Raw genomic sequence first — 230,686 nt, 5'->3', positions numbered from 1 at the left:
CAGCAGGCGGGGCGGCGGCAGGCGCATCGTCGCGGAGCGCAGCGGCAGGAGAGGCTGCGGAGGCCAGTGGACCAGCGGGGTAACCGGCGGCGGGGTACGAGTCGATGGGTAGCGCGGCGGCGGGAACGCCGAGTAGCTGTGCTCGGTCGGCGAGGTCGGTTGCGGTCCACTCACGGGCAGCTGTGGTGAGTGTTTCCCAGGGATCGTCGGACATCGAATCCACGCCCAGGATCGCGGGTATCGAGTCGATATCGTCTTGGCGGCTCAAGGTGATCGCGCACCAGCCGTCCGAGGTTCGCAGTAAGCGACCGGCGCCGCCCGCTGTTCGCTGACCGCCGCGGCGGAGGTTCAGGAATGCGGCTCGGCCGGTCAGGAGCAGTCCTGGGTCGGCTCGGACTTCGGAGCCGAGCTGTGCGGTGATTCGTGCCAGTGCCTCGGTGGTTTCGAGGAGCAGTCCGTATGCCGCGGCGGGCGAGAGGACGGGGGCGCGGTCGGGGTGTCCGGTCAGGTCCATGACGCCGGATGCGGCCCAGGCGAGCGCCGCGCATTCCGGCTGCGTTTCGAGCGGGCGCGACAGAACATCGGACGGGCACAGCGAGTGCACCCAATCCCGCAGCACCGCCGCCGTAGCCGAGGTACTCGTTTGCGATCACCTCCTCATCTGTTCGACGGCATCGACCATGCCCCACTCCAGCGCGGCGGCCGCCGCCAAGCGCTGTTCGGTCAGCATCAACCAGGCGGCGCGCCAGCGACCGATCCGCCGCGGCACGCTGACGGTACCGCCCGCTCCCGGCACCAGGCCCATTCGCACTTCCGGGAATGCGAAGTAAGTATCGGGGGCGGCGATCACCGTGCCCGCGAAGGCGGCGACCTCCGCGCCCGCACCGATGCAGGCACCGTGGGCCCGCACCGTGACCCGATCCCGGATGCGGTCGATGATCCGCCATGGCGCCCGGTCCAGCCGGACCATATACGCGGCCACCAGATCCGTCGCGGTACCGAACTCGTCCAGATCACCGCCGCTGCTGAAAACCGGTCCCGCCCCGTTGATTTCGACCGCGGTGAGCGTGGGATCGAGGTCGGCCAGCCGCACCGCCTCCAGCAGATCCTCACGCAGCCGCATGCTGAGTGCATTGCGGCGCTGCGGGTGATCGAGCGTGATCGTCAGGCGATCTTCGCCACGGTATGTCCGGACCAATGGATGCGATGGCGGTTCGATCGTGCGCGGCGCACCACGCTCGACCAGCCAGCGCTCGAATTCGGTACCGCCGAGGAGCATCGAGTACACCGCCGCCTCCGCCGCCAGCGCGGGAACGGTCGGCAACCTCACCGTCTGGCGCAGCAGCTGCCCACAGGCAACGGCCGCGCGCGGCGAACGTCGCACCGCCGCGCGGAGCAGATCGAGCGCGGCATCGACATCGTCCACCACAACGGCCTGTGGCAGCGAACTCGCGGTGGTGTCCGTCGCGATGGTGAGCGTCGCCGCATCCAGCAGTGGTGCAAGGCCCGGTGTCACAGGCCCGCGCAGCACCCCGATCACGAGCGGTAGCGCCTGATTCATCCGTTCGGCGGTCCGGGCGATTCGGTCCGGTGTTTCCGTGCCGAATACGTCCAACGGCACCACGGCCATGGGCGCGGCCGGAGTTCCGTCCGCGGTGAGTTCCACCGCGAACTCGTCGAACAGATCGATCCCCGGATGCGGCATAGCTAAAACCTACAGCGTGTCTCCCAACCCATGAGGGCTGGTGAATACCGTCCTTTTCAGGGGCGCGAGGACCAGTTTCGCCCCCACACGAATGTGTGAGTCAGCGCCGACCCCTCAGCGGACGGCGGCAAAAATGCGTCGAGACTCCATTGGCGGAGTGCCGGAACCGACCGGAAAGAGTATACCTAATCTGGTTAGATGAGCTCAGATCCGATCCCGACCCGGAAGGCCGACAATGCCCGACCAGCCCGATGTCCTCGTGGAACGAACCGACGCGATCGTGCGGCTGACCTTCAACCGCCCCGAACGGCTCAACGCCCTCAACACCGACATGATGAATGAAGCCGCGGCGGTCATCGAGAAACTCGGCGACGATTCGACTGTTCGGGTATTCGTGCTGACCGGCAACGGGCGGGCCTTCAGTTCGGGAGCGGATCTTTCCAACTCGGCCAGCAACGGTCCACAGGTCGCGACCCTCGATGCGGCGAACCGATTGATCCGCGCCCTGCGCGCCGCACCACAACCCGTGCTCGCCGCGATCAACGGCCCTGCCGTCGGCGTCGGCTGCTCACTGGCGTTGGCCGCGGATATCACCGTCGCCCGCGAATCCGCCTATCTCCTGCTCGCGTTCGCCAATATCGGCCTGATGCCCGATGGCGGCGCTACCGCTCTGGTCCCGAGTCTGATCGGATATGCCCTCGCCGCCCGCATGGCCATGCTGGCCGAGCGCATTCCCGCACCGGTCGCGGCCGAATGGGGCCTGATCGGCCATTTCGTGCCCGATGACGATTACGATGCCGAAATCGCAAGGCTGACAACCAAGCTCGCCGATGGGCCGACGGCGGCATATACCCGCACCAAGCGCGCGTTCAATGCGATGGCCCTCGCCCAACTGGAGCAGGCACTCGATCTGGAGCGCGAAGGTCAGTCCGCTCTCTTCGAGACCGCTGATGTCGCCGAGGGAATCGCGGCGTTCAAAGCCAAACGCGCGCCGGGCTTCATCGGCCGCTGATCACCCGAGCGGACGATGCGATCACCATCCAGCCTTTCATCGCGGTGCAGTACTGGTCCGGTCAGCCGATCACCATGAACGGAACGAGGGAAGCGACGACCGCCGACCCGATGCCGACCGGCGACCGCCCGGCGCTGGACTGGTCGGTGCCACCGCCCGAGGGATAAACGGCCGAGGATCTCGATCGCCTGCCCGATTGCCGCTCGCCCACTTCGCCGGCGACACCACCGGTCCACACTGACAGCGCGTCTGCCCATGGCCTTCTCGGTCGCGCTCGCCATGGGTGTGGTCACCAATGTCATCCAGCGCTACCTCGATCCGCAGAGCCCGTTCTCGGCGCAGATCGTGCCCAGCATCCCGTTCATGTTCATGCTGGTCTTCCTGCTGTACTGCGCGGTGCGTGCTCGGCCGGAAGTGAGCGGGGCAGGCCATCGAACGCCCACCATCAACCCGTTCAGGCGAACTCCGAGATCGCCCTCGCCAGCGGTCCTCGTCGCCGTCGGCTACCCCTGACCACGAAGAGGCAGCGCGGAGAAGACGTGGTCGCGCCACAGACTTCGGGAGGTTTCCTCCGGATAGGAAACGACCGAAGGGTTCACATCGAGGATGTGGGTCAGACGCTGCTCGGGATCGTAAGCGGCCCACCCAGGTTCGCCTGTCCTGGCGAACCCACTCCAGCGCGCACGGATATAGGCCGACAGTTCCCGCGCTTCGGCCGACGGTTCGGGACCGAGCAGCAGCGGGCCGAGCTGGGCACCGAAGGCGGCGAACAACAGCGGTCCGTCGAGGCCGTGGCAGGCGCGCAGGACGCCGCCGTTTCCGGGGGCGGGCCAAGTCAGTTCGTACATATAGGCTCGGCCACCGCCTGCGGCCTGGGCGTCGGCCAAGTGCAGCGCGGGCATCCGGAACAGCCAGTCGGTCTGAACCAGTTCGAACAGTTCTTCCGGTCCGGCGCAGGGGAATGCGGTACGGTACGCGTCCGCGCCGTCGGATCCCGGGCCGAACACCTGCAGCGCATCCGCTGCCTGCGTGTCATCGATCGTGCCGAGTTGGCCGCCGAGGGCGAGGAACAGCCGGAATTCGTCCCGGTTGTGCCCGATCACCACCGTGATGTCGCGGGCGGAGCCGCCGGCAAGCGCTTGCCACGGCGCCTTCGGCAGTACGTCGCCGTCGACCACGGGCGAGAACGCGGTAATAGTGTGGGCCACCGCGCCCCATCGCTCGTACTGCCGCATCGATGCGCCGACCTCGGCTCCCGCCCCGGTCAACTGCCGTGGATCCACACCCGACAGGTCTGCCACCGTCGGTCGCAGGCCGATGTGCGCGGCGATGGCCCTCGCGATATCGGTGCCGAGCTCATCGGAGAAAAAAGTGCCCGGCATGCTCTGCAGGATCGCTTGCCGAAACAGTCCGGCCGCGCTCGGCATGGCGAGCAGCGCCGCGATGGACCCTGCCCCAGCGGATTCCCCGCATACGGTGACCTGATCGGGATCCCCGCCGAACGCGGTGATGTTCTCCCGCACCCACTCGAGGGCGGCGACTTGGTCGAGCAGACCGCGGTTGGCTGGTGCGCCGTCGATGCGCGCGAAGCCCTCGATACCGACCCGGTAGTTCAGCGTGACGACAACGAGGTCGCCGTCCCGCGCGATGTGTTGCGCGTCGTAGCCGGGACTGCCGGAGAAACCGAGCTTGTATGCGCCGCCGTAGATCCACACCAGCACCGGCCGACGTGCCGCCGGATCGGGGTCGGGTGTCCAGACGTTCACCGTGAGCCAGTCGTCGCCCTCCGGCAGCGCGACAGTGCCGGACCGGTTGCCGAACGAGGTCTCCTGCGGCGGCGGTGGGCCGAATTCGAAGGCGTCCCGCACACCGTCCCACTTCGCGACCGGCTGCGGGGCCGCGAAGCGCGCGGTACCGATCGGTGGTTGCGCGAAAGGGATCCCACGGAAGACGACCACGTCGTGCTCCCGTCGACCACGGACCGAACCCGCGGCGGTGCGCACTGTGGGCTCGGCGTGTTCGGACGGTCGCGCCGCAACTTCGGTCATTCACAGTCCTTGTCAGGAAGGAGAATAGTTCTCGACTCAGAGAATGCTATTTCGCAGGCCGATGGCACACCAGCGTCGTTCCCGTCCAACGGGAGCACTCTGCGGCTCATTCGTAGGTGACGACCACTTTTTCCGCCGCGCCCGGGGTGAGGGCCAATTCGAAGGCCTTTCGCACGTCGGAGAAGGGCACCTGGTGACTGATGAGCCGGGCGAAGCGGTCGGCGTGCTCGGCGATTTCGGGAGTCACTTCGAAGATCTCGGAGGGATAGCCCTGAGAGCCGATGATGGTCATCTCGTTGCGCAGGATGGCACCCAGGTCGATCGGTTCGGGCCGCTTGTGCACGGCGACGGTAACCAGCTTGGCACCCCACTTGCCGTTGGCGAGTGCGGTATTGACGACAGCGGCGACGCCCGCCGCATCGATGTAGATGTCGGTGTCGGGGCGCGGTGCGCCGAGGGCATTGCGACCGTGACCGTGCAGTTCACCGAGACGGGCCGCGACATCCTCGGTGGCGGAGTTGATGACCGCGTCGGCCCCGACCGCGAGGGCGGTGTCGAGCCGCGAGGCGATCACGTCGGCGACGACGACGTGCTCGACACCGCGCAGCTTCAGCCAGATCACCGCACCCAACCCGATCGGGCCCGCACCGAAGACGATCGCCTTATCACCGGGCTCGGCCTCGGAGCGGTTCACCGCATGCCGCGATACGGCCATCGGCTCATTGAGCGCGGCCACGGCGAAGGGCACGGAATCCGGCACGATGGCGACGCTGGAACCGACCTCGGCATTCTCGATGAGCAGATATTCGCTCATACCGCCCAGCGGTCCGCCGCAACCGATGATGCCCGACGGGGCGGCCTGCGGATTGACCACGACGTGATCACCCACTCGCAGTCCGGTGACGTCCCCGCCGACCTCGACGATCTCGCCTGCGGGTTCGTGGCCGAGCACCACCGGCCGCATCTTGTCCGGCGTCAGAGCCTCGGCCTTGACCTGCGGCCCGAGCACCTTAGGCATACCACCCATGTGCACGAAAGTCGCGTCGGTGCCGCAGATTCCGCACGCCCGAATCCGCACCAGCACATCCGCGGGGCCCGGCGTCGGGAGCTGCTGCTCGACCACCGTGACCGCACCCGGTGTGCTGGTCTGAACCGACTTCATCGTTGCCATGCTGGCTGTCCTCTCTGGATATCGGCTCGGTGCGAGGCCGACGGATTCGTTGAGATCAACAATGCCGTCGCCGCAGGAGGGAGCCCAGGGAGTGAGGTCCCGAAATAATGGTGTACCTGGGTACACCACCACCCCGTAACTCATGTCGATCGCTGGGTGAGCACTTTTCCGATTCAGTCGTCGGTCTCGATGACAGACCGGCACCGACCTACCGACCCGACCCGCGAGCCGCCGCACCGACGAGTTCGCGGAGGCGGGAACGCGACACCCCTGGTCTCGAAGAACCAACGGGCGGTCGCGGCACCGGCGGGGTGATCACCGGAGCACAGCCGGTGATCGCCCCGCTGGGGCAACTGCATGAGCGATTACGAATGGGCCGGAGCCGCGGGAGCATCGGTGGCGTGCTGAGCCTGCAGCTGGTTGTACTTCTGTGTTCCGGCAGCGAGACCGACCGGGATGGCCAGGGCGAGACCGCCGACCGTAGCTCCGAAGCCGCCCACCGCGACCGCACCGATCAGGCAGGTCGCCGCGAGCGCGGGGACCGTCAGCGTGCCCGCCGACATGAGCGTCATCAAGGTGCCGCCCGTCGCCATTCCGAACGGACAGCCCACCACCGCGCCGATCACCGAACCCACCGCGGAACCCACCGCGAAGGCCGCACCCATGTGCGGATTCGCAGCCTCGACAGCCTGGTTGAAGTTCGACATGGGGTCACCCGCCACCGGCGCCGCGGCCGAGGTGACCGGAAGCGCCGCAGGTGCGGTGCTCGAGTCGGGGACAGCCGGTGCCGCAGTGGCGTCGTCCTGAATGGGAGCTCCGGCGACCGTCCGGCCCGTGGCATCACGGACATCGAATTGACCCTGTTGCATGACTACAGTGCCGAACGGCGTACTGAGCACCGACTTTCCGGTGGCGAGGTCGTCGCTGAAATGCACGCCGGGTGCTACATCCGTGGTGACGGATTGATTCTGCTCGGCATCGACGGCAACCGCGGTATCCGCGTCGGCGCGCGCGGTACCGGCGGCGATCGCGACCGCTGCCGCGGTCAAGGTGGTGACGGCCACGCCACGAGTCTTGAGGTTCATTGTCATATCTCCTGGGTCGGGTGTAGCTACTGGGCCGAATCGGGATTCGGGACCTCTTGCGCGATCAGCCCTTTGGAACGCAGCGAGTTGTATTGCTGGCCAAGGGCATTGCTCATCGCGGGTGAGCCGGTGACGATGCTGCCGACGGTCCCGCCCAGGAAGCCGAGGGTGCTCGCACCGATGATGCAGCCGCCGACGATCCCTACCGGTGTCAATACGGCCGTCGGGAGCGTGAGGGCCCCGCCGGTCACCGCACCCAATGGGCACCCGACCAGCACGCCGATCGTCGTCCCGACCACCCGGCCGGCCGTGGAATCGTTGGCGAAGGCGCCAGTGATCGAGGTGAACGCATTCAGGTACTCCTGCCCGGGATCTGTGGGCGCCGCACCGGACTGCTGCTGGGAACTATCGACTACCGCGGCGGTGGACGGGGTAGTGGCCTGGTCCGGTTCGGCGGTAGCGGTTCCGGCGCAAATCGTGCTGGCCACGATCGCGACGGCCGCCCATCCGGCCGCCTTGGGTATCTGATGCATGTTGCTGCCTCACTGATATTCGAGCGGGAAAAAAGAGAGAATCACGATCTCACAAAAAGAGAATGCCAAGGCGACCAAGGAATAGAAAGGCGTCATGCCCGCATGCAAGATCGGCATGGCTATGCGCCACTGGGCACGGACGGGCTGGTACACGTCGGCTGAGGCGGTTCACGACTTCTGCCCCTCAGCGGTTCTGCCGGTGAACGTCCACCGCGGCGAGGTTACTCATCTGCGGGATAACTTCCTTCTGCACTGCGCGAATCTCTCTCTCCATTCGGAGAATGTCATTCTTACAACGGATGCGGGCAGCCAGAGGGGTTTTGCGAATATTGGCGACTACTGCTGTCCGGGCAGCAAGGTGAGGAATAGCGCGCGCGCGTCGGCGCACAACCGGTCGCCGTCGTGCAGGGTCGCGACCAAGAAGATCTTGCGCCCCTCCTGCCGCTCGACCCTGGCACGAATGGTCAGCTCCGTGTCGAGCGGGGTAATGGATCGGTAGTCGACGGTCAGTGACGCGGTGCGGATCGCCGCCCCCGAATAGGCGACCCCACTCATGCCGAGCACGGTATCGAAGGCTAGCCCGATATAACCGCCGTGCACCGCCGAATTGCCGCCGAGATGGAAACGGCGGAAGGTAATTCGAGCCGACACACCGTCGCGGTCGGAGCGATCGACGACGAACGGCGGCAGGGTGATGTTGCCGTTCGCGGGCAGGTCGGGTCGAACCCAACCGGGCACCGACCACTCGTCGACCAGGACCGTGTCCAACAGGCCGTTGAGTTCCTTCAGCGCGGTGATGGTCTCCAACGCCACGTCATCGGAGGGGCAGGCCAGTCGAACACGGTCCATCAGTCCCCGAACCTGTTCGATGAACTCGCCGTAGTGCGGACCGCCACGGGAAATATCGGGCGTGCGATCCACCGACCGAGACCGCGCCGGCCGAAACCCACCTTCGTGGTGCTCCTCGGTGGGCAACGGCTCCGGGGTCTCGTTCATGAGAATTACATTATCGTCCGGTGCCCCGGCACTACCGACCGCAGCCGCCGTACTACGGTGCGGCGGCGCCGTCGTTGGTTATCGCCGTTCCGTTCAACCGGTCACCCAGCTGCGCGAGATCGTAGGACTGTCTGGCCAGCCAGAAGCGCAAGAATCCGGTCAGCGAATAGCGCAGGAACAGCGCCGATCCCACCACGCTCGCGGCCACGCCGCCGATTGCGAGGGTTATCGCATCACGTTGTGCCAGAGGATCTTTGGTGCCGTGCGACATGAAGTAGGCCACCAGAGCCAGCACCAGGCCGAGCACCATGAGGGTCACCCCGGTGCGCAACCACAACACCGCCCGCCCGGCCGCCGGATCGGGAATCTTGGCCGCACTGAGTTCGCGGACGAAGCGGTCCGCACGTGTTTCGGTCATTCGGAACTTCCTAAGTAGAGGGCCGCCAATTCGTCGCGGATACCGCTGTCGGGGTGGCCATGTTTCTCGATGCGACCGCGCACGAGCACGGCCGCGTAGTCGGCGAAATCCAGCACCGCCGCGGCGAACTGCTCGACGACCAGGACTGCCACGCCCTGACGGGCGATTTCGGCGACCTGCTCGTAAAGCTGGCCGACCACCAACGGCGCCAAGCCCATCGACAGCTCGTCGAGCATGAGTACCGCCGGATCGGTGGCCAGGCCGCGGGCCAGGGCGAGCATCTGCTGTTCGCCGCCGGACATGGTGCCCGCCGTCTGATCGGCCCGCTTCCCCAGAATCGGGAATCGGGTGAAGGCGATCTCCTGGATCTCCTCCCGTGAGCGGCCCGTGAAGGTCATCATCAGCAGGTTGTCGCGCACCGACAGATTGGGAAAGACACCGCGTCCCTCCGGGATCAGGCAGACCCCGGCCCTGGCCAGGTCGCGCGGGTGGGCACCGGTCATATCCCGGCCACCCAACCGCAGTTGACCGGACGCGACCGGATGGACACCTGCTGCGACCTGCAGTGTGGTGGTCTTGCCCGCGCCGTTCGGCCCGAGCAGGGCGACCACCTGGCCCGCGACAACGCTCAGATCAATGCCGTGCAGCACCGTGATCGCGCCATAGGCTGCGCGCACCTCGCGCAGTTCCAATAGCGGGGCGGCGGTTGGATGCGTTGTCGCCGTGATTGTTTCGATGCTGTCCACCGTCATGCCGCTCCCAGATAGGCCGCGAGCACGGTTTCGTCGCGCCGGATCACCTCGGGTGGTCCGGAGGCGATGACCTTGCCGAGGTCGAGCACATAGACCTCGTCACAGACATTCATGACCAACCCCATATCGTGTTCGACCAGCAGCACCGCCGTGCCGTCGGCGGCCAGCGAACGCAGTAGCGCCGCGAATCGTTCAGTCTCGGCGTGGTCCTGACCGGCGGCGGGTTCATCGAGCAGGATGAGCGCGGGTCGTGCGGCCATCGCCCGGCCCACTTCGATCAGTCGGCCAGTGCCCGTCGGTAGCGCGTCGGCACTGCTGTCGGCGACTTCGCGCAGATCCAACCGCTCGATGATCTCGTCGACGACCCGCGCGCCGTGCCGCCGCTGCGGTCCGAGTTCCGCGGCGACCAGCAGATTGTCACGAACGCTCAACCGGCCGAACAGTTCCAGACGCTGGAAGGTGCGAGCCATCCCGAGCCGGGCACGGCGTGCCGAGCCGAGCCGGGTGACATCGCGTCCATTGATCAGTACGCGCCCCGATGCCGGTTTGCGCAGACCGCAGATCACATCGAATAACGTGCTCTTACCGGCGCCGTTCGGACCGATCAAACCCGTGACACGACCGGCTTCGGCCACCAACCCAGCGCCGTCCAGCGCGCGGTGGCCGCCGAAGATGACGCTCACATCGTCAACTCGCAGCAGCGGTGGCACGACTCAACACCTCCTCGTCCTGGTTACGCCATGGCCGCCGAATCCCCCACCATTCGAGCGGCACTTCGGGTTCGGTGGGCACGCGCTGCTGCCGCGCGATCCAGACGCGGGCGCCGATGACCACGAGCACCAGGCCGAAGAACAAATGCCAGCCGGTGATCACATCAGCAAGTCGCAGCACCCACAACAGCACCGAGGCGACCAGCAGCACCGGCAGCACCACGCGATCGCGGAACATCGGCAGCCATTCCTGCCGCATGGTGGCAATCGCACCCTGACCGAGCATGCCGCCCGCGAAGGCGATACCGCCCAGTGATGGCAGCACCTGCGACAGGTTCAGCAGCGAGGGCCACAGCACCGGAATCACCAGTAGCGGACCGGCATACGCGACGCCGGTGAAGAAGCCGCTGCCGACCGCACCGAGACCGGCGATCACTACGATCAGGAAGATCGGCAACCCGGACACCAGGTTGAAGTGATCGGATGTGACCGCACGCAACTGCATGCCGTAAAGCGCACCGCCGAGTCCGGCGATCGCCGCCGAAAGTGCGAACACCAGCACCTTCGCCATCAGCAGATTGCCGCCGAGGGTCGCGTAGGCGGCCTCACTGTCGCGCATCGCGATCAACCGCCGCCCGAACCGGCTGCGTCGCAACATCGCTATCGCGAAGCCCGCCGCCGCGAGGCATACCGCCGCGAATACGGTCACCTGGGCGGTGCTGTCGAGATGCAGGCCGAACAGTCGTGGCCCGGCCAGATTCAGCGAGCCCTGTTCGAAGAAGGTGATCTTCACGCCGAATACATGCACGGTCGGCAGGGTGAAGACCCACCGGTCCAGGACGACGGAGAAGGCCACCGTCGCCAGGGCCAGGTAGACCCCGGACAGCCGCAGCGCGGGCAATGCGATCACCGCACCAACCGCCCCAGCGACCGCCATTGCCAGCAGCAATGCCCACCACTGTCCGTCCGCGCCGTACTGGGCATAGATGACCGCGCCGATCCCGGCGATGCTGAGCTGGCACAGCGAGATCTGCCCGGCGTATCCGGCCAGCGGCACGAACGATAACCCGATCACGCCGAAGGCGAAGATCTGCCCGTAGGTGATCAGATCGGCCTCACCCAACACGGTGGCCAGCAGAATGCCCAGCGCCACGACCACCGCCGCGAAGGCGGCCGATCCCGAAACAGTCGGCAGCGGAATCGGACTGAGCCGCCGATCCCGGCCGCGCAGCCGTCCGTGCGGGAACAGCAGCAGCGCGATGAACAACAGCAGCGCGGGCGCGGCCAGCCGCAGACCCGGCAGATATTCGTTCTGCGGCAGATAGCCGGTGAGGTAGCTCTCCAGACAGCCGACCACGATCGCACCGAGGAATGTCATCGGCAGGCTGCGCAACCGGCCGAAGATCGCCGCGGTGTAGGCGCTGACGATCAGCAGCGAGAGCTGGGGCGCATCGAGCGCGACGGTCGGCGCCACCAGGATGCCGCCGATCGCCGCCAACTCGATACCCAGAATCCACGCCACTCGGTTCGCCCGCCGCGGGTCGGCGCCGGTCAAACCGACGAGTGCGCGATCGTCGACCGTGGCCCTCATCTCCGCCCCGGTCCTGGTGCGGTACAACAGGATCCGCAGTCCGACGGCCACCGCGATCGCGACCACCATCGTCAATGCCTGATGCCAGGTGACGGTGATAACGCCGAAGTGCAACGGCCGCTGTTCGGCGAAGAACTTCGGCAGGGTGCGGGCCGTGTTGGGGTCCCACACCCATTGGGCGAGCAGGATCAGACCACTCAGTAGGGCAATGGTCATCACCAACTTCTCCGCATCACCGAGGCCCTGGGTAGGGGCCAACGCCCACGCGAAGACCAAGCCGAATAGCGGCGCGAATACCAGCAGTACCGCGGCGATCGCCAACGGCGCCGGCACGCCCCAGCCGATATGCAACTGCCAGTACACGAACGCCGACACCATGCCCGCCGCACCGTGCGCGAAATTGAATACGCCGGTGGTGGTGTAGGTGAGCACCAGGCCGCTGCTGATGATCGCGTAGATCGCCGCGGTGCTCAGCCCGACGATGCCGAAGGCGAGGAATTGCTCCATTGCCGAACGACTCCGCTACTTGAAGTCGTTCATGCTGAGGCCGACATCGGCGAGGGTCAGGCCCTTGCCGTAGTCGTTCTTGTACACGTAGGCGTTCATATCGCAGCGGTACGGGCCATTATCGGGCTTGAATTCCGCGGGCTGCTGCCAGCCCTGCGGTGTTGCCTGCACGATGTTGTAGCACTTCGGCAGTGCTCCGCCGGTCGGCCGCACATCCGCTGGTGCCTGCAGACCGCCCGCGGTCCACGCCGTCTCCTTGGTTGCGGCGTCGTACACGCACTTGCGGGTCAACTGGTCACCGCAGCCCGCCGCCGATTTGGCGAAAAGCAGCCACGCGGAGAACGCGCGCAGCACCGGGTAGGTGACATCCTTACCGGGGGCGTACTTGGCGAACAGGTCCTTCACCAGCTTGACGGTCGGTACCGTCGCGCCCGCCTCGACCGGCGCGATGCCGGCCAGATCGGCGAAATTATTCTGTCCCGCAAGGGATTTGCCGCCCAGCTCCAGGAACTGTGAGTTGTAGGCGTTGCTGTTGGCGTCAATCCAGTCCAGCTTGTAGTCCATCCCGGTCAGCACATCCTCGAGCTTGGCCAGGCTGCGGAAATCGCCGAGGAAGAGCAGTCCTTTGACGCCCTTGCTCTTGATCGACTGCGCGTACGGTGTCCAGTCCGCGACGCCGGTGGCCGGATAGAGCTCGTTGTAGACGACTGACGCGTTCATCGCGGTCATCGATTCCTGGAATTTGGGCACCATCACCTTGGTCGACGGCGAATCGCCGGTGATGATGCCGACCGCACCGGCGGAGGCCGGATAGGTGGTGATCAGCCACTGGTGGTAGCCGGTGTAGGGGTTGTACGGGCGGGATGCCGACGCACCGGACCCGGAAGCCTGCAGGTCGGACCCGGTGTTCTTGACGTCGACTACCTGCGCCGGGAAGTCCGGCAGCAGGCACTTCAACCGATCCTCGGTGCCGAGCGAATCCAGCGCGGCGCCGCCACCGACCAGCGCGAAGTCTTCGCGGCAGGCCTCGATCATGCGCTGACGGACCTCTCTGAGCTTCGCATCGCGCACGGTGGCCACCAGCTTGCGCCCGCCGATACCGCCGGCCGCATTGCACCAGGAGGTGAAAACGTTTGCCGCATCGACGAATTCGGTGTTCTTGGTGAACCCGACGTCACTGAAGACACCGACCTCGAGCTCGCCCGCGGTCACGCCCTGCGCGGGCGAACTCGATGGCTTGCCGCCCTGGCAGACATTCTTCAGATCACCGAAGTCGCCCGACGCAGTCGAGCTGGTGGTGTTGGCGCCCTCGACTTCCTCACCACCACGACTACAGCCGGCCGCCAGCAGCGCGGCTGCCAGCAGAGCAACGAGTATTCGCTGCGATTTCACGTTTCCTCCTCTATGGACGCCGCCGCATCGATCCGAGATCGATCGAGCCGAGTCCGTGTTCTACATCGAGCGGCGCCCTACCGGATCTGGCGCTCTCGCCACTGGGAAAGCAGCCTTCCATATGAGGAGAATTAAGGTCACTGTTTCGGGAAATGTGGTCTACGACGACCTTCCGCAGTCGCACCACCGAGCCGATCCGAGGTGGCCGTCAGCACCAACGATTGCCACCGACCACGAATGAGAATAAGATTCTCCCAAATAGCGAAGGAGGATTTCATGTCGGCACAAACTCCGCTGCCGTATCCGCTGTTCGACGCGGACAACCACCTGTACGAGACCAAAGAAGCACTGACCCGCTATCTGCCGAAGCGGTACGACGGCATCATCCAGTACGTCGAGGTCAACGGCCGGACCAAGATCGCGGTGCGGGGCCAGATCAGCCAGTACATCCCCAATCCCACCTTCGAGGTGGTCGCGCGCCCGGGCGCGATGGAGGACTACTTCAAGAACGGCAACCCGGAGGGCAAGAGCCGCCGCGAGATCTTCGGCAAGCCGATGAAGGCCATCGACGCCTTCCGCGAACCCGGACCGCGCCTGGCGCTGATGGACGAGCTGAAGGTCGACCGGAGCCTGATGTTCCCCACGCTGGCCAGCCTGGTGGAGGAGCGCCTGCGCGATGATCCGGAAGCCATCCACGCCATCGTGCACGCACTGAACCAGTGGATGCACGAGACCTGGTCGTTCAACTACAAGGACCGAATCTTCGCGGTTCCGGTGATCACCCTGCCGATCGTCGAGGAGGCCATCAAGGAACTGGAGTGGGTGGTCGAGCACGGCGCCAAGGCCATTCTGATCCGCCCCGCCCCGGTGCCGGGCTTCCGCGGTCCGCGCTCGTTCGCGCTGCCGGAATTCGATCCGTTCTGGAAGCGGGTGCTCGAACTGGGTGTCGCGGTGACCATGCACACCTCCGACAGCGGCTACGCCCGCTACACCAAGGAATGGGACGGCGCCGACGCCGAGATGCTGCCCTTCGTCACCAATGCCTTCAGCATGGTCAACGAATGGCGTCCCGTGGAGGACGCCGTGACCTCGTTGCTGACTCACGGTGCGCTGCTGCGGCACCCGGATCTGAAGGTCGCCATCATCGAAAGCGGCGCTGCCTGGCTGGGCCCGCTGATGAACAAACTGTCCGAAACCTTCAAGAAGGCACCCGAAGGCTTCGGCATGCAGAACCCGATCGAGACCATCAAGAACCAGATCTTCGTCAGCCCCTTCTACGAGGAGGGCGTATCCGACCTGATCGATCTCATCGGCGTTGATCGGGTGCTGTTCGGGTCCGACTACCCCCACCCCGAAGGCCTCGCCCAGCCCACCCATTTCGCCGATATGCTCACCCATCTGCCGGTCGAGGATCAGGCCAAGATCATGGGCGGCAACCTGGCGGGTCTGCTCGGCGTATGAGGCTGCTGGGCATATGAATTGGGAGACCATCCCGCAGATGGTGCTGTCCGCGGCCGACCGCTTCGGTTCGGCCGAAGCGGTCGTCGACGGGCCGCTCCGGTTGAGCTTCACCGAACTCGCCGACCGGGTCCGCCGGGCCGCGGGCGCCTTCGCGAACGCCGGAGTCGAATCCGGTGACCGGGTGGCCATCTGGGCGCCCAATTCCGCGGAGTGGATCATCGCGGCGTTCGGTTTGCTGAACGCGGGCGGCGTGCTCGTGCCGGTCAACACCCGGTTCAAGGCCGAGGAGGCCGACGATATCGTGCGCCGCAGTGGCGCGAAATTGCTCCTGGTCCAGCAGGGTTTCCTCGGCATGGACTACGCCTGTGCGGATGGTGTGCCGGTGATCGACGTGAAGTCGGAGTTCCTGTCCAGCGGTGCGCCGTTCGAACGTCGGGTTCGTGGCACGGATATCGCCGACATCATCTACACCTCGGGCACAACCGGAAAGCCCAAGGGGGTCATGATGAATCATCTGCAGACCCTGCGGCTGTATGCGGAATGGTGCGAGCTGGCCGATCTGCGGGAGGGCGACCGCTATCTGATCGTCAATCCGTTCTTCCACACCTTCGGATACAAGGCCGGGATCATCGCGTCGCTCATTCGCGGCGCGACCATCCTGCCGGTCCCGGTCTTCGATGTCGATCGGGTGCTCGAGCTGGTCGAGCGCGAGCGGGTGACGATGCTGCCCGGTCCGCCGACCCTCTATCACTCGCTGTTGCAGGCCAAGGACCGATACGAGCTGTCGTCGCTGCGGGCGGCGGTCACCGGGGCCGCCGATATTCCGATCGAACTGATCCGCAGGGTGCACGAGGAACTGCCGTTCCGATCCATCATGACCGGATATGGGCTCACCGAGGCGGGTACCGCGACGGCGTCGCGCCCCGGCGACACCACCGAGCAGATCGCGACGACCGTCGGGACCGCCTGCGATGGCGTCGAGGTGCGCATCGCCGATGACGGCGAGGTGCTTGTCCGCGGATACTCGGTCATGCAGGGCTACCTCGATGATCCGGAGGCGACCGCCGCGGCGATCGACCCCGAAGGTTGGCTGCACACCGGCGATCTCGGCAGTCTCGATTCCGCCGGTCGGCTGCGGATCATCGGCCGCAAGAAGGATATGTTCATCGTCGGCGGCTTCAATGCCTATCCGGCGGAGATCGAAGGTGTTCTGCTGCAGCATCCGGCGGTCGCTCAGGTTGCTGTGATCGGTGTTCCCGATGAGCGGCTCGGGCAGGTCGGCAAGGCGTTCGTGGTGACCACCGGCTCGATCTCGGAACAAGAACTGATCAGCTGGGCCAAGACTCGCATGGCGGGTTACAAGGTTCCGCGCTTCGTGGATTTCCGGGAAGGGTTGCCGTTGAACGCCACCGGGAAGGTGATGAAGGATCAGCTGCGCTAGACGCGCGGCATCTCCCGGATGACCGTCGCGCCGAATTCCGCCAAAGTCCGCGGTGCGGCGAAATCGGTGAACCACACATAGAACCGCTCGACGCCACGCTCGACGAGATCGCCGAAGTGCGCGACGAGTTGCGCGGCGTCACCGGCGACCAGGCCCTCGCCCATGTGACCGAATCGCCGACTGCTTTGCGCACGGACTTCCCCGGCATCCCGGTTATGGCCGACGAAGCCGACCATCTGCTGGATAGATACCCGTGCCGATCCGATCTCGGGCAGCAGTTCCGCCAACCGATTCAGTTGCGGCGCAGGCAGATTCCACCAGGTCGCATAGCCGCGAACCAAGTCCAGCATGGGTGCGCTGGTGCCGCCTATGACAATAGGAATCGGTGTACTCGGCCGTGGAACCTGCACCGCTCCCACGGTATTCGGTGCGCCCCAATACTGGTGCAGCAGTTCCAGACTGCGCCGCAGCCGATCGCGGCGCGCGGCCGCCCGGTCCTGGGTAATGTCGAATCCCGCCAGCTCGTGCGGCACCGAACCGGCACCGAGGCCGAGTTCGAATCGGCCGCCCGAGGCCTCCTGCAGTGTCACCGCCTGCTTGGCGAGCACCGCCGGAGGTCGGAACGAGTCGCACAAGACCAGATGTCCGATCCGCAGCCGCTCGGTCCGCGCGGCCACCCATGCGGCTACCGTCATCGCCTCCCACAGGGGCAACTGTTCAGCGCCGGGCGCGACCAGATGGTCGATGAAGGCGATGCCGTCGAACCCGCTGGCCTCGGCCACGCGAGCCCGTTCAACGATGTCCTCGACGCGCAGCTTGATCTGTGGCAAGAACAGAAACCACTCGGGCACTGGATTGTTCACAGCGCGAGCCCACCATCGACGGCGACCGTCGCACCGGTCATCGCGCTGCTGTCCGGCCCGGCCAGAAAGGCCAGGACGCTTGCGATCTCGCCCGGGTCGAGCAACCGACCGATCGGCTGCTGGCCAGCGAAACCCGTCGGATCGGGCATTCGGTACAGGCGTGCTATCTCGGCCAGCAGCGCGGTATCGGCGGAGCCCGGACTCACCGCGTTCGCGGTCACCCCGGTGCCGCCGAGTTCCGCGCCGAGTGCCCGAATCAGCCCTGTCACACCGGCTTTCGCCGCACAGTAGACCGCCAGCTGGGGCAGACCCTTGGTCGCGGCGGCGGAGGCGACGGCCAGGAACCGCCCCGATCGCGGTGCGGGTCGGGCCAGCAGTGCCGGTACGGCCGCCCGCGCCAGGTTCACGACCCCGCCCAGGCAGACATCCAGCACCGCGCGCTCCTGCTCGATCGGCATCTCCCACAGCGGAACTCCACCGGCGATCACCCCGGCCGCCGCGACCACCGCATCCAGCCCGCCCCAGGTGCCCACCGCCTCGGCCACCGCGGCCTCTAGCGCCGACGGCTCGCGTACGTCGGCGATAAACGGTCGCACCGCACCGACCCGGTTCACTCGACTGCTCGCCTCGGTCGCCACCGCGACGAGTTCGCCTTTGCTGCCCATCGGATAGGGCAGCGCGGGATCATCGGTCGCCAGATCCACCGCGAGCACCGACCAGCCGCGAGACGCCAGTTCCAGTACCGTTGCCGCACCGATCCCCCGCGCCGCGCCGGTGACCAGCGCGACTCGCCGATGCTCCGAACGCGAAGTCACGCCGACCTCCGAACCGCCGGATATTCGCCAACCGGTCGCCGCCGATGCGAAGAGTCCTGCGACAGCTTCGACGCGGCTATACGGTCGACCCCAGCCAGCGCCGAATCACCACATTCCTCGATACATTCCGCATACGCCGTGCTGACCTGCTGGCTGCGCGGTTCGGTGAACAGGTCCGAGTTCCGCCAGATGGGCTCGAATCCGCCTGCGGCACGGATGTTTCCGGTGTGGAACTGGTTGTGGTCAGTGCACGAGTAGACATCGCCCAACGGATCGATCACACACATCACCCGACCCGAGTTCGACCCTTGCGGCGAATCGCCGTAGCCGGACCGGTAGAAGAACGCTCCGGTCAGCACATCCCCGTCGTGCTGGCACAGCCAGTCATCGAGCATCCGCCGCTCGTCCGCCGCCGGGTGCGATTCGTCCGAGACGCGGCCAGCTGGCCGGGTCAGCCGAAGCCGCGCACCGAACATATCGGCAATTGCCTTGAAAGCATCGAGCTGGCCGGCATTTTGGCTGGTCACCGTGACGGACAGCTCGAATCCATAGACTCCCGACGAGGCAAGCAACTCCATCGCACGCACCGCCGCCCGGTACGCTCCGGTGCCGCGCACCGCATCGTTGACCGCCTCGGTAGCGCCATCGAGGCAGATCCGCACATCGATGTGGCTGTTCCCGGCGATCCGCCGCGCGGCATGGGGCGTGAGCCGAATTCCGTTGGTGGAGAACGTCACTCCGATGCGCTTGGCGGTGGCATAGTCGACCAGTTCCCAGAAGTCGGGGCGCACGGTGGGCTCGCCGCCACCGATATTGATACGGCATATCCGCATCCGCTCGAATTCGTCGATCAGCGCCTTGCATTCGGCGGTGCTGAGCTCGCGCGGATCGCGTCTACGTGTGCTGGGCGAGCAGTGGATGCAGCACAGATCGCAGGCGTGGGTCATCTCCCAGGTCAGCTCGATCGGCGCTGCGCTGATGTTGTCGATCATGGAGACTCCCGCGTCGTTGTTTGCGCTACCAACCCAGATGGAAATGCAATTCTCTTCTAACGATAATGTCATTCTGTCGTGGAAACAAGGAAGCTGGGCCGCACAATCCGGCTGCCGTCTGGCGACAGCTTCCTTGCCGATGGCGGTAGCGGTTCAGCAGCAGGCAGGGATTGCACGCGAACTTGGACAGCTCATCGTTCGATCTCCGGTGGGAATTTGTCGACCGCGCCCGCACGCGGGGTGTATGGTCGACCTCACAGCGAGAGTGGCATTCTCTGAAATGAAGACTGACCATCTCTCGGCTTGTCGAGATCGGGGTGGAGGCGCACCCCCGGCGTTCCCACGAACAGCGAGGAGTCACGTGAACATCGACGACATGATTCTGGTGAGCATCGACGACCACGTCGTCGAGCCGCTCGATATGTTCGACGGGCGGGTACCGAAGAAGTGGGCCGATCTGGCGCCGAAGGTGATCGCCGATGACAAGGGCATCGACCGGTGGGTCTACCGGGGGAAGCCGACGGGTGTCACCGGGCTCAACGCGGTCGTTTCCTGGCCCGCGGAGGAGTGGGGGTATGACCCGGCCGGTTACGCCGAAATGCGGCCAGGCGTCTACGACATCCACGCCCGCGTACGGGATATGGACGCCAACGGCATCCTGTCCTCGATGTGCTTTCCCACCTTCGCCGGATTCAGTGCCGGTCACCTGAGTCACTTCAAGGACGAGATCACCGTCGCGATGATCCAGGCATACAACGACTGGCATCTCGAAGGCTGGTGCGATGTCTACCCCGGCCGGTTCATCCCGAACGCCATTCTGCCGCTGTGGGATCCGCAGCTGGCCATCGCCGAGATCCATCGCGTCGCCGCCAAAGGCTTCCGCGGCGTCACGATGGCGGAACTGCCGCACCTGCAGGGCAGCCCCAGCTATTTCGACGAGGACTTCTGGGGACCCGTCTTCGGGGCGCTGAACGAAACCGGGCTGGTCATGAACCTGCATATCGGCACCGGATTCGGAGCGCTCAAGCTGGCGCCGGACGCGCCGATCGACAATCTGATGTGCCTGGCGCCGACGGTCTCCCAGATCACCGTCCAGGATCTGCTGTGGGGTCCCGCATTTCGCTCCTACCCCAATCTGAAGGTGGCGCTGTCAGAAGGGGGCATCGGCTGGATACCGTTCTTCCTGGATCGCTCCGATCGCCACTACACCAACCAGCGGTGGCTGCGGCGTGACTTCGGCGGCAAGCTGCCGAGCGAGGTCTTCCGCGAGCACGTGATCGCCTGCTATGTCACCGACCCGACCGCACTCACCTATCGGGACGCGGTCGGGATGGACATCATCGCCTGGGAATGCGACTACCCGCACTCGGACTCGCTGTGGCCCGACGCACCCGAATTCGTACTACAGGAATTGAACGCCGCCCACGCCGACGACACCGATATCAACAAGATCACCTGGCAGAACGCCTGCCGTTTCCTGAATTTCGATCCGTTCGAGCACATTCCGCAGGAGCAGGCCACCGTCGGCGCGCTGCGGGCGAAGGCCGCGGGTTGGGATATATCGACGAAGTCACGCAAGCAGTACGCCGAAGCCTATGCCCAGCAGGCACACTGATCGAGGAACGATATGAAGTTGATGGTTTTCTCCCGCCCACAGCCCGGCCGGGACGAGGAATACAACACCTGGTATCGCGATGTCCACGTTCCCGAGATGCTCGCGATCAATGGTGTGCGATCCTGTACGCGCCATCGCCTCCGGACCACCGGGGATCAGCCGGTGGAATATCTGGCCGTCTATGACATCGAGGGCGATATCGACATCGTGATGAAGGAGCTGATGACCCGGTCCAAGGACGGCCGGATGCGGCTCAGCCCGTCGATCGATCCCGCCAATACTCGGATGACGATCTGGGAGCCGATCTGACCGCAGCGGCAAGGCAATCGGTGCTCGTGGAATAGGCGTCAGAATCCGAGATCCGCGAGCAAGCGCTCGCTTTCGGTCCAGAGGCGGGCGGCGGCGACATCGTCGAGGGCGACGGGGGCCGGTGTTTCCACCGTCTTCCGATAGAAGTAGCGCCCACCGTCTCGACCGCCCTCGGGATCGGTTGCCAGCCACACCAGAGTCTCGGCCGGTTCATCCGGTGGCACGGTATCGGCGGCGGCCATATGGGCTTGCATCGCTGTATCACCGTGTGCGGCAAAATTACTGGCGACGACACCCGGGTGCATGGCCTGCGCGACGATGCCATCGGAGGCCGCTCGACGAGCAAGTTCGCGAGTGAACAGGATATTGGCGAGTTTCGCGCGACAGTAGGCCGTCGCCGGGTGAAAGTCGTTCAGGCTCTGCGGATCCGCCCAATCGAAGCCCTCGGCCGCACGGTGTGCACTCGACGATACGGCGAGCACGCGCACCGATCCGGGCGGCAGGACCGCCGCGCTCTTTCGCAGCAGCGGCATCAGTTCCCTGGTGAGCAGGAACGGGGCGAGGTGGTTGGTCGCGAAGGTGGCCTCAGTGCCTGCGGCGGTGATGATCCGCCGATCCCGTACGCCACCCGCGTTATTGATCAGGACAGCCAAACGCTGCGTACGGCTCGCGATCTCGGCGGCCACATGTGCCACCTCCATCATCGAAGTGAAGTCGGCGCGCACCATGTCGAAACTGCCGCCGTCGCGCACGGCGGCCATGATCCGCGTTCGCGCGGCCGCACAACGCTGTCGATCGCGACCGACACCGATCACCTGCCAGCCGCGTGCCACCAGCTTTTCGGCGGTCGATGCACCTATGCCGGAACTGGCTCCGGTGACGACCGCGACCGGACGGTCTGCCTCGAATGTCAAAATCGTTGCCTCTCAGTAATTTCAGCGTGGACGCAGGCCATCCAGCAGGAGACCGACGGTGAATTGGACCCGCTCGTCCAGCTGTTCGGGAGTGGGTGGGCGACCGGCAACAATGGAGCGCACCTGGCCACCGACAACCATGCTCATGAAGGCGCGGGCGGCCTGATCGGAGTTGGTCGGCGCGATCGTCCCGGCGGCGATCGCGCGATCGAGGACGCCCGCGACGAAGTCGACCACCGGCCCGGCGCTCAGTTCGTAGTTGGCGACGAAGATCTCCGGGAAGCGATAGCTCTCGGTATTGATAATGCGTTGCAGGCGTAGCCCGTTCGGCGTCATTACCTGGTCGATCCGCAGCCGGGCGACCGCGGTCAGCGTCTCGGCGAGATCGCCGGTGTCGAAGCCCGCGAGCACATCCGCTGGCACGACCTGTCGCTCGATGGCGCGCCGGACCGCGGCGAGGAATAGCGACGCCTTTTCGGGATAGCGAGCGTAGACGGTGCGCTTGGTCATCTGCACGCGACCGGCGATCATCTCGATCGTGGCCAGCTCGTAGCCGTGCTCCAGGAACAGATCCAATGCGGTATCGAGCAATTCCTCGTGCCGCGCCTCGGCCTGTGCCCGGGTGGGCCGCCCGGCCGCGCGCCGAATCGGCGGACCGACCTCCGTCATTCCCGCCTCCTCCGAATTGCCGCTTGCATCATCGCGCCTCCGATCGCTAATAATGATACGCATGAGTTGCCATTTTTCTAGCGGGCAACGTCACCGGGAAGGACTCCCCCGTGAGCTCAGCCATCGAAACCCTGACACGGCTGGCCGATGCCACCGATCGCTTCGACCACTCCGCCGGCGACCTGCGCGAAACCCAGGTGGCGGCACTCGACGAAAAATTCCGGCAGCACCACGATCGAATCAAGCTGCTGGGGCACCGCGCGCGGGAGGCCGGTATCACCGAGATCCGCGACCTCGCGGATATGGTGCCGCTACTGTTCCCGCACTCGGTCTACAAGAGCTATCCGGAAAGCTTTCTGATCGAGCAGAAGTGGGATCGGCTCGGCAAGTGGCTCGGCACCGTATCGCCCTATCCCATCAGCCCGATCCAGACCTCGGATATCGCCGACATCGACGATTGGATCGCACGGCTGCAGGCCGCGGGGCACTACGTCTCCTGTTCCAGTGGAACAACAGGCAAGTCCGCCATGCTGCTCGCCTCGGAGCGGGATATGGAATGGTCGCGCAAGGATACGGTCAATGTCTTCTCCTGGGGTTCGGGTGTGCGGCCCGCGCAGGACCGGCGGATGGTCGGGGTCGCCGCGACCGCGTCCGTCCCGAAGAACACCGTCATCGCCGCGGCTCAGCAGGCGGCGTTCGGTGATCCGGCCAAAGAGCGTTTCCGCCTGCCCATTCCACCGATCACCGTCGGGTCGCTGACCACAATGGTGGTGCTGCGCAAGAAGATCGCCGACGGCACCGCCCGGCCGGAGGAACTCGCCGATTTCGACCGGACCTCCCGGCAGCGGCAGGAGGCGCTCGACAAGGCGATGATCGCCGGGGCCGAGGCGCTCGTGCGTTATCGCACCGACAAGCTCTACATCTCTGGCATGTGGAATGCGCTGTACCAGGTGGCGGCGATCGTTCGGGATATGGGCTACTCCGCCCCGGACTTCCACCCCGACAACTGCCTCTACGTCGGCGGCGGGCTCAAGCGCGCCCAGTTGCCGCCGGACTACCAGCAATTCGTCCACCAGACCTTCAACATCCCGCCCGACCGAGACTTCCAGAACTATTCGATGCAAGAACTGAATTCCGGAATGCCCAAGTGCCGCAAGGGCGATCGGTATCACATACCCCCATGGATCGTGCCGTTCATCCTCGACGAAGACGGTGCGAACCCGTTGCCGCACGAATCCGGCGAAATCGAAGGCCGGGCCGCATTTTTCGACCTCTCGCTGGACGGACGTTGGGGTGGAATCATCACCGGCGACAAGATCGCACTCGACCTCGCCCCCTGCGCCTGTGGCAACAAGGGTCCGTCGGTCCGCAATGACATCGTCCGCTACGCCGATATCAAAGGCGACGACAAAATCGGCTGCGCCGGAACCGTCGACGCGTATGTGCGGGGGCTTTCATGACCATCGCAGACACCGTCGCTGCCGCGCCGTTTTTCCTGCGCGGCGAATTGCTCGAGGGCAACGACGTCACGCACCGATCGCGCGATCTGGGCGTCACCTTCGCGACACCGCGCATCCCCATGGACCGTGCGGTGCATCCGCGCGGCGCGGTGCCGCCGCTGCTGAACGTTCCACTCGCGGAGATCATCGATTTCCTCGTCGAGACCGGTCGACGGCTGCGCGCACCCGAAAACCCGTTCCTGCGTGACTGTATCGACCGGATGTCGGCCACCCATGTGCTGCCGCGCACCGTGTTGCAGGCACAGGTCATGGGTGCGGCGGGTTATCTCGACAAGCGACTGCTCGAGACCGTGGTCGAACAGAATTTTCCGGACCCGCGGGCGTTGGACGAGTGGATCCCTAAGCGCGACTTCACCGGTCGCCAGAGTTTCGTGCGGGCATTCGCACCCCGATTGATCCATGTGCTGCCCGGCAACTCCCCCGGCGTCGCGGTGAAATCCATAGCCCACGGCGCACTGGTCAAGGCGGTCAATCTGTTCAAGATGTCCTCGAGTGATCCGTTCACCACGGTGGCGATACTGCGGACCATGGCCGACATCGATCCCGACCACGCCATTGTGCGGTCGATGTCCGCGCTCTATTGGCGCGGCGGCGACAATACGGTCGAGCGGGTGCTGTATCGGCCGCAGTATTTCGACAAGATCGTCGCCTGGGGTGGCGGTGACGCGATCGATAATGTGATCAAATACCTCGGGCCGGGCTTCCAATTGGTGTCCTTCGACCCGAAGACCTCGATCTCAATGGTCGGCCGGGAGGCCTTCGCCTCGGACGAGGCGCTCGACCGCGCCGCCGAACTCGCCGCCGCCGATGTGATGGTGCTCAACCAGGAGGCTTGTGTCGCAAGCCGTTTCGTCTATGTCGAGGCCGATCAGGACGACGCCGACCGCTTCTGCGCACGCCTGCACGCCTACATCGTCGACAAAGCGGCCGGATCCGGCGATTCCCGACCGCTCGATATCGACCTGCGCGAGCAGATCGACACCCTGATAATGCTCGACGACGAGTTCCGGGTCTGGGGCCGCACCGACGGCACGGGACTGGTGATCCGTTCCGATGAACCGGTGGACTTCCACCCGATCAACAAGACCGCCAATGTGGTTCGCGTGGATAGCCTCGATGCGGCGATGGGATACGTCAATGTGGCAACGCAGACGGTCGGCTTCTTTCCATTCGACCGAATGGCCGACTACCGCGACCGGCTGGCCAGCGGCGGCGCACAGCGCATCGTCCGCCTCGGCGAAGCCGGACCGAGCACCATCGGCAATCCCCACGACGCCATGTATCCACTGCACCGTTTCGTGCACTGGATGGCACACGAAGACGGAATCGCACCGGACTAGTGCCGCGTCCCGATAGCTTCTGCCGCATCGAGCCCTGGTTGGGAGGGTTCGGTCGAACGCAGTCGAATGGTGGTCGCCCAACTCCGCATCGACCGCCATATGACTACGCTGGGCGAGGAGTCGGCCGCGCAGCAAGCTATCCGGACGAGGGACTAGCTGGCCCGATCTTTCTTTGCGGCGAGGTCGTGGTCGGCGTCGGGTAGCCGCACGGCGACCCGGACCTGGAACGTCAGCGAGCGGGTGGCCAACACCATCGCCGCGCCCAGCGCCGCGGCCCGCCGCACCGCGACGGCATGTGCGCCGACCGGACCCCACCACCAACTCCAGCCGCAGCCGTGCAATGCGAGAATGCGGGCGGTGCTGGTGAAGTCCATGGCTTCGAGTCCGACGGCATCGACGAACAGCCCGCTCAGCGCAATGGATCCGAACAGCACCGGCGGCGATACCCCGTCACAGACCACGTGCACTGTCCCGGTGGGACCGACACACCGCGCGGCCCAGTCCAATACGGCACGACGACTTTTCGTGCTGCCCGAAACCAGCGCGACGGCTTCCGACCCGGCCGTCAAGCGCCGGGCCCTTCCAGGATCGTCACCGCCGACACCGCCGTCGGTCCACCGAGGTTGTGCGCCAAACCGATCCGCGCACCGTCGACCTGATTGACCGCTGCGCCGCGCAACTGCTCGAACAACTCGACGCATTGGGCGACGCCGGTCGCTCCCGGTGGATGTCCCTTGGCCTTCAGTCCGCCGCTCGGATTCACCGGCAGCGCGCCGCCGACCTCGGTGATCCCGCTCTCGATCAGTTTCGCTGCCCCGAATCGGTCGGCGAAGCCGAGATCTTCATAACTGATCAGTTCGATACCGGTGAAGAAGTCGTGTACCTCGGCGACATCGACATCGGCGGGCGTCAGCCCCGCCATCGCGAAGGCGGCCTCGGCGGCCCGCACGGTGGCGGGGAACGTCGTCATATCCCGCTTGTGCTGGTGCATCACCGAATCCAGGCCGAGGCCGACGCCGCGGATCCACACCGGGCGATCGGTGTAGCGGTCGACCACATCGGCCGCGGCGAGCACCAGCGCCGCCGCACCATCGCTTTGGGGTGCGCAGTCGTAGAGTCCGAACGGTCCGGCGACGATCGGCGCCGCCAGCGCCTGTTCCAGACTGATCTCGAAGCGTAAGCGCGCCTTGGGATTACGCATGCCGTGCCGGTGGTTCTTCACCGCGACCATGGCCAAATGTTCTCTGGTCGCCGGCGATTCGTGCAGATATCGGGCTACGTGCAGTGCGAATCCGACGGGCGCGATCAGGCCGAGGGGGTAATCCCAGGCCATATCGCGCGCCATCGCCTCCCATTCCCACAGCATGTCCTTGTGCGCCGTTTCGCGCAGTTTGTCCGCACCGACCACCAAGGCGACGTCGAACGCACCGGAGGCGATACCGAACAGGGCATTGCGCACCGCGTCATTGCCTGTCGCACAGGAGTTTTCGACGCGGGTCACCGGTAAATCCGGCAGGCCGAGCGCATCAGCCACAATCCCGGCGGGGAAGCCGTCGGTATTCCCCATCGCACCGAACCAGGCGGCCTGCAGGTCCGAGGTGACCAAGCCCTTATCGATGCTGGCGGCACATTCGGCGAATGCCATCGGCACCAGATCCTTGACGCCGAGTGCGAAATGTTCGGCGAACGGCGTCATGCCCGCACCGACAATGGCGACTTCCCTCATAGTGCGACCTCCGGTTCGAATGCGTATCCGTAATCGGGCACCCCCGACCGCACGGCGACCCGGCGCAGCACCATGCGGCCGCGGTCCCCGATCACCACAGTGCCGGGATCGGTGCCGGTCACCTTCGCCAGCGCTCGCACCCCGACACCGTCGAGCTCGACGATCACCAGGGTGTACGGACTTTTCAGACCCGGCACCGGCAATGCGACGGTGGCCTCGGTGTACACCGTGCCGGTGCGCGGCAGCGGCACCAGGGTGTAGTCGGTGCTCAGACCGCCGTCCGCGGCGACCCGATAGCGCGGCGGGAAGTCCAGATCGTCACTGCCGGAGTGCTTTCCGGCCTCCCAGCGCACCTTCGCCTCGAATGCACGCTCATACGCGGCCAGCGAGATCGGAATCTCGGAACCGGGCCACAGCTCACCTTCGGGCAGCGCTCTGGCCGTCGACTCGCGCCGGTGCAGCACCGCCGTACCAGCGGCCACCGTAATACCGGACAGACTGGCCTGCTCCACCCCAACCAGCAAACCCGTACTGCCCCATTCGGCCATGGCCGCCAAGGCGAACAGCCCGGCGCTGGCGCCCACCGTCGGCAGTGACGGCGGGCTGCCGAGGCACAGCGCGGCCGCCTGTTTATCGTCGACGCCGGCCACCGCCACCGGCGTGTCCAACCAGGCCGCCGCCAGCGATGCCAGTAGGCCGCGCTTGTGCAGCAGTCGCGGATCACCGTAATCGTGCACGGCCCCAACGGCATTGCGGGTACGCACCGGTAGGCTGCGCGCCACCCGTGCGGCGGTGCGCACCTGTAGGCCGTGATCGGAGATCAATGCGGCGGCCGCGCCCGCGGGCTCGGTATCGACCCCGATGATCAGCGTGCGTGGCCGGGCGGAACTGAGCGAGTCGAGGGTGGCGGGCGCGCCGCCGAGCCGCTCGATCACCTCCAGTTCCGGATCCAAACCCAGCCCCGCCAGCAGGACCGCGGCATTACTGCTTTCCACCAGCGGCAGATCGCGACTGACCACGACCACCCGTTCCACCGGACCGGCATCGTGCAGCGCGGCACGACCAGCCTCCACGGCCAGGGTGATCGCGTCCTCGTCGTCACCGAGCACTCGGTGGCGCTGGGTGCCCCAGCACGGCAGGTAGGTCCCTATCGAAGCGATGAAGGTCATGGGTTACTCCAGCGAATTACGTGATCGCGCCCGCGGTTTTGAGCGCGATGATGCGGTCCCAGTCCAGGCCCAGTTCGAGCAGGACCTCATCGGTCTGTGCGGCGAATTCCGGACCGGGACGCAAGTCGGGCGCGGTGAGATCGAATTGCACCGGATTCGAAACCAGTTGCAGTTCACCGGCTTTGCGGACGTATTCGTTCGCCTGGACCTGCGGATCGTCGATGGCCTGTAGTGCGTCCTGCACCGGGGCCCACGGACCGGACAGGGTCGCGAAACGCTCGGTCCACTCGGCGAGCGTGCGGGTGGCGAATACCTCGCGCAGAATCTCTACGGCCACAGCCGTATTGGTCGCGATAGCCGCGGCATCGGCGAACCGCGGATCGTCGGCCAGTTCCGGCCGGTCGATGTGATGACATACGTCGGTCCAGAACTTGCCGGGCTGCAACATGACCAGCGACAAGTACCGACCGTCCTTGGTCGCGTACAACCCCGACAGCGGATTCGACGGCGAACCGTGTGATCCGGTCGGAAACGCCCGCAGCGGCTCACCCATATACGCCGAGAGCGCGATGGTGTGCCCCATCGACCACAGCCCGCTGCTCAGCAGCGACACATCCACGATCGACGGCTCACCCGTGCGCTCCCGCTTCAGCAGCGCCGCCGCGATGCCACCGGCCAGATTGGTTCCCGAGATGGTGTCGCCGAACGCCGGCCCCGGCGGGGGAATGAGTCCGTCGATATTGGGCGGGGTGATGGTCGCGGCGACACTGCCACGGCACCAGTAGGCGGTCATGTCATAGCCGCCCTTATCGGCCTCCGCGCCGCGCGGGCCGAGACCACTGCCGCGGGCGTAGATGATCGCCGGGTTCACCGCGCGAATGTCGTCGACATCGATACCGAACTTGCTTCGGTGCTGCGGCAGAAAACTGGTCAGGAATACGTCCGCGGTCTTGGCAAGGTCGTGGATCACCGCCCGGCCTTGCGGCACCGACATATCGATCCCGATACTGCGCTTGCCCCGATTGGCATGTTCCACATTGGGATTGGGGTCGCCCTCGACCTTGAAGGTGGCGATCTGACGCAGGCCGCGCTGCGGGTCACCAGTGACCGCGTGCTCGACCTTGATCACATCCGCGCCCCAGTCGGAGAGCACAGCGCCCGCGGAGGGCACGAACCCGTACATCGCGACCTCGAGGACGCGGATACCGTCGAGTGGCCCGCTCATACCGCCACCGCCGCGAAGGTCTTGCTCTCCAGGAATTCGGTCAACCCGTCGACCCCCATCTCCCGGCCGATGCCGGACTGTTTGTATCCGCCGAAGGGCGCGTCGGCGGCGAAGTAGTTGCCGCCGTTGATACTCATGGTGCCGGTGCGGATGCGCCGCGCCACTGCCAGCGCCCGCTGCTCATCGGCGCTGAATACGCCGCCGGACAGGCCGTAGATGGAGTTGTTCGCGATTCGTACGGCATCGTCGTCGTCCTCGTAGGGGATCACCGCGAGCACGGGCCCGAAGACCTCCTCCTGGGCGATTTCGCTGTCCGGATCGACGCCCGCCAGCAGCGTCGGCTGATAGAAGAAGCCCGGGTCGACCTTCTCGCCACCGGTGACCAACTTCGCACCAGCCGCGACCGCACGCTGCACCAGACCGTCGACCTTGTCCCGCTGGCGCTCGCTGATCAATGGGCCCATATAGGTTTTCGGATCGCTCGGATCGCCGTAGCGGACATGGGCGAAGTTCTGCGCGACCATCTCGACAATCGCGTCGTGGTCCTTGCTCGGCACCAGTAACCGGGAGGTCAGCGCGCAACCCTGGCCCGCGTGGCTGACAATGCTGAACGCCGCGAACTGCGCCGCCGTCCGGTAGTCGGCATCGTCGAGCAGGATCGCCGCCGACTTCCCGCCGAGCTCCAGGAACACCCGCTTCAGCGTCGCGCTCGCGGCGGCCATGATCTTGCGTCCCACCGGCGTCGAACCGGTGAAGGTGACCACGTCGACATCGGGATGCGTCGTCATCCGTTCGCCGACAGCGACATCCGAGGAGGTGAGCACATTGACCACACCGGCGGGAATATCGGTGTGGCGCGCGATGACCTCACCGAGCGCCAAAGTAGCCAGCGGCGTATCCGGTGCGCCCTTGAGCACCACCGTGCATCCGGCGGCGAGCGCGGGCGCGAGTTTGGCCAAGGCGAGCTGGTGCGGATAGTTGTAGGCCGCGATGGCGGCCACCACGCCCGCGGCCTCCTTCTCGACCCAGCGCCGATGGCGCTGACCGCGGAATTCGATGTCGGCGAGCTCCTCGGTGAAGGAGAACTTCGGCAGCAGTTCGGCGTAGTAGCGGACGATCTCGAAGGGGATCTCTAGCTGATTACCGTGCGTGAGCTGCCTTGTCGCGCCGACCTCCGCGATCGTCAGCGCCCGCAGTTCTTCGACGTTATCGCGAAACGCCTGGTAGAGCTGTTCGAGGCAGTGCGCGCGGAATGTGGCGTCGGTGGCCCAAGTTGTGGTGTCGAAGGCCCGCCGGGCCGCGGCGATGGCCGCGTCCGTCTCGGTGAGCCCCGCCTCCGGCGCGTACCCGTACACCTCGCCCGTCGCCGGATTGAGCGAGGCGAGGGTGCGCCCGGTCTCGATCAACTGTCCGTCGACGAGCAGCCGCCGAGCCGGAACTTCCGGCGGGGCGGCCACTTGTTCTTGCACTGACATCCGGTCTCCTCGGCTGCACAACGGAAACTTCATTCTCTCTATTGGAGAATCATACGTTCAATATTTGCGCGACTGTAGCAACATTCCGAATTGGGCAACACCCCGACGCGCGCGGATGACATCGACGCTCAGATGCCGATTCCTGTCATCACCGGGGAAGTCTTGCGCATACGACGAGCGCGAGAGTACGGTTCTCAACATTCGGAAGGGAGATTCTTGCGTGAAAACCGCTGTGGTCACCGGAGGCGCCTCGGGCATCGGCCTCGGCATCGTCGAGCGCCTGCGCGCTGACGGCCTGAACGTCGCCACCCTCGACCTCAACCCGGCGGCCGAGGACGATTTCGCCTATCAGGCCGATGTGACGAAACCGGACGAGATCGCCGCGGCCCTGACCGATGTGCGCACCAAACTGGGTCCGATCACCGTGCTGGTCAATGCCGCCGGAATCGAGAAGTACCGCCGCTTCCACAACCTCACCTTCCAGGAGTGGCAGCACATCATCGATGTCAACCTGCACGGTGTATTCCACACCGTCCAGGCCGTACTGCCGGATATGACGGCCGCGAACTGGGGTCGCATCGTCAATATCTCTTCCTCGAGCACCCACTCCGGTCAGCCGTTCATGGCGGCGTACGTGGCGGCCAAGTCCGGACTCAACGGCCTCACCAAATCCCTTGCGCTGGAATTGGGTCCATACGGGATCACTGTCAACGCGGTCCCGCCGGGCTTCATCGATACCCCCATGCTGCGCCGCTCCGAGGAGAAGCAGCTGCTCGGCGGAACCATCGAGGACCACATCCAACGCACTCCGGTGCGCCGGGTCGGGCGACCCGCCGATATCGCCGCCGCGTGCTCGTTCCTGATTTCCGAGGACGCGGGCTACATCACCGGGCAGATCCTCGGCGTCAACGGAGGCCGCAATACCTGAACCCGTCCGTGCCGGGCACGGGCCGTGTCGCCCAGAAGTAGTAGGACCGAAAGGAAAACCCGTGGGACGTGTGCAGGGCAAAGTCGCCTTCGTCACCGGAGCCGCGCGAGGCCAGGGCCGCAGCCACGCGGTAAAACTTGCCGAAGAGGGTGCCGACATCATCGCGGTCGATATCTGCCGCGATATCGAGAGCATCCAATACTCGCTATCACGCCCGGAGGATCTGGAGGAGACGACCCGTCTCGTCGAGAAGACCGGACGGCGCATCATCGCCGAACAGGCCGACGTGCGCGACCGACCGCAACTGGCCGCGGTTCTCGAGCGCGGTATCGCCGAATTCGGCCATCTCGACATCGTCGTCGCCCAGGCGGGCATCGCCGGTATGAAGGGCGAGCCACAGTGGCAGGCCTGGACCGATGTCATCGATACCAACTTGCTCGGCGTCATCAATGCCGTACAGGCGGCGCTGCCGCATCTGGGCGCGGGCGCATCGATCATCGCCACCGGTTCGACCGCGGCGCTGATGGACTTTTCGAAGGTAGATCAGCCCGGCAAGGATCCCGGCGGTGTCGCCTATATGGTCGCCAAACGCCTTCTGTCGCAATACATCCACGAGATCGCCACCCATTTGGCGCCGAGCAGTATTCGGGCCAATGTCGTACACCCGACCAATTGCGACACGCCCATGCTGCACAGCGAGCCGATGTACCGGTCGTTCCGCCCGGATCTCGAACACCCGACCCGCGCCGACGCCGAACCCGCCTTCTTCGTACAGCAGGCCATGCCGGTCCCCTATGTCGAGCCGGAGGAGATCAGCAACGCGGTGTTGTTCCTTGCCTCCGACGAGTCCCGTTTCATCACCGGCACCCAGCTGCGCGTCGATGCCGGCGGCTATCTGAAGTGGTACGACTACCGCGTCTGAAGGGAAGAAATACCGTGAAGGTTCGAGTCGATGCCGAGCGCTGTCAGGGGCACACGCTGTGCGCGATGATCGCCCCGAAGGTGTTCGAGCTCAGTGAAATCGACGGACATTCGTCACCGGTCAGCGAAGACGTTCCCGCCGATCAGCAGGACAACGTGCGCGAGGCCGTCCGGTCCTGCCCCGAACGGGCGATCTCCAGCACCGAATAGAGGAACCGCCGATGACCGATATCGCTTCCGATGCCGAGCGCAGACGGCCGGAATTTCATTTCGATCGACACACTCCGCAATATCGCGAGCAGTTCGTCGACATCACCCAGCAGATGCACAGCAAGTGCCCGGTGGCCTGGACCGAAACCTACGGCGGCCATTGGGTGGCCGCGGGCAACCGCGAAGTGTTCGAACTGGCCCGCTGCCCGCACATCTCCAATGACAACGACCCCAACGGGGAACGCCGTGGCTACAAGGGGATTTCCATTCCGACCCCGGAACGCGGCCAGGGCATTCGCGCCGGCATCCTGGAAATGGACCCGCCCGAACAGCGGGAACTGCGCTCGGCGCTGAATCCGTATCTGTCCCCCGCCGCGGTGCAGCGTTGGATTCCGTTGGTCGACGAAATCGTGCGCGCCAGCATCGACGAGCACATCGAAAGCGGCACCATCGATTTCGTCGACGAGTTGGCCAATATCGTGCCCGCCGTGTTGACCCTCGCGATGCTGGGCATCCCGCTGGACAAGTGGACCATCTACAACGAACCGGCGCACGCCTCGGTGTACACCCCACCCGATTCACCGGACACTGCGCGCATCGCCGAAATGCACCGCGCCATGGGCCTGGATCTGCTGACGAATTACCTAGAGGTCAAACAGAATCCACGCCCTGGCATGCTGCACGCGGTCGCCGAGTCCACCCTGAACGGCGAGCCGATCTCCGATATGGACGCGCTCGGCATGCTCAGCCTCATTATCGGTGGCGGCTTCGACACCACCACCGCGCTCACCGCGCACGCGCTGGAATGGCTGTCGGAGAATCCGGATCAGCGCGAATTGCTCAGTCGGGAACGCGATCTCATCCTGGATTCGGCGACCGAGGAGTTCCTGCGCTACTTCACCCCCGCACCGGGTGACGGTCGCACCTTCGCCCAGGATTGCGAGGTCGCGGGCACGCGGTTCGCCGAAGGTGAGCGGCTGTGGCTGTCGTGGGCGATGGCCAACCGGGATCCCGAGGTGTTCGACAACCCCAATGAGATCGATATGGAGCGGCGGGGCAATCGGCACTACAGTTTCGGCCTCGGCGTGCACCGCTGCATCGGCTCCAATATGGCGCGCATGGTGTTCAAGAGAATGCTGCTCGCGGTGCTGGACCGGATGCCGGACTATCGTTGCGATCCCGCGGACGCCGTACATTACGACACCATCGGCGTCATCCAGGGCATGCGGCATCTACCGGCCAGCTTCACCCCCGGACCGCGGCTCGGCGCCGGACTGGACGAAACCCTGGCGAAACTGCAGCGCGTCTGCGATGAGCAGCGGCTGGCCGAACCGGTCACCGTGCGCAAGGGCGACGCCCAGATCTGACGACACAGCGAGGAGGCGATATGGGCGAAGCATCGGGACGTCCGCTGCCATTGCTCACCCTCGAAAACGAGTTCTTCTGGACCTCGGGGAGCGATGGCACGCTGCGTATACAGGAATGTGAATCCTGTGCGGCACTGATCCATCCACCGCAGCCGGTGTGCCGGTACTGCCGTGGACACCAGATGGGAGTGCGTGCCGTCTCCGGCTTCGCCACACTCGCGGGCTTCACCGTCAACCACCGTTTCGGGGTGCCGGGACTGCCCGCGCCCTATGTGGTGGCGCAGGTCGCGATCGAGGAGGATCCGCGAGTTCGGCTCACCACCAATGTGATCGACTGCGATCCAGACGACCTGGTCCTCGGCATGCGATTGGAAGTGGTCTTCCACGAGGACGACGATGTCTGGCTGCCGCTGTTCCGGCCCGTCGAAACGCAACCGGAACCTGCCCCACTGCCCGTGGACGATATTGCGCCACAAGAGTTCTGGCGGCACGTGCGGCCCATGGTGCGGCCGGAGAAGTTCGAGGACCGGGTCGCACTCACCGGCATCGGTAGGTCAGCGATCGGGCGGCGGCTGCAGGTCCCACCGCTGCGGCTGACGATCCAGGCCTGCGAAAGCGCGATCGCCGACGCCGGACTGACGATGGACGATATCGACGGCCTGTCGACCTATCCCGGCGGCGGCAATATGGGTGGATTCAGCGAAGGCGGTGTCACCGCTCTGGAGTCCGCCCTGGGCATCCGGCCGACCTGGTACAACGGCGGGATCGAAACCTTCGGCCCCGGTGGGGCGGTCATCGCGGCCATGCTCGCGGTCGCGGGCGGGCTGGCCCGGCATGTGCTGTGTTTCCGCACCCTGTGGGAAGCCACCTTCAACGATTTGCTGCGCACGGGCAAGATCAAGCCCTCCGGTGGGCGCACACCCGGCTGGATGGCCCCCTTCGGCGCCACCTCGGCGGCGCATACCTTGGCGCAGAATGCCCAACGGCATTTCCACCGCTATGGCACCACTCGCGAAACCCTCGGCTGGATCGCACTGAATCAGCGCGCCAACGCCGAACTCGAGCCGACCGCGATCTACCGAGATCCGTTGACCATGCGGGACTATCTCGAGGCGCGCACAATCACCACCCCGTTCGGCCTCTACGACTGCGATGTGCCCTGTGACGGCGCGATCGCCGTCATCGTCTCCAGTGCGGACGCGGCGCGCGATCTGGCCAAACCACCGGTTCTGGTGGAGGCGGTCGGCACTCAGATCATCGAGCGGATCGAATGGGATCAGAGCACCCTCACCCACGAACCACAGGTGCTCGGTCCGGCCGCGCACCTGTGGACCCGAACCACGTTGCGCCCCGCCGACGTCGATATCGCCGAACTGTACGACGGCTTCACCTTCAACTGTCTGTCCTGGCTGGAGGCACTCGGCTTCTGCGGTATCGGCGAGGCCAAGGACTTCCTCGACGGCGGTAAAAACATCGCCCGCGACGGCCAGCTGCCGCTCAATACCCATGGTGGCCAGCTCTCGCACGGCCGCACCCATGGCATGGGCCTGCTGTACGAGGCGATTGTGCAGCTGCGCGGTGAAGCCGGTGCGCGGCAGGTTGCTGATGCCCGCGTCGGTGTGGTGTCCAGCGGTGGGCTGACTCCCGGTGGGGTAATGCTGCTGCGGAGCGATTCATGACGATTACCGAATCCGATTTCTCACTGCTGACCGGAGACGAACCGATTCCGGTGGTGACCGAGGTCGACGGCATCCCGATGTCGGGGTTGTTGGCCGAGGCGCAGGCGCCACGGGCGGTGCTGCTCGCCCTGCACGGCGGGGCCACCACCTCGGCGTATTTCGACTGCCCTGATCATCCGCGACTGTCACTGCTGCGGTTGGCCGCCGCGGCCGGGTACACCGTGTTGGCCCTGGACCGGCCGGGATACGGCAGCTCGCACACACATGCGGACGAACTCGCCGACCCACAGCGCCGTGTCGATCTGATGTACGCGGCGGCCGAGCAGCATCTCGGGTCGCGGCCCCGCGGCGCGGGCACCTTCTTGCTCGCCCATTCCGCGGGTAGTGAACTGGCGCTGCGGATGGCGGCCGACGAGCGCGGACGCGGATTGCTCGGCCTCGAATTGGCCGGGACCGGGCTGGAACATCAGCAGGAGGCCTACGACATTCTGTGGGGACCGGATCCGCACGGGAAACGGCGCATGCGTCGCGACGGCGTACCGGGCGGCGTCACCGAACTGCTGTGGTATCCGGCCCGGCTGTACCCGCCCGAGTTGGTCGGCGGTGCGCGGATCGGGTCGTATGGTCCACGCTACGAAGGGAATTCGGTCGAGGACTGGCCGACGGTCACCTTCCCCACACTTGCCGCCGAGGTGCGGATTCCGGTGCGGTTCACCGTCGGTGACCACGAACGGGTGTGGCGCAACGATCCGGAGGCACTCGCCGCGGTCGCCGCCCGGTTCGCCGCCGCACCGCGGGTTGTGCTCAATATCCAGCCCAACAGCGGCCACAACCTCAGCATGGGACATACGGCCGCCGCCTACCACTTCGGCCTGCTGGCCTTCGTCGAAGAAACCGCCGTCGCCCGCGGGCTCGGCGAATTCTCCGGCCCCGCAATACAATTCAATGGCACCACACAGGAGGCGAACTGATGGACGTCGTCGACGTGGCCGCGGCACTCGTGCGACTCGTCGTGGGCGGCACCATGATCGCCCACGGAGTCAATCACTGGGTGGGCGGCGGCAAGATCGCGGGCACCGCGCGCTGGTTCAGTGGCCTCGGACTGCGCGGGGGCACCCTGCACGCGTGGCTCAGCGTCGTCACCGAAATCGGTGCGGGCGTGTTGTTGATCGTCGGGCTGCTCACCCCGCTGGCGTGTGCGGCGGTTATCTCGGTAATGGCGGTCGCTGGCCTGCTCGCACACCGCACCAACGGATTCTTCGTCTTCAAAGAGGGTTACGAGTATGTCCTCGTGCTCGCGGTTGTTTCGCTGGCGCTGGCGCTGCTCGGCCCTGGGTGGCTGTCCATCGATCACGCCGCCGACATCGAGATAACGGGCTGGTCCGGTGGCGGCATCGCCCTCGGTGTCGGTTTGGTCGCCACCGCGGGTCTGCTCGCCGTGTTCTGGCGGCCCGAAGCGAAAGGCGACGTGTGATGCGGGTCGGATTCATCGGACTCGGCAGCCAAGGTGGGCCGATGGCGCGCCGGATCGTCGAATCCGGATACGAGACAACATTGTGGGCACGGCGTCTCGCTTCGCTCGAGCCGTTCGCCGATACGGCGGCGAAGGTCGCCGCATCACCTGCGGAACTGGCCGCCGCGAGCGATCTCGTCTGCCTCTGTGTGGTCGGCGACGCCGATGTCCGCGAGGTCGTCACCGGTACCGATGGCGTGCTGGCGGGTATGTCCGCGGGCGCGATCCTCGCCGTGCACAGTACGGTGCATCCGGACACCTGCCGCGATCTCGCCGATATCGCGCTGGCCCAGGGAGTTTCGATCATCGATGCACCGGTCAGCGGTGGCGGCGCGGCGGCCGCCGACGGCCGATTGTTGGTGATGGTCGGCGGCTCGACCGATATCGTCGAGCGGGCTCGCCCGGTATTAGAAACCTACGCCGACCCCGTAGTCCATCTGGGCCCGCTCGGCGCGGGACAGACTGCCAAACTACTCAACAACCTGCTGTTCACCGCGAATCTCGCAACGGCGGCAAGCACTCTCGCACTGGGAAGGGTAGTCGGTCTCGATCCCATCCGCCTCGGCGAAGTGATCTCGCACGGCACCGCCGACAGCTTCGCCCTCGGTCGTATCGTCTCGGCGGGCGGCACTCTGGACCGGCTCGCCGCACATGCCGGGCCGCTGCTGCGCAAGGATGTCGGGCTGATCGCGCATCTGGCCGCCGTCGCGGGCGCCGAACCCGGCATCGTGCTCGACGCCGCCGACGCGACCCTCGCGATGATCGACCACCCACGCTGATGCGCGTCGGATTCATCGGCGCCGGGCGGATGGGCCGTCCCATGGTGGCGCGGCTGGTTCGCGCCGGTCATGAGGTGTGCGCGCTCGGCCGGTCGCTCGAAGCGCGCCAGGCCCTTACCGAGATCGGCGCGCACGCGGTGTCCGCCCCCGCGGCCGTCGGGACCAATGCCGAACTGGTCATCGTGTGCGTTTTCACCGATGAACAGGTTCGGGCGGTATGTCTCGGCACACCGCTGCTGGCCGCCATGCCATCCGGATCGACTCTCGTCCTGCACACCACCGGCAGTCCGCACACGACCGCGGCCATTGCCGCCGAAGCCGTTGCCTCGCATGGCATCCAGCTGCTCGATGCCCCGGTCAGCGGCGGACCACCCGATATCGCGTCCGGACGGCTCACTCTATTCGTCGGTGGCCCAGCGGAGACCGTGGACCGGATCCGGCCTGTGCTGGCTGCTTACGGGGACCCGATTCTGCATGTCGGTCCGCTCGGCGCGGGACAGCGCGTCAAGTTGGTCAACAACGCCGTATTCGCCGCACAGCTCGGAATACTCACCGCGGCGGTGGATCTCGGAAAACAGCTCGGTGTCGCCGAGACCACCCTGTTGGCCGCGCTGCCGCACGGAAGTGCGGCGAGTCGCGCGCTGGCCGGTGTCGCGGGTCGGGGTTCGGTAGCCGAATTCAGCGCATCGGTAGGCGAATTCGTCGGTAAGGATGTCGCCGCGGTCCGGTCGATCGCCGCTGAACTCGGCACCGATCTCGGCCTGCTCGACACTGCCATCGGCCAGCGGCACTGACACCACTCCGCCGCGCGCCCCGAGCCTGTCGAGCGCCTGCGTGCCGCCCCGCAACGTGGCTCCGGGCTCATCGCAAAGCCAGATAATGGGATCGACACGCGCGAGCCGCCGCAGCGGTGGCCGACAACCGCATCATTCGGCACTTCGGTGCGACCACATATGCGGCGGCGCCCCCACCCTGCTGCCGGTGCAGGTTCGGGGGCGCCGTTCGCACGCGCCGCGCTGCGCGATTGTGCTATCAGACCCGTGCTGGGACTTCCGCTTCGGCGTGCTCGGCCGGCTCGACGGCCAGCGCACGACGAACCGGAATCGCCATGGCGACCAAGGCCGCCAGAACTGATACGCCACAGCCGATCATGAACGCGACCCGGAAGCCGTTCTCGGTGGGGATACTGTGACCGCCGACGGTGACGGTCAGCTGGGCGAGCACCGCGCCGACCACGGCCGCGGAGACCGAAGTGCCGATCGAGCGCATCAGAGTGTTGAACCCATTGGCGGCAGCGGTTTCCGACTGCGGCACCGCACCCATGATCAGGGCGGGCATGGCGCCGTAGGCGAAACCGACACCCGAGCTGCAGACGATGTTCACGATCAGCAGACCCCAGGTGCTGCCCATCAGAACCTGGGCGGAGCCGTAGCCGATGGCCATGACGACGGCACCGACGACAAGGGTGAACTTCGGACCGCGCAATGCCGAGAGCTTCGCGCCGACCGGGGAGATGAGCATCATCATGATTCCGGCGGGTGCCATCCACAGACCCATCGCCATCATCGACTGACCGAGACCGTAGCCGAGTGAGCTGGGCAGCTGCATCAACTGCGGGACACTCAACTGCAACGCGTACATGCCGACGCCGATGGCGACCGTCGCGAGATTGGTGACCAGCACCTGCGGGCGCGCGGTGACCCGCAGGTCGACCAGCGGCTCGACGCTGCGCAGCTCCCACCAACCCCACACCAGCAGCAGCGCTGAGGCCGCGACGAACAGACCGAGAATGCTGCCGCTCGTCCAACCCCACGTCGCCCCCTTGGACACCGCGAGCAACAGCGACACCAGACCGCCGCCGAGCAGCACCGCACCGAGGCCATCGAAGCGACCCGACGGTCCTTCGGCAATACCCTCCGGAACGACCACGGTGATCAGCGCGGTGGCAATCGCGACCAACGCCGCCGCGGCCCAGAACAGCACCCGCCAGTTGCTGTACTCGGTGACCGCCGCCGCCAACGGCAGACCGAGCGCACCACCGATACCGAGCGAGGAGCTGATCAGCGCGATGGCCGAGCCGAGTCGCTCGGGCGGCAGCACGTCCCGCAGCAGCGCGACGGCCAGCGGAATCGTGCCGAAGCCGAGGCCCTGCAGGCCGCGGCCGATGATCATCGGCACCAATGAACCCGCCATGGCACAGACCACCGAGCCGACGATGAGCGGCACCGTCGAGGCGATCACCATCCGGCGCTTACCGAACATATCGCCGAGGCGACCGGCGACCGGGGTGGCGACCGCACCCACCAGCAGCGTGACGGTGACCACCCAGGATGTATTGGCCGCCGAGGAATTCAGAATCTGCGGCAACTCGCCGAGCAATGGCACCACGAGCGTCTGCATCAGCGACGCGACGATGCCGGTATAGGCCAGCACCGCCAGGATGGCGCCCGGCCGAACGGCGGAATCAGGCTTGTCCACGCAAATCTCCCTCGGACTCACAACTTCTAGCGTGTATCGTACACTATATGTGTATCGTGCATTCCACGTGAACAATACACGCATTGTGTGTGATGCACATCTCCGAGGAAGGAAGGCATGGACAAGCGCATACAACTGATCGAGTTCGAGACCTTGCTACTCGGCCACTACCGACTGAGCCCGCAGCACCGGCGCACCGACGACCAGCTCGAGCGCAGCTCGTATCTGCTACTGAGCCGACTGCGGATCCAGGGCCCGATGTCGCTACGCCAGCTCAGTGACGCCCTGGGACTGGATGTTTCAACGCTGCATCGGCAGACCGCGACACTGCTGCGCACCGGACTCGTCGAACGCATTCCCGATCCGGAAGGCGGCATCGCACGCAAGTTCCGCGTCACCACAGCCGGCGGTGAGCGCCTCGACCAGGAGCGCGCTGCCATCATCGACGTACTGGCCGCGGTAACCCAGGATTGGACCGCCGAGGACCGCGCCGAATTCGCCCACTACCTAACCCGCTTCAACAGCGCCATCGAGCGCCTACACGGCCGGACCTGGCGCGCCCCCACTCCAGCCCCCAGCGATCAAGATCAGGTGGAAACCATGGCGGCATCGGCAGAGTAGGCCCCCCACCAGCTCCACTTGATCTTGATCGCCGCGCGGCGAGTGGACGCGTGCCGGGTAGGTCGGTCAGTTGACCAACGTGTTGTGGCCTTGCCAGTATTGGGCGCGTAGGTGGCGTTTGTAGAGTTTGCCGCTGGGGTCACGGGGCAATTCGGTGACGAAGTCGACTGTGCGTGGGCATTTGTAGGCGGCTAGTTCCGCGCGGCAGTAGGCGATCAGGTCGGACGCGAGTTCGGCACCGGCTACGGGCGGATCGACCAGTTGGACAATGGCTTTCACGGCCTCGCCCATTTCCTCGTCCGGTACGCCGAGCACGGCGACATCGGCGACCGCGGGGTGCGCGGCGAGGATGTCCTCGGCCTCTTGCGGGTAGATATTGACGCCGCCGGAGATGATCATGTGCGCTTGTCGATCGGTCAGATACAGGTAGCCGTCGGCATCGAGATAGCCCATGTCGCCGAGGGTGCGCCAGCCCTTCGGATGGGTCACCGAGGCGGTTTTCGCTGCGTCATGGTGGTACTCGAACGGCCGTCCCCCACCGAAATACACCACCCCGACTCTGCCGACCGGCAACTCCTCGCCATCCGTGCCGACAATGTGACACTCCTGCGCCGGTCTGCCCACCGAACCCGGATGTGCCAGCCACTCCTCGGCACTGATGTAGGTGTTGCCGACATCCTCGGTACCCGAGTAGTACTCGCCGATGATCGGTCCCCACCACTGCAACATCTGCCGCTTCACCGGCACCGGGCACGGCGCCGCCGAATGCACCACATCCACCAGACTGGAGATGTCATAGCGTTCGCGTTCAGCCTTCGGCAGTCGCAGCAGGCGCACGAACATGGTCGGCACCATCTGCGTATGGGTGACCCGATAACGCTCGATCAGCTCCAGACATTGCCGAGGGTCGAAGCGTTCCATGACGATCACGGTCGCGCCGATTCGCTGCCACGACATCGAGAACACCAGCGGCGCACCGTGATACAGCGGTGCGGGCGACAGATACACCGCATCCTCGCTGGCACCGCTCACCAGCAGGCCTCGCGCGATCTGCACCGGCGCCGAGTCCGGATCGCCGAGCGGAGCGGCCGGCAGCGGTTTGCGAACACCCTTGGGCTGCCCGGTCGTTCCCGAGGAGTACAGCATCTCCCGGCCCTCGCATTCGTCGGAGCCGAGCGGCTGCGGCGATGTCGCCGTCAGCACATCCTGGTACTGCTCGAAACCGACCAGCTGCCCCACCGCCACGATCCGGACCGGGATGGCGGACAGGTCGAGTTCGGCCACCACCTCGGCCATCGACTCGCTGGTCACCAGCGCGGTGGCGCCGCAATCGTCCAGGATGTACTGCACCTCACCGGCTTTCAGATGCCGATTGATCGCGGTGTAGTACAAACCGCAGCGCTGCGCCGCCCATGCGATCTCGAGAAATGGGCGATTGTTCTCCATGAGAATCGCGATGTGGTCGCCGACCGCCAGCCCGCGCGCACGCAGTGCCCTGGCGAACCGGATGGACCGCTGCTCCAGCTGTGCATAGGTCACCACCGCACCGCTGGAAGCCATCACGATCGCCGGGCGATCCGGTGCCCGACCGGCGTGCCAACCGGGCGTCATCGGTGCCGCAGTGGTCCGCACACCGATGTCGGACGCCACGGGATCGCCTGGCTCGGCACTATGATTCTCGGCCATGGAATAGCGCTCTTCCTCGAGATGCCGGTCAGCTGACTGCGTCGCGCCGATCAACTCGCGGTGATGGCATGCTCCGGACACGCCGACACCGCCACCAGCACGGCACTGGCGTGGTCGGCCGGAACTTCGGGAGTCCGCACCTCGGCATAGCCGTCGTCGTTCAGGACGAACACCTCCGGACACAACGACAGGCACACACCGTGTCCGCGGCAGCGGTCGGAATCGACCGAGACCTTCATCGGGTACCACCCTCCGCGATATCGAATTCCAGATGCAGCGCGGTCAGCCCGCGCAGGACAAAGGTCGGCACGTACACGTACTCGCGCGCGTCGGCGGCGCCGTGCACCGCTTCGTCGATGCGGATATCGGTCGTGCGGTCCAGCAGCCGCTCGATGGCCACCCGCCCCTCGGCCCTGGCCAGCGGCGCGCCCGGGCAGGTGTGGATACCACGGCCGAAGGCGATGTGGGTCCGGGCATTCGAGCGTTCGGGATCGAAGGTGGAAGGGTCGTCGAAACGGCGCGGATCGCGGTTGGCGCCGCTGTTCACGACCATGAGGGTGCTACCGGCGGGCACGTCGACCCCGCCGACGCTCACCGGCACCCGTGACAAGCGGAAGTCACCCTTGACCGGGCTCTCCATGCGCAGCACCTCCTCGAGGAAATTCGGTATGCGCGAACGGTCCTCGCGCAGCCACCGCTGCAGTTCGGGCTTTTCGGCGAGTAGTTTCAGCGCGGCGCTGAGCAGTCGAACGGTCGTCTCCTGACCGGCCGAGAACAGGTTCGCGGCCACCCGAACGACATCGAGCACCGTGGGTTCCGAGCCATCCGGGAACATCGTGGCCGCCATGCTGCCGAGCACATCACCGCGCGGTTCGCGGCGACGGTCCTCGATGTAGTCGGCGAACTTGCCGTAGAGGAATTCGATCGGGTTGTGGTGCATGGATTCACCCTTGGTGCTGCCGAGAGTCGAGCCCTCCCGGTGCGGGTCGCGCTGCAATGCCTGTAGGAAGTCCTCCTGGTCGGCTTCGGGCACACCGAGCAGATCGGCGATGACGTACAGCGTGAACGGACCGGCGAAGTCGCGGATGAAGTCGCCGCGACCGGGTGCGAGGTAGCTGTCGAGCATCCGGTCCGCGAGCGCCCACATCGCGTCCTCGTTCTCCTTGAGGCGCTTGGGGGTGATCAGCCGCATCAGCAGTCCGCGGTGCTGAGTGTGTACCGGCGGGTCCAGGGTAGGCAGCTGGTCGCTGAACGGCAGTTTGTCGCGGTGCTCGGCGATCAGCGCATCGATATCGCCCTCCAGCGGCACCGGGAAGCCGGGGAACGGGCCGGTCACCGAGGTGCAGGAGGAGAAGTGCTCGGTGTCGTTGAGCACCTCGAGCGCCTCGTCGTAGCCGGTCACCATGTACACACCGTGGTGCTTCTCGCGCGCCACCGGGCACTGCGCGCGCATGGCGTCGAAGTACGGATACGGATCCGCTATGAGCTCCCGCCCGAGAAAGAAATCCATCTCCTCGAAGTCGTTCACCACTGATGGCTCCCTTCGCCACCGCGCGCTCCCGCGGCCTACCGATCCGGCACGCGAGAATGCTACTCTCAATAACTGTTGAATCTGATTCTCACATCGGTACGGGAGACCGTCAAATAGGAGACGGCGGCGCGCGGTTTCCGATCAGCGCGTCTCAGCCCGGTGAGCAGGTGCTCAGCGGTTGATTCGGAGGACCGAAATTCATGAGTGTCGAACCGACCGGCGATCAGCGGTTGTTCCAGACGACGACCCGCGAGTTCCTCGACCGCACCGTCCCGATCGAAACGGTTCGCGAACTGGCTGATACCACAACGGGTTTCGATGACCAGTGGTGGCGCCGGGGTGCGGCATTGGGTTGGACGGCGATGCTGGTGCCCGAAAGTCTCGGCGGCGGCTCGGTTTCCGGCCAGCCGATGACCGAACTCGCGCTGGTGGCCGAGGAATTCGGTCGCACTTGCGCCCCCGGCCCGTTGATCCCCACCAGCGCCGTACTCGCCGGACTGGCGCCCGCGGGCGATCGGTTCGCCGATGTGATCGCCGAGGTCGTCAGTGGCGGCACCATCGCCGCTTGGGCACTCTACGAGCCAGGCCACGGTTTGGACCTCAGCGCACCTGGCACCCGCGCCGAGCCCGACGGCACCGGCTACCGGCTCACCGGAGTGAAGGACCGCGTCGAAGCCGGTGACCGCGCCGACCTGTTCCTCGTCACGGCACACGGCTCCGACGGGCCGATCCAGGTTCTGGTGCGCGCCGATACCCCCGGCGTCACGGTCACCCCGACATGGACGCTCGACCTCGTGCGTCATACCGCCCGGGTCGAGTTCGCGAATGTTCTCATCGATGCCGAGGCCGTGGTCCACAAGGGCGAAACCGCCAGTACGGCAACGCAATCGCAACTGCACGTCGCCGCCGCACTGGCCGCGGCGGAATCGGTCGGGGCCACCCGGCGCACCTTCGACACGACCATGACCTGGATGTTCGACCGCTACACCTTCGGCCGCCCACTGGCCTCGAATCAGGCACTCAAACATCGCATGGCCGATAACAAGACCTGGTTGGAGGCCTGCCACGCGACCGCCCGCGCGGCAGCGGTTGCCATCGACGAAAACCCTTCCACGGCAGCCGAATTCGTCAGCGTCGCCAAATCGTATATCGGTACGAAAGCGCCGGTGATCGTCCAGGACTGCGTGCAGATCCATGGCGGCATCGGCGTCACTTGGGAACACGACCTGCATCTGTTCCTACGCCGCGTCACCTATGGTCGAGCCCTGTACGGCACCGCGCAGGAACATCACCGCCGCATCACCGACCTACTCGTCCGGGGTGCCGCGTGAGCACCGATCTCGAACCAGTCGACAGCTTCCGCGACCGCGCCCGCCGCTGGCTGAAGGAGAACCTCCCGCCCGCAACACAGACCTACGCCGGCGCGGACCACGACGGGGTGTGGAATCGCGCGCGCGAACTGCAGCGCATCCTCTTCGACGGCGGCTTCGCCGGTATCTGTTTCCCGAAAGCGTATGGCGGCCAAGGACTCACCCCCGCCCACCAGCAGGCCTTCACCGAGGAGTCGCTCGGCTACGAAATGCCGCTGGTGCTGAATGTGCCGACGCTCGCGATCTGCGCGGCTACCCTGCTCGAGTTGGGCACCGCGGAGCAGAAGCGCGCACATCTGCCAGCGGTGCTGTGCGGCGAAGAGATTCTGGCCCAGTTCCTGTCCGAACCGCTCGGCGGCTCGGATCTGGCGGGGCTGATCACTCGCGCCGATCGCGACGGTGCGGAGTGGATTCTCAACGGCTCCAAGATCTGGAGTTCGGGGGCGTATGCCGCCGACTACGGACTGTGCCTGGCCCGCACCGATTGGGATGTGCCGAAACACAATGGGCTCGCGCTGTTCCTGGTCCCGGTCGCCACGCCGGGGGTCACCATTCAGCGGATCAAACAGGTCACCGGATCGACCGAGTTCTGCCAGGAGTTCTTCGACGATGTCCGGCTCCCTGCCGACGCCGTAATCGGCGAAATGGGTGGCGGCTGGGCGGCGGCATCGCGGCTGCTGATGCACGAACGGGCCGCCATGGGCGGCACCTCGCCGTACACCAGCGGCCAGCGCCCGCATCTCGGCGCGGAAGCAACCACACTTGTCGACCTGGCGCGCGCGACCTGCCAACTGGACGATCCGCGGGTGCGTGAGGATATAGGGGCGGCCAGGGCCATGATCGTGGTCCGTAACCAGCTCATCGCCCATGTCTCCCAGGCCATCGGCACCGGCGCGCTGCCGCCTGCGGCCGGATCCATCGTCCGCCTGTTCAGCGCCGAAAATGCCCTGCTGCAAACCGATTCCGCCATCACGATCGCGGGCGCGGCGGCGGTGACCGGCGATCCGGACGGCCCCGGAATCGGCCAAGTCGGCATCGACTATCTGTTCCGCAATGCCTGGAGCCTCGCGGGCGGCAGCACCGAAATGGCCCGCAATATCATCAGCGAACGTGTGCTCGGTATGCCCCGCGAATCCGCCGCCGACCGTGACGTGCCGTTCAACAAGGTCGAAAGGGGTCGATGAGTGATGGGTTGGTTCGAACAACGCGGCGGGCTCGACGGCACCGTCGCCGTGATCACCGGTGGCGCAGGCGGTCTCGGGCAGGCGATCGTTCGGGATCTGGTCGCCAATGGTGTCCGACCCGCGGTCCTCGATCTCGATGCCGAAGCCGCCGAGTCCCTGCGGCACGCCATCGCCGACCGCGACGCCCTGGTGCAGGTCGGTGACGCCCGCGATCCCGATACGCTGACGGCGCTGTTCGCCGCCGTCGACGAGCGCTGGGGACGGCTCGACACACTTGTCAATGTCGTCGGCGGCACCTTCCGTGCGCCTTTCACCGACACCGCGCCGAAGGGTTGGGACGCGTTACTGCGCACCAATCTGCTGCATGTCTTCCACGCCTGCGCACTGGCGGTGCCGCGGATGCGGGCCGGTGGCCGCGGCGGCAGCATCGTCAATATCACCACCATCGAAGCACACCGTGCCGCACCGGGTTTCGCGGTCTACTCCGCCGCAAAAGCGGCCGTCGAACAGTTCGGCCGCACCCTCGCCGTCGAACTCGCACCGGACCGGATCCGGGTCAACAATGTGGCCCCGGATTTCGTGCCGACGCCGAACCTGGCCAGGTTCTCACATGGCGACGGTGCCATGTCCGATCCGACGGGGGCTCGGGTCGCCATCCCACTGGGGCGGCCCGGTCAGGCCACCGATGTGTCGAATTGCGTGGTCTTCCTCGCCTCGGCCCTTTCGGCCTACCTCACCGGCACCACCCTGCACCCCGACGGTGGCACCTCGGCATCGGCGGGCTGGTTCAACTGGCCGGAAACCGGTTGGGCAAATTACGCTCCGCTGCGCTATCTCCAGAGTTGATCCGGGTGATCGCGCGCAGACAGAAGGCGGTCGTGCGATCGATATCGGCGGCGGTCGGCTCCACCCGGCGCCAGAGGAAATCGGTCAGACTGCCGACGGTCGCGTGTGCGACGAGCCCGGCATCGAATTCCGGGTCCTGGCTGCCCATGTCGGCGAATGCGCGGTACAGCAGTGTGGCGAGCCGACCGCTCGGCGTGGGCGAGCCGGCATCGATATCCGGGGCCGATCCACCGGCATTCCACAGCACCGCCCTGGTCAACGTCGCCGTGGCATCGGCCGCCTGGGACAGCACCGCCTCGACCCAGCGGCGTACCTGGCCCTCCGGTGTATCGGCCGTGCGCATGCGCCGGTCGGCATAGCGCACCAGACGCTCGGCGCCATCCTCGATCAGGGCGGAGATGAGTGCGTCCTTCGATGGAAAGTGCCGGTAGAAGGCATCGTTGGATAGACCGGCGGCCGCGACGATATCGGCTACGCGCGGTCGCGACGCGGTTCCGCTGGCGCGAATGACAGCCAGCGCGGCATCGAGCAGGCGGCGCACCTCATCGGCATAGGTCGCCTCCCGCTTGGCGAGCGCCCGCGCTGCGATGCGGCCCACCACATCCACCTCGGGACGCGTAAGGCTATTCTCACCCACAAGAAGAGTATTCTCGGAATTAGGAGTGGGCGCAAATGCCCGAGCGTGTCCTCACCCTGCAAGGGGCGACGAACTTCCGCGATCTCGGCGGCTATCCGACCGTCGACGGCGGCTACACACGCTGGGGAATGGTCTATCGGTCCGACGCTCCGCACCGGCTCAGCATTGATGATCTCGCCATCGTCGAGCGCCTCGGACTGCTGGTCGCCTACGACCTGCGCACCGACGAAGAGCGCGACCGCTCCCCCTCCGCGCTGCCCGCGACCGTGCGTCGGATACCGCTCACCATCGGCGGCACCGCCGCCCACACCCGGGCCAATGCCGAGCTGATCCGCACCCGACCCGCCGAAATTCCCGATGACTTCCTCGCCGAAATGTACCGCCGTATGGTCGATTTCGACGCGGAGATATTCGGGCGGATCCTCACCGACTTAGCCGATGCGCAAGGTACGCCAGCCCTCATCCATTGCACCGCGGGCAAGGACCGCACCGGTGTCGCTGCCGCATTACTGCTGGCAGCGCTCGGCGTCGACGAGACGACAATTCTCGACGACTACGAACTCAGTGCCATCCACTTCACCGAGCGGCGCCTGCCCCGCCTGCTCGCCCGCCTGCCCGAAGATGTCGACCCCGCGCGCTACCGCGCGGTGTTCGGTGCGCCCCGCCTGGCGATGGTCGCCATGCTCACCGCACTTCGGAAGAAACACGGAAGTATCGAGGGCTACCTGCGTACCCGGGCCGGATTATCGCCCTCGACGCTCACCTCGCTGCGCGACCGGTTGGTCGAGCGATCATGACTTCGCCCGGTATCCCGCCACGAAGTCGGCGGCCTGCTTGTGCAGGTGCCGCAAGAGGATCTCCTGGTCATTGAGCGGGAACTCGGTGATCACCCGTGATTCGAGCGTGGTCTGGGTGGCCTCGAGGGTATTGCAGTCCTGCAGGCCGAATTCCTTGAACGTGAGGGCGGCCAGTTCCTGTCGCAACCGATCGGTGGCATTGCGCGCCGGGGCGAAATAGCAGGTGCCCTCGAAGATGTGCTTGTTGTAGGCGGTCGGCCAGTAGTGATACGTCAGGTACCAGCCGGGTGCCCACACGACGACCATGAAATTCGGGAAGAAGACGTAGGAGTCCAGCCCCCAGGCCCGGTGCCGGGCCGGATTCAGGCCGGGCGGCAGATTGTCCAGCGCGGGAATGTCCGGGCGATCCCAGGGGCCGAAATTGCCGCTGCGCAATGCCCTTTCGATCGGCTTGACCATATTCAGATCCTTGGGCGGGGCCATCCCACCCCACGAGGACACCATGCCGTGCGGCCCGTCCAGTTCGTAGTGCAGCGCCTCGAACCCGAAGTTCGACAGCTTCTGCGACTCCCCGGACACGTACTGCTTCGCATGCAGGATCGGTGCGTGGTAGAACTCGGCGAAGGCGTCGATGTAGAGCTTCCAATTGCTACCGACCTCGGCGCGATACTTGTACACCTCGGTCATCTCCGCGAACGGATAGCCCGCCAGCCCCGCGGCGAACTTGCCGAGATAGTCGGTCAGCGGCGCCGCCTCGTCATCGAGGTTGACGAAGATGAAGCCCTCCCATACTTCGCAGCGCACCGACTTCAGGCCGAACCGGCTCTTGTCGAAGTCGAAGAACTCCTGCTCCTGCTGCACGAAGGTGGCCTCGCCCGCGAGGTTGTAGCGCCAGGCGTGGTACTTGCACGTGAACTGTCGGCAGGTACCGGCAGTCTCCTGGCCCGGATAGTCGTCCCAGACCAGCTTGTTGCCGCGATGGCGGCAGATGTTGTGGAATGCGCGGATCTGCTGGTCATTGTCCTTGACGATGACCAGCGAGGTGTTCACCACCGCAAGCTCTTTGGTGAAGTAGCTACCCGTGCGCGAAACCTGTTCCACCCGGCCGACATTCAGCCAGGTCCGCGCGAAGATCGCCGCACGCTCGAGCTCGTAGTGCTCCGGCGAGACCGAATCCTCGAATGACACCAGTCCCGTGCCCAGCTCTGGATAGTGCTCCGTCCACGACCCTTCCGCGGGCTTCGCGAAATGCGGCATCTGCAGCTCCCGTCCTATCGAATACCGCGACCAATGGGCCGCTGACACGGGTGAATGCTAGCCGTTCGTAAAGTAGATTGCTAGCCGTTCGTAAAGTAAGCCCCTTGCCGATCGTCAAGTACAGTCGTATGCACCACGATGAGCTCAGCGGAAAGGTTGGCATGACCAGGGCAGATGTTGTCGCGCGCGAAGCCGACAGTCGGCAGCGCCTGATCGACGCGGCGGTGGCACTTTTCATCCGCCACAGTTTTGCCGGGACCTCGCTGCAAATGATCGCCGACGAACTGGGCTTCACCAAGGCCGCGATCTACTACCACTTCCGCACCCGCGAGCAACTACTCCTCGCCGTGTTACAGCCACTGCTGCAACAACTCCGGTCGGTGATCGAGACCGCCGAACAGCAGCGCACCGCCCGCGCCCGCGCCGAGTCGATGCTGAACGGTTACGCCGAACTCGTCGCGGCGAGCCGATCGATCGCCGCCGTGGTGACCACCGATCCCAGCGTCATTCGCGTGGTGCGTGAGCAAGCAGACTGGCGCGAAGTGATCGACCGCCCTGTCGCACTACTGGCAGAACCCACCTCGGGACCGGCGGGTGTCATCGCGGCAACCGCGGTGCTGACCGGTCTGGCTGGCGCTGCGTCCGGCGCACCGAACAACATCGACCAGCAGACTCTGCACCAACAGCTGCTCGATATCGGCCGCCGGATACTGGGACTGCGTAGACCGCGAAACCCATAACGCGGCAGCGCGTTTCGGAGGGAGCAAACCACCGTCAGACCGCCGGATTGTTCCGTCGGCTCCCCTCCGCCTCGATAAATTCCTTGTGCCGGAATGGATCTGAGCGCGCTTCGGCTGAACTGCTGCGCCCGGCGGTGTTCGACAATGCTGTGGTATTGCCGTACCGGCCGCCGGACAGTGAGCGCTGCCGTACCGGCCGTCGAACTGTGAGCGCTGCCGTTACGCACTGGCGAACCGACCAGGATTCGACGGTGTGCGGCCTATTCCGGTGCCTCGAACCCACCGATTTCCTGCTCGAGCAGTTCGGCCAACCGCAGTGGGGTGCGGTCCTCGAACATCGGACCGATGAGTTGCACGCCCACCGGCAGGCCCTCGGGGGATCGGCCCGCCGGTATGGCGGTTGCAGGCAGTCCGGGCATGGTCGCCAGACCGGCCCAGACGGGCTGGTCGATGTACGGGTACTCGGCGCCGTCGATGTCGATCCGACGTTCCCCACGGTTGTGGTCGTGTGGGAACGCGGGAGTCGGGGTGATCGGAGACACCACGGCATCGAACTCGGCGAAGAGTTGCCGCCAGGCCTGGCGGTGCAGTTCGCGGCGGAGGTTCGCCTCGATCCAATCGCGGTGGCTCGAGACCACGCCGCGCAGCCGCGCAGCGTCGAGACCGTGGTCGTCGGTGCTCAGCCCAGCAGCACGGGTCACCAGCTGCTCGTATGCCTCGGCAGGAAAACGTGCGGCGAAGTTCGAAAACATCAAGTGCGCGTAGACCGTCGCGGCTTCGGTCAGATCGGGCAGTAGCGGACTGTGCGGTTCGACGCGGGCGCCGCCGTCGACGAGCGCGTCGGCGACTCGGTTCAGCGCGGCCCGCACCGCGGACCCGGTCGGAATGAGCGGATGGTCGTCGAGTACCAGGACACGGAAATCGGAGAGCCGCTCATGGCGCGCGGGCGGCAGCGTCAAGTCGTAGGCGACGCCGAGCGTCAGCGGGTCCGGCCCGGAGATCACCTCCAGCAGCAATGTGAGGTCGCGGGCAGTGCGCGCCATCGGACCGCAGACGCCGAGGTCGCCCTCGGACGGCAGCGCTGGTGCGGGCGGCGGGACCATACCGCGACTCGCGACCAGCCCGAATGACGGCTTATGCGCGTAGACGCCGCAGAAATGCGCCGGGTTGCGCAGTGAACCCGCGAGGTCGGAGCCGATGGACAGCGCGCCGAATCCCGATGCCAGCGCCGCCGCTGATCCGCCGGAGGATCCGCCCGACGTGCGACCGTGATCCCATGGGTTATTGGTGGTGCCGTAGATCTCGTTGAAGCTCTGCCAATCTTGCAGCATGAACGGCACATTCGTCTTGCCGAGAATCACCGCGCCCGCGGCCTTCAACCGCGCCACCGCCACCGCGTCCTCAGCGGGCAGATAGTTCGCAAACTGCGGCATCCCCCAGGTCGTGGGCAGCCCTGCCATGTTGTAGGACTCTTTGACCGTCACCGGAATACCGAGCAGCGGCCGGTCCTCGCCGTGAGCACGCGCCTGGTCAGCATCGCGCGCGGCGGCACGCGCCCGTTCGAAGTCCGGCACACAGATCGCATTGATCGGCTTGTCGTCCCGCTCGATCCGCGCGATCGCCTCCTCGGTCAATTCCGCCGAGGTCACTTCACCGGCACGCAACGCGGCCGCGAGCTGTTCGGCCGACCGAAAACTCCACTCCATTGAACCGACCCTACCGGCCCGGCGCATATCTGGTAGGCACCGAGGTGAGTGCTTTCGTTTGCGAATTGTGTAGTGATACTTCGTTTTCCGCAGACTGCTCAGGCGCCTCGTCGCTGCGCCGTGCGGATGGGAATAAAGTGTCCGATGCCATCGGCTTGGTCTTCCATCTGCCACGGGGCTCATCGATGCAGCGGTGCACGATCGCATCGGGCCGCTTGTAATGGAAGGGCACCTCGGAAACCAGCATGTCGAGTTCGCCGCTTGCCCGCATGCATGGCGCCTCGCTGGGACGCTTGGACACCGCCTCGCGCAGCGCTCCCTTGATGTTGTCGCTGATCGCCACATGGTTCGGCGACGGGGATTCACGGTGCAGGATCATGCCGTCACGGATTTCCACGGTCCGCGCTACGTCTTCGGGCATGTCCAGGTACATGGCCATATCGACAACCGGGATCGGTTTGCGTAGCCACGACCAGTCGACCGCCTTTCTCATGCCGCAAGCCTAGGTCACCGCTGGGTCCACAGATCCCGGCGTAGCCCGAGGCCGTGCCCGCTGTCGTTGGCGATACGAACCGCATCGTTTTCGTCATCCTAAGGGCGATCCCGACTAGCGAGAATGATATTCTCGAATTGAGAAGGAGAACTATCCATAGCTCTCGCCGTCGTTGCGTCCGGAACTACCTAGGCCACCGCGCCGCGGCGATCCGACGAAATACCGCTTGGACGTAGTACTCATCGTCGGCGCCTACGCAGTGGTGGCTATGGCATTGCCTTCGTTCGGCGTCGAGCCCGAAATCGAGCTGCTCCCATATCTTCCGAGCGGCCACAGAGTGAGAGCCATATGCTGAGCAGCGATATGCGGGCAGGCATCGCGGCACCTGCATGGACACAGGCGGAACTACAGCGCCTGATGGATGTCCAGCCGCGCGCCGTTGGCCGATACCTGGCCCCGGCCCACGGTCCGACGGCCCGCGATGTAGTCGAAGCCGGACAAATGCTCGGCGACGCGGTAGTGGCAGCGGCCAAACATGTGCCGCATCAGCGCGTTACCTCGGCATCGATGATCTTCTCGCGCGCGGCCGCGCATACAGCTCCGCTCGATATCGAGGTCGACGTGCTGCGGTCCGGGCGCACCTTCACCACCGCGCAGGTCACCATTCGCCAGCACGATGCGCCGCGCTGCGCGGGGATCGTGCTGCTCGATGCGGGTGCGCCCGACCTGATCCGCTCGGCGGCCCCGATGCCCCGGGTAGACCCGCCTGCCCGGCTGCGCCCACTCGCGATTCCGGGCGCCGCGGTGGACGGCCGCGATATGCGGGTAATCGACGACGCCTACGACCCGGATCCGAATCGGGTCGGCCCGCCGGAGTTGTTCGTCTGGACGCGATTCCGTGACGCACCGGAGCAGGACTATCTGCATGCCGCGCTGCTGACCCAGTCCAGTACCCATTGGACGGTGGCCGCCGCGCTGCGCCCGCACGCGGGTTTCGGTGAAGCGATGGCGCATCGGTCGATCTCGACCGGAATCACCATGGCCACCATCACCTTCCACGATGATGTCGACGTGACCCAGTGGCTGCTATACGCCACCCGCGTCACCTACGCCGGGCGTGGCCACGCCCAGAGCGAAGGCCGGGTTCATACCGGAGACGGGACCGTAGTCGCCTCATACAGCGTGCACGCGATGGTGCGCGGCCTCGAACCACGCGCTACGACCCCCGAAACCCTGCTCTGACCCACAGGAGACCTCGTGGAGCCATCGGGCTATATCGATCGGCCGGATTATCGTGTCGATATCCGGCGCATCCGTAATCTGGTGCGTGTCACCCACGGCGACCGGATAGTCGCCGAGTCGATCGCGAGTCTACTTGTCGCGGAACAGGATCACGGCATCGTGTGCTATCTGCCCGCATCCGATGTGCGCTTCGACCTGCTCGTCCCCCACGAGCAGACCTCGCGCTGTCCGTTCAAGGGCACGGCGCGGTACTGGCGTCCGGTCGGTGGTCCGGATCCGATCGCCTGGGAATACGCCGAGCCCTATCCGGAGGTCGCGATATTGAGCGGACACATCGGTTTCTATCAGGATCGAGTCCGCGTCGAGGTCGGCGTAGCGAGCCCTGCGGTCATCCGGTAAGTCCTTGGCCGTGGCTCATTCGCTCGATCGGGAGTGGGGCACGAGGCCGAGGTTCGGGGTCGGCGGCCGCTTTGCTGATGAGCGTCGAGGTCCGTACCGCGCTCCTGCGGCAGCTCGACTCACTCGGTCTGCCGCTGCAGCACAGTCGGGGCTAGTCGGGTTCGGCCGCCTGAGGAGAACTCGTGGTGGCGGTGGGTGGTGTTCGGCCACGGCGCCGCCCCGGAGCCAATAGGCCGATGGCAACTGCGGCGACCAAGGTCAGTGCGCCGAGGATCGCCGCTGCTTGGCGGACGCCGTGGACGAATGCGGCCTTGGCCGCGTCGGCGAGGGGTTGCGCTTGCGGGCCGAGATGCTCGGCCACGGCCAGTGCGCCGACGAGTGAGCCGGAGACCGGACCGCGTATCTGTTGCGGGAGCATCGGCAGGATCGTCGCGATCTGGTGGCCGTAGCCCGCCGCGAGAATGCTTCCGGCCAAGGCTATTCCGATCGAGGCGCCGACCTCGCGCGATACGTCGTTCACGGCTGCCGCGACGCCGTGTTGGTCGGCAGGTACACCCGCCGTGATCGCGGTCGTGGCAGGTGCCGCCGACAGGCTGATGCCCAGACTGACGATCAGCAGCGGCCAGACGACATCGAAATAGGTGCCATCGACCGACAAGCGGGCGACCGCCAGGAGCCCGATGCCCAGCAGTGCGAGGCCGCAGAAGATTTGCAGGCGCAAACCGAATCGTTCGGCGAGCCACGGCGAGATCGGCGAGATGGTCACGAACGGAATCATCATCGGCGCCATGGCCAGTGCCGAGATGAGCGGCCGGTAGCCGAGAATCAATTGCAGGAACTGCACGACGAGCATGAACATGCCGAACGAAACCAGGAATTGAATGGCGACGGAGGCGGTCCCGGTGCCGAATCGACGGTCGGCGAACAGCCGGACGTCGAGCAGCGGCGCCGCCGTCCGCAATTCGATCAGCGCGAATGCTCCTATCGATAGGATGCCGCCGACGGCGGCACCGATCACCAGCGGATGCGACCAGCCGAGCTGAGGCGTCTCGGTCGCCGCCGCCACGATCAGGCCGACGCCGATTGCCGAAGTCAGCGTGCCCCACGGGTCGAAACCGGGCGGTGCCGATGCGATGGATTCGGGGATGACGCATCCGGTGACGGCAAGCAGCGTGCTGGATGCGCTCATCGCCGCCATGATCGAAAGCCAGGTCCAGAACTGCAGCAGCACACCGGACACGAGGATTCCGCCCACCGCGCCCATACCCACGGAACCGGCCCACATCCCGACGGCGACGCCGCGCCTACTCTCCGGCAATCCGGCGGTGAGCAGCGACAGCGTCGACGGCATCACCAGCGCGGCGCCGACCCCGGCCGCCGAACGAGCCGCGATCAGCCATATCGGACCGTCCAACAGCAGCGGCACAGCGGAGAAGAGCGCGAACACCGCCAGACCGGTGAGCAGCATCCTGCGGCGTCCGTACCGGTCCCCTAATGCGCCGCCGGGCAATACCAGACAGGCCAGCGCGAGGGTGTAGCCATCGACGATCCAGGTCAGCTGCTGCTGGGTGGCGCCGGTGGCCGAGGCAATCTCGGGCAATGCGGTGTAGAGCGCGGCCATCGACGCGACGATAAGCGCCACAGCCGCACAGGACAGTATCAGCGCCCACCGCTGGATGACGGACAACCGTACGGTGGAGTCCATGGCCTGCCCTACTTCAGCATCATGCCGCCGTCGACCGGTAATGCCACCCCGGTGATATAACGGGCGTCCTCGGAAGCAAGGAACAGCACCGCGTTGCTGATATCTTCCGGCTCCACCCAGGCGATCGGCAGCACGTGGAACATCTGCGCGACCGGGATGAAGTCGTCGACGGTCGGATTCTCCAGATCCGGTCGGAACATGCGGAAGGTGGGCTCGTTCAGCAGCATCGGCGTCGCCACGTTCGTAGGGCAGATCGCGTTCACGCGAATGCTCTTGTCTCCCAACTCCATTGCCAGCGAGCGCATGATGCCGATGACACCGTGCTTGGCAGCGGCGTAGTGGCCGATATTCGGGACGGCGCGCAGGCCGCCGATCGAGCTGGTGAGCACGATCGACCCGCCGCGACCGCCCGCCACGATATGCGGCACCGAGACTCGGGTGGTCATCCAGACGCCGGTCATATTGACGTCGATCATGTCGCGCCAGGTCTGTTCGCTCATCTTGTCCATCGCATCGCCATCGCTGGCCAACCCGGCATTGGCCACCACGATGTCGAGGCGACCGAGTTGCGCGACGCCGTCGTCGACCACGGCCTGCATGGTCTCCAGATCGCGCACATCGGCCTCGACGGCGATGATGCGCCGGCCGGTCGCCTCGACCAGCGCGACCGTTTCGGCCAGGTCGTCCGGTGTCGACATCGGAATGGTGACACCGTCGAGCTGCTTACAGACATCGACGGCGATGATGTCGGCGCCTTCCTGCGCCAGTTTCACGGCATGGCTGCGACCTTGGCCGCGTGCGGCACCCGTGATGAAGGCGACCTTGCCCTCTACTCGTCCGGTCATCGGTATCACTCCCTGGATTCATAGCCGCCGGCCCGGTGCCGACGGCGCAGCAACAGCAGAACTGTCAGCAGCACGGCGGCGAGGGCGATCGCGCCGTAGCGAGCCGCACCGCTCATTCCGCTGGCGGCGAGCAGATCGATCGGTGCGGCGGACACACCAGGCTCGGCGACACCCCTCGATTCGGCACTGTGCTCGACTTGCCCATCAGCCGAAGCGGATTCGGGCTCGCTGGGTTTCCCCGCGGTGATCTCGGCCGCGAGATTGGTGGCGAACGTTGCGATGAGCGTGCCGGCGACCTCGGCGAGCGCGCCTCGGCCGAATTGGGCCGGTTTACCCGTGACGGCGAGGTCGGTATCGACGAAAACCTCTGTCACGCCTCCACTTTCGACGAGTCGGCAGGTGATCGTCGCCTTCGCGGTGCCGTTGCCGCGCGCCTCTCGCCCGCCGCCCTCGAGCACGGCGATCCCGGCCGCCTCGTCCTGCGCGGCGATCTTGATGGTGCCGCTATAGGACAGGGTGACCGGCCCGAGTTTGACCTTGATCTTGCCGCGGTAATCGTCGCCGTCGCGCCCGGTGATGGTGGCTCCGGGGACGCACGGGGCGATCCGCTCGAGGTCGAGCAGCACCCGCCAGGCTTGTACGGCGGGGGCTGGAATGCTGAAGGTGTTCTCGAACTTCATGCGGACTCCTTCGCGATCGATTCCGCGGCCGCACGAACGGCTTTCACAATCCCCTGATATCCCGTGCACCGACAGACATTGCCCGACAATGCCTCTCGGATCTCGTCATCGGATGGATCTGGACTTTCCTGCAGGAATGCGGTCACGCTGGTGATGAATCCCGGTGTACAGAAACCACATTGGAGTCCGTGACAGTCACGGAAAGCGGCCTGCACCGGGGACAGGCGGCCGTCCGGCGATGCGATCCCCTCCACGGTCGTCACCTCCGCACCGTCGGCCTGCACGGCCAGGACCAGGCAGCCACGCACCGCCTGCCCGTCCAGCAATACCGTGCACGCACCGCACACCCCGTGCTCGCAGCCCAGGTGGGTTCCGGTCAGCCCGCATATTTCGCGCAGGTAGTCGGCCAGCGTCAGCCGAGGTGGCACCCGATGGCGCCGGCCCCGCCCGTTGACCCGCACCTCGATATCGATCTCAGTCATCGCTCGCCTCCTCAACGGCGCGGCGCCAAGCGCGCGCCACCATCACCGCCCCGACCCGTTTGCGGTAGTCGGCCGTGCCGTGCAGATCGGACGCCACCGCGTCCAACGGTTCCGTTGCCGCATGACCGACCTCGTCGGGAGCGACTTCGGCGATGTTCCGGCCGATCAGTTCCGCCTCGAGGGCGGTGGCCCTGCTCGGGGTGGGTCCGAGTCCGAAAAGACCGATACCGCACCGGTCTATGTGGGAGTCGGCGTCGAGGCCGACGGCCACGACCGCGCCCGCCAACGCGAAATCGCCGCTGCGGCGGGCGAATTCCTCGATCGCGAAACCACACCGGCCGTGCCACGCCGGAAAGACGATCCCGGTCAGCAGTTCGTCGGCGGCCAGTTCGGTGCTCCACATGCCGGTGAAGAAGTCCGACGCGGACAAGGTGCGACGCCCACGCGGCGACTCCGCCTCGAAGTGCGCGTCGAGCACCAGCGCAACCGTCGGATATTCGGCCGCGGCATCGGCGTGCGCGATCGAGCCGCCTATCGTGCCGCGGTTACGGATCTGGGCATGACCGATCAGCGGGGTGGCCCGGGCCAGCAGCGGCACCGCTCGGTTGATCTCCGCGGACCGGCCGACCGTGGTGTGGGTGGTGCCCGCCCCAATCCACACCGATTCCCCGCGCGGCTCGATACCGCACAGTCGATCGATACGACGCACGTCGACCAGATGCTCGGGGACCGCCAACCGCAAGGCCAGCATCGGCACCAGACTCTGTCCACCGGCGATGAGCTTCGCATCGTCACCGAGTTCGGCGAGCAGCTCGACGGCCGCCATGGCGGAGACCGGCGCGTGATATTCGAACGGCGCGGGTTTCATGCCGACACCGTCCCGGTTACCTCGGCGCGCGCCCGGTCGACCAGTGCCACAATCGCCGCGGGCGACAGCGGCAGTGGGCCGACCTCCACACCGAACGGTGCCAGGGCATCGACCACGGCATTGATCACGGCGGGCGCGGACCCGATCGCGCCGCCCTCGCCGACCCCCTTGAAACCGCCCGGACCGGGACTCGGTGTCTCGACATGTCCGACCTCGATGACCGGCACCTCGGTCGCGGTTGGCAGCAGGTAGTCCATGAAGGTTGTGCTGATCGGATTCCCGCTGTCGTCATAGGCGAGGTGCTCGTACAGCGCGCCGCCGATGCCCTGGACCGTGCCGCCGAAGATCTGGCCCTCCACCACATCCGGGTTGATCATCGGCCCGCAGTCCTCGCTGACGATGTAGCGCAGCAATGTCACCGCACCCGTTTCTATGTCGACCTCGCAGGTGCACACATGGGTCGCATTGGCCCAGATCATCATGTGCGGCGTCCGGTATCGGCCGCTGGCCTCCAACCCCGCAGGCACTCCCGGCGGCAGGTCGTATCCGTTGAAATAGGCGATGTCGGCGATCTCGGCCAGCGTCATCACCGCATCGGGCACGCCGCGGACCCGCGCCTGTCCGCGCGTCAACTCCACATCCTCGATGGGCACGCCCAGTTTGTGCGCGGCGATCGCCACCATCCGCTCACGCAGTACGGCGGCCGTCTCCGCGATCGCGCCCGCCAGCATGGAACCCGACCGGCTGCCGCCGGTGCCGCCGCCGAACGGTGTCAGTGCGGTATCGCCTTGAATCGTGTGGACATCGGCGATGTCCACACCGAGCGCATCGGCGGTCAGCTGAACGACGGTGGTCTCCAGACTGTTTCCCGACGATCCGCCCGACACATATACATTGACCTTCCCGGAGGGTTCGATCCGAATGGTCGCGCCTTCGGTGCTGTGCAGCGGCGTACCGCCGGTGGTCGGTTCGAGGTAGGTACAGGTGCCGACGCCGAGATAGCGTCCATCGGCCCGGGCGCGCCGCTGCTGATCGCGGAAGGCGTCGTAGTCGAGCATGGCCAGTGCCTGCTCGAACGTCTCGGACGGCGACACATCGGAATACGGCATGCCATTGGGGTTGAACATCGGAAATTCGTCCTGGCGCAACATATTGCGTCGTCTCAGCGCCACCGGATCCATCTCCATCCGGCGCGCCGCGGTATCCAACAGCACCTCACGGGCCACCGACTCGAACTGCCAGGGACCGCGATAGGCGACACGCCCCACGGTGTTCGAATACATAAGCCGCACATCGAAAGTCGCGGCAGGCACCCGGTACGGACCCGGGAACAGCATGCCGACCGGGATGGCGGCTGTCAGCGGTGACGGCGTCGGATACGCGCCGACATTCTGCACGTAGTCGATGGCGGCGGCGAGAATGGTGCCGTCCGCATCGAAGGCCATGCCGACATCGCCGTGCTCGTGCCGGGCCATACCGCCCGCCATCAGGTTTTCCTGCCGATCCTCGATCCATTTCAGCGCCACCGGCAGCTTGCGGGCGGCCAGCACGATGCAGACGTCCTCCCGCAACGGCGCGGCCTTGAGCCCGAAGCCGCCGCCGGTATCGCGCATGATGACCCGCACCGAATGTTCGGCGATGCCCAGCAGTCGCGCGCAGAAGCCGCGGATCTCGTGCGGCACCTGGGTGGATGCCCAGACCGTCAGCTCCCCGCTGGGAGCCAACCATTGCGCGATCAAACCCCGCGTCTCTATCGGCACGGGCGCGTACGCCTGTTGAAAGATCCGCTGCCGCACCACATATGCGGCGGAATCGAAGATCGGGTCGAGCTCTGCCGCGGGACGACCGCTCAGCGCGCCGGCTAGGTTGCCCGGGCACTGCGCATGCACCAGTTCGGTGGTTTCGTGTGCCGTGCGGTAGTCGACGACCGGCTCGAGCGGTTCGTAATCGACGACCACCAACTCGACCGCATCCTCGGCCACATACCGATCGATGGCGACCACCAGGGCGACCGGATCACCGACGAACCGCACCTCGTCCTCGGCCAGCGGCGGCCGCGGCACCGGCGGCAGTCCGGGGGCGTCCAGCGAGTACGAGAACTCGTGCACTTCCGGATTCAGGTCGGCCGCCGTGAACACGGCATACACTCCGTCGAGCGCCGCGGCCCGCGCGGTATCGATGCCGACGATGCGACCACGCGGGATCGGACTTCGCACGAAGCAGGCGTGCAGCATGCCCGGCCGATGCACATCGTCGACGAAACTGCCCGCGCCGGTCACCAACCGGAGGTCTTCGACCCTGGGGACCCGGGTGCCGACGAATCCGGCCGGCGGCGCTTCGGTCACCTGACGAATCCCGATATCTGTCATCGGGCGGGCCTCCCATTCACTGTGCGGAGCGTTTCCGCCACCACTGGGTAAATGGTGTCGGAAACGCTCTCCCGGAAGAAATATGCACTACGGCAACGAAACTCTGACAACAGGTAAAAAGGGCATCGCGATCCGTTCGAATCACCGCGACCCGGCACCCTCTCGGAGCCGCTCATCGCTGCTGATGAATTGTCTAGCACCGCATCTATAACGGTGTCAAGAGTGCAATATGTGTTGACTGAAAATTACGATCTCTTATCGGACACTTATGATTCTTTCACCTGCACCTGCCGTCGCGCAATGTCGCCGAGAGGGTCGAACACGCGGGAACTGACCGCGTCATTACTGCGCTGGCATGCGACCGATACGCACTACGCGATCGCGACCGTCGTCGGGGGGACCGGAAGCGCTTCCCGACCGGGCCTCACCGACACCGAGCTGGCTCGCCTACCGGCCTGTGAGCGGTCGGGCCGCGGCCGCGGCCGCCGTCACCATCGGAGCCGAAATCGCCGCGGTCCGTCGCGGCGGATCGACCCGACCGCTGCGGGTCACCGATCGGCCGATCCATCCCGCCGAAAACGTTCCATCGCGACAGTAACACGGTTACTATGATAACCGTGTTACAGTTCTCGGGTGAGTCGGACAGCAGTACGGATTCCGTCGAAGAAGATCATCAAAACCGTGCTCGCACTGCTGCAGACCGACGGCTACGACGCCGTTCAACTGCGCGAGGTGGCGCGGCGCGCCCACGTATCCCTCGCGACCGTGTACAAGCTGTTTCCCACCCGAGACGCGTTGATCATCGCCGCGGTCCACGAGTGGATGGCCACCAACACCTATCCCGATATCGCACCGCCCACCCCCGAGGAATCGATCGCCGACGGGGTGATTCGCGTGCTGCGACATGTGTTCGAGCCGTGGGAGCGCAATCCAACGATGCTCGAGGCGTTCCACCGGGCCCACTCGGCTCCGGGCGGGGCGCGTCTGAGCGTCGACGGGTTCGCCGCGGTCCTGCCGGTAGCCGGACAGATCCTCGACGGTGCCGATCCCGAGTACCTCGAGGACATCGGACTGATACTGACCAACGTGATCTACGCCCTGATCGCGCGGGTCGCCGACAAGACCCTCGACATCGACGAGATCCTGCCGATACTCGAGCGCACCGTGCGGCGCCTCACCGCGGACAACACGGACCAGGACCGGGCCGTTCGCGAGCGGCGCAGCGGCACCGACCAGCGGCAGCCATTGGTACTGGATCCATCGATCACCGCACCTTTCGTACGAGAACGACCCCGGGACGCCGACGCGTCGGCGCAGGACGACGCCGCACATCGACCGAACGCGGGCTAGCAGGTCCCGAGCACGGCCTCACCGTCGGCCGGGTCACCGCGACACCGCAGGCAGGCCACAACGGGGGGTGGTATTTCTGATCGGCGATCCGGTCGTTCAACAGAAATAGAATTAGTTATACGGGTGACCGAAATTTTCGGTTCCCTAATTCGAGGCACCCTCCGATTATCATGCGGTGAAGGTGCATTCCAGCGCGCCGAAAAAAGGAATCGATAGCCGAGAAAATATTCGCTCGCACCCTATTGACCCAACCTTCGACTACGCGCACAATCATCGGCGTAGCAAATCGGATAGGAAAGTCGGATTCGATTTCGAGCAGCTTTCTCCGCATGCGCTGCCCCTTAATCCCACGAAAGTGATTTCGCGATCGATGTTGATCCCGCACACTCCCGCACCCGCCGAACCAGAGCTACCTCACAATGCGGCGGTGGCCAATGGAATTGTGACAATTCATTTGGACGGTGCCACGACGTCACAGCCCCGCCGAGCCGGCGAGACCGTACTCGAAACCGCACGCCGGGCCGGGCTGACACCACCGTCTTCCTGCGAGGCGGGCAACTGCGGAACCTGCATGGCCACCCTCGTCGATGGGCGGGTCGTGATGAAGGTGAACGACGCGCTGACCGACGACGACGTCGCGGCCGGCTACATCCTCACCTGCCAGGCCATTCCCCAGACCACCCTGATCACTGTGGAATACCCATGACCTCCCGACCCAGGAGCCGACGATGACCGATTTCGACACCATCGACTACTTCACCGATCCGGCACTCGTGCCCGATCCCTATCCGTATTACGACCATCTACGCGCCAAGTGCCCGGTCACCCGGGAGCCGCACTACAACGTCCTAGCGGTGACCGGATACGAGGAGGTCTCCGAGGTACTGCGGGACGCCGACACGTTCTCCTCGTGCATCGCGGTGGGCGGCCCGTTCCCGCCACTGCCGTTCCAGCCCGAAGGCGAAGACATCAGCGCGCAGATCGAGCAGCATCGCACCCAGCTGCCCATGTATGAGCACATGGTCACGATGGATCCGCCGCAGCACACCTATGCCAGGTCGGTGCTGAACCGACTGCTGACACCGGCGCGGCTGAAGGAGAACGAGGAGTTCATGTGGCGGTTGGCCGACCGCCAGCTCGACGAATTCCTGGCCAACGGCTGCTCCGAATTCGTCGCCGAGTACGCGAAACCATTCTCGCTCTTGGTGATCGCCGATCTGCTCGGTGTTCCGGAGCAGGACCACCAGGAGTTCCGGACCGTGCTCGGCGCCGACCGACCCGGCAGTCAGGTCGGTTCGCTGGACAAGGTAGCGGTCGGCATCAATCCCTTGGAGTGGCTCGACGAGAAGTTCAGTGCCTACATCAGCGATCGGCGGCGCGAGCCGCGCGATGATGTGCTGACCTCGCTGGCGCTGGCGAAATATCCGGATGGGTCGACCCCCGAGGTCCTCGATGTGGTCCGTTCGGCGACCTTCGTTTTCGCCGCGGGTCAGGAGACGACCGCCAAGCTGCTCGCCGCCGCGGTCCGCGTGCTCGGTGACGATCCGGAGCTGCAGCGGACGCTGCGTGCCGATCGCAGCCGCATCCCGGTCTTCATCGAGGAGACACTGCGCATGCACGCACCCGTCAAGAGCGGCTTCCGGCTCGCCCGCCGGTCCACCGAGGTCGGTGGGGTCGACGTACCGGCCGGATCCACGCTCATGGTCTGCCCCGGTGCGGCCAACCGCGACCCGAACCGGTTCGAGAACCCGCACGAGTTCCGCCTGGATCGCGCGAACTTCCGCGAGCACTTGGCTTTCGGACGCGGTGTGCACTCCTGCCCGGGAGGTCCGCTGGCACGGGTGGAGGGTCGGGTATCGCTGGAACGAATTCTCGATCGGATGCTGGACATCACGATCGATGCGGATGAGCACGGTCCCGCGGACGACCGCCGCTACCGCTATGAGCCGACCTACATCCTGCGCGGGCTCACCGATCTGCACATCCGATTCACGCCACGAGACGCGTCCGCCCCGCGAGAGTGAGTGGATTTCGTGTCGATCATGTTCGAGCCAGACGGCCGAGGACCCTCCTCGGTTCGCCTGCTGTTGACCGGTGTCTGTTGCGTCGTCGTTATCGCGGCAGCCGCCACCCTGATGGTCGCGAATTCCCGGGGGGCACTGCGCAAGTCCGTGCCGGTGACGGCAGTCATGGCGAATGTCGGCGACGGGCTGCCCGCCAAGTCGGACGTGAAATTCCAAGGCGTTCGCGTCGGGTTGGTCACGGCGGTGACGCCCGCCGCCGATAGCGGAATGAACGATGTCCGTATCGAGCTGAATCCCCACCTCGCGCAGACGATTCCGGCCACGGTGACCGCGCGGGTGGTGCCGAGCAACGTATTCGCGGTGCCCTCGGTACAACTCGTCTACAACGGTGCGGCACCGGCGCTGACTTCGGGAGCCCGCATCAGCCAAGATCACAGCCTGGCGACCGTGCGCCTGCAGACCTCGCTCGATCAGCTGCGGCGGATCATCGCCGCGGTCGGTCGGGACGAAACCGATAACGCGGTGGGCATGTTGGCGATCCTCGCCGAAGCCACCAATGGGCGCGGCGCAGGCATCGAGAATGCGGCGGCACGGCTGCGCGATATCGTCGTCGAACTCGACAAGGTCGTCGCGGTGCAGGCGGCGCCGTCCACGCTCGATTCGCTCTCGGCGGCGATGCGTGAACTCCAGTCGGCGGCACCGGATCTGCTCGACGCCCTGCATCAGGCGATACTGCCGCTGCAGACGCTCGCACAGCAGCGCGCGAAACTCACCGCGCTGCTGTCCGGCGGCCTGCACACGCTCGGCACCGTCGGCACCGGACTCGACAACAACACCGACAAGATCATCGAAATCACCACGCATATGTCACCGGCCCTCGGCGCATTCGGTGACGGTGCGAGCAAGTTTCCGCAGATCAGTGTTTCACTGACGCGAACGATCACCCGTTTCAACGGGTTGTGGAATCCGCAGACACAACGGCTTACCCCGCGCGTCATAGTGCAGCTCACACCGAACCGGCAGTACACCGCGGCGGACTGCCCCCGATACGGCGAGCTGGCCGGTCCCAACTGCGCGAGCGGTCCGGCGACACCCGCCCCGGCCGAGGGTTTGCCGCCCGGCTTGGATCCGCGCCGCTTCCAACCGCCGGCCTCGCTGCTCGATAGCGATATCGGGCCGGTCGGCAGTCCCGCCGAACAGGAGCAGATCGCGGACATCCTCGGCGGAAACCCCAATGCCGCCGCGGACATTATGTTCGGTCCGCTGGCCCGCGGTGCGAATGTCTCGATCACGCCGGACCCGAGCGGAGGCACCCGATGAGCTATCGCGGATCACTGCTCGTGCTGATCGCCTTCCTGATCAGTTCGGCACTGCTCAGCTGGTCGGTCGCGATCACCCTCGAGCGCGGCATCGGCGGCGAGACCACCGAGTACTCCGCGCTGTTCACCAACGTCTCCGGCCTGCGTGTCGGCGATGATGTCCGGATGGCCGGGGTACGGGTCGGCCGGGTCGAATCGGTCGAGTTGGCGGGCACGCTCGCGCGGGTCGGTTTCCGGATCCACAGCGATCAGGCGCTCACCGGGAAGACCACCGTATCGGTGACGTATCAGAACCTGATCGGTCAGCGCTATCTCGGTGTGGCCATGGGCAACCACGGCGACCCGACCGTACTGGAACCCGGTGCCGAGATTCCGATCGACCACACCGAGCCGTCGTTCGATATCTCCAAGCTGCTCAACGGTTTCGAGCCGCTGTTCGGCACACTGGACCGGACCGCGGTCGACAACATCACAGCCGCCCTGATCAAGGCTTTGCAGGGCGACAACGGCTCGATCACCACGCTGATCGCGGAGACGACCCGGTTGGCCGAATCGTTCGCCGGGCCGGACGAGGTGCTCGGACAGGTCATCTCGAATCTCGCCACCATCGTCGGCAATCTGGCCCAGCAGAGCGGAAATCTGACCACGGTGATCGACCAGACACGAGCCGTCTTCGAGGGCCTGCAACAACAGCAGCGAGCACTATTCGATTCCGTGGACCAGATCGCGAAGGTGGTCGGCCGAGCGTCGGAGATCGTAGCTGCCGACCAGCCCACCCTGGTCGAATTCCTGACTCGGGAACCCGGATTCACGCAGCACTTCCTGGACAACAAGGGCAAGTTCGAATACCTCGGCTACAACCTGCCCCTGGTGCTCAAAGGGCTGGCCCGCATCACGCAGGAAGGCGGCTACGTCGACGCCTACATCTGCGATGTGACCGTGTCGCTCGTGCCGGGCCTGACACCGCTGATTCCGCAAATAGTCGACGCGGTATCCCCCGGCGGGGTTGCCCAACACACCTCCAAGTGCAGGTGAGGCGCATGCGCATACCGTGGAAGCACAACGGTCGCACCCGAATCGGGCGTCGGCAACTCGAAGAACTCAGCAGGCCCTGGCTCGGATTCGCGGCGATCGCGCTGCTGGTAGTCGCGGTCGCCGCCGCACTGGTGGTCAATTCGCTCGATATCGGTGAGCGACGTCTGGAGGCGGATTTCGCACAGGCCGCGCAGCTCGGTGCCGGCGATCAGGTGACGGTGGCGGGCGTGCCGGTCGGCCATGTGGTCGGCCTGCGGTTGGCCGGTGAACATGTGACGGTCACGCTGAGCATCGCCGACAATGTCGCGCTCGGCCCCGCCACGACCGCGTCGATCAAACTCACCACCTTGCTGGGCAATCGGTATGTGGAACTCGCGCCGGCCGGTTCCGGTGCGCTGCCGAATGGCCGAATCCCCTTGGCGCAGACCAATGTTCCCTACGATCTGCAGTCGGCACTGACCGACGCCACGACCACCTTCACTCAGGTCGATGCCGATAAGGTCGGCCAGGCGCTCACCGAACTGTCCACCCAGCTACAGGGGCTGCCACAGCTGATCCCGTCGGTGATGCAGAACGTCACCATCCTGTCGGGTGTGATCGCGGAACGACGCGGGCAGATCGCCACATTGCTGACCAGCACGAGCCAACTCACCACCGTCATCGAGAATCAACGGGCCGGCCTGGGCGTGCTGTTCGACCAGGGCCGCGACCTGCTGCGGGAGGTCGCGGCCAAGCGGCAGGCCATTGCCGCCCTCATCGCAGCCACCAGCAATGTGGTGCGGACACTGCAACCGATCGTCGTGGACGACCAGCCCGCGATTCAATCCCTGCTCGACAACCTCGGCCAGCTGGTTCAGATGCTCAGCCGGCACGACGACCTGCTGCGCAACATATTGCAGATCCTGCCGGTGCCCTGGCGCAGCTGGGCGGACCTGGCCGGCTCCGGGCCGGAACTGGAGGCCAACGCGTCCTCGGGAGCGTTCATCGACTCCTTCATGTGTGCGCTGGTCGGCCGCGCGAAGATCCAGCTGCCCCCCTATTCGGAGGACTGTCGATGAGATCGTTACCCCGTCCCGTGAAGCTGGTTCTGGTACTGGCGGCCACCGCGCTGATCGCCGGCGCAGCCGGCGCTCCGCTGTCCCGGCTGAACGAAACCATCACCGTGACAGCGCATTTCGACAGCGCCGCCGGTGTCTTCGTCGGTAATCCGGTGGATGTGCTCGGCATGCGGATCGGTAAGGTCGACCGCGTCGAGCAACGTGGCGCGCATGTCGAAGTGACGATGCGGGTGGACGCCTCGGTGCGGATTCCCGCCGATGTCACGGCGGTGACCGTCTCGGATTCGGTGCTGACCGACCGTCACATCGAGCTCACCCCGGTCTACCGCGGCGGACCGACCCTGGCTGCCGGGGCGACGCTTGGTACCGATCACACGAAGACGCCGGTCGAGTTCGACAGTCTGCTGGCCATGGCGGAGAAGCTGTCCACGTCACTGCAGGGCGACGGGCAGGGGCACGGCCCGATTGCCGACGCGGTCGGTGTCGGCGCGGCGGTGGCAACGGATAACGGCGATGAGATCAAGGCCGCGCTGGACCAGCTGTCCCGAGCGCTGCGCATGGGCGACGATCATGGCGCCGCCACCAAGAACGCGATAACCACTCTGGTGCGCAATCTGGACTCGCTGTCCGCCGCGGCCGCGCGCAACGACCAGACGATCCGCGAGTTCGGCAGCGGGGTCCGCCAGCTGAGTGAGCTGCTCGCCGAACAAAATCTCGGCACCGGCGACACCGGCGCGAAGTTGAACGAAATACTCACCGGGACAACCGATCTCATGCAGCGCAATCGTGGCGCCCTGTCGAATACGGCGAGCGGTGCGAACGTCATCTTCCAGAGTCTGTCGGATTACAACCGCAACATCGCGGAATTCATGGATCTGTTCCCGTTGGTCGTAGACAACGCCTATGCCGTGATCGACCAGAACGTGGGCGCCGGTCGGGTGCACGTGAATGTGGACAAGATCGTGCTGGACGGGCAGATGGTGAAGCAGGTGTGCAATCTGCTCGACTTGAAACAGCTCGGCTGCAACACCGGGAAATTGTCCGATATGGGGCCGGACTTCGGCATCGTGGCCATGCTGGCCGGAATCGCGGGTTTGCCGAAATGATTACCAGAAAAGCAACTTTCACCAGCGCCGCCGTCGTGCTGCTGGGCGCGGTACCGGCGAGCGCTTGTTCGATGGGGCTGGATCGGATGCCGCTGCCCGCGCCGTCGGTCGGATCGCACACGTTCACGCTGACGGCCACCTTCGCCAACGCGCTCAACCTCCCGACCAAGGCCAAGGTGAAGGTCGACGGCGCCGATGTCGGTGAGGTCGAGTCCATGACGGCACGCGATTACACCGCCGTGGTCACCCTGCGGATCCGATCCGAGGTGCTGCTACCGACGGGCACGACCGCCGAATTGCGGTCGGCCACACCGCTCGGCGATGTATTCGTCGCACTCGATCCGCCACCGAATCCGGCTCCCGGTGCCGCGGTGCTGCACGATAAGGACAGCATTGCGCAATCGTCGACCTCGGCGGCGGCGACCATCGAGGAAGTACTCGCCCGGGCGGCATTGCTGGTCAACGGTGGTGTGATCCGAGATCTGACGAAGGTGATCAACGGTCTCGGCGCCGAATTCGGTGGGCGGGGCGACCGCATGGGTGAGCTGATCGCCCAAACGACCACATTGGTCCGGACGCTCTCGGCACGATCGGACCAGATCCGGGCGGTAGTGCAGGACACCGCAACGCTGACCGCCACCGTGGCCGCGCAACAGTCGGTGGTGAACGATGTGCTGGCCGCCGCGAGCCCGGCCCTGGATGTTGTGGCCGCCAGTACCCGGGACATCGTGGATCTCGCAGCCCAGTTGAATCGGATCGCCGGCCAGCTCGCGAAGTTTCCGTCGATCAACGGAACCGGAAAGCGCAGCCTGGTTACCGACCTCAACAATCTCGCCGCCGGACTCAACACCGCCGCGATAGACCCCAACGCCAACCTGGCCCCGCTGAACCACACCATAGCCATCGTCAGTGGCAAGATAGCCAACGCCGCAGCCGCCACCGCCGACGCCGATATCTATCAGATAGTGCTCGGAGCGGCACCCGACCCGAACTTCCCGGGTAATCCGGAAGCCCGGGTGCCGAGCCAGACCGACTGGGAGAACTTCGCCGGTTCGCTGGCGTACTCGTTGGGCCGGTTGTACGGCCGAGTGATCGGACCGGGACGATGAACCGCCCGGACCCGAATCGGGCCTACGGCGTCCGGCTGGAGTCGGCGGCGGGCGCGGTCCTCGCAGTTACCGACCGGTTGGTCCGTCATCGACTCATCGTCTCGTTGGTTGCCCTGGTGGCCACGCTGATAGCGGGAGCGACGTATGTCCTGTTCGGATCGCTCGAGCTGAACCCGTTTGCGTCGACCTACCAGATCCGGGTCCACCTAGCGCAATCCGGTGGTCTGCTGCCCGACCGGGACGTCACGGTGCGCGGTGTCCGCGTCGGCCGAGTGTCTTCGGTCGACATCGTCGACGGTGAAGTGGTCGCGGTCGCGTCGATCGAGGCAGGCACCAGGATCCCGACCGACAGTGCGATCCGGGTGGCCGGATTGTCGATGGCCGGTGAGCAATACCTGGATTTCGTTCCGACCAACTCCGGTGGCCCCTATCTAGCCGCCGGCGCGGTCATCGGCAAGGACCGGACGGCAGTGCCGGTGCAGCTGGCACAGTTGCTCGGCGACCTCAACGGCACCATCGCACAACTCGATCCCGACAAACTGCAGGCGATCGTGCACGAGTTGGGCGCGAGTTCGGCGGCGGCGGAGAAGCTGGCGGCGATCATCGATGGTGGCACCTTCCTGATCACCACACTCGGTACGGTACTTCCGCAGACTGTCAGTCTCCTGCGCACCAGCGAGGTGGTGCTCGGCACCGCACGCGAGCTCGGACCGGCTCTGGCGGCTACCGCGGCCGATCTCGAACGCACTGCCGCTGGCATGAATTCGATGACGGGCGGGTTCGACACCCTGCTCGACGTCGGGCCGGAGGCGCTGCGGACCATGGACCAGATCATCGCCGACAACTCCCCGACCATGGTCCAACTGCTCGGCAATCTCGCGACCGTGGCCCAGATGTCATACGTGCACGTACCGGCCATCAACAATCTATTCTTCCCCACGCAGCGGGCCGGCTCTACCGCAGACGCTTTGGGCACCGCATTCCACGACGGCACGCTCTGGGCGATCGCCAGCATCTATCCACGAAAGCAGTGCGATTACGACCTGCCGCGCCTGCCGGTCACCGTCGCGAACCATCCCGAACCCTACTTGTACGCCTACTGCACCGACCCTGATCCGACGCTCGTACCGCGCGGAGCCCGCAATGCGCCACGGCCCCCGGGCGACGACACCGCGCACCCCCCGCCCGGAGTCGATCCGCTGGCGACCGCCGATCCGACACCGCGCGGGCCGCTGTCGATCCCGACACCGTACGGCGGTGCATACGTTCCGGCATATGTACCGCCGAAGTAGCAAACCAACAACGAAGGCCAGGAGGTTTCGATGAAGAAATCAGTGCTGGAGACCGAAAATGCCACCGAGACAATCGATTCGGGCTCGGACACCGCCGACCCATCCGTGCCCGAGAAAGAAACAGCCACCGAGACAAGCGATTCGGACCAGGTGGCCGAGGACGCGGACGTGGGCGCGGACGCCACATCACCCTTCTGGCGGCGTCGTTGGGTGCCGCGCGCGGTGGTCGGCGCGACCGCCTTCGTCGCGGTATCGGCATCGGTGCTTGCCTGCGTGCTCGGCTGGAAACTGCACGACCGCGGCCAGGTCGATACCGCGGCCCGGCAGGCCGCGAGCACCGCGCAGACCTACGCGGTCACGCTGACGAGCATCGATTCGCAGAATATCGACCAGAATTTCGCCGCTGTCATCAATGGCGCGACCGGCGAATTCAAAGACACATACACCCAATCCAGTAACCAATTGAAGACACTGCTGGTCGAGCACAAGGCCCTCAGCAAGGGGCGCATCGTGGACTCCAGCATCAAGTCGGCGACCAAGGATCGCGTCCAGGTAATGCTGTTCATCGATCAAGAGGTCACCAACTCGGTGAGCCCAGATCCACGGATCGATCGCAGCCGCATGATCATGACCATGGAGCGGGTGGGCGAGCGCTGGCTGGCAAGCAAAGTGGATCTGGTGTGATGTGATCGATCAAGCCTCCGCACCGTCGGTCACCCGGATAAGGAACTGGGGCCGCGGCTATCTGAACCGTCATCCGGTCGCCTCGCTGGATACCGTAGGCGCGCAGTTCATCCTGGGTGTGCGTGCGGTGCAGTATCTCGTAATCGACATCGCGACGGGCCGTTTCGCGTTCAAGGAGTTCGTGCGGCAGGCCGCTTTCATGATCAAAACCTCCTACCTGCCGACCGTCGCGGTGGCATTGCCCATCAGCGCGACCCTCTCGATTCAATTCGGGCTCATCGCGGGTCAGGTCGGTGCGACCTCGCTGGCCGGCGCGGCCAGCGGTCTCGCGGTCATCCGCCAAGCCGCACCCGTGGTTACGGCGATGCTATTGGCCGCGGCGGTCGGCTCGGCGATCTGCGCCGACCTCGGCTCACGCACCATCCGAGAAGAGATCGACGCACTCGAGGTAATGGGCGTTTCCGTGCTGCGCAAGCTGGTGGTGCCGCGGGTGGCCGCCGGGGTGCTGGTCGCGGTCGGACTGACCGGGCTGAGCGCCTTCGTCGGATTCCTCGCCGGATACCTGTTCAATGTCTATGTCCAGGGCGGTACGCCCGGCAGCTTCATCGCCACCTTCTCCTCGTTCGCACGCATCGGCGATATGTATCTTGCGGTGGTCAAGGCGGTGGTGTTCGGCCTCATCGTGACCGTCGTCGCGTGCCAGAAGGGATTGAGCACCAAGGGCGGTCCCGGCGGGGTGGCGAATTCGGTCAATGCCACCGTGGTGGCCTCGATCGTGCTGCTCATAGTGGTGAACGTGGGCTTCACCCAGATGTATACGATGCTCTTCCCACGGCAGGCGCTCTGAGATGGCCGCGCCGTACTATCCGCTGCACCTCAGGCAGGTGCTCCGCGTCGCGGACGCACCGTTGCGCGGGGCAATGCGCCTCGGGCATATGGCCATATTCTTCCTGCGCGCGCTCACCGGCATTCCCATCGTGCTGCGTCACTACCGCAGGGAATTACTGCGTCTGATCTCCGATATCACTTGGGGCAACGGGTCACTCATCGTCGGCGGCGGCACGGCGGGCATCATTGTCGTGCTCGGCGCGAGCGGTGGCGCGCTGGTGGGGATCGAGGGCTACAGCGCACTGAAATTGCTGGGCATCGGCCCGGCGACGGGTTTGGTCTCGGCGACCGCGTCGACCCGCGAACTGGCCCCGATCATGGCCTCGATCGCCTTCGCATCACAGGCGGGCTGCAGATTCACCGCCCAACTCGGTGCCATGCGCATTGCCGAGGAGATCGACGCGATGGAAACACTCGCCATCCGGTCCATCCCCTACCTGGTGACGACGCGGCTCATGGCCTCGGTGGCCGCCATAGTCCCGCTCTATCTCGTCTGTCTGGCAATGAATTTCGTCGCGGTCGAGTTCGCCATCGGCATCGCGGGCAACCAATCACCCGGCACCTACGACCACTACTTCCGCATGGTGCTCAGCGCGACCGATGTCGTGTACTCGCTGACGAAGGCCGTCGTCTTCGTCGTGATCACCACGACCATCCAGTGCTACTTCGGCTATTACTCCGCGGGCGGTCCGGTGGGCGTCGGTATCGCCGCCGGTCGCGCGATGCGCGCCAGCATCACCGTGATGATCTGCGTCAATCTGCTGATGACGCTGGCATTGTGGGGCTTCGACTCCGGAGCACGAATCAGCGGTTGACCACATGACGCGCCGAGACCACCACCCGCGGCCGGATCACGGACGGCAATGCGGCGTGGCTATCGAATGTCCGAGTGCGCCCAGCAGCGAGACAGTCCCGATTCCGCCGACCGATCGACCAGCTCCACCCGGAACCCGTTGGCGGCGCGCAGAAATGCGAAAAACAGCCGCCCGGCGTCCGCGGCCCTGGTGGCCTCGATGAGGTATCCGTGGCTCTCGAGTTCGACGACGTCGGCGACCACGTCATCGGACCAGTACCCGATGTGATGGATTCCGGCGTCGCGCACCGGTTCCCACAGCGTGCCTGCCACGCTGCGGACGACCTCTAATCGCGGCACGGTCGTCGAGTATCGGCATTTCAACTCCAGGACGGCTTCGCGGCCGGGCAGCCGCACCGCGACAGGGCCGCCTACTTCGGGTCCCCACTCGCTGCCGAGCACGGCGGACAGCGTCGCCAAGGTGGCCTCGAAGTCCACCGCCACGATTCCGACGTGGAACTGATCCTCGGCCCTCATCATGTGACAACCACGGAAAGAATTGCGTTCTTCATCATGAGAAGGATATTCTCACCAGACGAGAGGAGTTGCAATGGCGTGGGATTTCGAGACCGATCCGGAGTACCAGAAGAGGTTGGATTGGGCAGATGAGTTCGTGCGCGCGGAGGTCGAACCGCTCGACCTCGTTTGGGAGCACGAGCAGTTCGTCCCGCTGGACGGCGCGCGGCGCAAGGCGATCCAGCCGCTCAAGGAGGAGGTGCGGCGACAGGGCCTGTGGGCCACGCATCTAGGACCGGATTTGGGCGGCCAAGGCTACGGACAGCTGAAACTCGCGCTGCTCAACGAGATTCTGGGCCGTTCCTCTTGGGCGCCGATAGTTTTCGGCTGCCAGGCGCCCGATACCGGCAATGCCGAGATCATCGCCCACTACGGAACACCCGATCAAAAGCAGCGCTACCTGCAGCCGCTGCTCGATGGTGAGCTGTTCTCCAGCTATTCGATGACCGAACCGCAGGCTGGTGCCGATCCGACCCGGTTCGAGACCCGGGCGGTGCGCGACGGTGACGACTGGATCATCAACGGCTGGAAGTTCTTCTCCTCCAACGCGAGAACAGCTTCCTTTCTGATCGTCATGGCCGTGACGAATACGGAGGTGAGTCCGTACCAGGGCATGTCGATATTCCTGGTGCCCACCGACACCCCTGGTATCAAAATCGTCCGCAACGTCGGCCTCTACGGCGAGCCGATGAACGACGGCAGCCACGCACTCATCCACTACGAAAACGTGCGGGTGCCTGCCGAATCCCTGCTCGGCGGTGAGGGCGAAGCCTTCGTCATCGCGCAGACCCGTCTCGGCGGCGGCCGCATCCACCATGCGATGCGCACCATCGGGCTCGCGCAGAAGGCCATCGACATGATGTGCGAGCGGGCACTGTCGCGTACCACCGCGGGCAGCCGGTTGGCCGATAAGCAGTTCGTCCAGGGCTATATCGCCGATTCCTACGCCCAGCTGGCCCAGTTCCGACTGTTCGTCCTGCACACCGCCTGGAAGATCGACAAGTACAACGACTACAAGAAGGTCCGCAAGGACATTGCCACGGCAAAGATCGTGATGCCGACGGTGCTGCACGATATCGCTTGGCGCGCAATGCAAGTGCACGGCGCATTGGGCACCACCAACGAGATGCCGTTCTTCCGGATGATCCACGGAGCCGGTGTCATGGGGCTGGCCGACGGGCCGACCGAAGTGCACAAGACCACCGTGGCCAAGCAGGTGCTGCGCGACTACCAGCCCACCGAAGGCATGTGGCCCACCGAGTGGATTCCCGGAAAACAGGAAGCCGCCCGGGCGAAGTTCGCCGAATATCTCGAGCACGAAGTAGGCAACCAGTGAGTATCGATACCACCCGGCTCGCCGATTGGATGGACGGCCAGGGCCTGCCCGGTAAGGGCGAACCCCTGGAAACCCGGTTCCTGTCCGGCGGCACCCAGAACGAGATCTATCAGATCCGCCGCGGCGAACACCTCAGCGTCCTGCGCATCCCACCCGCCGAGGCGCCCGCCGACCGGGACGCGGGCATCTTGCGCGAGTGGCGGATCATCGAGGCCCTCGACGGCACCGATGTCCCGCATACCGCCGCCGTCGGAGTCTGCACCGACTCCTCGGTACTCGGCCGCACCTTCTACCTGATGGGCTTCGTCGAAGGCTGGTCGCCGATGGACCATCGCGGCGTCTGGCCGGAGCCGTTCGATTCCGATCTGCGGGCGCGGGCCGGACTCGGCTATCAGCTGGCCGAGGGAATCGCGTTGCTATCCAAGGTGGATTGGCAGGCGAAGGGCCTGCGGGATCTCGGCCGTCCGGACGGGTATCACGAGCGACAAGTGTCGCGGTGGCTGAGCTTCTACGACAAGATCGATGGCGCGCGCACGCTCGAGGGCATGGATGTGGCCACCGAATGGCTGCGCACGCACCGCCCGCTCGACTACATCCCGGGCCTGATGCACGGCGACTACCAATTCGCCAATGTGATGTTCCACCACGGCGGACCGGCGCGGCTGGCGGCGCTGGTGGACTGGGAGATGGGTACCGTCGGCGATCCGAAACTCGATCTGGGCTGGATGCTGCAGGGGTGGCCGGCGGACACCAGCGACCCGGCCGTGGCCGACAAGGGCTACGCCAATATGCAGTACATGCCCTCGCGTGAGCAGATGCTCGCGCACTACGCGCAGGTGTCCGGGCGTCAAGTCGACGATATCGACTACTACCTGATCCTGGCCAAGTGGAAGCTGGCCATCGTGCTCGAGCGCGGTTTCCAACGCGCCAAGGGTGATGTCAAGCTGTCGGCATTCGGCCCGATTGTCGTCGATACCATGCGCGCCGCCGCCGAATTGGCCGAGAGTACGGAGTACAGGTCATGAGCGAGCGAACAATCAACACAGCCGACCTGTCGGTCATGACGGAGCCGAGCGCCTGCGAGATGCGGTCATGAGCGAGGCGGAATTCGTACTCGACCGGCACGGCCCGGTCATGGTCGTCCGGCTCAACCGTCCGGATGCGCGAAATGCGTTGACCGGCACCATGATGCGCGGAATCGGCGCGGCGATCATCGCGGCCGAGGCCGATCCGCTGGTGCGGGCCGTCGTGCTCACCGGCGCTGGTGATCGCGCCTTCTGCTCGGGGATGGACCTGCGCGCCTTCGCCAGTGGCGAAGACTTCGTCAGCGGCGCGGAAGCCGAGGCCTACGCTCGACTGGCCAAGGGACAGGTGAGCGTCCCGGTGATCGGCGCGGCCAATGGCAGCGCCGTCGGCGGTGGACTGGAACTACTGCTCGGCTGCGATGTGATCGTGGCCTCCGCGGCGGCGAAGTTCGGCTTCCCCGAGGTCAAGCGCGGACTCTTCGCGGCCGGCGGCGGTACCTTCATCGGCACCCGGATCCCCCTCGGCATCGCACTCGAGCTGCTACTGACCGGTGATCTCGTCGACGCCGAACGCGCCGAACGGATCGGGCTGGTGAATGCAGTGGCCGAACCGGATGCCGTGTTCTCGACCGCACTGGCCATGGCCGAGCGCATCGCCGCCCATGCCCCGCTCGGACTAGCCGCCGCGAAAGAGCTAGCACGCCTTGCTGTTTCGGATTTCGCCGGAGCCAACGAACGGCTCGGCGAATGGCAGGCACTGGTATTCGGCAGCGACGACGCCAAGGAGGGGGCCCGCGCCTTCACCGAGAAGCGCGCGCCGAATTGGCGAGGCCGGTGATATGCGCGCGGTGATCTGCCCGGCCTATGGGCCGCCGGAGGTCGTGCGCATCGAAGACCGTCCGGCGCCCGCACTCGAATCGGGACAGGTTCGAGTGCGGGTCGGCGCGGCGGCGGTCAACTTCCCCGATGTGTTGGTGATCGCCGGCGAATATCAGATCAAGGTGCCGACACCGTTCGTGCCGGGCAGCGAATTCGCCGGTACGGTAGCCGAAACCGCCGATGACATCACCGAATTCGCCATCGGCGACCGGGTCACCGGCACCGGAATCGTCGGGGCATTCGCGGAAGAGGTCGCCGTGCCCGCCGCCGGACTCGGCCGCATCCCCGACGGAGTCGACGACCAATGTGCCGCTGCGTTCGGTGTCGCGTACCGCACGGCGTATCACACACTGCGGTCGGTAGCCCGGGTTCAGCCTGGAAATCGGCTGCTGGTACTCGGGGCCGGTGGCGGAGTCGGGCTTGCGGCGGTACAGCTCGGGGTCCATTTGGGTGCCGAGGTCACTGCGGTCGCGTCCTCCGCCGAAAAGCTCAGTGCCGCAGCCGCTTACGGTGCCACCGAGCTGATCGACTACACCAGCGGTGACCTGCGCGCGGCACTGAAGCAAGCACTGCCCGATGGCGCCCATGCCGTCATCGACCCGGTTGGTGGGCGACTGTCGGAGCCCACGCTGCGGTCGCTGCGCCGCGGCGGGCGATTCGTCACTGTCGGCTTCGCCTCCGGGGAGATCCCGCGGATTCCACTGAATCTGGTTCTGGTCAAGGGAATACACGTATCGGGCTTCCAATTCCAAGACCTGGACCCGGCCGAATTCCGGCGCAACGAGGACGAACTGCGGGAACTGTTGACCACCGGCCGCGTCCTCCCGCACATCAGCGCTGTGTATCCACTCACCGAGGCGGCCGCCGCACTACGGCAGGTCGCCGACGGGCAGGCCATCGGCAAAATCCTGCTCGATCCGAACGCATCGTCCGTTACAACGACACCTGTTGGCCGCCAATCCAAATCATGCTAACCAGGTCGATGACGTGATGGTGACGTAGCGGCGGAGTACGGCAGCGCACTTTCGCCATGGGCAGATCACCGACGGTGGTGGCTACCCCGAAGCCGCTACATCCATAGGCGCGGCATCTTCCGCGAAGAGGCCGTCGATGGATTCGGCGTCATCAACAACCTCCCGTGCGGTCGAGTCCGCCTCATGTCGGGAGCTGACCATTGGCGCGACCGTACTGGTAGCGAGCGCAAATATGTTCGATACGGCGATATCGGTCCAGAAATGCCGGAATAGCTTGCGACTCGCCGGGGTGTCGTCCCGTGTTCGTTCTCGGCGATTCCACGGGACGCACAACTACCCTGCGGCTCAATACATTTCAGCGGGCCTTTCAGCCAACGGGAAGAAGATCTGCCGCCAGGCGATCCTGAGTTTCACTGCAGCGGAAGATCTCCACGTCCTCGAGCACGTCGACCGGTTGTCCCAGCGCCGCCAATGCCCGCGCCTTGAACGCGCACGCGGCTACGCTCAGCCGGTGCTGCACTCCCTCTGTCCGGCAATCGAGTTCGCTCGGACAGGCGGCACCCCAGACCGTCACCTCGAACGACCGATCCTCGATATTCCGCAGCACCCCTTGGCGGACCCGCGGATCCGATTCGAAAACCTTTGCGGCAATGGCCATTCCGTTCGGCCATACGCCCGCATCCGATAGCGATGACAGCGAACTCTCCAGGTCGAGCACGGTCGCCCCGAGGATGCGCAGCGGTCGAATATCGGTGGGGTCGCCCACGCAGACGGTCACCTCCCACCCGGCCATCGCCCGATCGAACAGCCAGCCACCTGAGTACCGCACCACATCGGCGACATCGGGGGCGATCACCGCCAGCCGATATCTCAGCGGGTGCTTGCGGGCATGAGCTCGCGCTCGAGTGAGCGGACGTACTCCGTGAAGACCCGGTTCAGTGGTATCGAGGGGTCGAGCATCCATGAGGTTTCCATCCCGTTCAGAAATGCGACTATCTCCACAGCCTTGACGGCAGGGTCCAAATCGGTGCGGTACCGGCCCGCGCGCTGGCCGCGTCGGATGCCGCCGGCAATGGTGGCGACGGCGGCTCGGTACCGACCGAGCAGGCGATCGTGCAGCGGCGCATCCGGATCGAGATTCTCGACAAGCAGCACGGTGAACATGCCGACCAGATCCGGCGAGCGGCGGAACCGGTCGACGACGTTTTCGAGCTGCTCGATCAGATCGCGTCGGCGGTCGGTGTGAAGTTCGTCATCGGTGTCGCGAGCCTCGAGTACCGCATGCAGTAGCTGCTCCTTGGACTCGAAGTGATGCAGCACCCCAGCCGTACTGACCCCGGCCTCCCGCGCGATCTGCGCCAGCGTCGTATTACGCCAGCCGTTGCGCGTGAGCAGTCGCTGTGCGACGGCGAGAATCTGCAGCTTGCGGTGCTCGCCTTTGGCCAGCAACGTCTCATATGGCCGCGGGCTACCGGTTTCCGGATCGGACACCGAACTCCTTCGTTCGATCAACCTACTGAAGCCACAGTAGGTCGGTTTGGAGACCGTGACAAGGGTCTCAGGTCGCCCGATTTTCGTGCTGGATCACAGCCCGAGTGATTTGGCTATGATCATTTTCATCACCTCACTCGTACCGGCATAAATGCGAGCGACACGCGCATCGGCGTAGAGCCGGGCGATGGGATATTCCGTCATGTAGCCGTAGCCGCCGAACAGTTGTAAGCAGCGATCCACCACCCGCGCCTGCACTTCGGTGCAGAACAGCTTGACCCGCGCGGCATCGGCACCCGAGAGCTGCCCCTCGACCAATTCCAGCACCGCCCGATCGACCATGGTCTGAGCCGCCTCCACCTCCGTCGACAGCGCGGCCAGCTCGAATTTCGTGTTCTGGTACGCCGCCACCGGCTGGCCGAAAACCTTGCGCTGGCGCACATATTCGATGGTCGCGGCGATCGCGGACCTGGCTTGCGCCACTGAGCCAACGGCCACCGTGATCCGCTCCTGCGCGAGATTGTGGCCGAGATAGGCGAAGGCCTGTCCCTCGGCACCGAGCCGGTTCGCCACCGGCACACGCACATTGTCGAATGCCAGCTCCACCGTGTCCTGCACCTTGCAGCCCAGCTTGTCCAGGACCCGGCCCTTGGTGAATCCGGTTCGGCCGCTTTCCACCACGATCAGGCTCAGGCCCGCGCGCCGGTTATCCGGATCGGACGAGGTGCGGGCCACCACGATCACCAGGTCCGCGAGCAGACCACCGGTGATGAATGTCTTTGCGCCGTTGAGTATGTACTCCTGGCCATCGCGAACCGCGGTGGTCCGCACACCGGCCAGATCCGAGCCGGTGCCCGGCTCGGTCATGGCGATCGCGGTCAGCAGCTTGCCGCTGGCCAGACCCGGAAACCAGCGATCGCGCTGTTCGGCATCGGCGTACTCCAAGAAGTAGGGCAGGATCACGTCGATCTGGGTGCGGACGGTACCGAGCGTGACGAGCGCGCGGTAGGCCTCCTCCTGCAGCACGGCATTGAACCGATAGTCCCGTACGCCACCGCCCCCGTACTCCTCCGGAATCGCGGTGCCGAGTAAGCCGAGTTCGCCCATCCGCTCGAAGATTTCGCGCGGCATCTGTCCGGCCCGCTCCCAATCCGGGTAATGCGGCACCACCTCCTTATCGATGAATTCGCGGGCCAGCTGCCGGAACGCCTCGTGGTCTCGGGTGAAAATGTCTCGGCGCACGGTCGGCTCCTTCAGTGCACGAGTTCGACGACGGTGGCGTTGGCGGTGCCGCCGCCCTCACACATGGTCTGCAGGCCGTAGCGAATTCCGTTGTCGCGCATATGGTGGATCATTCGGGTCATCAATACGGCTCCGGAGCCGCCGAGCGGGTGGCCCAAGGCGATCGCGCCGCCCAGCGGATTGAGCAGCTCCGGGTCGGCGCCGGTTTCGGCCAGCCAGGCCAGCGGGACCGGCGCGAATGCCTCGTTCACCTCGAAGACACCGACCTCCGACAGATCGATACCCGCCTTGCGCAATACCTTTTCGGTGGCCGGAATCGGAGCGGTCAGCATGAGCACCGGATCGGCACCTATGACCGCACCGGCCCGATACCGCACCAGCGGCGTCAGCCCCAGCTCGCGCGCCTTGTCCGCAGTCGTCACCAACAGCGCGGCGGCGCCGTCGGAGATCTGCGACGAGTTACCGGCATGGATGACGCCATCGGCTTGGAAGGCGGGTTTCAACCCGGCCAGTTTCTCGACCGTGCTGCCTGGTCGGATGCCCTCGTCTGCGATCACCGTCCCGGAATCGGTTGCGACGGCCACGATCTGCTCCTCGAACGCGCCGCGGTCCTGAGCGGCGGCGGCCCGTTCGTGCGAGAGCACCGAGAACTCATCGAGCCGGGTGCGGTCGAAACCCCATTTCTGCGCGATCAATTCGGCGGAGATGCCTTGGTTGAACGAGAAATCGTCATAGCGCGCAGTAGCTTTGGGACCATACGGCATGCCGTCGGCGCGCGCGGCGCCCAGCGGCACCCGACTCATCACCTCGACGCCGCCCGCGACCACGACCTCCTGCGCACCGGAGGCCACCGCCTGCGCGGCGAAATCCAGGGCCTGCTGGCTGGATCCGCAGGCCCGGTTCACCGTGGTGCCCGGGATGGTTTCCGGCCAGCCCGCGGCGAGCACCGCGTAGCGCCCGATATTGCTGGACTGATCGCCGACTTGGGAGACACAACCCCAGATGACGTCATCGATGACCGCCAAGTCGATGCCCGCGCGGCCCACCAGCGCATTGAGCACAATTGCTGATAAATCGGCCGGATGCGTACCCGACAATCCGCCATTGCGTTTGCCGACCGCGGTCCGCACCGCCGCGGCGATCACTACCTCACGCATCTGCTGTACTCCCCTGTTCGGACCGGTCCGCACCGCGGATCGGTGGTCTGTGCACGGTCCAGCGACCGTCGAACTGCGGTTCCCGCTTCTCGGCGAAAGCCGCGAATGCCTCCGGGGCGTCCGCGGTGGCGAAATTGAGGCCCTGGGCGGCGGCCTCCCCGGCGAGTGCCTCGCGCAAGGTGTGATCGGCATTGAGCAGTGCCTTGGTCTGGGCCAGGGCCACCGGTGGGCCTGCCGCCAGCCGCGTGGCCAGATCCGTGACGTAGGCGTCGATTTCGTGCGCGGGAACCACCCACGTCACCAGATTCAAGTCTCGCGCCTGTTCGGCATCAATCATCTCGCCCAGCAATGCCAACCGCTTGGCCTGTTGCAGCCCAACCAGTTTCGGTAGTAACCAGGAACCACCCAGATCCAGCGATAGCCCGCGACGGGCGAAGATCTGCGAGAAACGGGACTCTGGCGTGGCCACCACCAAATCGCAGCCGAGCGCCAGATTCCATCCACCGCCGACGGCGACACCGGTCACCTTCGCGACCGTCGGCAACGGCAGTTCGTGCAGTAGCAACGCCACATCGGTCAACGCCCGCATGCGATACACCGGATGCGCGTTATCGGGCACCGAAATGTCCGCGCCGGAACAGAACGCGCCACCGGCCCCGGTGAGCACCAGCGCTCGCACGCTGCGATCGGCGGCGGCCGCCCGCAGCGCATCCGCCAGCGCGTGCCACAGTTCGGCATCGATCGCATTCTTGCGATGTGGCCGGTTCAGGGTCAAGGTTCGTACGCCGTCACGATCCTCGGTCAGCAGCGACCTCATCATCCCCGCCCCGCGGGTTGCCGATATGCCGGGCCGATCGCACCCGCCGCCCGGAGCTCGTCGATTTCTGCGCTCTCGCAGCCGATTTCGGACAGCACCGCGTCGGTGTGCTCACCCAGACCGGGGACCGCACCCATCGGCGGGTCGAAACCGTCGACAATGGCCGGTGGCAGCAGCGACGGGATCGGACCGGAGGGGGTGTCGATAGTGCGCCAGCGATCGCGGGCCGACAATTGCGGGTGCGCGATGACCTCGCTGGGCAGGTTGTAGCGCGAGTTGCCGATTCCAGCCGCGTCCGCGAGCTGCTGAATATGTGCGAGATCGTGTCGGGCGCACCAGGATCCGATGGCCTCATCGAGAGTGTCGCGCCGTTTACAACGGTCCGGATTGGTGCGCAGGCCCGCGTCGTCGGCCAGGTCGGGGCGGTCGATGATGTCGCGGGCCAACCGCTGCCACTCCCGATCGTTGGTGGTGCCGAGCACCACGGTTTGCCCGTCCGCGGTGCGGTAGGCGCCGTAGGGTGCGACCGCCGCCGAGCTCATACCCAGCGGTTGCATATCGATGCCGGAGTGCCGGGCATAGGTGAGGTGATAGCCCATGACATCGGCCATGGTGTCGAACAGGCTGACCGCGATCGTCGCGCCCGCATCGGATGACCGACGCTGACGTCCGCACATCGATGCCAAGATCGACAGCGCCGCATATTGTCCCGTGATGACATCGGCCATCGGCGGGCCCGGTTTCGCCGGGGCATCCGGATATCCGGTGACCGCGCACACTCCCGATTCGGCCTGCACCAGCAGGTCGTAGGCGCGCTTGTGGGACAGCGGTCCGCCCGAACCGAATCCGTCGATCGATACCGCGATCAGCTCCGGGTGCCGCGCGGCCAGATCCGCCGCTGCCAGACCGAGCCGGTCGGTCGCACCAGGCGCCAAATTCGACACCAGAACCTCGGCCCGATCCAGCAGGCGATGCAGAATCGCGACGCCCGCGGGCGTTTTCAGATCCAGTGTCACCGATTCCTTGCCACGGTTGACCCAGACGAAATGCGCGGCCTGTCCCTCGACCACATCGTCGTAATACCGGGCGAAGTCGCCGCCGTCCGGATTTTCGATCTTGATCACGCGAGCACCGAAATCGGCGAGTGTGCGGGTGCACATCGGCGCCGACACCGCCTGTTCCAGGGTGACGACGGTAATCCCCGCCAACGGTCCCGCCTGCGCCGTACCCGGCATCACATCACCATGCCGCCGTCCACCGGCAGCACCTGCCCGGTGACGAACGAGGCGGCATCGGAGGCGAGGAAGACGAAGGCGCCGGCCACCTCCGCCGGATCGGCCCAGCGCCGCAAGGGAATTCGATTCAGCATCTGCGCGGCGAACTTGTCGCCGGTGCGAATGGTTTCGGTCATCGGCGTGGCCGCCAGCGGGGCGAGCGCATTCACCAGGATGTTCTTGCGCGCCAATTCGCGAGCCAGGGATTTGGTGATGCCGATGATGGCCGCCTTGGCCGCGGAGTAATTGACCTGCCCCAGCGTGCCGACCAATCCGGCCGATGAGGTGACGTTGATGATGCGCCCGGTGCCGTCGGTCGGCAGGTACGGTAAGGCCGCCTGCGAGCAGTTGAAGGTGCCCAGCGTGTGGATCTCGAACAGTCGCCGCATCGAGTCGACGCTGGTATCGGCGAACATGTGCGGATCGGTGACCCCGGCATTGTTCACCACGATATGCAGGGTGCCACCGGCTAATTCGGCCGCCTTGGCCGCGGCGGCATCGGCGGCCGCCCGATCGGACACATCGAGGGCGAAACTCGCCGCACTACCACCGTTTCCGGTGATCTTCTCGGCGACGGCCGCGGCCGCATCCGCGTCGACATCGGTGACCAGCACCGCGGCCCCCTGCGCCGCGAGGGCCTGCGCCACCGCGGAGCCGATGCCGCCTGCCGCGCCGGTGACCATCGCGGCCCGCCCGGTCAGCTCGAAAAGTCCGTTCTTGGCTGCCATTCGGTAATTTCCTGCCTCTGCTAATAGCTTCTGGGTAGGCCCAGCGTGTGGGAGCCCAGGTAGTTCAGAATCATTTCCTGGCTGATCGGGGCGATCCGCATGACGCGGGCCTCCCGGAAATAGCGGGCCACGTTGTATTCCTCGGCGTAACCCATGCCGCCGTGGGTCTGCAGTGCCCGATCGGCCGCGGTGAATCCCGCGTCGGCGCATAGGTATTTGGCGGTATTGGCCTCGCGTCCGCACGCCTTTCCGTTGTCGTAGAGCCAGGTTGCCTTGCGCAGCACCAACTCCGCGGCATCCAAGTGGGCCAGCGAATCGGCCAGCGGGAATTGGATGCCCTGATTCATGCCGATCGGTCTGCCGAATACCACCCGCTCCTTGGCGTATTTCGTGGCCCGGTCGAGTGCGACCCTGCCCAGCCCGAGTGCCTCGGCGGCGATCAGCATGCGCTCGGGATTCAGGCCGTCGAGCAGATAGCTGAATCCCTTGCCTTCCTCCCCCACTCGATCCTCGACCGGGATGTGTAGCCCGTCGATGAAGACCTCGTTGGAGGTGACGGCATTGCGCCCCATCTTCGCGATCGGCCGGATATCGACGTGCGCGCGATCGAGGTCGGTGAGGAACAGCGTCATGCCGTCGGTCTTCTTGGTGACCTCGTCATAGCGCTGGGTCCGGGTCAGCAGCAGGATCTTCTCCGACTCCATCGCTTTGGAGATCCACACCTTGCGACCATTGACGACATAGTGGTCGCCATCGCGACGCGCGAAGGTGGTGATGTGGGTGGTGTCCAGACCCGCCCCGGGTTCGGTGACACCGAAGCAGACGTGCAGATCACCGCTGGCGATGCGCGGCAGCGTCCGCTGTTTCAACTCCGCGGACCCGTGCACGACCACCGGATGCATGCCGAAGATCGACATGTGAATCGAGCTCGCGGCATTCATACCGCCGCCCGATCGTGACACCTCCTCGGCCAGCAGCGTGGCCTCGGTGATGCCCAACCCGTGTCCGCCGTATTCCTCCGGGATGGTGATGCCAAGCCAGCCGCCCTCGGCGATGGCGTTGTAGAACTCCGTCGGGAATTCGTGCGCCTGATCCTTTTCCATCCAGTACTGGTCGTCGAACTTGCGGCACAGTTCGGCGACCGTGCCGCGAATCAGCTGCTGATCCTCGGTGAGTTCGAAATTCATGCCTCCGACGTTCGTGTCGTCGTGCACGGGGCAACCCCTTTCAGTCGGAGGCAGGCAGCGCTTTGGCGGCCTTCAGGGTCATCGCGGCCCCATTGCAGGTCAGCTCGCCGGTGCCGGAACTGGTGCACAGCAGTTCAACGGTCTCCGCGGCGTCGACATAGCGCTTCCCGATCAAGGTGATCGCATCCGCCCCAGCCGATTTCGCGGGCGGGGCAGCGGCCGCGGGAACCATCGGCGCGCCACCGCACGCGATGTCCGGCCGAGCGTCGGCCGGGGCGCGGACCACCACCACCCGCGTGCCGCATACGGTGCTGGCGAACTGTTCACCGGGACGAATCGGCGCCGTCATGGGTGAGACTCCTTTCCACGCGGGCTGACCTCGCCAGCCATAACGCTCTCTCTATCGGAAAACTATATTCTCAATATAGGAGAATCAACATCTGATCGGAAATAGGCATGACTGAACAGCGACGAGCACAGGCCATCGCGATGACCGCCACCGAACGTGACGCCTTCCTGCAGAACCAGCCGATCTGCCGGGTCGCCACCATCGGCCCCGGCGGGCATCCGCATACGAGCCCCCTGTGGTTCGCTTGGGACGGCACGGCCTTATGGCTCAACTCGCTGGTGCGCAGCCAGATGGACCGATATCACCCGCGATCCGCGGATCAGCGCGATCGTCGATAACGGTGGCACCGACTTCCTGCAATTGCGCGGCGTCGAACTGCGCGGACGCGTCGAAGTGGTCGGCGAAACGCCGCGCACCGGCACACCGGTCGAGGACCTCATCGAACCGGAGCGGCTGTTCGCCGACAAGTACATGGGCGGGCAGCCTTTTCGCTACGACGGCCGCCACGGCTGGCTGCGACTGACGCCCGACCACATCATCAGCTGGGATTTCGCCCGGTTGCAACGCCGACGTTGACTATCGCAGACGTCCATGGAAATCTAGTCTTCAGTTTTGGAGAATCTGATTCTCACGAAAGGAGGACAGGAGTGCGTCTGCCGCCGTTGCCCGCGGACCAATGGGACGACCGGACCCGCGACGCCTTCAAGACGCTGCTGCCGCGCGCGATCCGCAATGCGGAAGGAGCGGGCCCAGCGATGGGGCCACTGGCCCGGCACCCGGACCTGACCGAGGCCTACCTCGGATTCAGCGTCTACCTGCTGTTCCGGTCCACATTGCCGCCCCGGGTGCGCGAGTTGACGATCCTGCGGGTCGCCCACCGGCGCGGCTGCGCCTACGAGTGGGCTCATCATCTGCAGTTCGGCCAGGAGGCCGGACTGACCCTCGAGGAGATCGAGGCCGTCACCCGCGGTGAGGCCGCCGACGACTTCGACCGCCTCGTCCTCACCGCCGTCGACGAACTCGACGACAAATCCGAACTGTCCGACCAGACCTGGGCGGCACTTGCCGAACGACTCGATGAAAAGCAGCGCATGGACCTGGTTTTCACGGTCGGCGGCTACATCCTGCTGGCCATCGCGCTCAACACCTTCGGCGTACAGCCCGACCCTGAAAGGTAATCCCTTGCCACACTTCACCAAACCGACGGCGGGCAGCTGGACGGAGAACTATCCCGAACTCGGCACCGAGGTCGTCGACTTCACCGACTCGACCGATCCCCAGTTCTACAAGGACGAGCAGGAAGCCATCTTCAAAAAGAGCTGGCTCAATGTCGGCCGGGTCGAGCGGTTGCCCCGTGTCGGTAGCTATTTCACCAGGGAGCTGGCCTGCGTCAACGCTTCGTTGATCATCGTCAAGGACCACGATCAGCAGGTGCGGGCCTACTACAACATCTGCAGGCACCGCGGCAACAAACTGGTCTGGGACGACTTCCCCGGCGAGGAGACCGCCGGGAGCTGCCGACAGTTCACCTGCAAATATCACGCCTGGCGATACACCCTCGAGGGTGAGGCCACCTTCGTCCAGCAGGAGAAGGAGTTCTTCGACCTCGACAAGAGCAAGTTCGGGCTCAAGGCCGTGCGCTGCGAGGTGTGGGAGGGCTTCATCTTCGTCAACCTCGACGACAACGCCCAGCCATTGGAGGGATATCTCGGTGCATGGGCGAAAGGCCTGGAGGGCTACCCCTTCCACGAGATGACCGAGGTCTACAGCTACAAGGCCGAGATCGGCAGCAACTGGAAACTGTTCATCGATGCCTTCGCCGAGTTCTACCACGCGCCGGTGCTGCATATGAAGCAGGCGGTCAAGGACGAGGCCGATAAGCTGCTCAATGTCGGCTTCGAGGCACTGCACTACGAGTGCTGGACCCCGCATTCGATGGTGTCCTCGTGGGGCGGTATGGCCCCGCCGAAGGACATCAATATGGTCAAGCCGATCGAACGGGAACTGCGCAGCGGCCTGTTCGGTCCGTGGGAGCGGCCCGATATCGAGGGCCTGGATCCGCTGCCGTCAGGTGTCAATCCCGCGGGCCACAAGGCCTGGGGCGTCGACGAATTCGAGGTCTTCCCGAACTTCGGCATCCTGATCTGGGCGCCGGGTTGGTATCTGACCTACCACTACTGGCCAACCGCGGTGAACAAGCACATCTTCGAGGCGAATCTGTACTTCGTGCCGTCCAAGAGCGCGCGGGAACGGCTCGGCAAGGAGTTGGCGGCGGTCACATTCAAGGAATACGCGCTGCAGGACGCCAACACCCTCGAAGCGACCCAGACCATGCTCGAGACCGGTGTGATCACCGAATTCCCGCTCAACGACCAGGAGGTGCTGCTGCGCCACCTGCACCTCACCGTCCAGAAGATCGTCAAGGAGTACCGCGATGCCCGAAACAACTGAGAAGGCGCTGCCCGCCGAATTCGCCGACCTGGACCGGTTTTCGGGCTGGATCCTGGCCACCGAGCCCGAGCGTTACGCCAAGCGGCTGGCCTCCTCGATGGCGGAGATGCAGGACCTGTACGACACCGTCTTCCCGCGCCTGCAGGCGGCGCTGGACTACTGCGACAAGTTCGAGTTGTCCGAGCTGCCCGATGACGCCCGGCACCTGTTCCACCTGCTGCAGTCGCTGGTGATGGTGTCTTTCCCGATCGAGGTGTGGAAGCAGCCGCGAGTGCCCGACTCCGGCGCCGCCTACCTCGACGTCATCAAGGAGCCGGTGGTCTAACCCATGCTGACACTGAAGGCGGCCGGTCTACTCGATATCGACACCGGCGAGATAATCCGACCCGGCATCGTTCGCATCGACGGCGATCGGATCGTCGGCGTCGGCGCGAGCACGGACGACACCGACGAGGTCATCGATCTCGGTGACCTCGTGCTACTGCCCGGCCTGATGGATATGGAGGTCAACCTCCTCATGGGCGGTCGCGGCGAGACCGGCCTGGCCTCCAGTGTGAAAGACGATCCGGCACTGCGCATGCTGCGTGCGGTGGGCAATGCCCGCCGCACGCTGCGGGCAGGGTTCACCACCGTGCGCAATCTCGGACTGTTCGTGAAGACCGGCGGCTACCTGCTGGATGTGGCGCTCGGCAAGGCGATCGACGCGGGCTGGATCGAGGGCCCGCGCATCGTCCCGGCAGGACATGCGATCACCCCCACCGGGGGCCACCTCGATCCGACCATGTTCTCCGCCTTCGCGCCCGACGTGCTGAAGCTGACCCTCGAGGAGGGCATCGCCAATGGCGTCGACGAGGTGCGCAAGGCGGTGCGGTACCAGATCAAGCACGGCGCGCAGCTGATCAAGATCTGCGTCTCCGGTGGCGTCATGTCGCTCACCGGAGCCCCCGGGGCACAACACTATTCGGATGAGGAGTTGCGCGCGATCGTCGACGAGGCGCACCGGCGCGGGCTCAAAGTCGCCGCGCACACGCACGGGGCGGAGGCGGTCAAACATGCCGTCGAGGCCGGAATCGACTGCATCGAGCACGGATTCCTCATCGACGACGAGGCGATCAAGATGATGGTGGCGGCGGGCACCTGGTTGGTGCCGACCACCCGGCTCGCCGATGCGATGGATGTGTCCAAGGCGGATCCGGCCTTGCAGGCCAAGGCGGCCGAGATGTTCCCGAAGGCGCGCACGTCGGTGCGGGCGGCCTACGAGGCCGGGGTGAAGATCGCCGTCGGCACCGACGCACCAGCGATTCCGCACGGCCGCAATGCCGACGAATTGGTGGCATTGGTCGAACGCGGCCTGAGCCCGATCGATGTGCTGCGGGCGGCCACCGTGCGCGCGGCCGAATTGATCGATGTCACCGACCGTGGACGGCTGGCCGAGGGACAGCTGGCCGACATCATCGCCGTGCCGGGCGATCCGGTGCGCGATATCACCGTCACCCAGAACGTGCGGTTCGTCATGAAAGGCGGCAAGGTCCATGTCCAGAAATGACGATCTGCTGGAGATCCAGCAGCTGCTGGCCCGCTACGCGGTGACGATCACCAAGGGCGATATCGATGGCCTGCTCGCGGTATTCACCCCCGACGGCACCTACAGCGCATTCGGTGACACCTACACCCTCGACCTGTTCCCGGATCTGGTCGCGGCCGCGCCGAAGGGGCTTTTCCTCACGGGCACACCGGTTCTCGATATCGATGGCGATACGGCCGCTGGCACCCAGCCGCTGTGCTTCATCGACCACAGCACCCACGATATGCGCATCGGCTACTACACCGACAGCATCGTGCGGACCGCGGACGGGTGGCGGCTGAAAACGCGCCGAATGACCTTCATCCGCCGCAGCGGTGTGCACGATTCGGGTATCCCACACGCCTTCGAGAACACCCGCGGATGACCATGGACGTGTCCGAATTCCGGTCCGGCGTGCGGGCCTGGCTGGACGAGCACGATCTGTCCCCCGGTCCGGATCATTCGCTGGACGGTCAGGTCGCGCAATTGGCCCGCGTGCGTCGGGCCCTCTTCGACGCGGACTGGATGCGCTACGGCTGGCCCGCCGCAGTCGGTGGTCTCGGCGGGCCCGCCATGCTCCGCGCGATACTCGGTGAGGAGGTCGCCACCCGTGACCTGGCCGAGCCCGGACTCTATTCGATGGTCGAAGTGCTTGCGCCCACGATGATTTCGTATGCGCGCCCGGGGTTGGCGGCGGAAATGGTGCCGTTGCTGCTTTCCGGGCGTGAGCAGTGGTGTCAGGGCTTCTCGGAGCCCGGGTCGGGCAGCGACCTCGCCTCGCTGACAACGAAAGCCATTGCGCGCGGCAATGATTGGGTGGTCATCGGCCAGAAGGTATGGACCAGCCTCGCCCAGTACTCGGCGCGTTGTGTACTGCTGACCCGTACCGCCCCCGGGCACGACGGGATCACCGCGTTCTTCCTCGATATGGACTCCCCCGGTATTACGGTACGTCCGCTGCGCACCATGCACGGCGTCGACGAATTCGCCGAGGTGTATTTCGACGATGTCGTGGTGCCCGGCGACCGCATGCTCGGGCAGCCCGGTGATGGCTGGCGGGTCGCGATGGATCTGCTCCCGCATGAGCGCTCCACCTGCTTCTGGCACCGGGGCGCTTATCTTTTCACCCGACTCGACCGATTGGCGGCGGCGGCGACGGTGGCCGACGATGCCGACCTCGGTGCCGCTTATCTGGCATTGCATACGCTGCGCTGCCGCTCCCGGCTGACCCAACAGCGGCTGGCGGACGGCCAGCACCTGGGACCGGAAACCTCGATCGACAAGGTGCTGCTGGCGAGCGCCGAACAGCAACTGTTCGACACCATTCGCGACGTGCTGCCCGGCTCGGTAGAGCTGACCGATCCCGAATTGCGCACTGAATTCCTCTATTCGCGCGCGGCCACCATCTACGGCGGCACGGCCGAGATCCAGCGCAATATCATCGCGCGCCGTCTGCTCGACCTGGGCAAGGAGTAAGCCGTGGCCAGCATCGATACCGATACCGCCGAGCTCGAGCTGCTCACCGACACACTGCGTAAGACGATGACGGTGTCGTCGGGTCGGCAACTCGATCAGGCGCTGGCCGACCTCGGTTGGCCAGACCTGCTCACCGAAATGCCCGACGTAGCAATACCTTTGGTGTTCCGCCTGTTGGGCGAAACCGGTGCGCACGCGCCACTGCTCAACGACGTCATCGCCCACGCCACCGGTACACCGCTCGGCACCACGCACCCGCTGCCATTCGCGGGCGGGACGTGGGTGGTCTGGGAACGCACCGATCGCCCCGGCACCACGGTGGACGAGGAACTCCCCCTGCACCCGGTACGAACCGGAAACGCTGTCGGAGTGGCGGCCGGTCGTCGCGCCCTGGCCTGGTGGCTGCTCGGCAGTAGCCGCGCCATGCTGGCGCTGGCCCGCCGACATGCTCTGGACCGCAAGCAATTCGGGCGCCCTGTCGCATCATTCCAAGCGATCCGACACCGCCTCGCCGAGACGCTGGTCGCCATCGAAGGCGCCGAGGCCACACTCACGGCCGCCAACGACGACTTCGGCGCCCTGCTCGCCAAAGCCGCAGCCGGACGCGCGGCGCTGATCGCGGCTCGACACTGTCAGCAGACGCTCGGCGGTATCGGCTTCACCGCCGAACACGACCTACAGCGGCATATCCGCCGCGTGCTGATCCTGGACGGACTGTTCGGCAGCACAAGGGAACTCACCCGTGAGGCGGGCACCCGCATCCGCACTTCCGGCGCGGCACCGCGCCTGGTTCATCTGTAAACCAATCCTCCGAGGCACCTGCCATGAAATTCGCTCCAACCGCAATCGGCTATCTCCGCAGCGATGTATCCGGGTTCTCCGGGGTCCGGCGGGAGTGAAGCCCGGAATCTGGAAAGTCTGTGCAGCTCAGCGGCTTCGGCGGAGACGGTAGCAGATCGCGACAGGTGTGGTGCAGGAATCCGCTGCCGGTGAGGGTGTGTGGATCGGAGAATCTTGTCTCGGTTCCGAACAGGCGAGGGACGAACCTCTCGTGGCTGACAGCGAACGGTATGGGAAGTGGATCAACGAGCCGCGGGTCGGTGATTGCCCGACGTGCGGATCCGGCCCCGGAATCCTGAACCTATCAGGAAGTGCGAAGTAGCTTCGGCGGCAGCGGGTTTGGTCTAGCGTGACCGGGCGTGCGTCAGGAGTGGTCGACCGAGGATTTGATCGGGTCGTGGACGCTGGTCGGGAACGACTGGCAGCGGGCGGGAACAAGACCGAGGCTACACGGCTGGGTTTCGGGCTTTGTCTGAAATTCTTCGAACTGGAGGCTCGGTTTACTCGCGGTCCGGAAGAGTTCCCGGCCTCGGTGGTGTCGTATATGGCCAGCAGTTGAAGGTCGATCCTGCCGAGTTCGCCGCCTATCCGTGGTCGGGCCAGTCGGCGAAGTATCACCCCGCCCGCGACAACGACTGCGATGAATAGCGGGCAGTTCTTGTCCGGCAACTCCGAGCCCAGAACCCGTCAGGGTCCTCCAAATCGGCCTGCCACCGATCATCCGCGAGGCTGCGCGCGACCGCCACGGCGAATTTGGTTGTATACAGACAAATTCGACAGGTGTGTGTGTCAATGCCGAGGGAAGGTTCGCTCGGCATTGACGGCGCGGTGCCAGCCTTTCACCGGCGGCGAGACGCCCACACCCACGATCCCAGGCTGGAGTCTAGGCTCCCGGCATGAGCACGGCCCAAACCGAGAAAAGCCGACCGGGGAACCGACGATACCGGTCACTGCTTAGCAGACATCTTCTGCTCGTCTGCACCGTCGTAGCCTGCCTTGGGATACTCGTCTCGGCTAGCGATCCGGCCAGCACCGAGCTGATGTCGTTGTCGCCGTTGCTGATCCTCGGGGGGACATTCGTGGTGGTTGTGGTGTGGTGCATGGTCATCGTCTACCCGATCCTGGCAGTCCGATCCCGGCGGCTTCGGGTACCTGAGCTCAGACCCCTGGCTGCTCCCGCAGTGATAATCGCGCTCACGCCCATTTTATGGAGCGCAGACCTGCCAATGGCTGTGCGCTGGCACCTCTCGGCGCACGCCTTCGACGATGCGGCACAGCAGATGAGTGCTGGTGTCGATCCACGGACGTTCGAAGGTGACCGCCTCGGCCTTTATCGCATTCGCGGTGTGGAACGCCTCAGCGGCGGCATCTACTTCAGGACTGGCCCTATGGCGGCCCATTGCTCGATGGGAAGTGGCTTTGCCAATCTTTCTGGCCACCGGCCCGCGACAGGCAAATCCCATCACCTCAGCGGCGACTGGTATTGGTTCTGTTTCAACAGCGCGGGGGTTACAGTGCCCGACCACCCCATCGGAGAACTGCACTAGCCGGTGACGAAACCGCTAGCCTGAAGTGAGGAAGGCCAACAGGCCTGAGAGGGTCGGCAGTTACGCACGAAGGTGATTCGATGCGCTAACCTGCCTCCCCAGACCAGCACTCCAATCTGACACGAGCAGGTCCGCATTATCACCTCGTTCCAGGTGTCGAGTCCCCAGGTGATCAGGCGCGGGGAAGTCCCTTCCAGCTCGGCAGACTTGTCCGCGCCGTCCCACGTAATCTCGGCGGTCAGCGTCTCCTGAACCATCCCGTCCCATCCGGATCTTCCAGCGATACGTTGAGATGCGGCGCGACGATGACCAGGAAGTCTTCGATGGTTCCGCCGGCGTACTCCTGGATGAACCGCTGATTCGGCTGCTTCCAACCAACTCTTCACAAGGCTATTGCCGTTCGGTCACCGTCGCGATGACCGGGAACTTGGTGTTGAGGGTCAGCGCGGAGATCGGTGTGAGGTCCGGGTTGTCGATGGTCAGCTCGAACCGGCTGACTATGGTCGAGAGCGCCAGCTGCATCTCCATCATCGCGAATGCGTTGCCGATGCAGAGGTGTCCGCCCGCACCGAAGGGCAGCCACAAGTTCCGGTCACGGCCGGCGACCGCGTCGGCGGCGAAGCGGTCCGGGTCGAAGGCGTCGGGCCGGTCCCAACACTCGGGGTTTCGGTGCGCGTGGTAGAAGCTGTACATCAGCGGAGTGCCTGCCGGGATGTGGTAGCCCCCGATCTCATCGTCCTCGGCGGCGCGCCGCTGCCCCATCCATGCCGGCGGTTTGAGCCGCAACACCTCCTCGAGTACCTGCTTGCTGTAGGGCAGCGTGGGCAGGTCGGCCAGGGTGGCATGCTTGCCGGTCAAGGCGCTGTCAACGTCATCGCGCAGCCGCTGGCGCACCTCCGGATGCAGTTGCAACAGCAGTATGGCCGACGTCAATGCCGAGGAGCTGGTCTCGTGACCGGCGAAGAGCATAGTGACGACCTCGTCACGCAGTTCCAGGTCGGTGAGTTTCTCGTTGGTATCGGCGTCCGTGGAGTTGATGAGCATAGACAGCAGCCCACCGCTACCGGATTCGCGCAAGTCGTCGATCACCTTGTAGACGATGGCATCCATTTCGACGATCCCGCGCCAGAAACGGCGGTGGCTGGGTGTCGGAAACTTCAAGGGAACCAAGGGCATTCGCACGAACTTCCCCAACTCGGCGTTCACCTTCTGCGTCGCGCGGGCGAAGCCGGTGACCTCCGGGCCGTTGGGATCCAATCCGAACAGCGCCCGCACCACGATCCGCAGCGTGAGGTGGCTCATCTGCTCACCGATGTCGACCGTCCGTCCGGCGCGGGCGTGTTCGGCCCATTCGTCACACATGGAGTCGATCTCGGCCACCATGATCTCGCTCAGCGCACTGATCTTCTTGTGGTGGAAGGCCGGTTGGACGAGGCGCCGGTTGCGTCTCCACCGGTTGTGGTCGGCGATGGTCGCCAGCCCTCGCCCCACGAACGGCTCGATGATGTCGTACATCTGGGTCTCGCGGGTGAAGTTCGCCATGCGTTCCTGCAAGACGTATTTGATGTGGTGGGGATGGGTGATCCCGACCATGCTCCCGTTGATCAGTTGGAACCGAAAGACATCGCCGTGGTGGGTCATGGAGTCGGAGAGGAACGAGATCGGGTCGACGACAAAACGTTTGGTATTGCGGATGCGGCCGGCGACCATCGGGGGCAGGCCGCTGACTGTGGAAGTGGAAGACATGACAATTAGTAGAACCGATCTCCTCGGAATCCGGCTGATTTCAGTGGTTTTGACTGGAGGCCAACTCCCGCAACAGGTCCCGGCTGGCAAAGCCGCTGGCGTTCTCATCGCACGCGAAGGTGGCGCTGTCGTAACCGATTCCGATGGCAGCCCGCACAGCCTGACTGCGGCACATACCGTCGCGGCAAGCCCGGCCATTGCTCCGCTCTTGCTCGATCTGATAGCAAGCGCCTGGTAGCAACGCCACCAGATCGGCAACCGAGAGATCGTTCTCGCCGCCTCGGTTGTCTCCCGATTCGACTCCGCTACCAGCCGTAATCGGCGAAAAGCCGTTCCGCCACAACCAGAATCAGCTCCAGCGTCGCCTGCACGCACCGCGGTCGACTACTGCAGCTTTTGCTTCATCTCGTCCAGATACGCCAGAATCGGCAGCCCGGCATGGCTGAGGGCATTGCCGTGACCGGTCTGGTGCACATCGAAGACGGACTGGATGGCGGCGTAGAAGCCCTGGACGTCCAGCGTTTGATTCACCGCGCGCTTGGCCTGACGCAGTCCGAACGGCGGCATTTTGGCGATCTGGGTGGCCAGCGCGGTGGTCTGCGCATCCAACTCGGCGCGCGGCACCACCTTGTTCACCATGCCGACCTGTTCGGCCTCGCGCGCGGTGACCGGGCGCCCGGTGAACAGGATCTCCTTGGCCTTGCGCGGCCCCAATTCCCAAGTGTGCCCATGATATTCGACGCCGCCGATACCCATCAGCACGACCGGATCGGAGAAGAGAGCGTCCTCGGCGGCGACGATCAGATCGCACGGCCAACACAGCAGCAGCCCACCGGAGATACAGCGGCCCTGCACCGCGGCGATGGAGGGTTTCGGCACATTTCGCCAGCGCAGCGAATATTCCAGATAGCGGCGCGATTCGACGTTGTAGATCATGTCCAGGGTGATCTTGTCCGGAAGCGGCCCGCCCGAGCGCAGATCATGACCGGAGGAGAAATGCTTGCCTTCGGCCCGCAAAACGATCACCGACACATCGTCATCGGCCGCCGCCCGCGCCCAGGCCGCATCGAGTTCGTCCAGCAGTTCACCGTTTTGGGCGTTCGCGACCTCGGGACGATTCAGGGTGATGGTCGCGATCTTATCGGCGACGGCGTACAGGATGTGCATGGCGAACTCCGCTACCTGGGCAGTCCGAGCACCCGCTCGGCGACGATATTGCGCTGAATTTCGGAAGTGCCGCCGGCAATGGTTCCGGCGAAGCTGCGGACGTACCGCTCGAACCAACTACTGATGAAATTGTCATTGTTCAGCGGGTTGAACGGCGCGGTCATCGCCGGATGGATCAGGCCGTCGGCCCCCTGCGCGGACAGCGCCTGTTCCGCACCGTTCTGCACCGCCTCCGAACCGAGCAGTTTCAGCACCGACAGCGCGGCCACATCCTGTTGACCTCGCGCCTCGCGCGCCAGCGCCGCCGAACCGAGCAACCGCAGCGCCTGGGCATCCATGACCAGCGTCGCGTAACGGTCGCGATCGATGACGGTGCGCGGATGGAAGTCCTCGATCAGCTCCTGCAGCCGGTCGGCGAAACTGAGCCACAGCAGCGTGCGCTCATGTCCGAGCGAACCATTGGCCACGCCCCAGCCGCCGTGCAGCGGGCCGACCAGATTCTCTGCGGGTACCCGGACGTCGGAGAAGAACACCTCGTTGAAGTCCAGATCGTGCGGCCCACAGATGGAGGCGAACGGTCGCCGGGTTACGCCCGGAGTGTCGGTGGGGATCAGCAGCACGCTGATTCCCTTGTGCTTGGGCGCATCCGGATCGGTGCGCACGAAGGTGAGCAGTACGTCGGCGTCGTGCGCGCCCGAGGTCCATACCTTCTGCCCGTTGACCACGAAATAGTCGCCGTCGCGCACGGCCCGGGTGCGCAGCCCGGCCAGATCCGAGCCCGCACCCGGTTCGCTCATGCCGAGCGCCGCGGTGATCTCGGCACGCAAAATCCTTACCGCCCAGTGCTTCTTCTGCTCCGCGCTGCCGAACGACAACAGCGAGGCGGCGATGATGCCGAGCCCCTGCGGATTGAAGCTGTGATACATGCGCCGCTTGGACAGCTCCTCCAAATGCACGTACTGCTGCAGGATTCCGGCATTGCGGCCGCCGAATTCCGGTGCGTTGCCGGGCAGCAACCAGCCGTGGTCGAACTGCAGCCGCTGCCATTCCCGTGCCCAGGGCGGAACCTCCGCACTGGATATCGGGCGATCCTGGGCGGCCACCGCCTCATCGGGCATGAATTCGGTGAGGAAGGCGATGAATTCGGCCCGGAACTCCTCGACCTCGGTATCAAAAGTCAGACGCACGGTACTCCTCGGCGATCAGCGCCCGGTGCTCGGCCGCGCCGCCGAGCAGCAGCTCACCGACTTTGGCCCGCTTGAGCGCGAACTGCAGGTCGTTTTCCCAGGTAAAGCTCATGGCGCCGAATAACTGCATGCCCCGGCCGAATACCTGCGACTGGCATTCACCTGCCGCGGCCTTGGCCATCGACGCCGCCAGCCGTCGCCGCGGATCGTTCTCCCGGATCGTCATGGCCGCGAAATACGCAAGGGCGCGGGCTCTTTCGATCGCGATATGCATATCGGCGGCCTTGTGTTTGACCGCCTGGAACGAGCCGATCGGCACGCCGAACTGCTGTCGGGTGCGCACATGCTCGAGCACCATGTCCAATACCCGTCGACATGCGCCGACCATGGTCAGCGCCAGTCCCGTCATGGCCAGGTGGCGTGCGGGACTCGGATCGACGCGCAGGTAGCGATCGTCGGTCACCCGCACATCGGCAAAGCTCACCTCCGCCAGATGCAGTACCGGATCGAACACGGTCGCCCGCCGCACGGTCACCTCGGCGGCGGGCACCACGAAGACACCAGCCTCGGTCACCACTGCCAACTGCCGCGCGCGATCGCCGTCGAGCACATGACGCGCGGTGCCGCTCAGCAGCCAGCCATCCCGGTCACGCACAGCCGACACCCCGTCGTACACCGCGGCACCCGGTTCCCCTGAACGCACGAAATCCGGTGCGAGCGGGGCGAATTGGGTCATGGTAGCGAGATAGGGGGTCGGGTCGGTGGCCCGACCCAACTCCTCGAGCACGATTGCCAGTTCCACCGCGTCGGCCGGGTTGGTCAGCTCCGTCCATCCCAGTTCGACATAGGTGCGCCACAGACCCTCCGAATCCGCGCCCTTATCGGCCACCTCGCGGATCAGCGTCGGCGGGCACTGCTTGGCGACCACCTCACGGACGGTTTGCTGCCACAGCAGTTGATCGGAGTCGAACTCCAAAAGCATCCGGCCTGCCTCCTTGCCACTCCGACACACTCGTATCCGAGAATAACATTCTCGGATACGGAAAGTAATAGTCTCATCTTTGTTCACTGACACTGCGTCCAGCCAACACGGAGACACCACGTTCTCCGGTACAGTGCATCCATGTTCTCTCTACATGACCGAGGACCGGAGCGCCGGTGACCAGCCCGAGCGAAGAGCCAGCCTGGAAGCAGCGCGCCGTCGAGCGCTCGTTACGAACCGCGAAACTGCGCGCCGAACAGCGCGTTCAGCGTTTCCTCGACGCGGCGCAGGCCATCATCACCGAGAAGGGCAGCACCGACTTCACCGTGCAGGAGGTCGTCGATCGTTCACGTCAATCGCTGCGGAGCTTCTATCTGCAGTTCGACGGCAAGCACGAACTACTCCTCGCCCTTTTCGAAGACGCGCTCGTGCGCACCGCCGACCAACTGCGCGCCGCCGCCGACGCCAAGGCCGATCCGCTGGAGCGACTGCGAGTCACCGTCGAGCTGCTATTCGAGTTGTCCCGGCCCGATCCGGCCGCGCAGCGCCCGCTGTTCACCGACTTCGCACCACAGCTGCTCGTCACCCATCCGGCGCAGGTGAAGGTCGCGCACGCACCGCTGCTCGCGCTGTTCACCGAGCTGATGGAGCAGGCCAAAGACGCCGATCAGCTGCGTTCGGACGCGAATCCGCGACGGACCGGGGCGATGGTCATGCAGACGGTCATGTTCATCGCACAGTCCACCGGTGGCACCGATGAGGAGACCGTGCATCCGATCACCGCGACCGAGGTCTGGAACTTCTGCGCACACGGCTTCACCAAGGAGTGAGAATATCGTTCTCAGTAAGAGAGAGTTTCACTTACACTCGGGGGTATGCCCGACCTTTGGAATGATCTTCTCGGCTGTCTCGACCTGACCGCTCAGCCGTCCCTCGACGACGAATCCGTCTTCGAGGGACGCAATCAGCAGCTCGAGTACTATCGCGTCTTCGGTGGGCAATTACTCGGCCAGTTCATCCGCGCGGCTGACCTGACGTGCCCGGACAAATCGGTCAAGTCACTGCACGCACTGTTCCCGCGCGAGGGCAGGACCGATGAGCCGATCCGCTATCGGGTGCGCCGTCATCACGAGGGCCGCTCCTTCGCCACCGTGACCATCGTCGCCGAGCAGAGCTACGGGGTCGTGGCCACCGCATCGGTATCGCTGCACACGGAGGCGGCGGGGCCGGAGCATCAGAGCGTGCCCGCCGTGCCCGCGCTGCTGAGTGCCGAGCACAAGGTGACGTGGAATTTGCTGCCCTGGGAAACCCGGTCCGCGGTCGATCTCGACGACACCGCCTCCGCCCCAGCCGAATTCGAGTTCTGGATGCGCACACCGGATGTCGATACGCGACTGGCCGCGGCGATCACCGCCTACGCGACCGATCTGAACCTCATCGGCACGGCGCTGCGCCCGATCGAGGGTGTATGCCAGCGCGGTAACGGCACCGCATTCCATTCGGCGGTGACCTCGCACAGCATCTGGTTCCATCGACCGTTCCGTACCGACGAATGGCTGCTGCTGCGTCAGCACAGCCCGCTCATGGCGGGCAGCCGCTGTTTCGGCCGCGGCGATGTGCTGACCGAGAACGGTCGATTGGTCGCCTCGTACGCACAGGAAGCCATGGTGCGCTTCCCCTCCGAGGTCGGGTGAGGAAGTGGTCGTGAATCGAATGGTGATCGACAGATCTGGCGAGGAAAACCACAAGCACCGGGTGGTGCAGTGGGCCACCGGCACCATCGGCGCGCGCGCTCTGCGCGGTGTGGTCGAACATCCGCGGATGGAGTTGGTCGGCCTGTTCGTGCACAGCGCGGACAAGGTAGGGCGCGATGCGGGTGAGTTCTGCGATCTCCCGGCCACCGGTGTGCTGGCCACCGATGACATCAACCGGATCATCGAGCTCGACGCGGACTGCGTGCTCTATATGCCGCTCGTGTTCGATGCGGAGGCGGTGATCCGCCTGTTGACATCGGGCACCAATGTGGTGACGACGTGCGGCCTGTCCCACCACCCAGCGAGTATGGATCCTGTTCTGCGCCAAAGCATTCAGCAGGCTTGTGCACTCGGTGGCACCTCGATCCACAGCACCGGCAGTAGTCCGGGTTTCATCACCGAGGCGGTGCCGCTGGTGCTGTCCTCGATCCAGCGCCGACTCGACCGGCTGATGATCGATGAGTACGCGGATCTGTCGCAACGCGATTCGCCCGCCATGCTGTTCGACGTCATGGGTTTCGGACGGCCACCGGGGGATTCCGACGCGGCCCGCGCGCAACATCTGGCCGCGAGTTTCGGACCGTCACTTCGGTTGGTCGGCGACGCACTCGGCCGCCCGCTGGATTCGATCGAGGCACACGGCTCGGTCGCGGTGGCACGCACAACCACCCGGATCGCGGCGGGCACGATCGAGCAGGGAACCGTCGCGGCCCAACGCACTACGGTTTCGGGCCTGGTGGCAGGCGAACCGATGCTGAGCTTTCGCGCCAACTGGTATTGCACCACCGATATCGAGCCCGACTGGGACCTGCGCGATACCGGATGGCACATATCGGTGGTCGGCGACGCGCCACTGGAAGTCGACCTGCGCTTCCCGATCCCCCTCGAACAAATGGCCGCCGTATCCCCCGCCTATACCGCCAACCGTGCGGTCAATGCTATCCCTTCGGTGTGCGACGCCGAGCCCGGGATTCGGTCGACGCTCGACTTACCGCACATCGCGGCCGCACTCGGCTGAGCGTTTGTCGAGCACATGCGATTTACTGCCGCAGTGGCTAGTTCGCGCGCCAAGCGACCGGCGATGCCACATCGTGGCCCTGCTCGGCTGAGTACCTCGCGGCCGCGCTCGTCTGAGCGGTTATCGGGCCCATGCGATTTACTGCCGCAGTGGCTAGTTCGCGGACAGGCAACAGTGATTGTGCGCATCGCGGTCGCGCTCGGCTGAGCATATCGCAGCCGCACACGGTTGAGCCGTTGTCGGGTGCCCGTGATATCTGTTGCCGCAGGGACCGATTCGGCAAACCGGACAACAGTGATGCCTGCACATTGGGCTGCGGTCAACGAGCAGCGGTGGCGGCCCGCACGTGTTGCGGCAGTGACTATTCGCGGTCAGGCGACGGTGATGTCGGCCAGCAGCGAGTCCACCCGTGCCCGCGCTCGGGCGACCACGCCGTCGCCGGGAGCCACGTGGACACGGCCCGCTTCGATCGCGGCGAGCGCGGACTCGGCGACCTCACGCGGGGACAGGATTCCGCCGCGGGTGGCAGCGAGGCTGCGCATCGACGGGGTCGCGCCCGCCGGTAGTTCGATCGCGCCCAGCGCGGCGGAGTTCTGCCCGAGCGGCGTGTCGACCAGTCCCGGGCACAGCACGGTCGCGCCCAGCCCGGGGGCTGCCTCCTTGAGCTCGAGGTCGAGCGTTTCGGTCAGACCGACTACCGCGTGCATTGTGCCGGTGTAGGGCGTGCGCCCGGGCAGCGGTGCCAGGCCGCCGGAGGAGGCGGTGTTGAGGAAATGCCCGGTGCCCTGGTCGATGAGCAACGGCGCGAATGCCTTGACGCCGTGGACGACACCGAGAATCTTGACCCCGATCATCCGCTGCCAGGTGCCCGCGTCCTGCTCCCACAGCGGCGCGGCCGGACACACCACACCGGCGTTATTGCAGACCAGATCCACCCGGCCGTAGGCATCCATGGTGCGCTCGGCCAGCGCGCGCACCGATGTCTCATCGCTCACCTCGGCCACCACGGCCGTGACCTCGACGTCGCGCAATGCTGCCGCCGCCGCGATCAGGCCGTCCTCGCGGATATCGGAGATGACCAGCCGTACGCCGCGCGCGGCGAGCGCCTCGGCCAGGCCGTAGCCGATGCCGCTCGCACCGCCGGTGATCACGGCGACCTGTCCCTCACGTATCAGCATCGGGCTAATCCTCCTTGCCGGGTGGGTCGAAACGCTGTCAGAGGCTGAGAACCGATGCCGCCGCGGTACCGGGTGCCCCATAGACCTGCGCATAGCCGACACGGGGATTACCCGGCACTTGACGCTCGCCCGCTCGGCCGCGCAATTGCAGCACCAGTTCGTAGACCTGCCGGATACCGGAGGCGCCGATCGGCTCGCCATTGGCGATGAGGCCACCATCGGTGTTCACCGGCAGGCGTCCGCCGATCTCGGTCGCGCCCTCGGCGAGCAACTTCTCCTGGTCGCCGTCGGCGCAGAAACCGTTCTCGGCCATATGGATCACCTCCGCGCCCGCGTCGGTGTCCTGGAGTTGGATCACGTCGACATCCTCGGGCCCGATTCCGGCCGCCTCGAAGGCGGCTCTGGATGCGTACACCGTGGGAGAGACGTCCTCATCGATCGCCGCCCAGGTGCTGTGCACTTCGTACGCGCCGTAGCGTCGCGTGCGGATCGCGGTCGAGCGCAGGTATACCGGGTTGCTGGTGTAGCGGTGCGCGATATCCGCGCGGCACATGATCACGGCCGCGGCACCCTCATCCGGCGAGCAGAACATGTACTGCGTCAACGGATAGTTGAGCATCGTCGAGTTCAGGATCTCGTCTTCCGGAATCGGCTTGCGCCGGAAGGCATTCGGATTGAGCGCGCCATTGCGGAAGTTCTTCGCGGCGACCTTGGCCAGGGTGCGCTGGGAGATGCCGTGCTCGTGTATGTAGCGGTTCGCCTTGATCCCGAAGAACTGGGTGGTGACGAACTGTCCGTTCTCCGCGTACCACGCGGGCAGCCCGAGCTTCGCCGGATCATCGGTGAATGCGCCGCGGGGATGTTTGTCCATGCCGACCGCGATGCCGATCTCGTATCGTCCGGACCTGATCGCCTCCGCGGTCTGTTCGATCGAACTGGCGGCGGTGGCACAGGCATTGAACACGTTCGTGAACGGGATTCCGGTCAGCCCGACCAGCCGGGTTACGGCGTCGGGATTGCTGACCTCATAACTGCCGCCGAAGCCGAACTGAATGTCCTTCCATTCGACACCGGCGTCGGTGAGCGCCAATTGGATTGCGTCGGCGCCCATTTCGATGGCCGACTTGGCGAAGCGGCCGAACGGGTGCAGGCCGACGCCGATAATGGCAACGTCGTTCATGTCATTTCTCCTCGGTAGCCGTGCTTCAGGCCGGTGCGAAAGCGACAGTGACGACGTCGTTCCCGTCGTCGTCGACATACAGGGGGACGAAGGCCAGCTCGACATCCATCCCGAAGCGCAGCTCGGCCGGATCGGCCACGGTTAGCCGGGCCTCCACCCGCACGTCATCGCCCAGTTGGACCAGACCGATCCCGAACGGCTCGAAGTTCTCGGCCGACTCCTTGCCCGCGTACGGCAGTTTGGGGACGAAGCCCTGGGTGGTCCAGGCCACGAGCGTGCCGCGTCGGGGCAGCAGCCGTTCGGACATATCCGGGCCGCTGCACCTGGGGCAGCGCGGTTGTCGGGGCCAGGTGACCGCGCTGCATGCGGCGCAGCGGCTGCCGATCAACTGCGGGTGCTGCGCCGGCCACGTCGAGACATCGGGCGCGAGGGCCTTTGCCATGCCGTCCTCCATTAGATGGAAATGTCATTCTCATAAGATGTATACGCTATTTCCGGCGAAATGCGAACCAGTCGCTCCGCCGCGGTGTAGGCGTCCAGCCGTCCGGCCGCGACCGAGTCCGCCAGTGCCGCCAACGTCGGATCGGTCCGCAAGCGGGTCTGTGCCAGCGACAGGATCTGCGCCCGCGCCCGCGCGGTCCGCCGGTCGAGAGTGTCGGCGCGGTGGTGCGCGTCGATCGCGGCCACCAGCTCGGTGATCCCGACGCCCTTCGCTGCGACCAGGGCGAGGATCGGGGCGGCCGACTCCTGATGCAGGTCCCGTACCGTCTGGTCGGCGCCGTCCCGGTCGGCCTTGTTGACGACCAGGATGTCGGCGACCTCGAGCAGGCCCGCCTTCGCGGCCTGAATCGCGTCTCCCGCACCGGGATTCAGAATCACCAGGGTGGGGTCGGCGATCGCGGCGATCTCGATTTCGGACTGCCCGACACCGACGGTTTCGAGCAGGATCAGCTCATGGCCGAGCGCGCCGAGCAATCGGATGGCGGCGGGCACCGCGGCCGCGAGACCGCCGAGATGGCCGCGTGTGGCCACCGAGCGGATCAGCACATCGGGATCATTGATGTGCTGCGCCATCCGAATTCGATCACCGAGCAACGCACCGCCGCTGTACGGCGAGGACGGATCGACCGCGAGCACCGCCACCCGCAGGCCCTGCTCGCGGTAGGCGGCGACCAGCGCCGCGATCGTGGTCGACTTCCCCGCGCCCGGCGGCCCGGTGACTCCGATGACCCGAACCGGGACCGCGTCGAGCAATGCGAGCACCTCGGCGCGCTGCGGTCCCTCGACCGCACTCAGCAACCGGCCCGCCGCCCGCACCGATCCGGCCCGCGCGGCGGCAATGAGCTCCGCGATAGTGCCCACGCGCTAGGGGGCCGGAACCTCGATGACGGTGGCCGATCCCATCCCGCCACCCGCGCACAGTGCCGCGATTCCGAAACCGCCACCACGACGACGCAATTCGTGCACCAGCGTGACGATCATCCTGGCGCCGGTGGCGGCGACCGGATGGCCGAGCGAGCAGCCGCTGCCGCTGAAGTTGACTCGATCAGGATCGATATCGAGCGCCTTGGTCGCCGCGATCGGCACCGAGGCGAACGCCTCGTTGATCTCGTACAGACTCACCTGCGACAGCGAAATACCGGCCCGCGCAACGGCCTTGGTGATCGCCTCGATCGGCGCCAGCCCGGTGTCGTGCGGATCGACGCCGACCGAGGCCCACCCGCGGATAATGCCGAGTGCGGGCAAGCCGAGCCGATCACTGGCAATGGCCAAGGCCGCGGCGCCGTCATTGGAGCCCGACGCGTTGCCCGCGGTGATGCTGAAGCCCTCGATCTCCGGGTGCAGCACCTTCAATCCGGCCAGCTTTTCCAGACTGGTGTCCCGGCGCGGGTGCTCATCGACCGCGAACAGTCCGTGCGGAGTGTCGATCGGCACGATCTCCTCCTTGAACCGGCCCTCGTCGATGGCAGCGATGGCATTGCGGTGCGAGCGCAACGCCCACGCATCCATCTCCGCCCGCGAGATTCCGGACGCCACCGCGGTGTTCCAGCCGACCGTGATCGACATGTCCAAGCAGGGCGCGTCGGGCCGGTCCGGATGGCTCGGCGCGACCCACGGGTCGATCCATTCGTCCGCGCCGACCCGGAAACGCACACGCGGCGCGGTGGATTCGGAATTCACGCCACCGGCGATGACGAGTTCGTCCATCCCCGCCCGGATACCGGCGGCCGCGGTCTGCACAGCGGCCATGCCCGCTGCGCAGTGCCGGTTGTGCGCCACACCGGCGACGTTGGTCAGTCCAGCGGTGATCGCCGCGTGCCGAGCCAGCACGCCGCCGCCGTAGCGGCCCTCACCGAGAACGACGTCATCGATACGTGCCGGGTCGAGCCCATCGGCGGCCGCGGCCACCACATGCTCGGCCAGGTCGAAGGCATTGGTATCGCGCAGCGTGCCCTTGCGGGCGGTTCCGATCGGAGCGCGCAGGGCAGACACGATGACAGCTTCAGGCATTGGAGTTCTCCATTTCGGTGACGAGATTGCGGCGCAGCAGTTTTCCGGTTTCGGTCTTGGGCAGTTCGCTGCGGAACACGATGGTGTCGGGCGTCTTGGACGACCGCAGCCGCGTGCGGACCCACTGTTTGATCTCCTCCGGCTCGCCGACTCCGACGAGCACCGCGACCAGGCGCTGCCCCCACTCCGGATCCGGCACCCCGATCACCGCGGCTTCGGTGATGCCCGGATATTCCAGCAGCACGTCCTCGATCTCGGCGGGCGCGATGTTCTCGCCGCCGCGGATGATGGTGTCGTCGGCGCGTCCCTCGATGAACAGATAGCCATCGGCGTCCAGGCGGCCCAGATCCCTTGTTGGAAACCAACCTTCGTCATCCAGCGCGCTGCGGCCGCCGTATTCACCGGAGATCTGCTCGCCGCGCACGAATACCAGCCCAATCTCCCCCGCCATGGCGGGCTCACCCGATTCCGCGCGGATCTGGATCTCGATCCCGGGTAGCGGCTGCCCCACCGAGCCGAGTCGATCGCGGGCGGCCGGATCGTCGGAGCCGAAGGCCGCGCGGTGATCGTCGGGTCCGAGTACCGCGATCGAGGATGCGGTCTCGGTGAGTCCGTACGCATTGACGAAGCCGGTATCCGGGAACACCCGCAGCGCGTGCTCGAGCACCGGGCGCGGTGTGCGCGAGCCGCCGTAGGCGAGGCTCGCCAGCGTCGGCACACCCGCGTCAGCGCCGTCGACGGCCGCGACGATGCGCGCCAACATGGTCGGCACCAGCATGGCGTGGGTGATTCGTTCGCGCCGAACGGTTTCCAGCCAGCCGGCCGCGTCGAACGCGGCGAGATAGACCACGCGGCGGCCCGAGTAGAGATTCGACAGCAGATTTGTCAGGCCCGCGATGTGATAGGGCGGCACCGATACCAGCGCCGCATCCGTCTCGTCCGCGGCGCCGAACTCGACGGTGTTCAGCAGGTAGGCCATCAGATGCCGATGCCGCAGCAGCGCCGCCTTGGGTTCGGAGGTGGTGCCGCTGGTGTAGATGATCGCGGCGACCGCATCGCCATCCCATGGCACCTCGAGTTCAGCCACATCGTCGCCCTCCTGGACCAAGGCGTCGAGGTCCTCAGGCCGCAGCACCAGCGCCCCCGGATGACGATCCAGCAACGTGACCAACTGCTGCTCGCCGAGTCGATAGTTCAGCGGCACGAATGGCACCCCGGCCAGCGCCGCCCCGAAGAGCGCGACCGGATACGCCAGGTGATTCGCCCCCAGATACAGCACCGCGGGGTGCCGCTGGAACCGGACGGCCGCGCGCCGCGCATTGCCGAGCAGGGCGGCGGCGGTCAGCGAGCGATCGCCGACCGTGATCACGGTCCGATCGCCCGCCGATGCGGCCATGTCTAGGATCATGCTGATGTTCATGAGAACATTATTCTCTCAATAGGAGAGTGTTAGTTGCAAGAGAGGATTGCGATATGCAGATCAGTGGGAGCGCTGCCATCGTCGTCGGCGGCACCGGTGGACTCGGCGAGGCCACCGTGCGTCGCCTGCACGCCGCCGGAGCGAAGGTGGTGGTCGCCGATGTCGCCGACGACAAGGGCAAGGAACTCGAGAAAGAACTCGGCATCCGCTACGTGCACACCGACGCGACCAGTGAGGAGTCGATGCTCGCCGCTATTGCCGAGGCGGAATCCCTTGGACCGCTCCGCATTTCGGTCGACACCCACGGTGGCCCGGCTACCGGTGGCCGCCTGGTCGGCAAGGACGGCTCACCACTGGCGCTCGACGGTTTCCGCACCACCATCGAGTTCTATCTGACCGCCGTATTCAATGTGTTGCGCCTGTCGGCGGCGGCCATCGCCAGAACCGAGGCGCTGGACGAGGGTGCCCGCGGCGTCATCGTGAACACCGCCTCGATCGCGGGGTACGAGGGCCAGATCGGCCAGCTCCCTTACTCGGCGGCCAAGGGGGGCGTCATCGGCATGACTCTGGTGGCGGCCCGTGACCTGTCCCCGCTCGGCATCCGGGTGGTCACCATCGCGCCGGGCACGGTCAATACGCCCGCCTATGGCAAGGCCGCCGACCAGTTGGAGGGCTACTGGGGGCCCCAGGTGCCCTTCCCCAAGCGGATGGGCCGCTCGGTGGAATACGCGCAGTTGGCCCAGTCGATCATCGAGAACGACTACCTCAACGGTGAGATCATCCGACTCGACGGCGCGCTGCGCTTCCCACCGAAATGAACGGGCGACCGTATCCCGGTTCAGGCGAAACACTCAGCGGCAAGGTCGCGTTCGTCGCCGGCGCCAGTCGCGGCATCGGCGCGGCGATAGCCGCCGGACTGGCCGGTGCCGGTGCGGCGGTGGCCGTCGCCGCGCGCTCGGAAACCGAGGGCAAGCTGCCGGGCACCATCGGATCGGTCGCCGACCGGATCACCGCCGCGGGCGGAACGGCACTGCCCGTGGTGTGCGATGTCACCAGCGAGGAGTCGGTCGAAAATGCGGTGGCCACAACGGTTTCCGAATTCGGCGGCATCGATATCCTGGTCGCCAACGCGGGCGTGATGTGGCTGGGCCCGATCGAGACCACACCACTCAAGCGCTGGCAGCTGTGCATGAACGTCAATCTGACCGGCGTCTTCCTCACGACCAAGGCCGTCATACCGCATCTGAAAGCCCGCGGCAGTGGCTCACTCATCGCGATCACCACCACCGGCGTCGATATGATCCGCGGCGCCAATGCGTACTGGGTATCCAAGGCCGCCGTCGAACGCCTCTACCTCGGCCTGGCCGCGGAACTGAAGGACGACAACATCGCGGTCAACTGCCTGAGTCCGACTCGGGTCGTACTCACCGAAGGCTGGCAAGCCGGCGGCGGTGGCCAGGAAATTCCACCGAACATGGTCGAGCCACCGGAAACGATCGCCCGTGCCGCCGTGCTGTTGGCGGGCCAGGATGCGGCCGGGATCACCGGCACGGTGCAGCGCTCGGAAGTGCTGATCCCGAGGGGATGATCGGCGCGGGAAGCCCCGAAGACGGACGGACTTCGGGGCTCTCCGGTCACCGATCGGCATGCCCCCTTCGGGCGAATGTCGGCGGCAGCGGCGTGCGCAGCGCTCATTCGTAGTCGACGGTGATGGAGTCCGTGTCGGGTACGGCCTGACAGGTGAGGACATACCCCTCGGCGAGTTCGTCGTCGGTCAGGGCATCGTTGCGGCGGAGGGTGGCATGGCCTTTCGTCACCTTGGCCATGCAGGTGGCGCAGTTACCGGCTTCGCAGGAGAACGGGGGCGTGAGACCGGCGCGGCGGGCGCTGTCGAGTAGTGTTTCGCCGTCCTTGCGTGGAACCGATTTCTTCTTGCCGTTGAGGATGATCGTCACGGTGTTGTCGGTGGTCGCGCCAGGGGTGGCGGTGGGCGTTTCGACAGTCGCGACGGGGGTTGTGGCCGTTGGGGTTTCGACGGCTACGGGCAGCACCGGAGCCGGTGCGCCGAATCGCTCACTGAACACCAGCCCCGGTCCGGGCACCGCACTCTCGACCATCTCCATGAAGGCCTCGGGTCCGCAGACATAACTGTCGCCGCTGCCGTCCCCTCCGACGAAATCGCGGATCGCGTCGGGAGTCAGGAAACCCAGGTCGGCATCGAGGTGACGGATCACCTCGAGCCGCCCCGGATAGCGGTCGACCAATTCCGCGAGCACGGCCTCGAAGATCACCGACTCGCGATCGCGATCCGCGCATAGCAGCCGCACCCTCCTAGAGGTGCTCACCAGCGCGCTTTTGGCCAGCGACAGGATCGGCGTGATGCCGCTGCCGCCGCTGAAACCGAGCAGCGGTACTTCGGTGGGTCGTAAGCAGAATCGGCCTGCCGCCCTGGTCAGCTCCAATTCGTCGCCCTCGACCACATTGTCGTGCAACCAGTTCGAGACCTGTCCGCCGGGCACCCGCTTGACCGTGGTCATCAGTTCACGGTCGGTTTCCGGCGCACTCGACATCGAGTAGGAGCGGAACAGGTCCTTACCGTCCACGTGTACTCGGAAGGTGCAGAACTGCCCGGATTGATAAGCGATCGGCCCGTCATGGGGGGCGAGCACGTACGTGCGCGCGTCGGCGCTCTCTTTAACGATCCGCGTTACGGTCGCGCGCTGGAACAACGGGGGTCTCGCCATGAACTGCCTCCTCCTGGTATTAAGATTCTAGTACAAGGAGAATTATATTCTCACTAGCGAGACAGGATCTTCTCAAATGGGGTCGAACGACAGCCACCGCGGTGCCGCCCCCGCCGCGACCGTGCGCACCGAACCGGTCGCACTGGCCTTCGAGTACCGCGAATACACGCACGGGCAGCTCGACCGGCTGGCCGCTGGTCTGGCCGTGGAATTGGCGGGGCGGGGTGTGCGCGCCGGATATCGCGTCGCGCTGATGTCGTCGAACCGGCCGGAATTCGTGGTCGCCTTGCTGGCGACGTGGCGGTTGGGCGCTACACCGGTCCTGATCAGTCCGGCCTGGAAACGTGCCGAGGTCGAATATGCGCTGGCACTGACCGAACCGGTGTACGGACTCGGCGATTCGCCGATATTGGCCGAGCTGCTGCCGACCCGTCACCTCGATGACCCGATCACCCCGCTGACACGCACGTTCGGGCGACCCGATCCGGAATCCGACGCAGTGCTCGTATTCAGTTCGGGCACTACCGGATTGCCGAAAGCGGTGCGGCACACCCACGCCTCGCTCGCCGCGGCGGTGCGGCACTGGACCCAGGTACTGGAGTTGAACTCTTACGACCGCTTGCAGATCGTCACGCCGCCCTCGCACATCCTGGGGCTGCTCAATATCGTGACCGTCTTGGCAGCGGGCGCCTGGATGCGGCTGCACCGGCGCTTCGATCTGGAACGGATGCTGCAGTGCATCGCCGAGGACCGGATCACCATCGAAATGGCCGTCGCGCCCATCGCTTTGGCAATGGCCGCGCATCCCGAGCTCGAGTCCTATGACCTGTCCTCGCTGCGCCACATCATGTGGGGCGCGACGCCGGTCACCGCCGCAGTCGCCGAAACCGTCACCGCCCGAACCGGTGTCGGTTGGCTGCCCGCATACGGAACCACCGAGCTGCCGGTCATCGCGTGCAGTCCGATCGGGGATGTGCGCTACGACAGCGTTGGAAAAGCAGCGCCGGACGTGCAACTGCGGGTGGTGTCGACGGCGACCGGGGAACCTCTGAGCCCAGGTGAGATCGGTGAAATCCAGGCGCGGTCGCCGTCGCTGATGGCCGGTTATCTACCGGCCGAGGCGACCGGCGACGCCTTCGACGATGGCTGGTACCGGACCGGTGATATCGGCCGAATCGACGCCGAAGGCTGGGTCCAGCTGACCGACCGATCCAAGGAAATGATCAAGGTCCGCGGCTTCCAGGTGGCACCCGCCGAAATCGAGGCCGTGCTGCACGGACATCCCGCGGTGGGCGACTGCGCGGTGTTCGGCGTCGCCGACGCCGCCGACGGGGAGGCGATCGTGGCGGCAGTCGCCCGCACCGCGCCCGTCACCGCCGACGAACTCATCGCACTGGTCGGCGACCGGCTGGCCGGATACAAGCGACCGCGCCGCGTGGTTTTCGTCCCCGAAATCCCGCGCCTGGCCTCCGGCAAGGTGTTGCGCCGAATTCTCAAGGAGCAGTATGGACGTTCGTCTCACGAGTGAACAACGACAGTTGCGCGACGCCGCCGCGAAATTGGCCGATGACCTCGGCCCCGGCTCGGTGCTCGACCTCGACGACGCGGCGCGGGTGACCCGGCTGGAGAAGGCGGTCGACCAGACCGGCTGGCGGGCGCTGCGTTCGGACGGCGCCTCCGGAGTCGAGGTGGCGATCGTGGCCGAGGAGTTCGGGCGCGGTTTGGTCGATGTGCCGTTCCTGGGGCCGGTACTGGCAGACCATCTGCGCGGCCCGGCCGACGACGATCACCGCTGGACCATGGCGGTGACGGGCCGGGCGATCGACGCGCACAGCGCCGAGCGCGCGCTGGTGATCGACGACGGCCGACTGCTTGTCGGCCGCGTCGGTGCTGAACTGCCCGGTGCCGATCTCACCAGGGTCGATGCGGAACTCACCGGTCGACTCGACTTCCTCGGCGAACTGTCCGCCGAGCAGGTGGCTCAGTGGCAGGCATTGGCGTTGGTGGCAACCACCGCGGATCTGGTGGGCATCGCCCGCGGCGCACAGTCCCTAGCCGTCGAATACGCGAAAGTCCGGGCGCAGTACGGCAATACAATCGGCTCGTATCAAGCGGTGGCACACCTGCTCGCCGAGAGCCAGGCCCTGATCGAAGGATCGATCAGCGTCGCACGCCACGCGGCCTGGTCGGTCGACGAACTGCCGCATGCCGAGTCGATGCGGGCGGCACGGATCGCGAAGCTGTACTGCGCGCGGGCCGCGCGGACGGTGTGCGAGACCGCGATTCAAGTGCACGGCGGCATCGGCAACACCTGGGAGTGCCTGGCGCACGTCTACCTGCGTCGGGCCCTGACCTCGACCGAATTGTTCCCCGTCAGCCTGGAGGAGATCGACCTTGGACTTTCGTGACGCACCGCAGGAGGCCGAATTCCGGGCCCGCCTGCGCGCCTGGCTGGCCGAGGTGGCCGGGACCTTTCCGACCTCGGGTGATGAATATTGGGCGCGGCAGGGCGAATGGCATCAGGCGCTCTACGCGGCCGGATTCTTCGGACTGTCGTGGCCGCGAGAATTCGGCGGCCACGACCTCTCGCCGGTCTACGACGTCATCCTGGACGAGGAGTTGGCGATCGCGGGCGCGCCACCGCGGCCCAGCCTCGGTTATCTGGTCGCTGGCCTCGGACGGCACGCGAGCAAAGAACTGCGGCAACGGTTCCTGCCCGGCATGATCAACGGCACCGAGCGCTGGTGCCAGGGCTTCAGCGAGCCGGGGGCCGGTTCGGATCTGGCCGCGCTGACGACCACCGCGACGCGCGAGGGCGATCACTACGTCGTCAACGGCCACAAGATCTGGACCAGCTATTCCGATGTCGCCGACTGGTGCCTGCTCTTGGCGCGCACCGATCCGAATGCGCCACGGCACAAAGGTATTTCGGCCTTCATCATCTCGATGAAGCAACCGGGTGTGCGGCAGCGGCCACTGCGGATGATCAGCGGGGTGACCCGGGAATTCGGCCAGGTGGAATTCGACGGGGCTATCGTGCCCGCGGATCAACTGGTCGGTGCGCCCGGTGCGGGCTGGCAGCTGGCGATGACGGTCGTCGGACATGAACGCGAGCCGTCCACTTTGGGATTCGCGGCGCGATACGGAAAGCTGGTGCGCCAGTTGGCCGCTCGTGTCGAGGGCAAGGCGCCCGAGGAACTCGCCTGGGCGGCGGTGCAGACCGAGATGCTGCGCCTGCACGTGCGGCGCCGGCTCTCCGAACAACTCGACGGCGTCACCCACGGGCCCGACGGGTCGCTGGACAAGCTGCTCATGACCTGGGTCGACCAGGCAGTAGGCCATGCGGCGCTGGCCGTCGGCGGTACTCGCGATCCGGAACTGCTCGGGTCCTACTTCTACAGCCGCGCACAGAGCGTCATGGGCGGTACCTCGCAGATACAGAAGAACATCATCGCCGCGCGCATCCTGGGATTGGGAGTTCGAAATGTATGAGATGCCAGCCGAAATCGATGTCCGCGCCGAGGGACCGGTCCGAATCATCACGCTGAACCGGCCCGATGCCCTCAATGCCGTCAACGACCCACTGCACAACGGGTTGGCCCGCTTGTGGCCGCGGCTCAGCGCGGACCCGCAGGCGCGCGTAGCCGTGCTGACCGGCGCGGGCCGGGCCTTCTCCGCGGGCGGCGATTTCACCTACCTCGAAGAACTCAGCCGCGACAGTGCGCTGCGCACGAAGACCATCGCCGACGGCCGCGACATCGTGCTCGGCATGGCCCGCTGCCGGATCCCGGTGATCGCCGCGGTCAACGGTCCGGCGGTTGGCCTCGGCTGCAGCCTTGTCGCGTTGAGCGATATGGTCTACATCGCCGAAACCGCGTATCTGGCCGATCCGCACGTGCAGGTCGGTTTGGTCGCCGCCGATGGTGGCCCGCTCACCTGGCCACTGCACACGAGCCTGCTGCTGGCCAAGGAATACGCGATCACCGGTGCGCGCATCCCCGCCGCGAGGGCCCGTGAGATGGGCCTGGTCAACCACGTCGTCGAAGATCCCGTCGCGGAGGCGATGGCGTGTGCTCAACGGATGCTGGAACTTCCGCAGCAGGCGGTGGAAAGCACCAAGCGCGTGCTCAACCTGCAACTAGAGCGGGCCGTGCTGGCCACGCTCGACTACGCCCTGGCGGCCGAGGATCTGACGTTCCAGAGCGCGGACTTCCGTGCCAATATCGCCAAATTGACCGCCAAGCGCTGAATATGCGAGCCTCCGACGACTCGCTGCTCGGGACTTCTCTCCCCCGGCCCTGCGCCGCCTCGAATACGCTTGGCGGCCAACGAAATCGCGCGGCGCACCTTTTCAGGTGCCGCGCACGAATTTGCCGGGCGAAAGCATGCGTGGCGCGCGAATCGGTGCGCGGCAGCAGCAACCTTCAGGCTGCGACCTCTTGGGCTATGGCGGAGGCGAAGGCGTCTACGTCGGGGGCGGTGGTGTCGAATGAGCACATCCAGCGGACTTCGCCGGTGCGTTCGTCCCAGGTGTGGAAGCGGAACCGTTTCTGCAGGCGCTCGGTGACTTCCGGGGCCAGTATGGCGAAGACGGCGTTGGCCTGGACCGGCCGTACGATCTCGACGCCGGGCACCCGGGCGACGGCCGTTGCCAGCCGGGCCGCCATCGCGTTGGCGTGCCGGGCGTTGCGCAGCCACAGGTCGCCCTCCAGCAGAGCGACGAGTTGCGCCGACACGTACCGCATCTTGGAGGCCAGCTGCATCGACGCCTTACGCAGGTACCTCATGCCGCGCACCGCGTCCGGGTTCAGCACCACGATCGCCTCGCCGAGCATCAAGCCATTCTTGGTGCCGCCGAACGACAGCACGTCCACCCCGGCGTCGGTGGTGAATGCGCGCAGCGGCAGGTCGAGCGCGGCGGCCGCGTTGGCCAGCCGGGCGCCGTCCACGTGCACCAGCATGTCGCGCTCGCGCGCCAGCGCGCCGATCGCGGCGATCTCGCCGGGTGTGTAGAGGGTGCCGAGCTCGGTGCTCTGGGTGATCGAGACGACTTTCGGCTGGGCGTGGTGCTCCTCGCCGAAGCCCCACGCGTACCGGTCGAGCAGCTCCGGCGTCAGCTTGCCGTCGGGGGTGGATACCGGGATCAGTTTGAGCCCGGCCACCTTCTCGGGTGCGCCGCACTCGTCCAGGTTGATGTGTGCGGACTCCGGGCAGATCACCGCGCTCCACCGGTCGCACATCGCCTGCAGCCCAACCACATTGGCGCCACTGCCGTTGAACACCGGATAGACATCGGCACGCTCGCCGAAATGGTCCTTGATCAGCTCGCGCAGCCGTACGGTGTGGACGTCCGCGCCGTAGGCAGGTTGGTGGCCCTCGTTGGCGGCGGCCAGCGCCGCCATGATGGCCGGGTGCACGGAGGCGTTGTTGTCACTGGCGAAACCACGCAGCGGCTCGAACTCGGGAAAGGTGTCGCTCACTGATCCTCTTCCGTCAGCAGTGGGAAGGCGCCGTTCTCATCGTGAACCTCGCGGCCGGTGAGTGGCGGGTTGAACACGCAGACCGCGCGGAACCGGGTGTGAGCGCGCAGAGTGTGATGCTGGTGTGCGTCGACGAGGTACATCACCCCGGGCTCGAGACGATGCTCTGCACCGGTCTCGTCGTCGACCAGTTCGCCCCGCCCCTCGATGACGTAGACGGCCTCGACGTGGTTGGCGTACCACATCTTGATCTCAGCACCCGCGTCCACCACGGTGTCGTTCAAGGAGAACCCGACCTTCTCCTGGGCGAGCACCAAGCGACGGCTGTTCCATCTGGGGCCCTTCACTTCTCGTGCGGTGCCGATGATCTCTTTCAGTGAACGGACGATCATGGAGTACGTTCCTTTGTCTCGCGCGTTTCTTGCGAACATTAAGATCATGGCTGCTGGCTCGGCATCCCCGATAGTGGCAGAAATGCCCCCTATCAACAAGATCGCGCCATGCGTACGGCGGACTTTCGGCCAGCGATGCCGGGTTCAACCGCCGGGCGTCCGATGCTCGGGCGAGGCGTAAAGGGCGAGGTCGACGGCGGCTCCTGCGCCGGTCGCGAGCCGCTCGAGCGCCATGGTTCGGTGGGGGGGGGGGGGCCGCCCCCCCCCCCCCCCCCCAAAACCCCCCCCCCCCCGGGAGTTGCACTAATAGGGCCGGGCGGGGGGGGTGGGGGGGGGGGGCCCGGCCGCGGGTGGGGGGGGGAGCGGGCCCGGCGGGGGGGTTGGTCGGCGCCGGGGGGGGGGGGGGGGGGGGGGGGGGGCGCGCGCGCGCCGCGCGGGGGGGGGGGGGGGGGGCGGCCCCCCCCCCCCCACCGAACTACCCAATCACCTGACCGCCCAGTGCATTCGCAGTACTAGGCCGGGCAGTTGTGGTAGGCGGTGAGGAGCCAGCGCTCGTCTCGGCGGATCAGCGTCCAGGTGGCCATGACCCAGCGGTCGGCGGATGGCTCGGTTTCCCCTGCCATCAGGACGGCGCTGCGGCTGACCACGATGGCGGTGTCGGGGGTGGGGAAACGGACGAGTTGGGGCTCGTCCACGGTTTTCGAGCCGCGCAGCGGGCCGGCGAAACCTGCGGCCATGCGGGATCGGACGGCGTCGCGGCCGGAGTTGAAGACGCCGCGCAGGATGGAGGTGGCGTCGGGGTCGTAGTCGGCGACGAAGGCGTCGGCGTCATTGGCGGCCCAGGCGCGGTAAAGGTTGTTCAGCACGTCGAGGACGGCCTCGCGGTCGGTGCGCGTTGCAGTGTCGGTCATGGTTTCCTCCTGAGGTCATGGCCGCGGTGAACGGCTCACGAGTACCTACCGGCGGGCCGCGCCCGATTCATCGCTCGCGGTGTAGAAAAGTTCGGTGGGGGCGTTTTCGAGGAGCTGAGGGCATGGCGGACGTGGATTTTTTCGCGGCGGGCACCGACCGGTATCGGCGGGAGTTGCTCGCACATTGCTATCGCATGCTCGGGTCGGTGCAGGACGCCGAGGATCTGGTGCAGGAGACGCTGTTGCGAGCCTGGCGGGCACGAGAGGACTACGACGAGAACCGGGCTGGGATGCGGACCTGGCTGTACCGGATCGCCACCAATGCCTGCCTGACCGCACTGGAGCAGCGCGGGCGCAGGCCGATGCCCTCCGGCCTCGGCAATGCACCCGGTGACGATCCCCGCGAGGCACTGGTCCACGGCGGGGAAACCCCTTGGCTGCAGCCGATTCCGGACTCCATGCTGATCGATCCATCGGAAGCCGCACTGGCGCAGGGCAGTCTGCGACTGGCGCTGGTCGCGGCCATGCAGCTGTTGCCCGCGCGCCAGCGGGCGGTACTGGTGCTACGGGAGGTGCTCGACTGGCCCGCAGCGCAGGTGGCGCAGGCGCTGGACATGACACCCGCGGCTGTCAACAGCGCGTTGCAGCGGGCACGGAAGGCGCTGAACCAGAATGGAATTCGAGAGGACGAGGTCACCGAGAGCGCGGAGCAGCGGGCCGTCCTGGACAGCTATGTCACCGCCTTCCGGAACGCCGACCTGGCTGGGCTGGAGAAACTGCTGGCCGACGACGTGATCATGGAAATGCCGCCCATGCTCAATTGGTACCGCGGCCGCGAAGGTTACATCGGATTCATGGCCCGCGTCTTCGACACCCGCGGCACCGATTGGCAATTGGTGCCGGTCGGGGCCAACGGCGGACCCGCCTTGGCGGCCTACGTCCGTGACGCCGAGGGCGGCTACATGCTGCACACCTTGCAGGTGTTCACCATTGGCGGCGGCCGCATCACACATATGGTCGCCTACCAGGTCGAGGAGGTATTCCAGCTCTTCGACCTTCCCCCGCGATTGCCCTGAGCCGCAGTCGGTTCCACCGGTCCGGTCCGCGGAACCGCTCGTGGGCGAATTCAGCTCGGCCACGGCCGGATTCGTCGGATTCGGAAAGTCGCGATCATCCAGTCGATCGCCGCGTCGTGGTCGCTCTCAGGCATCGCCCACGTCGCATACCTCGGCTTGCCGACGAAGCGGTGCGACCCTTGTCCATCTCCGGTCGCACAGTGTTCCCTGCCAGGTAAGGGCATTACGATCCCGAACGCCTACAACTTGTGCTCACCGAGCCTGGGCGGCGGTCAACGAGGCAGGGTCAGCGCGATGACTAGGAGGCCGAGGCGGACGCGATGTCGTCGGCCAGCGGGGCGATAGCGCCGATGATCTGTTCCACCAGCACCGTCGGTACCCCGGCGACGGTCAGCGCATCGGTCAGATGTCCGGCCACCAGGGTGAAATGGTGCATCGTGATGCCACGGCCCTGATGCACCTGCTTCATCGGGGCACCGGTGTAGGGGCCCGGGCCGCCGAGCGCGGCGGAGAAGAACTCGACCTGACGGCCCTTCAACCGAGACATATTCGTACCGGTGAAGAACGGCGCCAGCTGCTCGTCGGCGAGGACACGGACATAGAAGTCCTCGACTACCGCCTCGAGCGCCTCCTGACCGCCGATCTGCTCATAGATTGTGCCGGGCTCGGCGACCGTGGCCGCGCCGGACTTGGACTTGAACCATGACATGATTTCCATGCATTCAGGACAGCACCGGTCGGTTTCCATCCCGTTAGTCGGCGATCGCAGCCCGTTTTCCATTCGTGGCCGATACATTTCACGGAACTCACAACAGGCTGCCGCAGCTGTGAGCAATATTTCGAACCTGACTCATCCCGCCATTCGGGCACGCCGAGCCCAGCGGCACGACTACGGCTCGTGCTGCCCGAGAACGGGCGGCGGACTGTATTGCGGCTGGTATCCGGCTATCCGGATCGGACTGCGGATCAACCGGAAATCGCCAACGGTGACTACGGTTTCGGGGGTGGTGGCCAATGCCTCGGGCAGGGTGCGTACGGCCGCCGCCGGAATGCCGAGCGGTCGCAGGCGAGATTCCCAGCTGGATGCGGTATCAGTGGCCAGGGCCGCGGCTACGGCGGCGAGCACGTCGTCGCGATGTGCCGCCCGCTCGGCCATCGTCCCGAATCCGTCGATACCGGCCTCGGCGGCGAAGACCTTCCAGAAACCGTCGTGGGTGATGAACAGCGCAAGATGGCCGTTTGCGGTCGGAAACAGCTGCGCTGGAACGTAATACGAATGTGCGCCGAACTTTCGACGTAGCGGTTGTTTGCCGTCGTTGAGATAGGCCGAGGCATGGTAGTTCAGCTGCGAGAGCATCACCTCGTACAGCGAGACATCCACCTGCCCGCCCCGGCCGGAGACGATCTGAGCGAGCAAACCGAGCGCGGCGGTAAGACCGGTCGAGTTGTCGGCCGAGGAATACCCGGGCAGCGTGGGCGGCCCCTCCGGATCGCCCGTCATCGCCGCAATGCCGACGGCCGCCTGGATCACGTAATCGAAGGCGGGGTCGTCACCACCGTCCAAGCCGAAACCCGTGATCGCCACGCAGACGATTCGTTCGTTGAACTGCCGCAGCGAGTCGTAGGTCAGGCCGAGGCGACGAATCGCCGACGGCTTCAAATTCACCAGCAGTGCATGGGATTGCGCGACGAGCTCGGCCAGTCGACGCTGTCCGGCGGTGCTGGCCAATTCGAGTCGGATACTGCGCTTGCCGCGGTTGAGGCTGGCGAAATAGGAGTCGCCGACCTGGCGTGAGATCTCCCCGATCGGCGGTTCGATCTTGGTCACCTCGGCACCGAGATCGGCGAGCATCATGGTGGCGTAGGGACCGGCGAGCATGGTGCCGACCTCGAGTATCCGGATCCCCGCCAACGGCCCGGCCGCCGCGCTGGACACCGGCTGGCTCACGACCGCGCCTCGCTGACGCTCGCTCACCGCAATTCCTTCGCCAGTTCGGCGATCATCTCCCGGGTTCGACGCTTGGAGGCGATGAGTTCGTCGCGGGTGTCGCCGATGGGCAGCAACCGCACCGACAGGTCCGTGGCACCGGCGTCGGCGAAGCGCCGCAGTCCCGCCGCGATCGCCTGTTCGTCGCCCGCGACGCAGATGTCACCGATATCGCGGGCCGAACCTTGTTCCAGCAGCCGCTGGTAGTTGGGCGAAACCTCGGCTTCACCGAGAATTCGGTTGGCCCGCGCCTTGGCCTCGTCGACTTCCGACGGCGCACACAGGCACACCGGTAGCCCGGCGATGATGCGTGGGGCGGGCCGCCCGGCGTCGGCGGCGGCCTTGGTGATTTTCGGGACGACATGATCGGACACCGCGCGCTCGTCAGCCATCCACAGAGTGGTGCCGTCGGCCTGTTCCCCGGCGATGCGCAGCATGACCGGCCCGAGTGCGGCGATCAGCACCGGCACCGGCGCTACCGGGCCGAGGTCGAGCGGATTGTGGACGGTGAAGCTGTCGTTTTCGACATCGACCTGGCCGGGTCCGCGCAGACCGACATTCAGCACGGCCAGATAGTCGCGGGTGTAGGCCGCCGGTTTGGCATAGGGCAGCCCGAGCATGTCCTGCACGATCCAGTGATGCGAGGGACCGACACCGAGCGCGAGCCGCCCCCCGGCAGCGGCTTGCGTCGAAAGCGCCTGGCGGGCAAGAGCGATCGGATGCTGCGCCTGCAATGGCACGACCGCAGTGCCCAATTCGATGCGGGTCGTCTTCATACCCATCAGCGCGATGGTGATCAGCGCGTCGAAATCGGTGGGTATCTGCGGAATCCATGCGGTGTCCAGTCCCGCGGTTTCGGCCCATTCGATGTCATCGAGCATCCTGGCGAGCTTGCGCGCGGAGTCCCCCTTCTCCGGCCCGATCATCACTCCGATTCGCACGATTCCTCCAGTTTCCAAGCTCTTTCAAACGATGGCTATCGCTCAGGATTACGACGGTGTCGCGGTTTCGGTCTCGGGGACGGCAGTCGGCGGAGCCGACGGGGTGGGTGAGCACTCGGGGACGGCAGTCGGCGGAGCCGACGGGGTGGGTGAGCACTCGGGGACGGCAGTCGGCGGAGCCGACGGGGTGGGTAAGCACAGCGCCCGGATCTCGGTGACCAGCGTCTCCAGCGCGGTACCGGTCGGAAAGACCGCGGCCGCACCGGCTTCCAGCAGACGCGGCACATCCGCCTGCGGAATGGTGCCACCGACCACCACCGCGATATCACCGGCGCCAGCGGCCCGCAGCGCGTCCACGACGCGCGTCGTCATCGACACATGCGCGCCGGACAGGATGCTCAAACCGACCACGGCGACGTCTTCCTGCAACGCGATCGACACGATGTCCTCCACGCGCTGCCGAATCCCGGTGTAGATGACCTCGAATCCGGCATCGCGCAGCGTGCGAGCGACGATCTTGGCGCCGCGGTCGTGGCCGTCCAACCCCGGCTTGGCGACCAGTACGCGCGCGGGCATCAGAACACCACCGGCTGCTGGAATTCGCCCCATACCGATTTCAGTGCGGCGGTCATCTCGCCGACCGTGCAGTACGCGTTGGCGCAGTCGATCAGGTTGTGCATCAGGTTTCCGTCTCCTTCGGCGGCATACGACAAAGCGGTGAGACAAGCGCGCACCGCGGCCGGATCACGTTCGGCCTTCACTCGAGCCAGGCGTTTCAGCTGCAATTCCCGGCCTGTGGCGTCGAGTTCGTAGGTGCCGATATCGGGTGCGGGTTCGTCGGAGACGAATCGGTTCACCCCGACCACCGGACGCGAACCCGATTCGACCTCCTGATGCAGCCGATAGGCCTCGTCGGCGATCAACCCCTGCAGATAACCGTCTTCGATGCAGCGCACCATGCCGCCGTGCCGCTCCAGATCGGTCATGATCTCGACGATGCGTTCCTCGGTGGCGTCGGTGAGCGCCTCGACGAAGTAGGAGCCGCCCAGCGGATCGGCCACCCGCGTCACGCCGGTCTCGTAGGCGAGGATCTGCTGGGTGCGCAGCGCCAGCGTCGCCGACTCCTCACTGGGCAACGCGAACGGCTCGTCCCACGCCGCGGTGAACATCGACTGCACACCGCCGAGTACCGAGGCCATCGACTCGTAGGCGACCCGCACCAGATTGTTCTGCGCCTGCGGCGCATACAACGACGCGCCGCCGGCGACACAGCCGAACCGGAACATCGACGCCTTGTCCGTACTCGCGCCGTAGCGCTCGCGCACCAGCGTGGCCCAACGACGCCGACCCGCACGGTATTTCGCGATCTCCTCGAAGAAATCGCCATGGGTGTAGAAGAAGAACGAAATCTGCGGTGCGAATTGATCGATCGTCATCCGGCCGCGTTCCACCACGGTGTCGCAATAGGTCACGCCGTCGGCGAGGGTGAAGGCCATCTCCTGCACCGCGGTCGCCCCGGCATCGCGAAAGTGCGCGCCCGCCACCGAGATCGCGTTGAATCGCGGCGCCTCGGCCGCGCAGAACTCGATGGTGTCGGCGATCAATCGCAGCGACGGTTCCGGTGGCCAGATCCAGGTGCCGCGCGAGGCGTACTCCTTGAGGATGTCGTTCTGGATGGTGCCGGTGAGCTTTTCCCGCGGCACCCCCTTTTTCTCCGCGGCCGCCACGTAGAACGCCAACAGGATCGCCGCGGTGCCATTGATGGTGAAGCTGGTGCTGATCTTGTCCAGCGGGATGCCGTCGAAGAGCACCTCGGCGTCGGCGAGCGTGTCGACGGCGACGCCGACCCGCCCGACCTCCTCACTCACCTCCGGGTCGTCGGAGTCGTAGCCGCATTGAGTCGGCAGATCCAATGCCACCGATAGTCCGGTACCGCCCTGGTCGAGCAGATACCGGTAGCGCCGGTTGGATTCCTCGGCGGTGCCGAACCCCGAGTACTGCCGGAACGTCCACAACCGACCCCGGTAGCCGGAGGCGAAGTTGCCACGCGTGAAGGGATATGTGCCCGGCTGGGGCGGATCGGCACGCCGGTCGTCCGGTCCGTAGACCGGCTCGAGCGGGATACCGGACGAGGTCTGCACTTGGTCGTTCATCAGTGAATACGCTACTTGCCAAAAAAGAGAATGCCAATACCATCTGAAGCGAGTGAGTTCTCACAAACTGTTTCACCGAGGAGCACGATGCCCGAGCAGCACCGACCGTTGACCGACCGCACGATGGTGATTTCCGGCGCCAGCCGCGGTATCGGACTGGCCATCGCGGTCGCCGCCGCCCAGCGGGGCGCCAACGTGGTGCTGCTGGCCAAGACGGCCGAACCGCATCCACGGCTGCCCGGCACCGTCTACACCGCGGCGGCCGCAATCGAGGCCGCGGGCGGCAAGGCGGCCGCAGTGGTGGGTGACGTGCGCCGCGCCGAGGATGTGCAACGGGTCGTTGGCACCGCGTTGGAACAGTTCGGCGGCATCGATATCTGCGTGAACAATGCCAGCGCCATCGCGACCGAACCGACCGAGCGGTTGGCGCCCAAGAAGTTCGACCTGATGATGGACATCAATATCCGCGGCACCTTCCTGCTGACCCAGTCCTGTGTGCCGCACCTACGCAACTCGGCCAACCCGCATGTGCTCACCATCGCGCCGCCGGTGAATATGAACCCGCGGTGGCTCGGCACGCACCCGGTCTACACCCTCTCGAAGTACGGAATGACACTGCTCTCGCAGGGCTGGGCTGTCGAATTCGCCGAGGCCGCAATCGCTTTCAACTGTCTGTGGCCGCAGACCTTCATTGCCACCTCCGCGGTGGCCAACCTCGACGACGGTACGAATCAACTCGCGTCCGCGCGGAGCCCGGAGATCATGGCCGATGCCGCGGTCGAGATCGTGTCCCAGCCCGCGCGGGATATCACCGGCAACTGCTTCATCGACGCCGAGGCGTTGATGCGATTCGGCGAGGTGCGGGACCTGTCCCGCTACGGCGGCGGCGCGCACCCGACACCTGATCTGTTCCTCGACTGATTCGCCGAAAGGATTGCCGGATATGACAATCGATCCCGATCAACGGTCGCGCTACGAGGCCGGGTTACAGATCCGCCGCGAGGTCGTCGGCGCCGAGTACGTCGACCGGGCGCTGGCCGCCGCCACCGAATTCTCCGAGCCGCTGCAGGATCTGGTGACCGAATACTGTTGGGGCGCGGTGTGGACCCGCCCCGGCCTGGACCGCCGGTACCGGTCGATGATCACTGTGGCAATGCTGACCGCGCTGAACCGTTCCACGGAATTCGCCACACATGTGCGGGCCGCTTTGACCAATGGCGTCACCCCGGATGAGATCCGGGAGGTGCTCCTACACGCGACCGTCTATGCCGGCGTCCCGGCCGGAGTCGAGGCCTTCCGAATCGCCGGACCGATTCTCGAGGAGCACGCCGATGCCTGAACGTGGACACATCGCCTTCCTCGGCCTCGGCACTATGGGCGCGCGAATGTCACGGCGGTTGGTAGCAGCGGGTTTCGATGTCGTCGGATTCGATCCGTCGCAGACCGCCCGCGAGAGCTTGGCGGCTGTCGGCGGACGGGTCGCGACCAGCGCCACCGCGGCCGCCGCCGGAGCCACGCACCTGATTCTCATGCTGCCCACTTCCGCGGTCGTCGAATCCGTACTCGGCGACGAACAGGTGCTGACCGCGCTGGGCCCCGACGCGATCGTGATCGATATGAGCTCCTCCGAACCGGAGTCGACGCAGCGGCTGGCGGCGGCGCTGGCCGAGCGTCGGATCACGTTGGTCGACGCGCCGGTATCCGGCGGTGTGCGCGGGGCGACGGACGGTACCCTGACGATCATGGTCGGGGGCCCGAAAGACACTATCGCTCAAATTGATTCGGTGCTGGCACCGCTGGGCAGGTTGCGCCACATAGGTGCATCGGGGGCCGGTCATGCCGTCAAGGCGATCAATAATCTGCTGGCCGCGGTCAACCTGCTCGCCGCCGCCGAGGGCGTCGCGGCCGGACGCCGTTTCGGCTTGGACCCCGCCGTGATCATCGAGACCATCAATTCCGCTAGCGGCCGCAGTGCCGCGACCGAACTCAAATTCCCGCAGGCGATTCTGCCGAAAACCTACGATTCCGGATTCGCACTCGGACTCATGCTCAAGGACATGCGCATCGCCACCGACCTCGCGGCCTCGCTCGGCATATCGGCCGCACTCGGTGAGCGCGCCGTCGAGCTGTGGACGCGCGCCGCGGCCGACCTGGGACCGAGCGCCGACCAAACCGATATCGCGCGCTGGGCGGACGCGCAGTCCGCGCAACATTAAGGCCTATCCATGAATACGCCCATCCGATTCTCGGTCGTCGACGTGCTGCACTACTTCGGCAAATGCCCGCGCTGTGGGTATCCGGCCAACGCGTCGGCGATGATCCAGACCTTCGCCGACGGCGCCACCGAATCGCAACTCGTCGCCACGTGCGGGCAGCCGTGCGGGTGGAGCGGCCCGGTGGCGTTGACCACGATGACCGACGCCCGGTCCCATTGATTCGAATTCACCACGGTTGCGCGGTGGTCGGCGCGGCAATGACCGCGTTCTCCGCCGCCAGCACCGCCGTCGGGATCACGACGATGGCGCGAACGCCGCCGTAGTCGGATTCGGTCAGGCGCACCGAGATACCGTGCCGAATCCCCAACCGCGCCACCACGAACAGCCCGAGCCGAGAATCCGCCGACAGTGTCGCGACGCTGAAACCCGGTGGGTCGGCGAGCATTTCGTTGGCGCGTTCGAGTTCCGAATCCGACATGCCCATGCCCTGATCGCTGATCACCACGACAACGCCCGTGTCGATCAGGTTGCCGCTGACATCCACACGCGACTGCGGCGGCGAGAACGCGGTCGCATTGTCGACAAGTTCGGCCAGTAGATGGATGAGATCGGCTACCACCGCACCGTTGACGAATACCGACGGCAGCCCGGCGTTGGCGTACACCCGGGTGTATTGAACGGTTTCGGCGATCGCAGCGCGGACGAGATCGCCGAGTGCGACCGGACGTCGCCACTGTCGGCCAGGGCGGCCGCCACCGAGGATGATCAGATTCTCGGCATTGCGACGTCCTCGGGTGGCGAGATGGTCGAGCTGGAACAGTGTTTCCAGCAGTGCCGGATCCTCCTGCCGTCGCTCGGCCGCGTCGAGAATCTCCAGCTGTCGGTGCACGACGATCTGGCTGCGATGGGCGATATTGCTGAATACCGCGCGCACACCCTCGCGGGTATTCGCCTCGGTGACCGCGACCGCGACCGCGGCGCCGTGCGCCCGATTGAATGCCTGTGCGACCTGACCTATCTCGTCTGTACCGAAATCCAATTGTGCGGCTTCGGTTTTCGGGTCGATCCGCACACCGTCGTTCAGGCGACGCAAGGTTTGCGGCAACCGAACCTCCGCCACCGCAAGCGTTTCCGAGCGCAAGCGTTTCAGGCGTCCGATCAGCTGGTTGGCCAGCCACAGCGATAACAGGAACGCCAGCACAGCGACCGTACTCACGACGCTCGCGACCAGCAACGAGTCGCGCGCGTGCCGGGCACCCGCGTCGGCGGCGTGCTGTTGGCCCTGTTTGGCGTGCCCCACCCACAGACTCACCAACCGCTGGATCACCTCGTCCGCGGCCGCGCGCCACTGCGCGACGCTGATCGGCAACTGCGGTGCACTTGTCGACCGCACCTCGACAATGGCGTTTTCCACCGCGCTGACCTGCTGCCAGGCCGGCGAAGCGGTGAGATCCGCGGCACGTTGCGCGTTGGCGGCGTCGAGTTCGGTTGCCAATCGCGCCATCTCGACGTGGTAGTAACTCACCAGGTTGCGGTATTCGGCGGACAGGTTCGGCGGCAGGCCCTGCGGGCGGACGGCCGCCGCGGTCAGCGCGCTGGCGCGCGACATGGATTCGACCACGTGCAACAGCTCGAGATTGCGGGTGAGTTCGGAGCCGATGGCCGCATCCGGAGCGAATTGTCCGATCGTTGCCGATCCCTCGTCCATGCCGTCCAATAATCGGCAGTAAAAGTCGTAGGCGTCGGCGACCGGGAGCCGACCGGCGTCGATCGCACCGCGCAGCTCCGGTAACCGAGTCTTCAACTCTTCGAAGGCCGCCACCACGTTCCCCATCGCGCTGCCGCCCACGCGTTGGAATTCGACTTCGGTGGCTGCCAGCGTATTCAGCGCGCTATCGAACCGCATCCTCGCCGCGACCAACGCACCGGGATCGACGACCTCACCGGCCAGCTGCGATACCGACAGCAGTCGCTCCTGTTGCACGGCGAGGACCAATTCGCGTGTCGGGGTGAGATGACTGTCCAGCGTGCGCGCGAAGTCCTCGGCGCGCCGCGCGTCATTGAACAGATAGACCGAGGTACCCACCCCGAGGCAGATCAGTAGCAGGCTGGGTACCAGCGCAATAACAAGGATCCTCGTCCGGATCCCGCGGAACCGAGCCTTCAACACCGCGATAATATAGCTTACATTTTAGAGAATTACATTCTCTAACGGATGGCAGCCAGCACGGTGTCGCGCAGTTCCGGACGGCAGATGAGTAGATCAGGCAGGTAGGGGTCGGGGCGGTTGTAGCGCAGCGGTGTGCCGTCGAGGCGCGAGACGTGCAGTCCGGCCGCCGCGGCGACGGCGACCGGGGCACACGAATCCCATTCGTATTGACCGCCGGAATGGGCGTAGACATCGGCGGTCCCGCGCACGACGGCCATCGCCTTGGCGCCGGCCGACCCCATCGGCACCGGCGTCGCCGACAGTTCGGCCATCAGGTGCGCGACCTCCTCGGAAAGCCGACTGCGCGATACGGCCACCCGGATGGGACCGGATTGCGGCGCTAGCAGCGCGGGCGGTTGCCCGGTGTGCAGGACCAGTCCCGCAGCGGGCAATGCCACCGCCCCGACCACGGCTCGGCCGTCCACCGCGAGGGCGACATGCACGGCCCAGTCCGCACGCGGCGGTTCGCCGTATTCCCGTGTGCCGTCGAGTGGGTCGATGATCCACACCCGGGACCGTTCGATGCGGCTCGGGTCGTCCGGACTTTCCTCCGACAGCACGATGTCCTCGGGACGCGCCTCCCGCAGCCGGTCCAGCAGCAGGATATTGGACTTCCGGTCGCCGACCGCGCCACCTTCGGAGCGGATATCGAGCAGGAGTTCGCCTGCTTCCTCGGCCAGCACCGCTGCCAGCGTGTGATCGTCCATTACTTCCCTACTGTCCGATGGCGGGATCGAGTATGCCTGCTTGTCGCAGGCGCTCGATGACCTTATCGGCCAGCGTCTCGGGGGTTTACGCACCGCTGGCATCCAGGTGCGAGCGGCGTCTCCTACGGTGAGTCGATTCCGGTGAAGTTGAGCAGTTCGCCGCGACGAGCCTTGGCATACAAGCCTTTCGGTCGCGGGCTGCTACGGCAATGGATATCGTTCGCCCGCCGCTGCACGCCCGCAGCGACAGGGTCCGGGGTGAAGCGATCGGCGAGGATGAACGCGCACATACGCGCTGACCACGTCGGGCAGCTGGCATGCGACCTCGACCGAGCAGCGCTGGGACCCGAACGGCGGGGAGCCGCTTGCCGGTGCACAGCGCCGAAGAGTACGGTTCCCATTTACCGGAAATGCGATTCTTGGCCTGCGCGGTCCTTTCCGGTCACGAGCACTCGCACGCCTCGACCCCGCCGCGCGCAGGGCACAGGGAGGACCACCCACCGATGCGATTCATCCTGCATTACCCAGAGACCACCGGCTATGACGGTGACATGCTCGACGTCGGCGCACTGCGCGATGTGGCGATCGCGGCCGAAAGGTCCGGCTTCGACGGTTTGTCTTTGAGTGAGCATCCAATTCCGGGCGCTCGATGGCTGGCTTCCGGCGGACATCAGACGCTTGATCCGTTCGTCGCGCTCGGCTACGTCGCCGGTGTGACCGAACGCCTGCGACTGATCACCTATCTCGCGGTCCTGCCATACCGCAATCCGTTCCTGCTGGCCAAAGCCGCGGCAACGCTGGACAAGCTGTCGGATGGACGGGCGATCATCGGTCTCGGCACGGGCTATCAGAAGAGTGAATTCCACGCTCTCGGAGTCGATTTCGATGAGCGCAACGCACTATTCGACGAAGCGCTGGAAGTGCTGGCGCTGCATTGGAGCGGCGAGCCGTTCAGCTACCAGGGTCGCCATTTCAGCGCCCGTGATGTGATCGCCCGGCCGCGGCCGGTGCAGAATCCGATCCCGATCTGGATCGGTGGCAATTCGAAGCTGAGCCGCCGTCGGGTCGCCGCGCGCGCCCAGGGCTGGATCCCGATGACCGGCGGCGCGGAGCTGAGCACCACCGCCCGCACACCGGAACTCGGCACACTCGACCAGCTCGCCGCCAAGATGGCCGAGGTGCGATCGGCGGCACAGGACGCAGACCGAAGCGAGCACATCGATCTGGTCTACTCCTATCCGGACGCGAGCATCGGCACCCCGGCGGTCGATGCCGACCGGCACCGCGAGGCATTCGCGGCATTGGCCAAGGCCGGCGTCGACTGGGTCGTCGTCTCCTGTCGCACGCGCGAGGCCGCCGCGACCTTCGACTTCATCGCCGAATTCGGCGCGACGTACACGAGCGCGCCCGGTTCTTAGGTGATCAGCGCGGCCGATTCAGCACCTTATCCGCCGCCGCCCAGTGCTCGTCCGAAATCCACAGGTGCGCAAAGGCATTCACAGCCTCCGCGGCGGAAACCCCGGACAACACCCGCTTGATCTCACCCGCGGAGGGGTTGGCCAGCGACCGAGCCAGCGCCAGCCACCCCTCCTCGAACGACGCACGAGGCAGCACCCGGTCCACCAAGCCGAGGCGTTCGGCGTCGGCGGCGTCGAGCACAGTGCCCGAACCCGCGAGCAGCAGCGCTCGGCTGCGACCGACCAATGCGCTCAACCGCTCGGCCCCGCCCCATGCGGGCATGATTGCCAGCGCAACCTGGTTGAATGCGATCTTGATGTCGTCGGCGGCGACCCGGATATCCGCGGCGACCGCGACTTCGGCGCCACCACCGAAGGCGTGGCCGTTCATCGCGGCGATCACCGGCGCCGGAAAGGCCGCGAGGCGGTCACAGATGCCCCGCATCCGCCAGGCCATCTCTTCGGCGGCTTCCAGGGTACGAATCGCGCCGAGCTGCTTGAGATCTCCGCCCGAGACGAACGCCTTGTCGCCGGCGCCACGGATGACCAGCGCGCGGGCCCCCTCTGCCGCATCGAGCGCCTTCTCGAGCTGGTCCATCGTCTCCGGTGCGATGGCATTGCGCGCCTGCGGGCGGTCGATGGTGACGACCGCAAGCCCGTCGCTCAGCTCGAGCTCTATCATGTCAGTTCTCCAATTCAGATATTGGTATTCTACTTTCTGGAGAATAGTATATTCAGAGCGGCAGCCCCCGACACTCATCCCATAACCACCCGACAGCGCCGCGGGTGTGGCCGACTCGTGCCCGCGCGCCGGGTATTTGGAGTCCATATGCGCACAATCCCCGCCGAACTGGTCGAACGCTACGAAGCCGAAGGGTGGTGGACCCGCGATTCGCTCGGCGACCTGCTTGCCCGCGGTCTGGCCGCCGCCCCCGATGCCCGGTTCCGCGTGCATTCGGCGGTCCGGCCCTATACCGGAACCTTCCGTGATGTGGAACTGGTTGCCTGCCGACTGGCCAGGGGGTTGCACAAGCGGGGTGTCGGTCCCGGTGATGTGGTGGCCTTCCAGCTGCCCAACTGGATGGAGGCCGCGGCAACCTTCTGGGCCGCAACCTTTCTCGGCGCGACCGTGGTTCCCATTGTGCATATCTACGGACCCCGAGAGGTCGGCTACATCCTGGGGGTGGTACGTCCGCGCGTCTTCGTCACCACCGACCGATTCGGTTCGATCGACTACGACCCGGCCGTCTACGCGGATGTGCCGATCGTCGGCGTCGTGGGCCGCACCTTCGACAATCTGCTCGATGAGGAGCCCTTCGCCGGGGTCGTCGAGGTCGACCCCGCCGGTCCGGCGCTGATCGCCTTCACCTCGGGCACTACCCGCGCGCCCAAGGGCGTAATCCACAGTCATCAAACGCTCGGCTGCGAGACCCGCCAGCTGGCCGAGCACTACCCGGCCGATCTCGGTCCGCAGATCACCGCCGCGCCGGTCGGCCATTTCATCGGCATGCTCAATGCCTTCCTCATTCCGATCCGGGACGGCATCGCGGTCAACCTGGTCGACACCTGGAATCCGGAACAGATCCTGACCCTGATGACCACCTACGGCATCACCGTCGCCGGCGGCGTGCCCTACTACCTCACCAGCCTGGTCGATCATCCCGACTTCACCGCCGAACATCTGCTGCACATGAAGTACGCGGGCATGGGCGGCGCATCGGTGCCGAGCTCGGTCACCGAGCGGCTGACCGAACTCGGCCTCATCGTCTATCGCTCCTACGGCAGCACCGAACACCCCTCGATCACCGCCTCCGATTGCACTGCCCCGGAGCCCAAGCGGCTCTATACCGACGGCGATCCGCAGCCCGGCGTCGAGATCCGGATCATCGAGGACGGCGAAATCCTCAGTCGGGGACCGGATCTGTGTCTCGGATACACCGATGAGGCGCTCACCGCGAAGGTCTTCGACGAGGAAGGCTGGTATCACACCGGGGATATCGGCGTACTCGACGAGGACGGGTTCCTCACCATTACCGATCGCACCTCCGACCTGATCATTCGCGGCGGCGAGAACATCAGCGCCCTCGAGGTCGAGGAAGTCCTGCTGACCATGCCTGTGGTCGCCGAGGCCGTTGCTGTAGCCGCGCCGGACACCCGGCTCGGCGAGCACGTGGCCGCCGTGGTGCGACTGCATCCGGGTTCGAACGCCCCGACGCTGGCGGATCTACAAGCGCATTTCGCCGAGGCGGGCTTGGCCAAGCAGAAATGGCCGGAGCAGCTCCTGGTCGTCGAGGACTTTCCACGCACCCCGAGCGGCAAGGTGCAGAAGTACCGGATCAGGCAGCGTCTTCGTGAGGCGTGATCAACGGCTGATGGTGGAATGTCGCGGCCAGGGACGGCCATGGTAGCGCTCGATATCGGTATTGAACCGTTCGAGATAGGCCGCGAAGGCGGCGACGTCGTCGGGCGACCAGTCGGCCATGATGTTGTCCAGATCGCGGACGCTCTTCGTGCGGTCGGAGTCGAGTTGGCGACTGCCCTCGGCGGTGATGCGGAACAGTCGAGCCATGCCGCCCTCGGGGTCCGGGATCCGTTCGATCAGACCCGCGCGCATCATCGCGGCGGTTTGCCGACGCAGCGTGGACGCTTCCAATCCCAGCGCCTCGCTGAGCTGACCGATGGACATCGGACCTTCGCCGTGCAGTCGATTGAGCAGGGTGTAGGCACTGCGCTCCATGCGACTGGCACCGCGCCGAGACGCCAGGCTGTACCGGCCGAGCAGCATGGTCTCGAATTCGATCAAATGCGTGGGCTTGTCCATCCCGACCCTTCTGCCGATATGCGCGTCGCCTATGACGCATGTGTATCACACACGACGTGCGCTACACCCTTGAATGTGCACCCTACACGTGACATGTATTATACACGCTATTTCGGTCGAAAGGCGCGCCTGCTCGCGGCCGGCGCGCCTCGGGTGGTGAAGGTCAGGCGGTGGGCTGACTGAGGTCGTAGACCGTGCTGCCGCCGACCGTGATGGCGGTGTAGTGCGCCTTGACCCATGCGGTGATTTCGGTTGCGCTGCTATTGGATCCGCCGCCGGGGCCTGCGCCCATACCGCCGCCCGAGATGAAGTAGGCGATATCGCCATTGGCGACGTACTGCTGGAATTGCGCCAGCGTTGGCGAATTGTCGCTGCCGGTGAAACCGCCGATCGCCATAATCGAAGCGCCGGTGGATAATTCGAGTCCACTCGCCGACATCGAACCCACCGCCGCAGCGGCCCAGCGGGTGTCGGTTTTGCGTACCAACTCCTGTAGTGCGGTGTTGGACGAATTCGAGCCGCCCGGTCCTGCGGCGTCTCGGTCAGCGGTCGCGTCGGCTCCTGCCTGCTCGGCACCGGCCCGTTCGGCACTCGGTTGGTCGGTACCCGCTTGTCCAGGTACCGCGCCATCGAATGATGGTGCGCCGGTTTCTGATTCGCCGGAACCATTAGGGGCCGCTCCCCCTCCGCCCATACCCATCCCCTTACCCGCAATGGCCGGGCCGGAGGTCGGAATGGAACCGGAATGCGCGGTCGCCGCGGTCTCGATCGCGTACGCGGTGGTCCCCGCGAGGCCGAACAGCAGCCCGGCGATGGCGACGACTGCCGTAAACCTGCCGAGTTGGTGTGCGCCCACGGCGACGACGGCGGCGACCACGATCGAACCGATCAGCACGATCCAGCGCAGCGCCGGGTACCAGTCGGGTGTGCGGTCGAGCAGGATGAAATTCCAGATGCCGGTCGAGGCGGACATCGCCGCGAGTGCGATACGCGCCGTGACGAATTGGCGGTCGCGCCACAACTCGACCACCGCGATACCGATCAGCGCCGCGATCGCCGGAGCGAGGGCGACGGTGTAGTACGGGTGCATGGTGCCCTGCATGTAGCTGAATACGACACCGGTGGCGAGCAGCCAACCGCCCCACAGCACCAAGCCCGCGCGCGTGCGTCCGGTGCGCGGGGTGCGACGGGTGAACCACAGACCAGCCACCAGACCGATCAAGGCAGCCGGTAGCAGCCAGGAAATTTCGGTGCCCATCGAGGCCCCGAACAATCGGGTGATCCCGGTGCTGCCGCCGAAGCCGGTGTTGCCACCGCCACCGCCACCACCACCATTGCCCTCACCGCCGAGGACACGGCCGAGACCGTTGTAGCCGAGCGCGAGGTCGAGCAGGCTGTTGTCGGTCGAGCCGCCGATGTAGGGGCGTGAGTCAGCGGGCCACAGGCTGACCAGGACGACGAACCAGCCACCCGAAATCACCATTGCCACGAAGGCGGCGAGGAGCTTGGCCATGCGACGCCAGAAACCGATCGGTGCGGCGACCAGGAACACCAGTCCGAGTGCGGGCAGCACCAGGAAGGCCTGCATCATCTTGGTGAGGAAGCCGAATCCCACTGCCACACCGGCCAATACGAGCCAGCCTCCACTGCCGCGCTCGGTCGCGCGGACCGTGCAGTAGGCCGCGAGGACGAGCAACAGCACCAGCAGAGCGTCCGGGTTGTTGAATCGGAACATCAGTGCCGCAACGGGTGTCAGGGCGAGCGCGGTGCCCGCGAGCAATCCGGCGGCCGTGCCGGTCCAGCGGCGTACCGCGGCATATACCAAGCCGACCGATGCGACTCCCATCAGGGCTTGGGGCAGCAGCATGGAAAACGAACTGAAGCCGAGCAGCCTGCCGGACAAGCCCATGGCCCACAGCGATGCGGGTGGCTTGTCGACGGTGATGGCGTTGCCCGAATCCAGCGAACCGAACAGCAGCGCCTTCCAGCTCTGCGTGCCCGCCTGCACCGCGGCGGCGTAGAAGTCGTTGGCCCAGCCGCTGGCAGCGAGATTCCAGATGTACAGCAGTGCCGTCGCTATGAGCAGTATGGCGAGCGATACCCGCCGCGCCAGCGAGCCGCGCCCGGCTGGCCGCGCATCCAGTGGCTCGACGGCCGGGGCGGCTGGAGCTTCCAGCAATGTTGTTGTCATGCTTCGATCGTCGCGGCCGGAGGTAGTTGCAAGCTCTGCCGCAACTGTGAGTTCGCTGTGTGGCGCAGCACTCAGTTCGCGGCTGCGGCACCAGGCAGGCGCACGGTGAATTCGGTACGGCCGGGCGCACTCTCGACGCAGATATCGCCGCCGTGTGCCTTGACGACAGCCGCGACTATCGCCAGCCCGAGACCGGTGCTGCCCGCCCGTCGGGAGCGCGACGAGTCACCGCGGGCGAAACGCTGAAAGACCAGCGGCTGCAAGGCTTCCGGGATGCCGGGTCCATCGTCGGTGACGCGCCACACGGCTCCCCCATCGCCGTTGGATTCCAGCATCGTGAGCACCGTGGTGCCGGGACCGGTGTGGACGCGCGCGTTGGTCAGCAGATTGGCGAGCACCTGATGCAACCGGGCCGCGTCACCCGTCGTCACGACCGGCTCGTCGGGCAACTCCAGATCCCAGCGGTGTTCGGGACCAGCGATATGCGCGTCGCTCACCGCGTCCACCGTGAGCTGAGTCAGATCCACCGGCTCGTGTTCGAGCCCACGTCCGGAATCCAACCGCGCGAGCAACAGCATGTCCTCGACAAGACCGGTCATGCGCCGGGATTCGGAGTCTACGCGGCCCATGGCATAGGCCACCTCCCCGGGCACCTCCGCCCGTTTGCGTTGTGCCAGTTCGGCATAGCCACGGATGGCGGCCAGCGGTGTGCGCAGCTCGTGACTGGCATCGGCGAGGAATTGCCGGACCCGGGTCTCGCTGTCGTGCCGCGCCGACAACGCACTGGTGATGTGATCGAGCATCCGGTTCACCGCCGAACCGAGCTGACCGACCTCGGTGAGCGGGTCGGCATCTGCGGCCGGAACGCGAACGGGCAGTACGACTTCGCCGCGATCCAGTTCCAGATCGGCCACCCGCGCGGCCGTCGCGGCGACTCGATCCAGGGGCGCGAGCGCGTGCCGGATGAGCCAGATGCCGACCGTGATCGCGATGATCGACACGATCGCCGTGACGATCCCGAGGATCAGCAAGACGCGCAGCAGGGTGGCGTCGACAGCGGTCAACGGCATACCGGTGACAACGATCTCACCCGACCACGCCGTATCCGCGACCACCCGATAGCGGCCCTGACCGTCGAGCGCGAGGTCGACCGGCTTCCCGTTGGCCGGCACTGCGGCGAGCTGCTGTTGTGCGGTATGCGAGAGCGCACGCTGCGTGCCGTCGGCACCGATCCGGCCCGCCTTGGTGACACTGCCCTGGTTCACGATGGCGCCGATGGTGTCGGACTGGATGCCGCGCCGGTCCAGGAAGTCCGGTCCCGGACCGGAACCCGATGGCGGCGGAGGTGGAGGCGGCATCGACGGCTGGCCGCTCGGGCGTGGTCCGAGACTCGGACCGCCGCCCACGTCACCGAGGGAACGCTTCTGCACATCGATCAGTTCGGTGTCCAACTGGTGCACCAGGAACTGCCGCAATGCGAATTCGGTCGCGGCGCCGATACCGACGACCACGACCACCAGCAACAATACCTGCCCCACCAACAGGCGGGCTCGCAGCGACCAGCGCCGCGGCTTCAGCACCCGGCGCGCCATCTCAGGTTGCGGGCTTGAGGACATATCCGGCGCCGCGCAGGGTGTGGATCATCGGTGCCCGTCCGCTGTCGATCTTCTTACGCAAATAGGACACGTACAGCTCGACGATGTTGGACCGGCCGCCGAAGTCGTAACTCCACACCCGGTCCAGAATCTGCGCTTTACTCAGCACTCGCTTGGGATTGCGCATGAAGAACCGCAGCAATTCGAATTCGGTGGAGGTCAGGACGATGAGCTCCCCGGCCCGGGTGACCTCGTGGCTGTCCTCGTCGAGTACCAGATCGCCGACCACCAGCTGTGCGCCGCTGCCCTCGGTGGCCACGCCGGTGCGGCGGAGCAGTGAACGCAGCCGCAACACCACCTCTTCGATGCTGAAGGGTTTGGTGACATAGTCATCGCCCCCCGCTGTCAGCCCGGCGATGCGGTCCTCGACCGAATCCTTGGCCGTCAGCAAGAGCACCGGCAGGTACGGCAACTGTGCGCGCAACTTGTGCAGGACCTCGAGCCCCGTCATATCCGGCAGCATCACATCGAGTACCACCACATCCGGGCGAACCTCGCGCGCCTTCGTAACGGCCGTTCGACCATCGCCCGCGGTGGCGACCTCCCACCCCTCGTACCGCAGGGCCATCGACATCATGTCGGCCAGTACGGGCTCGTCGTCGACGACCAGCACGCTGATGGGGCTGCCGTCGGCGCGGCACATGACTACTCGTTCGGCCGGGCCGTTCCCGACGCTCATCGCGGACATCGTCCTACCATGACCCCGGACGCTATGCGGTAGCTGTGCCGAATCTGTGTGTCAGCTGTGAGCCCATACCCCGCCGATCCAGAACTCGCGTACGGCCGACTCCAAGACAGGCGGGCCACGGTCGGATCCGAGTATCTATCCGGTCCGCACCACAAGGAGCACCGTGAGTCATCCCACGCAACAGCCGCCAACGGAACCCGACAGGGTCTGGGGCGCACCAGAGCCCGTGCAGGTGGGCACCTGGTCTACCAAGAAGACCCTGGCCGCGGTCAATGAGCGGCAGCCCAGCCAGGCAAGCGGCAGCCCGAGCCGAGCAGGCGGCGGGCCCGGCCAGTTGGGCGATGGTACGTCCGGAGCGGGGAGGGGCGGTCGGCGGAGTCGAAGCGGCAACTGGTCGGTTCACAGCTGGCACTTAAGTTCCGCCAACGATGGACAAATGTTGGGGCTCAACGATTCTCGGGGTCGGCGCGGACAAGCGGCCGACAGTTTCGGATCTGATCCGACAACAGGAGGAATGCAGATGAGTTTCACATCGAAGCTGGCAATGACCGCGGCGGCCGGTGCCGTCGCGCTCGGCATGCTCGGCATCGGAGCCGGTGCGGCGAGCGCCGACGGACAACAGGGACCGGTGCCCGGACAGCAGTGCCAGCCTCCTGGCGATCACCCGCAGGGTCCACCTCCTGGTGACCACCCGGACGGCCCGCCGCCCGGCGACCACCAGGGCCCGCCCCCCGGTGACCACCCAGACGGCCCGCCGCCCGGCGAGCACCCGCAAGGTCCACCGCCGCAGTGCCAGTCCGGCCAGTAACGCTCTGCGGCCCAACACATCCCGATGACGTAAGAGCGGCGATGGACGCAACAGCCCATCGCCGCGCTTCATCGGCACAGTCGAGTAGTTGCGACGAATCGTCCGCCCGCCGAAATCCCGCGACCGCCGACCCGCAGCGGCAGCCCCCGGATCGAGATCAGGTGGAACTGAGGTCGGTGGCTTCGACCTATGCCGCCATAGATTCCAGCCGATCTTGATCGCGGGAGGTTCATGGTGTGTCGAAGGCCTTGTGGATCACGGCATTTCGGAGTGTGGGGAGTGAAGTATGATGGCTCGGGCGGTCGCTCGGAGTCGCAGGCGGCTGTATCGAAGTCTTGTGCCAATCGACCGAGGTGGCGGATATGGGTCTGAGCGGTAAGCGGTTCCTGGATGTGGCCGGGAGCAGGGATACGGCCGTGACGGTGCTGGCATCGATTACCGCGTTGTACTACCTGATCGTGGCGGTCACCAACTGTATCGACACCGATACCAATCGGCGCGGTGTGCAAGCGGTGCTGTCGATGCAGGCCACGATTCACCACTCCGGTACCGACTGGCATGCCATCACCAACAGCACGGTCATCCTTATCGCCTACATACTTATCGTTACCTGGGAGTATCTGACCGGCTTCATGCTGCTCGCGGGTGCAGCGACCGGCTGGTGGGCACTGTTCGGCCGGAACGCGGCCAGATCCGCACTCGCAGCGAAGTTGTCGAGTCTCGGCTGGACCATGGCCGTGCTGCTGTTCGCGGGCGGCTTCCTCACCATCGGCGGCGAGTGGTTCCGGATGTGGGCCAACAAACAGGTGAACGCCACGTCAGCGGCGCTGCAGAACTTCCTCATCGCCGCCATCGGACTCATCCTCGTGCACATGTCGAGCCGATCCGAAACCCGAGTCAGCGCGGCCGCCGACGCGGACATAAACGCGTAGTCCCTACTGGGCAATCCCGGCGACACGTTCACCTTCATTTCGGTACTACACACCTGGTACCACACTGATTCGTGCAGCGGGGTCCGCTGATCCCCCATTCACCGCCTACTCGAGCAGTTCGGCCAAGTGCTCTCAGCCCCGTTGTTCGGCACAACGGTTGTCGCAGTCCACAGCCGGTCTGCTGCCGAGGTTTCGGTAGGCTCGGCAATCGCCGCCGGACCGATACTCGCCATCCTCAGCGGCTCAGCACGGTGGTGTCGAAGAAATGCCTAGAGGCCCGGTACATATGCCTGCCCAATTCGATCGGACGCCCGGAATCATCGAAGGCGACTCGCTGCATGGTCAGCAAGGGGGCGTTCGTGCGCTCATCCAGCAGCTGCGCCTCGGCCCGGGTGGCACCGCGCGCACCGATCCGCTGACGCGCGAGTGCGATGTGAATTCCCCTGGACCGCAGGCATTCATAGAATCCGTGTAGTTCGAGCTGGTCGGGGGCGGGCGCGAATTCGGCGGGCACGTAGTTGGTCATGACGGCCAGCGGCTCACTTCCGGCGCGGCGCAGCCTGCGGAAGGTGACGAAACGCGCGTCCTCGGGCACACCGAGTTCCTTGGCGATATCGGGGTCCGGAGCGCCGATCCGGTAATCGAGCAATTCGGTGGTCGGCTGCTGGCCCGCGGTGAGCAGGTCGTCGTACAGACTGGTCAATTCGACCGGGCGATACACCTGATTCTGCACCACCTGCGTGCCCACCCCGCGCCTGCGCATCAAGAGTCCTTTTTCGACCAGCGCCTGGATCGCCTGCCGCGTGGTCGGCCGTGACAGTCTGAGCCGTTTGGCCAGGTCCAGCTCATTTTCGAGGCGGTCTCCCGGAGCGAGCCGACCTTCCAGGATCGCGTTCTCGATGCCTTGTGCCAGTTGGAAATACAGCGGGATGGGGCTCGTGCGGTCGATCGCGATATCCAGTGGCACTGGCATCGTCGGCTCCTCGGGGCGAGCGAGACGCGGGTCAGCGTCCATTTCTAGGCACAATAGTAGGCCTATTGTCTGTACGACAGTATGTCCTGACAAAGTCTTGACAAGTAGATATGACGGGCGCACAGTCTGGATACGCGGCGATGCCCGTCCCCTCGGACCATGGAGTCAGCCTGTGAACGCTCAATTCGAAGTCGTGTCGACCGGTAGGGTCGGCGTCGATATCTATCCGCTCCAGTCCGGCGTGGGTCTGGAAGATGTCGAAACCTTCGGAAAGTTCCTCGGTGGCAGTGCCGCCAATGTCGCCGTCGCGGCGGCGCGGCTCGGGCGGCGCACCGCGCTGTGGTCCGGAGTCGGCGACGATCCCTTCGGCCGATATGTGCGGCGCGAATTGGTCCGGCTCGGTGTATCGGACGCCCTCGTGCAGACCAGCGAGGGCCTGCCGACCCCGGTAACGTTCTGCGAGATCTTCCCGCCGGACGATTTCCCCCTGTACTTCTATCGCAAGCCGAGCGCACCGGACCTGCAGATAACCGGCGGCCAAGTAGATCCCGACATCATCCGGGAGGCGGGCGTGTACTGGTCGACGGTCACCGGCTTGTCCCAAGAACCGTCTCGTGCAGCGCATTTCGATGCTTGGTCGATCCGGGAACGGCGGCCGCTGACCGTACTCGATCTGGACTACCGGCCGATGTTCTGGGCCGATGACAACCAGGCCCGCGCACAGGTACGCGAGGCCCTGACCCGGGTGACGGTGGCGGTCGGCAATCGCGAGGAGTGTCGCATCGCCGTCGACGAGACCGATCCGCATCGTGCCGCCGACGCGCTATTGGATCTGGGTATCGAACTGGCCATCGTCAAACAGGGCCCGGACGGGGTGCTCGGCAAGACCCGCCACGAATCGGTCGTAGTGCCACCGGCCACCGTCGAGGTGGTCAACGGCCTCGGCGCGGGCGATGCCTTCGGCGGCAGCCTGTGTCACGGTCTGCTGGCCGGATGGGATCTGGAGACCATCCTGCGCCGCGCCAATGCCGCCGGTGCGATCGTGGCCGCCCGGCTCGAATGCTCCACCGCCATGCCGACCAGCGACGAAATCGATGATCTCGTCGCACTGTCACTGACCGGAGAGGCCCAGAAATGAAGGGAGCATCGCGCAGCGATTCGATGAGAGGTGGCCGTGCGACGGGCGAGCGCGAATCAATCTCGGCACCCGCGAGCGTGCGGTCCTATGCCGAGCTGACCGAGTTGCGTGCGGCCGATCCCGGCGCCATCGCCAGAGCTTTCGCGACGCGTACCCGGCGGGGTCTGGTGCGCCGCGACGGGCGGCTGATGATCATCGCCGCCGATCATCCGGCCCGTGGCGCGCTGTCGGCATCCGGCAACCCCTATGCCATGAACAGCCGCAAGGAACTGCTGGACCGGCTGGTCACGGCATTGGCTCGGCCGGGCGTGGACGGCGTGCTGGGCACCGCGGACATCCTCGAGGATCTACTGCTGCTCGGCGCACTCGAGGACAAGGTCGTCTTCAGCTCGATGAACCGCGGTGGTATCGCGGGTGCGGATTTCGAGCTCGACGACCGGATGACCGGATATACCGCGCGGGCCACTGCCGCGGCCGGGCTCAACGGCGCGAAAATGCTCAACCGGTTCGATCTCACCGATCCGGGCACGCTGTCGATGATGACCGCGAGCGCCGCGGCCGTCGATGATCTCGCCGCGCTCGGTTTGACCGCATTGCTCGAGCCGTTCATATCGCACCGGCCGGATGGGCCGGGGACCGCGGTGGTCAACGATCTGTCGCCGGATGCGGTCATCAAGAGCGTGCATCTGGCGCAGGGATTGGGCTCCACCTCGGCGTATACCTGGCTGAAGCTGCCCGTCGTCGAGGAGATGGAGCGAGTCATGGATGCCACCACGCTGCCCACCTTGCTGCTCGGCGGCGACCCACAGACCAGCCCGGACGAAACCTATGCGCGCTGGGCGAAAGCCCTTGCGCTGCCGGGCGTTCGGGGCCTGATCGTGGGTCGTGCACTGCTGTATCCGCCGGACGACAATGTCACGGATGCGGTGGATACGGCCGTTTCGCTGGTGCGGTGATCGCGATGCACAGCATGTATTACGTGCCCGCCGCCCGCACCTACCGTGCGCCGTACACGGTGGCGCTCCCCCCGGAGGCGGCCGGGTGGAATCATGCCAGTCTGCACGTCATCGAGCTCGCGCCGGGACAGTCGCATCGCACGCACAGCCGTTCCGACGAGATCGTCGTGGTGCCGCTATCCGGTTCGTGCCTGGTGGCCAGCGCTGGCGAGCGGTACGAATTATCCGGGCGCAATAGCGTTTTCGACGGACCAACAGATTTCGCGTATATCGGGCGGGACAGCTCCTACACCGTGACCAGCACCAGCGGTGGACGATTCGCACTCGGCGGGGCCCGGGCGCAGCGGCAGCTGCCACTGCGCTACGTGCCCGCCACCGATGTGGCGGTGGAGTTGCGCGGTGCGGGCAATTGCAGCCGTCAGGTACACAATTTCGCGACCGCGGACGCCTTCGATGCCGACTCGATCATCGCTTGCGAGGTGATCACTCCCAGCGGTAACTGGTCGTCGTATCCGGCACACAAACACGATGAGCTCTCCGATACCGAGACTCCGCTCGAGGAGATCTACTACTTCGAATTCGCCCGTGGCGCGGACGATTCACCCGGATTCGGCTACCACCGGGTGTACGGGACTCCCGAGCGGCCGATCGATGTGCTCGAGGAGGTCCGCGACGGTGATGTAGTGCTGGTGCCGCACGGCTACCATGGACCATCCATCGCCGCACCCGGCTATCACATGTACTACCTGAACATCATGGCCGGTCCCGGACCGGAGCGGGCTTGGCGGATCAGCGACGACCCGGCGCAGACGTGGCTGCGCGGCACCTGGACCGATATGGAAATCGATCCGCGCCTCCCGATGAACACCAGGGAGAATCGGCGGTGATCCGAATCTCGGCTTCCCACTGAATCTCCGGCGGGTTTCTCAGCATAGGGAACAGCCGTTGTCGCGGCGATGCCGGACAATCTCTTCTGGCTCCCAGTGGGCCCGCTTTCTTTGCACCCCAATGCTTTACGAGTCACAGCACCGAGTGGGGCCGCAACGACTGCGGAATCGACTCCAGCAGAGGAGATATCGTGACCAGCGAGCGGGACGCGCTCTCGGACAGATACCGCAAGTTCAGGGTCGAGAATTTCCCGCAAACCGATTTGGCCGGTTATCTGCCCGTCGACGGCATCGAAGTCAAATTTCTCGATGGATGCAATCGGTCGTGCATCTTCTGTGTGAACGAGGATTACATCGGGAAACGGTTGAATCCGTTGGACACCGGTCGCTTCGCGCAGTCGCTGTTCGACTGGATCGACTCGCCCACCGAGCCGGAGCGGCCCGAGGCGGTCTACGGCACCGGCGGCGAGCCACTGATGGCGCTGGATCTGGTCGAGGAGGTCTTCCGACCGCTCGGCGAACGCGGCATCACCACGCGCCTGGTGACCAATGGCACGTTGCTGGACCAGAAGCGGATCGCCCGACTGGTCGATATGAAGTTATCCGGGGTGAAGGTCACCTACAACACCGCCGACGCCACCCGACTGGCGGCCCTGATGAAGGGCTCGAAATCCGATGACGCCGAACGGATTCTGCGCAATATCCGGCTGGCCAAGGATGCCGGACTGTGGGTCTTCATCCGAATCGGGCTCGGCAAGCACAACTTCGACGAGGCACCGCGGATCTATCGCATCATGCGCGAGATCGGCGTCGATGTCGTACAGATCAAGCCATGGATTCCGTCCGGACTCGCGGCGGCGAATCAGACCGAGCTGAGCCTGAGTCCCCCGGTGCTGTTCGATCGGTTCACCGGAATCATGGAAGAGCTCTACGAGGAAATCCAGCAGCCCGGGGGTCCCGAGGTGACCGTCTCCTGCTATCCACCCGCGCGGAATCTGGGCTTCACCGTCAAGGATTGCGCCAATGTGGCCAAGATCTACTGTGAGCCCTGCGGCCATGCGCTGGTGTGCAACTTCTCCGACGAATACCTCGGCAGCTGGTTTCCCGAGGACGGTGGGCTGCTCGCGTGCGTCCAACGCCGCCGGGAGTTGTATCCGAAGATCATGGACGCCAACGGTGTCGCATCGTGCCCAGCCCGGCTGAACTGGTCCTCCCCCACCGCGGTGGTCAACCCCGCGCCCGAGTGGAAACCCGCGTCACTATTGCCGCTCGCTGTCATCAATGCCGAATGAGTCCGCAGCGAATTTTGCTCTTTTCGCGTAAACCGCTGGTCGAGCGTCCGCTGCACGAGTGGCTCGCGGAGGTGGTGACCGACACTGTTCTCATCACCGTGCCCGGGGCGTTGGCTGATATCGGAGCGGATGTTCGAGGCCGGTTTCGCGACTGCCGCACCGTAACGGATTACCAGTCGTGGTCCACGGAATGGACGGCCGAATGCGCGGCGCGCGAGCACCGAGTCGGACTCGTCGCCAGTTCCAGCGAGGACGATGTGCTGCGCAGCGCACGACTGCGGGTCCGTCTAGGATTACCGGGGCAGACAACCGAATCCGCGTGCGCCTACCGCGACAAGCTGATCATGAAGGATAGGGCGGCACGGGCCGGAGTCGAGGTCCCTGGGCGGCGAGCGATCGACCGGCCAACCGACCTGATGGAGTTCATCGAAGAGGTGGGACTTCCCGTCGTCGTGAAGCCGCGCCGCGGCGCCGCATCCATCGGGGTGCGCATCCTGCGCGACGGATCCGACGTCACCGCATTCCTGGCATCGGGCGAATTGCCCGCGGCGCCACAGCGTTCGGGCCGGTTGATCGCCGAGGAATACATAGACGGCGACTTCTTCCATGTGGATGGCGTAATAGCCGATGCGGCAGTGGTGCACTGCTGGCCGAGCCAGTACAACAGCGGCAATGCCGAAGCCGCACAGACCGGGTCCGAACTGTCCAGTGTGCCGCTTGCTGCGGACGACCCGAGAACCTATGTGCTGCAAGAGTTTGCCGCCGATGTCCATCGCGCTATGCCGACGCCTTCGTTTCCGACGAGCTTCCATCTGGAGGCGTGGATACCTGCGCACGGAAGGCCGGTGCTGTGTGAGGTCGCCTCGCGGACCGGCGGTGCTCTTATCGCCCGAACCTATCGGGAAGCGTTCGGCGTGCATCTTTCCCGGGAGAATCTGCGCGGACAGTGTGGACTTGGCCTCGAACTGACGCATCAACCCGCCGTGCCTCGGCGAGCCGGTGGCTGGGTGCTCTTCCCACCCGGACACGGCAGATTCGAACCGCCAACCGGCGCATGCCCCGTTTCCGGAGCGGAGTTCGAATTGCACATGTCCGCAGGCACTTTCGCACAAGGACCGGAATACGCCGCGCACTCGGCGGCGGCGGTCGCGGTGTATGCCGACACCGCCGAACAGGTGCGCGAGCGGATCCAGGAGACGACACGCTGGTGGGCCGAGGAGGCGCGGTGGCTGAATTGATCCGCGAGCCTCCGCGCAGGGTGGCCGTGTTGTCGAAGAAGCCGTTGACCACGCATCGGTACGACCGCTGGCTATCGGGATGCCGGACAACCCTTTTCGCCGAGGACACGCCCGCGAGTCGCACCTTTTTGTCCGGGGAACACCAATACGCGACCTGGCACCTCTTTCCGGATTGGAAACGCAACCGAGCTGTCGACCAAGCGGTGGCGGCTGAGCATGCCGAACAGCCTTTCGACCGGATCATCGCGCTGAGCGAATGTGATCTCGTCCGAGCCGCCGAACTTCGCGATTACCTGGATATTCCGGGACAGAGCCTGGCATCGGCCACCGCGTTCCGGAACAAGTCGGTCATGAAGTCGCTGGCAGGCCGAGCCGGGTTGCGCATTCCGGAGCACCGCCTCGTGGACTCGGTTGCCACCCTGATGGACTTCGCGGACACCCACCCCGATGGTGTCGTGGTCAAACCGGTTGACGGATCGGGCTCGGTCGGCGTCATGGTGTTGCACGGCCGAACCGAGATCGAGGCCTGGGCGCATGCCCGCGCGCTGTCATCCGACGACCCCGCCGACTACCTCGTCGAAGAATGGGTTGCGACACCGATGCTTTCGGTGGACGGACTCATGCGAGCGGGTCGGGTCAAGGCCGCAATGGTCGGTGCCTACACCCGGACCTGCCTGCGTTCGCTGGTCGAACTGGAGCCGCATGGCATTCTGCTGCTCGACGCCCACGATCCGCGTGTCGCCTCGGCCCGCGATTACCTCGACCGGCTGCTGCGCGCACTGCCTGCCCCAGAGGAGACCATGAGTTTTCATTGCGAGCTCTTCGATCATCCCCGCCACGGCCCGATCCTCTGCGAGATCGCTTGCCGCACGGGCGGCGGCAATGTGAACCTGATCGCGCGCGAAGCTCTCGGTATCGATCTGGACCAGGCTTCCTGTCTCGGGCAGGCCGGTATAGACGTGCCGGTGGAACGCACGGTGCCCGAATCCGGTCGCTGCTATGGAGATATCGTCGTGCCGCGGTCTCCGCGATCGCTGCCCGCTGGTCTGCGCTGCGATCTGCCCGGCGTCATTCGGTTCCACCGGGACGATCGTCCCGGCCGTGCCGCGAAGGTATCGGACTATGTGATCGATGCGCTGCTGGCGGACGACGACCATTCGGGGGTCCGCCGGGTGTACGACTCGGTCATCGAATGGCTGGACGAGCACCTGGTGCCCGAGTCCGCGAATGGGCGGTGCTGACCCGCGATGGATCTCGGACTCGCCGGACGCGCCTATTACGTCACCGGGGGCAGCCGCGGCATCGGAGCAGCGGTGTCGGCGCTGCTGCTCGCCGAAGGGGCCGCTGTCGCGACCTGTGCCAGAGACACTGGGGCGCTGGAGCGGATGCGGGCCGCGCTACCACCTGAGCACGCCGACCGGCTGCTGACCCACACCGCCGACGTTCGGGATGCGCTGACCTTGGGAGAGGCCGTCGGGCGGGCGCTCGAACAGTTCGGACGGCTCGACGGTGTGCTGGCCAATGCGGGTGCCGGGGTGTCCGGCGGTGTACTGACGACACCGGAATCGGAGTGGCACAGCCAGTTCCAGATGAAAGTGGGATCGGTGCTGAACCTCGTTACCGCGGCGCTGCCCGCGCTGCGAGAGTCGGACGCTGGACGGGTGGTGGTCGTCAACGGTGTCACCGCGCACGCGCCCGAGCCGGGCATGGCTGCGGTCAGCGCGACGCGGGCCGCCGTGGCCAACCTGACCCGTTCGCTCGCCATTGAACTCGCGCCGTCCGGGGTTCTGGTCAATGCGATCAGCCTCGGTGCCATCGCGACCGACCGCCAGCACGCGCGATACCTCGCCTCCGGGACAGTCGAGCCCTTCGATGACTGGTGCGCGTCCGAGGCGAGCCGAAGGGGGATACTGCTGGGGCGCTTCGGTACACCGCAGGACGTGGCTCCCGTTGCAGCACTGTTGCTTTCGCCGATCTGCTCCTATGTGACCGGCAGTTCCATCGATGTCTCGGGCGGTTCGGGTGGCCGGACCTGATTGGCAGATCGTCATTGCCAGGCACGGCCCGACCGAATGGTCACGAGCCGGGCGATTCAGCGGTCATACCGATATTCCACTATCCGCGGAGGGGCGAACCCGGGCCGCCGATCTCGGCAGGGCACTGCGGCAACCGCTACCGGAACGCATCGTCAGCAGCGACCTGATCCGGGCACGACAGACTGCTGAAGCAATCGCCCTAGCCGCCGGGGTCGACCCGCGCCTGATCGCGATCAGCAGCAGGTTGCGCGAAGAATCGCTCGGATCATGGGAAGGCCGCACTCAGCGCCGAATCGCCAGCACCAACCCGGACGGCTATGCCCGCTGGCTGGCTGGTGACATCGGTGCATTCGACGGTAGAGAAGGACTGGCGGCGGTGGCGCGGCGGGCTGTTCCCGTAGTGCTCGAGCAATGCGCCGGGCGGCCGCGGAGCACCGGTCGGCTCATCGTGGTCACGCACGCGAATACGGCATTGGCGCTCATAGGCGCACTCACCGAGATCCCGATTGTTCAATGGGCGGATCTGCCGTGTCCCGGACTTGCCCAAGCCATGGTGCTGTGGTGAGCGGGGCCGCTCGGGCACTGGCCTGTGCGGTGCTGATCACCGCCTTCGGCAACGGTCTGTATCTCGCCGGTGCGGTGCTCTTTCTGACCCGCTCGGTCGGGCTGAGCGGCACCGACGTGGGGATCGGACTGACGATGGCGGGCGTGACCGGACTGGGCGCGGGGCCGGTGGTCGGTCACCTCGCCGATCGCTTCGGTGCGCGCGAGATCTATCTGGTCACGCTGGCCGCCGAGGCGCTTGCCACAGGAAGTCTCGTCCTGGTACACAGTTTCGCGGTTTTCGTGGTCGTCGCGGCCGCGGTCGGCGTTGCCGAGCAGGGCAGTAGAGCCGTGCGTGGTGCGCTGATCGCACGGATCGGCGGGGATACGCGAGCGCGGCTGCGCGGCTATCTGCGATCTGTCACCAATATCGGCGTGGCTTTGGGTGCCGCCGGTGCGGGTCTGGCCATCCGATCCGATACGCGCACAGCATATTCGACGCTGATCCTTGTCGATGCCGCGAGTTTCCTGCTCACCGCGCTGGTAATCGCTCGGATTCCGCGACAGTCGCCGCTGCCACGGCCCGAGCGCCGCACCATGCGCCGCGGCCGGTTGGACCTGCCGTTCCTGGCCGTCACGGCGGTATACGGCGTGCTGTCGCTGCAGTATGCGGTGCTCACAGTGGCGCTGCCGCTGTGGATCGTCTCTCATACCCGCGCTCCGGCCTGGCTGATCTCACCGCTGCTGCTGACGAACACGCTACTTGTCGTCACGCTTCAGGTGCGAGCGGGCCGTCGCGTCGATTCCATCGCCGACGGGATTACGATCACCCGTCGGGCCGCTGTCCTGCTAGCGCTGAGCTGCCTACTGTTCTGCGTAAGCGGTACCGGCTCGGCGGTATTCGCCGCTTCGGTGCTGACGCTCGCGGTGATAGTGCACACATTGGGCGAAATATGCCACGCCGCAGGAGAATTCGAGCTCAGCTTCACCCTTGCGCCGGATCATGCACAAGGCCGTTATCAGGGAATCTTCGGCATGGGAACGGGAGTCTTCGTCGCCGCAGCCCCGGCTTTGCTCAGCGTGGTCTGCATTGATCGCGGGCCGGCCGGATGGGTTCTGCTCGGCGGCGTACTGCTGACCGCTGGACTCGGCATCGGGCCGATAGCGCGCTTTGCCCAGCGCCGCGCGGTACATCTGGTCGATGCGTGACATCGAGCAGTGCAACCTGCGCTGCATCCGGTCTGTCCGGCGGGCGATGTGCCGCAAAACCGGGTCGGGTGACGCTCTGGCCTTCGTCATCCGAATCGAACCGCTCGACAGCAGTGGGTCGACAGTCACTCTGTGAATCCACTTCGACTGCCCTCTACCGCATCCCGTCCCTACTACGGCCATCAAGTTGGCGGCGGCGATCGAGCTCGACACCGCACTGGCGCAACTGAAAAGCTCGTTACGTGCCCGAGGTTGTGATTCGAACAGTGGTATACCTCAGCTGGTGGACGACGAATTGGTGACCGGGGAGTTGGCCGTTGACGGGCTCATGCGCAGCGTTGCCGTGCGCCCACCGCGCGAACAGAATGCGCCGTTGGTCGTGGTGCTGCACGGCAATTTCTCGGGCAGCGCGCGAACGTATGCCAGGCCGATCATGTACGACTGGACCAGTTTCGCCGCCCACGCCGACGAATGGGGCATTGCCGTCGCGTACCCCCAAGGTCACGGCGGCTGCTGGGCCGACGGGCGCGGCGTCACAACGGCCGACGAGTCCGGAGTGGATGATGTGTCGTTCCTGTGCGCGGTGATCGATTGGTGCGGCGACCGCTTCGGCACCGTGCCGGATCGGACACTCGTCGCCGGAATATCCAACGGCGCGTTCATGTCTCACCGATTCGCGCTGGAAGCCGCCGATCGAGTGCCGGTATTGGCCGCGGTCGCCGGTGGGTTCCCCGCGGCGTTGCTCGATATACGGCCCACCCATGCGGTGTCGGCGATGCTCATCAACGGTGATGCCGACCCGATTCAACCGATCACCGGTGGCTACTCACGCCGAAGCAGCGCGAACGACGAATCTCGGGGCCACACATTGGGTTTGAGCGAAACAGCCCGGCACTGGCAGGGCCTGGATCGCTGTGCGGACGACGGGGGCACGATTACGACGGAGAACTCGAGCCGCCACACGGTGACCGGTGGCGTCGGCGGGACGCAGGTCTCGGCGTGGACAGTTTTCGAAGGCGGCCACACCTGGCCGGGCACCCCTGTTCCCGCAGAATGGGCGGACACTCCCGGCTCTGCCGTCACCCTGGAATTCGATGCCGCAGAACAGATCTGGAGCTTTGCGCACCCCCTATTGATTCCAGCGTCAACCCGCAAACTCTGAACTGCGTGGCCTCGACCGCGTCGGCACCAGCCGCCATTTCGCACCGACACGCAGCACCGGCCCCACCCGCGACCCACCGACGAGGATGCTGTGGTCCTCGGGCGACGGTGGGTTGTCGGCGTTGTCGTGTCGTACGTACGGACGACCCCGCCCGATGGATGCTCGCGCGCACCGATTCCACGCCTCCCATGTTTCGCTCCTCGATTACCTGCGCGGCGTGACAGAAGATGCGTGGGGGCATGATCTCTGCGCATACGGCGCACCACGGACTTGCTCCGCATAGGATCGGTCGCGTACGCGCTCAGGGAGGGAGCCAATCATCATGTTCGATCTTTCGCGTTATCGAACGCTTACCACCATCGGGCTGCTCATACTGCTTGCCACAACCGCCTGCGATACCCACGACGCGAGCTCAACCGCATCGCCGAGCACCAATTCGCCCGCGGTGAGCCCGACCAGCACCACGCCGCACACCTTCGCCGATCTCGGAACTCACCCGTGCAGCGCCTTGGATGTCGCGGATACCACCCGATTCGGGGTCACCGCCCCCGGCACCGAACAACCCGGCGCCGCTCGCGGATGCTTCTGGACAACCCCCACCACCGGATTCAGTTTCTACCCCCACCCCTCCTCCGATCTGACAACACCGCTGCCGCCCGTCCCGGGCGCGACTGCGATAACCGTCGCAGACCATCGAGCCGTCCAGATCCGCCAGTCCCTCCCGCAAGGCAAGGAGGCAGGCTGCACCATCACCGTCGCCACAACGACCGGCGGATCGTTCAACGTCGAGGTCGCAATCGCGGGCGCGGGCAGCGACACGGCACCCGTCGTCGACACCTGCGCGCTCGGAATCGACATCGCCACAGCAGTTCTCAGCCACTTGGCATAACCGCAGTCGCCGCTCACCCGGTGCGGCAGGCGGGTCGCCTGGAGAGCTCCCGAACCGAACCGGGTTCGACGCCGATCAGGCCGAGCGCGTCTTCGCACTGGTGCGGCTGCACCGCGGGCGCACCTCGACAAGTGGGATCGGCGATCGAGTACCCCGCATCCTTTTTCGATGGACGAATCCGACGACCGCCCCAATGCCCGTGTAGTTCGCGACGCGCCTCGACCGTGGCCGCGCGGTCGATCAGGCGCGAATATGTAATCCGAAGCCCGTGCGGCCCTTGGCTTCCAGACCTTCACGCAGGCGCAGGGACGGCATTTCGTAGTCGCCGCCGTTCTGGGTGCGGAAGGCGATGGGGTCGGTCTGTTCGATCGACAGAAGGCGCTGCTCCCAGGCCTTGGCGGTGTCGGTGAAGTCTTCGGGCGAAAGGCGGTCCGCGCCGTAGGTCAGGAACGGGGGCAGCACGTCCATGCCGGGGTAGTAGAAGATGCCGTGCTGGATCGGGAAGAGGAGATCGTCGATGGGGCCGTTGATGCCGCGGTCGGTGTAATGCGATTCGCGGCCGCCGATCGTCACCGACAGCATGGCCCGCTTGCCCGCTAGGGTGCCCTCCCCGTAGCGGTCGCCGTAGCGGGTGTCGCTGTGTTCGCCGACGCCATAGGCGAAGTGGTAGGTGAAGACTCGGTCGACCCAGCCCTTGAGGATCGCGGGCATCGAGTACCACCACAGCGGGAATTGGAAGATCACGGTATCGGCCCAGAGCAGTTTCTCCTGCTCGGCCGCGATATCGGCGGTGAGTGTGCCGGTGTCGTACGCGCGGCCGGAGTCCGTGGCGACCCGCAGCGGGCCGCTCGTCCCGCCGAAATCGTCGGCGTCGACGGTCGCCTTCCATCGCATCGCGTACAGGTCGCTGACCTGCACCTCATGCCCGGCCTCGCGCAGGGTGGTCACCGCGATGCCGGTGAGCGTGCCGTTGAGTGATTGCGGTTCGGGGTGGGCGTGAACGATGAGTGTCCGCATTTGCTGCTCCTTCGGATCGGATGTGTTCGATATTCGGCGTCTGTGCGGCCGCCGTTCAGGGACGCTTTTTCCATCGGACGGGACTTCCTGGTATCAGCAGGACCACCCTTGCCCCGCGAAATCGTGGCAATACTGGAGGGATGGACGAGCTCAGCGACTTCCTGCGCACGCGGCGGTCCCGGGTGGATCCCGGCTCCGTCGGCATTGCGACCGATTCACGCCGTCGGGTGGCCGGATTACGCCGGGAGGAGGTCGCGCATCTGTCCGGGGTAAGCGTCGACTACTACGTACGCTTGGAGCAGGGGCGCGCCCGGCAGCCATCCGCGCAGGTCCTCGATGCGCTGGCCAGGGTGCTCGGCCTCGCCGAGGTGGAACGCGAGCATCTACACCGGCTGGCCCGCCGTCCACAGCGCCCGGTGAAGCCGGTTCCGAACGTCCGCATTCGCCCCGAATTGCGGCGGGTGTTGGATCTGATCCCTGACGCACCCGCTTTCATCGTCGATCACCGCCTCGAGGTAATGGCGGGCAACCGGCTCGCGGAACTGCTGTACGGACAAAGCCCCATGAGGGGCTTGAATATCGCCCGCCACATCTTCTTGGACGATTGCGGCGCACGCTCGCTCTACGCCCAGTGGGAGGTCTGCACCCGCGATGTCGTCGGCCACCTGCGCCTCGCGGCGGGCAAGTATCCCGACGATCCGAAACTGTCGGCCCTGATCGGCGAACTCGCCGTACACAGCGACCGCTTCCGCAAGCTGTGGGCCCGCGCCGACGTCCGCTCCCGAACCCACGGCCGCAAGGCCTTCGTCCATCCCCTGGTCGGCACCCTGGACCTACATCAGGAGAACTTCGCGCTACCGGAGGAAACCGGCACCGAGCTCGTCGTCCTGTCCGCTGAACCGGGCAGCGAATCCCACGACAACCTGCGCCTGCTGGCCAGCCTCGGCGCCACGGACGCCGTCGCGCCCGACCGGCATATGACACAAAACTAGTCAGCCGACCGGAGCAGCACGATGACCTACTGTTCATCATTCAGCACCAGACCACCGAGCTGTGGCTGAAGCTGGTGCTGCACGAATTGCGCGTCGCACGTGCCGGCTTCGACGCCGATGAAATCGCGCTCAAATGCCTTGCGCGAGTGAACATATCCCGAAGACGCTGACCGAACAGTGGTCCGTGCCCGACGCCTCGAGAAGCGGAGGCATCAGGACGATCCGGATCCACCAGCACATCTGCTCTGCGCGAGATGGCCGACCATATCTTCGACGGATGGGTCCCCGCTCTGGATATCGAGTAGCTGACGCGAACACCAGCGAAAGGCGAAACGGGACTAGGACTAGGCTTCCACCGAAGGTGACAACGCCGAACGGAGAGGGCTGATATATGGCGTCCGCAACAGCATCCGCACAGATCGGGGTTACCGGCCTGGCGGTCATGGGTAGCAATATCGCCCGGAACTTCGCCAAGCACGGTTACACGGTGGCACTGCACAACCGCAGCATCGCCAAGACCGACGCACTGCTTGCCGAACACGGCGGCGACGGCGACTTCGTGCGCACCGAAACGATCGAGGAGTTCGTCGCGGCGCTGGAGAAGCCGCGCCGGGTACTGATCATGGTCAAGGCGGGGGATCCGACCGACGCCGTCATCGCCGAACTCGCCGATGCGATGGAGCCCGGCGACATCATCATCGACGGCGGCAACGCCCTCTACACCGACACCATTCGCCGTGAGGCCGCCATGAAGGCGCGCGGGTTGAACTTCGTCGGCGCGGGCATCTCCGGCGGTGAAGAGGGCGCGCTCAACGGTCCGGCGATCATGCCGGGCGGCCCCAAGGAATCCTACGAATCCCTGGGCCCGCTGCTGGAATCCATTGCCGCGCAGGTGGACGGAACGCCGTGCTGCACGCATATCGGCCCCGACGGCTCGGGGCACTTCGTCAAGATGGTGCACAACGGCATCGAGTACGCCGATATGCAGCTGATCGGCGAGGCCTACCACCTGTTCCGCGACGCGCTCGGCTTCGACGCCAAGCAGATCGCCGATGTGTTCACGCAGTGGAACTCCGGCGAACTCGAGAGCTACCTCGTGGAGATCACCGCCGAGGTGCTCGAGCAGGTCGACGCGAAGACCGGTCAGCCGCTGGTGGATGTGATCGTCGATGCGGCCGAGCAGAAGGGCACCGGTCGCTGGACTGCGAAGTCCGCGCTCGATCTGGGCATCCCGGTCACCGGCATCGCCGAGGCGGTCTTCGCGCGGGCGCTGTCGGGCTCACGTGCGCAGCGCAAGGCCGCGGTCGGTCTTGCCGCTGGCAAGCTCGGCGAAAAGCCCACAGACGTCGCCCAATTCACCGAGGACATCCGCCAGGCGCTCTACGCGTCGAAGATCGTCGCGTACGCCCAGGGTTTCGATCAGATCGCCGCGGGCAGCGCCGAATACAACTGGAACCTGCGTCCCGGCGACATGGCCACCATCTGGCGCGGCGGCTGCATCATCCGGGCCCGCTTCCTGAACCGGATCAAAGAGGCCTACGACCAGAATCCGGAACTGCCGAGCCTGATCCTCGCGCCCTACTTCCGGGCGGCGATCGAGACGGCCATCGACAGTTGGCGACGCGTGGTCGCCACCGCCACCCTGCTCGGCATCCCGGTGCCCGCGTTCGCATCCTCGCTCTCGTACTACGACGCCCTGCGCGCCGAACGGCTGCCCGCCGCCCTCACCCAGGGGCAACGCGACTTCTTCGGCGCGCACACCTACGAGCGCATCGATGCGCCCGGCAAGTACCACACGCTGTGGAGCGGCGACCGCAGCGAGGTTTCGGCCGACTGATTCGAGCGCCGTCCCAGCTCTGGGAAGACCCCAAAATTAGGGGCCGGGTGTACCGCGCTCGCATGAGGAGGACTGTTTGGCGGACCTACCAAGCGAACCAGCCGCCGAACAGCGGCTCGCCGATGTGCTGAAAGCACTCGGACCGGCGGGCTGGCAGCAGGCGGATGCGGTATTCGCGGTCACGGTCGCGGGTGCGGTCGGGCAGCTCGCGTACTCCGTCGGCGACCAGGTTGTTCCGTTATCGCCTCCGGAGTCGGTCCTGGCTCTGGTTCGGGAAATCCGGGCGCTCGCGGCACGTTCCAACGGCGGACCATGGTGGCGCATGCTGGTCGTACTAGCCGACTCCGGCGCGATCGATATCGATTACGACTACGGCGAGCAGCCGTTCCCGCCCGGGCAGCTGTTCGCTCCCGAGGCCTATCGCGCCGACCTCGAGGCGTATCCGCGCGCCGAGATACCGGTATGGTTGGGCGCCTACATCGGCCATGGCGACCGGCAACGGCGCACACCGCAGCAAGCCGCCGCCCAGGCGCGCGCCGATCGATCCGGTCAAGTGTGGGCGACGCTGGCGGAATACGAATTCCCCCCGTTCCCACAGATGTGGGCACGCTGGGCGACGGTCGCCGCGGCATTCGTCGCCGCCCGGTCCGAGCACGGCCCGCGGATGGAGCCGTGGACGGGAGTGTTCGAAGGCGCGACATTGCACGGGTCGACGCTGCATGCGCTCCCAGCCGGACGGGCCGTGCTCTCGGGCGGGGTGTGGAACGCGCCCACCTTGAACGCGGTCTACAACGGCGGCGAGCCGATGCCGAATCTCTATGCGGGCGCCCCGGATTGGGTGGCCGATCCCGTGCTCGACCCGCGCGCCGCATCAGGTCTGCTGTCGTTCTGCTACTGGTGGGAGTCCGGACGCTGGTATCGCGGAGCGTCGCCGTCGGCGCAGGATTGCGCCGTCGCGGTGCCCGGGGTCTGGACCAGGGACACGGTGACGGGAATCGTCGCCGATCTACTCGGTACGGAGCCGAATCCTGGTACTCGGGAAGCGATTCCCGCACTTCTGGCAGCGGCCGAGGCCGGACGGGTCACGCGCCGGGAGCTGGTGGCTGTATTCGGCGAGGACGGCCGGTTCGATCTCGACGGTGCGCTCTACCAGTATTCGCTGGCCGGATTGGCGCCGCCGACACCGGAGCCGATGCACGCCGCGGAGGCGATCTCCCGGGTACGCGATTACATCACCGGGCGAGTCCTGGACACCACGGGATATCCGCTCCAGCAGTTGGTCGCCGAACGATTCAGCGTGGGTTGGATGGTGCATGTGCCGGTGCCCGCCGGGATGGTCGCGACCGATCGGGCGATCTTCTATCTCGGCGACGACGGTGTGCTCGAACAGTCGTCGTCGGCCATCGATCCGCCGACGTACATCGCCGACTTCGAACGGCGATATACAGAGCGTCACGGCCGAGACCCGAAGGGGTAGTCATGGACCATTGGGAACGAGAGGGCCTGCGTGCGGCCAACTTCGGGATACGCAACCAGGTCGAGAACATCCTCGACGCACTCGCCGAGCAACGCGCCCACCAGGCCGAGGCCCAGCGGAAGTTGGATACCGCACGGTGCAGCGCCAGCTCGTCGGACGGCCTGGTGGAGGTGACCGTCGACAATTCGGGTGTCCTCATCGACGTGCGGTTCACCGCGAATGCCGCGCATAGTACCGCCGAACAGTTGGGCCGGTCGGTCACCGAGGCAGGACGCGAGGCGGCCCGCCGCATGCGGGAGCAGGTCGCACAGATCCTGGACCCGGTTGCCGCGGGCGTTCGTACCATGCCCGACCTGCCCGATCTGATACTCGGCGCACCGAGCCTGCGCGGGCACGGCGAAGTCGAGCGGCGCGACGAATAACTCCCTCCTCTATTCCCAGCACTGGGCATAGGTAAAGCCGCAGTAAGATTCTTCACCAGGCAAATCGCCTCCTCGGTTTCGCTGGTGAGGGTTGAAGGGTGACCGGGTATGGGCCAATCGTTGCGTATCGATCCCGATCGCATCCATGCGCTCGTCACCGAACTCGCCGCAGTCGCCGAATCCGCGCACCACGACCTGGCCGAACTGAAGGACGCCCTGGCTCGCGAGGGAAAACCATGGGGTGACGACGAGCCGGGACGAATGGTCGGCGATGCGTATGAGCCACAGGCGAAGAAGGGACTCGAGGGGTACCAGAACCTGGTCGACAACCTGCGCGGGCTGAGCAAGGGTGTCAGCGAGGTCGCCGACGCACTCGACGAACAGGACCGCAGCGGCGGCCAACAGATCCGCTCCGCCGGACCGAATCAGCCGGTGTCCGTCGTGCCGGAGACAACTTGGAACGGCACCAACGCCCCCCGAACCACTTCGCCCACAACCGGTTCCGGGTCGACCGCGGATAACGGGAGCGCGACGCCGACACAGTCCGGCGGTTCAACTCCCACCTCGGCCAACCAGCCGAGTTCCACGCCGACCGCCTACCCACAACCGGAGACCACGGGCTACACCCCGATCGGCCAGCCCATACCGGCCGGTTCGCAGCCCGGTTACCCGGATTCGGGTACACCGTCGACCGGACCGGACGCCACGACTCAGCCCGCTGCGGAAAATTCGACCGAAGACGGCACGAACGCCACTTCACCGCAGGTCGCTGACGATTCAGCCCCGACCGTCCCCGGCCCGACGCCATCCACCGCCACGGCGCCACCCAGGACCGGCGACCCCACGGTAACCGACAGGCCCGCGGGCACACCATGGTCGAGAACACCTGGGACGGCTTTCCCAGCGATACCCTCGGGCACCCCCTGGTCGGGAGCCCGTTCAGGCGCGCGCCCATCGGTCTTCGCACCGCATCCGGGCGGCGTCGGCCCGGCGCAGCCCGCCGATCAGAAGCGAGACGACAAGCCGCGCAAAAAGAAGCGCGAATCGGGGGTAGTCCGGGTGCCGACCGATGCGTCGGCGCTTGCCGCAGCGCAGGCGCTCGCCGATCGGCACGGACTGCGGCTCGTCGGCTTCGAGACCTCGGGGATCGGACCGGAGATGGTCACCCAACTGGCCGCGGCCATCGACGACATTCTCGGTAAGTATCCGTTCATCGAGCTTCACGGGATCGAGATCACCGACCTCGGTGACCGGATCTCCGAGGTGACCCGGAATCGAGGCGATGAGTCGGAGTCGGCGAGCACCGGGTCGTGGATCCTGCTCGACCGCGCGCTTGTCGCGAATCCCGCTCAATTCAGCGAAAAGGTCCGCGCTGCAATACAATCCGGAGAATCTGTAGCCGGGTCGGAGGAGCGACCGATGTATTCGACGATCGTCGGCGACCTCGGTCGGATCATGGCGGAGCAGGCGGGTCGCCCTGTCTGGCGGATGGCACAGCGGTCCCTGATCACCGAGTATCGGCGTCTCGAGGGCCCGTGGAACAGCGGGGAAACTCTGGCGAGCATCGTCGGCGGTTTCCGGCGGTGGCGAGACCAGTTGGGCGGCAATAGGGTCGCCGACGGCCGGTTCCAGCCGCGTTCGGCACTGGTTGCGGCATTCGCCGAAGTGGAACTGCGCGGGGAAGACGCGTGTGGTCCGGCGCGGGTGCTGTATCGGTTGTTGGTGGAGGGCGCCAGAGGGCGGTCAACGCCCCGGTGAGTGTCACCATCCCACCGCATTTCCCGGACTGGCTGACCCGCTGGGTGATCGGCCACTTCCCGGTCGGCAAACCCGACGAGATCCGCGCCGCCGCCGAGGCCTGGGCACGCTCAGCTGAACATCTCAAAGTCACACTCGCGCACCTGGAACGGCTCGCGCGCGAGGTTGCCTCGGCAATCGAGGGCGAGGCCGGTGAGGCGATTCAGAAACAGCTGAAGACCGAGATCGCCAATACGCGCAGCCAAATCGAATTCGCCGACGGCATGGCCGGTATGCTCTACGACTCGGCCAACTCGATCGAACTCGAGCAGTACATCGTCATCGGTATCGGGGCGGTCCTGCTCGCCAACCTGCTCATCGACACCGCCGTACCGATGAAAGCCGCCAGCGACCGCATCGCCGCTGACGTCGCCGCCACCACCGCCCGTCGCGACACCCTCGCATTCCTGTTCCAACGCTCCGCCGCCTTCATGCAGCGATTCCCCCATATGGCGCTCGCCATTCGCGCGACCATCATGGGCGCGGTTTCCATGGGCGGGGTCGTCGCCGGTGCGCAATACGCCCAAATCGTCCAGGGCCACGGCAAACCCGGACGCCGTACCAGCATGGATTGGGGCCAGGTGGGGGTGGCGGCGGCTGCCGGCGGTGCCGGTGGCCTGGTCGGCTCACTGGCGACCCGAGCTGTGCTGCCCGCGCTCACCCGTATCGGGGCCAACGCCGCGACACGGATGGGGCGTGCGACGGGTCGTGCCGTTGCGGTGGTGCTCGCCAGCGCCACCGGTGGAGCCGCGGGTGGAGCCGCGGGTGCGGTGACGATGTCCGCGCTGACGCACAGCAAACTGAATCTCGCCGAGATGATGCTGATGGGCGCGGGCAGTGGTGCCGTCGGCGGTTTCGGCGCGGCAATGCGCGCCACCAGAGCTATGGGCACAGTCCGGCCGCCGGAGCAGACCGCGACCGAGGTCGGTCGATCCCGCGGTGGCCGCGACGACAGCTGGCGCGATGGGCTCCCGGTCCGAGAACCCTACTGGAACAGGCCGCACAGCAATGCCGACACGGCCCGGCCGAGCGGGGAGACTATCCCGGAGATCAGCGGGCGCCGCGACGACCACTGGCGCGATGGGCTTCCAGAACGACCGGCACCGGATTGGGCCAGACCGCACACCGCCGAGGACGGTCACGCGCCCTGGCAGCCACCCAAGGAGACCATCGACGAGATCGACGGGATCGGCAAGTCACTCGAGGGAGAATTCAGCAAACTCGATGAGGGCGGCACCCCGCCGCCTTCGGATCCCAACCAACCGCCATCGGGCACACCCCGGACCCCACCCGCATCGCCGACATCCCCCGGTGGCACACCCGAACCCAGCCACGGCTGGAGTTCCTGGGATATGGCGCTGCAACAACTCACCGAGGGCAGTTTCGCAGCGGCACCGGCCGATCCCATGGCCGCACCGGGCGGCTCGTCGTCGACCAACCTCCCCGGCACCGCCCAATTCCACAGCAGCCGACCCGATTCTCCGCAGATGGGCCTTGCCGGACCCATTCTCGCCGCCGAGGGCCAGCCCAACGCCACACCGGGATCGGTGATGACGATGAGCGCCAACCCCCACGCCGAGAACAACACCCACTTCGGCACCGCCAAGGATCTCGGCGGCACCGGAGGCGGTAATGGTCCGGGCGTCACCGCGGGCCCACCTGCGTCACATGGGAGTTCGCCCAGTGGAGGCGGACTGGGTCCGCACTCACACACACCTGGGCGCGGGCCCGGCGAACTGCCGCCCGACCCCGACGAGGCCAGCATCATGCACCTCGATTTCGACCCCGAGCCGGTCGGCAACGAGCCCGCCACCCCGCCCGCGGCGACGCATACTGCTGGCGCCACGCCGGTCGAGCCGACGCCGGGCAACCGGCCAGGTTCGGGCACGCCCACCTCGGCGGAGGCGAACAGCCCTATCGCACAACCTGGTCCAGCGGCTGGCACCAGCGGCGCACCAGCACAACCGACTCCGGCACCGGCCGCGAACCCGCAGGCCAACGCACCCGCACCGCAGGCAAATACGCCCACACCCCACCCCACGCCACAGGCCAATACACCCACACCGCACGTCAATACACCCGCACAACCCCACACACCCGCACAACCCCACGCGAATCCGCAGGCCGGACAGGCTAATCCACCACTACCACCCGCTAACTCACCGCACCCCCAAGCCACTCCACCCGGCGCGCAAGCCAACTCGCCACAGCAACCGCACGCTGGCCCGCCAATTGCTGGCGGGGCGGCGAACAACCTTGCAGCCCAGGCAATCCCACCAGCCGCACTGGCTGGCGCGGCAGCACTGAGCGGGCACGGGCCGTCGGATCCCGGCGCTGCCGCGGGACTCTCGACACCGCCGCCCGCGATGTCCGGTGGGCAGCCCACCGACAACGACCGAACTCCCGGCGATCCCAAGGAATTTCCGGACCAGGACGAGATCGGGACCGTTGTAAAACCCCCGATGCCCAGCTACGTCCCCGCGTTACCGCAGGTCGACGAATACCCGAACAACGCACCCGACGAATACACCAAACCACCGGGCACCACCTACAACATTCCAGGCCAACCGGACGCACCAGATGGCCCACCCCCCAACGCGATTCCGATCGTCCCGCACCCGAGCACACCGGCGATTCCCGACACCGGATCCGCCATACCACTCACCGACCGACCACAGGTCCCGATCCCGGACACGGCTGTCCCCGGCGCGCCCGCCGAAGAAAATCCGGACGGGCAGAAGCCACGCGTCCACGACTCCGAACCACCGCTGCCCCGCCACTCCAACGACCCGGCACCGCACCTGCCCGCCCAACCAGCCGACCGCCCCACCGAACTCAACCCGCCTGCCCACTACGCCACCACACCGAACTCCGAAACCCCCGGCGCCCCAACTGATCCCACTGGCGCCCCACAACTCAACCGCCACAGCACCAACTACATCCCACCTCTCACCACCGAACCCACCCGCGGCGGTGTCCCCCCAACCGCGCCCGCGGGGCCCTTGCCACAGCCGGTGGCTCCGGCACGCCCGGTCCCGATGATGGCCCAAGCCTCGGCCGTCAAGCCCAAGAAGCGCATACCGAAGACACCGCCCGAACCGCCCAAGCCGACCGTCAAACCACCTGCGCCGGTGCCCATTCCAGTTCCCGAGCGCCGCAACCGCACCCAGCCGGCCACATCGCCGGTGCGCACGACCGCGACCAAACAGTCGGGACGCACAACGGGACGCACAACGGGACGCGACCTGGCACTCACCCTCGCCAGCCCCCCTCGTGCGATGACTGTGCCCGCGCTCAACCGAACCGAGCCGCACGGCCGCAACCTCGCCGAGCAGATGATCAGCGGCGGACTCGCTACAGCGGTCCGCCCTACCCGAGCCACGGACACACTGGTTCGCCCCCTCGAGGCGACTATTACCGAGCTCGAACGATCACTCGACGACAGCTCGAGCAACGGACTCCTGCCCGCACCGGAATCCGAATCGTCCGACCCGCGCACCACCGACGACGGATACAGACCCCGGCCACACGCGCAGACCATCGCCGAAATCGACGAGCAGACCATTGCCGATATCGACGCGATCAGCCGTGCTCTCTTCGACGAACTCGGCATACCCGACAACGACGGCGACACCCCATCACCCTCGAACTCGACCCAAGCACCGCCCTCCCCGAGCAATGCACCCGCGCCCGACCACGGCTGGAGCGCCTGGGACACGGCCCTGCGACAACTCACCGAGGGCCCCTACAACACACCCGCACCGACCGACCCGATCACGACGTCGGCGAGCCCGTCATCAACCGACCTCTCGGGCACCACCAAATTCCGCAGCAGCCGCCGCGAAACGCAACAGCCAGGTCTCGCTGGAACCATCCTCGCCGCTGAAGGCGAACCCGACACCGCTCCGGGATCCGCGCCCACAACCAGCACACCCACCCAAGCCGATACCAACACCCACACCGCCGCGACCCCTGACCTCAGCGGCTCGAACAACGGAACCGAACTCGCGGCGGAGCCACTAGCAGCGCATGAAGCTGGCGAGCTACCGTCCGCCCCTTACCAAGCCACGCTCGTCGATCTCGACTTCTTCGACTCCGAGCCAGTTGTCGACGAGTCCGCCCAGTCGACGACCCCGCAAATCGGCCCACGCCAGTCCCCGAGCTCCAATCCACGAGGCGCACAAGCCAACTCGCCACAGCAGCCATACACCACTCCATCTCCCGACGCGGTACCGAGCACTCTCGACGCCGAGGCGATCCCACCGGCCGGCACCGTGCCGCCCAGTGGGCCGACGGCGCTGGGCGGCGCGATGCCGCCGAGCGGGCATGGACCATCGAATTCCAATGCCAGCTCGGGACCCTCCGCACCGCCACCCGCGATGTCCGGCGGTCAGCCCACCGACAACGACCAAACCCCCAGCGACCCAGAAGAATTCCCCGACCGCATCGGCACCGTCGTCACACCCCCGATGCCCAGCTACGTCCCCGCACAACCACAGATCGACGAATACCCGAACAACGCACCCGACGAATACACCCAACCCCAGGGCACCACCTACAAAATCCCCGGCCAACCAGACACACCAAACGGCCCACCCCCCAACGCAATCCCGATCCTCCCACGCCCATCCACTCCGGTTGTGCCGGAAAGTCGACCTGCTGTCCCCCTCACCGACCGACCACAGGTCCCGATCCCGGACCACGCCATCCCCGGCGCACCCGCCGAGGACGACCAGGACCGGCAGAAGCCACGCGTACACGACTCCGAACCACCCCTGCCCCGACACTCCAACAACCCCGCACCACACCTGCCCGCTACACCCGCCGATCGCCCCACCGAACTCACCCCACCCGCTCGTTACGCGACCCCACCCAACCTCGAAACGCCCGGCGCCCCAACCGATCCCACCGCCGCCCCGCAACTCAACCGCGACAGCACCCAGTACATCCCCGACCCCACGGTCCAGCCCACCCGCGGTGGCGCTCCTGCCACAAGCCTCGCCGGGCCGTTGCCGGAACCAGTGGTCGCGGCGCGCCCGGTCCCGATGGCCTCGGCCGATAACCGTAAGAAGCCCAAACCTAAACCGAAGGCAACACAGGAACCAGCGCAGACACCACCGGAACCACCTGCCCCGATTCCGACACCACCGCCCAAGCCGGAGCCCAAGAAGCGTCCCGGTAAAGCCCAACCACCGCCGCCGCCGCCACCCACCGACCCTCCTGCGGTGAGCCCGGAACCCGCTGCGGCGGAGCACCCGAAGTCCGGTAAGTCCAGCGGACAACCGCCTGCCCTGGAGCTACCAGCCGTGGAGCGAGCGCGCGCGACTCTTCGCGAATTGCTCACCACCGATGCAGATATCGCATCCGCCGAGGCGATGCTCGACGCCCTGGTTCGGACCGCGGAGGGTCCGGTCGTGGTTCGGGTACTGCCAGACCGAGCTGCAGTGCGGGTCGAGGTAGTCGATCAGAGCAGGGTCCTGCCGACGCGTGACGAGCCCGATAAGACCACGGGTGAGGTGATGCCGACCGAATCGGGCCAGGTCACCGAGCTGTTGGACCAATCGGGGCAGTGGGGCTTCCGGCTGCACACCAACGGATCGCGCACACGGTGGTTCACTGTCGGACTGGACGATTCGGCGCCCGCACCATCCGAACCTGCCTTGCGGAGGACCTTCCAGCAGGGGGAGGTTCGACGGGGCGTGGCCGGGGCGCGCAAGCAAGTGGGCCAGTTCCTGTCGCAAAACACTAGTCTGCCCCAGTCGACAATCGATTCCGCAGTCCTGGCCATGTCGGAGTTGCTCGGCAACGCGGCACTGTACGCGAGCCGAGGCGGTGCCGAGCTGACCGTCGAGGCGAATGATTCACGCGTCCGGATCAGCATCGTGGACACCTCAGTCGGATTGCCGAAGTGGCGAACCGAAAGCAATGTCGATGCCGCCGACGAGGTCGCGCCATCATCCACCGTAGACACTGCCGACATCGATGCATTCCTGGCTGGGTTCGATGATGTGGCGGCACTAGAATCCGCGTTTGCCGATCCCGACGAACTGGGCGACCGCGCGGACGGAGAGCACGGACGCGGCGCTCGGATCGTGATGGACAACGCTGCCACGGTCGGCACCGATGTGACTCGGCACGGCAAGACGGTCTGGGTCGAATACACGACTCCCCCAAGGAATTACACAGCTACCTTACGCACTGACGATTCGAGCCCCGACCCAAGCGACCCGAATTACCAATCAATGGGCGCCTGGCTTAAAGCGGTCCGACAGCACAAGGAACTGACCCAGCAGCAGCTCGCCGATCGCATCCACCGAAACAAGGACACGGTGCGTAACGCCGAGAGTGGCCGCGTCACTGTCAGGCCTGAGTATCTGCGGGATTCTAGCGACGCCCTCGGGATTCCGGACAGCACCCTCCGAAGCGCTGTACAACGCTTCGAACCCCAACTCACGGACCACTTCGGCGAATCTATTCCTGACCCCACCGACCCTAGATACCGGTCGATGGGCGACTGGCTCAAAGCAGTCCGTCAGCATCATCAATTGACGCAGCAGGAACTCGCAGAACGCGTGGGCGGCACATACAACATTGTCTTCAAGACCGAGACCGACAGCACCACCGCAACGCCCGACTACCTGCAAACGTTCGGCGATGTGCTCAACATTCCCGGCGACATCCTGCGAACCGCGGTACGACGCTTCGAACCCCAACTCACGGACTACTTCAGCGAATCGATTCCGGACCCCAAAGACTCCAGATTCCAGTCGATCGGCAACTGGCTCGAAGCAGTCCGACGACACTACGGACTGACTCCGCAGGTACTTGCCGACCGTATCGACCGCGCGGTTGGGACGGTCCGCGATTCGGAGAACGGCGAGACCGTCACTCCCGACTACCTGCGAGCATTCGGCGATGCACTCAGCATCCCCGACGACATGCTGCGAACCGCGGTACGACGCTTCGCACCCCAACTCACGGACTACTTCAGCGAATCGATTCCGGACCCGAAAGACTCCAGATTCCGGTCGATCGGCAACTGGCTCGAAGCAGTCCGACGACACTACGGCTTGACTCAACGGGAACTGGCCACCCGTATGGGTCGCACTGAGCGAAAGGTGTGGGACGCAGAAAACGGCGGCACCGTCACCGCTTATCACTTGCAGGCGGTGGCCGATGCGCTAGGCGTTCCCGATGAAACGCTTCAGTACGCCGAGCAGTATTTCAGAACCCCTGACCCCACCGACTCGGAATACGAGTCGATGGGCGATTGGCTGAAGGCAGTCCGACAACACCGCGAACTTACCCAGCAGCAACTCGCCGACCGTATGGGCCGTTCTCGCATCAGAATATCGAAGACCGAGAATGGCGCCGTCACTGCTCGTTATCTGTGGGACTTCGGCGATACTCTGGGCATCCCCGATGAAACGATTGGGGCGGCGGTTCTTCGCTTCGAACCTCACCTCGCAAATGCTTTCGGATTACCGATACCCGACCCAACAGAGACTCGATTCCGGTCCATCGGCGACTGGCTCGAAGCCAACCGACAGCGTCATGGATGGACCCAACAGGAACTCGCCGACCGCATGGGCCGTGACCGAGCCCGGATATCGAAGATGGAGAACGGCGCCTCTGTCACTCCTGGTTACCTAACGGACTTCGCCAACGCTCTCAACATTCCCGAAGAAACACTCCGAGACGCCGAGCACCGCTTCACAGTCCTCGATCCAACAGATCCAGAATACCAATCGATTGGCAACTGGCTCCAAGCCAACCGCGAGCGCCGCGGGTGGACCCGGACGCAACTCGCAGACCGTGCGGGACGAGACATATTGACCCTGCGGAACGCGGAAACCGACAGCCGCCAGACGCGCCCACATGTGTTGCGGGACTTCGCGGTCGCCCTCGGCATTCCCCTCGACACCATGCGATCCGCCGTCCAACGGTTCCAACCTGAACTCGAAGATTTCTTCGCCATGGCGCTGCCCGATCTCGACAACTACCCGTCGTCGATCGGGGACTTGCTCAGGGCAATCCGGCACCACCATGGACTGACCCAAACTGAACTCGCCACGCGGATGGGTCGCAACAACAGGACCGTGCTCGATGTGGAGAACGGCGGCACCGTCACCCTTAACTTCCTGCGGACGATGCGCGAGGCCCTCAATCTCCCCCGCGATTATGTCCGTGCGATCGCGGAGCAATTCCTCACCCCCGCCTACCGACCGGGAGAGTCACCCGAGGGCCGGCCGGAGGAAGCGGATTTCTGGGATCTCTTCGATACCGCCCCCCGATCATCCGAAGAGTTGGCAATCCAGAATAAACTCTTGCTGCAGTATTTGTGGATCGCGAAGGCCGCCGCCTGGAAGTGGCGCACACTGACCGAGTTGAGCGAACTCTCTCGAGACGATCTCATGCAAATCTTCGCCCTAGCTATTCGGAGTGCGATTACAAACCACATCCCAGGCGGACCGCCATTCGCCGCCCATGCTTGGCGCTCGGCACGGGGCGTGATGCTGACCATCTATTTCGAATCACTGTTCCCGCGTCTGGATAGACCGACACGACTTCAAGTGATCAGGGTTTACACCTATGTCAATAAGCAGAAAGAGGCAGACAGGAATGCCAAACCGAGCAAGGGTGAAATCAGCCAGGCCCTCGGGCTGACACCGGCTGAAGTGTCCTTCGCGATCCAGACCATCGCGGTCAAATTCCCATCGTTCGACGACACGCCGTACGGCCAGGATCGGACCCTGGACGTGGCCGACCGAAATGCCACTCCCGACGACGACGCCACCCTCGACACTATCGACCAAGAGTTCGCCGAGCGGATCAGACAAGCCCTGTCAAGTCTGCCGACCGCAGACCTTGCTGCGCAGCTGGTCGAACTCGTCTTCCTCCAGTCGGTTTCGATCGAGGATGCCATCGACGAGTTGAACGAAGGGGCCGACGTCGAGTTGCCGCTCGACGCTGCCACCGCACACGAGATTCTGGCGCAGGCCGGCGGCGTGCTGCGCACAGTATTCGACCCGCCCGACTCGGATGAACCGGACGACCGCGAAGCGGATGACGCGAGTGCCAGTGGGACTCTTGCCTCCGAGCGTCCGAATGACGAGGGCACCGGCGGCGCTCCGGGACCCGCACGTCGGCGCCCGTCCGGCCCACGCGCTCGACAGCACCACGCACGCCCGCCGCATCACAGCACCGGGATCGGTCCTGCCGATTTCGACTCGAGGCGGCACCACCACCCATCAAATGGCCCCGCAGGTCCCCACGGACGCCGGCGCCAGTCGGGCGCAAGGACGCCCGAACCCGATGGCACCGCAGCACACCCGGACCAAGATCCCGGCGGCGCGACGACGCAGCCGCAATCGGCCGATGTCACCGTCAGCCGACCGCCATCGGAGTCGCTTCGGCTGGACGACGACCGACGCACGCACATCTTGGACGGCGATGCGACCGGCGGTGGGCACCGGCACGGCACCGGCAAACCGGGCAAAACCGAATTCCCGGCGGACTGGGACGACGAGAAGATCATCGAGGTCACCTGGGCCATCGTTGAAGCCTGGAACAACCCGGAACTGCGCGAGTCACTGGACGTAAGGACCGGAGCCACGCACTTCTGGCAGCTCGAGGAAGTCCATGAGGGTGTTCACGTGGTCGTTCGGGTGGCGTTGGACGGCCGAATCCTCACGGCCTGGCCCGCGAGTGGACCCGGGGTCGTCCGGAACCCGGCGGCACCATCGCCACCACCGCAGCCGCCACCGACCCGGGTTTCGATAAACCGCCGGACCGTTCGCAAAGTGCTGGTCAGTCGCGGCCCGAACAGCAAGGCACCGGGATTCGCCAAGTTTCCGGCTGAGTGGGTCGAAGACGAGGAAGCGTTCATGGCCATCGTCGCGGCGGCGGCCGAGCATGCCATTCAAAACGACGCCTTCGCCGAGCACCCCGACCGACCGAATCATCAATGGCTGCTGAACTGCGAACACGACGGCGTCACCTTCGTCCTCGATGTCGATGCCAAAGGTCGAGTGACATACATGTGGCCGGAAGCCGGTCCCGGAGTCACCTACAACCCACCGGCCCGGCAACACACCAGCCAGACCGATGCGACCTCCACGCAGACCTCGAGCACCGCGCGTACAAGCGGAAGCGGCTCCAGCAGCAGCGGGGCACATGGTTTTGGAAGCAGCAACGGTGAGGACAGCGGCGGTCGAGCCGAGCCGCCGCGGGATCTGAGCGCGCTGTCCAGGGAAGCACACGCGGCACTCGACACACCGGGGGCCGAGTTGCGCGACCTCGGCTCGGTCGACCAGATCGCCGAGCAGCTGAGGCGGGATGGACTTCCCGGACAGACCGCGGTAGTGCTGGAGCGCATCGATGGTGTGGACCACGCCAGGACGCTCGTCTACGACGGCCGCAGAGTCGTCGAGGTGCGCGATCCGGATACCGACGACGGCATGATTCACGAATTCGTTCCAGGGGCGAGTGCTGCGGAGCAGACGCGTGCACTGGTGTATTCGCCGGTGGAGGCGGCGGATCGGGTCGCGGCGGAACAGGCTTTGGGCAGACTGCTCGGCCGACACGACTCGGACAGGTTCCCCGAGCATTTTCCCGACGGCATCCCCGACCGTCCCACCCGCGCGGCGACCGCACTGGACTTCGATCGGCCCCGCACCATCGACGGACCGTTGCAGGAAAACGAATGGTCGACCTTGGCGAAGCTGTATCCCACCGAGGTGTCGAGCTCGCGGGGAGCGCCGCAACCGGCCCGCGCCCAGGCACTCGAGGTGTGGAGCGCCCGTTACTTCCCCCAGGAACCCGTTCCCGCGGCCGAAACACCCGCCGAATACCTGGCTCGCCACGCTGATGTCGCAATCGCCATGTACTCGAACACTTACCGCGCCGGAGAGCACGACGGCGTCCACGGATGGGTGAATCAGCAGGGTGTCCTCCGATTCCAGATCCGCGCAGCGGAGGGCACGCCCTCGGGCCAACAGATGTTCCGAGACTTGATGGCCGAGATCGGACCCGACGTCCGCGCGATCCATGAACCCTGGTCGGTGGACGACGAATTCACCGACAATATCGACACCTTCAACGCGTACAGACAGGATCTGTGGCTTTCCCCCGAGGATGCGGCACGCCGGACGTTCACCGGCAAGATGGCCAGTGACCTGGGGTTCACCGAGGTGACCGTCAATCACTTGTTCGGCCCCGTCGGGGAGCACCTCAAAGTCGATGTGACGTTTCGCAGGCCCAACCACGCGTCTACGACGGGGTCGCGCGACATCGGTGCGGGCCCGCAACACACCAGCCAGACCGATGCGACCTTCGCGCGGACATCGAGCACCGCGAGTACAAGAGAAGGCAACTCCAGCACAACGAGTTCCGGTTCACCAACGGCCGACGCCGAAACCTCTCGCGCCACACGGTCCGGAGGCCGAACCGTCAGCGAGTCCCCCAGTCCGGAAACTCACTTCTACAACGACGTCGATCCCGCCGCCGACCACGGATTCATCGACCGGCGCAGCGGCGACGCACCCTGGGTAATCAACAACTTCGGCCCGGTCAATCCTGGCCCTCGGAAACCAGGCAATAAACCCACTTCCGGTGCAGGGAATACGGAGCCCAACAGCAGCACCGCACACTCCGACGAGATGGCATCGACAGAACCGCCATCGGCCGATGGTCGCACTGCGCCCCCACGCTCCTCGCCACCCGATGTCTCGCAGGCACCGAGCACTGTCGAAGTCGGCGAGACCGACACCGCAGCACACCCCAGCGACACGCTACGCGCGCACGATCGCGCGCCGAATCTCGTTTCCCCGCAAGAGCCGAGGACAGATACGTCGCGCGAGAATTTCGAGCGCATACTCCGGGATGTCTGGGACGATCAGGATTCCATCGAGTCCGAATCCGATGTCTACTTCCGTCATCTGGTCGCACCGACCGAACCGAGCTCGGTGACGGATCCCCCGTCCTACCTCAGGCGGGTTGTAGGAATTCTCGATGGCCGTCCGCCCGGTCAGCAGATCGCCTTTGGGCAGACGTCAGGCCCACATGTGGAGATCCATCCCGAGAACGCCGATTACGTCGCTGCTGTACCGAACGGTGTCTCCTTCATTCGATTCTCGCGAGCCGGTACCCAACCGAAGATCGGTTGGGTCGTCTATTGCCATCCCCGCCCCGACGACTCACCCGAGGTGATGCACGGCATCGTGCACGAGATACTGGACCAGCCGGAGGAATTTCCGGGTGCCGTCGGGGCAAAGATCGCCGGACCGAGTACACCCAGAAACGACTGGATTGTCATCTGGGTAGCCGAGTTCGAACAAATCGAAGCCGTCACCACCTGGCTGGCGAGCTACCAACAGCAGCATCCGGATTCGTTCCTTGATTCGGTGCATGGCCTGTCCTGCAAGGTGTTGCCCGGCGTAGGTATCGCCGCCAAACCGCGCCGCTGGAGTAGCCGCGGCGGACTTGGACGATCAGTCATATTCGACGCGCTCCGATTCGCCCAGGAAAGGGGCGCCGGTTTCGCCAGATACCGTGAAGAGGCCCTCGGCGGGTTGATGGCGAACGGTGTGGACCCGAAACATCCTTGGCTGCCGCTCAATTCGCCGTACCGCGGCATGCAGCCGATGCCGGCCCAACCGAGCCATCCGGCTGGGCCATCGGTTGTCTCCGACCAATCCGAACAAAGCACGTTCACCGGGAAAGCAGTTACCCAGCGGCCGGATCCGCGGACAGTCACTTGGCCCGCAATGCCGTTGGCCGCGGGCGGAGGCGCCAGAGGCGGGGGCAATGGGGGTGGGTCCGGGTCGAGCACGACTGAAACGGGCACGGCTGAACCGAATGTGGTGGACACGGTTGCCGGGGGCCTTGGTTCGGACCGCGCGACCGAAGATGTCGAGGACGTGCTGCTGGGCAACCCGGCCGAAACCACCCACAGCGAACCGAGAACCGATGCGGACGAACCGGATTCGGGACAGCCCGATGACACCGCCGCAGGTGCGCCGAGCCAGCAGGCAGGTACCGACACCACCGAGCTGCCAGTGTCAGCCGCAACCGGCTCCACCACCACTGACGTATCCGATTACGTCCTCAAATGCCTCCCCCAAGCCGCGCACGCTGCTTGGGCCGTCGGCTACGACGGCGCGAACCTGCCTGACGCAGATGCGGAAACCTGGCCAGAACTGCGAGCCAGTCTGCCCGGCGGCTTCACCAAAGTTTTATTACCACCCAAAACCACCTCCAACACCAACAAATATCCCCTCGCTTACCTTCTCGACGCCCTGGAAAATCCGAAGAACAACATCAAAGCCATGGTTCTCGTCGTCGACGACGGCAGTGCGGCCCATGTCTTCTTCGCTGTCTCCGTAGGCAATGGCGAAACCCTGATCTTCGACACCGACGTTCCCCAACCGTCCACCACCACTCGCCTCGACACCACCTCCGACGAAGAACACCGCGACCTACCGATCCCCCGCGTGCGCACTCGCGACCGATGGGAGCCGTCCTTCACCGATATCAAAGACGCGTTCGTCCTCAACCTCGCAGAAGACGCCGCCGGCCTTCTCCACCCCATCGCCCCACTACATATCAACGGCCCCACAGAGGTACAACAACAGCATCTAATTCATGGCCGACCCGGCAACAACGCCGCCGAAGGACCGGACGAACCAGCGGAATCCAATCCGGAAGGCAATCGCACCCCCAACACCGACGGAACTGCCGCTTCGTCGAATTCGCCCTTCCTGCAATGGATCCGCGGCAAGAACCGCCCCAAGACCACGGGCGCTTCCGCCCCTGCCTCCGCCGAAAAACAGCCCGCCGCGCAACAACAACCTACCGATCCGGGTGCCGACGAGCCGTCGTCTACACGAGAACTGCTCGTCGTCAACAAGCCATTCGCGCATTTTATGCTGGGCAGGATTTATCTTCCAGGCGGACAGTTCGGTAACAGGATCGGCAGCGTGGCCGCAACGAGTGCCCTGCCATACGCGCTGCTGCATGAAGGGCAATCGCCGAAGTTCGCCGCCACGGCGGGTGCCCTAGCATGGGGCACGAGGCTTCTCGACCTGCACGCAGGCCGCGTCGTCGACCGCCATGAGCGGAAAAAGGTGATGGTCTACGCGCAAGCGATCGGTGCCGCAGCCGCAGCAACAGCCACCGGCTTGATCCTCTCCCACGCGCCCCATCTCGGACTGGGACTGACTACGGCAAGTGTGGTCGAAGGTATTGCGGCGACCTACTATTTCCGCGCATATCTCGCAGCTATCGGGGACATCCTCACCGAGCGCCAGAGGCCATTAGGAAACGACTTCAGAAGTACCACCGGGTCCATGGCAGATATCACCGGTCAAGCACTAGGCCCCGCCTTGGTCGGCATCGCGCCCGCGGCGCCATTCGGCCTCGATACCCTCTCCTACTTGACCAATCTCCCAAACCTGTGGAAATTGCCCTTTCCCACCCAGACCTTCGACAAACCGCGCAGCCTCCTCCGTGACCTCGTTGAAGGCGCACGGGCACTGTGGCAGGACAAATTTCTCCGTGAATTTACCGGGATCGCCACGATCAACAACGCCGCTTGGGCAATGATGGGCTTCCGCACCACCACAGTGCTGGAGGCCTCCGACCTGCCGGGCTGGGCCGTCGGCGCGGTAGTTGCCGCACCTGCGTTTGGTGGGATGATGAGCGGCATTCTGCGGAAGGTAACCCGCAAGGTCGAGGCCAGTACCTTTTACCCAGTAGCACTCACCAATATGGCCGCGTTCTTCGCGCTCCAGGCAGCGACCACCAACGCTGCTGTAATAGCAGCCGCGTCATTCGTGGACTCGATGGTGATGACGGCTATGAACAGCCGGGCTAACACATACGAACAAGGCGCCTTCCCCACGGAAATCCGAGGCCGACTGGGAGGCGTGAAAGGCGCGTTCCTGGGTTCTGGCCCCGCTCTCGGCCTGTTTGTGAGCAGCGCGCTTGTGGGCGGCGGCGCCGCGGCGACCATACACAGTGGCGATGCTCTCGCCACGCTGGCAGCGACCATTACCGCAGTCACCGCCGCCGGTTACCCCGTTCTTCTTCTTGTCCGAAAGGGCCGCGTCTTCGTCCGTATTGTCACGCGAGGCCGTGGCTTGTTCGGAGGGCTGTCACACAAGTCTCTGGCAGCGGCAGCGGCCCAAGCGCACACCCAGAAACCAGCTGGAACAGGGCCGACCGAGCACGCAACGCCGGACACCCCGGACCCCGCCGTCATCCGGAACTGTGCCATCCAAATCAGCCGCGTACACCGAGCACTCGGCGAGGACACCGCGCCGGACCCCAACGACAAAGACCCCCGATGGGACGCCGAAGACAACTGGCGGATGATCGAAAAAACCCTCGGCGCCCAACTACGCCCGATGAAGACCAAAGGCACCGACCCCATTGCCAAGGCCGTCGAAATCATCCGCGACAGCAAGGACATCGATAGGGTCGCCGTCACGGTCGACAAACATATCCACTACGTCCTCGACGTCGAGGGCGAAATCCTTGTTTTCGACACCCTCGTCGACGACGCCGACAACGAAACCCTCCACGTACGCAATGTCGACGGAGACGAGAATGGCGACAACAAATGGCAACCCTCCTACGACACCTTCGAAAACAGCTTCTATGCCGCCTTCACCCACCGTGAGGGCACCACCGCACCCGCCCACCGGCAGTTGCCCCGATACCTGCACATCAAACATCCACCCAAGCTCCAAGGTCGCCCCGACGCTCCGCAGGACCCAGCCGATCCCCATGCGTCCGCACAGTCGACGTCCGGCAAGGCGCCGAGCGACCATGCAATCGCGAACACGGCCGATGCCGAATCGAGAACCCCTGCGAACCAACCGGATCCGGAGCAAGGTGGAGCCGACGAAGCGCCGAGCACGGTCCGCGCGGTCGACGACAACGCTGCCCCGAACCCGCGCACGCCAACCGCTCGCGAGTTCGACGTGCTCACATTGGTCGCGCAAGGCCGCACGAACACCGAAATCGCGGCGGAACTCGGCATATCCCCTCGAACCGTCGAACAGCACCTGAACAACGTCAATCGCAAGTTCGGCCCGGCCAAACGCGAGGAACTGCCATTGCTGGCGGCGCAAGCCGCCGGGCTCGTGCCAGAAACCCTTCAGCCCCAGGAATCGGCAGCGCCGTACCCGCATTCCACAGCCGAAGCCGAGACCACACCAGAACCGGAAAGCCCAGCGGGACAATCACGCACAGTGACCTTATCCAACCGCGAAACAGACATTCTCCGAATGCTCGCACGCGACGGCACTACTCCAGGCCCTTCCGCAGCGCCGGATACCGCAGCAGGCATCGAAGACCAAGCTGACGAGGATACGAACGAAACACAGCCCCACTCGGTTTCGCTGCACGGCCACTTTGCGGACCAGGTATTCGAGCACGCACTGGCGGCAGTGGCGCAAGCAGTCGAACGCGGCATTGTCGAGCTCGATCCGGACCAACAGCGGCAGCTGGCTCATGACATCACCGAGCAGACGCTGCTCATCGCTGACGAAGCCGGCACCACAATGGATATCGGGCAAGTACTGGCGGTTGCCGATGCCGATACCCGGTTCCTAATCGAATACACCCGGCTAAGTCCGCGACCCCAGACCACCGAGCCCTCCGAAGATCCGCCGCCGCAACCAAGCGAGCCCGTCGAAGAGACGTCGACGACGGACCGGGCGGAGTTACTTCTGGAAGTATTTCCGGCGGACTCGCCGGCCGAAGATCTTAGGGAGATCGCGCAGGGCATCGGCTGGCGCGACACCGTAAAACTGGCGTTGTGCCAGGCGATTCGGTCACGCCGAATTCCAGAGGGTACGCGCCTGCGCGCGGCCAAAGCAGTCGCCGACCTTCTCGGTATGCCGCCGTCGAGCGTCGGAGCGGCCTACCAGGAACTGGCCGACGACGGCTATCTGGTGAGCAGCGGCAAGCTCGGCACCACGGTGACCCATGAAAACCAATGGCCGACCAACCCGGCACCGGACCCCCTGACCGCACGGCAGCTGCTGGACAAACTCGCCGCAGAATCACCGCCCCAGACCGGGCGGCGCAACGGGCGCAATGCATTCAAACTGCAGTTGCGCCAGGCAATCCGGTCAGGCCGAGTTGCCGAGCAGACGCGCCTGCCCCCGGCCAAGACAGTCGCCAGCGAACTCGGTCTGCCGCAATCGGCTCTGCCTCCGGTGTATACCGAACTGGCCGCCGAAGGCTACGTCGTGACCAGCACCCACGGCACTACGGTGGCGAGCCACGATCAATGGCCCGAGGAGCAGATCTTCGAGCATGCCCTGGCGGCGGTGGCGCGAGCAGTCGAACGCGGCATTGTCGAGCTCGATCCGGACCAACAGCAGCAGCTGGCTCACGACATCACCAAGCAGACACTCGTCATCGCCGACGATGCCGATTACACGATGGATATCGGTCGAGTACTCGCGACTGCTGATGCCACCACCTTGCTTCTGCTCGAAAATACTCGGACCAGTCCGCGCCAGCCCTCCGAAGCTTCGCCGCCGCAGCCAACCGAGCCCGTCGAAGAGCAGTCGACGGACCGCGCCGACTTGCTGCTGGAGTTATTCCCAGCGGACTCGTCGGCCGAAGAGCTGAGGCAGATCGCGCAAGGCATCGGTTGGCGCGACACCGTGAAATTGGCGTTAACCCAGGCGATCCGGTCAGGCCGAATACGACCACACACGCGGCTGCCAGCCGCCTATGTGGTCGCCACACAACTCGATTTGTCGTCGTCGACTGTGGAAGCGGCATACCAGGGACTAGTCATCGACGGCTATTGCGTGAGCAGCCGCAGGCACGGCACTACAGTGGCCGACCGCAGCCAATGGCCGAAACCGGCACCGGACCCCGCTGTACCGCTGACCCCACAGCAGCTGCTGGACAAGCTCGCTGTGGAATCGCCGACCGAAGACCTGGCACAGGCGGCACGACGCATCGGCTGGCGCAACAGCGTGGAAGCGTTACTGCGCCGGGCGATTCGGTCCGGCGGGATACCGAAGGGCACGCGACTGCCCTCAGCCATAGCACTGAGCGACTATCTCGGCCTGTCGCATTCGGCTCTGACGGCGGCGTATAAGCCACTCGCCGACGAAGGCTATGTCGTGACAACCACCCACGGCACTACGGTGGTGAACGACGACGCCACAACCACGCCGACAGCCTCCCCCGACGGCCGCCGCGCCGGTCCAGGCCCTCGACACCGTCATGCAGGCATGCCGCCGCAGCGATCCATCGGCGGGGTCGCCCCCACCGAATTCGACCCACACATGCGGCGCCATCACGCCCCGACAGGTCCCCACGGACGCCGCGGGCGCCAATCGGGCGCGAGGACTCCCGAATCCGACGGGTCCACAGAACATCCCAGCGAAACGTCTCCATACAAAACGGTCCCCCCGCCGACCGTCCCTCTCGAGGATGCGACCGAGATCGAGCTTGCTTGGCCGACAGTGGACTCACGTGGAGGCCTCGTGGGGCCGGATAACCAGCCCTACTGCACCGAGGATGCACGAGGCGGTCAACCATTCCTGCTCACCTCCGCCGGAAAGTTCGTCACCGCTGACGCCTTTCACGATGAACTGCTCGCCGCATATGTCGAGCACGGCGGTTCGCTCGATGACCTGAGCGGCTTCGGAACTTGGAGGAGCGACGGACTGCTGACCGAGGTCACGGTGTTCGATCCGAACTTCGGCGACTCGAACGCGGACCCGATGGTTCCCGCACAGATTTTGGACGCGCTAATCCAGAGTGGAGCCAATCTCAGCACGTGCACGTTCGACGTTCTCGGCGAGGAGCGCCGGGGCCTGCTGTGGCTCGGCCAAGGGTCCCAGATGCCGGTCGCACAGGTTTATCGCGACCGCGGCCGTGGAGCCCACAAACTGCTCAACGGCTATGGAGTCGTCCCGCAGCTGGACGGAAAGAATGTTGTCTTCTGGGTGAACTGTACGAGCTCGGAGTCGAGCGGCGATGCAGTATCGCTCGAGTTGACAGCCGAAGTTGTTCGCGGCGCTTCCGTATCCGTCGGTATCACCCTGGAAGAACATGATGACGCCGGTAGCGCCCACTACGACACTGTCGATGTAGGTCCAGACCGCGCACGCGGTACTGAGGTAGTCCAGGTGCTCCACGAGAACTTGACGACTTGGCTCGTCGAGTCGGGCGCCTGCTGGGCGGACGGCAGTAGTACCCCGCCCATTGAGCAAGTCGCAGGCGGAGGCACGGGCGTCGGGACCCTCCCTGGCCAGTCACCCACCCCGGACGAGCCGGACGAACCAGCGGAAACCGGCTCACCGCGGTCCACCCCTGCGGGCAATAGCCAAAACACCACGGGCACAAGTAATTCCACCGAATCGGCTGGCACGAGCCGCTCCGTCGCGCCTGAGGCCAACGAGGGCACATCGCAATCCCCAAGGGGCCGAGAACGATTCCGCGGATCGGAAGCAGAGGAGTCGGTCCCGGCGACGCCATGGAGCAGTTACAAGACGCCTTGGTCCGGTAAGAGCAAGCCCGCATCGGCTCCGGCGAACAACCCCGCACAGCACGGCACAGTGGTTGGAAACCAATCACATCGGGCCTCCGCCGCGGCGACCACACCCGAGGGATCTAATGACCGTAAGCCCGCCAGTCCGTGGTCTGCACGGAAGGTCGAGCCACCCGCATCGACTCCGGCTAGCACAGGCACCAGAGCAGACCGATCCGCACCTACCGAGCCGCTTCGGCGATTGATCGACGCGTATGTCGCACAGGGCAATCCGGAACAGGCAGTCGAGCTGCTTCGAGAGCACTTTCGGGACAACGTATTCCAGCGCATCCAAGCGAATATGCGCGACCTCACCGTATCTCAGGAGGTCTACGACCAAGCTTGCGCGGGTGCGATCACGCATCTCGGCCAGATCGACAACAGGAGCCTCACACAGTGGGTCGACCTCAACGCCGACAACCTCATGGCCCAGCACCGTGAAATCGCCGAAATCTGGCATAGGATTTGCGATTTCGTCATCCGGGGTACGCGGCTGCGGGCGTCCGATCCGCTGCTCGCCGCTCTGGCACAGACGAACACTTCGCAAGTCCGCCGACACCTGCTCGAATTGCCGCTCAGCCGTCGGCAGGTACTCGGCCGATTCGACCCGAGACGCACCGGCTCCGTGGCACGGTCGACCCCACGGGATCCCATGACCGAGCCCCGTGCACTGTGGAACGCGGCCCGCGAGTTGGTCCTCGCGATTGCCGACGAACATGGCGTGACCGCGCGGATCCCCGACGAGCCGATGCCGAGCCTTCCGCCACGCCGTCGCGCGGCCAGCAAACGCCGCCCCGCCGCAAACCAAACATCCAGCCGCGACCGAGCCGTGTCACGAGGAGCTGCGGCCGCGCACGAGCCGACAGCCATGCGGGAAAGGTCCGATACCCCCGTCGCAGCGTCCCGGGCGGATCTCGGCGTTGAACCAGCCACAACGAATTCCGAGGGAGAACAGCCGAGTACCACGGCTATCGCCTCCACGACTCGACCGACCGAGTTCTCGGCACCCGAAGACGAGCAGACCATAGCTCCGGAACCGTCCGATACTCCGTCGTACCGCAGGGGGTTTTCCGAGCTCGACATCGAGATCATCGATCTGCTCGCGCAAGGAGCAACCACAAAAGAGATCTCGGAGGTCACTGCAGTGACCGAGCATGTGGTGAAGTACCGCCTCGTACGAATCCAGCGCGAACTCGGGACCAGTGGTCGGGATGAGACGGTCGCCGCGGCCACCCAAGAAGGAATCATCAGTAGGCTGCCGCCCCCAATCGACGAGCCTTCCAGCCAGGGGGTGAGCGAAAGCAGTTCGACCACAACCGAAACCGATGCGTCCAGCGATGCCGCGCGAGAACCGCGTCCCAGCACGGATGCGACGCTGGCGGACGCAGCGCATCCCACCACCGATCCGCGTTCCCTGGACCAGGCCCGGGTGGACGCCGCCACCCGTCGGATGGCCGCGCTGCTGGGGCCAGCAGCGACGACGGCGCCGGGTCCGGCACCGTCCAGTCCGGCGACAGCTCCTGTCGGACGTGGCGGACTGTTGGGTCACGAGGTCGAAACACTCGAGCTGGTGTTGGCGGGCGTGACAATCTTCCAGATCGCATCGCATTTCCAGGTGTCCGAGCGCACGGCAAAGAAGTACCTGGGAGACGCCGCCAAAAAGCTCGGCACCCGCGGCCAGATCCCGACGGTGATGGCGGCGATGCATCGCGGGATCATCGCCCGTCCCGCGCACCGGTGGAGCGGTGATATCTCGCTAGCCCCCCAGGAGATCGAGCGGCTCGAGCTCATGGCGGACGGGCTGTCCTACGCCGCGATCGCGAAGCGGCAAAAGATATCGCAGAGCACCCTCACGGACCACCTGGGGCATACCGCTCGCAAGCTCGGGGCCAGCGGGCGCGAGCAGTTAATGATGGCGGCGCTGCGGCGCGGGATCATCGCCCCTCGCGACCCCGCCGCGACCGCGGTCGAACTGAGCGCAGCTGAAACCATTTCTGCCGCAACCATGTCTGCGGCGCCGAGGCATTCCGAAACCGAATCAACGCACACCGCAACAGATTCCGGCGATCCCGCCGAAGTTTCCGACCAGCCCGCAGCCCCCGCGGAAAACCGCTTGGCCTACGACCTGCTGATGGCCCAGGTCGGCAACCCACTGATAGCACGGAACCTCGCCACCAGGGTCCACGCTCGCGCCGCCGCTGAACAACCTGCGGTCGGAACCGAGGCCACCAACCAACGACTACTCGCGATCATCGACGACGTCGTGGCGCAACATCGTGCTGCCATGGCACGGCTCGACGACGCGGTGAGCAATCGCCGCACCCGCCAAGACCCAGACCCCTTCGTCCTCTTCCACAACCTCCCCGACAACCAACCGCCCACTCCCGAAAACCCGGAAAACCCAGCACCACCTGATACCCGAAGTAACACGGGCTCGGCCACCGCAGGGCCCGAAATTTCATCGAAAACCAGCTTCCTGCAATGGATCCGCGGTAAAGCCCGGCCGAAGAACACCGCACTCGCCCGGCTGTACACCGGTTCCACCATCTCCACCATCGGTGGCGTCGGCCTGGGCGCCTACGTCCCGCTGCTGGTCAACCAAATGAGCGATTCCGCACAGTTGACCGGCTTCACGACGTCCGCGACCCAACTCGCCGCGCTGCTCGCGCAATTTCCAGCTGGGTCGATCGCCGACCGATATGACAACCGCCGCACGATACAAATCGTCTCGGCCGCTGGACTCGCCGCAACGGGAATCACCGGTGGTTGGATGCTCGCCGGTCTGCCTGGCGCGCTGGAAGCTGTGATCGGATCGGCTGTCGTCGTCGCCGTGACCGATACCGTCGCCGGAGCCAGCACGATGGTCTACGGCCAAAAGTTGGCCGAAACCGACGAACAGAAGAAAGCCGCGATAACGCTGACATTGGTGGAGCGCCAGGCTTCCGGCATGGTGGGCAGATTCGTCGTGCCCATGCTCGGACGAATCTCCTCGGCGCTCCCGTTCTTCGCTGATGCAGCGTCCTATGCCGTGAATTTGCGAATGGTGAACAAGCTCCCCCCGCTGACATCGGAGCAATCCGCGCCTCCTCTCCTCGAAGGCGCCCGCGCCATCTGGCGCGACCCCTACCTGCGTGGCAATACCGCGCTGCTATTCCCGTGGGGCTTCGGGACCGCGGCCTCTGGGGTGCATATGGTGGAGCTGATCAATACCGCAGGGTATTCGGGGGCCACGACCGGACTGATCATGGCAGGCGGCAGCACAGGTGTCCTGCTCTCAGCGTTGACCCAAAAGCGGTTCATCGACCGCATTAACCTGAAATGGATGCACCCGGTCACGATGGCGACGTGGGCAACCCTCATGGCCGAATACGCGACCACAACCAATCCGTGGATCATCTGGCCGACCTCGGTCGCCGTCGGCGCGACGGTGTTGCTGAACAATTCGAAATTCTTCAAGTATCAGACAGACGTAGTGCCCCCCGAAGCCATCGGTGGATCTCAGTCCGCAGCTGCCATCGTCAATGTCGCAGGCGGAATTCTCGGTGGCGCAGTCGCCGGCCATGTGTTGTCGACGGTCGGCGGAGCTGCGACCGGCTGGATGAACACGGGCATCTTCTCCGCTGCTGCGGTGGCCTCCACCGCACTCGCGTTCATCACGCTGAATAGGTCCAACCGGGAGAATGAGCCCGGAACACCCGGTGATGGTTCGAGCGAACATGCGGAGCCGGACACCCATACCCTCACCCCCGCAGTCATCAAGAATTGCGCCATCCAACTCGCCCGCATGCACCGGGCAGTAGCACTCGTCAACGACGGCTCACCCGAACCCGACGACACCGACACCCAATGGGATTCCAGCAAGAATTGGAAACCCGTCGAAGCCACCCTCGGCTCCCAACTCCGACCAGTCGAATACGACGGCGACCCCTACTTCACCGCCATGGCCGACACTGTCCGTCGCTCCGAAGAAACTGGCATAGACGAGATCGTTCTCGTCGTCGACGACGGCGAGAACGCACACCTCATCGGCTATTTCGGTATCGCAGGCCAGGTTTTTGTCTTCGACACCCTCGTCGACGACTCCGACAACGACGATGACGACTACATCCCCCATATACGCAACATGGACGGCGACGAAAACGGCGAAGACAGATGGGAACCCAAATACCACAACATCGAGACAGTCTTCGAATACTGCAGCAACAATGGCACCCCCGTCCCTGTCCCTCGCAACCACCGGCCGATCCCCAGATATCGACACGTTCGGCGTCCACACCCACACAAAATCGAAGGCCCCCCCAGCAACCAGCAGGACCCAGCGGACCAACACAAAACCACCGGGTTATCTCCCGAAAACGCCGCCGAACGGGCACTCGACAACGGAACCGATGATGAGACGAGAGCCACTGCGAGCCAACAAAATTCCGGAAGCGATCCAGCCGCGCCCGCGCAGGAGCCCGAGGGCAAGTCGAGCGGGTCGCCCCCATGGAGCGGTAAGGGTAAACCCCAGCCCATAGCCGATGCGGCGCACCAGAAACCGCACGGTTTCGCCCCAGGGGACCACCTTGAAGCGGCCGCCAGCAGCGCGGAAACCCCCGAATCCCACACTGACAACCCGGCAACCGCGCCGCCCGTACCCACCACGAAGTACGAGGCGATCAACCCGGATGATCCACTCGCCGACTACCACGGAAAAACCGGTGTCTTCGAGCTCGGAGTTGATCCCGAAGGGTTGTTCGTCGGACCAGATGGCCCGCACACCACGAAGACCGCGTTCGGCGACTCCGTTAATCTCGGAACGAGGGATGAGTTACTGCTCTCCGAGGAGGGCGTCCACATGGATCTGCACGCCAGACTTCTCGCAAAGGGCAGTGGCACCGCGGCGGCAACGGTTTTTTGGATGACCAGGGGACGGCTGCAGAAGGTCGGCGTGTGGTCCGAGGGATTCCGGAGTTGCAACGCTGATCCGAGGCCCGCCGCACACATGTGGACTGCGTTGAATGGGCGCGGAATCGATCTCACGGAAGTCGTTTTCGAGAACGGCAGTCAGGGAGATCTGTGGAGCGACGAGCCTGCCACCACGTCCGCTATCGAGCTGTCCCGTGCCGGTGGCCGCAATGCCTGTCAGGTATTCACCGGGTTCGGCAACGGTTTCTGGGTCCACGCCACCGATATCGAAACGACCGATGACGGCTTTCTGGTACAGGTGGCTTTCAGCCGCGTGGGTGGGCAGCCCGCGCACATGACAGCCCGAGTGCGGCAAGTAGGAAATACCGCGACGGCACGATTGGAAAATCTCGATCTCGGCACGGACCCCGCGTCGACCGAACCCATCGCCGAGGCCATGCGGGAGCGGCTCAGAACACGACTCGGCGCGACGGTCGATAATGTCGAGGAACCAACAGCCGAACCAACCACGCCTTTCGCGACCGCGGCACCTGCAGACGCCGCATCGGACGATCCCACACCCCGACCAACTGTCGAACCAGAACTCAAGCCGGACTACGACGCTGACAGCATCGATGTGCCTGCGGGCGCGACATCCGCTGCCGATGGGGCACACTCGACATCGGATCAGCCGACCGGTTCCGCATCGGGCGATCCTTTCGATGTGGAACCGGCCTCGCAGACCGACCGCGACCTGGCGGAGCAAGCACTGCGCAAGGCGGCGCCGGATGCGACGGCTGCATGGATGACGCGACCCGATAATGCCCGCCGTCGCAGTGTGGTGCTCGAAATCCAGCGCTGGTGGCACGGACGTTTGAGTGATGACGAGCGTGCGGCGTTGATCAAGGTGTACCCGCGTGAAGTGAGCGCGCACGATTACTTTCCAACGAACGTATCGAACGAGGCATGTGAGCGGTCTTTGAAACTGCTTGTGCAGGAAATGCGTTCGGTACCGACCGAGGAACTGGCCGATGCGCAGGCTCGACAGTTGGAGTACGCCATTCGTCTCTGGGACGGTCTGACCCAGGCCAGGGCACGCGACCTGGACGTCCCGTTCACCGTGCAACTGTTGCAATTCGACCCGACGACGCTGGTGAGCCGAGTCGGGCTGAGATTGATCGTGCCTGACCCAGAGGAGGGCGGATTCTGGCATCTGCGGGTCGGTCCGGACGACACGTCCTGGCCGGACCAGCTTTTCGAACCTGGCCCGGGCGAGCATGACATGGCGGTACACCCGGGACGCCGTGTCGGTGTGCTCCCGTTCGAGGTGACCGTGGGCGCGCCCGGTGTGGCAGGCACCCAGATGACAGACGCCGAGGTAGAGCACGCCGCAGCGGTAGCGGCCGATGGGGTGGCCGAGTGGTTGGGCCTGAAGGACTGGCGCAGCGGCGAGCAGATCCAAACCGTGCACGCCGCTGTCACGAAATTGGCCGGACGAGCACGAGCCGAGAGCACCGGCGAGGTTCGAGTCGTTGCTCGGATCCCCGGCAACCGGCATCGGCACGGCGAGCGCGGACTCATCATCGAAGTGATCGACGACAACCCTGAATCGCCTGCGGTGCAAGAGTTCACGGCTATGAAGGCGGACAACGTCGGTGTCGTGCAACTCGAAGACCGCAAGTCCACGTGGCTCGAGTTCTGGGAATCGATGATTCACACGCTTCTGCCTCCGAAGGTGGTTGCGAACGAACTCCTCGGGGAGCGGCATGTCGAGAAGTTGGGTGGCGCGGACCCGGGTTTCATGTGCGGTCGAATGGCGTTGCACCGCCTCGGGTTCTCCGAGATCGCCGCGCCCGGTTTCAGTGCGAGTTCCCGTCCCGCATACCCGCTGCCGATGCCATGGCCCGATGAGGTGGTCGGCGCCGTCACCATGCCTGCCCTGTTGTGTCCGCCCAACTTCGCGGCGGCGGCGGTCGCCCATGCTCGGGACTTCCGCGCGATCGGCATCGGCGTAGGCGAGCACGAGCCACTGCCCCACTCAGGGCAGCCCGGCGTTTTCCTAAATGACGAGGAATGGACTTGGCTGCAGGAGGTCGGCGGCCAGGACCTGAGCCGCGACGGGGTCCATTTGGAACGATTGTTCCGCGTTATCAAGGACGCGACCGCTCAGGCCGTGGAGGTGCTGGCCCCGGAGGCACCAGCCGACCGCGACGTCCACGTCACGATCGATCTGACCACCGGAATATTCCATGCCCACCTACCAGTCGACGACCTGACCTTTTTTGGTCCACCGGTCTCGATCATCGAAGGAAAATGGCGGATACGCGACGGCATCGTGCTCGCCGTGGCGACGGTGCCGCAGGCAGGTGGAAACCAGAGCGACGATGACGCTCGGATCGCAGCCGAAGAACGCCACCCAGCGGATGCGACCGCCGTGCCTGGCGACACGGCACCGGACCACGGCGACGCACCGAGCCCGCAACAGCAAGCAGCGGCACCCCCCGGCGCGGCGCCTGCGGAAAACAGCCAGGTCTACCACCGACTGATGGCCCAGGTCGGCAACGCACACATAGCGCGCGACCTCGCCGCTAAAGTCGACGCCCGCGCCGCCCGAGAACAACTACTCACCGAAACCGACGCCGTCGCACAGCGACTGTTCGCCATTGCCGACAACGTCCTGGCCGAACATCGAGCCGCCACCGCGCAATTCGATATAGCCGTCAGCGGCCGACGCGCGCCCGGAAACCAACAAACCCTGACCCCCTTCCAACTCGGCGGCGTCTTTTTCCATAACCTGCCCGAGAAACACCAATCATCCGAGCGTGCGCACCAACCCGTCGGCGAGCCACCCGTAACTACGGGTACAACCACCGAAGTCACCGCAGAAAACCAATCCGCACTCGACCGGCCGGATGCGCCCTGGCGTCGAAATCCATTCCATCTCGACTTCACCGGAACCGTGGCGCTCTCCCTGCCGAAGCCCACTCACAACGGCTACGAGGCGCTCGCAATCACCGCGAACACACTCGACTGGCAGGTCCAGGAGTTCCTGGGGGCGCAATATTGCCATTTTCTGTCCGCTGCCCTGCACGGCATGACCGGCTGGGAGATCGTGGCGATCGATAGTCTGGTCGGTGGCGTATGGCAACCCATCCACACAGCGGTCCGAACACCTGGTGGTGATCTGCTCGATATCTTCGGCCGCGCCGCCCCCGACACCGTGGCCGCGCGATGCGCCGGTTCGAGTCCATTCAGCTACCGAACCGTGCTCGTCGAGCATATGCCGGGCGATGTGCGGGTCGGCATCGATCACCTACGGGGAAACGAGCTGTGGTGGGCCGAAACCACGCCATCTCTCGTCGCAATCGCAGTCCATTTCGCACGATACCTGTTGCGCAACTTCGGATTTGCCGACATCGCCAATGCCCCAGCCAGTCGCGGCCTGCCGCAGCAGACTTCGAACCACGCCGCCGTTCCGGTGCTCGAATTGATCCGCGACGTCAACCCGTTGCGCGGTGAGAACAACTGCGCGGAGTGCGCGATCGTCACCGACCTCAGGATCGACGGCCGCACGAATATGGTTGCGGCACCGTCGGAAACGGGCCGAACGGGTGACCATGACTCCGACGGCCGCTATCACCTTCCCTTTGTCGAGGCCCACTACCACACCAGATTCCAGACCGTCCACAGCTTGACCGACCTCGAGCACGAATTGATCGACGGCGGCCAGCTGGCACGCGGCATCATCGTCTACTACGACCATTCCGATCTGGACGAAAACAATCAGCCGACCGGACATGCGGTGAACGTGGTCAATGACAACGGCACCATTCGCTACCTCAACGGACAGCAAGGCGAGGATGTCACGGCCGAAATGCGCGCGAGCAACGGTCGATTGACGACAGCGGAGGAGCAGACCGGCAGCCACGAATCAGCGATCGAAGCCTATTTCATCAGAACCGACGGCCAATACACCGGATTCCGACGCGGTGCACCCCACGTCCGGTCGGCTGAACCGGGCAAGCCCGCCGTCGGAACGTGTGGATCGACGGACCGGGAACCGCACGACAACCCGCCGACGTCCGACTCCCCCACCGCTGCGGCGACCGAGAGCGAGACGCCCGCTGTCGATGTCCCCCGGATTCACACTGACGAAACACCCTCCAGCACAACGGAACCAGCGACCGACGGCACACACCCGAACCTGATCACACTGTCGCATACTGCCGTCCCCCGATCGTGTGTCGTCATGCTGGCATCGCGGCTGGGCGAGGCTCTAGGTGTCCCGGAGCAGTTCCTCGGCACCGATTTCTTCGATCTGCCTCGGGATGTGCAATGGGATGGCCTGCAGTCGGCCGAGGTTGCGCTGTCCCTGGTGCTCGATGGGGTGCGATCCGGGGTCGATGTCGCCGGTGCCGAATTTCTCGAGCAGGCCAGCAGCAAGGTCCACGACGGTTGGGTTCAGCGAAACTGGCGTACCGCCAGCGACGAACAGCGACTGCCGTATGAAGATCCCGGGTTCTCCGAGGAGCAGCGGGAACTGGATCGGGAAGTAGTCCGCGCGGCGGTCGGCCTCGTCACGGTGGACCGGCCGATATCCCTCGGTCTGGACGCGCAGGCACCGAATTCGGCGACCGATCCGTTCGAGCAGTGTGCCACTGCCGCTGAGGTTGCCGCAGTATTGACGCAAATACATGGACTCAGAGTCATCGGATTCGACAACCCAGAGTTCGATGTCGAGTCGGCCAGGGAGTTCGCGCGGGCGGGGCATGCGATGTTGACCAAGTACCCCCACCTCGAATTGCATCAGTTCGGATTCGGACCTACCGACGGCCAGCGGCTTTTCGCGACGAGCGATCATGTCGCAGGAAGCGACGAGGGATACTCACCCTATACACGATCACTCACGCTGAGCGACTCGATCATCAGCAGCCCCGAACTGTTCAAAACGACCTGGGGACACATGGTTCGTGGCGGGAAGGCGGTCGGTTCGGTCGATCGACCAGAACTCGGACTGATCCTGCGGGAATTCGGCTATATTGTCGATAATGCGGGCCGGATGCGCGACCGCGCGATTAGCACATTGATCAACCATTATCGAGTCACGAATAATGACTATTCCCCGGATGGTTTCAATTTATGGCGAAACGGTCAATTCCGGGCCTACGGCCAGAATAAGATCACCGGCGAGTTCGACATTGCCAACGCCAAGGCTGGAGCCTTCGCGGCGATGGAGCACGATCCGGCCACGGCAACAATGCCGGAATCGATCCTTTATCACGGGTCGGTACGCGCGGCTGCCGAGGACGCCGAGGTGCGGAATCGGCGGCGTGCGCTTGCGGCGCAATATCATCCAGTAACCCCCAGCGAACAGGCGATCAAGAACGCGATGATCGCAACAGCGCGCGCGCAGCACGAGATTCAGCTGATCGGTCTGGATAACCCAGGAATAAGCGCGCGGACCATTCGCGAAATCATCGACGGCACTATCCACATGATCACCAGGTTTCCGATAATCGGCAAACCCGAGTTCCAGAGTATCCCGCTACCGGAGAAAACGCTCGCCCACACGACGGCGGATAAGGTCGTCGAAATCAACGAACAGTGGGCCACCGCGCCAGAGTTGCTACAGCGCGAGATGGCCGCGATGGTGGCCGCGGGCGAGTCGCGGGCCAATCCCGATCGGGCGTGGTACTGCCTCACCATTCACGAGCTGACGCACCGGCTGCGCAAGATCATGGCGGGCGGTGCCGAGACGAGTATCTTCGAGAAACTGCGCTCACATTTCCCGGAATTTACCGAATTGATTGAACACGGTCACCTGCAGTTGCCGCCGGGCGAATTCAGCACTTACGGGTCCAGCAGCACGGATTTCAATATCGAGGAAATCGTGGCGGAAGCAGCCGTCGCCGCTGAAGTCGACGGCTTGACACCAACAGCGGGCGAACACGTGGTGCACGACGCGCTAGTCGCACAGGCCGCCGCCGAAGCCGAACGGCTCGGTCTCACAACCGCACCCCCGTTGACCGACGATCCCACTGTTGTCGAAGCCGCGGGACGCCTGGCAGCGACGCCGAGTCCCGAGACGGACAAGCCGGCCGCGCACCCCATGGCACCCACACCCCCCAACCGTGGCGCACAGCGCGGAAAACCAGAACCCGACCAACCGGGTGCCACGCCCGCCACGCCCGCTGACGCGGTCCGGGACGTCGGCGAGATCGCGCAGCCCATCGCAATGCACAGTGGCGGCGACACCTGGCTGACAGACCGTGCGATGCGAGCAAGTACAGACAACGAACCCACCGCCCCAGTACCGACTACGGACATCCCACAGCGCGGGAGCGACGGCACCGGTCCTGGCGGCGGGCGTCAGGCAAACCCGTCAGGACCGGCAGTCCCCTTCCACGAGTTCGACATCCATGCCGCACTCGATCTACCCGCCCCGAACCGACAGCGCCGTCCGCGTATGGGCGGGCCCGGATTCGCCGGAATTCCGGACGGCGGGGTCGCTTTCCATCATGACCCGCATAGCGGCCGCGAATGGGGCCCCGCCGAACAACCCCCCACGCCACTTGAAGTAGACGCGCCAGCACAGGAACCGACCGATACCCGCTCCGCCGAGGCAGAGGATCTGCCCGCACGACGGGCACGGCTGGTCCGGCAACGTGAGCAGGCGCGCGAAATGCGCGACGCCGCAGGCGAGATGCGTGACGTTGTCGACCCCTCCGCATTGGAAGTGAACCCCGCGCAGCCGGACCAGGCGTCACCACGACTGGAACAGTTGCGGCAGGAGCGCGACGCCGTACGCGATAGGCTGGTCCAGTACGGAGAGCGCGCAGATGATCTGGACGCGGAACGGCTGGACACACTGTCGATCGGGCCGGATCCCGAGGTGGCCGCCCTGGCCGGGGACCTGTTGGAGCTCAACACCCTGGTGAATAATGCTGACGAAGTCAACCGGCTCGACGCCGAGATCCGACGACTCGATGCGCAGACCCCGGTCTTACATGGACGAATCATGGCCGACGAGGGAGCCGCCCCCACCTCGGAGTCCGCGCGGCACGTAGACGACGGGCCGTTCGTGTACCGCCAACTGATGTCCGACGACGAATTCAACGCACTGCCACCGCAACGCAAACACGAAGTGGCCCTTGCGGAATTGTCCGCGACGGCATCGGTGTTCGAAACCCGTGAGCAGGCCGTCGAATTCGCCCGGCAGTACTGGAACGAGAATTTTTCGGAGCCGGTGCGCGCATCCCTCGCCTGGATCAAGGGCACGGTATCGGAGAGTCCGCTGGGCTATACAGCGCCCAATGCCTTCTTGACCACTCCCGAAGAGCAACGTGGCGCCGATGACGATGCGGCGCGGCATGTTTACCGTGTCGACGAAACGATGCATCACCGCCGCTCCGACCGCGACATGTTCGTCACGATCCCGCTGATATCGGACGGGACCATCGGGGCCGCCTGGCATCCCGGCTACAGCGCCGCCGAAATCGGCCACCTTCCGTCCAACCGATTTGATTTCGCTGATGTCGGAATATGCTTGGCCCCCAAGGGAACTCGAATATTGTGGATGGAATCGGTCACCGGCATCCCCGAAGCCGCCCTCGGACACGGATTCACCCGCGTCGTTACCCGCAGCTTCATCGACGGGGACCAGACCTTCGAGTACGGCCACCTGTTGCCGCAGACCGGCAAGGGAGTCGGGCCGAGGCAGCTGACCGGTGGACCGGATGCGCCGAAACACCCGGTCACAGCGGACCGCGACGATTCCCGTCAGGCGCTGCCGCCAACGCAACGACATACGCCGCGCGCCACACGGGGAGTCGAGCACGATCCAGAAACTGCCGGGCACGATGCACTGGAAAGCGCTACGGAATCGACGAGCGAGCTTCGCCAACGAGCCAAGCCGAGCGAAGAAACCGGGCTGCTTCCTCGTGAACTCGAGGTGCTACAGCTGACTTACGAAGGCCTGTCACGCGATGAGATCGCCGTGAGACTGGGATTGAGTCCTGGGACCGTCTCGAACTACAACATCAGTGCGGCCAGGAAGCTGAATACCGCGGGCGTCATTGCCACGGTGGTCGAGGCCAGTCGCCGGGGCCTGCTCACGACTACCGATACGCCGACATCGACGGACTTCGATCTGTCCGAGGACGAGATCCAGTTGCTCCAGCTGATCGCTGAAGGAAGGACCAACGATCAGATCGCCAGCAAACGCAAAGTGACTCGACAGACCGTCGAGCGCCACCGTGCACGCATCGGCGAGAAACTCGGCGTCCGCGAGCCGATACCGATGGCCATGAAGGCACTGCGGCTGGGAATCGTCTATGGCGACAGTTCCAACGCATCCGAGCCACCCGAGCAAACGTCCGTCGATTCGATATCCGATGGTGCAACCAGCGTTCTTGCGGAGATGCCGAGCCAACCCCTGATCCGGCACCTGCTGCCCCCAGATGTGCACACCACAGAAATCCTCGACAGCGAACACGGCCCGGCGCTGACACTGCGCTTGTGCGCCGACCGGATGCTGCACGCTCTGGGGCTGCAGAACGAGCCCATCCCGACAGCGCCGAACGGGGCACCGCGCTGGCCGGCAGGCCTGGCGGGTGACGTCACCGGGACCAGTAGGTACGCCGCGATAGCGGTCGGGCCTGGCGAGGTGTACCGTGCCATCGGTCTCGACGCCAAAGATCATGTGCCGGTCCGCAACACGGCGCGGCCGGGCAGCGCACGACACGGTGAAAATCTGCTCGTGCAAGACCTCGCGTCCGCACACCCCGGAATCCATTGGGATCAAGTGCTGGCTTCGGCCGAGGACAACGCCATCGACCTGCAGTCCCGGCTGACAGGTGCCGAGGTCCGTCCAGGTGACGTGGACATCACTCTCAGACCCGATCCAGCGCATCCCGAATCCGGTTCCTTCGAGGTGCGTCCGGCGATCGATCAGAGCGGCGTCTCCTCTCGAACGCTGTTCTCCGGACGCTTTCAGGTCGGTGGCGCGACGGTGCTGACGGCGATCGCAAAACGGCACGATTCCGACAGTCCCGAATCGGCGCCGGAAGCGGCTGCGCAACAAGATAATTCGATGCTGGAGCCTGGACACTCGGCCGCCGAGGCCGCGCACCGCAGCGAACGATCTATTCGCACCGCAGCCCCGACCGCCATAGGGATCCCTCCGACGACCGACCCGCAGGACACGCGTCTCCGGCACCCTCCGGCACCGCCCGGCGGCGGATCGCCGCACGGAATAGCGGCACCGCGGGGCCAGCAATCCGAGACCGAGGGGACAGCACCGACACCACCGGGAGGAACACAACAACCCGCAACAAATCGCACTGAACGCGATCCGCTCGCCCCTACACACTTCCGCGCCGCCGGCTGGAACCGTCGGGCCCGCCGCATGAACCCGCTCCTGGCCGTCCAACGCAACAACATCGCGGACGACCCCGTAAACGGGGTTCGCAATAGGCAGCCCACAGCCGACCCGGAAGCCCGGCCCGCCGCTGCCGGCGACGATGCGGCAAAACAGATCGATGTCACCCCTGTACAGCCGCCCGAACCCGGTTGGCGGCACCGGCGCACGCAAGATGAGGTCGCACTGGCGCGCTCGCTGTACCACGATCCGCGCAGCCGGGTGGCCGTGATCGAAGTGCTGGACTGCCTGCGCGAAGTACTCGTGCAGTTGCATCCAGACGCTTCTCCCGACCAGATCGACGACGCGTTCTATGCGTATGAGAACGTGAAGTGGGGTGGCGCGGTGCCGCGTCACGTGTCGTTGGATGAACTTCGGCGCGTCGGGAATCTGCGCGAGTTGATGTCCGCAGTGCTCAACGCCATGATCCGCAATGCGGAGCTGTCGCATACCCGCTCGGGCACCACACTGGCCGATGGCCTCGCCAGGCTGTTGAATCAACCGGATTGGCAGGCACAGGCAGCGGCTATCGGGTTGAACATTCCCGCATTGGGTGCCATCCGGGAGTCGATGCTGGCCGAGAAACGCGATGACCCGATTACAGCCCTGGACTTCCGCGAGGTCACTCACTTGGTGCAACCGACGGATCCGGTCGTCGCGCAACTCCTCGCCGAATACACACAGCGCAACAATTTGACGCACAACCGCGCGCCCGACGAGATGGCGCGTCGTAGTCTCGATCTGGCCGAATACGCGATGCTGTCGATGCCCGTATCGGAACGGGAACTGGAAGCCATTCCGTCCGGCATGCTCATCGCCCGAAAAATCAGCATCCTGGATGCGACAATAGCGCTGCCGCACGATCCCCGCGGCCGGGTCGACGTGGAAGAACTGCTAGTGCAATTGCGGTCCGACGATCCGACTATCACGGATGTACTGCCGCTCTACCGCTACGACGAGCACAGCAGGCGAATGTTCGACTCGACAGGATATGCCGTCGTCGATTGCGTGCGGGTCTTTCACGAGGCGGAACCGGTAAGCGCCGCAATGGCTCTCGAACTGGACCCCTCCCGATACTCGGTCTCACTGCCTTGGCGCCCTGGTACAGCACTGGTCGAGTTCGAGACCGACGATCCGTTGTTCCAGAAGATTGCCGTCGACCGCCGGTTTGCGCTGACAGCGGGACCTTCGGGCAGCGCGACCCGGTTGGTCGCGTACACCAACTTGTTGCCGATAGGCTTTCCTGGGCACGACTTCATCGGTGCGGCAATGGGTTTCATGATGCCGCACCATCACTCGCTGCATGAGATCGTGCACGGGCTGCGGATGGCTGACGTCCGCTTGGTGGATGACGCGATCATCACCGGCTCCGATGTCACCGTGTTCTATCGCGCCATACGCGACTGGTTCGCACGTCCACGACCGGCCCTTACATCGCGGGAATGGCTCGCCACCCGCAGCGCGCCCGGAACTTCGACGGAGCCGACTACGTCACAACGGGAGGCTACATCCGGCAGGCGAACGCCGTGGAGCAGCCGAACATCCACCACAGACTCGGAGAGCACGTCGGGTGCGGCACCTGAAACCGCCGCACCAGACCCAGGCCCTGCGCCACCCGCACCCCCAGGAGGGAGCGGTGGCAATGGCGACGAACCACCTCGGCCACCGACTGACGCGACACCAGCTGTACCGCCGAACGACCTTGGCATCCAGCCTCTTCCGGAGCAGTTGCCCGCGCTGGACACGACTGACGAGCCACCTACCACCGATCCGGGTGCACAGCACGACGAAGACACCGACCAGCCGAACCACGGATCAACCAGCGCCCGACTGACGATCATGGATCCCGGCGCCGAGAACGTCGCGCCCGGACCCAAGTATTGGCGCCCCGTGCAGGACGCGATCAAGCGAGTGGTGGCGATCGACCCTGAGGGATTCGAATACCTGCTGAAGATGCCGATGCCCCGAGACGGGTCACCGTTCGGGGCCGATTGGGTCAGTAATCGGCGGGACTGGTTCCACGCATTGTTCAAGGAAGATATCGACAAACTGCGGGACGTGGAGCTCACCGAGAAGGATCTCCTGGAACTTGCCCGGTTGATCCAGCGCTTCCCCGTGTACATGACACTTGCGCTGATCAACGTGACCGGCTCGTCGATCGATCAACTTGTCCACGAGCACAAGATCGACTGGCGCACACTGTTCTTCACGCAGGTGAAGATCACGAGGGACGGCGAGACCATCCCGGTCTGGAAGTTCCGGACCAAGCCGGTAGGCGCCCCCGAAGAGGCCAGCCGCCGGGATTCCACCGACGAGACAAGGTGGCAGAGCTGGCAGCGCGCCACCTCGAACGATGAACTCCCGCAACTGCTGCTGATCGCGGCCGGCATCATGCAGTACTTCTCCGGCAGGCCGATGCTGGACGCCGACATCGAGCTGATGGACGACGCCCGCGCGCGGGGGGTGATCACCGATGAAGAGTACGCGTTCTGGATCCAGCACCTGAAGGACGACCTGTGGTCGGCAGGGTTCTATCCGGGATGCCGCTGGCTAGAGGCTCAGAGCGACGAATACCTGCGGGCTCGGGTCGACTGCGCCTTCATCTGGTCGAGAATCGGCTCTCGCCCGGCCGAGGAATACCTGATGGCGGTGACCGACAAGTACCTGCTGAGCACCGTCCTGCGGGAAAGCACGGAGTTCGTGTTGGGCACCGCGAACGATATCGTCGAAAGCATCGCCGGTCTGCTTCCCGGACGATCCGGGCAGATGCTCCTGGCGACGGGACAGCACATCTTCGGGGGCATCACCGGCCGGATCGCAAGCACAGTGCGCGCCGCGACAGGCTGGGCGGCCGACCACGTATACCCGGCACCAGCAACGGATTCCGAGGCCGAGTCGACACCCGATCCCGAACGCCCAGCCGACAATGGCGCCGCTAAGTCTGCGCCCGAGGAAGGGCCCCCGTCGCGCAGGCGCAAACCCGCCAACCCCACGGCTCCGATCGGAGCGATGAGCGTCCCTGGCCTCGACGAAGCTGATCCAGCGGCCGATACCGCCCAGGACAAAGACTCGGCCGCCGAGGCGGCTCTGGAGCAGAAACCAAACGCAACCACGACGTCGCGCGATACCAAGGGTGGCGCGGCATCCGACAATGCCGCCAGGCACGGTGCGGGCGGCGGCAACCCGCCAGGGCCCGTAGTCCGCTTCCATGAATTCGACCAACGAGCCGCACTCGATCTACCCGCCCGACACGGACCCCGCCGACCGCGCGTGGGCGGGCCGGGATTCGCCCGAATCCCTGACGGCGGAGTCGCTTTCCATCATGACCCGCATAGCGGCCAGGAATGGGGTCAGGACGCAGACGAACCACCGGCAGCGCCTCCCCAGGCTCAGACCGCTCCCGGCGATGCCGCGCGTCCGGATAAACCCGCTCAGCCGAACAGGGCCGACCAGGTGCCCTTTGAGTTGGCACCGGAGCTGAGCCGAGCGCTCCAGACCGCTGAGCGCGAGGCGGCGGAGGTGGCGGAGGAAGGGTTGCGACTTGCTCGCAATCTCGGGATCAAAACCGAGCACGCGTATCGCCAGGAGGTCGAGGGCGTCGAGCAGGTGGTCCAGGATCTGCAGGCCAGGCAGCAGCGGCGGTTCGATGCGGCGTTACGGCGGCTTGTTGTCGATGGGTTCGCGACCCTGGTGCTGCGCGACGAGGCGTTGGTGCCCAAGGCAGCCGAGCATTTCGAATTGCTGAAACCGCATATCAAATCCGCTCGCAACTATGTTCACGAGGTGCGCACCGCGTTGGCGGTTCTGGCCGCCAGGGATGTGCTTACGGCTTTGGGCGCGGAACCGATTCTGGATGATGACGGTCACCGGATCGAGGGATTCGGCGTAGTGCCCGGCCAGGGCATCGTGGTCGCATCGCCACTACGCGGTCAACAGAACCTGGCAGACGAGCTGACACCGGGGTTGCGCGAACGAATGGCAGAGGAAGGGATCCCGATCGAATACCTTCAGGTATTGATCGATGATAGTGCCCAGCTGACCGTGGAAACGGTATCCGGCGAACACACTGAGCCGGAGTCGGCGATGCAGTACTACGTCGACCGTCCGGACTCCCGTGAGGCCGACCGGGAGGCCAAGGCATGGCTGAACGACCTCGCCGATGAGCGATCGTTCGCCGAGAAGTTGGCCGAAGCGCATGCCCGGGGTGAGGTCGCGCGAATCCGTCTGGAGACTAGAGATCATCACACCTCGTCGGCATCGGTCTACTTGATCATCTACCGGAATGGTTATCGGGCGGTCCTGAAGAAGGTCCGAGAAAAGGATCACGCCGATGCCGAGCAATTGGGTGCGCGGACACTCCGCGATGTCGGAACGCGGGCTCCGGAGGTGCTGCGCCTCGACGACCTCACGCTGATGGTGGAATATGTGCCGGGGATTCCGGCGAACAAGCTGTTTTGGCATGGGAAAGACGGGTGGCGCGAGTATTTCCCGACCCCCGCGGCAATGCGCCAAGGTTTGGGCGACATGCTGATCCGCCCATTGGATCGTCATGAGGGCGGCAATTGGCTGCTCGCGCACGGATTCCACATAGTGCCGATCGATAACAGCAACGCATATCAGGAGAAGTGGCCGCAACCGAAGGGATTCAGCGATCATTTCTGGGCGATCAAGAACGGCTTGGCCACATACATCAAGCATCATGTTCCGCCCTCGGAACTGAATGACATCCGCGAGCGAATCCGTGCATCGGAGTCCGAGTACGACGATCTCCGCCGCTGGGATTGGTACTCGGGTGTGAGCCGGATCTTCGAGCAGATAGCCGCGAACGCGGAAGACGCGGTGCCGCCCACTCGCGAACCCATCGATGTGCTGCGGCTTCTCGAACAGCTTCGCGACGATCTGGCCGACCGGTTCGGCCTGCCATATCCACACGACACACGGACACCACGCGAATGGCGTCGCGCGGTCGCCGAGCTGCGACAGACGTACACCGATAATTCCGACCCGGAAATGCTCGGCTATGTAGACACTTTGGACGGGCTGGTCAAACTGCACCTGCACGCCCAGATGAAGGAGGTGAGCGCCGAGGATCTCGACGGCACCTGGGAAACCGAGAAGCCGATCGACGATACCCGGGTCGAATTGGTCGACGCGTACTTGGAAGGCCTGTCGCTGCGACTCGAGGATTTGACGCAAGGCGCGCACTACCCCGATGCCAATGGCGAGACCGACGCGCAATGGCAGACCCGCTTCGACCGTGAAATCCAAAGTGCGACAACCGAATCACCGCTAGACGATGCTTCTGCCGGACCGGTGGCAGACCAGCCGCGCGAGAACCGTCAGGGGCCAGCAACCAATCCCGAGCGGCCGCGGGGCGCCACAGGCACGCCCGGACTCGGCGACCCCCACGGACCAGAGCTGCATTTCGACGGCGGCATCGACCCGGCGGTGCTCGACCTTTCTACCCCGAAACATCCCAGACGCCTCGCCCACGGGCACCTCAACCCGGTAGTCAACGCCATCGGCCCCAACCCCGAGGGACACGCATTCGACCAACTTGGACAACAGCGCAAACCACCGACACCACCAGAGGACGCACCCACCGACCAGAGCGTCGCACCAGGCCCAGAGGACACCGTTACGGCGAGCGAGCCCGAGCAGATCGGCACCGAAGCGGTAAGTCCCTCAGCCCAGCGACCGCACGAGTCCGCCGATACGGCGGAAGAGCCGGCCCACCCCGATGCGCTGACCATGCGGATTGTGCTCGAAGCAGTGCGAGAACTGGTAGGTGCCGAACTCGTCGCACAGGACATTACGGCCGAGGCATTTTCGCAGGCGGGTGAGCAGGGCACCGACGCGCTGCTCACCGTTGCCCGCACTCTGGCAGTGGATCATGTGCGCTTCGCCCGATTCCGGCAGGCGCTGCTGGTCGCGCTCATGATCGATGCGAAGGTCGATATATCCGATCCCATGGTTCGCGCCCTGGCTGAGGCGAGCAGGAAAGATCTGGAGCTGTGCCTTGATGAATTACCTGATGAACGCCGCTTTCTCGAGGCGAGATTCTGGGACGGGCTGACGCGTCGACAAGCGGCCGATCGGCTTGGCCTGGACAAGGCTCCGTGGGCGGTGGAGCGCCGCGCACTCCGGCGCGTTGCAACGAAACTGGCGGCGACCGCCGCGCGGGCAGAGCAGGACAGCCTGGTATCCGAGCTTGCACCGGCGCCAGCGTCCACCCCCGTGATCCCTGGTCCCGCGATACAAGACCTGCGGTTCCTCGGCGGGAAAGACGGCATCGACATGCCGCATGAGATGGCCGAGGCGATCATCGCGGAAGCATTGCGCAACCTGCCCGCGGCATTGGACGGAAACTACAATCTGAATATCCGGGTCGGCGCGTTTCTGGTGCGTATACGGAAGCCGGGCGCCGACAATATGGACGCCAGACTCACTTCCGAACCGAGGGTAATCGAATGGCTCGCCGAGCGCGAGGTCGAGGTAAAGATTCCTCGGTTGTACTACATCATGAACGGTGTCGTACTGCCGGACGGAACCATCGTCGACGGTGTACAGATCCAGGGGTTCGTGGACAATGCCGGTCTGATCGATGATTTGCCGGAAAAGCCGATCGCTATTGTGGTCGCCAGTCTCGCGAAACTTCATGAGCAGACAGGTACCAACGCGGAACTCAGTCTCGACAGCTTTGTCCGTAGGCTGGTCGATGAGAAAATGGATATCTTCCGCCGAGAAAGCGAATACTACGGCGATGTCTTCGAGGCTATAGGTATACCAAGAAATCCATACGAACCTGTTCTGCGCATGGTGCGGCCGGGCGCGAAAATTAAACCCGCTCTCATACACACCGACGCACATTTCAGGAATGTTCTCTACGCTGTCGACAGCACGGTGACACTCCTGGACTTGGAACTCGCCAGGCCGGGCGACCGCGCCTTCGACTGGGCCCGTCTCCGGCTCCTGGAGGGGTCCGGGCCGAACGCGGACCTACTCCGACGGCTCCTTCCCCAGACCGACCGCGACGAAATGTACGATTTGCTCTCGCAGATCGAGAGAACCATCACCGACACTGTTCGGCACGCACGCGCGGCGGCATTCGGTCTGCTCACTCCCGAGATGATCCATTTCGCCGCAACCGACTTGGCGAAGGCCTTCAGGGCGGCCAGACAGAGCCAGGGAATCCGGACCTACCGGTCCATACGGCAGTATTTCGAAGCAATCGGAGTCTGGAGTCCACATCCCGCGGAGATAACCAGCGCCGAGGCACTGGCCCTCGACTACGAGCCCCTCTATGTCGTCCTCGGTCCGCCCGCACCGGCTGAAACCGAGGAGCCCGATTTCATCGACGCGCCGTTCGACGAACTCCGGCATTGGGCCCACCAGGTGCGCTTCGACGAGATTCGAATGGTCATGGCTGGACAACGCACCAAGGTCGCCCAGGCCCTCGCAGACCTTCATAGTGGCACATTGCCATTGCCCGATGACGCAATCGGACCGGCACGTGCGCTCAATGCGATCACCTTTGTCCTGTGGGAGAGGATCACCGATGGAATAGCATTCCTCGGCGATGCACAATATGTAGAATTGCTCGACGACGCAGCCCTGGCCGAAATCGCGAACTATCTCGCGAGTTGGACGCCGATCGTCCGCGAAATGGAAGCCAGCACTCGCACGGTTTTCGACTGCATCGGAAGTCTCCGGCTGCACAATGCCCCACCGCCTAATCTCCATGAACTTTCGGTATGGGCCGGGCAGCTTGCGCACAAGCTGGAGCGGTTGACCGAGTCAGTACATGCCGAAGAAACATCCACTCCGTCCCGGATGACAAATCGAAAGGCAGCGAATCTCGAGCAAATGAAATCCGCGCTGAGCATGGCCATGGCGAGTTGGATGGGGGAACTCGGTTTCTACACCGATGTCGCCGACACCTACCTGCACAAGGTGGGGACGGCGACAGGACTCGATCCCGCGGTGGCCGATGCATTCGGTCGCCTGCCAGACCTGGCCACCGCATTCGCTCGCGCACGTGATGAGTCGGAGCGAGACTTCGCCGCCGCATCTGCGGCGTATCTGGCATGCCTGGTCAGCATAACGAGGTATTACCTGATGAGGAGCACCGACTACACATCCGGTCTCGAGCATCTCGGTCGTCTTTCCGAGACACTGCGCGCTATCGCGGTGCGCCTGCCAGGACACCAAGTCCCGCAGGCGGCCTCGGCCGCCGCACACGAACTGCACGAACAATTAGAGACGCTGCAACACATCAGGCCGAGGCGTATGTGGACACGATCGCTGGGCACGACCGCATTCGATCGACTCGCCGCCGACACATCGATCGCCGACGCGTTCGATCAGACTCTCGCCCTCCTTCGCGGAATGAGCAATCCGCCGGTACAGGCTCCGCCAACCGACCCATCCGAGCCCGTTAACGGCGGCTCCGGAACACTCCCCGGTCACAACGCCGCCGTTCCCGAGCCCTTCCAGCACCCCGGGGACAACCCATTCGCCCCCGAACGCCACCGCCTAGTCGGTCTTAATCGGCCGCGGCAACTCGCGAACCAGTTCCTGGCTTTCCACCACAACGACGATGTTCCCGGCGACGCCGTGCACTGGGACGAACCACACCGGCAAGTCCCGCAACAGTCGAACGAAAATGCCTCGGGCGCAAAGGAACCGGGCCACGACGGCCAACCAGCGGCACCACCACCGTCCGTCGAACCCACCACGAGCCCGGTGGAGCACGTTCCGTCAGCACCCCCCAGCGCACCGTCGCCGCATGCTCATGAACAGTTCGTCGTCCGCGACGCTAGCGATATACCCGAGAACCAGGACCAACGAGTAAGTGCCGCCTATCCGGCACGCGACCAACTATTGCGGTTGCTCGGTGAACGGTTCACGTGGCTCACCGACGAGCAGGTCGCGGCGGCGAACGTACTGTTCACCCAGCTGGTGGTGAAAGCGAGACAGCAACCGAATAGTCGGATCGAGGCCGTCGTGACGGCGACGGACGCGCAGGACATTCGCAAAACGCGCATCGAGGTGGTCACTACCACCGCGCCGGGCGGCGCCGAGACGCCGTCTGAACACCAGCCCACCGTGGCGCTCAGAGCCCTCTCCGATGACCATGGCACCGATTACTCTGACGGCGGTATTCGGCACTCCGCCTGGTTCGAACTCCATCACCAGTTGGAAACCAGCCCTGAAGAACCGCCGCCGCCAGGTGCCCGGATCGCGAGAAATCCGCACTCCGACAGCCCCGAGGAGGATGTGGTATCCGGCGTGCTCGTCGTCGATTCGCGGGCGTCCCAGCCGGAAACCCGTGGGCGTCCGCTCAGCATCAACGGGGGTGTCGTCAGCGCGGAGTACCGATCCGGTGTACTGATTCTGCACGCCTCCGAAACGATGCGACAGCGGGACCTCGGAGACGGGCCCCGGCATTCGAGACTGATCACCATCGATACCGGAACCGGTGATCCTCCGGTCGACTGCCGGATCGAGTACGCACTAGACCCGTACGGGAACGCCCATGCATGGATCCGGTTTTACAGTTCGGATAGCACCGATCTCAGCTTCGAGTACACCGCCCCTCCACAGGCCGACGACATTTCGAAGATGATCGATGCTGCCCTGCACACCCGCTTCCCCACCAAAATGATCGCGGTACACGACTGGCAGCCTCCGTCTGGTTCAGGTTCATATCGGTACATCAGGCCGAGAGCACACACGCTGCAGCCGACCGAGAGCAACCACGCCCCGGTCGAGTCGGCGCACAGCGCCGCTGTACGTACTGACGCTCCTACCGGCATTACCCGCCCGAGCGATCTCACTCGGGAACAGTTCAACACTGCGAGGAGGCGCGCGGCATTCGCAGCGAAATGGTTGGCGACGCATCAACTGTTCGAACGGCATCGTCTTCATAGATTCTCCTGGCCAGCAGGAACGTCCGGCGCGGCGACGATGGATCTGACCTGGTTGTACGCAGTTCCCGACATTGTGCGGACCGACCCCGCTGTCGAGCCGCTGCTGCAGGCATTCTGGACCCTCTTTCCGGAGGATGATGGGCCACTTTCCGCGGAGCGGGTACGGGTGGCGAACAGCGCCGGTTATCCGGCGATCTTCGAGATGTGGCCCGACGAATACGCCATGCATCTGCAGTACGGGTCTCCACTCGGAGCATCCGCGGCAACCGTGCGCCGTGTCGCAGCAGATAATGTCAGCCTCGCGCGCCTGGAAGTTCTGGCCGCGGCCGCGGAAGGCCCGCTACTCGCGCAGACGCTTCGTCGGTTGGCCATCGAACTGGCGCAATTCCCGGCCGACCCCGGCCCGATCTTCGAAGGTTTGCACGATGAAGACCGAACCGCATGGATATGGCCGACGCAACCGCGCTTCAGCTTCGAACAGCGCAGATCTGGGGGCCTCGAGCCGATCCATTTCCCGGTGCCCGAAGAACTTATAACCACCACCGCTGCGGCGCCTGCCCCGCGGCCGATGGGACCGGTGCCCGGCGCACCGGCACCCGACACATCCACAACTCGCCGATCGGAACGCTTCACGCCCAACGATCTGGCAAAAATAATCGGCCAACGACGCCCAACCAGCACGCCGAGCACGCCTACCGAATCCCTGCACAACATGGTATTTCAACAGGTGAAGGCGGTCGTAGGCTCCGCCGAAGCGGCCGAGGACATCACCACGGAGGCGATCGCGGACCACGGGAACAACGACCATGAAGTAGTTATCGCCCACGCCCGCAATCGCGCGGTCGAACACGTTCGGTTCGAACTCTTCCGGCAGTCCATGCTGCGCGCATTGGTCGAATTCGTGAAGGTCGACCCCGCCGATCCCTTGGCTCGCGCACTGGCTCCCGGGCGGACCAGGCACGATGTCGAACGCGGTATCGAGGCCCTTCCCGATGTCGAGCGCGATTACCTCATGGCCCGGTTCTGGAACGGTTCGACACGTACCGAGACAGCCAACCGGATGCGGCTCGACGAGCCACCACGGCAGTTGGAACGCCGCGCACTGCGCCGACTGGCGGCGGCGGTCGCAGTCGATACCGACGACGACGCGGATGCGAGCGGTCCGGCACCGGAAGCCGAGCGTCCGATACCCGGCCTGAGTACCAACGATCGATACAAGCCGATCGGCGGAACAACCGGCGAAGCCATGCCAGCGGAAATTGCCGAGGCACTTCTCGAGAGAGGACTTCACAGGCTGGCAACGGCTATGAAGGGGAGTAAGAACGCTAATGTTCCCGTCGGCTTCATCGATGGAAAGCCACAGTTCATGGTGCGCTTTCCCACGGCCGCTGCGGACGATCTGGATAAGACGAAGCTCGTCGAATGGCGCGTCTATCGGAAGTTCGCCGAGGCGAATGAGCCCTCAGTGCCACGAGTATACCGGGTATTCCACAACGTCGAAATGCCCGACGGGCGCCGGATCGATGAAGTTGTCCTCATGGAATACCTGGACTCCGAACAGCTCGCGGATTCAATTGAGCATGGGGGTCTGACAGAAGAACTGATCAACGAGGTGATCGAGCTTTTCGATACTCTCCACCGGCAGACATTCCTGGGCATCGGGGACCGCCGGAAATTCATCGAGGAACTCGTCGCCGAGGAAATGTCCAATATCCGGGCAGCGCTCCCCGAAATCAACGATTGCTTCACGGCGCTGGGGATACCGGAAAAGCCCTTCGAACCGGTACTGCGTTGGATCCATTCGGGCGTCATGTCGTCGGAAATCCACGCGCCGTTCGCCGTCGTGCATCTCGACGCGCACTTTCGGAACCTGCTCCGCATCCTGAGTGGTGCACGAGCCGGGAAAGTGGTCGCGGTGGACTGGGAGCTGGCCAGGCCGGGTGACCGTGTCATCGACTTCGTCCGCATGTATCACTTGACCGGGGCCGGACCGGCCACGCAGCGCTTGCGGCAGAAGACATCGGCTTCGCCGAAAGTGTGGGATGTATATTTTCTGTTCTTCGAAATCCAGCGAATCATTCACGACCTCATCCGCCTGCGGCGGGCAGCGAAATACGGTCTACTCACCGCGGAGCAGATCCGCTTCGTCGGCAAAGAATTGCGAAGCGCCTTTGCGACCGCCAGACCGACATGGGCCCATGCCTCAGATGTGCCCAGCACACAGATCTTCGACGCCCTTGGTGCTTCGATTCCGCCCGCGCAGTGGAGCCCGCCCGGCGACCTGTCCACTGTATCGCCCCAAGGCCATGACGCCGACGCGGCAGAAATCCCCCGCGCGCTGCCATCGCGAGGCGAGATCGCAATGCCGGACCTCACCACAGCCACATTCGACGAACTCGAGGAGTGGGCCTTTGCGCTGCCCTTCCATGAGGCTCGGCTGCTGATGACCGAGACACGGGAAGAGGTCACTGGACACCTGGCGGCATTCCATCGTGGCGACCCACCACCGATCGCGGAGTTGACCGGCGCGGCGCGGAGACTGAACGCACTTACCATTGCGCTGGCACGCGAACTCGAAAAACAATTCGTCGACCCGGGCCAACTCGGTCTCGACCCGGGAATGTTCAACAACGAAACGCTGTCCGAGATGTTGTTCATGCTCGCCGGCTGGAAGCCCGTCGCCTATGAAATGTGGCTCAGCGCGGGCCTCGTACTCGACAGCATCGGCACCGTAAACAGGCCGCGATCCAGGCCGCACCCACTACACCACCTCCCGGTGCCGTTCTGGGAAATTCATCGCAATCTGGAACAGATTGTCGAAGCCGCGCACGAGGCCAGGGAAGTCGTTTCCGCCCGCAGTGTCAGCCGGGACGACCCCCGCCGTGAGCGTTTGATCGCAAACGTCGAGGAGACAGTGCAGCGACTCGCGGAATTGTCCGGTCCACGGGTTCAGACCCGATACGAATCAGCCGATATCAGCTTGCAGGTGCATTCGCAGGGAAGCTTTGCGCCCGAACTTGTAGATATCTTTGCTACGCTGCGCGAGCGAGCCGAGACATACAGTAACGTAACCATATACCGTAAACAGGATGATAAAGCGTTCGCCGCCGTAGCCGAACCCTACCTGTGGAGCCTAATCCTCGCGGGAATGTACGTCACGAATCAAACCAGCCGCTACACCTCCGGACTCCACTATTTCGGTCAGGCTGCCGACGTACTCGACGAGATCGCGCGTCGCTTTCCGGTGCACTGGGCACCACAAACGGCCGCGCGCGAAATCCGACTTTTGCACAACCAACTCAGCGCACTCCATCGCGACCTGCCCGCCGGCCTGCGGGGACAGCAAATGAGCGAGGCCGTTGCCGAGTGTCTCATCTACCGCGGGGACACCGACGAAGCGCTTCAGGAGACCCTGCGTCTGCTCCGCCGTGAGGCGGATTCTGCCGAGCTGCCGCACCAGGGCTCGGAAGAATCCGATGCGGCGACGGTCGATACTGCCACGCAGCCGTCGACCCGATCCAATTCCGCGGCGCAACCAGATGATGTCAGATCGGTCGAACCAGGCAAGCCCGTCGCCGCAACGACCGGGTCCGTCCTGGATTCGGATGCGCCGGGGGCTGAGGCGGTGCGCAGAGGATTCGTTTCCCCCGACAGAGATACCGTCGGAAGCAATTCTCATCATCCTGATCGCATCAGCGCCGCGACGGACATTCCACAGGCGGGCAAGGACGGCCCGATAATGTTGTCCGGCCATCAGGCGCTCGCTGATCTCGTCGCCCGATACGGCGATAACATCGTCTTCCACGGCTCCGGTACCGCGATCGCCCGGCTGGAGCCGCGTCAGATGCAATGGGAAGACGCCAACGGAAAATTCTATCGTGACGGCGATCCCGCCATATGCGCCTCCGCGGAATACGATGTTCCGACATTCTTGGCACTTTTCAAAGATAGAGATGCACGATGCGGATATGAGGAGGGCACGGACGGCAATCTCCGGTACCTGGTTACCGGCGGAAGAACAGGTAACTGGAATAACTACATAGGATATGTCCACGTAATCGACAGGCGATATTTCGAAGCTGTCGTCCCCCCGGTCCCCGAAGGCTGGCCGACGCCCCTGGGCAGAGACCGACTCCCGGAACTGCGGTCGACTACCGAGGTTGTGCCGTTTGCCATCGTCAAGGTAACAGTCGATGATTTCCCCCACCCCATCGTGGACTATGACTCGGTTCCGCATGAGCTACCGGAACCATCGGTGCCGTATTGGCACTCCGAACGGCTCTCCGATAAAGTCACCACTCCTCGCAGCGAAACAACCACCGGCGGCACTTCCGCACACGGGAACGACAGTCCAGGCGGCTCCGGCACCGGCGGCGGACCACCGGATTCCGGAACGCGAGGAGGGGAAGAGCATCCTGGAGATTTCGTCGTCACCATCCCCAGCGGACACAAATTGCAGTGCCGTGTCGAAGGCCCGGAAGACGGGACGCCGATAGTCCAACTCCACGGCACGCCGGGCAGCCGCGTAGACACGGCCCCACCCGAGCTGCTCGAAGAACTGAATGTGCGACTGATCACGTACGATCGCCCGGGCTATGGCGGATCCGACCTGCAGGAGGGTTTGAAGGTTGCAGATGCCGCCAGGCATGTCGAAGCGATCGCCAATCACCTCAGAGTCGAAAAGTTCGCTGTCGTCGGCCGATCCGGCGGGACTCCCTACGCGGCGGCAGTAGCAGCCGGACTGCCCGATCGGGTCACCAGACTCGGGCTCCTCGTCCCCGTCGCGCCTCCTGCTCTGATGAAAGAGAAATTCTACGAGGGTATGACCCAGCAAGTAGCCGGCTTGGACAAGTCGTTCGAGGGACCGACTGCACAGAAATTTGCGAACTTCCTAAAAAATCCCACTGATCCGATGGGGATAATTGGTATTCCGCGGGACAAGCTCGGCAGCATCGATCAGGAAATCGTGGAAAAACACTCGGAAAATCTCTGTAAACAGTTCGCTGAAGGTTTGAAAAACGGGTATCAAGGCTGGCTTAATAGCTTGGAGGAGTACAGGAATGACAGACCCTGGGGGTTCGACATTGGTGACATCGAGTGTCCGACTATCGTCTGGACTGCGAGTGGGGACGGATTCACACCCTCTGCGCAGGCCGAAAGAATCGCCGCACAGCTTTCACAAGGCCAAGGTCGACTATATACGGTTCCCGGAGAGGAAGTGGGTCATTTCGGTGCACAGGAGATCAAGCCCGGTGCGTACGCGTGGTTGGCCGGGAGAGATGATTTGACGCTTTTCCCCAGCGACCCGCCCCCCGGTCATTCGTCTGGGGCGCCCATCCCTACCAGACTTGAACAGTGGACGTCTCTCGCCGAGCGCAGCACTGGGTGACCCGATCCCGTCCGAGGGCCGCCGCCCTGTTCTTTCGGTGCGTCTGTACAGCCGGCAGCAGACATCAGCTTGCAGGTGCACTCGCAGGGTAGATTCGCGCCCGCACTTGTAGATGTCTTTGGTACCCTGCGCAACCGAGCCGCGAAATACCGTGACGCAATTCTGGTCCGCAAACGGGATGATAAAGCGTTCGCCGCCGCAGCCGACCCCTATCTGTGGAGCCTCATCATCGCGGGAATGTACGTCACGAATCAAACCAGCCGCTACACCTCCGGACTCCATTATTTCGGTCAGGCTGCCGACATACTCGACGAGATCGCGCGTCGCTTTCCCGTGAACTGGGCACCGCAAACGGCCGCGCGCGAGATCCGCCTTTTGCACGACGAACTCAGCGCACTCCATAGCGACCTGCCCGCCGGCCTGCGCGGACGGCAAATGAGTGAGGCCGTTGCCGAGCGCCTCATCTACCGCGCGGACGCCGACGAAGCGCTGCAAGAGACCCTGCGCCTGCTTCGCCGTGAGGCGGATACAACACAACCCTAGAACTGCCGTATCCGACTGTCCCTGAGCCGCCTACCGATCCCAAGCTGTTCGGAGTGCTGTCGCCAGATCACTATCATTGCAGCATGTCCTTGCCACGCACCGAGCGTCCGGACCTTCCCGAGTACATGACCTGGGAGGAACTGGAGCGGCTCCCCGAGCAGATCGCCGAGCAGATCGAGCTGTGGAACGGCCGCGTGGTGTGGGTGCGCCGCGGTCCTGCTGAGCATCAGACGTTCTCGAATCGTCTCTGGAGCACCATCGAGCGTTGCGCACGAAAGACCATGTCGGAGCATCCTGAGCACTGTTGGCGGGTGACCACCGAGACAAACGTCTTCCTCGGGCGCAACGGCAAGTCCGATTTCCTGACACCCGACTTTCTCGTCCACCGGTGCCTCGAGTCCTCTTACCAGGACCTTCGAAGCGCTGACGTCGTCCTGGTCGGCGAGGTCCTGTCCCCCTCCAATACCCAGACCGATATCGAAGCCAAGAAGGGCCGCTACGCGGGAGCCGGGATTCCGTGGTACTGGGAAGTGACCTTGGATCGTGAATCCAGCTCCATCGCAACGGTTCGCGCCTACGGCCTCGATATCGGGCACGTCCAACTGCCGGATGGTGTCCGTCCGCTGCGCCAAGCCAACTACATCCTCGCCGGCGAATGGACGCACGAGAATCCGGACGGCATCGCCATCGACTTCCCGTTCCCGATCGCCATCCCCTGGACCGAACTCGAATACTGACCGCAGCGACAACCTTTCGGTCCGAGCTCACGACACCGGGGAGCCGAACCGGCGTCCACCGAGGTTCAACGACAAGCGGCCGCACTCCGAAGCTGTTCAAAATGCGGCCTCCGCTGTCACACGACTTCGAGCCGGATGTTCGGGTCGATGGCGCGCAGATCGTCGGGGTCGGAGGTGATGACGGCGCGGGCTCGGGTCAACCGCGCGCACACGATTACGTGCGCGTCCACGACATCGACGGTGCCGGAGCCGGCGAGGAGCGCGCCGACAGCTTGGGCTTGACGACGGTCGAGGTCGATGGCCTCCACGCCCGCCGCGCCGAGCAGCCGTCCAATCGGGTGCTGACGTGGACTGTTACGCCATACCTGTGCGAGCACCGTGGCTGGCACATGCACCGGCATCCTGTTATCCATGGCGCGCTTGATCAGCGCAGTCGCGCGGGCATTGCCCTTCTCCATGCCGATCAGCGCGCCAGCATCGAGAATGATCATGCAGCACCGCTGATTTCGGCGTCGTCGAGTCCGAGCACCCGATCGGCCCAGGCAAGATCTTCGTCCGTCACACCAGCCTCGCGTGCAAGTTCGTCGGCGATCTCACGTGCCGTGGCCCAGTCGGGTTCGCGGCGGGCGATGTCGGAAAACCACGCCGAGACCGAGGACGCTTCGCCGTGCGAGACAGCGGCCTCGGCCTTGGCAGCCACATCGTCGGGAATGCTGATAGTAATCCGCTTCATACTCCAATCATACCTCGCGTATGAGGATGTTCATACCGTTACTGATACCAGCGAATGGTCGAATCGCTGTCCAGTGAGGCCGGCGGTGAGTGGGCCGCGGCGTGGGATGCCGGATAGATCGTAGAAGGTCGCACTCGCCGATCCGGTGAACTCGTCACCGTGCACAGTCAGCTCGAATCGCACGATTCCCTTCTGCACCAACTCGGGATTCACACGGTCGACGGTGAATTCGAGGAAAGCGCCCGAAACTGTTGCGCCGTCGGCCTGCCAGGTGCCCATGCCGTTGCTGTCGCTGGTAGCACGGTTGCCGTGGTCCGGATTCGATTGCAGCATGGTGCCATCCGCGTGGAAGGTCATGACGTGGTAGCCGAACGGCGCACCGTCGGCCACCACTTCCCAGACCCCGACGATGCTCATCCGCACAGTCCGGCGAGCAGTTCGATGCCCGGTTCGATCCGATGCTCGGGCACGGTGGCGAAGCTCAGCCGGATCGCGTTGCGGGGTGCGTCGGGGGCCGCGAAGAACGCGGATCCCGGCAGGAAGGCGACTCCCCTGTTCAGCGCTGGGGCAACCAACATGTCGGCGTCGAAATCCGCTGGGCCCTCGACCCATACGAACATTCCGCCATCTGGTTCGGTCCAACGGAATCCGGGCGGGAAGTACTTTCCCAATGCGGTCACTACTGTATTCAATTTCGCCGCATAAGATTTCACGAGCAGACGCAGATGCTCGGATCCCACTGGCGTGCCGAGGAATTCGGCGGCGATCGCCTGGTTGAAGGCGGAGGTCTGCATATCGATGCCCTGTTTGAGGGCCAGTACGGGCTCGAGCAGGTCATCCGGCAGCACCGTAATGCCGATCCGCAATGCCGGGGCAAGAGTTTTCGACAGTGAGGTGATGTAGGCGGTGCGGTCCGGCGCGAAGGACCACAGCGGCGGCAATGACTCACCGCGATACCGCAGGTCGGTGTACACATCGTCTTCCACGACCAAGGCGTCGTGCCGGGTGATCACCTCGGCGACCTGAGCACGCCGTGCCGTGGACATGGTCCGTCCGGTCGGGTTCTGGAAAGTCGGCAAGAGATATACGAACGCCGGATCATATTGTGTCAGTGCGCTATCCAATGCTTCCGGCAGAATGCCGTCCGCATCGGAGGCCACCTCGACCACCCGCGCGCCGTGGCTGCGGAACACCTTCACGGCAGGACCGTAGGTCGGGGTCTCCACGAGCACCACCGCGCCGGAATACAACAGCGCCATGCAGATATTGTGCAATGCCCCGGATCCGCCTGTCGCGATATGCACTCGCTCAGGCGAACATCCGATTCCTCTGCCGGACAACAGTATTCGTGCCTGCTCCAGCAGCGGCGGGAAACCCTGGGTGAGTCCGTACTGCAACGCGGTATTCCCGTACTTCGCGATCGCGGCCGCAGCCAAGGACGACACCAACTCACCCGGCAGCAGCGCCGGATCCGGTGCACCGACCGCGAACGAGATCACATCCGGTCGGCGCGCCAATGTCGCGAACGCGTCGTCGATCGGCCCGCTGCGCATGGCCGAGTCCCGGCCGAACGCGACACCCGTGCTCACGCCTCCACCTCGCTGGCGCTCGGCTCCGGCCCGAGCACGCTCGTGGCTGTGTTGATTGTTCGCTCGCTGCGCTCACTCATACCCGAGCCAGCTCCTGCCGCAGTCGCGCGGCGATCTCGACTGCCGCGGCGTCGAATTCCGGCGTCAGCACGAGGTCATCGCTGAACAGCGGATCGGTACGCACATCCACCGCCACCAAACCGTCGGTGTCGCTGAGATTCACCGCCACATGCACTACCCCTTGGGGTATGTACAGAAATTCGCCCGGTCCGTGCACATAGGGTTCCAATTCGGGTCCGATCAGCGTCACCGCCCGTCCCGTCACACAGAACACGATGGTTTCACTGCGCTCGTGCAGATGCGCCCGCGCCACCTTTCCCGGCGCCATATTCACCATCGCCGCCGAAATCCCTTCGGCACCACAGGTATCCCTGGTTATGCAGGGCAGCAGATGCTGCTCCTGCGGCCCGACCACTTCCGCGACGTCGGCTGCGGCAACTACTCGCACGGCCTTGGCAATATTTCCCATTCAGCAATCCCGGACATCATTGTATTGGACAGGGTGAATACTCGATTTCACGGCTTCGCACGCAGCTGGTCGAGCTCCGCGCGGAGTTCGGCGATCTCGTTGTGCAGAGCCTGAATACAAACCAGCGCGACACCGCTGGCATCGACGTTGTAGATCTTCTTATCGCTGTCCCCCAAACCGAAGGCAGCACGAAAGTCCTGTGCCATCGGACCCAGGTGTCGAACATCCGGTGATTCCCATTCGTAGCGCCAAGTGCTGATCGGCAACCGCACGACTTCGGCGAGGACTTCGTAGCCATTCACGGCTCGCTCATGTCCCGGTTCATCCGCTGGTCCGGACGGGATCTGTGGGGCCGGCGCCCGATGGCGCCGACCCCAAGGTAGACCGAACACGTTCAGCGATCCCACACCACCGCGACGCGGTCACGCTTTATCGCTCGATCGCTTTCGATGGTCGCGCTGGCGACGCCTGCCGCGACCGTGGCCAGGCCGGTGCTGGCGGCAGCCACAATGGCGATTCGTGCCAGCACAGCCGCGTGCGTGGTCATCGCACTGATCTTCTTCATCCGATGTTTCCTTTCTCTCGAGGTCCCAGCCTTCGGCTGCGGATCCACGTATCTGTGCTCGCTCGCGTCTATTCGGGCACTCGCCGGAACGCGAACCGGAGCAGAACCAGGTGCTCGTTGTCGAATTGGCCACCGGACACGTCGAGGTACCGCTCGCGAAACAGCGTCTGCATTGACGGAAACGCCTTCTTCGCCAAATCGGCGGAGCGAAGTGAATTTTCACCTACGCGCGACCGACGGAGCTGCAAACTATTCCCACTCATGGAGACTCATACAACTGGACTTCGAATCAACAGTTGATGTACCGTTGGATATCGGCACGATAGAAGTTGACAGATTCGCACCGCTAGATGTTGCGTCTGCCGGTGGAGGCTGAAGCCATAGGACGCCAATGGATGATTCCTCTATTCGGCGAGCTTCGATCGCGCTGTATCCGACCGAGAGTTCTCGGCAATCGAACGCTATGGCACCTCTCCACCGGGAACATCCGCCGCACCGGACAGAAATATCCGCACTATACGTTCGCCGCATCGCCCGTGATCCCTCCTCGATTCGAGCTCGCCAACCGGCGCGACGGCCGGATGATGTACCGCTGGGCGATACATCGCCCACGGATACGGATATTCCCGCCCGACATGGCGGATGATCCGACACCCCGACTGGCCTAATGTCCGAAATGCGACCGCCCGACCATTCGAATTCGGCCGGGCACAGAGCATTCGAACGCAGAGGGATCGGGTATGCGAGTGATCGTGGTCGACGGCAACGACAACGCGGGCGACGCACTGGTGCACAAGCTGCGCCTGCGTGGGCATCACGTCGATCGCAAACGTCGGGGTTCGGACCTGTTGGTTACCCATCACCGCTATCACGCGGTCATCCTCGACCTCGACCTGCCGGATATGTCCGGGCTCGCGGCACTGCGCAAGCTGCGCGAGGTCAGCTCGGTGCCGGTGGTGGTGCTCACCGCGGATACCGACGAGCGTTCGGTGGTGCGCGCATTGCGCAGCGGCGCCGACGATTACCTCGTGAAGCCACCTCGCGTGGCCGAGTTGGCCGCTCGGCTGTACGCGATTACGCGACGCCTTCCCGTCGCCGCGAACCCCGAACCGACAAAAGTGGTCGTAGCGGGCGATGTTCGGGTGGATCTGGAGGCCGAGACTGTCGAAGTCGCCGGGCAAGAGGTGCAGCTGACGCGGGTAGAGTTCGCGGTATTGCGGGCGCTGCTCGAGCAGCCCGGTGCTGCGGTCAGCCGTCAGCAGCTGCTGGACCGGATTTGGGGCGACGCGTTCGTCGCGGTGTCGCATTCGCTGTACGTGCATGTCAATGCACTGCGCACCAAGTTGAACCGTCCGGGGTTGATCACGACCATCCATAGCTATGGTTACCGATGGAATCCGGTTGCGGCCGTGGTTAATTCGGCAGACGAGTCGATGGCACTGAGCGCCCTTGCAGGTCGCACCGCCTGACTGGTGGCGATCGGTGATCACGACACCGGCGATTCCGACCGTCGCGGCATCGAGGTGGCCGCGAGTACCGCACCGGTGAGAAGCAGTGCGCCGCAGATCAACAGCGCAATTCGGAAGCCGCTGCCGAATGCCGCGGTATCGGCGATCTTCGCGCCGGAAATGCCGGCCAGTCCCGGCAGCGCGGCAACCGCGAGCAACTGCGCGGTGCGGGCGACCGCATTGTTCACTCCGGAGGCGATCCCGGAATCCGTTGCGGACACGGCGGCGAACACCGCACCCGTCAGCGGAGCCACGAAGACAGCCAACCCGATACCCAGCACGACGGTCCCCGGGAATACCGCACTGAAATAACTCGCGCGCGAGTCGATCCCGCTCAGCAGAACCGCACCGCACCCGGCGAGCGCAGGTCCGAGGATCATCGGAATGCGTGCACCGTGCCGCTGTGCCCACCGACCGGCCGATGCGGACGACACCAGCATGATCCCGGTAATCGGCACCGTCGCCGTGCCCGCCGCCAGCGGCGAATACCCTGCCACTACCTGCAATTCCAGCGGCAGCAGGAAATAGACACCACCGAGACCCGCGTATACAGCAGCGGTCACCAGATTGGCCACGGTGAATACCCGCGAGGAGAACAGTGCGGGCGGCAGCAGTGGATGATCACCGCGCAGCTGTATCCACGCGAATATCGCGAGCAGTGCCAGGCCGAGCAGCGACATCCACCCACGGGCACCGATGAACCCGTAGGTCAGCGCACCCAGTCCGGCCACGGCGGTCGCCGCACCCGGAAGGTCGAGCGGCCGCGCATCGGCATCTCTCGATTCCGGAAGATAGCGCACCGATACGACGGCTACGGCTACGGCGAAGGGCACGTTGATGAGAAAAACCGAGCGCCACCCGGCCAATTCGGTGAGCCAGCCGCCCACGATCGGTCCAACCGCCTCGATGACGCCGATGAGCCCCGCCCACAAGCCGATCGCGGCACCGTGGTCGCGACGATCGATCGAGGACGAAATCAATGCCAGGCTGCCGGGCGTGATGAACGCGCCCGCGATACCCTGCACCACCCGCGCCGCGACGAGCATTTCCATCGAGGTCGCGACACTGCACAACAGCGATGCCAACGCGAAACCGACACTGCCCCAGATGAATACCGTCCGTTGCCCCATCCGATCCCCCAGTGCCCCGCCGACCAGTATCAGCGATGCCAATGCCAGGGTGTAGCCACCGACCACCCACTGTAGATCGGCAACATCGTCGCCGAGACTCGAACCGATCCGCGGCACAGCGATATTGACGACCGCCGCATCGAGCACCACCACCGCCGAACCGAGTACCGCCGCCGTGACAACCCAGCCTCCGGTGACCGAACGCAGCCGCGGTGGTGCGGGCGCGACCCGATTCGGTGCGACGAGGTCGCTCATCCTCTGTTGGCGAGAACCAGCGCGAACCGATCGTCCGGATCGGTCCACGATTGCTGCACCTGGAAGCCGGAAGTTTCCAGCTCCCGCCGAAATTCGGTCAGCCGGAACTTCGCCGAGATTTCGGTGCGCATCTGCTCTCCCGCCGCGAAGTCGACGACGAGATCCAGCTCGGCGACCGTGACCGACATGTCAGCCATGGCCTCCAGCCGCATTTCGATCCACTCGTTGTCGGGATCCCATACCGCTATATGCGCGAAACGGTCCGGCTCGAAATCCGCGCCGAGCCGCTGGTTCACCACCTGCAGGATGTTGCGGTTGAACTCGGCCGTCACACCCTCGGCATCGTCGTACGCGGGAACCATGAGGGCGGGATCGATCACCAATCCGACTCCGAGCAGGAGCTGTTCGCCCGGCTCGGTGACCTCGTGGACGCAACGGTAGAAATCCGCGCGTTCCTCGGGGACCAGATTGCCCAGTGTGCCCCCGAGTAGTGCGATGAGCCGTCGATCACCACGCGGCAGTGTGTGCAGCATGCTGGTGAAGTCGCTGACCACCCCGTGCACCGCGAGCTCTGGATACTCCTCATGGATCCAGGTCACGGCGGCGCGCAGTGCGGATTCGGAAACATCCTGCGGTAGATAGGATTTCAGTGCTCCATGTGCGCGCAATGCGGTCAACAGCAGACGTGTCTTCTCCGATGAACCCGAGCCGAGTTCGATCAATTCCCCGGCCTCGGCCGCCGCCGATGCGATCGCATCGGCCGAGTCGCGAAGCAGTGTTCGCTCGGTGCGGGTGGGGTAGTACTCGGGCAGCTCGGTAATAGCTTCGAACAGCTTGCTGCCCTGCGCGTCGTAGAACCATTTGGACGGCAGCCACTTCCGACTCCCGGTCAGCCCCCGGAGAACATCGGCACGCAACGCGGCCGCGAGATCGTCCTCGGTGAGTTGGATATCGACACTGACGTGAGGCCGCACTGGCTTACTCCGATCGATGCTGAATCGCCAGGATCACGTGTGGAGTACAAACCTCGCGGTCCACTTCTCCGACAATGGAATTGTTGACGCAGCCACCAGGCTCCCGCCAACCGGCGATTCGCACATTTACATCGGCTTAAGTATTGGTTGCCCGCACCCCACACGCTGCGATCAACGCCGAGTCCGGCGAGGTCCACGGCCATCCTCTGGTGCACGCCCGGGCCTCAGTCCAGAACGCGCAGCACGGTATTGCGCGCCGCGCATCGGTTCGCTGCCGACGGTCGCGACACGGGGCCGCCGCGACATGCATTCCCGGCGCAAATGGACGGATGATCACCACCCATTGGCGTTGCCGGCCTTCTCGGGCCGATACCGCCCAGAACGTACGGTAGCCGCTTGACCAGCGGTGCTGTGGTGCGAGCGGTGGGGCTTTTGGGCACGACGATGGAGTGGGAGGATCTGGGTATGGAGGTGTCAGGGGATTCGTTCGGGCGGCGGCAGCCGACGAGTCACGAACGGATGACGGGCCTGCCCTGGGACGCGTCGTACCAGGATGGGCCTGCGCCCTGGGATGTGGGCGGCCCGCAGCAGGCGATAGTGCGACTGGCTGCTCAGGGCGGGTTCGCCGGAGCGGTCCTCGATGCGGGGTGTGGCAGCGGAGAGAACGCGCTGTACATTGCGGCGCGGGGGTTTTCGGTGCTCGGCGTCGATGTGGCGGAGACGGCGTTGGCGATGGCGCGGTCGAAGGCTCTCGCGCGTGGGATAGACGTGGAATTCGTCGCGGCCGATGCGCTGCGTTTGGACTGTTTGGGGCGCAAGTTCGACACCGTGCTGGACTGCGGACTGTTCCACACCTTCGACGGGGAGGAGCGGCGAGCGTATCTGGAGAGTCTGGCGACGGTGACCGAGCACCGCGGCAGGCTGTATGTGTTGTGCTTCAGTGATGACGGCCCAGATACCGGCCCCCACCCCATCAGCCGGGAGGAGCTGACATCGGCGCTCGATTCGAGCAATGGGTGGAAGGTGGTCACGATCGAACCGGATCGGCTCGACACCAGGTACCACGACGACGGCGCACCTGCTTGGCTCGCGACAGTCGAACGGACCTAGTTCCACAGTCCGAGGTCGTGATCTCGACCGAGTGGCGGCAATGAAGTTCCGCCGCGGAATGCCAAGTTGCTCCGCTGCGCGCCGAGGTCGATTGTGCGTCCGGCGCGGGCATGTTCGGCCCACTCGGCGCACATGGAGTCGATCGCGGCCACCATGATCTCGATGAGCGCACTGATCTGCTCCTGGTGGAAGGCAGGTCGAGCGATTCGCCGATCACGTCGACATCCGCACCGCCGTCGCGGTCAGGGGTGCGTTCCCGATAGGGCGGCAGCGATGTCGCGGCGCGATCCGACACCGAGTTTCGCCAGGATATTGGACACGTGGGACTGAATCGTCCTGCGCGACAGGAACATCTGCGCCGCGATATCGGAATTCGAGAAGCCTTCGGCCACCAGGGCGGCTACCTTACGTTCGGTCTCTGTCAAGGCAGCCCGTCCAGACTTGGGCCTGTTGCGCGGTCCGCGGACACCGCGGCGAATTCCATACGGGCGCATCCGCGCAACGGCGCGGGCCGTATCCCAAGAAGCGCCGAGGCCGTTGTAGAGCTCGACCGCGGCATCCAGAGCGCCGCGGGCGTCGGAGCCACGCCCGTCCGCGGCGAGCAATAAGGCCGCGTTCTCATAGGCCTGCGCTTCATAGAACGGGCGCCCCGCCCTCCGGAAGTCGGCGGCGGCCGCGCGAAGGACCGCGGGATCACGCTCGGCGACACCGCGACACAGCAGCGCGGTACCGGTTCGAGCCGCCGTTGGTTGACGATCGGCCAACTCAGCCGATGCCGTCACCACCGAACGCGCCGCAGCCTCGTCGCCAACGTCGGCGGCCAAGCGAGCGATATCCGGGAAGATGTAATACAGCGTGGGCGCGGTCAAACCGTCCGCTAGGCGCCGGTGTGCGTCGACGAGCAGATCCAATGCGCCGCGCGGGTCGCCGTGCGTCTCGAGCAACGATGCTTTGACCCAGGGATAGAACTGGCCGTTACCACTGCTGCCCAGTTGGTCGTTCGGCGCGGGGATGGCCTCTGGATCCGGCAGGAAGGTGCCGCGATGGATGCCGATCAGCGCGGACAGGCTGTGCAGGATCGGGGTGTAGCCGAACGCGTCTGGCACCGATTGGCCCGATGTGCATTCGACGATCGCATCGTCCCAGCGTCCGTGCAATAGATACAGCCGTGCCTTGGCGACCACACTCGCGCCGAGATAGACACCGTGGATCCGGCGACTGTGTCCGATCGCCTTGTGCAGCACCGCTTCCGCATCGGTGAGCCGATCGAGCTCGATCAGGCAGTGCGCGTTGAGGATATAGGGATCGAACTGATCGGAACCGAATCCGCTCTCGGAGACGGCCAGGATTCGGCTGCTCAGTTCCAGCGCCTCGTCGAGATAGCTCTGGGTGTAGCGCACCGCCCCAACGGTCAACAGACCGTATCCGGTCACCAGCGGATTCTCGATCGCATCCCCGATCGCCAACGCCTTCGCACCCGCCGCCTCCGCCGCCGCGAGCCGGCCGAGGAAGACATTGTTCAAGCCGCTCATCCCGTGGAATCGCCCCGCCTCCTCCTCCGTGAGATTCGATGTGGCCAGGGCGTTTTCGGCAACGGCGACCACTTCGCGCAGATCGCCGCGCGCATGGCAGGCCTGCAGCAGCAACCAGCGCAGTTCGATATCGTCCTCCGGCCGGTTCAGCAGCGCCGTGCGCACGAGGGCTTCGGCCTCGGCCGCGCGACCGTTCCACAGGAGCGCTTGGGCGTGCAGCCGCAGCAGTACCGGACGCATGCCGAGTTCCGCACTGTCCGCCGCGCGCCGCAATAGCTGCACCGCGATCTCGGGTGCGCGCACGATCAACTTGTCGGCCACCGCGACCAACCAGTCGAGCGACTGCGTATCGAGCTCGTTCTCCCCCGACAACAGGTAGTTCGCGATCCGCTCGATGGGTGCGTCGGTGGCCAAGAGGATCTGTCCGGCCCGGCGCAGCAATCCGGCCCGCAGCGAATCCGGTAGCTGATCGGCCAGCACCTGACGGATCAGGTCGTGCCGAAAGACCAGTTCAGAGTCGGCGCGGGTGAGCAGACCACCATCGGTCGCCTCGGTGACCACCTTCCAGATTTCCAGGATCGGACTGTCCAGCACCGCAGCCAGTTCCGCGACATACACGGTGGGTCCGAGCGCGGCTGCCATCGGCAGCACCTGCCGTGCCGACCGTGACAGGAATTCCAGCCGCTGTGTGATCGCCCCGGCCAGCGATGCGGAGGGACCATCGGCCAGCTCGGTTGGGTCGGCGGTATCGGCAACCACCGTAATCGCTTCGTCACGCAAGAGCGAAGCCACCAATTCGGTGATGTAGAGCGGATTTCCGCCCGCACCGACCACCTGCCGCATCAGGCCGGGACCGGGTGCCGCACCGACCATATGCCGAACCAGTTCCGCCGCAGCCGGTTCCGGCAGCGCGCCGAGCCGAATCGTCGGCGCGCGGCGTTCCAACAGTTCCGCCGTCAATGCGACCAATCCGGTGTCCCGGGGCAGCGGCCGCGTCGCCAGCACCAATAGCAATGGCAAATCGCCGACGACGCCGCAGAGCCGGTTCAGCACCGCCAGACTCTGCCGATCCGCCCAGTGCACATCGTCGATGATCAATGCGACCGGACCGGCGGCACACCAGGTATCGATCTGATCGAGGATCGCCTCGGTGATCGCGAACTCGTGCGTCGCCGCACCGTCACCGGCTCGATCCCCACTGCGCAGCAGCGCCCGCACGGGATCGGATCCGCGATCACTGTCCAGCCAGGAACATACGGCCGCGAACGGCACCTGCCGCTGCAATTCCTTCGCGGCTCCCCGACGCACACTCAGACCGTCGGCCGCGAGTCCGGCAACGGCCGCATCGAGTAGCGCGGTCTTGCCGATTCCGGGTTCGCCCTCGATGAGCATCACCGTCCCCTGTCCCTCGGCGGCGCGCCGACCTATCGACACCACACGCTCGACCTCGGCATCGCGACCAACGAAGACGGAGGTAAGGGGACCCTGCACGCTGGCGATCCTAGGCGTCCGCGCGCTGTTACGCAGAATGCACATCCCCCGCTCAGCGCAATATTCGGGCATTGGATGCGGATATTCCCACCCGCTATGACGGATGTTCCCGGCGCGGGGCTGCCATAGGGTCGGCGATTGCGGCCGCCCATGACCTGGTTCCGGCTGTTACAGCGCGTCCGATCGGCCGCCGAGAAGAGGAGAAACCGTTGCAGTCCGAGGCAGCTACCAGGCACCCAGCACTCGCGGTTGTGCGTGGAATCACCCGGATCGGTGGTCATCTCGCGCGGGAAGCGGTCACCCGCCCACAGGCCCTGCGTGCGGCCGATGTGCCGGTGACCGGTCGAGAATTGACCACCGACTGGTTGACCGCCGTGCTGTGCTACGACCATCCGGGTGCGGTGGTCGAGGCCTTCGAAATCGGCGATAACAGCAGCGGCACCTCGACACGGTGGAAACTCACCGTCAACTATAACGAGATCGGTCAGGTCGCGGGCCTACCGGAAAACCTGTTCGCCAAGACGACAGCGGGTTTCAAACAGCGGCTGACCCTCGACCTCGCCGGTATCCTGCACGGTGAACCAGGCTTCTTCAAACATCTGCGGCCCAACCTCGAAATCGAGGCGCCACGCGGCTATCACAGCGCGGTCAACAGTCGCTCGGGACGCTCGATCTCACTGCTCGAGGACATCATCAGCACCAAGGGCGCCAGCTTCTGCACCCCGGCCACCCGCATCTCACGCGAACAGATCGAGGATCTGCTGCGCACCATGGCCACCTGGCACGCCCGCTACTGGGACGACGAAGGACTGCGGCTGCACACGTGGCTCAAGGCGCCGCGCTCGCATTTCGCCAACCTCGACCGGTTGATCGGCATGTCAACGCGGTCCCGAGTCGGGGCTCGGCGCGCGGCCTCGGTAATTCCCGAACCACTACCCGCCCAACATGATCGGCTGTACCGCGCGCTGGAACGTTCCCTCGAGATCGCCAGCACCGGACCGCAAACCTTCCTGCACGGCGACAGCCACATCGGCAATACCTATGTCACCGCGGCGGGCCGGATGGGGTTCACCGACTGGCAGGTCGTGCTGCGCGGCAGCTGGGCCTACGACTTCGCATATGTCGTCGCCTCCGGTTTGGACGTGGCCGACCGGCGGGCCTGGGAACGCGAGCTCCTCACTGTGTACCTGGAACGCCTCGCGGCGTGCGGCACTGCCGCACCCGACTTCGACACGGCCTGGCTGGCCTACCGCCAGCAGGCCTTGTACCCGTACTTCATCTGGCTCTCGACCATCGGCCACAGCGCCATCCAGCCGAAGTACCAGCCCGATGAGGTCTGCCTCGGAATCATCGAGCGCACGGCGACGGCCGTTGTCGATCTCGATGCCGCCGGCGCCGTCGAGGCGGCCGGATGAACGGGCGGGAGGTGGCCGGTGCGGATTGTCAGTAATCGTTGCCGCACCGTCGAATACACGGTGACGACGGCGAGCCCGTGCGCCATTCATATCGAACCGTCGGTCATCGGGGCACGCAGATGCTTCCACGACTGCCTGTTGGTGACGATCGGGGTGGACCGCGGCGATCGGGCACTGACGGGCACCGCCGTGCAGTTGGTGCGCCGCATCGTCACCGAATCCGATGCCGGACCGATCGTCGTCGACGGCTTCGCATGTCTGCCCCGCCCCGACGAAAGAGACAGCACGCCATCGGGATTCGATGTGCTGGATGAACTCGCCGAAGCTCTCGACGTGCTCACCGAGGTGACCGAGCGGCTCGAGGAACACGGTGATCAGGTGCATCTGATGCCGTTCGGCTGGTACAAGAATTGCCGTGTCGACCCGCTCGACGGGATCGGCACGCAGCACATCATCCATATGTCGGCACTCGACAACCGACCGTGCGAGCCGGTGCTGCGGTCGCCCGGCCCGCGCTCGCAGTTCCTGGCGCACTCGGCGCTGGCCGCACAGGTAAGGAAGGTCTGCGTCACCCCCGAGCTTGGTCGACGCTGAACACCGAACATGAAGATCTTCAGTAGTCGTTGCCGCATATTCGAATACATCGTCACGACCGCAAGTCCGGCTGCCGTCGATCTGGAATCGGCGGCGATCGGCGTGCCCAACACCTTCTCCGACTGTCTACTGCTCATGGTCGGCGTGGAGCGCGGCGATTCGACATCAATGGTTCTCCCATCTGGCAACCCCCCGGTGAACGATCCGATGTCCTCACGGCTTTGCACGTGCTGACGAATCTCGCCGAATCTCTTCAGGCTCGCGGTGCATGCGTCCATCTCATGCCGTTCGGCTGGAACAAGCGCTGGCAGGCCGATGTCCTCGACGGCGAGCGGGAACAACGGGTCGTGCACGTGCCTTCCTGAAGCGGATTGTCCCCGCTCCTGAGAAGGAGCCTGGTACGGCGCCCACTACTCTGCGTGCGTGGCCGAATCCACTTGCCGCACAGGCATTCGAATCAGCATGCGCCGAACCTCCACCTGACCCCTCGAATCTGAAAAAAAGCGAATCTCCTAACGTCTCACTATTGATTGTGCCGCTGAATAGCGGCACAATAGATCTCAGGACAACCTGCATCCCCGGCACACCCACTTACCGACCAAGTCCGGGCTCGGCGGGACGAAGGAGATATCGGTAACCATGAACCTCAAGTCGAAGAAGGTCGTCATAGCTGGTGCGGTCGCCGGCGCACTGGTGATCACGCCCGCCGCGATGGCAATTCAGTCGACCATCGCGGCCCCCGGTAACCACAGCAACAGCAATGGCGGCGGCGCTCGAGGCGGCGGGTACAGCAACAGCAACTCGGGTAACCGCCGCGTCGCCGACCAGGACCACGCCGCCTCCGGCAACAACTCGAGCCGGGGCACGTACGAGAGTGGCGGCGACGGCGGACGCTGGGTCTGGGTGCCCGCTGAGGGCAGCCGCTAACCGACTCCCCCTGCGGCTCTTCATTATACGAATGCGACCGTCGCTCCTTTCGGAGCGGCGGTCGTACTCGTATGCGCACCGCATCCGATCGACCGCCTCGGCGTTCACATTATCCACACGCAACCGCAAATCGCGATCGCGCACTCAATTGCGTTCCACCAGCGACCAATTGATGCCCATACAGCTCAATGCCCTTCCGGGCGGCGCTGTGCGGACTTGCACGGCCGCCCGAAAGGGCATTGGCTATAAGAGGTTTCGCGGTGGACCACTCAGGTCAAGTTGCCGTCGACGCACAGACTCGACGACCGCCAGGACGGTCCCGGCCGATTCGCGGCCATATCGAAGGTCCACTCCGAAATCGGTCCGGCCGCACGCCAATACAGCCCGCCGCGACCATCCGCAACGGCTTCGTAGATATCTTCGCGTCCCTCGATCAGCTGACTGCCGACGCAGTAGTCCATATAGTCTGTGCCCGGCTGCTGGGCGCCCGGGCTGAACTTGCCCGCGGGGTTGCCGTTGGTGCCGGGGTTGTACACGCTGCTGCGGCCCCGGGCGTAGCCCTCACGGTTCCAGCGCGCGAAGCCGAAGAAATCGGACTGGCACCGGAACGTCCAGCCGCCCGCTGCGATCGCGACGCCCTGCGGCACGGCTTCACCAGCCCAGAGGCAGCGCACGCCGATATCAGCATTGGCCGCGGGCGTCTCGGTGCCGATACCGAATCCGCCGATTCCCGCCGCGATCGCCGCAAGCAGTGACAGTGCTCGGATCTTATTGCGCCCCTTGGCAGTACGCGCCTGATCGGGACATTCCGTAGGTCTGGTTGTGCCGCGCAGTTCGCTGACGTTGATCATCGACGTCTCCTTCATCATTGTCTCGCCCACCGGCCGACGTCGATACGGACCGACGGGAGCTGCTGTTCCCGCTGCCTAATGTAACGCTATTTAACGGCACGTTAGGTTGAGTATCACCACACGTGGGAACGTTGAAGGAGGAAAGACCAGGCCGGGGACATGCGGCACCCAAAAATCGGCCGCGAGCCAGATCAGAAAATGGGTCTCGACGCGTCAGGCGTCGGGCAGCGCCTCGGTCAGTTCGCTGTCCTGCTCGAGATACCTTGCGACAAATCGGTTCACGAGTTCGGCGGTCGCCTGCCCCGGGCGGATCCGAGTCTCGGCCACTCGGTCCGCGAGTACCGCCCTATCCGCGGGCGTGCGTTCGGAGTTCTGATATGGCTCCCACGCCGACCGATGGAACAGATCCACGAAACGGCGGGCGATCCGGTCGCAGTCCGCGCGCAACCGCTCCAATTCACCGAGCAGGGCATCGCCCGGCATGCCCGCGCCCTCTAACTGATCGAGGATGCGGATGAGCTGCGGATCGGCAATGCGATAGGTCGCGGCGTCGACCGGTTCGTACAGCCCCGCCGAGACCACGCGGGCCAATCCGTTGGGCACGTCGCGATAGCGCTGCTCGAGCTCGGTGGCCGCGATCGTATCGCCGGAGGGCGGCGCGGTGGACTGCGGCGCGCCAGGCTCCGCGACGCCGAGGATGTCGCCGAGATCGTCACCGCGATCCCACGCCTCGAGCAACTCCCTGATCCCGTTGAGTTTGATCCCTCGGTCCAACAGACGACTGATCGTCTGCACCCGATTGAGGTGATCCGGTCCATAGAAACCGGTGCGGCCCTTCACCTGTGGTGGGGGCAGGATGCCGCGCTCGGCGTAAACGCGCAGGCTGCGCACGGTCGTACCGGCCTCGCGCGCCAGCTCGTCGATCGTGTACTCCACGTCCCCTGCCATATGTCTAGGAAACCACACAGAAACATTACTCACAGGTAAGCATACGTCAGTGATGTCGGGCACCTATGGTCAGCGAGGGCGTCGTCAACCCCCAATGACACCCCTAACTATTCCCGCCCTTGGCAATTCGTTCCACCGACGCATAGACGGCGGGGCTTATCCTTCGGATATGACCGAGGCGCAGGCTTCTCGAATTACCGTGACGGAACGGGAACGGGCGCTGGAGCAGCTGTCGCACCATCTCGGCACCGGGCGATTGAGCCTGACCGAGTTCGACGAACGCAGCGCCATTGCCGCGGCGGCGACCACCAAAGGACAATTGGCGGAATTATTCGTCGACCTGCCGGGCACTACGCCGCTCGCGCCGCCCGCACCCACCCGCGGTAATGCGCTGCAGCGACTGCGGACAATCGCCGCGGTGGTCTCGATCGTCGCGGTCGTGCTCGCGGTCGCCACCGGCAACTGGCTCTGGCTGCTGGCGGGCACCGGAACCATCGTCGCGTTCGTGGTGCAGCAGCTGCGCTGAGCTCCGTCGGCTTCGCCGATTGATACCCCCGAGCTACCAGCGGGTGCGTGGCCGAACGGAATTAGCCAGATCGACCAGCCGGTAGCGGTGCCAGCGATCCGGCGCGGTTCTGGCCAGGGCACGCAGGCTGGTTTCCAATCCCTGCCGCAGTCCCGCCGAGGTGACCGGGAAGCCGAGGATCGTCCGATTCGGATTCCGTGGCCGGCCGCCGACCCGCAGCCACTCCAGGGCCGCACCGACCACGATGACCTGCAATTGCAGTGTTCGCGCATCGTCGGGCAGCGCCTCCAACCGCCCTGCCGCCGAACAGATATCTTCCTCGGTGATATCGGCGATCGGCCGCGAGACCAGCAGCAGACAGCCCGTCGTATGCGCGACGCTGTGATGCCGGGATGCGGCGGGTACCTGTTCGAGCACCTCGACAGCCTCGAGCAATTCGCCGTCGGCGGCGAGCCGGCGGGCCAGGCCGAAGGCCGCGCTGACCACACCATGGTTGGTCCGCCATACCGCACGGTAGTGCTCGGCCGCGGCGCGGTGCCAGCGATCGGATTCGCCCGGGTCGTCCAGATGCTGCAGCACCAGTTCCGCGGTAGCGGCCAGGGCGAGTTCCGGTCCGATCTCTCCGGGCAGCATCCCGTGCACGGTCTCGAAATGCTCCCAGGCGCGCTGGTAATGGCCGTCGAGGAGCGCGGCGACACCGACGTACCACTCGATGCGCCAGTCCGCGCCGTAGTCGGGCCGCAGATCGGCGAGCAGTTGGCAGGCCGGAACGGTTTCTCCGAGATCCAGATAGGCGCGGACCGCAGTCAGCGGGCCCTCCAGGTCGAAAGATTCGGGGGCGACGATCGTGCCCGAGCGAATGCGTTCGTGTGCCCGGCGCAGCGCGTCCAAGGCGTGGCGCGGTTCGCCGTGCAGCAGCGAGGACAGCAGTTCGGCACTGGGATCCTCGCTATCGATCAACGGCGTCGGCAGGGCCGCGACGACATCGCGGGCCTCGAGCACCGGCATGCGGGCCATACCGTCGACGATGCCGTCAGTCTGGCCGATGAGCGTATCGATGCCGAAATCGTCTCGCATGGAGCTCAATTCGACCGAAGGCTGCGGATGTTCGAGGCCGGTATCGATCGCGAGCACCATGCGCAGCGCACCGGCGAGCTGACAGTACATCGAATACGCGGATGGGAAGCGCCGCTCCGGCTCCGGATCGGTGGCGCGCAGCAGCAGCCGGTACAAACACGGATAGCGCGCCAGTAGCGGCTCCTCATCCGGTTCGGGTATGCCGCCGAGAAAGTGTCCATCGCGGTCGCGCGGCAGATCCAGGGCAAGCGCCGCAAGGGTCCGGCCGACGGTGTAGATATCCGAAACCACGGTCGGCCCGGTCTCGGTGATCTCCGGCGCCTGATAGCCGGGCGTGCCGTAGATGCTGCCGTAAGAGTCCATCGCGGCGACCGCACCCAAGTCGATCAGCTTGACCTCGTGCTCGCTGACCATGATGTTGTCGGGCTTCAGATCGTTGTACGCCAACCCGAAGGAATGCAGATAGTCCAGCGCCGGCAGGATTTCCATGATGTAGGCGATGGCCTCGACAACCGGAATGCGCTCCTCGCCGCGCAAATCGAGCATCTTCTTCAGCGATTGTCCGCCGACGTATTCCATGACGATGTAACCGTCCGGAATATCGCGGGCAGACCTATGTTTGACGAAGTTGTAAATCTTGACCACACCGGGGTGGGCCACCTCGGAAAGGAATTGCCGCTCGGCAAGCGCGACCACATGCGCCTCGAAGTCCAGCGGATTCT

General features: G+C 65.2%; 182 protein-coding genes and 2 pseudogenes (2 of these 184 only partly in view). 96 read left to right on the top strand and 88 right to left on the bottom strand.

Annotated elements, in window-relative coordinates:
* Together ACIBG0_RS01120 and ACIBG0_RS01115 are read right to left on the bottom strand one after the other, a co-directional pair.
* Positions 1 to 619: the 5' end (the start) of a CoA transferase gene (locus tag ACIBG0_RS01120; protein ID WP_397028099.1), read on the bottom strand. Its footprint begins 1,256 nt before the window's first position; 619 of the gene's 1,875 nt are visible here — the first part of the coding sequence; its start codon is at positions 617 to 619; its stop codon lies beyond the left edge, outside the window.
* Positions 620 to 649: 30 nt separating this feature from the next.
* Complete coding sequence (locus ACIBG0_RS01115; protein WP_397028098.1) at positions 650 to 1,705, bottom strand: enoyl-CoA hydratase/isomerase family protein; 1,056 nt, start codon at positions 1,703 to 1,705, stop codon at positions 650 to 652.
* Between the two features lie 235 nt (positions 1,706 to 1,940).
* Between ACIBG0_RS01115 and ACIBG0_RS01110 the strand changes: the two genes are divergently transcribed.
* Both ACIBG0_RS01110 and ACIBG0_RS01105 read left to right on the top strand, forming a co-directional pair.
* Positions 1,941 to 2,717 carry an enoyl-CoA hydratase gene (locus tag ACIBG0_RS01110; protein WP_397028097.1) on the top strand — a complete coding sequence of 259 codons (777 nt, stop codon included), beginning with the start codon at positions 1,941 to 1,943 and terminating at the stop codon, positions 2,715 to 2,717.
* Between the two features lie 255 nt (positions 2,718 to 2,972).
* Positions 2,973 to 3,230: a hypothetical protein gene (locus ACIBG0_RS01105; protein ID WP_397028095.1), complete on the top strand. Its 258-nt coding sequence runs from the start codon at positions 2,973 to 2,975 to the stop codon at positions 3,228 to 3,230.
* Here the strand turns inward: ACIBG0_RS01105 and ACIBG0_RS01100 are convergent.
* The 10 genes from ACIBG0_RS01100 to ACIBG0_RS01055 form a co-directional block, all read right to left on the bottom strand.
* Positions 3,221 to 4,765, bottom strand: a complete 1,545-nt coding sequence (locus ACIBG0_RS01100) for a carboxylesterase/lipase family protein (protein WP_397028093.1) — start codon at positions 4,763 to 4,765, stop codon at positions 3,221 to 3,223. The two genes, ACIBG0_RS01105 and ACIBG0_RS01100, sit on opposite strands and share 10 nt — an antisense overlap.
* Positions 4,766 to 4,871: 106 nt before the next feature.
* The gene (locus ACIBG0_RS01095) at positions 4,872 to 5,927 is read right to left on the bottom strand and encodes a zinc-binding dehydrogenase (RefSeq protein WP_397030147.1); all 1,056 of its coding nucleotides are present in this window, start codon (positions 5,925 to 5,927) and stop codon (positions 4,872 to 4,874) included.
* A gap of 374 nt (positions 5,928 to 6,301) precedes the next feature.
* The gene (locus ACIBG0_RS01090; RefSeq protein WP_397028092.1) at positions 6,302 to 7,021 is read right to left on the bottom strand and encodes a hypothetical protein; all 720 of its coding nucleotides are present in this window, start codon (positions 7,019 to 7,021) and stop codon (positions 6,302 to 6,304) included.
* A 26-nt stretch (positions 7,022 to 7,047) separates the two neighbouring features.
* Positions 7,048 to 7,554, bottom strand: a complete 507-nt coding sequence (locus ACIBG0_RS01085) for a hypothetical protein (RefSeq protein WP_397028090.1) — start codon at positions 7,552 to 7,554, stop codon at positions 7,048 to 7,050.
* Positions 7,555 to 7,890: 336 nt separating this feature from the next.
* Positions 7,891 to 8,550 carry a PaaI family thioesterase gene (locus ACIBG0_RS01080; RefSeq protein WP_397028089.1) on the bottom strand — a complete coding sequence of 220 codons (660 nt, stop codon included), beginning with the start codon at positions 8,548 to 8,550 and terminating at the stop codon, positions 7,891 to 7,893.
* 52 nt (positions 8,551 to 8,602) lie between these two features.
* A complete protein-coding gene (locus ACIBG0_RS01075; RefSeq protein WP_397028087.1) occupies positions 8,603 to 8,968 on the bottom strand; it encodes a hypothetical protein in 366 nt (121 codons plus the stop codon).
* Complete coding sequence (locus ACIBG0_RS01070) at positions 8,965 to 9,720, bottom strand: ABC transporter ATP-binding protein (RefSeq protein WP_397028085.1); 756 nt, start codon at positions 9,718 to 9,720, stop codon at positions 8,965 to 8,967. Before ACIBG0_RS01070 ends, ACIBG0_RS01075 begins: the two co-directional genes overlap by 4 nt.
* Positions 9,717 to 10,430, bottom strand: coding sequence for an ABC transporter ATP-binding protein (locus ACIBG0_RS01065; RefSeq protein WP_397028083.1), 714 nt, complete (start codon positions 10,428 to 10,430; stop codon positions 9,717 to 9,719). Before ACIBG0_RS01065 ends, ACIBG0_RS01070 begins: the two co-directional genes overlap by 4 nt.
* Positions 10,408 to 12,528 (bottom strand): ABC transporter permease, encoded by a 2,121-nt coding sequence (locus ACIBG0_RS01060; protein ID WP_397028081.1) that lies wholly within the window; start codon positions 12,526 to 12,528, stop codon positions 10,408 to 10,410. The genes ACIBG0_RS01065 and ACIBG0_RS01060 overlap by 23 nt, the downstream gene beginning before the upstream one ends.
* 15 nt (positions 12,529 to 12,543) lie before the next feature.
* Positions 12,544 to 13,920 carry an ABC transporter substrate-binding protein gene (locus tag ACIBG0_RS01055; RefSeq protein WP_397028079.1) on the bottom strand — a complete coding sequence of 459 codons (1,377 nt, stop codon included), beginning with the start codon at positions 13,918 to 13,920 and terminating at the stop codon, positions 12,544 to 12,546.
* A 276-nt stretch (positions 13,921 to 14,196) separates the two neighbouring features.
* Here ACIBG0_RS01055 and ACIBG0_RS01050 point away from each other — a divergent pair, with 276 nt between their 5' ends.
* Both ACIBG0_RS01050 and ACIBG0_RS01045 read left to right on the top strand, forming a co-directional pair.
* Positions 14,197 to 15,381 (top strand): amidohydrolase family protein, encoded by a 1,185-nt coding sequence (locus ACIBG0_RS01050; RefSeq protein ID WP_397030145.1) that lies wholly within the window; start codon positions 14,197 to 14,199, stop codon positions 15,379 to 15,381.
* Positions 15,382 to 15,394: 13 nt separating this feature from the next.
* Positions 15,395 to 16,822, top strand: coding sequence for a FadD3 family acyl-CoA ligase (locus ACIBG0_RS01045; RefSeq protein ID WP_397028077.1), 1,428 nt, complete (start codon positions 15,395 to 15,397; stop codon positions 16,820 to 16,822).
* On the opposite strand, the gene ACIBG0_RS01040 is transcribed toward ACIBG0_RS01045, so the two are convergent.
* The 3 genes from ACIBG0_RS01040 to mftC are packed head-to-tail and all read right to left on the bottom strand — an operon-like array spanning position 16,819 to position 19,492.
* On the bottom strand, positions 16,819 to 17,673 hold the full coding sequence (locus tag ACIBG0_RS01040; RefSeq protein ID WP_397030143.1) for an LLM class flavin-dependent oxidoreductase: 855 nt from the start codon (positions 17,671 to 17,673) through the stop codon (positions 16,819 to 16,821). The genes ACIBG0_RS01045 and ACIBG0_RS01040 overlap by 4 nt on opposite strands.
* A gap of 8 nt (positions 17,674 to 17,681) precedes the next feature.
* Positions 17,682 to 18,500 (bottom strand): mycofactocin-coupled SDR family oxidoreductase, encoded by an 819-nt coding sequence (locus ACIBG0_RS01035; protein ID WP_397028075.1) that lies wholly within the window; start codon positions 18,498 to 18,500, stop codon positions 17,682 to 17,684.
* Complete coding sequence (gene mftC, locus ACIBG0_RS01030) at positions 18,497 to 19,492, bottom strand: mycofactocin radical SAM maturase (RefSeq protein ID WP_397028073.1); 996 nt, start codon at positions 19,490 to 19,492, stop codon at positions 18,497 to 18,499. Before mftC ends, ACIBG0_RS01035 begins: the two co-directional genes overlap by 4 nt.
* A 361-nt stretch (positions 19,493 to 19,853) precedes the next feature.
* On the opposite strand from mftC, the gene ACIBG0_RS01025 reads away from it, so the two are divergent.
* Positions 19,854 to 21,107 carry an amidohydrolase family protein gene (locus ACIBG0_RS01025; protein WP_397028071.1) on the top strand — a complete coding sequence of 418 codons (1,254 nt, stop codon included), beginning with the start codon at positions 19,854 to 19,856 and terminating at the stop codon, positions 21,105 to 21,107.
* 12 nt (positions 21,108 to 21,119) lie between these two features.
* Positions 21,120 to 21,416: a hypothetical protein gene (locus ACIBG0_RS01020; RefSeq protein WP_397028069.1), complete on the top strand. Its 297-nt coding sequence runs from the start codon at positions 21,120 to 21,122 to the stop codon at positions 21,414 to 21,416.
* A 38-nt stretch (positions 21,417 to 21,454) separates the two neighbouring features.
* On the opposite strand, the gene ACIBG0_RS01015 is transcribed toward ACIBG0_RS01020, so the two are convergent.
* Positions 21,455 to 22,330: an SDR family NAD(P)-dependent oxidoreductase gene (locus ACIBG0_RS01015; protein ID WP_397028067.1), complete on the bottom strand. Its 876-nt coding sequence runs from the start codon at positions 22,328 to 22,330 to the stop codon at positions 21,455 to 21,457.
* Between the two features lie 21 nt (positions 22,331 to 22,351).
* Entirely contained in the window at positions 22,352 to 22,999 is a 648-nt protein-coding gene (locus ACIBG0_RS01010; protein WP_397028065.1) for a TetR/AcrR family transcriptional regulator, read from the bottom strand.
* Positions 23,000 to 23,109: 110 nt separating this feature from the next.
* On the opposite strand from ACIBG0_RS01010, the gene ACIBG0_RS01005 reads away from it, so the two are divergent.
* Entirely contained in the window at positions 23,110 to 24,459 is a 1,350-nt protein-coding gene (locus ACIBG0_RS01005) for a hypothetical protein (protein ID WP_397028064.1), read from the top strand.
* Positions 24,456 to 25,859, top strand: coding sequence for an acyl-CoA reductase (locus tag ACIBG0_RS01000; RefSeq protein ID WP_397028063.1), 1,404 nt, complete (start codon positions 24,456 to 24,458; stop codon positions 25,857 to 25,859). The genes ACIBG0_RS01005 and ACIBG0_RS01000 overlap by 4 nt, the downstream gene beginning before the upstream one ends.
* A 152-nt stretch (positions 25,860 to 26,011) precedes the next feature.
* Here ACIBG0_RS01000 and ACIBG0_RS00995 read toward each other — a convergent pair whose 3' ends face one another.
* The 5 genes from ACIBG0_RS00995 to ACIBG0_RS00975 are packed head-to-tail and all read right to left on the bottom strand — an operon-like array spanning position 26,012 to position 31,454.
* Entirely contained in the window at positions 26,012 to 26,428 is a 417-nt protein-coding gene (locus ACIBG0_RS00995; RefSeq protein WP_397028062.1) for a hypothetical protein, read from the bottom strand.
* Positions 26,425 to 27,585 (bottom strand): thiolase C-terminal domain-containing protein, encoded by a 1,161-nt coding sequence (locus ACIBG0_RS00990; RefSeq protein ID WP_397028060.1) that lies wholly within the window; start codon positions 27,583 to 27,585, stop codon positions 26,425 to 26,427. The genes ACIBG0_RS00995 and ACIBG0_RS00990 overlap by 4 nt, the downstream gene beginning before the upstream one ends.
* Positions 27,582 to 28,754 carry an OB-fold domain-containing protein gene (locus ACIBG0_RS00985; RefSeq protein WP_397028058.1) on the bottom strand — a complete coding sequence of 391 codons (1,173 nt, stop codon included), beginning with the start codon at positions 28,752 to 28,754 and terminating at the stop codon, positions 27,582 to 27,584. Before ACIBG0_RS00985 ends, ACIBG0_RS00990 begins: the two co-directional genes overlap by 4 nt.
* A 16-nt stretch (positions 28,755 to 28,770) precedes the next feature.
* Positions 28,771 to 29,979, bottom strand: coding sequence for a CaiB/BaiF CoA transferase family protein (locus tag ACIBG0_RS00980; protein WP_397028056.1), 1,209 nt, complete (start codon positions 29,977 to 29,979; stop codon positions 28,771 to 28,773).
* On the bottom strand, positions 29,976 to 31,454 hold the full coding sequence (locus ACIBG0_RS00975; protein ID WP_397028054.1) for an aldehyde dehydrogenase family protein: 1,479 nt from the start codon (positions 31,452 to 31,454) through the stop codon (positions 29,976 to 29,978). The genes ACIBG0_RS00980 and ACIBG0_RS00975 overlap by 4 nt, the downstream gene beginning before the upstream one ends.
* A gap of 220 nt (positions 31,455 to 31,674) precedes the next feature.
* On the opposite strand from ACIBG0_RS00975, the gene ACIBG0_RS00970 reads away from it, so the two are divergent.
* The 9 genes from ACIBG0_RS00970 to ACIBG0_RS00930 all read left to right on the top strand — a co-directional run bounded on the left by ACIBG0_RS00970 (position 31,675) and on the right by ACIBG0_RS00930 (position 39,645).
* Entirely contained in the window at positions 31,675 to 32,382 is a 708-nt protein-coding gene (locus ACIBG0_RS00970) for an SDR family NAD(P)-dependent oxidoreductase (protein WP_397028053.1), read from the top strand.
* A 61-nt stretch (positions 32,383 to 32,443) separates the two neighbouring features.
* Positions 32,444 to 33,304, top strand: a complete 861-nt coding sequence (locus tag ACIBG0_RS00965) for a mycofactocin-coupled SDR family oxidoreductase (RefSeq protein WP_397028051.1) — start codon at positions 32,444 to 32,446, stop codon at positions 33,302 to 33,304.
* Between the two features lie 14 nt (positions 33,305 to 33,318).
* Positions 33,319 to 33,513 (top strand): ferredoxin, encoded by a 195-nt coding sequence (locus tag ACIBG0_RS00960; protein WP_364342790.1) that lies wholly within the window; start codon positions 33,319 to 33,321, stop codon positions 33,511 to 33,513.
* An 11-nt stretch (positions 33,514 to 33,524) separates the two neighbouring features.
* On the top strand, positions 33,525 to 34,880 hold the full coding sequence (locus ACIBG0_RS00955; RefSeq protein WP_397028049.1) for a cytochrome P450: 1,356 nt from the start codon (positions 33,525 to 33,527) through the stop codon (positions 34,878 to 34,880).
* 20 nt (positions 34,881 to 34,900) lie between these two features.
* Positions 34,901 to 36,559: a thiolase C-terminal domain-containing protein gene (locus ACIBG0_RS00950; protein WP_397028047.1), complete on the top strand. Its 1,659-nt coding sequence runs from the start codon at positions 34,901 to 34,903 to the stop codon at positions 36,557 to 36,559.
* Complete coding sequence (locus ACIBG0_RS00945) at positions 36,556 to 37,530, top strand: alpha/beta hydrolase (RefSeq protein WP_397028045.1); 975 nt, start codon at positions 36,556 to 36,558, stop codon at positions 37,528 to 37,530. Before ACIBG0_RS00950 ends, ACIBG0_RS00945 begins: the two co-directional genes overlap by 4 nt.
* Entirely contained in the window at positions 37,530 to 38,033 is a 504-nt protein-coding gene (locus tag ACIBG0_RS00940) for a DoxX family protein (protein WP_397028043.1), read from the top strand. Before ACIBG0_RS00945 ends, ACIBG0_RS00940 begins: the two co-directional genes overlap by 1 nt.
* Positions 38,033 to 38,851 carry an NAD(P)-dependent oxidoreductase gene (locus tag ACIBG0_RS00935; protein ID WP_397028041.1) on the top strand — a complete coding sequence of 273 codons (819 nt, stop codon included), beginning with the start codon at positions 38,033 to 38,035 and terminating at the stop codon, positions 38,849 to 38,851. Before ACIBG0_RS00940 ends, ACIBG0_RS00935 begins: the two co-directional genes overlap by 1 nt.
* On the top strand, positions 38,851 to 39,645 hold the full coding sequence (locus tag ACIBG0_RS00930; protein ID WP_397028039.1) for an NAD(P)-dependent oxidoreductase: 795 nt from the start codon (positions 38,851 to 38,853) through the stop codon (positions 39,643 to 39,645). The genes ACIBG0_RS00935 and ACIBG0_RS00930 overlap by 1 nt, the downstream gene beginning before the upstream one ends.
* A gap of 238 nt (positions 39,646 to 39,883) precedes the next feature.
* Here ACIBG0_RS00930 and ACIBG0_RS00925 read toward each other — a convergent pair whose 3' ends face one another.
* Positions 39,884 to 41,329: an MFS transporter gene (locus tag ACIBG0_RS00925; RefSeq protein WP_397028037.1), complete on the bottom strand. Its 1,446-nt coding sequence runs from the start codon at positions 41,327 to 41,329 to the stop codon at positions 39,884 to 39,886.
* Positions 41,330 to 41,446: 117 nt separating this feature from the next.
* On the opposite strand from ACIBG0_RS00925, the gene ACIBG0_RS00920 reads away from it, so the two are divergent.
* The gene (locus tag ACIBG0_RS00920) at positions 41,447 to 41,950 is read left to right on the top strand and encodes a MarR family winged helix-turn-helix transcriptional regulator (RefSeq protein ID WP_397028036.1); all 504 of its coding nucleotides are present in this window, start codon (positions 41,447 to 41,449) and stop codon (positions 41,948 to 41,950) included.
* A 66-nt stretch (positions 41,951 to 42,016) separates the two neighbouring features.
* Here the strand turns inward: ACIBG0_RS00920 and ACIBG0_RS00915 are convergent, their stop codons facing one another.
* From ACIBG0_RS00915 to ACIBG0_RS00905, 3 genes are all read right to left on the bottom strand, one after another.
* On the bottom strand, positions 42,017 to 43,561 hold the full coding sequence (locus tag ACIBG0_RS00915; protein ID WP_397030141.1) for an acyl-CoA synthetase: 1,545 nt from the start codon (positions 43,559 to 43,561) through the stop codon (positions 42,017 to 42,019).
* 125 nt (positions 43,562 to 43,686) lie between these two features.
* Complete coding sequence (locus ACIBG0_RS00910) at positions 43,687 to 43,875, bottom strand: ferredoxin (RefSeq protein ID WP_397028035.1); 189 nt, start codon at positions 43,873 to 43,875, stop codon at positions 43,687 to 43,689.
* On the bottom strand, positions 43,872 to 45,167 hold the full coding sequence (locus tag ACIBG0_RS00905; RefSeq protein WP_397028033.1) for a cytochrome P450: 1,296 nt from the start codon (positions 45,165 to 45,167) through the stop codon (positions 43,872 to 43,874). Before ACIBG0_RS00905 ends, ACIBG0_RS00910 begins: the two co-directional genes overlap by 4 nt.
* 200 nt (positions 45,168 to 45,367) lie before the next feature.
* Between ACIBG0_RS00905 and ACIBG0_RS00900 the strand changes: the two genes are divergently transcribed.
* Genes ACIBG0_RS00900 through ACIBG0_RS00890 form a run of 3 tightly spaced genes read left to right on the top strand, consistent with a single transcriptional unit; the run spans position 45,368 to position 48,567 of the window.
* Positions 45,368 to 46,498 (top strand): acyl-CoA dehydrogenase family protein, encoded by a 1,131-nt coding sequence (locus ACIBG0_RS00900; RefSeq protein ID WP_397028031.1) that lies wholly within the window; start codon positions 45,368 to 45,370, stop codon positions 46,496 to 46,498.
* Positions 46,495 to 47,721 (top strand): acyl-CoA dehydrogenase family protein, encoded by a 1,227-nt coding sequence (locus ACIBG0_RS00895; RefSeq protein ID WP_397028029.1) that lies wholly within the window; start codon positions 46,495 to 46,497, stop codon positions 47,719 to 47,721. The genes ACIBG0_RS00900 and ACIBG0_RS00895 overlap by 4 nt, the downstream gene beginning before the upstream one ends.
* A gap of 3 nt (positions 47,722 to 47,724) precedes the next feature.
* On the top strand, positions 47,725 to 48,567 hold the full coding sequence (locus ACIBG0_RS00890; RefSeq protein WP_397028027.1) for an SDR family NAD(P)-dependent oxidoreductase: 843 nt from the start codon (positions 47,725 to 47,727) through the stop codon (positions 48,565 to 48,567).
* On the opposite strand, the gene ACIBG0_RS00885 is transcribed toward ACIBG0_RS00890, so the two are convergent.
* Positions 48,509 to 49,204 (bottom strand): TetR/AcrR family transcriptional regulator, encoded by a 696-nt coding sequence (locus ACIBG0_RS00885; protein ID WP_397028025.1) that lies wholly within the window; start codon positions 49,202 to 49,204, stop codon positions 48,509 to 48,511. The two genes, ACIBG0_RS00890 and ACIBG0_RS00885, sit on opposite strands and share 59 nt — an antisense overlap.
* A gap of 35 nt (positions 49,205 to 49,239) precedes the next feature.
* Between ACIBG0_RS00885 and ACIBG0_RS00880 the strand changes: the two genes are divergently transcribed.
* Positions 49,240 to 50,001 (top strand): tyrosine-protein phosphatase, encoded by a 762-nt coding sequence (locus ACIBG0_RS00880; protein ID WP_397028023.1) that lies wholly within the window; start codon positions 49,240 to 49,242, stop codon positions 49,999 to 50,001.
* On the opposite strand, the gene ACIBG0_RS00875 is transcribed toward ACIBG0_RS00880, so the two are convergent.
* Positions 49,996 to 51,258 (bottom strand): aromatic ring-hydroxylating dioxygenase subunit alpha, encoded by a 1,263-nt coding sequence (locus ACIBG0_RS00875; protein ID WP_397030139.1) that lies wholly within the window; start codon positions 51,256 to 51,258, stop codon positions 49,996 to 49,998. The two genes, ACIBG0_RS00880 and ACIBG0_RS00875, sit on opposite strands and share 6 nt — an antisense overlap.
* A gap of 161 nt (positions 51,259 to 51,419) precedes the next feature.
* Here ACIBG0_RS00875 and ACIBG0_RS00870 point away from each other — a divergent pair, with 161 nt between their 5' ends.
* Complete coding sequence (locus tag ACIBG0_RS00870) at positions 51,420 to 51,998, top strand: TetR/AcrR family transcriptional regulator (RefSeq protein WP_397028021.1); 579 nt, start codon at positions 51,420 to 51,422, stop codon at positions 51,996 to 51,998.
* 260 nt (positions 51,999 to 52,258) lie between these two features.
* Here the strand turns inward: ACIBG0_RS00870 and ACIBG0_RS00865 are convergent, their stop codons facing one another.
* Together ACIBG0_RS00865 and ACIBG0_RS00860 are read right to left on the bottom strand one after the other, a co-directional pair.
* The gene (locus ACIBG0_RS00865; RefSeq protein ID WP_397028020.1) at positions 52,259 to 53,704 is read right to left on the bottom strand and encodes an amidase; all 1,446 of its coding nucleotides are present in this window, start codon (positions 53,702 to 53,704) and stop codon (positions 52,259 to 52,261) included.
* A 10-nt stretch (positions 53,705 to 53,714) separates the two neighbouring features.
* A complete protein-coding gene (locus tag ACIBG0_RS00860) occupies positions 53,715 to 54,197 on the bottom strand; it encodes a hypothetical protein (protein WP_397028018.1) in 483 nt (160 codons plus the stop codon).
* A 348-nt stretch (positions 54,198 to 54,545) separates the two neighbouring features.
* Between ACIBG0_RS00860 and ACIBG0_RS00855 the strand changes: the two genes are divergently transcribed.
* Together ACIBG0_RS00855 and ACIBG0_RS00850 are read left to right on the top strand one after the other, a co-directional pair.
* Positions 54,546 to 55,439, top strand: coding sequence for an acyl-CoA thioesterase (locus ACIBG0_RS00855; protein WP_397028016.1), 894 nt, complete (start codon positions 54,546 to 54,548; stop codon positions 55,437 to 55,439).
* 15 nt (positions 55,440 to 55,454) lie between these two features.
* Positions 55,455 to 55,838, top strand: a complete 384-nt coding sequence (locus tag ACIBG0_RS00850) for a DUF427 domain-containing protein (protein ID WP_397028015.1) — start codon at positions 55,455 to 55,457, stop codon at positions 55,836 to 55,838.
* 151 nt (positions 55,839 to 55,989) lie between these two features.
* On the opposite strand, the gene ACIBG0_RS00845 is transcribed toward ACIBG0_RS00850, so the two are convergent.
* The 6 genes from ACIBG0_RS00845 to ACIBG0_RS00820 are packed head-to-tail and all read right to left on the bottom strand — an operon-like array spanning position 55,990 to position 62,787.
* Positions 55,990 to 57,543 (bottom strand): MFS transporter, encoded by a 1,554-nt coding sequence (locus tag ACIBG0_RS00845; protein ID WP_397028014.1) that lies wholly within the window; start codon positions 57,541 to 57,543, stop codon positions 55,990 to 55,992.
* Between the two features lie 8 nt (positions 57,544 to 57,551).
* Positions 57,552 to 58,388 (bottom strand): mycofactocin-coupled SDR family oxidoreductase, encoded by an 837-nt coding sequence (locus ACIBG0_RS00840; protein ID WP_397028013.1) that lies wholly within the window; start codon positions 58,386 to 58,388, stop codon positions 57,552 to 57,554.
* A 5-nt stretch (positions 58,389 to 58,393) separates the two neighbouring features.
* The gene (locus tag ACIBG0_RS00835) at positions 58,394 to 59,068 is read right to left on the bottom strand and encodes an SRPBCC family protein (RefSeq protein ID WP_397028011.1); all 675 of its coding nucleotides are present in this window, start codon (positions 59,066 to 59,068) and stop codon (positions 58,394 to 58,396) included.
* Positions 59,065 to 59,550, bottom strand: coding sequence for a (2Fe-2S)-binding protein (locus ACIBG0_RS00830; RefSeq protein ID WP_397028009.1), 486 nt, complete (start codon positions 59,548 to 59,550; stop codon positions 59,065 to 59,067). The genes ACIBG0_RS00835 and ACIBG0_RS00830 overlap by 4 nt, the downstream gene beginning before the upstream one ends.
* On the bottom strand, positions 59,543 to 60,418 hold the full coding sequence (locus ACIBG0_RS00825; protein ID WP_397028007.1) for an FAD binding domain-containing protein: 876 nt from the start codon (positions 60,416 to 60,418) through the stop codon (positions 59,543 to 59,545). Before ACIBG0_RS00825 ends, ACIBG0_RS00830 begins: the two co-directional genes overlap by 8 nt.
* On the bottom strand, positions 60,415 to 62,787 hold the full coding sequence (locus ACIBG0_RS00820) for a xanthine dehydrogenase family protein molybdopterin-binding subunit (protein ID WP_397028005.1): 2,373 nt from the start codon (positions 62,785 to 62,787) through the stop codon (positions 60,415 to 60,417). The genes ACIBG0_RS00825 and ACIBG0_RS00820 overlap by 4 nt, the downstream gene beginning before the upstream one ends.
* A 633-nt stretch (positions 62,788 to 63,420) precedes the next feature.
* On the opposite strand from ACIBG0_RS00820, the gene ACIBG0_RS00815 reads away from it, so the two are divergent.
* From ACIBG0_RS00815 to ACIBG0_RS00760, 12 genes are all read left to right on the top strand, one after another.
* Positions 63,421 to 64,137, top strand: coding sequence for a TetR family transcriptional regulator (locus ACIBG0_RS00815; protein ID WP_397028003.1), 717 nt, complete (start codon positions 63,421 to 63,423; stop codon positions 64,135 to 64,137).
* Positions 64,138 to 64,495: 358 nt separating this feature from the next.
* Positions 64,496 to 64,843 (top strand): 2Fe-2S iron-sulfur cluster-binding protein, encoded by a 348-nt coding sequence (locus ACIBG0_RS00810; protein ID WP_397030137.1) that lies wholly within the window; start codon positions 64,496 to 64,498, stop codon positions 64,841 to 64,843.
* A gap of 22 nt (positions 64,844 to 64,865) precedes the next feature.
* Positions 64,866 to 66,161, top strand: a complete 1,296-nt coding sequence (locus tag ACIBG0_RS00805; RefSeq protein ID WP_397028002.1) for a cytochrome P450 — start codon at positions 64,866 to 64,868, stop codon at positions 66,159 to 66,161.
* Positions 66,162 to 66,179: 18 nt separating this feature from the next.
* A complete protein-coding gene (locus ACIBG0_RS00800) occupies positions 66,180 to 67,481 on the top strand; it encodes an MlaD family protein (protein ID WP_397028000.1) in 1,302 nt (433 codons plus the stop codon).
* Complete coding sequence (locus tag ACIBG0_RS00795) at positions 67,478 to 68,515, top strand: MCE family protein (RefSeq protein WP_397027998.1); 1,038 nt, start codon at positions 67,478 to 67,480, stop codon at positions 68,513 to 68,515. Before ACIBG0_RS00800 ends, ACIBG0_RS00795 begins: the two co-directional genes overlap by 4 nt.
* A 5-nt stretch (positions 68,516 to 68,520) precedes the next feature.
* Entirely contained in the window at positions 68,521 to 69,573 is a 1,053-nt protein-coding gene (locus tag ACIBG0_RS00790) for an MCE family protein (RefSeq protein WP_397027996.1), read from the top strand.
* Positions 69,570 to 70,679, top strand: a complete 1,110-nt coding sequence (locus ACIBG0_RS00785; RefSeq protein WP_397027995.1) for an MCE family protein — start codon at positions 69,570 to 69,572, stop codon at positions 70,677 to 70,679. The genes ACIBG0_RS00790 and ACIBG0_RS00785 overlap by 4 nt, the downstream gene beginning before the upstream one ends.
* Positions 70,676 to 71,788 carry an MCE family protein gene (locus tag ACIBG0_RS00780; protein WP_397027993.1) on the top strand — a complete coding sequence of 371 codons (1,113 nt, stop codon included), beginning with the start codon at positions 70,676 to 70,678 and terminating at the stop codon, positions 71,786 to 71,788. Before ACIBG0_RS00785 ends, ACIBG0_RS00780 begins: the two co-directional genes overlap by 4 nt.
* Complete coding sequence (locus tag ACIBG0_RS00775) at positions 71,785 to 73,080, top strand: MlaD family protein (protein WP_397027991.1); 1,296 nt, start codon at positions 71,785 to 71,787, stop codon at positions 73,078 to 73,080. Before ACIBG0_RS00780 ends, ACIBG0_RS00775 begins: the two co-directional genes overlap by 4 nt.
* 30 nt (positions 73,081 to 73,110) lie before the next feature.
* Entirely contained in the window at positions 73,111 to 73,764 is a 654-nt protein-coding gene (locus tag ACIBG0_RS00770; protein WP_397027989.1) for a hypothetical protein, read from the top strand.
* A 4-nt stretch (positions 73,765 to 73,768) separates the two neighbouring features.
* Entirely contained in the window at positions 73,769 to 74,611 is an 843-nt protein-coding gene (locus tag ACIBG0_RS00765) for an MlaE family ABC transporter permease (protein ID WP_397030136.1), read from the top strand.
* Between the two features lies 1 nt (position 74,612).
* A complete protein-coding gene (locus ACIBG0_RS00760; protein ID WP_397027987.1) occupies positions 74,613 to 75,467 on the top strand; it encodes an ABC transporter permease in 855 nt (284 codons plus the stop codon).
* Positions 75,468 to 75,526: 59 nt separating this feature from the next.
* On the opposite strand, the gene ACIBG0_RS00755 is transcribed toward ACIBG0_RS00760, so the two are convergent.
* Positions 75,527 to 75,985 carry a VOC family protein gene (locus ACIBG0_RS00755; protein WP_397027985.1) on the bottom strand — a complete coding sequence of 153 codons (459 nt, stop codon included), beginning with the start codon at positions 75,983 to 75,985 and terminating at the stop codon, positions 75,527 to 75,529.
* A gap of 70 nt (positions 75,986 to 76,055) precedes the next feature.
* Here ACIBG0_RS00755 and ACIBG0_RS00750 point away from each other — a divergent pair, with 70 nt between their 5' ends.
* From ACIBG0_RS00750 to ACIBG0_RS00735, 4 genes are all read left to right on the top strand, one after another.
* Complete coding sequence (locus tag ACIBG0_RS00750) at positions 76,056 to 77,357, top strand: acyl-CoA dehydrogenase family protein (RefSeq protein ID WP_397027983.1); 1,302 nt, start codon at positions 76,056 to 76,058, stop codon at positions 77,355 to 77,357.
* A 29-nt stretch (positions 77,358 to 77,386) separates the two neighbouring features.
* Positions 77,387 to 78,382, top strand: a complete 996-nt coding sequence (locus tag ACIBG0_RS00745; RefSeq protein ID WP_397030134.1) for a phosphotransferase family protein — start codon at positions 77,387 to 77,389, stop codon at positions 78,380 to 78,382.
* 67 nt (positions 78,383 to 78,449) lie between these two features.
* Complete coding sequence (locus tag ACIBG0_RS00740; protein WP_397027982.1) at positions 78,450 to 79,220, top strand: enoyl-CoA hydratase-related protein; 771 nt, start codon at positions 78,450 to 78,452, stop codon at positions 79,218 to 79,220.
* 1 nt (position 79,221) lies between these two features.
* Entirely contained in the window at positions 79,222 to 80,235 is a 1,014-nt protein-coding gene (locus tag ACIBG0_RS00735; RefSeq protein WP_397027980.1) for an NADPH:quinone oxidoreductase family protein, read from the top strand.
* A 367-nt stretch (positions 80,236 to 80,602) separates the two neighbouring features.
* On the opposite strand, the gene ACIBG0_RS00730 is transcribed toward ACIBG0_RS00735, so the two are convergent.
* From ACIBG0_RS00730 to ACIBG0_RS00690, 9 genes are all read right to left on the bottom strand, one after another.
* The gene (locus ACIBG0_RS00730) at positions 80,603 to 81,109 is read right to left on the bottom strand and encodes a hypothetical protein (RefSeq protein ID WP_397030132.1); all 507 of its coding nucleotides are present in this window, start codon (positions 81,107 to 81,109) and stop codon (positions 80,603 to 80,605) included.
* Complete coding sequence (locus tag ACIBG0_RS00725) at positions 81,106 to 81,726, bottom strand: TetR/AcrR family transcriptional regulator (RefSeq protein ID WP_397027978.1); 621 nt, start codon at positions 81,724 to 81,726, stop codon at positions 81,106 to 81,108. The genes ACIBG0_RS00730 and ACIBG0_RS00725 overlap by 4 nt, the downstream gene beginning before the upstream one ends.
* Positions 81,727 to 81,819: 93 nt before the next feature.
* On the bottom strand, positions 81,820 to 82,968 hold the full coding sequence (locus ACIBG0_RS00720) for an acyl-CoA dehydrogenase family protein (RefSeq protein ID WP_397027976.1): 1,149 nt from the start codon (positions 82,966 to 82,968) through the stop codon (positions 81,820 to 81,822).
* 11 nt (positions 82,969 to 82,979) lie between these two features.
* Positions 82,980 to 84,125: a thiolase family protein gene (locus ACIBG0_RS00715; protein ID WP_397027975.1), complete on the bottom strand. Its 1,146-nt coding sequence runs from the start codon at positions 84,123 to 84,125 to the stop codon at positions 82,980 to 82,982.
* Entirely contained in the window at positions 84,118 to 84,945 is an 828-nt protein-coding gene (locus ACIBG0_RS00710) for an enoyl-CoA hydratase/isomerase family protein (protein WP_397027973.1), read from the bottom strand. Before ACIBG0_RS00710 ends, ACIBG0_RS00715 begins: the two co-directional genes overlap by 8 nt.
* Positions 84,942 to 86,177 (bottom strand): CaiB/BaiF CoA transferase family protein, encoded by a 1,236-nt coding sequence (locus ACIBG0_RS00705; RefSeq protein WP_397027971.1) that lies wholly within the window; start codon positions 86,175 to 86,177, stop codon positions 84,942 to 84,944. The genes ACIBG0_RS00710 and ACIBG0_RS00705 overlap by 4 nt, the downstream gene beginning before the upstream one ends.
* Complete coding sequence (locus tag ACIBG0_RS00700) at positions 86,177 to 86,944, bottom strand: SDR family NAD(P)-dependent oxidoreductase (RefSeq protein ID WP_327100712.1); 768 nt, start codon at positions 86,942 to 86,944, stop codon at positions 86,177 to 86,179. Before ACIBG0_RS00700 ends, ACIBG0_RS00705 begins: the two co-directional genes overlap by 1 nt.
* Positions 86,945 to 86,964: 20 nt before the next feature.
* On the bottom strand, positions 86,965 to 88,131 hold the full coding sequence (locus ACIBG0_RS00695; RefSeq protein WP_397027969.1) for an acyl-CoA dehydrogenase family protein: 1,167 nt from the start codon (positions 88,129 to 88,131) through the stop codon (positions 86,965 to 86,967).
* Between the two features lie 40 nt (positions 88,132 to 88,171).
* The gene (locus ACIBG0_RS00690) at positions 88,172 to 88,480 is read right to left on the bottom strand and encodes a hypothetical protein (protein ID WP_397027967.1); all 309 of its coding nucleotides are present in this window, start codon (positions 88,478 to 88,480) and stop codon (positions 88,172 to 88,174) included.
* A 107-nt stretch (positions 88,481 to 88,587) separates the two neighbouring features.
* Here ACIBG0_RS00690 and ACIBG0_RS00685 point away from each other — a divergent pair, with 107 nt between their 5' ends.
* From ACIBG0_RS00685 to ACIBG0_RS00640, 10 genes are all read left to right on the top strand, one after another.
* Positions 88,588 to 88,818 (top strand): pyridoxamine 5'-phosphate oxidase family protein, encoded by a 231-nt coding sequence (locus ACIBG0_RS00685; protein ID WP_397027966.1) that lies wholly within the window; start codon positions 88,588 to 88,590, stop codon positions 88,816 to 88,818.
* A 22-nt stretch (positions 88,819 to 88,840) separates the two neighbouring features.
* Positions 88,841 to 89,056, top strand: coding sequence for a hypothetical protein (locus ACIBG0_RS00680; protein WP_397027964.1), 216 nt, complete (start codon positions 88,841 to 88,843; stop codon positions 89,054 to 89,056).
* 71 nt (positions 89,057 to 89,127) lie between these two features.
* Positions 89,128 to 89,658: a carboxymuconolactone decarboxylase family protein gene (locus ACIBG0_RS00675; protein ID WP_397027962.1), complete on the top strand. Its 531-nt coding sequence runs from the start codon at positions 89,128 to 89,130 to the stop codon at positions 89,656 to 89,658.
* A 4-nt stretch (positions 89,659 to 89,662) separates the two neighbouring features.
* Positions 89,663 to 90,931, top strand: coding sequence for an aromatic ring-hydroxylating dioxygenase subunit alpha (locus ACIBG0_RS00670; protein ID WP_397027960.1), 1,269 nt, complete (start codon positions 89,663 to 89,665; stop codon positions 90,929 to 90,931).
* Positions 90,915 to 91,256 (top strand): hypothetical protein, encoded by a 342-nt coding sequence (locus ACIBG0_RS00665; protein WP_364342953.1) that lies wholly within the window; start codon positions 90,915 to 90,917, stop codon positions 91,254 to 91,256. Before ACIBG0_RS00670 ends, ACIBG0_RS00665 begins: the two co-directional genes overlap by 17 nt.
* 3 nt (positions 91,257 to 91,259) lie before the next feature.
* Entirely contained in the window at positions 91,260 to 92,477 is a 1,218-nt protein-coding gene (locus ACIBG0_RS00660) for an amidohydrolase family protein (protein WP_397027957.1), read from the top strand.
* Positions 92,464 to 92,880, top strand: coding sequence for a nuclear transport factor 2 family protein (locus tag ACIBG0_RS00655; protein ID WP_397027955.1), 417 nt, complete (start codon positions 92,464 to 92,466; stop codon positions 92,878 to 92,880). The genes ACIBG0_RS00660 and ACIBG0_RS00655 overlap by 14 nt, the downstream gene beginning before the upstream one ends.
* 2 nt (positions 92,881 to 92,882) lie before the next feature.
* Positions 92,883 to 93,971, top strand: a complete 1,089-nt coding sequence (locus ACIBG0_RS00650) for an acyl-CoA dehydrogenase family protein (RefSeq protein ID WP_397030130.1) — start codon at positions 92,883 to 92,885, stop codon at positions 93,969 to 93,971.
* Between the two features lie 66 nt (positions 93,972 to 94,037).
* Positions 94,038 to 94,772, top strand: coding sequence for an acyl-CoA dehydrogenase family protein (locus ACIBG0_RS00645; protein WP_397030128.1), 735 nt, complete (start codon positions 94,038 to 94,040; stop codon positions 94,770 to 94,772).
* A 935-nt stretch (positions 94,773 to 95,707) separates the two neighbouring features.
* Positions 95,708 to 96,358 carry a hypothetical protein gene (locus ACIBG0_RS00640; RefSeq protein ID WP_397027953.1) on the top strand — a complete coding sequence of 217 codons (651 nt, stop codon included), beginning with the start codon at positions 95,708 to 95,710 and terminating at the stop codon, positions 96,356 to 96,358.
* A 390-nt stretch (positions 96,359 to 96,748) separates the two neighbouring features.
* Here ACIBG0_RS00640 and ACIBG0_RS00635 read toward each other — a convergent pair whose 3' ends face one another.
* From ACIBG0_RS00635 to ACIBG0_RS00620, 4 genes are all read right to left on the bottom strand, one after another.
* The gene (locus ACIBG0_RS00635) at positions 96,749 to 98,104 is read right to left on the bottom strand and encodes a cytochrome P450 (protein WP_397027952.1); all 1,356 of its coding nucleotides are present in this window, start codon (positions 98,102 to 98,104) and stop codon (positions 96,749 to 96,751) included.
* Between the two features lie 384 nt (positions 98,105 to 98,488).
* Complete coding sequence (locus ACIBG0_RS00630) at positions 98,489 to 99,271, bottom strand: enoyl-CoA hydratase (protein WP_397027950.1); 783 nt, start codon at positions 99,269 to 99,271, stop codon at positions 98,489 to 98,491.
* An 11-nt stretch (positions 99,272 to 99,282) separates the two neighbouring features.
* Positions 99,283 to 100,458, bottom strand: coding sequence for an acyl-CoA dehydrogenase family protein (locus ACIBG0_RS00625; protein ID WP_397027948.1), 1,176 nt, complete (start codon positions 100,456 to 100,458; stop codon positions 99,283 to 99,285).
* On the bottom strand, positions 100,442 to 101,440 hold the full coding sequence (locus tag ACIBG0_RS00620; protein ID WP_397027947.1) for an acyl-CoA dehydrogenase family protein: 999 nt from the start codon (positions 101,438 to 101,440) through the stop codon (positions 100,442 to 100,444). The genes ACIBG0_RS00625 and ACIBG0_RS00620 overlap by 17 nt, the downstream gene beginning before the upstream one ends.
* Positions 101,441 to 101,616: 176 nt before the next feature.
* On the opposite strand from ACIBG0_RS00620, the gene ACIBG0_RS00615 reads away from it, so the two are divergent.
* From ACIBG0_RS00615 to ACIBG0_RS00605, 3 genes are read left to right on the top strand one after another with little or no spacing between them, the layout of a single operon-like run.
* On the top strand, positions 101,617 to 102,270 hold the full coding sequence (locus ACIBG0_RS00615; RefSeq protein ID WP_397027946.1) for a TetR/AcrR family transcriptional regulator: 654 nt from the start codon (positions 101,617 to 101,619) through the stop codon (positions 102,268 to 102,270).
* 45 nt (positions 102,271 to 102,315) lie between these two features.
* Positions 102,316 to 103,134: an acyl-CoA thioesterase gene (locus ACIBG0_RS00610; protein ID WP_397027945.1), complete on the top strand. Its 819-nt coding sequence runs from the start codon at positions 102,316 to 102,318 to the stop codon at positions 103,132 to 103,134.
* Between the two features lie 19 nt (positions 103,135 to 103,153).
* Positions 103,154 to 104,212: a dihydrodipicolinate reductase gene (locus ACIBG0_RS00605; protein ID WP_397030126.1), complete on the top strand. Its 1,059-nt coding sequence runs from the start codon at positions 103,154 to 103,156 to the stop codon at positions 104,210 to 104,212.
* A 371-nt stretch (positions 104,213 to 104,583) separates the two neighbouring features.
* Here ACIBG0_RS00605 and ACIBG0_RS00600 read toward each other — a convergent pair whose 3' ends face one another.
* Genes ACIBG0_RS00600 through ACIBG0_RS00575 form a run of 6 tightly spaced genes read right to left on the bottom strand, consistent with a single transcriptional unit; the run spans position 104,584 to position 110,501 of the window.
* Positions 104,584 to 105,390, bottom strand: a complete 807-nt coding sequence (locus ACIBG0_RS00600) for an SDR family NAD(P)-dependent oxidoreductase (RefSeq protein ID WP_397027943.1) — start codon at positions 105,388 to 105,390, stop codon at positions 104,584 to 104,586.
* A gap of 37 nt (positions 105,391 to 105,427) precedes the next feature.
* Positions 105,428 to 106,570 (bottom strand): thiolase family protein, encoded by a 1,143-nt coding sequence (locus ACIBG0_RS00595; protein WP_397027941.1) that lies wholly within the window; start codon positions 106,568 to 106,570, stop codon positions 105,428 to 105,430.
* A gap of 25 nt (positions 106,571 to 106,595) precedes the next feature.
* Positions 106,596 to 107,012, bottom strand: a complete 417-nt coding sequence (locus ACIBG0_RS00590) for a Zn-ribbon domain-containing OB-fold protein (RefSeq protein WP_397027939.1) — start codon at positions 107,010 to 107,012, stop codon at positions 106,596 to 106,598.
* Between the two features lie 11 nt (positions 107,013 to 107,023).
* A complete protein-coding gene (locus tag ACIBG0_RS00585; RefSeq protein WP_397027937.1) occupies positions 107,024 to 107,932 on the bottom strand; it encodes an ArgK/MeaB family GTPase in 909 nt (302 codons plus the stop codon).
* Between the two features lie 3 nt (positions 107,933 to 107,935).
* Complete coding sequence (locus ACIBG0_RS00580) at positions 107,936 to 109,081, bottom strand: thiolase family protein (protein ID WP_397027935.1); 1,146 nt, start codon at positions 109,079 to 109,081, stop codon at positions 107,936 to 107,938.
* Positions 109,074 to 110,501: a class I adenylate-forming enzyme family protein gene (locus tag ACIBG0_RS00575; RefSeq protein ID WP_397027933.1), complete on the bottom strand. Its 1,428-nt coding sequence runs from the start codon at positions 110,499 to 110,501 to the stop codon at positions 109,074 to 109,076. Before ACIBG0_RS00575 ends, ACIBG0_RS00580 begins: the two co-directional genes overlap by 8 nt.
* 53 nt (positions 110,502 to 110,554) lie before the next feature.
* Here ACIBG0_RS00575 and ACIBG0_RS00570 point away from each other — a divergent pair, with 53 nt between their 5' ends.
* Together ACIBG0_RS00570 and ACIBG0_RS00565 are read left to right on the top strand one after the other, a co-directional pair.
* Positions 110,555 to 111,319: an SDR family NAD(P)-dependent oxidoreductase gene (locus ACIBG0_RS00570; protein ID WP_397027931.1), complete on the top strand. Its 765-nt coding sequence runs from the start codon at positions 110,555 to 110,557 to the stop codon at positions 111,317 to 111,319.
* The gene (locus tag ACIBG0_RS00565) at positions 111,316 to 112,089 is read left to right on the top strand and encodes an SDR family NAD(P)-dependent oxidoreductase (RefSeq protein WP_397027929.1); all 774 of its coding nucleotides are present in this window, start codon (positions 111,316 to 111,318) and stop codon (positions 112,087 to 112,089) included. Before ACIBG0_RS00570 ends, ACIBG0_RS00565 begins: the two co-directional genes overlap by 4 nt.
* Before the next feature lie 103 nt (positions 112,090 to 112,192).
* On the opposite strand, the gene ACIBG0_RS00560 is transcribed toward ACIBG0_RS00565, so the two are convergent.
* The gene (locus tag ACIBG0_RS00560) at positions 112,193 to 113,245 is read right to left on the bottom strand and encodes a 2Fe-2S iron-sulfur cluster-binding protein (protein WP_397027927.1); all 1,053 of its coding nucleotides are present in this window, start codon (positions 113,243 to 113,245) and stop codon (positions 112,193 to 112,195) included.
* Positions 113,246 to 113,321: 76 nt separating this feature from the next.
* Between ACIBG0_RS00560 and ACIBG0_RS00555 the strand changes: the two genes are divergently transcribed.
* The 4 genes from ACIBG0_RS00555 to ACIBG0_RS00540 are packed head-to-tail and all read left to right on the top strand — an operon-like array spanning position 113,322 to position 117,494.
* The gene (locus tag ACIBG0_RS00555) at positions 113,322 to 114,773 is read left to right on the top strand and encodes a class I adenylate-forming enzyme family protein (RefSeq protein WP_397027925.1); all 1,452 of its coding nucleotides are present in this window, start codon (positions 113,322 to 113,324) and stop codon (positions 114,771 to 114,773) included.
* Positions 114,751 to 115,653 carry an acyl-CoA dehydrogenase family protein gene (locus ACIBG0_RS00550; protein ID WP_397027924.1) on the top strand — a complete coding sequence of 301 codons (903 nt, stop codon included), beginning with the start codon at positions 114,751 to 114,753 and terminating at the stop codon, positions 115,651 to 115,653. Before ACIBG0_RS00555 ends, ACIBG0_RS00550 begins: the two co-directional genes overlap by 23 nt.
* Positions 115,640 to 116,737 (top strand): acyl-CoA dehydrogenase family protein, encoded by a 1,098-nt coding sequence (locus ACIBG0_RS00545; protein ID WP_397027922.1) that lies wholly within the window; start codon positions 115,640 to 115,642, stop codon positions 116,735 to 116,737. The genes ACIBG0_RS00550 and ACIBG0_RS00545 overlap by 14 nt, the downstream gene beginning before the upstream one ends.
* Positions 116,730 to 117,494 (top strand): enoyl-CoA hydratase/isomerase family protein, encoded by a 765-nt coding sequence (locus ACIBG0_RS00540; protein ID WP_397027920.1) that lies wholly within the window; start codon positions 116,730 to 116,732, stop codon positions 117,492 to 117,494. Before ACIBG0_RS00545 ends, ACIBG0_RS00540 begins: the two co-directional genes overlap by 8 nt.
* Before the next feature lie 175 nt (positions 117,495 to 117,669).
* Here ACIBG0_RS00540 and ACIBG0_RS00535 read toward each other — a convergent pair whose 3' ends face one another.
* The 3 genes from ACIBG0_RS00535 to ACIBG0_RS00525 all read right to left on the bottom strand — a co-directional run bounded on the left by ACIBG0_RS00535 (position 117,670) and on the right by ACIBG0_RS00525 (position 120,028).
* Positions 117,670 to 118,725, bottom strand: a complete 1,056-nt coding sequence (locus ACIBG0_RS00535) for a threonine aldolase family protein (RefSeq protein WP_397027918.1) — start codon at positions 118,723 to 118,725, stop codon at positions 117,670 to 117,672.
* The gene (locus ACIBG0_RS00530; protein WP_397027916.1) at positions 118,722 to 119,117 is read right to left on the bottom strand and encodes an ectoine synthase; all 396 of its coding nucleotides are present in this window, start codon (positions 119,115 to 119,117) and stop codon (positions 118,722 to 118,724) included. The genes ACIBG0_RS00535 and ACIBG0_RS00530 overlap by 4 nt, the downstream gene beginning before the upstream one ends.
* 512 nt (positions 119,118 to 119,629) lie before the next feature.
* Positions 119,630 to 120,028 (bottom strand): SgcJ/EcaC family oxidoreductase, encoded by a 399-nt coding sequence (locus ACIBG0_RS00525; protein WP_397027914.1) that lies wholly within the window; start codon positions 120,026 to 120,028, stop codon positions 119,630 to 119,632.
* A 122-nt stretch (positions 120,029 to 120,150) separates the two neighbouring features.
* Between ACIBG0_RS00525 and ACIBG0_RS00520 the strand changes: the two genes are divergently transcribed.
* Complete coding sequence (locus ACIBG0_RS00520) at positions 120,151 to 121,104, top strand: sigma-70 family RNA polymerase sigma factor (protein WP_397027913.1); 954 nt, start codon at positions 120,151 to 120,153, stop codon at positions 121,102 to 121,104.
* 298 nt (positions 121,105 to 121,402) lie between these two features.
* Here ACIBG0_RS00520 and ACIBG0_RS00515 read toward each other — a convergent pair whose 3' ends face one another.
* The 5 genes and pseudogenes from ACIBG0_RS00515 to ACIBG0_RS00495 all read right to left on the bottom strand — a co-directional run bounded on the left by ACIBG0_RS00515 (position 121,403) and on the right by ACIBG0_RS00495 (position 126,185).
* Positions 121,403 to 121,822: a group 1 truncated hemoglobin gene (locus ACIBG0_RS00515; protein WP_397027911.1), complete on the bottom strand. Its 420-nt coding sequence runs from the start codon at positions 121,820 to 121,822 to the stop codon at positions 121,403 to 121,405.
* Between the two features lie 171 nt (positions 121,823 to 121,993).
* Complete coding sequence (locus ACIBG0_RS00510) at positions 121,994 to 123,079, bottom strand: CaiB/BaiF CoA transferase family protein (RefSeq protein ID WP_397027909.1); 1,086 nt, start codon at positions 123,077 to 123,079, stop codon at positions 121,994 to 121,996.
* Positions 123,076 to 124,032 carry an LLM class F420-dependent oxidoreductase gene (locus ACIBG0_RS00505; protein WP_397027907.1) on the bottom strand — a complete coding sequence of 319 codons (957 nt, stop codon included), beginning with the start codon at positions 124,030 to 124,032 and terminating at the stop codon, positions 123,076 to 123,078. Before ACIBG0_RS00505 ends, ACIBG0_RS00510 begins: the two co-directional genes overlap by 4 nt.
* 198 nt (positions 124,033 to 124,230) lie before the next feature.
* Positions 124,231 to 124,608, bottom strand: a pseudogene (locus tag ACIBG0_RS00500) (cobalamin B12-binding domain-containing protein); the annotation flags it as partial.
* Positions 124,608 to 126,185 (bottom strand): methylmalonyl-CoA mutase family protein, encoded by a 1,578-nt coding sequence (locus tag ACIBG0_RS00495; RefSeq protein ID WP_397027906.1) that lies wholly within the window; start codon positions 126,183 to 126,185, stop codon positions 124,608 to 124,610. The gene ACIBG0_RS00495 and the pseudogene ACIBG0_RS00500, both read right to left, overlap by 1 nt.
* An 87-nt stretch (positions 126,186 to 126,272) precedes the next feature.
* Between ACIBG0_RS00495 and ACIBG0_RS00490 the strand changes: the two genes are divergently transcribed.
* From ACIBG0_RS00490 to ACIBG0_RS00475, 4 genes are read left to right on the top strand one after another with little or no spacing between them, the layout of a single operon-like run.
* Positions 126,273 to 127,106 (top strand): SDR family oxidoreductase, encoded by an 834-nt coding sequence (locus ACIBG0_RS00490; RefSeq protein ID WP_397027904.1) that lies wholly within the window; start codon positions 126,273 to 126,275, stop codon positions 127,104 to 127,106.
* A gap of 22 nt (positions 127,107 to 127,128) precedes the next feature.
* Positions 127,129 to 127,524, top strand: coding sequence for a 4-carboxymuconolactone decarboxylase (pcaC, locus tag ACIBG0_RS00485; protein WP_397027902.1), 396 nt, complete (start codon positions 127,129 to 127,131; stop codon positions 127,522 to 127,524).
* A complete protein-coding gene (locus tag ACIBG0_RS00480; protein ID WP_397027900.1) occupies positions 127,517 to 128,401 on the top strand; it encodes an NAD(P)-dependent oxidoreductase in 885 nt (294 codons plus the stop codon). Before pcaC ends, ACIBG0_RS00480 begins: the two co-directional genes overlap by 8 nt.
* 9 nt (positions 128,402 to 128,410) lie before the next feature.
* On the top strand, positions 128,411 to 128,620 hold the full coding sequence (locus ACIBG0_RS00475) for a hypothetical protein (RefSeq protein WP_397027899.1): 210 nt from the start codon (positions 128,411 to 128,413) through the stop codon (positions 128,618 to 128,620).
* 7 nt (positions 128,621 to 128,627) lie between these two features.
* Here the strand turns inward: ACIBG0_RS00475 and ACIBG0_RS00470 are convergent, their stop codons facing one another.
* The 3 genes from ACIBG0_RS00470 to ACIBG0_RS00460 all read right to left on the bottom strand — a co-directional run bounded on the left by ACIBG0_RS00470 (position 128,628) and on the right by ACIBG0_RS00460 (position 131,607).
* Positions 128,628 to 130,571: a nitrate- and nitrite sensing domain-containing protein gene (locus ACIBG0_RS00470; protein ID WP_397027897.1), complete on the bottom strand. Its 1,944-nt coding sequence runs from the start codon at positions 130,569 to 130,571 to the stop codon at positions 128,628 to 128,630.
* 38 nt (positions 130,572 to 130,609) lie between these two features.
* Positions 130,610 to 131,317: a 3'(2'),5'-bisphosphate nucleotidase CysQ gene (locus ACIBG0_RS00465; RefSeq protein ID WP_397027895.1), complete on the bottom strand. Its 708-nt coding sequence runs from the start codon at positions 131,315 to 131,317 to the stop codon at positions 130,610 to 130,612.
* Positions 131,318 to 131,439: 122 nt separating this feature from the next.
* On the bottom strand, positions 131,440 to 131,607 hold the full coding sequence (locus ACIBG0_RS00460) for an adenylyl-sulfate kinase (protein WP_397027893.1): 168 nt from the start codon (positions 131,605 to 131,607) through the stop codon (positions 131,440 to 131,442).
* A 213-nt stretch (positions 131,608 to 131,820) separates the two neighbouring features.
* Between ACIBG0_RS00460 and ACIBG0_RS00455 the strand changes: the two genes are divergently transcribed.
* A complete protein-coding gene (locus ACIBG0_RS00455; RefSeq protein ID WP_397027891.1) occupies positions 131,821 to 132,735 on the top strand; it encodes an LLM class F420-dependent oxidoreductase in 915 nt (304 codons plus the stop codon).
* Between the two features lie 4 nt (positions 132,736 to 132,739).
* On the opposite strand, the gene ACIBG0_RS00450 is transcribed toward ACIBG0_RS00455, so the two are convergent.
* The gene (locus tag ACIBG0_RS00450) at positions 132,740 to 133,456 is read right to left on the bottom strand and encodes an enoyl-CoA hydratase/isomerase family protein (RefSeq protein WP_397027890.1); all 717 of its coding nucleotides are present in this window, start codon (positions 133,454 to 133,456) and stop codon (positions 132,740 to 132,742) included.
* Between the two features lie 147 nt (positions 133,457 to 133,603).
* On the opposite strand from ACIBG0_RS00450, the gene ACIBG0_RS00445 reads away from it, so the two are divergent.
* Entirely contained in the window at positions 133,604 to 135,136 is a 1,533-nt protein-coding gene (locus ACIBG0_RS00445; protein WP_397027888.1) for an AMP-binding protein, read from the top strand.
* On the opposite strand, the gene ACIBG0_RS00440 is transcribed toward ACIBG0_RS00445, so the two are convergent.
* The 4 genes from ACIBG0_RS00440 to ACIBG0_RS00425 form a co-directional block, all read right to left on the bottom strand.
* The gene (locus ACIBG0_RS00440) at positions 135,137 to 135,595 is read right to left on the bottom strand and encodes a MarR family winged helix-turn-helix transcriptional regulator (RefSeq protein ID WP_397027886.1); all 459 of its coding nucleotides are present in this window, start codon (positions 135,593 to 135,595) and stop codon (positions 135,137 to 135,139) included. It abuts the gene before it with no gap.
* 163 nt (positions 135,596 to 135,758) lie between these two features.
* Positions 135,759 to 137,786, bottom strand: coding sequence for an ArnT family glycosyltransferase (locus ACIBG0_RS00435; protein WP_397027885.1), 2,028 nt, complete (start codon positions 137,784 to 137,786; stop codon positions 135,759 to 135,761).
* A 71-nt stretch (positions 137,787 to 137,857) separates the two neighbouring features.
* On the bottom strand, positions 137,858 to 139,402 hold the full coding sequence (locus tag ACIBG0_RS00430) for a sensor histidine kinase (protein WP_397027883.1): 1,545 nt from the start codon (positions 139,400 to 139,402) through the stop codon (positions 137,858 to 137,860).
* Complete coding sequence (locus ACIBG0_RS00425; RefSeq protein ID WP_397030124.1) at positions 139,380 to 140,084, bottom strand: response regulator transcription factor; 705 nt, start codon at positions 140,082 to 140,084, stop codon at positions 139,380 to 139,382. Before ACIBG0_RS00425 ends, ACIBG0_RS00430 begins: the two co-directional genes overlap by 23 nt.
* Positions 140,085 to 140,649: 565 nt before the next feature.
* On the opposite strand from ACIBG0_RS00425, the gene ACIBG0_RS00420 reads away from it, so the two are divergent.
* On the top strand, positions 140,650 to 140,937 hold the full coding sequence (locus ACIBG0_RS00420) for a hypothetical protein (RefSeq protein WP_397027882.1): 288 nt from the start codon (positions 140,650 to 140,652) through the stop codon (positions 140,935 to 140,937).
* 362 nt (positions 140,938 to 141,299) lie between these two features.
* A complete protein-coding gene (locus tag ACIBG0_RS00415; RefSeq protein ID WP_397027880.1) occupies positions 141,300 to 141,869 on the top strand; it encodes a DUF2165 domain-containing protein in 570 nt (189 codons plus the stop codon).
* A gap of 235 nt (positions 141,870 to 142,104) precedes the next feature.
* Here the strand turns inward: ACIBG0_RS00415 and ACIBG0_RS00410 are convergent, their stop codons facing one another.
* Positions 142,105 to 142,842 carry a GntR family transcriptional regulator gene (locus ACIBG0_RS00410; protein WP_397027878.1) on the bottom strand — a complete coding sequence of 246 codons (738 nt, stop codon included), beginning with the start codon at positions 142,840 to 142,842 and terminating at the stop codon, positions 142,105 to 142,107.
* Positions 142,843 to 143,014: 172 nt separating this feature from the next.
* Here ACIBG0_RS00410 and iolC point away from each other — a divergent pair, with 172 nt between their 5' ends.
* From iolC to ACIBG0_RS00355, 11 genes are all read left to right on the top strand, one after another.
* On the top strand, positions 143,015 to 143,980 hold the full coding sequence (gene iolC, locus ACIBG0_RS00405) for a 5-dehydro-2-deoxygluconokinase (protein ID WP_397027877.1): 966 nt from the start codon (positions 143,015 to 143,017) through the stop codon (positions 143,978 to 143,980).
* A 23-nt stretch (positions 143,981 to 144,003) separates the two neighbouring features.
* Positions 144,004 to 144,936: an aldolase gene (locus ACIBG0_RS00400; RefSeq protein WP_397030122.1), complete on the top strand. Its 933-nt coding sequence runs from the start codon at positions 144,004 to 144,006 to the stop codon at positions 144,934 to 144,936.
* A gap of 5 nt (positions 144,937 to 144,941) precedes the next feature.
* Positions 144,942 to 145,823 (top strand): 5-deoxy-glucuronate isomerase, encoded by an 882-nt coding sequence (gene iolB, locus ACIBG0_RS00395; RefSeq protein WP_397030120.1) that lies wholly within the window; start codon positions 144,942 to 144,944, stop codon positions 145,821 to 145,823.
* Positions 145,824 to 146,014: 191 nt separating this feature from the next.
* Positions 146,015 to 147,115 carry a radical SAM protein gene (locus tag ACIBG0_RS00390; RefSeq protein ID WP_397027875.1) on the top strand — a complete coding sequence of 367 codons (1,101 nt, stop codon included), beginning with the start codon at positions 146,015 to 146,017 and terminating at the stop codon, positions 147,113 to 147,115.
* Positions 147,112 to 148,353, top strand: coding sequence for an acetyl-CoA carboxylase biotin carboxylase subunit family protein (locus tag ACIBG0_RS00385; protein ID WP_397027874.1), 1,242 nt, complete (start codon positions 147,112 to 147,114; stop codon positions 148,351 to 148,353). The genes ACIBG0_RS00390 and ACIBG0_RS00385 overlap by 4 nt, the downstream gene beginning before the upstream one ends.
* Positions 148,341 to 149,594, top strand: coding sequence for an acetyl-CoA carboxylase biotin carboxylase subunit family protein (locus ACIBG0_RS00380; RefSeq protein WP_397027872.1), 1,254 nt, complete (start codon positions 148,341 to 148,343; stop codon positions 149,592 to 149,594). Before ACIBG0_RS00385 ends, ACIBG0_RS00380 begins: the two co-directional genes overlap by 13 nt.
* A gap of 6 nt (positions 149,595 to 149,600) precedes the next feature.
* On the top strand, positions 149,601 to 150,389 hold the full coding sequence (locus ACIBG0_RS00375; protein WP_397027870.1) for an SDR family oxidoreductase: 789 nt from the start codon (positions 149,601 to 149,603) through the stop codon (positions 150,387 to 150,389).
* Complete coding sequence (locus ACIBG0_RS00370) at positions 150,376 to 150,954, top strand: histidine phosphatase family protein (RefSeq protein WP_397027868.1); 579 nt, start codon at positions 150,376 to 150,378, stop codon at positions 150,952 to 150,954. The genes ACIBG0_RS00375 and ACIBG0_RS00370 overlap by 14 nt, the downstream gene beginning before the upstream one ends.
* A complete protein-coding gene (locus ACIBG0_RS00365) occupies positions 150,951 to 152,141 on the top strand; it encodes an MFS transporter (RefSeq protein ID WP_397027866.1) in 1,191 nt (396 codons plus the stop codon). The genes ACIBG0_RS00370 and ACIBG0_RS00365 overlap by 4 nt, the downstream gene beginning before the upstream one ends.
* A 283-nt stretch (positions 152,142 to 152,424) precedes the next feature.
* Complete coding sequence (locus ACIBG0_RS00360) at positions 152,425 to 153,303, top strand: alpha/beta hydrolase family esterase (protein ID WP_397027864.1); 879 nt, start codon at positions 152,425 to 152,427, stop codon at positions 153,301 to 153,303.
* A gap of 322 nt (positions 153,304 to 153,625) precedes the next feature.
* A complete protein-coding gene (locus tag ACIBG0_RS00355; protein ID WP_397027862.1) occupies positions 153,626 to 154,192 on the top strand; it encodes a DUF3558 family protein in 567 nt (188 codons plus the stop codon).
* Positions 154,193 to 154,432: 240 nt separating this feature from the next.
* Here the strand turns inward: ACIBG0_RS00355 and ACIBG0_RS00350 are convergent, their stop codons facing one another.
* Positions 154,433 to 155,209, bottom strand: coding sequence for an NAD(P)H-dependent oxidoreductase (locus ACIBG0_RS00350; protein ID WP_397027860.1), 777 nt, complete (start codon positions 155,207 to 155,209; stop codon positions 154,433 to 154,435).
* A gap of 140 nt (positions 155,210 to 155,349) precedes the next feature.
* Between ACIBG0_RS00350 and ACIBG0_RS00345 the strand changes: the two genes are divergently transcribed.
* From ACIBG0_RS00345 to ACIBG0_RS00305, 9 genes and pseudogenes are all read left to right on the top strand, one after another.
* Positions 155,350 to 156,201: a helix-turn-helix transcriptional regulator gene (locus ACIBG0_RS00345; RefSeq protein WP_397027858.1), complete on the top strand. Its 852-nt coding sequence runs from the start codon at positions 155,350 to 155,352 to the stop codon at positions 156,199 to 156,201.
* Positions 156,195 to 156,388 (top strand): annotated as a pseudogene (locus tag ACIBG0_RS00340) (tryptophan 2,3-dioxygenase family protein); the annotation flags it as partial. The gene ACIBG0_RS00345 and the pseudogene ACIBG0_RS00340, both read left to right, overlap by 7 nt.
* A gap of 204 nt (positions 156,389 to 156,592) precedes the next feature.
* Positions 156,593 to 158,038 carry an NADP-dependent phosphogluconate dehydrogenase gene (gndA, locus tag ACIBG0_RS00335; RefSeq protein ID WP_397027856.1) on the top strand — a complete coding sequence of 482 codons (1,446 nt, stop codon included), beginning with the start codon at positions 156,593 to 156,595 and terminating at the stop codon, positions 158,036 to 158,038.
* 76 nt (positions 158,039 to 158,114) lie between these two features.
* On the top strand, positions 158,115 to 159,515 hold the full coding sequence (locus tag ACIBG0_RS00330; RefSeq protein WP_397027854.1) for a hypothetical protein: 1,401 nt from the start codon (positions 158,115 to 158,117) through the stop codon (positions 159,513 to 159,515).
* Positions 159,516 to 159,517: 2 nt separating this feature from the next.
* On the top strand, positions 159,518 to 159,937 hold the full coding sequence (locus tag ACIBG0_RS00325; protein ID WP_397027852.1) for a YbaB/EbfC family nucleoid-associated protein: 420 nt from the start codon (positions 159,518 to 159,520) through the stop codon (positions 159,935 to 159,937).
* A 108-nt stretch (positions 159,938 to 160,045) separates the two neighbouring features.
* Entirely contained in the window at positions 160,046 to 161,695 is a 1,650-nt protein-coding gene (locus ACIBG0_RS00320) for a hypothetical protein (protein WP_397027850.1), read from the top strand.
* Entirely contained in the window at positions 161,692 to 210,930 is a 49,239-nt protein-coding gene (locus ACIBG0_RS00315) for an MFS transporter (RefSeq protein ID WP_397027849.1), read from the top strand. The genes ACIBG0_RS00320 and ACIBG0_RS00315 overlap by 4 nt, the downstream gene beginning before the upstream one ends.
* A gap of 69 nt (positions 210,931 to 210,999) precedes the next feature.
* Positions 211,000 to 211,473 (top strand): hypothetical protein, encoded by a 474-nt coding sequence (locus tag ACIBG0_RS00310; protein ID WP_397027847.1) that lies wholly within the window; start codon positions 211,000 to 211,002, stop codon positions 211,471 to 211,473.
* A gap of 83 nt (positions 211,474 to 211,556) precedes the next feature.
* The gene (locus tag ACIBG0_RS00305) at positions 211,557 to 212,210 is read left to right on the top strand and encodes a Uma2 family endonuclease (protein ID WP_397027846.1); all 654 of its coding nucleotides are present in this window, start codon (positions 211,557 to 211,559) and stop codon (positions 212,208 to 212,210) included.
* Between the two features lie 116 nt (positions 212,211 to 212,326).
* Here ACIBG0_RS00305 and ACIBG0_RS00300 read toward each other — a convergent pair whose 3' ends face one another.
* The 7 genes from ACIBG0_RS00300 to ACIBG0_RS00270 all read right to left on the bottom strand — a co-directional run bounded on the left by ACIBG0_RS00300 (position 212,327) and on the right by ACIBG0_RS00270 (position 215,626).
* Entirely contained in the window at positions 212,327 to 212,701 is a 375-nt protein-coding gene (locus ACIBG0_RS00300; RefSeq protein ID WP_397027844.1) for a PIN domain-containing protein, read from the bottom strand.
* Entirely contained in the window at positions 212,698 to 212,943 is a 246-nt protein-coding gene (locus ACIBG0_RS00295) for a hypothetical protein (protein WP_397027842.1), read from the bottom strand. The genes ACIBG0_RS00300 and ACIBG0_RS00295 overlap by 4 nt, the downstream gene beginning before the upstream one ends.
* Before the next feature lie 30 nt (positions 212,944 to 212,973).
* Positions 212,974 to 213,360 (bottom strand): hypothetical protein, encoded by a 387-nt coding sequence (locus tag ACIBG0_RS00290; RefSeq protein ID WP_397027840.1) that lies wholly within the window; start codon positions 213,358 to 213,360, stop codon positions 212,974 to 212,976.
* On the bottom strand, positions 213,357 to 214,532 hold the full coding sequence (locus ACIBG0_RS00285) for a PLP-dependent aminotransferase family protein (RefSeq protein ID WP_397027839.1): 1,176 nt from the start codon (positions 214,530 to 214,532) through the stop codon (positions 213,357 to 213,359). The genes ACIBG0_RS00290 and ACIBG0_RS00285 overlap by 4 nt, the downstream gene beginning before the upstream one ends.
* A gap of 76 nt (positions 214,533 to 214,608) precedes the next feature.
* Complete coding sequence (locus ACIBG0_RS00280) at positions 214,609 to 215,061, bottom strand: cupin domain-containing protein (RefSeq protein WP_397027838.1); 453 nt, start codon at positions 215,059 to 215,061, stop codon at positions 214,609 to 214,611.
* A 47-nt stretch (positions 215,062 to 215,108) separates the two neighbouring features.
* A complete protein-coding gene (locus tag ACIBG0_RS00275; RefSeq protein WP_397027836.1) occupies positions 215,109 to 215,363 on the bottom strand; it encodes a tail fiber domain-containing protein in 255 nt (84 codons plus the stop codon).
* 92 nt (positions 215,364 to 215,455) lie between these two features.
* Positions 215,456 to 215,626, bottom strand: a complete 171-nt coding sequence (locus ACIBG0_RS00270; RefSeq protein WP_329411869.1) for a hypothetical protein — start codon at positions 215,624 to 215,626, stop codon at positions 215,456 to 215,458.
* Between the two features lie 740 nt (positions 215,627 to 216,366).
* On the opposite strand from ACIBG0_RS00270, the gene ACIBG0_RS00265 reads away from it, so the two are divergent.
* Positions 216,367 to 217,095, top strand: a complete 729-nt coding sequence (locus ACIBG0_RS00265; RefSeq protein WP_397027833.1) for a response regulator transcription factor — start codon at positions 216,367 to 216,369, stop codon at positions 217,093 to 217,095.
* Positions 217,096 to 217,112: 17 nt separating this feature from the next.
* On the opposite strand, the gene ACIBG0_RS00260 is transcribed toward ACIBG0_RS00265, so the two are convergent.
* Both ACIBG0_RS00260 and egtD read right to left on the bottom strand, forming a co-directional pair.
* The gene (locus ACIBG0_RS00260) at positions 217,113 to 218,519 is read right to left on the bottom strand and encodes a DHA2 family efflux MFS transporter permease subunit (RefSeq protein ID WP_397027831.1); all 1,407 of its coding nucleotides are present in this window, start codon (positions 218,517 to 218,519) and stop codon (positions 217,113 to 217,115) included.
* The gene (egtD, locus tag ACIBG0_RS00255; RefSeq protein WP_397027829.1) at positions 218,516 to 219,493 is read right to left on the bottom strand and encodes an L-histidine N(alpha)-methyltransferase; all 978 of its coding nucleotides are present in this window, start codon (positions 219,491 to 219,493) and stop codon (positions 218,516 to 218,518) included. The genes ACIBG0_RS00260 and egtD overlap by 4 nt, the downstream gene beginning before the upstream one ends.
* A 519-nt stretch (positions 219,494 to 220,012) precedes the next feature.
* On the opposite strand from egtD, the gene ACIBG0_RS00250 reads away from it, so the two are divergent.
* Complete coding sequence (locus ACIBG0_RS00250) at positions 220,013 to 220,603, top strand: class I SAM-dependent methyltransferase (RefSeq protein WP_397030119.1); 591 nt, start codon at positions 220,013 to 220,015, stop codon at positions 220,601 to 220,603.
* Between the two features lie 242 nt (positions 220,604 to 220,845).
* Here ACIBG0_RS00250 and ACIBG0_RS00245 read toward each other — a convergent pair whose 3' ends face one another.
* The gene (locus ACIBG0_RS00245) at positions 220,846 to 223,626 is read right to left on the bottom strand and encodes an AAA family ATPase (protein WP_397027827.1); all 2,781 of its coding nucleotides are present in this window, start codon (positions 223,624 to 223,626) and stop codon (positions 220,846 to 220,848) included.
* Between the two features lie 209 nt (positions 223,627 to 223,835).
* On the opposite strand from ACIBG0_RS00245, the gene ACIBG0_RS00240 reads away from it, so the two are divergent.
* The 4 genes from ACIBG0_RS00240 to ACIBG0_RS00225 all read left to right on the top strand — a co-directional run bounded on the left by ACIBG0_RS00240 (position 223,836) and on the right by ACIBG0_RS00225 (position 226,562).
* Positions 223,836 to 225,041 (top strand): phosphotransferase, encoded by a 1,206-nt coding sequence (locus tag ACIBG0_RS00240; RefSeq protein ID WP_397027825.1) that lies wholly within the window; start codon positions 223,836 to 223,838, stop codon positions 225,039 to 225,041.
* An 18-nt stretch (positions 225,042 to 225,059) separates the two neighbouring features.
* Positions 225,060 to 225,635 (top strand): hypothetical protein, encoded by a 576-nt coding sequence (locus ACIBG0_RS00235; protein ID WP_397027823.1) that lies wholly within the window; start codon positions 225,060 to 225,062, stop codon positions 225,633 to 225,635.
* Positions 225,636 to 225,862: 227 nt separating this feature from the next.
* The gene (locus ACIBG0_RS00230) at positions 225,863 to 226,000 is read left to right on the top strand and encodes a hypothetical protein (protein ID WP_397027822.1); all 138 of its coding nucleotides are present in this window, start codon (positions 225,863 to 225,865) and stop codon (positions 225,998 to 226,000) included.
* Positions 226,001 to 226,274: 274 nt separating this feature from the next.
* Positions 226,275 to 226,562: a hypothetical protein gene (locus ACIBG0_RS00225; protein WP_397027820.1), complete on the top strand. Its 288-nt coding sequence runs from the start codon at positions 226,275 to 226,277 to the stop codon at positions 226,560 to 226,562.
* 269 nt (positions 226,563 to 226,831) lie between these two features.
* On the opposite strand, the gene ACIBG0_RS00220 is transcribed toward ACIBG0_RS00225, so the two are convergent.
* Both ACIBG0_RS00220 and ACIBG0_RS00215 read right to left on the bottom strand, forming a co-directional pair.
* Positions 226,832 to 227,413, bottom strand: coding sequence for a hypothetical protein (locus tag ACIBG0_RS00220; RefSeq protein ID WP_397027818.1), 582 nt, complete (start codon positions 227,411 to 227,413; stop codon positions 226,832 to 226,834).
* 213 nt (positions 227,414 to 227,626) lie between these two features.
* The gene (locus ACIBG0_RS00215) at positions 227,627 to 228,361 is read right to left on the bottom strand and encodes a MerR family transcriptional regulator (protein WP_397027816.1); all 735 of its coding nucleotides are present in this window, start codon (positions 228,359 to 228,361) and stop codon (positions 227,627 to 227,629) included.
* 169 nt (positions 228,362 to 228,530) lie between these two features.
* On the opposite strand from ACIBG0_RS00215, the gene ACIBG0_RS00210 reads away from it, so the two are divergent.
* Complete coding sequence (locus tag ACIBG0_RS00210) at positions 228,531 to 228,887, top strand: DUF1707 domain-containing protein (RefSeq protein WP_397027814.1); 357 nt, start codon at positions 228,531 to 228,533, stop codon at positions 228,885 to 228,887.
* 33 nt (positions 228,888 to 228,920) lie between these two features.
* Here ACIBG0_RS00210 and ACIBG0_RS00205 read toward each other — a convergent pair whose 3' ends face one another.
* Positions 228,921 to 230,686 carry the 3' portion of a tetratricopeptide repeat protein gene (locus ACIBG0_RS00205; protein ID WP_397027812.1) on the bottom strand. 655 nt of this gene lie beyond the right edge of the window, so 1,766 of the gene's 2,421 nt are visible here — the last part of the coding sequence; its start codon lies off the right edge, out of view — the gene reads right to left on this strand; the stop codon is at positions 228,921 to 228,923.

Origin of the sequence: Nocardia sp. NPDC050630, assembly GCF_044457245.1 — a bacterium.
Lineage (GTDB): Bacteria > Actinomycetota > Actinomycetes > Mycobacteriales > Mycobacteriaceae > Nocardia.
This window is presented reverse-complemented; position numbering and strand designations above follow the sequence as displayed.

Coding starts and splice junctions, on each gene's coding strand:
- ACIBG0_RS00375 (WP_397027870.1), top strand. CDS start 149,601: ATGGATCTCGGACTCGCCGGACGCGCCTATTACGTCACCGGGGGCAGC.
- ACIBG0_RS00790 (WP_397027996.1), top strand. CDS start 68,521: ATGCGCATACCGTGGAAGCACAACGGTCGCACCCGAATCGGGCGTCGG.
- ACIBG0_RS00300 (WP_397027844.1), bottom strand. CDS start 212,701: ATGATCATTCTCGATGCTGGCGCGCTGATCGGCATGGAGAAGGGCAAT.
- ACIBG0_RS00835 (WP_397028011.1), bottom strand. CDS start 59,068: ATGAAGTTCGAGAACACCTTCAGCATTCCAGCCCCCGCCGTACAAGCC.
- ACIBG0_RS00745 (WP_397030134.1), top strand. CDS start 77,387: ATGGACGGCCAGGGCCTGCCCGGTAAGGGCGAACCCCTGGAAACCCGG.
- ACIBG0_RS00495 (WP_397027906.1), bottom strand. CDS start 126,185: ATGAACGACCAAGTGCAGACCTCGTCCGGTATCCCGCTCGAGCCGGTC.
- ACIBG0_RS00780 (WP_397027993.1), top strand. CDS start 70,676: ATGATTACCAGAAAAGCAACTTTCACCAGCGCCGCCGTCGTGCTGCTG.
- ACIBG0_RS00775 (WP_397027991.1), top strand. CDS start 71,785: ATGAACCGCCCGGACCCGAATCGGGCCTACGGCGTCCGGCTGGAGTCG.
- ACIBG0_RS01060 (WP_397028081.1), bottom strand. CDS start 12,528: ATGGAGCAATTCCTCGCCTTCGGCATCGTCGGGCTGAGCACCGCGGCG.
- ACIBG0_RS00695 (WP_397027969.1), bottom strand. CDS start 88,131: ATGAATTTCGAACTCACCGAGGATCAGCAGCTGATTCGCGGCACGGTC.
- pcaC (WP_397027902.1), top strand. CDS start 127,129: ATGACAATCGATCCCGATCAACGGTCGCGCTACGAGGCCGGGTTACAG.
- ACIBG0_RS00805 (WP_397028002.1), top strand. CDS start 64,866: ATGACCGATTTCGACACCATCGACTACTTCACCGATCCGGCACTCGTG.
- mftC (WP_397028073.1), bottom strand. CDS start 19,492: ATGATCGACAACATCAGCGCAGCGCCGATCGAGCTGACCTGGGAGATG.
- ACIBG0_RS00660 (WP_397027957.1), top strand. CDS start 91,260: ATGCTGACACTGAAGGCGGCCGGTCTACTCGATATCGACACCGGCGAG.
- ACIBG0_RS00985 (WP_397028058.1), bottom strand. CDS start 28,754: ATGACCTTCATCGCTTCGATAGGGACCTACCTGCCGTGCTGGGGCACC.
- iolB (WP_397030120.1), top strand. CDS start 144,942: ATGCACAGCATGTATTACGTGCCCGCCGCCCGCACCTACCGTGCGCCG.
- ACIBG0_RS00980 (WP_397028056.1), bottom strand. CDS start 29,979: ATGAGCGGGCCACTCGACGGTATCCGCGTCCTCGAGGTCGCGATGTAC.
- ACIBG0_RS00735 (WP_397027980.1), top strand. CDS start 79,222: ATGCGCGCGGTGATCTGCCCGGCCTATGGGCCGCCGGAGGTCGTGCGC.
- ACIBG0_RS00930 (WP_397028039.1), top strand. CDS start 38,851: ATGCGCGTCGGATTCATCGGCGCCGGGCGGATGGGCCGTCCCATGGTG.
- ACIBG0_RS00445 (WP_397027888.1), top strand. CDS start 133,604: ATGCGCACAATCCCCGCCGAACTGGTCGAACGCTACGAAGCCGAAGGG.
- ACIBG0_RS00345 (WP_397027858.1), top strand. CDS start 155,350: ATGGACGAGCTCAGCGACTTCCTGCGCACGCGGCGGTCCCGGGTGGAT.
- ACIBG0_RS00655 (WP_397027955.1), top strand. CDS start 92,464: ATGTCCAGAAATGACGATCTGCTGGAGATCCAGCAGCTGCTGGCCCGC.
- ACIBG0_RS00940 (WP_397028043.1), top strand. CDS start 37,530: ATGGACGTCGTCGACGTGGCCGCGGCACTCGTGCGACTCGTCGTGGGC.
- ACIBG0_RS01070 (WP_397028085.1), bottom strand. CDS start 9,720: ATGACGGTGGACAGCATCGAAACAATCACGGCGACAACGCATCCAACC.
- ACIBG0_RS00325 (WP_397027852.1), top strand. CDS start 159,518: ATGGACCATTGGGAACGAGAGGGCCTGCGTGCGGCCAACTTCGGGATA.
- ACIBG0_RS01095 (WP_397030147.1), bottom strand. CDS start 5,927: ATGAAGTCGGTTCAGACCAGCACACCGGGTGCGGTCACGGTGGTCGAG.
- ACIBG0_RS00590 (WP_397027939.1), bottom strand. CDS start 107,012: ATGGCAAAGGCCCTCGCGCCCGATGTCTCGACGTGGCCGGCGCAGCAC.
- ACIBG0_RS00855 (WP_397028016.1), top strand. CDS start 54,546: ATGCTGAGCAGCGATATGCGGGCAGGCATCGCGGCACCTGCATGGACA.
- ACIBG0_RS01020 (WP_397028069.1), top strand. CDS start 21,120: ATGAAGTTGATGGTTTTCTCCCGCCCACAGCCCGGCCGGGACGAGGAA.
- ACIBG0_RS00945 (WP_397028045.1), top strand. CDS start 36,556: ATGACGATTACCGAATCCGATTTCTCACTGCTGACCGGAGACGAACCG.
- ACIBG0_RS00870 (WP_397028021.1), top strand. CDS start 51,420: ATGACCAGGGCAGATGTTGTCGCGCGCGAAGCCGACAGTCGGCAGCGC.
- ACIBG0_RS00705 (WP_397027971.1), bottom strand. CDS start 86,177: ATGCCGGGTACGGCGCAGGCGGGACCGTTGGCGGGGATTACCGTCGTC.
- ACIBG0_RS00865 (WP_397028020.1), bottom strand. CDS start 53,704: ATGGAGTGGAGTTTTCGGTCGGCCGAACAGCTCGCGGCCGCGTTGCGT.
- ACIBG0_RS00825 (WP_397028007.1), bottom strand. CDS start 60,418: ATGAAACCCGCGCCGTTCGAATATCACGCGCCGGTCTCCGCCATGGCG.
- ACIBG0_RS00710 (WP_397027973.1), bottom strand. CDS start 84,945: ATGATGAGGTCGCTGCTGACCGAGGATCGTGACGGCGTACGAACCTTG.
- ACIBG0_RS01110 (WP_397028097.1), top strand. CDS start 1,941: ATGCCCGACCAGCCCGATGTCCTCGTGGAACGAACCGACGCGATCGTG.
- ACIBG0_RS00225 (WP_397027820.1), top strand. CDS start 226,275: ATGAACCTCAAGTCGAAGAAGGTCGTCATAGCTGGTGCGGTCGCCGGC.
- ACIBG0_RS00840 (WP_397028013.1), bottom strand. CDS start 58,388: ATGACCGGACGAGTAGAGGGCAAGGTCGCCTTCATCACGGGTGCCGCA.
- ACIBG0_RS00875 (WP_397030139.1), bottom strand. CDS start 51,258: ATGCCGCATTTCGCGAAGCCCGCGGAAGGGTCGTGGACGGAGCACTAT.
- ACIBG0_RS00950 (WP_397028047.1), top strand. CDS start 34,901: ATGGGCGAAGCATCGGGACGTCCGCTGCCATTGCTCACCCTCGAAAAC.
- ACIBG0_RS00640 (WP_397027953.1), top strand. CDS start 95,708: ATGAGCACGGCCCAAACCGAGAAAAGCCGACCGGGGAACCGACGATAC.
- ACIBG0_RS00750 (WP_397027983.1), top strand. CDS start 76,056: ATGGCGTGGGATTTCGAGACCGATCCGGAGTACCAGAAGAGGTTGGAT.
- ACIBG0_RS00860 (WP_397028018.1), bottom strand. CDS start 54,197: ATGAGAAAGGCGGTCGACTGGTCGTGGCTACGCAAACCGATCCCGGTT.
- ACIBG0_RS00990 (WP_397028060.1), bottom strand. CDS start 27,585: ATGAGGGAAGTCGCCATTGTCGGTGCGGGCATGACGCCGTTCGCCGAA.
- ACIBG0_RS00265 (WP_397027833.1), top strand. CDS start 216,367: ATGCGAGTGATCGTGGTCGACGGCAACGACAACGCGGGCGACGCACTG.
- ACIBG0_RS00920 (WP_397028036.1), top strand. CDS start 41,447: ATGGACAAGCGCATACAACTGATCGAGTTCGAGACCTTGCTACTCGGC.
- gndA (WP_397027856.1), top strand. CDS start 156,593: ATGGCGTCCGCAACAGCATCCGCACAGATCGGGGTTACCGGCCTGGCG.
- ACIBG0_RS00910 (WP_397028035.1), bottom strand. CDS start 43,875: ATGAAGGTCTCGGTCGATTCCGACCGCTGCCGCGGACACGGTGTGTGC.
- ACIBG0_RS01105 (WP_397028095.1), top strand. CDS start 2,973: ATGGCCTTCTCGGTCGCGCTCGCCATGGGTGTGGTCACCAATGTCATC.
- ACIBG0_RS00460 (WP_397027893.1), bottom strand. CDS start 131,607: ATGTGCGCGTTCATCCTCGCCGATCGCTTCACCCCGGACCCTGTCGCT.
- ACIBG0_RS00350 (WP_397027860.1), bottom strand. CDS start 155,209: ATGCGGACACTCATCGTTCACGCCCACCCCGAACCGCAATCACTCAAC.
- ACIBG0_RS00355 (WP_397027862.1), top strand. CDS start 153,626: ATGTTCGATCTTTCGCGTTATCGAACGCTTACCACCATCGGGCTGCTC.
- ACIBG0_RS00490 (WP_397027904.1), top strand. CDS start 126,273: ATGCCCGAGCAGCACCGACCGTTGACCGACCGCACGATGGTGATTTCC.
- ACIBG0_RS00610 (WP_397027945.1), top strand. CDS start 102,316: ATGCCCGACCTTTGGAATGATCTTCTCGGCTGTCTCGACCTGACCGCT.
- ACIBG0_RS00400 (WP_397030122.1), top strand. CDS start 144,004: ATGAGAGGTGGCCGTGCGACGGGCGAGCGCGAATCAATCTCGGCACCC.
- ACIBG0_RS00455 (WP_397027891.1), top strand. CDS start 131,821: ATGCGATTCATCCTGCATTACCCAGAGACCACCGGCTATGACGGTGAC.
- ACIBG0_RS00570 (WP_397027931.1), top strand. CDS start 110,555: ATGCAGATCAGTGGGAGCGCTGCCATCGTCGTCGGCGGCACCGGTGGA.
- ACIBG0_RS00890 (WP_397028027.1), top strand. CDS start 47,725: ATGGGTTGGTTCGAACAACGCGGCGGGCTCGACGGCACCGTCGCCGTG.
- ACIBG0_RS00515 (WP_397027911.1), bottom strand. CDS start 121,822: ATGGAAATCATGTCATGGTTCAAGTCCAAGTCCGGCGCGGCCACGGTC.
- ACIBG0_RS00210 (WP_397027814.1), top strand. CDS start 228,531: ATGACCGAGGCGCAGGCTTCTCGAATTACCGTGACGGAACGGGAACGG.
- ACIBG0_RS00385 (WP_397027874.1), top strand. CDS start 147,112: ATGAGTCCGCAGCGAATTTTGCTCTTTTCGCGTAAACCGCTGGTCGAG.
- ACIBG0_RS00440 (WP_397027886.1), bottom strand. CDS start 135,595: ATGGACAAGCCCACGCATTTGATCGAATTCGAGACCATGCTGCTCGGC.
- ACIBG0_RS00575 (WP_397027933.1), bottom strand. CDS start 110,501: ATGAACATCAGCATGATCCTAGACATGGCCGCATCGGCGGGCGATCGG.
- ACIBG0_RS00410 (WP_397027878.1), bottom strand. CDS start 142,842: ATGCCAGTGCCACTGGATATCGCGATCGACCGCACGAGCCCCATCCCG.
- ACIBG0_RS00280 (WP_397027838.1), bottom strand. CDS start 215,061: ATGGGAAATATTGCCAAGGCCGTGCGAGTAGTTGCCGCAGCCGACGTC.
- ACIBG0_RS01045 (WP_397028077.1), top strand. CDS start 15,395: ATGAATTGGGAGACCATCCCGCAGATGGTGCTGTCCGCGGCCGACCGC.
- ACIBG0_RS00295 (WP_397027842.1), bottom strand. CDS start 212,943: ATGAAGCGGATTACTATCAGCATTCCCGACGATGTGGCTGCCAAGGCC.
- ACIBG0_RS00550 (WP_397027924.1), top strand. CDS start 114,751: ATGGACGTTCGTCTCACGAGTGAACAACGACAGTTGCGCGACGCCGCC.
- ACIBG0_RS00755 (WP_397027985.1), bottom strand. CDS start 75,985: ATGATGAGGGCCGAGGATCAGTTCCACGTCGGAATCGTGGCGGTGGAC.
- ACIBG0_RS01010 (WP_397028065.1), bottom strand. CDS start 22,999: ATGACGGAGGTCGGTCCGCCGATTCGGCGCGCGGCCGGGCGGCCCACC.
- ACIBG0_RS00770 (WP_397027989.1), top strand. CDS start 73,111: ATGAAGAAATCAGTGCTGGAGACCGAAAATGCCACCGAGACAATCGAT.
- ACIBG0_RS00580 (WP_397027935.1), bottom strand. CDS start 109,081: ATGCCTGAAGCTGTCATCGTGTCTGCCCTGCGCGCTCCGATCGGAACC.
- ACIBG0_RS00425 (WP_397030124.1), bottom strand. CDS start 140,084: ATGTGCCGCGCCGACGGCAGCCCCATCAGCGTGCTGGTCGTCGACGAC.
- ACIBG0_RS00420 (WP_397027882.1), top strand. CDS start 140,650: ATGAGTTTCACATCGAAGCTGGCAATGACCGCGGCGGCCGGTGCCGTC.
- ACIBG0_RS00600 (WP_397027943.1), bottom strand. CDS start 105,390: ATGCTGATACGTGAGGGACAGGTCGCCGTGATCACCGGCGGTGCGAGC.
- ACIBG0_RS00260 (WP_397027831.1), bottom strand. CDS start 218,519: ATGAGCGACCTCGTCGCACCGAATCGGGTCGCGCCCGCACCACCGCGG.
- ACIBG0_RS00565 (WP_397027929.1), top strand. CDS start 111,316: ATGAACGGGCGACCGTATCCCGGTTCAGGCGAAACACTCAGCGGCAAG.
- ACIBG0_RS00715 (WP_397027975.1), bottom strand. CDS start 84,125: ATGCGTGAGGTAGTGATCGCCGCGGCGGTGCGGACCGCGGTCGGCAAA.
- ACIBG0_RS01075 (WP_397028087.1), bottom strand. CDS start 8,968: ATGACCGAAACACGTGCGGACCGCTTCGTCCGCGAACTCAGTGCGGCC.
- ACIBG0_RS00540 (WP_397027920.1), top strand. CDS start 116,730: ATGTATGAGATGCCAGCCGAAATCGATGTCCGCGCCGAGGGACCGGTC.
- ACIBG0_RS00665 (WP_364342953.1), top strand. CDS start 90,915: ATGCCCGAAACAACTGAGAAGGCGCTGCCCGCCGAATTCGCCGACCTG.
- ACIBG0_RS00650 (WP_397030130.1), top strand. CDS start 92,883: ATGGACGTGTCCGAATTCCGGTCCGGCGTGCGGGCCTGGCTGGACGAG.
- ACIBG0_RS00250 (WP_397030119.1), top strand. CDS start 220,013: ATGACGGGCCTGCCCTGGGACGCGTCGTACCAGGATGGGCCTGCGCCC.
- ACIBG0_RS00520 (WP_397027913.1), top strand. CDS start 120,151: ATGGCGGACGTGGATTTTTTCGCGGCGGGCACCGACCGGTATCGGCGG.
- ACIBG0_RS00560 (WP_397027927.1), bottom strand. CDS start 113,245: ATGGCGAGACCCCCGTTGTTCCAGCGCGCGACCGTAACGCGGATCGTT.
- ACIBG0_RS00800 (WP_397028000.1), top strand. CDS start 66,180: ATGTTCGAGCCAGACGGCCGAGGACCCTCCTCGGTTCGCCTGCTGTTG.
- ACIBG0_RS01080 (WP_397028089.1), bottom strand. CDS start 8,550: ATGAACGAGACCCCGGAGCCGTTGCCCACCGAGGAGCACCACGAAGGT.
- ACIBG0_RS00465 (WP_397027895.1), bottom strand. CDS start 131,317: ATGGACGATCACACGCTGGCAGCGGTGCTGGCCGAGGAAGCAGGCGAA.
- ACIBG0_RS01050 (WP_397030145.1), top strand. CDS start 14,197: ATGTCGGCACAAACTCCGCTGCCGTATCCGCTGTTCGACGCGGACAAC.
- ACIBG0_RS00935 (WP_397028041.1), top strand. CDS start 38,033: ATGCGGGTCGGATTCATCGGACTCGGCAGCCAAGGTGGGCCGATGGCG.
- ACIBG0_RS00685 (WP_397027966.1), top strand. CDS start 88,588: ATGACTGAACAGCGACGAGCACAGGCCATCGCGATGACCGCCACCGAA.
- ACIBG0_RS00690 (WP_397027967.1), bottom strand. CDS start 88,480: ATGACGGCGCCGATTCGTCCCGGTGAACAGTTCGCCAGCACCGTATGC.
- ACIBG0_RS00480 (WP_397027900.1), top strand. CDS start 127,517: ATGCCTGAACGTGGACACATCGCCTTCCTCGGCCTCGGCACTATGGGC.
- ACIBG0_RS00215 (WP_397027816.1), bottom strand. CDS start 228,361: ATGGCAGGGGACGTGGAGTACACGATCGACGAGCTGGCGCGCGAGGCC.
- ACIBG0_RS00475 (WP_397027899.1), top strand. CDS start 128,411: ATGAATACGCCCATCCGATTCTCGGTCGTCGACGTGCTGCACTACTTC.
- ACIBG0_RS00630 (WP_397027950.1), bottom strand. CDS start 99,271: ATGCACATCCTGTACGCCGTCGCCGATAAGATCGCGACCATCACCCTG.
- ACIBG0_RS00955 (WP_397028049.1), top strand. CDS start 33,525: ATGACCGATATCGCTTCCGATGCCGAGCGCAGACGGCCGGAATTTCAT.
- ACIBG0_RS00620 (WP_397027947.1), bottom strand. CDS start 101,440: ATGCTTTTGGAGTTCGACTCCGATCAACTGCTGTGGCAGCAAACCGTC.
- ACIBG0_RS00975 (WP_397028054.1), bottom strand. CDS start 31,454: ATGTCAGTGCAAGAACAAGTGGCCGCCCCGCCGGAAGTTCCGGCTCGG.
- ACIBG0_RS00525 (WP_397027914.1), bottom strand. CDS start 120,028: ATGACCGACACTGCAACGCGCACCGACCGCGAGGCCGTCCTCGACGTG.
- ACIBG0_RS01090 (WP_397028092.1), bottom strand. CDS start 7,021: ATGAACCTCAAGACTCGTGGCGTGGCCGTCACCACCTTGACCGCGGCA.
- ACIBG0_RS00270 (WP_329411869.1), bottom strand. CDS start 215,626: ATGAAGAAGATCAGTGCGATGACCACGCACGCGGCTGTGCTGGCACGA.
- ACIBG0_RS00915 (WP_397030141.1), bottom strand. CDS start 43,561: ATGACGCCCGGTTGGCACGCCGGTCGGGCACCGGATCGCCCGGCGATC.
- ACIBG0_RS01100 (WP_397028093.1), bottom strand. CDS start 4,765: ATGACCGAAGTTGCGGCGCGACCGTCCGAACACGCCGAGCCCACAGTG.
- ACIBG0_RS00635 (WP_397027952.1), bottom strand. CDS start 98,104: ATGTCTTCCACTTCCACAGTCAGCGGCCTGCCCCCGATGGTCGCCGGC.
- ACIBG0_RS00830 (WP_397028009.1), bottom strand. CDS start 59,550: ATGACTGAGATCGATATCGAGGTGCGGGTCAACGGGCGGGGCCGGCGC.
- ACIBG0_RS00430 (WP_397027883.1), bottom strand. CDS start 139,402: ATGTCCTCAAGCCCGCAACCTGAGATGGCGCGCCGGGTGCTGAAGCCG.
- ACIBG0_RS00415 (WP_397027880.1), top strand. CDS start 141,300: ATGGGTCTGAGCGGTAAGCGGTTCCTGGATGTGGCCGGGAGCAGGGAT.
- ACIBG0_RS00845 (WP_397028014.1), bottom strand. CDS start 57,543: ATGGACTCCACCGTACGGTTGTCCGTCATCCAGCGGTGGGCGCTGATA.
- ACIBG0_RS00605 (WP_397030126.1), top strand. CDS start 103,154: ATGGTGATCGACAGATCTGGCGAGGAAAACCACAAGCACCGGGTGGTG.
- ACIBG0_RS01000 (WP_397028063.1), top strand. CDS start 24,456: ATGACCATCGCAGACACCGTCGCTGCCGCGCCGTTTTTCCTGCGCGGC.
- ACIBG0_RS00900 (WP_397028031.1), top strand. CDS start 45,368: ATGAGTGTCGAACCGACCGGCGATCAGCGGTTGTTCCAGACGACGACC.
- ACIBG0_RS01115 (WP_397028098.1), bottom strand. CDS start 1,705: ATGCCGCATCCGGGGATCGATCTGTTCGACGAGTTCGCGGTGGAACTC.
- ACIBG0_RS00785 (WP_397027995.1), top strand. CDS start 69,570: ATGAGATCGTTACCCCGTCCCGTGAAGCTGGTTCTGGTACTGGCGGCC.
- ACIBG0_RS01085 (WP_397028090.1), bottom strand. CDS start 7,554: ATGCATCAGATACCCAAGGCGGCCGGATGGGCGGCCGTCGCGATCGTG.
- ACIBG0_RS00305 (WP_397027846.1), top strand. CDS start 211,557: ATGTCCTTGCCACGCACCGAGCGTCCGGACCTTCCCGAGTACATGACC.
- ACIBG0_RS00435 (WP_397027885.1), bottom strand. CDS start 137,786: ATGACAACAACATTGCTGGAAGCTCCAGCCGCCCCGGCCGTCGAGCCA.
- ACIBG0_RS00880 (WP_397028023.1), top strand. CDS start 49,240: ATGCCCGAGCGTGTCCTCACCCTGCAAGGGGCGACGAACTTCCGCGAT.
- ACIBG0_RS00740 (WP_397027982.1), top strand. CDS start 78,450: ATGAGCGAGGCGGAATTCGTACTCGACCGGCACGGCCCGGTCATGGTC.
- ACIBG0_RS00820 (WP_397028005.1), bottom strand. CDS start 62,787: ATGACAGATATCGGGATTCGTCAGGTGACCGAAGCGCCGCCGGCCGGA.
- ACIBG0_RS00760 (WP_397027987.1), top strand. CDS start 74,613: ATGGCCGCGCCGTACTATCCGCTGCACCTCAGGCAGGTGCTCCGCGTC.
- ACIBG0_RS00595 (WP_397027941.1), bottom strand. CDS start 106,570: ATGAACGACGTTGCCATTATCGGCGTCGGCCTGCACCCGTTCGGCCGC.
- ACIBG0_RS00530 (WP_397027916.1), bottom strand. CDS start 119,117: ATGATCGTCCGTTCACTGAAAGAGATCATCGGCACCGCACGAGAAGTG.
- ACIBG0_RS00290 (WP_397027840.1), bottom strand. CDS start 213,360: ATGAGCATCGTCGGGGTCTGGGAAGTGGTGGCCGACGGTGCGCCGTTC.
- ACIBG0_RS00700 (WP_327100712.1), bottom strand. CDS start 86,944: ATGGCAGCCAAGAACGGACTTTTCGAGCTGACCGGGCGGGCCGCGATG.
- ACIBG0_RS00320 (WP_397027850.1), top strand. CDS start 160,046: ATGGGCCAATCGTTGCGTATCGATCCCGATCGCATCCATGCGCTCGTC.
- ACIBG0_RS00645 (WP_397030128.1), top strand. CDS start 94,038: ATGACGGTGTCGTCGGGTCGGCAACTCGATCAGGCGCTGGCCGACCTC.
- ACIBG0_RS00220 (WP_397027818.1), bottom strand. CDS start 227,413: ATGATCAACGTCAGCGAACTGCGCGGCACAACCAGACCTACGGAATGT.
- ACIBG0_RS00795 (WP_397027998.1), top strand. CDS start 67,478: ATGAGCTATCGCGGATCACTGCTCGTGCTGATCGCCTTCCTGATCAGT.
- ACIBG0_RS00450 (WP_397027890.1), bottom strand. CDS start 133,456: ATGATAGAGCTCGAGCTGAGCGACGGGCTTGCGGTCGTCACCATCGAC.
- ACIBG0_RS00555 (WP_397027925.1), top strand. CDS start 113,322: ATGGGGTCGAACGACAGCCACCGCGGTGCCGCCCCCGCCGCGACCGTG.